Origin of the sequence: Streptomyces sp. NPDC050636 (assembly GCF_040654775.1) — a bacterium.
GTDB lineage: Bacteria > Actinomycetota > Actinomycetes > Streptomycetales > Streptomycetaceae > Streptomyces.
Genome location: NZ_JBFAIP010000003.1, coordinates 1 through 186,741 on the forward strand (window position 1 = coordinate 1; position 186,741 = coordinate 186,741).

The window sequence follows — 186,741 nt, forward strand, 5'->3', positions numbered from 1 at the left end:
CCCACACTCAACGGGAGGGGCCGGACCGCAGGACGGAGTCCGGAGGTCCGGAACCGCACCCGACAGCCCCGCGCAGCGGCAACCGCCCCGCCGCAGGCGCAACGGCGAGCAACCACCACGGCGGGACAGCCAAAGGCGCGGCCCAGGCAAAGCGCAGCGCCCCGCCGCAGGCGCAACGGCGACAAACCACCATGGCGGGACAGCCGGAAACGGTGAGCAACCAAGCCGGCTCAGGCGAACCGCAGCGTCACCACACGGCCCTCGGCGGCCGAGGTCTTGGCGGCCTCCAGCACCCGCAGCGCCGCCGCGGCCTCGGCTGCGGTCACCGGAGGGGCGCCGCCCTCGCGCAGGGCATCGGCAATCGCGGCGTAGTACGCGGGGTAGTCGCCCGGCAGGGTCGGTACGGGCTTGCCGCCACCGGTCTGCGGTGACTCCCCGGAGCCGAGCCGGCCCCAGCAGGACTCCGGCTCCACGCCCCACGCGGCGCCTTGTGCGCCGTCCGCGCCGTCCGCGCCGGGGCGGAGCCCCGCCCGCAGTGCGGCCTCCTGAGGGTCGAGGCCGTACTTGACGTATCCCGCACCACTCCCCAACACCCGGAAGCGCGGCCCGAGTTGAGCGGTGGTGGCGCTCACCCAGAGGTGGGAGCGGACACCGTTCGTGTGCGTGATGGCGATGAAGGTGTCGTCGTCCGCCTCGGCACCGGGACGGCGGACATCCGACTCGGCGTAGACCGATGCCGCCGGGCCGAAGAGGGTCAGCGCCTGGTCGGCGAGATGGCTGCCCAGGTCGTACAGCAGACCGCCGATCTCGGCCGGGTCGCCGGACTCCCGCCAGCCGCCCTTGGGCTGCGGCCGCCACCGCTCGAACCGGGACTCGAAGCGCTGGATGTCGCCGAGCGCGCCGTCCTCGATGAGCTTGCGCACGGTCAGGAAGTCATTGTCCCAGCGGCGGTTCTGGAAGACCGAGAGCAGCAGGCCCCGGTCGTCGGCGAGTGCGGCGAGCCGCTCGGCTTCCGCGGCGGTCGCGGCGAGCGGCTTGTCGACGACCACCGGCAGCCCGGCCCGCAGCGCGGCGTCGGCGAGCGGCACATGCGTCTTGTTGGGGGACGCGAGCACGATCAGATCGAGGTCGGCGGCGCGGGACAGCACGTCCTCGGGGGTGCCGACCGTACGGACCTGAGGGTGCTCGGCGCGCGCCTGGGCCTGCCGCTCCGGATTGGCGGTGGAGACGGTGTCCAGTACGAGGCCGTCGGTGGCGGCGATCAGCGGGGCGTGGAAGACCGAGCCGGCCAGCCCGTAGCCGATGAGTCCGACGCGGAGCGGCGGGCGGGGGGCGGAGGCGTCGCGGGGGTCACTCATGGCGTCCACTTAAGCAACGCTGTTGCCAAAGCGCAAGCGGTAGCGACAATAGGGGAGTGACCAGCAACGATCCCGCCCACGACGCCGACGGCCGGCGCACTGCCATCCCCGGCGCCAATCTCCCAGCCCTGCGCGGCCACAACGCCGCCCTGGTGCTCGGGCTGCTGCGCGCGGCAGGGGAGCAGGGGGCGAGCCGGTTGGAACTCGCCGCGCACACGGGGCTCACCCCGCAGGCCGTCAGCAAGATCACCGCACGGCTGAGGGCCGAGGGGCTCGCGGCGGAGGCGGGCCGCCGCGCCTCGACGGGCGGCAAGCCCCGCACCGTACTGCGGCTGGTCCCCGGGGCCCGGCACGCCATCGGCCTTCACCTGGACCGCGATGAGCTCACCGCCGTGCTGGCCGACCTCGCGGGCGACCCGGTCGCGGTCCGCCGCGCCCCGCTCGCCTTCGAGACGGACGCCGCACAGGTGCTGGCCACCGCCGAGCGGGAGGTCGCGGCGCTGCGCGCGGAGGCGGGCGGGCCGTTGGTCCTGGGGGCCGGGGTGGCCTGTCCCGGGCCGCTGGACCACACCACCGGGGTGCTGCACCGGGTGACCGGCGCGCCTCACTGGGACGGCTTCCCGCTACGGGACGCGCTCGCCGACCGCCTCGGCCTGCCCGTGGTCCTCGACAAGGACACCAACGCGGCGGCGCTCGGCCTGGCCCAGGGGCCGCGGGAGGGGGCCGGCTCGTTCGCGTATCTGCATCTGGGGACGGGGCTCGGCGCCGGGCTCGTACTCGACGGCGGCCTCCACCGCGGGCCGCGGACCGGCGCCGGTGAATTCGGGCACCAGGTCGTGCAGTTGGACGGGCCGCGCTGCGGCTGCGGACAGCGCGGCTGCGTGGAGGCGCTGTGCCTGGCGGCGGTGGCACGCGGCGACCTGCCGGGCGCGGCCCGGGTGCTGGGCGTGGGCGCGGCCAACCTCGTGGAACTGCTCGACATCGACCGCGTGTTGCTCGGCGGCCGCACCGTCCTGGAGAACCCCGACGGTTTCCTGACCGGCGTCGCGGAGACACTCGCCGCACAGGCCCGCACACGGGGCAGGGCCGGTGCTGCGGTACCGGTGGCGCTGGCCAGGGGCGGCTCGCGGACGGTGGCGGACGGGGCGGCCCAGTTGGTGCTGGCACCGCTTTTCGGGCCGGGAAATCCGGGGCTGGCCCGGCTCCGGCCGGCTGTCGGATCCACTAACCCGAATTGACGAAAAGTCATCTGATAAGGCGGGATTCGGCCGCTGGTCGGGTGCACACGACGCGGGGCTCCCGGCGGTGCGCGGTGGGCGTGGCAGGGTCCTGCACGTGCCCTGCCCGCGAACCTGAGCAGCGGAGGACCGTCATGAACCCGTCCGGGACCGCGTACGGCGCATGTCTGCGTACGGTGCGTACTGCCCGAGCTGTCCGTGCCGCGCTCGCTGTCGGGCTGCTGTCCGGCCTGGCCGGCGGGGGTTTCGCGGTCGGTACGGCGTACGCCTCGGAGGTCCGTGCTCCCGTCCCCTCCGCCGCCTGTGGCCGGCCCGACAGCCGGGATTTCCCCATCTCCTCGCGGGTGTACGGCGGTCCGGCGACGTACTCCACCGGCGGCGACTGGCAGACCTGGCAGCTGGAGCTGCGCAACACCACCGCCGCTGCCTGCGAGGACGTCCATCCGGTCATCGTCCTCACGGACGCGCACCGCGCTCTGCGGCCCGAGCGGATCCGGCTGGAGTTCCGCGACCCGGCCGGCGGCTGGCGGCCGGTCCCCTTCGAGTCCACCGACCACGACGAACAGATCGGGGTGTTCGGAGTAGGGGAGGAGAAGGGGGCGGGGGATGGGGGGCGTGGCGAAGGTGCGGGCGGCGGGCTGACGGTGCCCGGGAAGGGGACCATGACCGTGCAGATGCGGATGCGGTTCGAGCGGGGCACCCCGGCGGACCGGATCACCGCCAATGTCACCACCGTCCAGCGCCGGGGGACCGACGGCGAATGGATCGGCCAGTCCGGCGACTACCGCTTCGACGTCCGTCCGGGCGCCCCCGCCCCCGCGGCCCCCATGACGCCCGCCATGCCCGGTCTGCCGTCCTTCCTCGGCACACCCCCCGGCGGGCCGCACCCGCACCACCGCGACCCCACCGCCCCGTCGGAACTCGCGGCCACCGGGCACGGTTCGCTGTTCGGGATCGGTGCGATGGTCGCGGGGCTGCTGGCGGGCGGCGTCGTGCTGGTCGCCGCGGCCCGCCGGCTGCGCCGTCTCCGGCGCTGAGGGCCCGGCCGGGACGCGACCGCCATGGCCGCCGTGCCCGCGGACCCGCCGTGATGCGAGGATCACGCCGTGGAGTACCAGTACGGCCAGGAACCTGGCGCCCCCATCCGGTCCGGCATCCCCGAGCACGGACGCATTCCCAAGTACTACGCGGCCAAGGTCGAAATCGCCGCGCTGCTGGCGGAGTTGGGCGAGGGGGAGGTGCTGCCCGCCGAGCGCGAGCTGGCGGTGCGGTTCGAGGTCTCGCGCGAGACGCTCCGCCAGGCGCTGCGCGAGCTGATCCTGGAGGGGCGGCTGCGGCGGCTGGGGCGCGGCACGGTCGTCGCGGGGCCCAAGCTGGAGCAGCCGCTGTCCCTCGCCAGCTACACCGAGGGCGTACGGGGCCAGGGGCGCAGACCCGGCCGCCATCTCGTCGGCCTCGACCGCTTCGCCTGCCCGCCCGCGCTCGCCGGCGATCTGGGGCTCCAGGCGGGCGATCCCGTATGGCACATGGAACGGGTGCTGCTCGCCGACGACGAGCGGGTCGGGCTGGAGAGCACCTATGTCGCGGTCGGCCGGGTCCCGGACCTGGACACCGACTTCGCCCCGGACTCGTCCTTCTACGCCTACCTCCGCCAGCGGCTCGGCATCGGCTTCGGCGACGCGGACGAGCGGCTGGAGACGGTGCTGGCCACCCCGCGCGAGGCCCTGCTGATCGGCACGCCGGGTGCACTGCCGATGCTGCTGATCCACCGGCTGTCGCGGGACACGGAGGGCCGACCGCTGGAGCGGGTGCGGTCGCTGTACCGGGGGGACCGGTTCTCGTTCACGACCCGTCTGGGGGCGTCGTCGGGCTGAGCCCTCCGAGGGGCGGCAGGTCGAGCGGGGGACCGTACATCACAGAAAGATAACGGGTCTAGGCCAAGTTTGAGGGCCCGTTCACCATCACGTCGCCGAGCGGACCGCCACCGGCCACCCACCACCGCGAGCGTCAGCGGCATGCGAGTCATAGTCGTCGGAGCCGGCGTCCTGGGAACCATGCACGCCTGGCACGCCATCGAACGGGGCCACGAGGTCCTTCACATCGAGCGGGAAGCCGAGGCCCGCGGCGCCTCGGTCCGCAACTTCGGGCAGATTTGGGTCAGCGGCCGGGCCGGCGGCGAGGAGCTGGCCACCGCACTCCGCGCCCGCGAACTGTGGGAGGGCATCGGCGCCCGCGTCCCCGCGGTCGGTTTCCGGGCCATCGGCTCGCTGACCATCGTCAAGAACGCCGCCGAGCTGGCCGTCGCCGAGGCCGCCACCCGCCGCCCCGACGCCTCCGCCCGCGGCTACCGGCTGCTGGACGCCGACGAGGCCCGCGCGCTCAACCCCGCCCTGCGCGGTGCCTTCACCGCCGCCCTGTGGTGCGAACGGGACGCCGCCGTCGAGCCGCGCATCGCCCAACGTGCCCTGAAAGCAAAGCTGTTGGAGTCCGGGCGGTACACCTACCTCGGCGGTCGCGAGGTACGCGAGGTGGTGGGCGAGCGGGCCGTACGGGACGACCACGGCGACACCCACCACGGCGACGCCGTCATCCTGTGCACCGGAGCCTGGCTCGGCGGCCTGGTCCGCGAGCTGGTGCCGGACCTCCCGGTGCGCCGCGTACGGCTCCAGATGATGCAGACCGACCCGCTCGGCGAGCCGCTGACCACCTCCGTCGCCGACGCCGACAGCTTCCGCTACTACCCGGCGTACGCGAGCGAGGAGTTGGACGCCCTGGCCTCCTCGCAGCAGCAGACGCCGACTGCCGCCGCGCACAAGATGCAGCTGCTGATGGTCCAGCGCGCTGACGGCGGGCTGACCATCGGCGATACGCACGAATACGAGACGCCTTTCGGCTTCGACGTGGTCGAGGACCCGTACGAGCACCTCACCGGAGTCGTCGAGTCGGTCCTCGGCCGCCCGCTGCCGACCGTCCGCCGCCGCTGGGCAGGCGTGTACGCACAGTGCACCGATACCTCCCGCGTCGTGCACCGTCAGCAGGTCCGCGACGGCGTCTGGCTGGTCACCGGGCCCGGCGGGCGCGGCATGACCTGTTCCCCGGCGATAGCCGAGACCACCGCGAACGAACTGGGATGGTGAGAGAGTTGACCGACGACAGGAGCACGCTCGTCGTGCTGGACATGGCCGGTACGACCGTCGCCGACGGCGGCCTCGTCGAGCAGGCCTTCAGCGCGGCGGCACAGCGGCTGGGCGTGCAGCCGGGAAGCGCGGACCACGCCGAGAAGCTCGCCTATGTACGCGCCACCATGGGCGAGTCCAAGATCTCGGTCTTCCGGCACCTGTTCGGGGACGAGGCTGCTGCCCAGCGCGCCAACTCCGCCTTCGAGGAGGCGTACGGGGAGCTGGTGGACGGCGGACGGATCGCGCCCGTCCCCGGCGCCCGCGAGGCGATCGAGACGCTGCGGGCGGCGGGGCTGACGGTCGTACTGACCACCGGCTTCGCCCGGGTCACCCAGGACGCGATCCTGGACGCGCTCGGCTGGCGGGAACTGGTCGAGCTGACGCTCTGCCCGGCGGACGCGGGCGGGCGCGGTCGGCCGTACCCGGACATGGTGCTGGCCGCACTGCTGCGCACCCGCGGCGCCGATTCCGTCCGGGAGATTGCGGTCGCCGGCGACACCTCGTACGACATGCTCTCCGGGCGGCGCGCGGGCGCCGGCATCGTCGCCGGGGTGCTCACCGGGGCGCACGACGCGGCGCGGCTGACCGAGGCGGGCGCCACGCACATCCTCGGCTCGGTCGCCGAACTCCCCTCCCTCCTCGGGGTGGTCTGAGATGGCGACGGCCGCCGCGAAGGGCGGCGCTGGCATCCGGTTCGACGGGGTCTCCGTGGCGTACGGCGGGCCCGGGGGGAGCATCGCCCTGGACTCCTTCGACCTGACCGTCGAACCGGGCGAGGTGATGGCCCTGCTCGGCCCGTCCGGCTCCGGGAAGACCACCGCGCTGCGGACGGTCGCCGGATTCGTCCAGCCGGTCTCCGGGCGGATCCTGATCGGCGGCCGCGATGTCACCGGGCTGCCGCCCTACCGGCGCGGCATCGGCATGGTCGTCCAGCAGTACGCGCTGTTCCCGCATATGAAGGTCGCCGAGAACGTCGCCTTCGGCCTCAAGGCGCAGAAGACGCCGCGCGCCGAGATCGCCGGACGGGTCGCCGAGGCGCTGGAGATGACCGGCATGGCCGGGTACGCCGACCGGCACCCCCGGGAGTTGTCCGGCGGGCAGCAGCAGCGGGTCGCCATCGCGCGGGCGCTGGCCATCCGTCCCGGCGTGCTGCTGCTGGACGAGCCGCTGTCCGCGCTCGACTCGCAGCTGCGCTCCGGAATGCTCGCCGAACTCGCCCGGCTGCACCGCGAGTTGCCGGACGTCTCCATCCTCTACGTCACCCATGACCAGGTCGAGGCGCTGACGCTGGCCGACCGGATCGCCGTCATGGACAAGGCCAGGCTGCGCGACTGCGGCACCCCGCAAGAGCTCTACCGGCGGCCGCGCACCGAGTTCACCGCCTCGTTCGTCGGCACCGCGAATCTGCTGCCGGTGACGGTGCGCGGCAGCGGTGTCCGCTTCGCCGGCCGCCCGCTGAACGTGCCGGTCGGCGATGTGGCCGACGGCGCCACCACCACCCTGTGCGTCCGCCCGCACCTCGTCGGCCTCGGCGAGAGCCGGGGGCCGGACGGCAACACCCTGCGCGGAAAGATCACCGAGGTTCAGTGGCGCGGCTCAACTCACCGGATATACGCGGAAGTTGACGGCCATCGCGTCATTGCGGAGGTACGGGAACTGCGCGAGACACCGGCACTGGGCGACGAGGTCGCACTGCACTTCGCCCCCGAGGACGCCGTTCTCATCCCGGCGGGGCTGACCGAGAGCGGGTCCCGGGATGACTAGGCCCAAGGCGGACAGGGGCCGGTCCAGGGCTCTTTGGGCGCTGCCGCCCGTCGCCGCGCTCGGCCTGGTCTTTCTCTACCCGCTCGCCCTGGTGGTGTGGCAGTCCTTCGCGCCCGAGGACGGCGGCACCCCTGAGGACGGCGGCGGACCCTCCGTCGCCCCGTACGCCGCGGTCTTCGCCGAGGCATCCTTCCGGGACGCCCTCGCCAACACCGTCCTCATCGCAGCCGGCGCGACCCTCGGCGCACTGCTCCTCGGCCTGGTCCTGGCCCTGATCATCGCCTTCGTCCCGTTCCCCGGAGGCAAGGCGCTCAGCCGCTTTGTCGACATCTTCCTCGCCTTCCCCTCCTTCCTGATCACCCTCGCCCTGCTCTTCCTCTACGGCACCGTCGGCATGGCCAACGGCCTGTGGACGGACGCGACGGGCGCCGCGAGCGGGCCGCTGGACTTCCTGCACACTCCCTGGGGCGTACTGCTGGCCGAGGTCACCTACTTCACCCCGTTCGTGATGCGGCCGCTGCTGGCCGCCTTCTCGCAGGTGGAGACCGGGCAGTTGGAGGCTGCCGCGTCGCTGGGCGCGCGGCCCTGGCGGATCGTACGGACGGTGATCCTGCCCGAGGCGCTGCCCTCGCTCGCCGCGGGCGGCGCGCTGGTGCTCGTCCTCTGCCTCAACGAGTTCGGGATCGTGCTCTTCACCGGCGCCAAGGACGTCGTCACCCTGCCGATGCTCGTCTACACCAAGGCCATTCTCGACGGCGACTACACCGGAGCCTGCGTCGTCGCCGTGGTCAATATCGCGCTGTCCGTCGCGCTGTACGCCCTGTACCGGACCGTGGTGTCGCGTACGGGCGGAGGAGGTGCCCGCCATGCTCGTGCATAGCAAGCTCGCCCGCCGGGCCGTCCACCTCCTCTTCTTCGCCCTCTTCCTCCCCCTCTTCGCCCTGCCGCTGCTGGTGATCGTCGCCGCGTCCCTCGCGAGCGGCTGGAGCGGCGCGCTGCCCTCCGGGCCGACCCTGGCGCACTACCGGGACATCGCGCAGGGCGACGCACTCACCGCGCTGATCACCAGCGTGCTCACCGCACTGGCGGCGAGCGTGACCGCACTCACCACCGGCACCTGGGCGGCCCTGGCCGCACAGCGCCTGGGGCCCCGCACCCGCCGCCTGATCGACACCCTGTTCCTGCTGCCCGTCGCCGTCCCCTCCGTCGTCGTCGGCCTCTCCCTCCTGGTGGCCTTCTCCCAGCCCCCGTTCCTCCTCAACGGCACCCCGCACATCGTGGTCATCGCCCATACGGTGCTGGTCACCGCCTTCGCCTACCAGTCCGTGACGGCCGCGCTGGCCCGCCTCGACCCGGCGTACGAACAGAGCGCGGCCGGCCTGGGCGCCCGCCCCGCCTACGTCCTGTGGCGGGTCAAACTGCCCATGCTGCTGCCGTCCTTGACCGCCGCCGCGGGGCTCTGCTTCGCCCTCTCCATGGGCGAGCTGAGCGCCACGATGATGATCTATCCCCCCGACTGGGTGCCGCTGCCGGTGCGGATCTTCGCCGCCACCGACCGAGGCTCCCTCTTCGCCGGCGCCGCACTCGCGGTGGCGCTGATGGCCGGCACGCTGATCGTCCTGCTCGGCGTCTCCCGGATCCGCACCAGGGCCTCGTACCGCTGAGGCCCCGACTCCGCTCCCCTCCCAAGGAGATACGACCCGCCATGCGCACCCACTCCCTGCCCCACGCCCTGCCCCACCCCCGTCACCGGTCCTTCCGGCCGCTCGCCGCCTGTGCCGCCGTCCTCGCCCTCGGCGCCTCCCTCACCGCCTGCGGCGGCGCCTCGTCCGCCGACCCCGACGCCAAGGAGATCACCGTCTACAGCGCCGACGGCCTCAAGAGCGAGAACGGCGACGGCTTCTACAACACGGTCTTCAAGGACTTCGAGAAGAAGACCGGCATCAAGGTCAACTACGTGGAGAGCGGCTCCGGCGCGGCCGTCCAGCGGCTGGCCCGCGAGAGGTCCAACACCAAGGCGGACGTCGTGGTGACCCTTCCCCCGTTCATCCAACAGGCCGACGGCAAGGGCCTGCTGGACACCTACCGTCCCAAGGGCTCGGACCGGGTCGCGTCCGCCGACAAGGACCCCGACGGCAAGTGGACCTCGATCGTCAACAACTACTTCTGCTTCATCCACAACACGAAGGAGCTCAAGCGGCCGCCCAAGACCTGGGAAGACCTCACCTCCGCCCAGCTCAAGGGCAAGCTCCAGTACTCCACCCCCGGCGTCGCGGGTGACGGCACCGCCGTACTCATCAAGGCCATGCACGACTTCGGCGGCCAGGGCCCGGCCATGGACTTCCTCAAGAAGCTCCAGGCCAACAACGTCGGCCCGTCCTCCTCCACCGGCCAGCTCGCGCCCAAGACGGACAAGGGCGAACTCCTGGTCGCCAACGGCGACGTCCAGATGAACTACGCCAACATGAAGTCCATGCCGAACCAGGGCATCTTCTTCCCGGCGGCGAAGCCCGGCGGCAAGCCCTCCACCTTCGCCCTGCCGTACGCCGCCGGCCTGGTCAGGAACGCCCCGCACGCCGCCAACGCCAAGAAGTTCCTGGACCATCTCCTCTCCGAGCCGGTCCAGCGCCAGGTCTCCTCGGTCGGCGGCGGCTTCACGGCCCGTAAGGACATCAAGGCGACCGACGAGAACGCCGCCGCCCTCGCCAAGATCATGGACGGCGTGGAGATCTTCGAGCCGGACTGGAACGACATCGACAAGAACCTGGACACCTACGTCGACGCGTGGCAGACGGCTACGGGGAGCTGAGGTTTCGCTTTTGCGGTCGGCCGTTCACGACGGGCCGATCCGGTCCGGCGCGGAGCGCTGCGTGAAGGTGACGACGGACTGATCCAGGTCGGCGCCCCCTGACTTAGGGTGGGGGCGTCGGCCGTGCGTACGAGACGTGGGTCATTTTGAGTGACCCGTGTGCGTGCGGAGGCGGCCGCCATCCTGGTCAACACGCACGGCAGGAGTCCGGCAGTGGCAGAGCGCAAGCCGATCGAGTCATGGCTCACCGATATGGACGGCGTGCTGATGCACGAGGGCATCCCGGTTCCCGGGGCGGACGCTTTCATCAAGCGGCTGCGCGAGTCGGGCAAGCCGTTCCTGGTACTGACCAACAACTCCATCTACACCCCGCGTGACCTGCACGCCCGGCTGAACCGCATCGGGCTGGACGTGCCGTGGGAGTCGATCTGGACGTCCGCGCTGGCCACCGCCCAGTTCCTGGACGACCAGCGGCCCGGCGGTACCGCGTACTGCATCGGGGAGGCGGGGCTGACCACCGCCCTGCACGACATCGGCTATGTGCTGACCGATCACGCGCCGGATTACGTCGTGCTCGGCGAAACGCGCACGTATTCGTTCGAGGCGCTGACGAAGGCGATCCGTCTGATCAATGACGGTGCCCGGTTCATCGCCACCAATCCCGACGAGACCGGCCCGTCGGCGGAGGGCGCGCTGCCCGCCACCGGGTCGGTGGCCGCGCTGATCACCAAGGCGACGGGCGTCGAGCCGTACTTCGTCGGCAAGCCCAACCCGCTGATGATGCGGGCCGGGCTGAACGCCATCGGCGCCCACTCCGAGACCTCCGCCATGATCGGCGACCGGATGGACACCGATGTGCTGGCCGGTCTGGAGGCGGGTATGGAGACCTTCCTCGTGCTGACCGGCCTGACCCGGCCCGAAGAGGTCGAACGGCATCCGTTCCGGCCCTCCCGCGTGGTCGACTCCATCGCGGATCTGGTCGACCTGGTCTGACGTCCGCGACAGGCCTGACGTCCCGCCAGGCCGCGGCGCTCGCCTGAACGGCGCAGCGCCGGGCCGCAGCGGATGCGGGCGGCCTCGTGCGGGCGGACCTTCGAGGTATTCGGAGGTTCGCCATGGGCTCACCGCAACTCACTCTCTGGGCCGCCGCCGCGTCCGACAGCGAGCTGAGCAGCACCTCGGCGGTCGGCCTGGTGCTGGCCGGCGGCGCGGTCCTCGTCATCGCGGGGCAGCTGCTGCGGCTGCGGCTGCGGATCCGGCGCGAGCGGCAGGGCGGTGGCGATGAGCGCTGAGGAGGAGGGGAGGGCGGAGGCGTCCGGGCCGGCGGGCGGTCACCGCCCCGGTCATGGCCACCACCGCCCCCGGCACGGGCAGCTGCTGATCGGTGTGGCCTGGGCGGTGCTGCTGCTGGGGCTGTGGCTGTGGGGGCGCGGAATGACGGACGGGGGCGCGGCGAAGGTTCCCACGACGGGTGATGTTGCGGCGGTCGGACGCCCATGGGGCCAAGTACTCCCGCACGCCCACGCCCACGCCACCGCATCGGGCCAGGCATCCCCGCACGCCCACCACGCCCCACTGGGCCGGGCATCCCCGCGCGCCCACCATGCCGTCGCCGCTTCCAGCTCCGCCAGGCCCAGCCGGATCACCATCGACGTGCTCGGCGTACGTGCCGGCATCGTCGAGCGCGGCCCCGACGAGAGCGGCGAGGCGCTCCCGTCGCCGCCCGGCTCACCGGACCTCGTCGGCTGGTACGCGGACGGCCCGCAACCCGGTGCGGAGGGCGTGGCGGTGCTCGTCGGCCAGGCCGGCGGCGACACCCGGCGGGCCGTCTTCCACGGGCTGGCCGGCGCCAAGCCGGGAGACCGGGTGGACGTACGGCGCGCGGACGGCAGCACCGCCCGGTTCACCGTCGAGGACGTCCGGCTCCATGACCGCGAGCACTTCGACGCGTCGCAGGTCTACGCCGCCCACGCGCCAGGTCGGTCCGAACTCCGGCTGGTCACCAGGGGCGGAAGCTTCGACCCCGCACGGCGCGCGTACACCGCGCACGTGGTGGTCTCGGCGTATCTGACGGGCTTCCAGGGGGCGCACGCGGGCAACGCGGCCGACGGCTGAACGGCCGTGTGCCAGGATGGAGACGGCCGGCGGTGCCCTGCCGGCCGTGATCCGTGCTCCGAGGGGGAGTGGATGTACGGCAGTCTTCGGAGGGCCCGCCGACTGAACCGATCGGCAACGCTCGGCGCGATATCGGCGCTGGGCGCGCTGCTGCTCGCCGGCTGCTCCTCGTCCGGCAGCGACGACGACGACAGCATCCCGGCCAAACCGGGCCAGCGTCCCAAGTCCGTCGCGCCGTTCTGGGTCAACCCGGACGGCAAGGCGGCCCGTCAGGTCGCCACCTACGGCAAGGCCGGCAAGAACGCCGACGCCCGGCTCGTCCACAAGATCGCCGCGCAGCCGGTCGCCGAGTGGATCGGGGTCGACGACCCGGAGGGGGAGGCGCGCGGCTTCACCGAGGCGGCCGCCAAGGCCGACCGCGCGGCCCTGCTCGTCCTCTACAACATCCCGCACCGCGACTGCGGCAGCTACTCCAAGGGCGGCGCCTCCGACGGCAACGCCTACCGGACCTGGCTGGACGGCGTCCTCAAGGGCATCGGGAACCGCGAGACCATCGTGGTCCTGGAACCCGACGCGCTACCGCACATCGAGGACAAGTGCACCCCGCAGGAGTTCCACGAGGAGCGTTACGCCCTGCTGACGGAAGCGGTCGGCAAGCTCAAGGGGCTGCCGCACACCAAGGTCTATCTGGACGCCGGCAATCCGCACTGGATCAATGACCCGGGCCGGATGGTCGAACCGCTCAAGCGGGCCGGTATCGACCGGGCCGACGGTTTCGCGCTGAACATCTCCAACTACCAGACCACACAGGAGAACACGAAGTACGGCAAGCGGCTGTCCGCGATGGTCGGCGGCAAGCACTTCGTCATCGACACCAGCCGCAACGGCAACGGCCCGGCCCCCGGCGGCGACGATGCGGAGAAGTGGTGCAACCCGCGCGGCCGGGCGCTGGGGACGCCTCCCACGGTCAGGACCGGCGATCCGCAGGTGGACGCCTATCTGTGGATCAAGCGCCCCGGAGAGTCGGACGGCAGCTGCAAGGGCGGCCCCAAGGCCGGTGCCTGGTGGCCGGACTACGCCCTGGAGCTGGCTCGTAACGCCAAGAAGTAGCCCGCGGGCAAGGAGCGAGGGGGCGCCCGGGCCACCGGGCGTCCCCTCATCCGTGCGTCGGGTCCCTCAGCGGGCGCCTTCCCCCTGCGGCACCTTCACCCACACCGCCTTCGACGGCGTCCCCTCGCCGTCCACCGCGTTCAGCATGTACCAGCCGGGCGGCACCAGCGACGGGTCGTCCGGCAGGGTGACCGTCACCCCGTCCTTCGTCGTCGTGAAGTTCAGCGCGATCGACCGCTGTTCGATGTTGGTGACATGGGTGAACGAGCCGGGCCGCAGCAGCCGCATCTTCTTGATCGCCGAGGCATGCGTGGAGCGGTACGTCGCCTTGCCGCCGAGGGCGACCGTCTTGGGGCCCGGGTCCGTCAGCTCGGGACGAGAGCTTCGGAAGAGGTACGGCGGCGTGTAGATGTCCATCTGCTGCTGGAAGACACCGGGCTTGGTGTTGTCCTTGTCGGCGTAGAGGGAGTCGGAGCCGAAGGTCATCACCCGGCCGTCCGGGAGCAGCAGCGCCCCGGAGTGGTAGTTACGGCCGACCAGCGGATCGGCCACCGCCCGTGAGGTGTTGGCCTTCGGGTCGTACAGCTCCGCCTTGAGGACGTTGGAGTCGCTGCGCCCCCGGTAGTCGCCCGAGCCGTTGGTGGTCAGCACCGTGTCGTCCGGCATGATCACGCTGCTCGGGTAGCGGGCCTTCGCGTACAGCGGCGGCCCGTCCTTGAAGCGCGGGGAGGGGGCGTGCAGATCCACGATCCGGGTCTTGTCCGTGGCCCTCGGGTCCTCGCCGACCCCGCCGCCGCCGAGCACCATGTAACGCTGTTCCTGAGCGGGTGGCAGCAGCACCGACATCGACGTCTCCAGGATGTTCGGATCGCTCATCCCGGGCACGGTCTGGAACTTGTTGGACTTCAGGTCCCAGATGCCCGGCTTGCGGCCGATGTTGTCGGGGCCGTAGCCCGCGTTGGAGCCGGTGTAGAAGACCCGGCCCTGGTCGGTCAGGAAGAGCGCCGGGTAGGTCGGGAAGAAGCGCTGCTTGGGGAGGTAGGTCCACTTCTTCGTCTTCGGGTCGTAGATCTCCTGCTTGCCGGGGACGACCTGTCCGATCTCGTCCAGTCCGGAGACCGAGAGGACCTTGCCGTCCTGGAGGGTGGTCAGGGTCGGGTACCAGCGGGCCTCGTTCATCGGGTCGACGCGGAGATAGCGCTCGGCCACCGGGTCGAACTCGAACGAGTCCTTGATCCCCTGGAAGTCCTTCTTGTCGAAGGACAGCTTCTGCGCGATGCCGTAGAGGTTACGGGCGTCCGCGCCGCTCAGGCCCTGGATGCGGTAGTTGTCCTGGGAGCCGGTGGAGTGCTGGCGGCCTTCCTTGAGCGCCTCGACATAGACCCGGGCCTCGCTGTGCGTCACCGTGACCCTGCCGGTCACCGGGTCCTTGGTCTTCTTCGCACGCGGCACCACGACCGGGTCCTTGGACGTGAACGTCTTGCCGTTCCCCTTGCCGGTGAAGAGCGTGCCGGCCGGGAACGTCCGGGGGCCGTCCGGATTCTCGTTGTAGATGATCATGAGGCCGCCGGCCTTCTTCACATCGCCGTCCAGCTTCTCGTACCGCTGGGTGCCGCCGGCCACCAGGAGCTTGCCGTCCGGCAGCTGGGTGTGCCCGGAGCAGAAGAGGTCCTTGGGGGTGTCGATGTTCTTGAAGGTGTTCTTCTCCGGGTCCCACAGGACCGTACGGAACGACTTGGCCTTGAAATTGGCGGCGTTGTTGCCCGAACCGGCGACCAGCAGCACCTTCCCGGTGTGCAGCAGCGCCGCGTGGATGGTGTTGATGCGGTACTTGTCCGGGACGTCGACGACATCCCAGTGGCCGTTCGCCGCCTTGTATTCGGGCTTGTTGATCTCGTACTGGTGGTACTGCTCCGAGGCGAAGTCGTAGAGCGCCGGGCCGTTCATCCCGGCCAGAGCGAGCACCACCGCCGTCGCTATCGCCACTCTGCGAGCGCGACGGCTCGGACGGTACTTCATGTGTGACGTCCCCCAAGGGCGATCTGTACGGTCTGTTCGGTGGTGGCCGGGTCAGCGGCCGTGGCGGCCTGGGCTTCCGGAGCGGGCCGTTCTTCGGGTGTCGTGGCCGCCGGTGCCGCGGGCGCCGTCCGCTGCCGCTTCTCCCGGCGTACGGACAGCTGCCAGGCCGCGATCGGCGCGGCGGTGACCAGCAGCGCGAGCGAGGCCCAGGTGATCATCGCCGGATGGCTGTGGCCGAGCGCGAACGACGCCCCCAGCGAGCCGCCGAAGACCAGAATGAAGAAGAGATGGATCCGGAACGTCCCGAAGAGCGTGTCCGGGCTGGACGAATCGCCCTTCGGCGTCACCACGAACTTGCTCTTGCGGCGCAATACGGCATCGAACAGCGAGCGGGCGTAAATCGGCGCGGAAAGCGCGGACATCACCATGCCGGCGATTCCGCCGGACCCCTCCGGCTCATGCGGCGAGACATTGTGCCGACGGTTCCAGATATACAGCCCGATCTGCAGTGCCGACGCATTGCCGTACAGCATCATCCACACCGACGGATCGATCTGCACACCCGATGCGCCCAGGCCCAGGAACAGCGCACAGCTGAGCGCCGCCAGAATCCAGTTCAGCGCCGACATCGGATAGAAGATCACCATCATGGTGTAGTTGAAGAGCCGGCCGGGCGGCAGCGTGAAAGGCGCCTTCCAGAACTGCTTGAGGATCGTCTCGTACGTCCCGCGCGACCAGCGCAGCTGCTGGGTGAAGAAGTCCGTCCAGGCCGTGGGCCCCTCGCCGACCGCGAGCACATCCGGCGTGTATACCGAGCGCCACTTCTTCCCGGTCGCCGGATTGCGATGCCGGTGCATTTCGAAACCGGTCGCCATGTCCTCGGTGATCGAGTCGTACAGCCCGCCGATCTGCTTCAGCGCGCTGATGCGTACGGCATTGGACGTGCCGACGAACATCGGCGCCCCGTAGCGGTTGCCGGCCCGCTGGATCAGCGCGTGGAAGAGGAACTGCTGGGACTCGGCGGCCTTGGTGACGAAGGTGTCGTAGTTCCCGTACACCTGCGGACCGATGACGAAACCGACATTCGGGTCGCGGAAGAAGCCCAGCATCCGCTCCAGGTAATTGGGCAGCGGAACATGGTCGGTGTCGACGGACGCGAAGTAGTCGTAGGAGTCGCCGTGCGCCTGGAGCCAGGCGTTGTAATTGCCGTGCTTGGTCTTGGCGCGGTGCGGGCCCTTGGGCTGATTCCACTCCGGCACGCCCTTGCGGGTGAAGTGGTGCACGCCGAGCCGCCGGCAGACCTCCTTGACGTCCGGGTCGTCGCCCTCGTCCAGCAGCCAGACGTGCAGCAGGCCGCGGTGCCGCACCTTGACCGCCGCCTCCAGCGTCTTCGTCACCATGGCGAGCGGCTCTTTGCCGGGCACGAAGGAGGTGAGGAAGGCGACGCGGGTGCCGTTCTCCGGGACGACCGGAACGGGGTCGCGGGCGACGAGGGTGGCATGTGCGTTGGACAGCACGTTCATGCAGCGGAAGAACTCGATCAGCCCGATCGAGACGAGCATGACGGCATCCAGCACCGGCAGGAACTCATAGGCGGGGTAATCGCGTTGAGTCCAGTGGGCGGGCTGCATCAGCCAGGCGAGCAGGCCCAGCGAGACCAGCGGCGCGGCGCCGAGCAGCAGGGCGGCCCGGATGCGGTGCGGCTCGTCGGCCAGCAGGGAGCGGTAGCGGACCTTGTAGGGCTTGTTCGGGTCGGGCTGGGTGAGCGGCCCGGCGAGCCGGCTGTAGTGCTCGTAGTCGTAGCGCGGCAGCGGCTTTCGCTGGATGCGCCGCTGCCAGTGCTGGCGTGGCACGCGCAGGCGTGTCGTCGCGGACGGATCGTACGAATGCTGCTGGCGGGCGCCGTCAGGCGGCGACGTCATGAGTCCATCCCCCCGCACGCAACACTGGCTGCGTGCCCTCGCTGATGGCCCGGGTGCTCGGTCCCCCTCGACCGACTCGGGCTCACTGATGTCGGCCGCCCACGCCGTTAGACGCTGACGGCCATCTTCCGGTTTCATGATGAACGCTCCGCCGGGTTTCCGGAACGGCGGGCTCCGCGCTCAGTTCGCGGCTGCCGGTACATCCCCCAGCTCCGGCATCCCCAACTCCTTGGTGACCACGGCCCGTTCGGCGTTCCGTCCGGCATCCGTCCGACGTCCGGCTCGACATCCGACTCATCGTCCGGTTTGCCGGGGTCCCAGGTCAGGGTCTCGGACCACCTTCATGATCGCAAGACCGAAACAAGATGTTTACGGACAAGAGCGTGCATTGCGGGACGGTTTATGGCGCAGGGTGCATCACTTCGTTCCGGAACTGTGCAGCCTCTGACGAATGTTGTCGAAGTGCTTCCGAACGGCCTGCTCCGCACGCACCGCGTCGCCGGCGCGCACCGCCACCACGATCTCCTGGTGCTGACGCCAGGTGGCCCGCGGATCCGCCGTCGCGTCCGCCAGATCCGTACGCACCCGGTGAAACGCCTCCCAGAACGCATCCAGCACCTCGCTCAACAACGGATTCGCCAGCCCCCGGTAGAGCGCGGCGTGAAACGCCCGGTCGGTCTCCGCCGCCACTGCGCCCGCCGCGGCCTCCCGCTCCATCTGTGCCACCAGCCCGTCCAGCTCGGCGAGATCATCCGCCGCCACCCGCCCGGCCAGCCGCGCGATCAGCCCCGCCTCCACCGCCTCCCGCAGCTCCAGCAGCTGCCGCAGGCTGTCCTCGCCACGCACATGCCCGGCCACCGTCCGGAACGCCAGGCCCTCGCTCATCGGCGCCATCGACATCGGCCCGACATACGTCCCGAACCCGTGCCGGATCTCCACGATGCCCATCGCCTGCAGGCCCTTGAGCGCCTCCCGTACGGAATTCCGGCTCACCCCGAGCAGCTCCATCAGCTCCGGCTCGGTCGGCAGCGCGGCACCGGACGGCAGCCGCCGGTCGATGATCAGCCTCTTGATCCGGTCCCCTATGTCGCGCGCCATGCGGTGACTCTGCACCGGCGACTCTGATTTGACCAGCGATATGCCAGCATTTCGTCGCGCCGTACAAAAACGCAGAGAGAAAAGGAGTCCATCGCGGTCCCGCACGGACCCGCACACTCTCGCCCGGTGCCTCACCGGCAAAGGGATTGTTCCGCATTGGTAAAGTCCGCCGTCAACTGGCATCGCCAAAAGGCAAGTCGACGGAATCAGGAGCATTGTGGCGGGGGATACGTACGGCGACACATGCAGCGACAGCCGCATCGAGAGCCGCAACGATATGTGCGGGGAAATACGTAGCGATGCGCGCAGTGATGGGGCGCGGGGGAAATGTCCGCGTACGCCGGTGGCGCTGTTGGCACTGAAGCCGCAGGCATTGCCGGCACTCTCGGCCACCAACGCAGCGGGAGCCCTCCGATGACCGCCGCGTCGGTGTGGCTCGGCCGCAGCGTCACCGTGGTGGCGACGCCCGCCCTCCTCGTACTGACCGCCGGCTGGCTGTTCCTGGACATCGGCCCGGTCCGTACGGGCGTGGTGTGGGGCGCACTTGCGGCGCTGATCCTGTGCCTACTGGTGCTCACCGGATACGTGCTCAAGGCGGGCCGGGTCTCGCGCGGGCGCGCATACGAGCTGGCGCTGGACGCGGTCCGTGATCCCGCCGCCGTACCGGGCGCGGCCATCCCCGCGAAGCTCCACGGCTCGGGCTGGACCTGGGCCCGGATCATGGCCGCCGCGGTGGCCTTCCCCACCGCCCTGGTGCTGGGCTTCAGCCTGGCCGCGGGCGATCCGGACCGCAGCCCCACGGCCGACCGGATCGTCGACGCGGGATACGTGATCAAGGAACTGCCGGTCGTCGCCGTCGCCAACGTGGAGCGCGCGGGCAGCAGCCCCCGGGCCTCCGCCGAAGCCGACTACACGGTCCGACTGCCATCGGGCGACGGCACCCGGACCGTGCGTGCGACCTTCCGTGCGGAGACTTCGAAGGGCGTCGGAGAAGCGGGCGACACCTTCCCCGTCGCCTATGCGCCCTCGCGGCCCGAGCTGGGCGCGGTCGGCGCGCGACCATGGTCGGACGTCGAGGCGATGCTCGCGGGTCGCACCCTGGAGACCGGTGACTTCTTCCTCGCCGTCTGGGGGTGGGCGGCGTTCGCCGCGTTGGCGCTGGTCGCAGGGGTGGCCGCCGCGGCCCCGCCGCGCCGTGCCCGACGCGTCGGCAAGGGGTGGATCACGCTGCGCGCCACGGCGACCGGCATGGCCCAGCACGTCGAGCCGCCCTCGGACCGCGACACCGGGAAGCGGCAGGACAGCCAGGGGAGCCAGGGGAGCAGGCAAAGTGCCGGGAACCGGGCGGGCAAGCAGAGCACCCCGCGCTACGAGTGCCTGACGCTGCGCACCGAGCTCGGCGACGTCCCGCTCAACCTCGCGGCGTCGCACCAACGGGCGGCCCCGCTGCTCGTCGGCAGCGAGGGCTGGCTCGTCTGGAACCCCACCGCATCCCACTGGATCCCCACCGGGTCCCCGAGGAAGGCCGCCGCGGACTTCATTGCGGACGACGGCTGGCAGCTGCCCGGCCGCGTCCCCGCCGCCGAGGCCGCGCGGGTCGCCGCGCAGCCGCGCGGACCGGTCCCGGTCGACGCGGGCCGGCAGATCCGGCTGCTGGAGTTCGGCAGCCTCTGGCCACGAACGGTGCCGGTCAGCGTGCTGCTCGGCATGATCCTCTCGGTGGCCGCCGCGGGCGCGCTGCTGCTGCCCGCCGACGGCGGCTGGCGCGTCTGGACGGCCCTGGCCGGTGCCGTCGCCCCGCTCGTCGTATGGCTGCTGGTGCCCGCCGGCCCTGCCCGGGACAACGACTGAGGCCCCGGGACAAACCACTGAGGCCCCTCGCATGGCGAGGGGCCTCAGTGTTACGTGCGCCGCCAGGGACTCGAACCCCGGACCCGCTGATTAAGAGTCAGCTGCTCTAACCAACTGAGCTAGCGGCGCGCGCTGACCTGAAGAACTTTACACGAACTTCGGAGGTGCTCTGTACCCACGACCGGTTCCCCCACACAGCTGACCAATGTGATCCGTGCCACTCCCCCGCATTGTCGATGCCGCCGTAATTACCCCACGGGAATCCGTTCCGGCGCGGGCCGAAAGTCCCTTCATCTCGGGACCTTCGACTGACCGGCCGCCTGAATTGGTCTGTGAAGATCGAGTTCGTGGCTGAAGATCAGGGTTCGTGGCCATAGGGCACATGCGCGTGGCCGCAGAGCAATGCCATGGCCTCGGTCCAACAGTTGCACCGTCACCAAGCGGTATCTCCTGCCCGTTGAAAGGCTGAGGCGCGCGCCGAGGCAAGAGAACCCGCTGACCCCGGAGGGACCGGAATGCCAGTGCCGGGCGCGCCGCCCCTCCGCATACGCCCGGACGGCCTCCGCTCCGGCAGCGGCCCATGCCGGTCCGGCCCGCCCGCGCGCCCCGGCGGTCCATGGCGTCCGTCACTCCTCCGCCACCTCCGGCAACCCCACCCCGCCCGACAGCGTCTGCTAGGACGCGCGCCCCGGACTCGGTCCACCGGGACCCGTCCCTCCATCGGAAAGGTTGATCGTCGTGGTGTCGACAGCCAAGCGCACCCTTGAGGTGCGGCTTCTCCTCGGGCCGGATGCAGTGGTTCCGGTGGCCGGCGGGTTCAGCTACCGCAGCGACCGCCCGTACGAGGTCGAGGTCGCCCTCGTCCACCGCGGTCGCACCGTCTCCACCTGGCTGTTCGCCCGCGATCTGCTGCTGGACGGGCTGTCCGGCGAAGCGGGGTACGGGGACGTATGGGTGCGGCCCTTCCGTGAGCCGGACGGGCAGCGGCGCGTGTGCATCGACCTGTCCACCGATGACACGGGCTGTGCGCTGTCGGTGTGCGCGACGGAGCTGGCCTCATGGCTGGAGCAGACCGCGGCGATCGTGCCGCCCGGCCAAGAGGACCGCTACCTCGACATGGACGCCCACCTGGCCCGGCTGCTCGCGGGGAAGTGCTGATGACGATGTTTACCACCACGGTTACCACCACGACCGATGCCGACCTCGCCCGCACCGAGGCGGGTCGGGCCTCCCTCCAGGCGGGGCACGTCCCTGGGGCCGACGCGGCCGCCGGGGACGGGTCGGCCGACGCGGCCGGATCCGCCTCCCCGGTCGGGGCTGCGTCGCCTGCCGGTGCCGGCCCGGCCTGCTCGGCGGCGCACGATCCCCGGGCACACGGCTTCCTCCCCGAGCGGCCCCCGGTCCGTTCCATGATCGGAACCTGGACCCGGCTGGACGCCCTGGCCCGCGCAGTAGCGGTCGCCCCGTGCCGCGAGCAGGCCATCGCCATTGTCGAACGTGCCCAACGCGCCGACGAGTTGAGCGCCCTGCGGCAACGGGTCTCGCGCCTGTCACCGCGTAACGCGGAGGCCGCCGCGATGCGGGTGGCGGTGATCGCGGTGTCCTGCGGCTGGAGCGGACTCGACCCGCTCGCACCGGCTGCACGCGAGGTCGCCGATGGGGCGTTCCTCGACCTGTGGGCGGCCATCGCACACCGCATCGACCACGACCAGTTCATCGCGCTGCCCACCCTCGCGCTGCACAACTGGGCGCCGGAGCGCAAACCGCGCCGCCACATCCCCATCGACCAACTCGCCCGTACGGAACAGCTCGTACCCATCGTCCGCTGGGCGCCGGAGGGCCAACCGCTCAGCCGCCTGGACCGGTTGATGCTGGCTGCGACCCGGCTCGAAGCGCACGGAATCTGGCTCTTCCGCCTCGCGGAAACCCTCGCGGGCCGAGCGCCCGACGACTCCTCCACGCCGACAGCTCTGCGCCGCCTGGTCCGTGTCCAGCACGCCTTGCGTGCCCAACTCCACTCCGAGGCCGCCGGACTGGCGGCCGCACCGGCGACCGAACAGCAGCGCGCCGTGCTGGCCGCACTCGCCGAACAGGGCGCCCTGGAACCCCCCGTACTCCAGGCCGCGGACGCGGTGCTGGGTATCGGCGGACGACGCATGGGCGAGGGCAGGCGGCAACTCGTCCGCCGCCACCTCCCGGCACAGCACCGCGCCTGGCTCAGCGCGATGGACCGCCACTGCGCCCCGGTCCGCACCCTCGCCCACCGTGGCGGCCCCGACGCCGCCGTCTACCGCGAGGCCCAGGAATCTCTCATAGCCCTCCGCCGCACCTACACGGCCCTGGTCCAAACCGCCGCCCACCCGACAACCTCCCTCACGGCAGCGGCCTGACCACTCAGCTGACCCTCCGCGCACCCTCATCCGGCCGTACGGCGGTCGCCTCTGCCCTCGCTGTGGTTGCGGAAACCGGAGATCCGGTCGTTATTGGTCTGGACATGTTCAACTCCTGTTATTAGTCTGCCGTTTGGTCTAGACCGCACTTCATTCGGCTCATGGAACTCCCCCCCCACGTTCTTCAGGAGCGAAGCATGCGCAAAAGGATCAGTGCTGCCGTGATCGGCCTCGGCATCGTCGGTGTCTCCTTTCTCGCGACGGGCAGTGCCTCCAGTCACGGCTACAGCGACGCACCTCCCAGCCGCCAGGCGCTCTGTGCCAACGGCACCGTCAAGGACTGCGGCGCCATTCAGTACGAACCGCAGAGCGTCGAGGCACCCAAGGGCTTCCCGGAGGCCGGTCCCGCCGACGGCAAGATCTGCTCCGGAGGCCACGACAACTTCGCCGAACTGGACGATCCCCGCGGCGGCAAGTGGCCCGGCACCAAGCTCTCCCCGGGGCAGGGCTACACCTTCACCTGGCGGCTGACCGCACGTCACTCGACCGCGGACTTCTCCTACTTCATCACCAAGGACGGCTACGACCCCAGCAAGCCGCTCACCCGCGCCGATCTCGAACCCGAGCCGTTCATGACGGTGCCCATGGGTGGCGCGCAGCCCGGCGAAACGGTGCAGCATCAGGGCACCGTCCCGACCCAGAAGTCCGGGCGCCACCTCATCCTGGGCGTCTGGAACATCGCCGACACGGGCAATGCGTTCTATGCCTGCTCGGACGTCGACCTCTCCTGAGCGCCTGAGCTGCGCCTGACGTGCCCGATCGGGTGCGCCGGCGGCTTCGGTTGTTCCGTCGGGCCTCCCCGACTTCCCCCGGGGTCGCAGCTCCTTCGAGGGGTACTGGCGGACCCCCGAGGCCACCGCCGCCCGCACCCGCGGCCGGTCATCCGGGCAGGCGGGCGCGGGCTGGTCCTGGACCGGGGATCTTCCTGGCCGCTGCCCGGAACCGGTGTGGTGGACGCCACTGGACGCCGGGCCGGCCGGGACGGCGTACCGCCCGTTCATCGACGGGGGCCGCGCCGCGCTCCTGGCCCTCTACGGCGAGCACGATCGCACCACCACCTGGACCGATGAGGGTGGGAGAGCGAGGGCAGCGCCGTATGGCAGCCCCAACAACGAAGTGGGCGTTCCCGGAGAACCGAGAACGCCCACTTCATACGTGCGCCGCCAGGGACTCGAACCCCGGACCCGCTGATTAAGAGTCAGCTGCTCTAACCAACTGAGCTAGCGGCGCGCGCTGACGAAAGAAATACTACCTGGTCCGGACGGGTGCTTGAGACCACGCTCATCGGGGGCGAAGGCGCGGCCCGCCGGAAGCCCGGATGCAAGCCCGGACCGGAGCCCGCCGGAGCCGGGCCGGCCACTCCCCGGCGCCCCAGTCACCCCGAAGTCCCCACCCGACCCCTTTAGCGTCAGATCGCCAGCGACAGCAGCACCGGCGCGGCCCCGCGATTCAGCGCGTCGGCGGCCTGGCGCAGGCGGTGGGCGTGCTCCAGCGGCATCGACAGCGCGAGGCAGCCGACCGTCGATCCGGCCGTGATCGGTACGGCGGCGCAGACCGTGCCGACGGCGTACTCCTGGAGATCCAGTACGGGTACCGTCGGCGGCTGGCTGTCGAGCTTGTGGAACAGCACCTTCTCGTTGGTGATCGTCCGGGACGTGAGCCGGGCGGTCTTGTGGCGTGAGAGGTGGTCCATCCGGCCGTCGTGGTCCAGCTGTGCGAGGAGGCACTTGCCGACTGCGCTGGCATGCGCCGTGCGGCGGAATTCGGCCCACTCGTTGACCTTGGGGGCCTGCGGTCCGTCGGCGTAGTGGAGGATCTTCACCTCGCCGTCGATGTACCGGCTGATGTAGACCGCCGCGCCGACCGAATCCCGCAGCTCGTCGAGGGTGAGCTGGAGCTTGTCCCGCAGTGCGCCGTCGCGGTCGCTGCCGGAACCCAGCAGCAGCAGGGATTCGCCGACGATGTACGCACCGTCCGCGAGTTGCTCCACATAGCCCTCGCGTCGCAGCATCGACAGCATGTGGGCGAGGTGGCCCGTGGGCAGTCCGGTTTCCCGGGCGATCTGCGCATCGGTCACGCCGTCGGCGCGCCTGGAGATCGTTTCGAGTACGCGAAGCGCGTACTGCACCGAATGGAACGGCGCGGTCGGCTCGGGCTTCAGCGCCACGGTGTCCCCCTAGCAGGTTGTTACCGCTTGCGTCGTGACCGTTGTTGGTCGCGGTCGATCGACGCAGCGGGCGACCGCTCCCGGACAACGGGGCTCGTATCACGATAGCGGTGAACGGCCTTCGATGGAGGGGGTCTTGACTGAAAAGGGTTGCGTGCCGGTTTTCTGTACTGGGGCTTGTGACGTTGGCATATGCCTTGGTCACTGGGCTGGGGAGGGCCCGGGGAGGTGCGGAACCGGCCATGCTCGTGACCGGCTCCGCGAGTCCGCTGCCAGGACGTCAGTTCACGTCTCCGGGACGGCAGATGCCGTTCCCCAGGACGTCCGGAGCATCTTTTCGTCGCTGGTCCACTTGACCTTGTTGCCCTTCCACATGCTGACGTACCAAAGGAAGATGCGCTTCTCAGCCATCTGGCGGTGGAAGTCGCAGATCCGCCCAAGGGACAAAGGGGAAAGGGTGGTGTGCCCCGGAAGGCCGGGGAACACCACCCTGTGGCGGATCAGGACGGGCCGGTCAGAGCACCGCGCTCAGGAATTCCCGGGTCCGCTCGTGTTCCGGCTCGGTGAAGATCTTTTCCGGGGAACCGGACTCGATGACCCGGCCCGAGTCGAACATCAGCACATCGTCGGAGATGTCCCGGGCGAAGTTCATCTCGTGCGTCACGCAGAGCATGGTGATGTCGGTCGTGTGGGCGATGTCGCGCAGCACGTCCAGCACGCCGGCCACCAACTCCGGGTCGAGCGCCGAGGTCACCTCGTCCAACAGCAGCACCTGCGGCCGCATCGCCAGCGCCCGCGCGATGGCGACCCGCTGCTGTTGGCCGCCGGAGAGCTGGGTGGGGTACTTGTCGAGGTGCTCGGTCAGGCCGACCAGGTCGAGCAGCCCGCGGGCGCGCTCCTCGGCCTCGTCCTTGGTCATGCCCAGGACGTGCACCGGCGCCTCGGTGATGTTCCGCAGCACCTTCATGTTGGGGAACAGGTTGAACTGCTGGAAGACCATGCCGATGTTCTTGCGCACCTCGCGGGTGTGCTTCTCGCCGGCCGGGACGAGCTTGCCGCCCTTCTCCTCATGGGTGAGGTACTCACCGCCGACCTTGATGGTCCCCTCGTCCGGCTTCAGCAGCGTCATCAGCAGCCGCAGAATCGTCGTCTTGCCGGAGCCGGACGGGCCGATCAGGGTGACGTGCTTGCCGGAGGAGACCGTGAAGTCCAGCGAGTCCAGGACCGTGTTGGTCCCGAAGCGCTTGGTGACGTGGTCGAAGCGGATCAGCTCGCTGCCGTCGACCGCGGGGTTTGCCGTTTCCTTGGAAAGGTTGCTGTCAGCGGACAAGGCGACGCTCCAGGACTCGCAGGAGGAGGGAGGTGGGGTACGAGATCACGATGAAGAGGAGACCGACGATCGTGATCGGTTCCATGTAGTCGAAGGTGGTCGCGCCGATGCTGTTCGCCTCGAAGAGCATGTCCGTCACCGTGATGGCCGACAGCATCGGGGTGTCCTTGAACATCGCGATCACATAGTTGCCGAGAGCGGGGACCACCCTGCGGAAGGCCTGCGGCAGGATCACCGCGGTCCAGGTGCGGCGGCGCGGCAGGCTCAGCGCGGTGGCCGCCTCCCACTGCCCGGCGGGCACCGCGTCGATGCCGGCGCGGTACACCTCGGCGGTGTACGTCGAGTAGTGCAGCCCCAGTCCGATGACCCCCGTGGTCAGCGGCCCGAAGGACACTCCCCAGCTCGGCAGCACGAAGAACAGGAAGAACAGCTGCACCAGCAGCGGGGTGTTGCGGATGAACTCGACGACGGCGCTCACCGGCCAGGTCACCCAGCGGTTCCCCGAACGCAGCGCGAGCGCCCAGAAAAGTCCGAGGGCGAAAGCCACCAGTGAGCCGTAGATCGTCGCTTGAACGGTGATCCACAGCCCATGGAGGAGCTGCGGCATGATCTCGCCGACGTAATCCCAAGACCAGGTGTTCATCGGTTACCCCCGGTTGCCGCGATCTGCGTCTCCAGCTCCTTGACGGGAAGCTTGCGGGAGAACCAGCCCGCCCTCTCCGGCTTCTGGCCGATCGATGCCTTGGCGCGCCGCTCCAGCAGGCGCATCACCCGCGTGACGCAGAAGGCGATCACGAAGTACATCACCAGGATGATCCCGTAGACCTGCGCGCTCTCACCGGTGGAGAGCCGGGCGAGCTTGGCCTGGAAGGTGAGCTCGCCGATGGACAGCAGCGACGCCAACGCGGTGCCCTTGAGCAGCTCGATCAGCAGGTTGTTGAACGGCGGCATCATCTCGGGGACGGCCTGCGGCAGTATCACCTTCCGCATCCGCTGCCACGGCGAGAAGCTCAGCGCGATGGCCGCCTCCCGCTGCGCGGGCGCCACCGACTGGATGGCTCCGCGTACGACTTCGGAGCCGTACGCGCCGTAGGACAGCCCCAGCGCGAGGGTGCCCGCCCACATGCCGGCCAGCTGCCAGCCGAGCAGCGGCAGCGCGAAGAACAGCCAGAACATCAGGACCAGGGCGGAGGTGCCGCGGAAGAATTCCACATAGACACCGGACAGGAAGCGGACGGCCTTGTGGCGGGAGGTGCGCGCCATGCCGATGCCGAAGGCGACCGTGGCCGCGAGCAGAGCGCTGTAGACCATCAACTGGATGGTGATCCAGACGCCTTCGAAGAAGAGTTGCCAGAGAGGACCGGTCATTTCTTGCAGAGCTCCTCTGCTGTCAGGTCCGTCATGAACTCCTTGGTGAATCCGAACGGTTTGGCGATACGCAGCAGTTCGCCGCTCTTCTTCATCTTGTGCAGCTCGGCGTTGAAGGCGTCCCGGATCTGGGTCTCGCCCAGCCGGAATCCATAACCGCCGCCGTCCCGCTGCGGCTTGCCGTCGACCGTCGGCGTGAACGGGGCGGTCATGCCCACCTTGGGGTGGTCACCGGTCTTGAGCGCCTCGATCATCGTCAGGGCGGTCCCCGCGAAACAGTCGATGCGCTTGGCCTCCAGGGCCTCCATGCCGGCGATCTGGTCGGGGTAGAGGGAGATCTGGCTCTTCTCGACGCCGTTGCCGGTGGCGTAGTCGATCTCCGCGTACCCGACGCCGGTGCCCATCCGGAGGCCCTGTTCGGCGATGTCCTTGTACGTCTTGATCTTCTTCGGGTTGCCCTTCGGGACGAGGAAGCCGTCCTTCGACTCGTAGTCCGGGTCCGAGAAGAGGACCGCCGCACAGCGGGCCTTGTTGATGAACATGCCCGCGACGATCACGTCGAACTGCATCGAGTGCAGCCCGGGGACCAGCCCGCCGAACTCGACCGGCACCGGTTCGAAGTTCTTCACCCCCAGCCGCTGGAAGATCGTCTTGGCGACGGCGGGCGCCTCGCCGGTGAGCTCTCCGCGGCTGTCGATCGAGGCGTACGGGGGCTCACTGGCGATGCCCATCCGCACGGTGCCCTTGTCCCGCAGATCGTCGAGCAGATGCCCCCCGTCCTTCGCTCCCGAGACGTCCACTTGTGCGCATCCGGCGGTCGCGCCGATGGCGCCGACCGCGCCGAACGCCGCCGCGCCGGCCAGTAGCGAGCGGCGGCGAATCCCTTTTCCAATGATTCCTGAGGTGTTCCCCTGTGGTGGAGCCATGGGCGCGCGGCTACCCGACCCGGCTGAACATATGCCGATAGTTTCCAGCCCTTGATGTAAGCGGAAGGAGCATGTGTCGTAAGTCGGTATTGCGCCTGTATGGTTCCCGTGCATGGCCCGTAATGAGGCATGCCGATGGCCGGTTGAGGGCATCGCACAAAGTGTCTTTCAGGCTGTTCCGGGCCGAAAGCGCTGAAGGGCGCACCACTTCCCCTTTGTTCTGTGAAGGACCGGTAGGAGGCCACATGGCTGACCGCTTCATCGAAGTCTCCCTGGACAAGCGCGGCGTGACCTGCACCGCCAAACTGCTCGACGACCGCGCACCGATCACCTGCAATGCCGTATGGGACGCGCTCCCGCTCGGTGGCGATGTCTACCACGCCAAATACGCCCGCAATGAGATCTACGCGCTCATTCCACCGTTCGCCCCGGAGGAGCCGCCGCTGGAGAACCCGACGATCACGCCGATCCCCGGCGACCTGTGCTACTTCACCTTCAGCGACACCCAGTTGGGCACCAAGTCCTACGGCTACGAGACCCAGGCCAAACACCAGGGCCGTGCCACCGTCGTCGACCTCGCCCTCTTCTACGAGCGCAACAACCTGCTGATCAACGGTGACGCGGGCTGGGTGCCGGGGATCGTCTGGGGCACCGTCGTCGACGGCCTGGACCGGATGGCCGACGCCTGCCAGGACCTGTGGCGGGCCGGCGCCGTGGGGGAGACCCTCAACTTCCGCCGGGCGTAGCCGAGTCAGTCCTGGGCAGCGGGTGGCGCGGGAATCTCCGCCGCCCCCGCCTCGTAGAGCGCGTGCGCGGCGCGCAGCACCAGCGCGTCCGCGTGCCGCGCCCCGATCAGCTGCACCCCGATCGGCAGTCCGTCGCCGTCCACCCCGCAGGGCAGGGTCGCGGCGGGCTGCTGGGTGAGGTTGAAGGGGTAGGTGAACGGCGTCCAGCCCGTCCAGCGGGTGTGCCCCGATCCGGCCGGGACCTCGGCGCCCGCCTCGAACGCGGTGATCGGCTCGGTCGGTGTCACCAGCAGGTCGTAGGCGCTGTGGAAGCGGCCCATCAACCGGCCGAGCGCCATCCGCGTATCCATCGCCGCCAGATAGTCCAGCGCGCTGTAGCGCGCGCCCTGCTCGCAGATCTCCCGCAGCCCCGGGTCGAGCAGTTCCCGCTCCGCGTCACCCAGATGCTGGACGACCCGGGCCGCGCCGCTGAACCACAGCGTGTGGAACGCCTCCACCGGGTCCTCGATGCCCGGGTCGATCTCCTCGATGTACGCGCCGAGCCCGGCGAGCGTGTCGACGGCCGAGCGGACCGCCGCGGCGACCTCGGGCGCCACCGGCACGTCCCAGCCGAGCGACGGGCTGTACGCCACCCGCAGCCCGGAGACCGGACCGGCCAGCGCCTCCCGGAAGGAGCCGGCGGCCGGACCGAGCTGCGACCAGTCCCGCCAGTCCGGGGCGGTGATCACATCCATCATCAGCGCCGCGTCCGCCGCGTCCCGGGTCATCGGCCCGACGTTCGCCAGCGTCCCGAACGGGCTCGCCGGATAGAGCGGTACCCGCCCGTAGGTCGCCTTGAGCGCGAAGATCCCGCAGAAGGACGCCGGGATACGGACCGAGCCGCCGCCGTCCGTGCCCAGGCTCAGCGGACCGGCGCCGAGCGCCACCGCCGCCGCGCTGCCGCCGCTGGAGCCGCCCGCGGTGCGCCCCGCGTCGTACGGATTGCCCGTGACCCCGTGCCGCGGACTGTCCGTGACCCCCTTCCAGCCGAACTCCGGGGTGGTCGTCTTGCCCACGAACACGGCTCCGGACTCCCGCAGCCGGGCGACCGACGGCGCGTCCTCGTCCCACGCCCGGCCCTCCGCCCGGACCGTCCGCGAACCGCGCAGCGTCGGCGCGCCGCGGGTCAGCAGCAAGTCCTTGACGGTGACCGGCACCCCGTCCACCGGCCCGGCCGGCTCCCCGGCCCGCCAGCGCTCCGCCGACTCCTTGGCGGCGGACAGCGCCTCGTCCGCGTCGATCCGGGTGAAGGAGTTCGTCCGGGCCTGGGCGGCCTCGGCGCGCTCCAGCACCGCCCGGGTCGCCTCAACGGGGGAGAACTCGCCGGCGGCGTACCCGGCCGTGAGCCGCGTGGCGGTGAGATCGGCGAGATGGGTCGGTTCGGTCGTCATACGTCCTCCGGGCGTTGGCCGCCCCGGGCGGGGCAGCGGGCGGGAGTGCAGGGCGGGGCGGTGGGAGAAGGAGGCGCGGGGCGGTGGGAGAAGGAGGCGCAGGGAGGTGGGAGAAGGAGGCGCAGGGCGGCGGGGGAGGAGGCGCGGGGACAGCCGGGGGGCGGGAGGCGGGAGGAGGAGGCGGGGTGTGGGGAGCGGGGCCGTCGGCGTACGGGCGCGCGTCGGCGACGGCGCTGCGCGGCCGGCGGATCGCCGCCGTCACCGCACCGGTACGTACCCGAGGTGTTTGTCGACGAGGTTGCTCAGCGGCTCGCCGGCCGACCACTGGTCGAAGTTGTCCTGGAACTGTTCGGCGAGCGCGTCCCGCCAGCCCAGCGTGTCGCCGCTCATGTGGGGGGAGATGATCAGATGCGGGACGTCCCACAGGGGGCTGTCCGAGGTCAGCGGCTCCTGCTCGAAGACGTCCAGCGCGGCCGCGGCGATCCGCCAGCCGCCCAGCGCCGCCACGAGATCCTTCTCCACGACCAGCGGCCCGCGCCCGATGTTGATGAACCGCGCCTGCGGCTTCATCCGGGCGAACGCGTCCTTGCCGAAGAGCCCGCGGGTGGCCTCGGTCAGCGGCGCCGCGCAGACCACCCAATCGGCTGCCGGCAGCAGACCGTTCAGCGCGTCACCCGCATGCACGAGGCCGAATTCCGGATCCGGTGATCGCTCGCGGCGGCCTACCAGGTCGACCGTGATCCCGAGTGCCTGCAGGGTGATGCCGATGGCCCGCCCGATCGGCCCGGAGCCCACCACGACGGCGCGGCTGCCGGCGACCCGCAGCGTCTCACGGTGCTGCCAGCGCCGCTGCCGCTGGAGCTCCCAACTTCCGTAGAAGTCCTTGGCCATGGCGATCACCAGCCCGGCGACGTACTCGGCGATCGGCTGCTCGAAGACGCCCCGCGCATTGGTCACCAGGGTGTCGTCGGCGATCAGCGCCGGGCACAGCAGCCGGTCCACGCCGGCGCTGGCGGTGTGCACCCATTGGGGCCGGGGTCCCTCCGACGGCCAGGCGTCCCGGATCGCGTCGGAGGTGAAGTCCCAGGCCAACAGCACGTCGGCGGAGGGGAGTAGGCCGGCCAGGGAGGCGTCATCGGCGTAGATCACCTGGGCCCGGCCGGTGAGCCGGTCCAGCTTCGGTGGCGGGTCGGAACCCAATACGAGGACAGTGCTGACAGTGCTGACCGTGCTTTCGGTGCTTTCGGACATAGGCCAGAAACCGTTCTGAAACGTGTGCCCCTTATCACTGAATAGGGGCGCCGACGGGATGCCTGAGATGCGAGGATTGACCACGCTAAGAAGTCGTATCTACCGTGTCAACAACGGCTCTGTCCCGACGTCCCGGCAAGTACCGGCTGCACCACATCCACGGCCACTGGCCTGGCCACTCCAGCCCTTCGTTTCTTCTAGGGGCCTTCATGGACGTCTCCTTTCTGGGGGGCCCACAGCCTCAGCTCGGCGTGGGCGTTGTCGCACCCTTCGACTTCGCACTCGACCGGGAACTGTGGCGCTGGGTTCCCGACGACGTGTCCCTCCACCTCACCCGAACTCCCTTCGTGCCCGTCGAGGTCAGCCTCGACCTGGCCCGCCTGGTCAGCGAGCACGAAACCCTGGACGCTGCCGTCCAGGCGCTGTGCGCGGTATCACCGCAGGTCATCACCTATGCCTGCACCTCCGGCAGCTTCGTCGGCGGGGTGGCGGGCGAGCGCGCCATGTGTGCGGCCATGACCCAGGCCGGGGAAGTGACCTCGCTCACAACATCGGGCGCACTCATCGAAGCGCTGCGCGAGATCGGCGCGCGGCGTATCGCGGTGGTGACGCCCTATACGAAATCGGTCACCGACTCCCTGGAGGACTATCTCGGTGAGGCGGGCATCACGGTCACCGGCCGCGCCTACCTCGGACTGACCCGGCACATCTGGAAGGTCCCCTATCGCGATGTCGTCGACATGGCCCGCACGGCCGTGGTCGGTGCCGCCGACGCGCTCTTCATCAGTTGTACGAATCTGCCGACCTATGACGTCATCCCGCAGCTGGAGGCCGAGCTGCGGATGCCGGTACTGTCCGCCAACCAGGTCACGATGTGGGCCGCGCTGCGCGCCATCGGTGCGGCCGCGGTAGGCCCGTACCAGGCGCTGCTCGACCCGGTGGCGCGGCGCGGACCCGCCGCGATGTCCGGGTCGGATCCCGGCGTACCGGAGGCGCGGCCGCGGGCCACCCCCGAGGCCGCCTTCGCCGGTCCCCCCGCACCACCCGAAGGGGAGGCGGTCGACGGCGTCGATCCGCCGCCCTACCCGCCCGAGGATCCGGGGCCGCTGCCCCCGGTCTGAGGCCGGTCCGGAACTGACGCACCTCCAAAACCGAGGGATATCCCTACGCTGCCGGCGTTCCCGTCGCCGGCAGCGATCACCCGCCCAGGGGTACCCGCACCCGCTGAAATCCCCGCACCCGCATCCGTACATCCAAGGGAGACCTGCATGGCATCGGTCGGCTTCCTCTACCCCGGCCACTCCGCCGAGGACGACTACCCCCGCCTCGAACTGCTCCTTGGCGGCTCGGTCCGCCTGCCGCTCGTGCACACCGATATCGGCGAGGACGCCCACCGGGTCGACGCGCTGCTGGAGATGGGCTCGGCCGCGCGGCTCGCCGCCGGCGTCGCCGAGCTCAAGGTGCGCGGCGCCGAGGCCGTGGTGTGGGCCTGTACGAGCGCCAGCTTCGTGTTCGGCTGGGAGGGCGCCCACGAACAGGTCAGGGAGCTGTCCGCCACCGCCGGGCTGCCCGCCTCCAGTACGTCCTTCGCCTTCGCGCACGCCGTCCGGGCGCTCGGCGCCCAGCGGGTCGCGATCGCCGCCACGTATCCGGCCGATGTCGCCGAGCACTTCCAGGCGTTCCTGAAGTCCGCCGGTACGGAGGTCGTCTCGACCCGCGGCAGCGGCATCATCACCGCCGCCGAGGTCGGCACCTGGGGCCGCGAGGAGGTGCTGGCGCTCGCCCGGGCCGGCGATCATCCGGACGCCGAGGCGGTGCTGCTGCCCGATACCGCCCTGCACACCGCCGAGCACCTGGCCGCCCTCGAAGCGGAGCTCGGCAAGCCGGTGCTCACCGCCAATCAGGTCACGGCGTGGGAAGGGCTGCGGCTCCTCGACCGCGAGATCGCCTGCCCGGAGCTCGGCACCCTCTTCACCCGTACGGCGCGGGGCTGATGGCGTCCGGCCGGGAAGAGACGCCCGCCAGGGAAGAGGCGCCCGCCCGGGAACTGGACGTCCCCGGGATTCGGACGTCTCCCGGGAACGAGGCCTCCACCCGGGAATAAGCGGAGAACTGCTCCGGTTGTCCTCCTCGCAGACCAGCGACGCGAGGAGGACCCGCACCGTGAGCGGCGAAGACGAGTACAGGGGCACCGGCGACGGCATCCGGGGCACGGCCAAGGGCACCGCACCGGTCCCCCTTTCCGTACTCGACCTGGTGACGGTCGGCGCCGGCAACACCGCGTCCGGCGCGATACGGACGGCCGTCGACATCGCCCGTACCGCCGAGGGCCGCGGTTTTCACCGCTACTGGGTCGCCGAGCACCACTCCATGCCCGGCGTCGCCTCCTCGTCGCCCGCGGTGCTGCTCGCCCACATCGCCGCGCATACGACATCCATCCGGCTCGGCTCCGGCGGCGTGATGCTGCCCAACCATGCGCCGCTGGTCATCGCCGAACAGTTCGGCACGCTGGAGGCGATGGCCCCCGGCCGCGTCGACCTGGGCCTCGGCCGGGCCCCTGGCACCGACGGCGCCACCGCCGCCGCGCTGCGCCGGACCGTCCCCCATAGCCTTAAGGGCATGGGAGGTGCTCCCACGCTGCATGAGGGCGCGGACGAATTCCCGCAGCAGCTGGCCGAGTTGACCCGCTTCCTCGACGACTCGTTCCCCGACGGCCACCCCTACGCCAAGATCCACGCGGTCCCCGGCCCGGTGCAGGCCACCTCGCCCGGCGGGGTGCAGTCGCCGCACCGGCCGCCCCTGTGGCTGCTGGGCTCCTCCGGCTTCAGCGCACGGCTCGCCGGATCGCTCGGTCTGCCGTTCGCCTTCGCGCACCACTTCTCCGCGGCCAACACCGTTCCCGCGCTCGACCTCTACCGCGCGTCGTTCCGCCCCTCGGAGGTGCTGTCCGAGCCGTATGCCCTGATCGGTGTCTCGGCGCTGGCCACCGAGGACGAGCAGGAGGCCCGCCGCCAGGTCCGTACCGGCGCGCTGTCCATGATCCGGCTGCGCACCGGCCGCCCCGGTCTGATCCCCAGCCCGGAGGAGGCGGCGGCGTACGCCTTCAGCGAGCGGGAGCGCGACTTCGTCGACAGCTGGCTCGGCAACGTCATCCACGGCACCCCGGACGCCGTCCGCCAGGGCCTGGACGATCTCGCCAAGCGCACCGGCGCCGACGAGCTGATGATCACCGCCAACGCCCATGGCAGCGCGGCCCGGCTGCGCTCGTACGAGCTGATCGCGGACGCGTACGGGCTGCCCAGGGGCTGACCGCGCAGTGGGTGGGGCGGCCGTCGTGCGGGCCGCGGCCGGTGCGGGGAGGCGCGGGTCGCGACCCGTTCGCCGGTCGCCCCACCCGCGCTTTCATGCGCCGGCCGTGCTTCAGCTTCCCGTGTGCCGCCCCGCGTCGAGGAGTGCCTCGACGCGGTCGGGGGCGACCGGCCGGGAGTAGAGCCAGCCCTGGCCGGTGTCGCAGCCGATCCGGCGGAGCCGTTCGGCCTGCTCCGCGCTCTCCACGCACTCCGCGGTGACCGTGAGCCCGAGCCGGTGCGCGAGCGCGACCAGCGCTTCCACGATCATCTCGTCCGCCGGGTTCGGATGCTCCTGCGAGCGGAAGCCGTGGACGAAGGACCCGTCCAGCTTCAGCACGGACACCGGGAGACGGCTGAGGTAGGCGAGGTTGGAGTAGCCGGTGCCGAAGTCGTCGATGGCGATCCGTACGCCCATGTCGCTGAGCGCCTGGAGGGCCTGCAGCGGCCGGCCGGCCGAGCCCATGACGGCGGACTCGGTCAGCTCCAGCTGGAGCAGCTGCGGCGGCAGCCCCGTCTCGGCGAGGATGCCGGCGACGTCCGCGACCAGGTCGGAGTCCCACACCTGACGTACGGCCACATTGACGCTGACGAACAGTGGCTGGTCGGCGGGGTGCGCCAGCTGCCAGGCGCGTGCCTGGTGGCAGGCCCGCTCCAGGACCCAGCGGCCCAGTTCGACGATCGCGCCGTTCTCTTCCGCCAGTGCGATGAACCGATTCGGCGACAGGGTGCCGAACTGCGGATGCCGCCAGCGCACCAGCGCCTCCACACCCTGTGCCCGGCCGTCGTCCAGCCCGACCAGCGGCTGGTACTCCAGGGTGAACTCGCCGCGGTCCACGGCCGGCCGCAGTGTGCTGGACAGTGCCTGCCGGGTCATCCGGTGGGCGTTGCGCTCCGGGTCGAAGAGCGTCCAGCGGGCCTTGCCGTCCTCCTTGGCCCAGAACAGTGTGGTGTCCGCGGCCTGCATCAGACCGGTCGCGGTGGTGCCGGTGGCGGTCCGTTCGACGACGCCGATGCTGGCCGACACCGACAGCCGCTGACCGGCCAGGTCGAACGGCCGCTGGAGCGCGTCCAGGACGCGCTGGGCGAGCTCGGCCAGCTGGTCGGTGCCGGTGGAGTCCTCCACCAGGAGCGCGAACTCGTCACCGCCAAGACGGGCCACCAGATGCCGGCCCCGGCCACCGCGGTCCGCGGCGCTCTCCGCGCAGCGCATCAGCCGCTGCGCCACCGCGCTCAGCAGCCGGTCGCCGACGCGGTGCCCGAGGGTGTCGTTGACGGCCTTGAAGCCGTCCAGGTCGAGGTAGCACAGGCCGATCCGGCCGGTGCCGGACGCTTCGACGGCGGAGGTCTCCAGGGTGGTGGAGAGGCGCTCGAAGAAGAGGGCGCGATTGGGCAGCCGGGTCACCGGATCGTGCATCTGGAGATGCCGCAGCCGGGCCAGCAGGTCGTGGCGGTCGCTGATGTCCGCCACCGTCAGCAGGACCCGCTCCTCGCCCGTCAGCGGTTCGACGGTCACTTCCACCCAGACGGATTGCCCCTCGGGGTGTTTGAGGCGGCGGGTACAGCGGAATCGGTCGCTACGGCCGCACAGTACTTCCCGGTAGGCGGTCCACACCCGTGGGTCCGCGCCGAGGTCGGTGAGGTCCGCGGCGGTGGCGGCGACCAGCTCGTCCGGGTCGGTGCCGACGAGTTCGCCGAAGGCGGGGTTGGCGGCGAGGACCAGTCCGTCGCGGTTGAGGACGGCCATCGGGACGCGGCCGACGTAGAAGGCGGCTCGGTAGTCGCCCAGCGAGGCGGCGGTGTCGTCGCAGGGGGCCGGGGCGTGGCGCCCGCAGCAGGCGTCTTTGATCGTACTGTCACTGGTCGTACTGTCACGCTCCGTCACTGAGGAAAGCGTCGCTCCGGGCGTGCGGCCCGTGCCTTCGGGTTGTCCGCTCACTGCTCGCTCCCGCATGGCGCTTGTCTCGTGTGGAGGGGGGACCTCGCGCTGGAAAGTGTGGCGATCATAGAGGCTGGCGCAACGGCCGAGCCAGCGACGCAGCCGTGATCGTCGGCACGCATGACGGAACTTCAGCCATTTCTGTCCGGCTCTGTTCGCGAGGATTGCCCCGTTGGTCGTTTGTGACTTTCCGTTACGAACTAATGGCGACACGCCGGTCACTCGTCTGGGTCTTTGAAACAGGACGAATAGCATTCAATCGCCACAGGGTGGATGAGGTGTTCCGAATCCGCCCCTGGAGGTCGATGTGCCGCGCGCCCAGACACCCGACGGAGTGGACCGCCGCCGTATGCGGCGCCTCGGAGCCGTCGGCACCTCGCTGAGCGCGCTGATCGCCACGTCCATCGTCGCCGGACCCGCCACCGCCTCCGAAGCCTCCCTCTCCTGTGCGCTGGGGCGCACCGGAGCCCACCACTCCGAGGGCGTCGACACCTGGAACACCGGCTATCCGCGCCCCGACCACGCCCTCGATGCGGTGATGGTCTTCCTGTCCTTCCCGGACTCCAAACCCGTCACCGACCCCGGCACCCTGTCCACGGACTACTTCCCCTCCACCTCCCGCTTCTTCGACCGCGCCTCATACGGCAGGTTCCAACTGCGCCCGCACATCCACAAGAGGTGGGTCCGGATGCCGCGCTCCTCGGGCAAGTACGGAATACAGCGCGACTGGGACTCCGGCCGCCGCGCCTCGTATCTCCGCGACGCGGTCGCCGCCGCCGACGCGTCGGTGGACTTCAGCCGCTACGACATGATCTATTTCGTCGCCGACCCGGACGCCCCCGGCGTCGACTCGGACGCCACCAAGGTCGTCAACCTCGACCAGCCGATGCGCGCGGACAACGCCGAGCTGCGCCGGTTCGTCACCGTCTTCGAGCAGAGCCCCCCGGACCGCAATGTCCTCGCCCATGAGACCGGGCACGTTTTCGACCTGCCGGACCTTTACCACCGACCGGGCGACGGCAAGGGTGACTGGGACACCTATGTGGGGGACTGGGACCTCATGGGCAGCCAGTTCGGGCTGGCGCCGGACCCCTTCGCGTGGCACAAGTGGAAGCTCGGCTGGATCGGCGACAACCAGGTCGACTGCGCCGAGGCGACCGGCTCGTCCCTGCACACCCTGCGCACCCTGTCCGCCCCCAGGGAGCCGGGCGACGAGCGCCGGCCGCGGCTCGTGGTGGTCCGTACGGGACCGGACAGCGCACTCGCCATCGAGGCCCGCGCCGCCGGCGGCAACGACCGGTCGTTGTGCACGGAGGGCGTCCTGGTCTACCGGGTGCGCAGCGAGACATCCTCGGGCTCCGGGCCGGTGCGGGTGCTGGACGGGCACCCGAGCAGCGCGGCGTGCTGGGGCAGCTCCGTCTACCCGCCGCTCGCGGACGCGCCGCTGGGCGTGGGGGAGAGCCTGGAAGACGCCGAGAACGGCGTACGTGTCCAGGTCGCGGGGCGGACGGCCGACGGCGACTGGGCGGTCAAGGTGGGGCGCGGCTGAACGGCGCGGAGCGGACACGACGAAGGCCCTCACCTAGGTGAGGGCCTTCGTCTGTCGGTGCGCCGCCAGGGACTCGAACCCCGGACCCGCTGATTAAGAGTCAGCTGCTCTAACCAACTGAGCTAGCGGCGCCTGCTGACGGGGAAAACATTAGCATCCTGCTCGGGGAGGGCAAAAATCGATTGTCTCAGCGGGCGGCCAGGGCCGGAACGGGCTGTTCCGGGGCAGTCTCGCCGTCGTTCCCGGCCGCCGCTCCGGCCGAGGAGCGGGCGGCGCGGACGACGGCCCACAGGAGGACGTCGGGGCCGGGCAGCCAGGGGTTGCGGACGTCCGGCGCGACCAGCCACCGGGAGGCGGGCGAGCCGGCTGCGCCGTCTGTGTGCTCTGTGTTCTTCGGGTGCTCTGCGTGCTCCGTGGCGGCGTCGGCGGCCTGGGCACGGGAGGGGTGCAGCGGGGGCACGGTCACCGCGTCACCGCTGCCGTGGCAGAGAAGCGGCGGGACGGCAGTGGTCCACTCTCCCCCTGACGACTTCGTCGGGGGCGCCCCCATCCAGTCGAGCAGCGTGGGCAGCCGCTGGGCGGTCCCCCGGGCCGCGAACAGCAGGATCCGGCCGCGGTGCGCCGCCACCGGCCCCGAGCCCGGCCCGGTGGACCATAACTGGTCCACCATCCGGCGGCCGAAGAGCGCCGGGGCGTTGATCACGTCGAAGGCGCTGCCGCACGGCAGCACGCTCGGCGCGCCCGGCCGGTCCGCCCACAGGGTGTGCATGGCGCGCGGATGCGGGCTGGCGGAGGCGAGCCAGTCGGCTCCGGCGAGGGTGACGTAGGACGTGGTCGGGAAGGCAAGGGTGCGGGGAGTGTCGGGCAGCCAGTCGCTCATGCCGAAGCCTCGCTTCGCTCGGCCTCGCATGCGCGAGGCGCGCACCCCTCAATGATTCGTTCGCTGCGCTCGCTCATGCCGACAGGTCTACCGACACCCGGTTTTCCGGTTCTGCTGAATGACGGAAACCGGGACGGGGCCGGGCGGTAAGGAGTATCTTTCGCTCCTCGCATATGCCAGCGGCTCATGATCATGGACCATGAGCCGTTCTGGGGTGCGAGGGGCGGATGGGGCGTGTGGTGCGAGCCGGTCCGTCGGCCGGTCAGTCCCCGTCGCTGATGCGGGTACCGCCGTCCCGCATCAGACCGTGGCCGAACTCGATCATCTTCTTGGCGTAGTCCTCGGTCCACTCCGCCCGCTCGGCGAGCACCGCCAGCGGCAGCCGGTCGAAGCGCCGGGGGTCGGTGAGCTGGGCCGCCGCCACCGCCTGGAACTCCGTCGCGCGCTCGGCCGCCGCGCGGAAGGCCAGCGCCAGCTCCGTGGCGCGGTTGAGCAGCTCGCGTGGGTCGTCCAGCGACTCCAGGTCGAAGAAGTGCTCGGGGTCGGTAACGGCCTCCGGCGGCTCGAAGAGCAGCGGCGCGGGCCTTCTGGGCCGGTGTGCGGGCGGCGCACCACGGGGATCGGGAGCCGGACGCGGCTCGGACATGTACATACCTCCTGGTTCGTGTGCCGCATTCCATTGTCCCGCCTTGCGCAAGTACGCCCTCAGGTCCGGGGTCGGGACCGGCCCGGGGCGCCGTGATCCACAGCCTGCGCCGCTACGGGCGCCAGGGCACCCGGTGCTCCGAGAGGTGCGCCAGGACGGCGTGATTGGCCTCCCAGCCGTCCGGGAACTTGACCGTGACGCCCAGCTGCACCGGCTCCGTCGAGGGGTGTTCGTCCAGCAGATCCGCGACGCCCGCCCGGCACACCACGATGCAGGCGTGCCGGTGCCGGGAGGCGAGCACGCACAGCCGGCCGGTCTCCAGATGGAAGGCGGTGGCGTCGGGGCGGCCGGAGAGCGGGTGCAGGACGACCGTGACATCGAACTCGCGGCCCTGCAGACGGTTGGCGGTGTCCACCGCGACGCCCGTCACCCCCAGCGCGGCGAGCGCGGCGCGGACCGCCGCCGCCTGGTCGCGATGGGCCGTGCCGACCGCGATCCTGGCGGCCGTCAGCGGAGCCGGATCGGGGGAGTTCTCGCTGGTCGCGGCGCCGCCGCGGTCCAGCAGCCGGCGCACCACCACGGCCACCGCGCGCACCGCCTCCGGGTCCGTACGCGGCGTATGGCGGGCGGGGAGTTCGAGCAGGCCCCAGCCGGACTCGGCGGCCTCGTCCAGGACGCGGTCCACGCCCGAGCCGTCCCCCGCCACGCCGAACGCCAGCCGGCGGTCGCCGTGGTCCGTGCCGCTGCGGAACGGTGTGTACGGGTAGAACGCGCCGGATACGAGGGGCGCGGCGGAGGCGGGCAGGCGCCAGGAGACCGGCAGACGGTGCTGCGGCAGGTCGGGGTTGTGCGCCAGCAGGGTGGACACCGCGCTGGACGACGGGTCGTACGCCAGCCCGGCCCACTGGTCGGCGCCGACCACGCTGAACGGGTCCAGCTGCCCCGGATCGCCGACGAACAGCGCCCGCTCGAAGAGCCCGGCGACGGCCAGCAGCGCATCGGAGCGCATCTGGTACGCCTCGTCCACGATGGCGTGCTGCCACGGCTCGTCGACCTTGGTGTACGCCCACTTCGCGGCCGTCGAGACGACGATGTCCAGCCCGGCCAGATCGGCCGCCTTCGCCGACGTACGGACCGCGGGCAGCTCCGCCAGCGCCGGGTCGAACGCGCCGGGCTCGCTGCTGTGCAGTCGGCCGACCGGCAGCTCCGGGTCCTTCTCGGCGATCCGCAGGACGAGGTCGTCGACCTGGGCGTTGGTCTGCGCGACGACCATCAACGGGCGCCCCGCGGCGGCCAGTTCACGGGCCGCGCGGACCACGAGGGTGGACTTCCCCGCACCGGGAGGGGAGTCCACGACCACGCCGCGCCGGTTGCCGTGCAGGGTGTCGTGCAGGATCGCGTCCGTCGCGGCGGTGGCGGCCGCTGACGGGTCGAAGGGGCGCTGCCCCAAACCCTTGAGGTGCAGGGAGGCGCCCCCATCGAGCCGGGTCACAAGAAGTCCTCCGTGGTCACGGGGTCGGGGGAGTCTCCGGGCGCGCCCGCGCCGGAGGTGCCCGGCGGCGGGCCGCCGTGCGTCCAGGGGGTGTCCTCGGGATCCGGCAGCTCGGGGCCGCCGCGCGGGGAGTGCTCGAAGAGCGTCCAGCACACCGTGTCGTCCGGCTCCGGCACCGAACCGGGCTCCGGCGTCCTGCCGCGCCCCATCCCGCCGGTCAGCCGCACCACCAGCGCCCCCGGCTCCTCCAGGACGTACGACACGAACTCGGCGGTCTGCGTCTTGCCGTCCGCCAGGGGGCGGTACAGCTTGGCGCGCTCGGACAGCTGCGGGCGGTCCGCCGTCCGCAGTGTGACCAGCGGGCGCGGCATCGGCCGCTTGCCCTCGGAGAACGCCATCTCGACGGCGGTGACGGTGCCCTGCAGCGCCTCGCCCGCCAGCCTGCGCCCGGCCATCACCAGTGGGTCGTCCAGGGCTTCGTGGGCGTCCAGTTGGGCCTGCGCGGTCTCCCGCGAGGCCAGCTTCTGCGCGGCGGTGACGGCGTCGTCCCGCTTGGGCTGCGGCGGCTCGCCGGAGCGCACCCGGTCGCGGTGCGCCGTGTACGACCAGCGGTCGCGCTTCCAGCGGTCGGCGACCCGCGCGCCCGCCGGGAGGGTGCGCAGCAGATCGATGCCGTGCCAGACGGCGTCCCAGGTCGGCTGCAACTGCCCCTCGATGAGGCCGCGGACCTCCTCCTCGGCGCCCGGCAGCCCGGCGTCGAAACGGGCGATGGCGGGGGCCAGCAGCCGGTTGTCGAACGCCGGGTCGGTGGCCGGGCCGGCCGGGGGGCACAGCAGCTGGCCGTCCGCGCCGCGCGCCGACTCGGCGCGCTCGGCCGCCGCCCGGCCCGAGACGTGTTGGGGGGCCGGCGCGTAGCGCTGTGTTCCGGGGGCGGCGGCCGGGTCGATCCAGGCGAGCAGCGCGCCCAGATGCTGGTCCTCCAGCAGGCTCTGGCCGGTCGCCCAGTGGCGGGTGAGCAGTCCCGTCATGGACAGCAGCAGAGATGCGCCGGGCACCCGGGCCCGCTCGCCGAAGTGAGTGAACCAGCGGCCCAGGAGCGGGACATGCGGCGGCGCGGGATACGGCGCCTCCGGCTCCTGCTCGGCCGTCCGCCGGAACCGCATCGACCGGCCCAGCAGCCGGACGAAGTCGATGCCCGCGGCGCTCGGCACGATCAACTGCGGGGCGTCCGCACACAGTTCGACCTGGACCGGGACCTTCTTGCCGGTCTCCGGGTCGGTCTCCTTGCGCTCCTCCCACTCGATGGCATCCGCGAAGCCGTCCACATAGGGCAGCAGGGACTCGGCCAGCTCGGCGAGGAACGCGAACCGCAGATCGCGGTTGCGGGGCTGCGGTACGGCCAGCAGCTGCGGCTTCTCGCGGTCCGTGCCGACCAGCGCGCCCAGCGGGGCGCCCGCCTCGCCGGCGGTCGTCAACGGGACGAAGACCAGCGGCTGTTCGGACAGATGGCGGTGCCGGACCGTGCACAGCGGCCGGGCGTGGCCGGCCGCCACCGCCTCCATCCGGGCCAGCGTCTCGATCAGCGGCATTCCGGCTCCTCGGGACGGCCGGCCACCGCGGCGGCCAGCGCCTCGGCGCGCAGGGCGGCGGCCCTGCGGAGGGCGTCGACGGCCGGGTCGTCGGGGGCGGCGTCGGTGGGGTCTTCGGGGATGGCGTCGGCGTCGGCGGGGTTGGCGAGGGTGGCGCCGTCACAGGGCGCCTTCGGGCCCTCCCCCGGGGCCGGCACCGGCGCGCCGGTGGCCGCCGCGAGGACGTCCTCGATGGTGCGCAGACCGCCCAACTCGCCCCGCACACCGCGCCCCAGCGTCTCCACCGCGCCGTCCTCACGGGACCGCTTGCGGCAGTGGAACGCCAGCTCGCAGGCGGCCAGGCACTCCGGGGCATAGGACGCGCCGACCGCCTCGACGGCCGCGGCCAGCTCCTCGGGCGGGCGGGTCGCCGCGCCGTCGTCCGTCAGCTGCAGATCGAAGGTGGTCTCCGGGGGGAGAGCGGCGGCGATGTCCTCGACGCGGGTGAGACGGGCCAGCTGCCGCCGGGTCGTCGCGAGCTGCTTGCGGATGTCGATGGCCGCGGCGGTCGGCAGGTTGGAGAAGTCCTTCGGGCAGACCAGCAGCACCCGGTCCCTGACCTGGACCTCGCGGCCGGTCCGCGCGCCGACATGCCCGGCGACCGTCTCCAGGGCCAGCACGTACACCGCCGCCTGCCGGGCCGCGGCGCCGACCTTCGCGGCGTCCGCCGCGCCGTCGATCATCGGGAAGGACTTGATCTCGACGACCGTCCAGCTGCCGTCCGGATGCACCACCACCGCATCCGGCTCCACATAGGCCGGCGACCCGGCCACCTCGACGGCCAGCATCGGATGATCCAGCAGGGCCCAGCCGCCGGCCGCCGTCACCTCGCGCAGCGCCAGCGCCGTACGGGCCGCGCGGCCCTCGGGACCCGCCGCGGACAGATCGGGCGTGGCGACCGCCATGCTCTCGGGCGCCGCGGTACCCGGCCGCAGCCGTTCATGGAGCAGCCGCAGCAGGTCCGCGCCGCCGTCGGCCTTCACCCGGGCCTCGAAGGAGTTGCCGCGGATGAGCGCGAACTGGGACTGGCCGTACGTCGCGGGCGAGCCGAGCGCCTGGGCCAGCGCGCCCTTGTCGATGCCCGCGCCGTCCAGCAGTGCTCGGCGCCGGCACCCAGGGTTGGCGGCCAGCGCGGCGAGCGCACGGGCATCGAGCGAGCGCGGCCGCACGCCGGGGCCGCGCAGCTCGGTGAGCCTCCCCCGGCCAACGCCGGGAGGTGCCCCCCGCCGCAGGCCCGGACCGGGCACCGGCTGCTCCGCCGGCGGTGCGGCCGCCGCGGGTCGACTGTCGCGGAAAACGTTCACCTGCGGAAGTCTCGCATCCGGCACTGACACGCGGGGCGGTCACCCGCGAAAGGGCCCGTTCGGGACCTGTCGGGGGCTGGTTCAGGACGGGTCCCGCGCCCCCGCGGACAAGGCCCGGAGCCCCCCGCCCCCGGGAAACCGACCGATGGTTCATCATGGGAGGTCCCGCGGTCCGCGCAGGCGTCACGTCGCGCGGCCACCGCCCGCACCGAGCAAACGAGAAGCCGAGGAATCGGCGAGAGGTACGACCCATGGCAGCGCGCATTCTCCTGGCCAGGCACGGGCAGACGGAGTGGTCCCTTTCCGGCAAGCACACCGGCCGGACGGACATCCCGCTGCTGGACGAGGGCCGGCGCGGCGCCAAGCTGCTGGGCGAGCGGCTGCACCGCACCCCCTGGAACGCTCTGCCCGGCGTCGAGATCCGCACCAGCCCCCTGGTCCGCGCGAAGGAGACCTGCGAGCTGGCCGGCTTCGGTGACCGGGCGCAGGAGTGGGACGCGCTGATGGAGGTCGACTACGGCGCGTACGAGGGCATGACGCCGGCCGAGATCAAGGCGATACGGCCGGACTGGCTGCTGTGGCGCGACGGGGTGCCGGAAGGGGAGACGCTCGCCGAGGTCTCCGCTCGGGCCGACGAGGTCGTGGCCTGGGCGCGCTCGGCCGACCGCGATGTGCTGGTCTTCGCGCACGGCCACATCCTGCGCACCCTGGGCGCCCGCTGGCTGGGCCTGGACATCTCCTTCGGGGCCCGCATCCGCCTGGATCCGACGTCCCTGTCGGTGCTCGGCTGGGCTTACGGGGAACCGGCGATCGAGCGCTGGAACGACACCGGCCACCTCGGCTGACCTGTGCCCGCGGGCGGTCCGCGGCAGGCCGGGACCACCTCGGACCGGGCCCGCGGCAGACCCGTACCGGCCCGTCTCACACCGGCTGACGCCCCATCGGACCGGCCCCGCCCCGGGCACCGGCCGCCGCTCCCGCCGACGCCGCGTGCCGGTCCAGGAACTCGGCGACCATGCCGTGGGCGCGGTGCGGTCGTAGCGCACGGGCGGTGCCGTCGAGCATGGTGCGGATGCGTGCCGAGTGGACCTGCTCCAGCAGCGCCAGGGTCCGGGAGCCGGCCGCGGCGGCCTCCTCGTGGGCGCCGCTCTCGGTGAGATTGGCCGCGAGCTCCGCGGTGAACAGGGCGATATTGCGGGTGAAGTGAGGATCCTGCAGAGCCACCGCCCGGCGTGCGTGTGCCACCGCGCGTGTCCATTCGCCCAGGGCCGACCAGCACTGCGCCTCCAGGCCCTCCAGTTCGGCCTCGCCGTAGAAGCTCATCCACTCCGGGTCGTTGTCGCAGGGCCCGCCCGCGAACAGCCGCTGGGCGCGGGCCAGCGCCTGCTCGCAGCCCGTACGGTCCGCCAGGCCCGCCCAGCCGCCGGCCTCGCGCAGCGCCAGCAGTGACAGCAGCCGCGGCGAGGCCAGGTGTTTGGCGGCCTGCTGCGCGGCCTGGGCGGCGCGTACCGCCTCGCGCGGCCGCCCGGCGTCGCGGGCCAGGAAGGCGGTATTGCAGAAGGCGTGCGCCTCCAGGGCGGGATCGCCGCAGACGCGGGCGGTGGCCAGCGCCTCGGCGTAGTGCGAGCGGGCGTCGCCGTGGCGGCCCGAGTCGTGCGCCAACCAGCCGACGGTGATGGCGAGTTCGCCCGCCCCGGTGTGCAGCCGGTCGGAGACCGTGCGGTGCTGGATGTTGGCGTCGAGCATGTCGTAGGCGGCCCGCAGCGGCTGGGTGGCGCGGCGGTAGATGCCCTCGGCGCCGTGCCGGTCGTCCAGCAGCCGGATCCGGCGGACGGCCTCCTCGACGGCGGTGGCCTCGGCCGCGCCGGCCCTGCTGTCGGCGGGCGTGCGGGGGGCCGGAATGCTGGAGTTGGCAGCGGCGGCAGCGGCTTCCAGCGGATGCAGGGCGGCGATGCCCAGGGCGGCTGCCGGGCCGCCGGTGATGAACGCGCGACGCAGCACGTCGCTCTCCTCGCAGGTCTGGATACGGGTATCGCGGTGGTCGGGGTCGGTTGCCAGGGGCGCGGCGCTGACCGCCGCCGTACGCGCCCCCCGTCCGCGTACCGTCTCGCGCGGTGCGAATCCCATGTCCGGCAGCGTCAGTCCCGGGAACATGTGCCGGAACACTCGCTCGTAGGCGTAGTTCGGGCACCGGATTTCCCCGGACTCGACGCGCCCCACATAGCGGGCATCGCACGAGACCTGCTCGCCGATCTCACGGGCGGACCGTCGGACCGCCGCCGCGAACTCGCCCGGGGACAGCCGGCCGCGCAGCTGTCGGAAAGCGGTGTTCGGGCGGGCGGGTACCGTGTGGGACGACGCTGATTTTGCTGGTGGCGACGCCATGGCGGACCCTCTCCGTGCCCTCTCCGTGCCATCTTTGTGGCGATGCCGCATCCTGGCGGTGCGGCGGGACGACCGTACCGGCTGGGACGGCCGCATCACTCAGAGTTTGGCTACAAACCGGATATCTCACCCACGATCTGCCATGAAGTGCCATCCTTTGCAGCGTTACGCCGCCGTAGCTGTTGACGGGCCGAGCCGTTACACACGGTGTAAAGGGTTGCGGCGCGTGCAGGAGGAGGGGTTTTCCGTGCGGGAGACCGGCGTGAGCAGGGGCGTCACAGGATCCGACCACAGCGTGCTGCCGGAGCCCGCGCAGCCGTGCGACCTCGTCACGGTGCCCGCCCGGCAGGGACTTGAGGCGGTCGACATCCTCCGATTGCGGGACGGCGTCGGGCCCGTCCTGCACGACGGCGCGTGCCACACCCTCGGCTTCCTGGTGCCCCCGGGCACGGCCGCCGGGTGGGACGTCCCGGGCAGCGCGTGCACCCAGACCTACGGGCGCGGGATCGCGCTGGGCGCGGCGTACGACGGCGACGGCGCCGACGGCACCGAGGACACGTCCGTGGAGCCGCCCGTGACGGGTACCGGGTGGCTGGTGCCCCCGGAGGGCGCGTACGCCGCCGCCACCGACCCGGCCGTACTGCGCGCGGCGCTCGGCGAGGCGGCCCGCACGATCGAGGCCGTCGACCGCTGCCAGTGAGCGCCCGCCCCAAGGGAGTTGCGGTCCGCCCGGTCGGGGTGAGGGTTCGTCCGGCGTGGGATGAAGGCCTTGTGGGGTGAAGGCCTTGTGGGGTGAAGGCATTGTGGGGTGAAGAGCCGTCCGGCTGATGCCGACGGCCCTTTTGGCGTATGTGTCCGACGACACCCCTTAGCAGGCGGGTTGCCCGGCCGGCTCGCTCGTCGTGGTCAGGGTGGCGGCCACGGCAGGCCGGGGGATGACGATGCCGCCGCGCCGGTCGTCCAGCCGGCGGCGTACCCCGCGCAGCAGCCGGTGCGCCGTGAACGTCGCGCCGTAGACGAAGCGCATCGACGGCCCGAACGACGGTGCGGTCAGCAGTCCCGCGAAGAACAGGCCCGGCCAGGACGACTCGAAGCCCGGGCTCAGTTCGGGTGCCCGGCTGCTGCCGACCGTCCGCAGTGTGCCGCGCACCTGGGGGTCGAGCAGCCGCAGCCGTCCGAGATCGGGGGTGAAGCCGGTGGCCGCCACCACGTGTTGGGTGTTGAGGGCCGTGGTGCGGCCATCCTTATGGGTGAGTTCGAGCCTGACCCCGTCGCCATGGGGGAACGCGGTTCTGATGCGGTGTTCGAAGAGGACCGGTACGGCGGGCTCGAAGCGTGGGCGCAGCCACCAGGCGCCGGCCGGGCCCAGTGTCGTCTCGGCGATACGCACCCGGGTCCTGGCGGGCAGCCCGTGTACCGCCCAGGGGGTCTCCGACCACACCCAGCTCGGCCAGCCGGTGCCCAGGCCGCAGTGCGGATCGCGCAGTGCGCGCAGCCGGCCGCGCTCCAGGGGCTGCGGTGGGGAGTTCCAGCGCAGCCGGCCGGCGCGGGCCACGATGCGGGCCCGCGCGCCCTGTTCGGCCAGCAGCGTCGCGGTCTCCAGGGCGGCCTGCCCGGAGCCGATCACCGTGACGTCCTGGCCGGCGAAACGGGTCAGATCGCTGTGGTCGCTGCTGTGCGAGGTGAGCGGGGCGGGCAGCCGGAGCAGCGGTTCGGGGCGATTGGCGAACGGGAGCACGCCGATGGCGAGCGCGACGGTCCGGGCCGCGATGCTCTCGCCGGTGTCCGTCTCGACCCGGAACCCGCCGCCGTCCGGGCGTACGGCGGTGACGGTGACCTCCTCGACCTGGGGCACCGTCCGTTCGCCGAACCATCTGCCGTACGCGGTGAAGACGCCGATGGGCAGCGGGACGCCATGGCGGGCGGTCAGGCCGTGGGCGGTGCAGTAGTCCGTGAGGGTGTGATCTCCGGCGGGGTCGGACAGGTTGGAGGACCAGGGCTCGGACTTGAGGAACATGCCGGTTGGCATGTGGTCGCGCCAGGAGGCCATCGGGCGGCCCAGGACCCGCAGGCTCAGCCCGGCCGCGGCCGCGTGTGCGGCGATCGAGAGTCCGTAGGGGCCGGCGCCCACCACCACGAGGTCGTACATGGGAGTTTCCTGCTCTTTCTCATCGGGCTCATCGTGCGGTGCGGTCCACGGGGGAACGCTGCGGTCAGGGCTGTCGGGGGGTGCCCAGGGGGTGCGCGGGCACCGGGCGGGTCAGGTGCGGGACCGCGTTGGCGCGCATCCGGCGCGCGCCCTTGCGGACGCCGCTGCGCAGCCACGAGCCGGTCATGGCGAGGAACGGCAGCGGGTCGTCGGCGGCGAACCAGGCCCGCTCCACGTCGCGGTGCCCACCCCGCACCCCGGTCGAACGGGAGGCAGGCGGCCCGGTGAAGGCCGTGGCCACCGCCGACAGCAGGGCGTAGTTCTCGGCGCGGAAGAGCCGTCCGGGCGCGCCGCGCGGGGCGGGCACCGTACGGCCGGTCAGGTCCAGGTGCAGCGCGCGGACCACATCGAGCCCCGACTGGTCGGTGAACAGCCGGAACTGCGCGCCGGGCCGGGGGTTGAAGTCGAGCAGGTGGTAACGGCCGTGCGCGTCCCGGCGGAAGTCGAGGTCGAGGATGCCGCGGTAGCCCAGATGCCGCGCCAGCCGCAGCGCGGACCGTTCCACCTCGGGGTTGGGCAGCCAGCGGCCGACGGCCGTCAGCCCGGTGCGCGGCGGCCAGGCGCGCTCCTTGCGGCCGGAGCCGCCGATCAGGCAGCTGCCGCCGCGGGTGAAGCAGCCGTGGAAGAACCAGTCGGTGTCCGGGGCGCCGGGCAGCTGGCGTTGCAGCAGGAGGGCGCTGCCCGCGCGTTCGGTCAGCTCGTAGAGGCGGCGGGCGTCGTCACGGGTGCGTACCAAGGTGGTGCTGCGCAGCCCGGTGTCCGCCAACCCCGTCAGCAGCCAGGGGCGGCTCCACTTGGCGACGACCGGCAGCCCCAGACCGGCCGCCGCGTCGGCGGCCTGCTGCGCGCTGCCGGGGATGGCGGTCGCCGGGTGCGGCAGCTCCAGTTCCCGGCACAGTTGGGCGAGTTCGGCCTTGTCGGCGACCCGTTCGGGGAGGCCGGCGGGCTGGGCGGGGAGCAGAAAGCGGCCCAGCAGCGGACCGGCGAGACGGGCCGCGGCGATCGCGCCGCGGTCGTCCATGGGAATGAGCACGGCGGGCCTGCCGATACGTTCGGAGATCTCGCGGAGCAGGGCCAGCAACGGCGCGTCCGTCAGCGGCCCGGCCGGGAGTTCATGCGCCCGGTGCAGATATCGCGACCGGCCCACCGGGCCGCGCGCCGATTCGACCACGGCATGCACCTCGATTCCGGCCCGGCCCAAAGATCTGACCGCTCCCAGCGTGCCGTGATGAAAGGGATTGGGATCGAGCCGGAGCAGAAGTACGGGCACATCGGTGTCGAACGATGGCATGTGCGGAGTCCTTCACTTCGATGGACCGTGTGGGGGAGGAAATTCGCTAATGGGCTATCAGAAGGCGTTCGGGCAGCCCATATGGGGGATCTCCTGAATACCGTCATGGGAATTACCGTCATGGGATCAGCACAGCCCATGACGGGCGTCCCCCAAGGAGTCACTATGTCCCAGCGAAGCCGGAGGCTGGCGGGCACTTTCGGGGCGGTCACCCTCTGCCTGCTCGTCTCCTGCGGTCTTGTCGCCCTGCCCGGCCGTGACGGCGACACCCGTGACGGAATGAGCGGGGACGGACGCAATTCCGGTGCGGTCCCCATGTTTCCGGTGCCCCTGGGCGCTTTTCTCGGATCCGACGGAGAGGGCGTGCGGCGCCTGTCCGATCTGCAGCGTTGGCTCGGCGGTACGGATATCCGGGTCGGCCACACCTATCTGCCGGGCGACCGCTGGTCGAACATCGAGGGACGGCCGGAATTCCTCCAGCCGTGGGCCGACTGGCGGCGCGGCGACGACGACCGGATGTTCGTGCTGAATGTGCCGATGATGGAGCGCAACGAGGAGCACGTCCCGGACTCCGAGGTGCGCCGGCTGCTGCAACAGGGCGCGGCCGGCCGCTTCGACACGCATTTCCGTACGCTGGCCCGGCACCTGGTGGAAGACGACATCCCGGACACCGTGATCACCCTCGGCTGGGAAATGAACGGGACCACCTACACCCATCGCTGCGGGCCCGACCCGAAAGCCTGGAAGTCGTACTGGCGCCGCATCGTCACCGCGATGCGCTCGGTGCCGGGGCAGGAATTCCTCTTCGATTTCGCGCCGACCCGCGGTGAGGACGCCATCGGCTGGACGAAGTGCTACCCGGGCGATGATGTCGTGGACATCATCGGCATGGACTCGTACGACCGGCCGTCCGGCAAGACCTTCGACGAAATGATCCACGAGCCGTACGGGCTCCAGCAGCAGGTCGATTTCGCGGCCGAGCATGGAAAGGAGATCTCGTACCCGGAATGGGGGTTGTTCGACAACGGTGACAACGCGGAATTCGTCCGGCGCATGCTGGAGTGGATCGCCGTACACGAACCGCTCTACCAGACGATCACCGATTACTGTCCGCACGGCGTATGGCAGTGCCAGGAGAATCCGCGGTCCTCCCGGGCGTTCCGCGCCGCGCTCTACGACCTGACGGGGGCCGCGCTGCCCTCGCGGCCCGCGCCGGCCCGGCGGGACAACTGCCGTCCGCCCGGCCCACGGCAACGCATCGAGCGCCGCGCCGGCCGCGTACCGGAGCTTCATCGTCTGCTCGCACCTCTCGCCTGCCAGGTGTTCAGCCTCGCCCGTACGCCGCGCAGCGACGTCAGCCGCTCCCTGGCCAGGCCGGCCGCGAGCGCGCGGCCGTGTGCCTGCGCCGCGTACAGCCGCAGGGCGGGCGCCGCCGCGCGCCGGGAGAGCAGCAGCCGCTGATTGGCCACCGGGACCGGGCGCCAGTGGAGCTTGTACGGCTCGGTGCCGCGCAGCAGGCTGAGCGCGCCGCGGCGGCTGGCGACGACATGACGGGTGTCGTGACGCAACAGCATGGTGGTGATGTCCACCTTCCTGGCGCGCAGTTCGGGGTCGGAGCCGTAGAGATAGCCGCCGGCCAGGTCCGCCGACATCAGCGTGAGGTCGATGGCCATCACCCGGCCGGCCACCCGGTACTCGGTCAGCACCGCGTCACCGTCGGCGACCATCTCCCGGGTGGCGCGCACCAGATGGTCGGCGAACCGGGGCCGCAGATGCTCCGGTGTCACCCCGCGGCCGGCCCACTGGAGCCAGTGCAGCCGCAGCATGTTCGCCACCGCGGCGGGCACCTCGTGGGCCGGCACCGAGCGTTCCTCGATGCCCAGCGCGTCGATTTTGCGCAGCTTGGCGCGGACCCGGCGGGCGCGGGCGCCGGGCAGCCGGGCCAGCAGTTGCTCCATCGGCACGCCGGGCAGCTCCAGGCAGACCGAGTCGGCCAGAGTGCGGGACGGGCCCGGCCAGGCCGCCGGCAGCCGTTCGGCCGCGGCGCCGGGCCGGACCTCGCGCAGGTCCACGACGGCGCCGCGGGCCGCCCGGTGCAGTCCCTCGGCGAGCGCGCCGGCCGCGGGCCCGGCGCAGGAGTCGTCAAGCAGCACATCGGAGAAGTCCGAGATGCTGCCGCCGAGCGGTACCAGGACCGGTAGCGGACGGTACGTCAGCATCATCGGCGCCGCCCCGACGAGCCGGTCCGCGCGGCGCACCAGGACGACCCGCAGCCGTCCCGGCGTGCCGTACGACAGCCACCACGAGTGCAGCCAGGCATGGCTCTGGAAGGGGGTGGCCGCCCGGCAACGGCGGTGCAGCGCCTGCCAGTCGGCGGCCAGCGCGGCGAACTCCTCCGGGTCGCGGCAGAGCGTCGCCGACAGGGGGGCGGGCGGCTCCTGGCGGTCCGGCGGGCGTACGGGGCCCGGCACCGGCGATACCCGGGCCGGCGCCCCCGCCGTCCCCGGCATGTCCGTCGACGTCCGCCGCGCTGTCATCGCACGGTCCCCGTGGCTGCTTCCGGGGCCGCTTCGGTCGTCGCTGCCGCGGCCTCCCGCGGCGGTCCGGCGGAGCCCTGCGCCGGGGCCGGGACCTCCGCCGTACGCGCCGCCCGCCCGTCTCCCACCGCCGCCCCGGCCAGAGTCCCCCCTGGACTCCGTCCAGGGGGACCCCCGCCGCGATGCCCCTTGGCATTGCGGCGCTCCGCCGGCCGTACGAGCAGCAGCAGGCCGCCCAGCAGGCCGCCCGCGCAGGCCCCCACTCCGGTGGCCACCGGCACCGACGGCGAGACCGGTTCGGACGGGACCGAGGCGAGGGAGAGGACCATCAGTTCGGCGCCGGTGCGGTCGGCCGTCGCGTTGCCGGTCCTGGCCAGCGAGCGGGCCACCGCGTTGGCGACCGTGGCCGAGGTGCGCGGGGTCCCGGCGGTGCCGGTGATCTCGATCATCGGGGCGTCCGGCGAGGTCATCACCCGCACCCCGCCGCGCAGCGCGCCGAGCGGCACACGGGAGACGCGATGGGCGTCGGCGATCACCGCCCCGCCGGTCGCGACCCGGCCGTACGCCTGCGCGAAGCCGAGCGCGCCGGCCGGGTCGGTGCCCTTGCCGGGCACCACCACGACGTAACTGGTCGCGGCGTACCGCGGCGGCTCCAGCAGCCCGTAGGACGCGCCGCCCGCCGCTCCGAGCGCCGCACACAACGGCAGCGGCCACCAGCGGGGCAGCCGGCCCAGCCACGCCCGCAGCCGGCCGGCCGGCGCGGCGGCCGCGGGGTCTTCCCTCACGGTCCCGTCCATCGCGGTGCTCACCTCTTCGACAGCGAATGGTCGTCGGAGGAAGGCGACCGGGACGGGTCCGGCAGGGACACGTTCGAGGGGGACGCGTCCGGCGCGCGCGACGGGGACACCCGCCTGCGCGGTGTGGCGGCTAGGGCATGCTCGTAGACGGCCATCAGGGCCTCGGCGCTGTGCCCGATGTCGTAGTGCTCCACCACCGGCGGGACCGGCAGCCGGCCCGGTCCCGTGCGCCGCAACTCGCGGATGGTCTGGGACAGTTCGTAGGGATCCCCGCTGCAGCGCCGGGCGCCGGGGGCCTGGAGGGCGGGGAGCTCGTCGACGGCCGGGCAGCCGCCGTGCAGGACGTGCAGCCCGGAAGCGAGCGCCTCCAGCACGGCCAGGCCGAACGCCTCCTCCGAGGACGGCGAGACGAAGACGTCCATCGCCGCCAGCAGACCGGGGATGCCGGGTTCCTCGTCCGGTACATCGCCGGTCGCGGGGCTGACCACGCCGCCGCGTGTGCCCAGCAGATGGATCCGGTCGCTCGCACCGAACTGCCGGGCCATCCGTTGCAGCGTCTCGCGCTCCGGCCCTTCGCCCGCCAACAGCAGGTGGACGCTGGAGAGATGGGTCACCGCCCGCACCAGGACGTCGAACTGCTTGCCGGGCACCAGCCGGCCGACGCCGCCGACCACGAAGGCGTCGGACGGCAGGCCCAGCCGGTCGCGGACGGCGGCGCGGGCGGCCGGGTCGTAGGCGAAGTGGTGCGCCTCGATGCCGTTGGGCACCACATGGATCCGCTCCTCGGGCACGCCCCAGCGGGCCAGCCGGTCGGCGACGGTGTCCGAGACGGCGACCGTCGCCGAACCCAGCCGTTCGGTGGCCCGGTACAGCGCGCGGATGCCACGGGTCAGCCGCCGGCCCTCGATCACCGCTTCGCCGAGGGAGTGCTCGGTGGCGACCACCGCCCGTACGCCGCCCATCCGGGCGGCGATCCGGCCGTAAACGCAGGCGCGGTAGAGGTGGGTGTGCACCAGGTCGTAGTGGCCGTTGCGGATGAGCCGGGCGAGCCGGGGGATCGCGGTGAGGTCCCGGTTGCCGGACATGCCGAGATGGGTGACGGGCGTGCCGTCGGCCCGGATGCCGTCGGCGACCGGACCCGGGTTGGTCAGGGCGACGACCTCGCAGTTCGCCGGCAGCCGGCGCAGCATCAGCCGTAGCTGCTGCTCGGCGCCGCCGACTTCGAGGCCGGTGATGATGTGCAGAACCTTCATCGGATGCCTCCAGTGGTAGCGGCCTGGGTGGCCTGGACGGTGGACTCTTCGGGCAGCGGGCGGCGGCGCAGTGGATGCAGCACCCGTTTGAGATGCAGCCGCCAGGAGGTGTCGGCGGCGCCGATGTGGACCCGTGGCAGTGCGTGCAGTCCGGTCAGCGGGCCGGGGTCGATGGCGCACGCATAGCCGTAGCCGGCGCCGCGCACCGCCTCGACGGACCGGGTGTCGAGGGCGCCGTACGGATAGCAGAAGCCGTCCGGGGCCTGCCCGGTCAGCTCGGTGAGCAGCATGCGGCTGATGGCGGTCTCCCGCACCAGGGTCACGCCGTCGGAGGTGGTGAGGTCCTGGTGCAGCAGTCCGTGGGAGCCGATCTCCATGCCGGCGTCGGCGACGGCGCGGATGCCGTCCTCGGTCAGCAGCGGTTTACGGGGCCCCAGTGGGTCCCAGGCGTTCACGCCGCCGGCCCTGCCGGGCATCACGAACACCGTCGCGGTGCAGTCGTGCCGGCGCAGCAGCGGCAGCGCGTCGGAGCTGAAGTCGGCGTAGCCGTCGTCGAAGGTCAGCCCGACCAGCCCGGCGCCCCGGCCGGCGGCGCGGGCGCGCAGCAGGGCGGCGACGGAGACGCCGCGCAGTCCGCGGTCGCGCAGCCAGCGGAGCTGACGGTCGAGCCGGTCGGGGGAGACGGTGACGTGGTACGGGTCCTCGGTGACCTCGGCGACCGAGTGGTACATCAGCACCCAGGGTGGGGCGCTGCGGGGGCGGCGGGCGGCGGGAACGGGCGCGGGGTCACCGGGCTCGGGGGCGAGGGGCAGGGGTTCAACGGGCATGGGCGAGCTTTCCTTTGACGGCGGTGAGCAACTGCCGGACCTCGGGGGTCCGAAGGGCGAGGGCGGTGCCGGCGAAGACGGCGGGCACCAGCAGCGCGCCGGCCGCCGCGCCGAGCAGCGCAGACGCCGAGGGTGCGGCGAGTGCGGAGAGCGCCGCGAGGGGGCCGCCCGTGGCCGCGGCCGCGGCGGCCGCCAGCGTCAGCCGGCCGAGTCCGGCGCCGACCCGGCGTACCCCGATGGCGACGACCCGGGTGCCGAGGCCGCGCAGCAACAGCAGCGCGGTGGCGGTGATACCGGCCGCGTTGGCGGCCGCGATGCCGTGGACGCCCCACCACCGGACCGCGAACAGCCCGGCGACGACGGTGATCAGCAGCCCGGCCGCCATCGCGGCGGCCGGGTACCAGGTGGGCCGGGCGGCGGCGAAGAACGGCCGGATGAGGGCGCCGACCAGGCTGTGGCCGAGCAGCCCGAGCGCGTAGACCCGCATCACCGACGCGGTGGCGGCGGTGTCCTCGGCGGTGAACGCGCCGCGCTGGAAGAGGACTTCGATGATCTGCGGCGCGCAGGCGATCACATACGCGGCGCCCAGCAGCACCACCAGCCCGGCCAGCGTCAGATCGCGCTCCACCCGGCGCCTGGCCCGGTCCGCCTCGCCGTCGGCGACCGCCCGCGCCACGACGGGAAAGGTGACGGTGCAGATCATCAGCGACAGCACCATCGGCATCTGCGCGACCTTCTGCGCATAGTTCAGATGCGAGATGGCGCCGGCCGGCAGCGATGCGGCGAGGAACCGTTCGACCAGGACCTGTGCCTGCCGGCTGACCGCGAAGCAGACGACGGGCGCCAGCAGGGCGAACCCCAGCGTCACCCGCGTCCCGGCCGCCCGCCGGGGCCGCTGCCGTCGGCTGGTCGGCAACCTCCGCAGGACGGACGGCAGTTGGACGAGCGTCATCGCGGCACCCCCGAGCGCGACGCCCGCCGCGGCGGCCCGCACCCCCCAGACCGGGTGCAGCGCCAGCATCGTGCCGATGATGCAGAGGTTGTACGCGACGTAGATCGCGGCGGGCGGGACGAAGCTGCGGTGGGCGCGCAGCGCGGCGCTGAAGTAGCCGGCGACGCCGAAGGTGAGGACGGTCAGCGAGGTCAGCCGGGTGCAGTCGACGGCCGCGCCCGGGTCGGCCAGGCCGGGGGCCAGTACCCGGACGAGCAGTGGAGCGCCGACGGCGAGGAGCGCGGAGCCGCAGGCGAGGGCGCCGAAGAGCCGGGGGAAGGTGGCGGCCAGCAGGGCCCGTACCGGGTCCGGCAGTTCGCCGGTGTCCGGCGCCGCCTGGGCTGCCCGTGCGGACAGTGCGAGGCTGAACGCCGGGATCAGCAGCAGCGCCATGGCGTCCTCGATGAGCAGCGTGGCCGCCATCTCCGGCACCGTCCAGGCCACCAGGAACGCATCGGTCTCGCGGCCCGCGCCGAAGAGATGCGCGAGGGCCTGGTCCCGCAGCAGCCCGAACAGCGCCCCGGCGGCGGTCAGCGCCGCGGTGATCGCGGCGGCGCGGGCCAGGAAGCGGCCGAGGGGGCTGGGGCCGCCGGGATCCGTACCGCCGCCGGGGCCCGGGGGGCCGGCCGGCGGCGGTACGGAGACGGCCGCCGGGACGGGCAACGTCCCGGCGGGCGCCCGGTGCGGGGAGGCCGTCTCACTCATCGCGGATCCGTCCCGCTGCCCGTCCACCCACCGGCGCGGCCAGCGCCCACCAGCCCACCAGCCCGAACAGCACCGCACTCAGCACCGTCGACGGGCCGCCGATGTCGGAGGAGAGGAAGTCGACGCTCTGCCAGACCAGCAGGCCGGTCGCGGCCAGCCCGCAGTCGGCGTGCCGGCCGCTGCGCCGGGCGGCGGTCAGGCGCCGCAGGGCCCACACCAGCAGCGCCGCCCAACTGCCGACCAGAGCCGTGATCCCGATCAGTCCCTGCTCGCTCAGCACCAGCAGATACATGTTGTGCGGCGACAGCAACGGCTCCCGTTGGAAAGCCAGTCCGGCGCCCGCGATCTCGCTGCCCGAGGACAGGCCGAGCGAGGCATGGCTGTCGCGGTGGGCGGGGAAACCCTTGAGGCCGACGCCGGTCACCGGGGCGTCGCGCCACATACCGGCCGCCGCGGCCCACAGCGAGTACCGGTCGGTGACCGAACGGTCCGGGGCTTCGGAGACCGTGGTGATGCTGGTGACCCGCCGGCTCAGCATCTCGGAGCCCGCCCCGGCCCCGCCGACCAGCACCACCGCCAGCGCGACCAGCACCGCCAGCGTCCGTACCGCCAGGCGCAGTCCGGCCAGCAGCAGCACGACGACGACGGCCGTCGCCGTGGCGATCCAGGCGCCCCGGCTGAACGACACCGCGAGCGGTGGCACCAGCGCGGCGGCGCTGCCCAGGGCGGCCGGCCGCAGCCAGCGGGGCGCGTCGGTGTCCGGCGCGAGGCCCAGGGCCAGCGCGGCCATCAGCCCGTAGGCGACGACCGTGGACATCCCCATGATGTCCAGCGGGCCGAACGTGCCGACCGCCCGGACGTTCTCTCCCATATACGAGGCGCCGGTGCCGGTCAGATACTGGTGCACGCCGATCGCGCCCTGCACCAGGGCGAGCAGCACCACCGACCCGGCCACCACCCGGAAGTCCCGGGCGGTGCGCAGCGTCAGCACCAGCGCGGCCGGGACCAGCACGAAGATCTGCAGATGGCGGACGAAGCCGGGCAGGCTGGCGGCCGGGTCGGCGGAGGCGATGGTGGCCACCGCGAGCCCCACCGCGGGCGCGCCGAGGACGAGGACGGCCCGGCGGTCCAGCGGCCGGGCGCGCCGCCGCAGCAGCCGGACTGCGCAGCAGACCACCAGGACGGCGGAGGCCGCATCGGCCGGGGTGATCTTGCCGGCGGCCGCGACATCGCCCCGGTCGGCGGGTACGCACAGCAGCAGGACGGTCGCCACCGCCGGGACCAGCGGTGCGTACCGCGCCGCCGACGCCCCGGCCCGGCCGGCCACGTCCCATCGGCCGGACAGTACGGATGCCGGCGCGCCCGCGCTCATCTGCCCTCCATCCGGAACAGCGAGCCCACGGTGCGCAGCATGATCTGCGCGTCCTGCCACAGCGACCAGCTGTCGATGTAGCGGTTGTCGAAGCGCGCCCGGTCCTCGATGGAGGTGTCGCCGCGCAGGCCGTGCACCTGCGCCAGCCCCGTGATGCCCGCCGGCATCCGGTGGCGGGCGCCGTAGTCCGGGTAGCTCTGGGTGAACTGCTGGACGAAATAGGGGCGTTCAGGGCGCGGGCCGACCAGGCTCATATCGCCGCGCAGGACGTTCCACAGCTGCGGCAGCTCGTCCAGCGAGGTGCGTCGCAGGAGCCGGCCGACCCGGCTCATCCGCCGGTCGTCGGCCACGCTCCAGCGCGTCGCCGACTCGTGCTCGTCGCGGGGGAGGAGGGTGCGGAACTTGAGCAGCATGAAGGCGCGCCCGTGCCGGCCGATGCGCTCCTGCCGGAAGATCACGCCGGGCCCGTCGGAGAGCCGCACGGCCAGCGCGCAGCCCACCAGCACGGGAGCGGCCGCCAGCAGCAGGACCGCGGCCAGCACGACGTCCGACGTCCGCTTGCCCCGGCCGCCGTGCCGCGGCGCGGCGGTGTCCAGCCGACGGCAGGCGAAGCCCCACAGGTGTTCACCGCCCGGCCCCGGTGATCGGCCGTCGTACCCGGCCGCGGCGCCCGCCAGCCAGATCGCGGAGCCTTGGTCGACGAACCGCCGCAGCAGCGCGGCGGTCTGCGGATCGGCCTCCGGCGGCCGGGTGAACACCGCGTCCCGCACGGTGTTCTGGACGACGGCCCGCATGATGTCCTGGGGGGAGGTGAGCCGCGGCAGCGGCAGTTCGCCCCCCGGCTCCGGCGGCCGGCCGCCGGGCGCCCCGGGGACGACGGCGCCGAGGGCGACCAGGCCCACCGGGCGCAGGCCGTACTCCGGGTGCGCGTGCAGCGCGGCGGCGAGCTGACGGGCCGCCAGGTCCACGCCGACGATCAGCGTGGAGCGCGGCCTGCGGCGGGCCGCGGCGCGCCGGGCCCGGTAGACCGCGGCCCGGCCGCCGCACGCCAGCACGGCATGCACCGCCGGTGCGCACAGCAGCGCGGCCGGGTCCAGCGACCGCCCGGGGTGGACGGCCGCCAGCGCCGCGGCCGTCGCGCACCAGCAGACGACGGCCCGGCCCAGCAGCGCGGGGAGGTCACCCAGCGCGGTCGGGGCGAGGCCTGGACGGTAGAGCCCGGCATGGCTGTTGAGCACCAGCAGGCACAGCACGACCGGGCCGAGCAGCGCCGGCACCGGTGCGGGGTCGTGCACCAGGAACGCCGCGCCGGTGGTGGCCAGGCAGTCGGCGGCCAGCAGCGGGGCGGTGGTCCGGTTCCGTACGGCGCGGCCGGGGCCGGGTGGCAGCGGCGTGTCACGTCCGGGCCGGCGCGGCGGATGGACCCTGACGGCTGTCGGCCGGGTGGCCGCGGGCCGGGGCAGGAACGGGGCGGAATGGGGTGCGTCCGCGCTCTCCGTCGTCATCGCCTGATCTGCTCCCTGCTCGTGGGGCACGGCAGACCGAGCAGTTCGCGGTACAGATCCAGAACCGCTGCCGTCGTTCGCCGCACGTCGTATGTCGTCCGCACGTGCTCCAGGGCCCGGCGGCCCAGCGTCACGCGCAGCTGAGGAGCGGTCAGCAGACCGCGCAGGGCCCGGGCCAGGGCGGCCGGGTCGTCCGGTGGCACCAGACAGCGGGACGCCGATCCGGGCGGCAGGCTCTCCCGGGCCCCGCACACATCGGTGACCACCACCGGGCGGGCACAGGCCATCGCCTCCAGAGGGGCCAGCGCCATGCCCTCCCAGCGCGACGGCAGGACCACCAGATCCGCCGCGCGGTACCAGGGAACGACGTTGTCGGCCGGGCCCGCGAACAGCACGCCGGGCGGCGCGGCCTCCTGGAGGAGCCGGCGGTCCGGCCCGTCGCCGACCAGGACGAGGCGGGCGTCCGGGACCGCCGCGCTGACCTCGGGCCAGGCCCGCAACAGCGTCAACTGGCCCTTCTGCGGACACAGCCGCCCCACGCACACCACCAGGGGCGCGTCGGGGGGCAGTTGCCTGAGCACTCCGAGGGAGGCACGCAGCCGTCGCCGCGCCACCTCGTCCGTATCGGCGGGCGAGAAACCGAAACGTTCCAGGTCCACGCCGTTGCGGATCACCGCCCACCGGGCCGTCACCCCCACCGCCGCGCCCCGCAGCCGCTCCGCCTCGCTCACACACAGCACCCGGTCCGACCAGCGCGTGGCGAACCGCTCCCAGGCGAGCGCCAGCCGCCCGGTCGGGCCGCCGACCGCCTCGAAGGACCAGGCGTGCGGCTGATGGACGGTCGGGACCCGGCCGCGTACCGCCAGTCGGGCGGCGAGCCCGGCCTTCGCGCTGTGCGCATGGACGAGGTCGGGCCCCGTACGGCGGATCAGCCGGGCCAGCCGCCGGGTCTCGCCGGCCAGCGACCGCCCGGGGGACCGCTCCGCGAACCAGAGGGCCACTTCGGCGCCCGCCACGGCGACGTCCCGATGAAGCCTGCCACCGGGCGGCGCGGCCACCACGACCCGCAGCCCGGCCGCCACTTGGGCCCGCACCAGGTCGGCGACGACCCGGGCGACCCCGCCGTCTACGGGCTGGCATACGTGAAGAACGCTGGGAACGCTCGGAACGCTGAGAGCGGTAGGCCGCTCTTCGGACGGCAAGTCTTGCGGCAGCACGCGCACTGCTCCCTGATCGCCGGGCTGACAGAAATCTCCGCGGGAATTTCCGGTGCCCGCCGCTCAGCGCCCGCTATCGGCCTGGACGAAGAGCGCGCCGAGCAGGTATTCCTCATTGCCGGCGCCGAACCGGAAAGTGAGACGGTCGCCGCCGGAGCGAAGAACAGGGGTGATGTCGAATACGTCGGAATCAAATCCGAGGGTGTTCCGATAGGCCGGCTGCCGGACCGTCTCCTGGCCGAAATCCGTGATGGTCGAATTCATCACATCATTCGCTGGATTGGCGGCGTCCGTAAGGAGTCCCGGCGTGTTCCGGTCGACCGCGACGGAGAGCGAGTCATTTACGGTGCCGCGGTCTCCGTTGTATGCCGCCACGCCCACGAGTCCGCTTGAACCCGCCGGGATCCGCATTCTGTGCAGATTCACCGCAGGCGCCCGGCCGCTCGCGTCCAGCGGCTGGAACCCGTCCCACAACGCGAGCTTCCGCAGCGGCTGCCCGGCGTTCTCGTAGGCGACGACCAGTGTCCAGCCGCCCCAGGTGCCGGCCGTGGAATGCCCCTTCGCCACATTGACCTGGGCCACCGTGTACGCCCCGGAACCGCTGCCGCGCACCAGCTTGGTGACATCCGCGGACGCCTGGAAGCCGTCGGTCGTGGAGGTCGTGCGATGGCCCGTGACGGTGTCGGCGAGCACCTGCTTGTACTGGCCGCCGGGCTCGGCGAGCAGCACCCGGCCGTTGTCCTTGGCCGGCTTCTGCTCGCCGGCCCGCAGGTTCCCGCCCCAGTACAGCCGGGCGTAGCTGACCCGGGAGCCGACCGGCATCCGCAGGTCCGCGCTGCTGGAGTTGTAGGTGTTGGGGTCGGAGTCGATGTCGATGTACGCCATTTGGTAGTGGCCGTTGGCACCGGTGTAGCCCTGCTGGGCCGACGCGCACGGCGTGCTCGCACCGGCCACCGCGGGATCGCAGGTGACCGAGGAGTTGGCCGCGCGCGCGAAACCGCCGTGCTGCGTCACGTGATAGCGCTCCTGAAAAGGAATTCGCGAGGCTTCCTTGGGCGCCGGTGTGGCCACTGCCGAAGACAGGGCGGCCGACAATGCCAAGGACGCAAGTACGCATACGGCGCCGCGCCCGGTGCGGTCCATCGACTTCCGCATGGCTCCCTCTCCGACTTCAATCAGTCAAACAGGAGAGCACTCTGACAGAAATCATGTTGGAAATCGCGGCAGGCACGCCGCTGTGCCCGTCGGGGATTCCGATCAGCGGAATACCGGACTTCGCGGATGGTGACATGATGTCTTCCGGTTGGACCAACTTTTTAGCGGAAGGATGAACGCCCGCATCCCTGACAGTTTTGGTTCGTTGATCGCGATGCCCCATTCGAAAACTGAAAGGAGAACGGTGATGAAGCGGTTCGTCACAACTGCCACGTTGGCCGCGGCCAGCTGTGCCATGGTGCTCGGTGGCGCGGGCGTCGCCACCGCCGGCGGCTCTGATGGCCATCGCGGCCAAAGCCAGCAAGGCTCCGGCCACCACCGCTGCGGCCACGGAGGCCACGGCGGCCACGGTGGGTACGGCCACGGTGGCTTCGGCCGTGGCGGGCATGGCGGCCACGGCGGTTTCGGTCGTCACGGCTGCGGCCACGGCGGCGGTGCCGTTGCGAAGGGCTTCGCCGTGGGCTCGCCTGGTTTCTTGAGCGGCAACAACATCCAGGTGCCGATCAACATCCCGATCAACGTGTGCGGCAACAGCATCGACGTGTTCATCGGGATTCTGAACCCGGCCTTCGGGAACGTCTGCATCAACAGGTGACCTGACCGCCGGTCCGGAAGGGCATCGGGCCGGCCCGGGTCGTGGTGTGCAGCGGCGGGCCGCCCGTGACCTCGGTCATGGGTGGCCCGCCATTCTGCCGCGGCCGGCGCCACCGCCCTGACCAGCGGAGACGGTACGACGGACGCGCGTCATACTGACCGCATGGCGAAGAGCAGACGCGGGCGCGGCGGCCCGGAGTCCGTCGCGGAGACGGTGCACGGCGGGGTCGCGGAGCTGCGGCCCGACCGGGACCGGCCGCGCGGCTGGACGCTGCTGATCGACGGCGCCCCGCAGTCGCATGTGGACCTCGACGACCCGACGTATCTGGACTTCGCCTATCAGCGGCGGCTCGGACATCTCGCGGATCTGGCCGCACCGCCCGGCAAGCCGCTGCGGGTCCTGCACCTCGGCGGCGGCGCGCTGACCATGGCGCGCTATGTCGCCGCGACGCGGCCGCGCTCCACCCAGCAGGTCGTGGAGATCGACGCACCGCTCGTCCAACTGGTGCGCCGCGAACTGCCGTTGGAGAGCGGCTGGCGGATCAAGGTGCGCGGCGGGGACGCCCGCGAGGGACTCGCCAAGACCCCGGACGGCTGGGCGGACCTGATCATCGCGGATGTCTTCGGCGGCGCCCGTACACCCGCGCATCTGACCAGCACCGAGTTCGTCGCGGACGTCCGGCGGGCGCTGCGGCCCGGCGGCTTCTACGCGGCGAACCTCGCGGACGGGCCGCCGCTGCGCTTTCTGCGCGGCCAGATCGCCACCGTCCGCACGGTCTTCCCCGAGCTGTGCCTGACCGCCGACCCCGCGGTGCTCCGGGGCAAGCGGTTCGGCAACGCAGTCCTGCTGGCGGCCGACCGGGAGCTGCCGGTCGCCGAGCTGACCCGGCGGGCGGCGACCGATCCGCAGACCGGGCGGGTCGAACACGGCCGGGCCCTGCTGGACTTCACCGGCGGCGCGGCGCCGGTCACCGACGCCACCGCGGTCGCGTCACCGGCCCCGCCGCCGGAGGTCTTCGAGTGACGCCTGCGTTGACGCCCGCGTTGACATCCGTGTTGACATCCGCGTTGATACTCACGCTGACGCTCGCGTTGACACGTACGTTGGTACCTAGGTCGGCACCTAGGTCGGCACCAACGTTGACACCTAGGTTGGCACACCTACGTTGACACCTACATTGGTGCTCACGTTGATGCCGACCTCGATGTGAGCCACAGGAATACCGTCCAGCGCCCCCGCGTTGTGGCCCCGCAGGGGGCCCACACACCCCCTAGGGGATGTGTTCGCCCACCCCCTACGTCGCATGGTTGTTGATGTCGACCATCGGCGGGTGGTCGTTCCACGTGCAGATCACGGACGTATGGCCGCTCTTGCTCGTGAAGTCGACCCGGAGCCACTTGTCCTGCGGCCAGACCTGCATCTCCCAGCCCGCGTTGGGGGTCGCGCTCACCAGCTCGGCGGAGTCGCTGCGCAGGTCGAGGACGACCCGGCCGCCCACCGTGGAGTAGCTCTTGACCTGGCCACCGGAAGCCGAGCCGGTCGGCGGGGTGGACGAGGGGCCGCCCGTGAGCCCGCCATCGGAGCCGGCGGGAGTGGACCGCTTGGACGTCTCGCTGCCGGGGGAGGGGCTGTGGCCGGCCGTCCCGGAGGGCTTGGGGCGGTGGGTGGAGGAGGCGCGCGGTGAGACACCGGCGGCTGCCTGGGCCTCCGAGGAGGGCATTTGGTCGGAAAGGGGCAGCGCCCGCGGCGCGTCGTACGCAGTGCCGGACAGCACGGTGTGCACGCCGAACCACGACAGCGTGACCGCGGCGCCGGTCGCCAGCGTCCAGGCCGCCGCATGAACCAGTCCTCGTTGCATTCGGCTCATACTGCACCACCCGCCCGCCCGGTTGCAGCCCGTCCCCGGCAGCGGACAGACGCCGCTTTCCTGTCAACACCCGGTAAGGAAACCCGCCCGAATGGCGTACGGTGCCGCTCATGGCTCGTGTGCTCGTCGTCGAGGACGATCAGTTCGTACGCTCGGCCCTCATCCGGCATCTGACCGAGGCCGCCCATGCGGTACGCAGCGTCGGTACCGCTCTGGAGGCGCTGCGCGAGGTGGCGCAGGTCGGCTTCGACGTGGTCATCCTCGACCTCGGCCTGCCCGATCTGGACGGCTCCGAGGCGCTGAAGATGCTGCGCGGCATCACCGACGTCCCCGTGATCATCGCCACGGCCCGGGACGACGAGGCCGAAATCGTACGGCTGCTGAACGACGGCGCTGACGACTACCTCACCAAGCCGTTCTCCGTCGAACACCTCTCGGCCCGGATGTCGGCCGTACTGCGCCGCTCCCGCGCCACCGCGGCCGGCGCAGAACCACCCTCACGGCTGATCCAGGTCGGCGGGCTGTCCATCGACCCGCTGCGCCGGCAGGCCGAGCTGGACGGCGTCACCCTCGATCTGACCCGCAGGGAATTCGACCTGCTGGCCTTCCTCGCCGGGCGCCCCGGCGTCGTCGTCCCGCGCAAGGAACTGCTCGCCGAGGTCTGGCAGCAGTCCTACGGGGACGATCAGACCATCGACGTCCATCTCTCCTGGCTGCGCCGCAAACTAGGCGAAACGGCGGCCAAACCGCGGTATCTGCACACCCTGCGCGGCGTCGGCGTGAAGCTGGAGCCACCACAGTGAGCTGGGGGCACCTCCCAGCGGTAGCTGGGGGAGCACGCGAGGCCGCCGGGCCGCAGACGAAGGCGAAAGCCGCACCTCTGCGCCTCGCGGGCGGAGAAGCGAAAGACGAGATGCCGTGAGATGGGCCCTGGTCAAGGTGGCGCTGGCGGTCACCGCGATGGTCGTGGTCGCGTTCGCCGTCCCCCTCGGGCTCGTCGTCAAGGAGATGGCCCGCGACCGCGCGTTCTCCAACGCCGAGCGGCAGGCCGCCACCATCGGCCCGGTCCTCGCCATCACCACCGACCGCACCCAGCTGGAGCGCGCCGTGGCCAGCGCCGAGACCGGCCGCGGAGGCCGCATCGGCGTACATGTCCCGGCGGGCGCCAAGGGCGGCAGGCCCTCCGAGATCGGCACCCGGCGGGCCGACCCCGAGGACGTCGAGGCCGCCGTCAAGCTCGGCCGGGCCTCCATCTCGCCGGTCCCCGGCGGCTCCTCGCTGCTCCAGCCCACCGCCGTCGCCTCCGGTATCGCGGTCGTCGAGGTCTATGTCCCCGACGACGCGCTCACCAACGGCGTCACCACCTCCTGGGTGGTGCTGGCCGGCGTCGGCCTCGCGCTCATCGTCGGTTCGGTCGCGGTCGCCGACCGGCTCGGCACCCGTATGGTGCGCCCGGCCGAGCGGCTCGCGGGTGCCGCACACGACCTGGGCAAGGGCAAGCTGGGCGTACGGGTCCAGGAGGACGGCCCCAAGGAGCTGCGGTCCGCGGCCGTCGCCTTCAACTCCATGGCCGACCAGGTCGTCCAACTGCTCGCCAACGAACGCGAACTGGCCGCCGATCTCTCGCACCGGCTGCGCACCCCGCTGACCGTGCTGCGGCTGAACGCCGCCTCGCTCGGCGACGGGCCCGCCGCCGACCAGACCCGGGCCGCCGTCGAACAGCTGGAGCGCGAGGTCGACCTGATCATCCGCACCGCCCGCGAGCAGAAGTCGCACACCCAGCAGGCCGTCGCCGCGGCCGGCTGCGACGCCGCCGAGGTGATCCGCGAACGGATGGGCTTCTGGTCGGCGCTCGCCGAGGACGAGGGGCGCACCGTCCGCGTCGCTGGCGCGGACCGTCCCGTACGCATTCCCGTCGCCCGCCCCGAACTCGCCGCCGCCCTCGACGCGATGCTCGGCAATGTCTTCCGGCACACCCCCGAGGGCACCGCCTTCGCGGTGGACGTCCACAACGCCGAAGAGGCGGTGATCGTGCTGGTCTCGGACGCCGGGCCGGGCATCGCGGACCCGGATGCGGCGCTGCGCCGCGGCTGGTCGGGCGGCGGGCGGGGGCACGTCCCAGAGGTGGCTGGGGGAGGCTCCACCGGCCTCGGCCTGGACATCGTGCGGCGGCTGGCCGAATCGACCGGCGGCGATGTGCGTATCGGCCGCTCCGTACTCGGCGGCACCGAGGTACGGGTCTGGCTGGCGCTGGACAACGGGCGCGCACACCTCGGCATCCGCCGCGGCCACCGGTTGCGCCGCACGCTCGGCACCCGGCGGCGGCGGGCCGCGCGCGCCTAGGGCCTGTCCGATGGGCGAGGGTCGGACAGGCCCCAGCGGTACGCCCGGGACCGGGTGCTCTTAACCGCTCCCTTCCCCTTCCTTAAGGCGGCCATAATTCCGCCAACTGCCGTACCGAACTGGCCTTTTGTCCGGTTCGGGGTCGCTAGCGTGCGGGACAACCCCCGGGCACGGATACGCCCAGCCCCCCACGTGACGACAGGCAGGCACAGATGAGTTCCTCGGCACACCGTCGGCGCATGAGCCGTACCACCAAGCTGATCGGGACGGCGGTGGCCGTCACGGTCGCGGCCGGCGGCGCGTTCGCCATCGCCGGCTCGGCCTTGGCCACCAAGGCGCCGCAGAACGAGACCGCCCCCGCGAAGGCGGGCGCCGGCTTCGCCCCGTACGTCGACACCTCCCTCACGCCCGCCTACGACATCGTCGACACCGCCCAGAAGACCGGTGTGAAGAACTTCAATCTCGCGTTCGTCACCTCCGGCGGCGGCTGCACGCCCAAGTGGGGCGGCGCCGTGGAGCTGGGCGACGACCCGGTGGCCAAGCAGATACCCGACCTGCGGGCGGCCGGCGGCGACGTCCGGGTCTCCTTCGGCGGCGCCAACGGCTCCGAACTCGGCCTGGCCTGTAGCTCCGCCGACGAGCTGGCCGCCGCGTACGGCAAGGCCATCGACCAGTTCAAGCTGACCAAGGTCGACTTCGACATCGAGGGCGGCGCGCTCCCCGACACCGCGGCCAACACCCGCCGCGCCCAGGCCATCGCGCAACTCCAGAAGAAGCACCCCGACCTGGATGTGTCCTTCACGCTGCCGGTCATGCCCGAGGGGCTCACCCAGGACGGCGTGAACCTGGTCGCCGACGCCAAGAAGAACGGTGTGAAGATCTCCGCCGTCAACATCATGGCGATGGACTACGGACCCTCCTACGACGGCGACATGGGCGCCTACGCCACCCAGGCCGCCACCGCCACCCAGGGCCAGATCAAGAAGGCCCTCGGGCTCGGCGACGCGGACGCCTGGAAGACCGTCGCCGTGACCCCCATGATCGGCGTCAACGACGTCCAGAACGAGGTCTTCAAGGTCGAGGACGCCACCGAGCTGGCGAAGTTCGCCCAGGACAAGCACCTGGCCTGGCTGTCGATGTGGTCCTCGACCCGTGACAAGGCCTGCGAGGGCGGCGGGTCCCACTCCGCGCAGCCGACCTGCAGCTCCATCGAGCAGCAGCCGCTGGACTTCACCAAGGCGTTCGCGGCGCACACCGGCTGACCGACGCGGCGGCTCCGGTCCCGTCCCCCCACCCGGACCGCCCCCTAAGCGGGGCGCAGCGGCTTCCACCCCCACCCGCTGCGCCCCGCCTTATGTGTCCGGACCGCCCCCGGCAGCCGCCCCGCCCCGTACGGCCGTGCGGAACGCGATCGGGGTGGTCCCCGCCCGCCGCTGGAAGAACTTGCTGAAGTTGGTGGCGTCGGCGAAGCCCAGCCGGTCCGCGATCCGGGCCGCCGACTGGTCGCCGTGCGCCAGCAGCCGCTTGGCCTCCAGCACCACCCGGCGGTCGATGAACTCCTTCGCGCCGATCCCGGCGGCGGCCTCGGTGGCCCGGGAGAGGGTGCGCGGCGCATAGCCCAGCGACCGGGCGTAGTCTGCGACCTGGCGGCTGCGGGTGAACTCCCGCTCCACCGCGTCCCGGAACCGCAGATACGTCTCGCCGGCCTCGCACGTGCCGTCGCCCTCGTGCCCGCCGTCCGACGCCCCGGCCGGGTGCGCGGCCCGCAGCACCAGCACCGCCAGCAGATGCCGCAGCACCTCGACATGCACCTCCAGCGGCAGCCCGCCCAGCGCGCCGAACTCGCGGTGCAGCTGCCGCAGTGCGTCGTCCACCCCCTGAGCCGCCGCCCCTTCGGGATGCCGTACGGCCGGCCCGTACCAGTCCTCGATCCGGGCGGCGGCCGCGGTGGCCGGGTCCAGGAAGCCGGCTTCGAAGAGCACCAGCAGCCCGTCCGCCCGGGTCAGATCGCCGAAGTGCTGGACCTGACCGGGCCGCGACCACAGCAGGTCGCCCGGGGTGAGGAGGTGCTCCCGGAAGTCGACGCTGTGCATCAGCCGGCCGCTTTCCAGCCTCAGCAGATGGTGGAAGCCGGGCCGGTGTGGTGTGGACAGCTGGCAGGCATCGGCCCGGGCACGCAGTTCATCCAGCGTCATCACCTCCACACCGGCGGGCCGCCCGGCGGGCGCGGAGAACGCCACCTCCGGGATCTCCGGAACCGGCTCCCCACCCCCTTGTCGCATTTTGACCATCACCCGTCTCCTCGCTACCCCGAAATGTCCCGCTGGTGCCCATAGCATAGAAGACGTCAGCGCGGCTGATGACGGAAAACGGAAGTCCTTACCGGACGCACAGATACAGCTGGGAGACCACCATGTCCACGATCGCTCTCTTCGGGGCCAACGGCACCATCGGCAGCCGCATCCTCAACGAGGCCCTGCAGCGCGGTCACCAGGTCACCGCGGTCGTCCGCGACCCCGCGAAGATCGCCACGACCCACCCGAACCTGACCGTGACCACCGGCGACATCCTCGACCCGGCCTCGGTCACGGCGGTGGCCAAGGGCCAGGACGTTCTGGTGAGCGCGGTCGGTGGCGGCGACGGGCCGGGCCATGTCGCCACCATCGAGCCCGCCGCCAAGTCCCTCGTCACCGGACTCCGCACCCTCGGCGAAGCGGCCCCGCGCCTGATCACCGTCGGCGGCGCAGGCTCACTGCGCACCCCCGAGGGCAAGCAGGTCTGGGACGCGGACGGCCTCCCCGAGTTCCTGCTGCAGATCATGCACGCGCACGGCGACGCCCTCGACTACTACCGCACCGTCTCCGACGTCCGCTGGACCAACGTCAGCCCGGCCGCCACCATCGAGCCCGGCGAGCGCACCGGCACGTACCGCACCGGCACCGACGACCTGGTCACCGCCGCCGACGGCAGCAGCCGTATCTCCGCCGAGGACTACGCGGTGGCCCTCGTCGACGAGATCGAGCAGCCCCGCCACATCGGCGAGCGCTTCACCATCGGCTACTGACGGCGGATGAACAGGCACCCGCCGGACAGTGCCAGCGCGCCGGCCAGCAGCACGGCGCCGGTGATCGTGGCCGGCCCGGGTGGTTCCTCGCGCAGGGCGAAGCTTTGGTACGCGACGGCCATCCCCGGTTGGTGCAGCTCCCACTGCTTCGGCTGATACGGGGCGGGTACGTCGCGCCACAGCATCGTCACCCCGACCGCGGCCAGCACCAGCGCCGTGAGAACAACAGCCGCCCTGGCGCGCCAAGGCCGACGTAATCGGATCACCATGCGCCGACCCTATGTCAGCAAAAAGATCGGCCCCGAACCGCTTTCGCGATTCGGGGCCGATCCCTTGGGGTGAGTAACGGGACTTGAACCCGCGACATCCTGGACCACAACCAGGTGCTCTACCAGCTGAGCTATACCCACCATGACCGGTGCTGTGTGGTTCTTTTTCCCCACCGGCTGAGAAAAAGTGTACAGGGTCTGGAGGGGTGCTCGCTCCCGGGTTTCGTGGCCCCGGGAGCGAGCTGCGTCACTGCGGTGCGGACTGTGCCTCGGCAGGCAGAACGTGCTTCGCCGCGATGGCCTTCGCGGTGTCCGAGTCGGGCCCGGGCTGCGGCACGAAGACCGCCTCCCGGTAGTAGCGCAATTCCGCGATGGATTCGCGGATGTCGGCCAGCGCCCGGTGGTTGCCGTTCTTGTCCGGACTGTTGAAGTAGGCCCGCGGGAACCAGCGCCGGGCGAGTTCCTTCACGGACGACACATCGACGATCCGGTAGTGGAGATAGTTCTCCAGCGTCGGCATGTCGCGCAGCAGGAAGCCGCGGTCCGTGCCGACGGAGTTTCCGCACAGCGGCGCCTTGCCCGGCTCCGGCACATGCTGCTTGATGTACGCAAGCACCTGTGCCTCGGCCGCCTCCAGCGTCGTACCGTTGTCCAGCTCGTCGAGCAGGCCGGAGGCGGTGTGCATCTGGCGCACCACCTCCGGCATCGTGGTCAGTGCCTCGGCCGGGGGGCGGATCACCACATCCACCCCGTCGCCCAGCACGTTCAGCTCGGAGTCGGTGACCAGTGCGGCCACCTCGATGAGTGCGTCATTCGCCAGCGAGAGTCCGGTCATCTCGCAGTCGATCCACACCATGCGATCGTTCATACGTCTCACCCTACGGGGCGCTCACGCTGACCGGGGAGCACGGGCCGCCCCGCACCACGGCCGACCGGAGCTTCCGGCAGCCGCGAGGCGAACGCGTCCGAGTGCGGTTTGCCGGTTTCGCCCGGATCGGCGGCCGCCAGTGCGGTCGCCTGCCCATGGCCGGCCGCCACAGCCGCGGAGAACCGGTCCGGCCCGCCGGGGACCGGTGCCGGCCGCTCACCGCGTTCCGGCCGCTCGGCCCGCTCCGGACGCAGCGCGAGCTCGGGCGCACCGTTCTGCGGCCGGCGCGCGCGGTACGCCGCGCGGTACGCCGCGGGCGAGGCGCCCAGTTGCCGCCGGAAGTGGCCGCGCAGCGCGACCGGCGAGCGGAATCCGCAGCGCCCCGCGACCTCGTCCACCGAATAGTCGGAGGTCTCCAGCAGTCGCTGGGCCTGCAGCACCCGCTGGGTGATCAGCCACTGCAGGGGAGCGCTCCCGGTAAGGGAACGGAATCGCCGGTCGAAGGTGCGGCGGCTCATATAGGCGCGCGCGGCCAGCGTCTCCACGTCGAACTGCTCGTGGAGGTGCTCCAGCGCCCAGGCGACGACCTCGGCAAGCGGGTCGGCGCCGATCTCCTCTGGTAAAGAGCGGTCCAGGTAGCGCTGGTGCCCCATGTCGGAGGCGGTACGGCGCGGCGGTACGACGAGCCGGCGAGCCAGCGCGTTCGCGGCGTCCGCGCCGTGGTCGGTCCGCACGATGTGCAGACACAGGTCGATGCCGGCCGCCGTCCCCGCGGAGGTGAGCACATCGCCGTCGTCGACGAAGAGCTCGCGGGGGTCGACATGGACGGACGGATAACGCTTGGCGAGCGTCGGCGCGTACATCCAATGTGTCGTGGCCGGCCGGCCGTCGAGCAGTCCGGCCGCGGCGAGGACGAAGGCCCCCGTGCACAGCCCGACGATTCTGGCCCCTTCTTCATGCGCGCGGCGCAGCGCGTCGAGCGCGGCGGGCGGCGGGGCCTGGGTGATGGAACGCCAGGCCGGTACGACGACCGTCCCGGCGCGGGCGATCGCCTCCAGCCCGTAGGGGGCCGAAAGTTCGAGCCCCCCGGTCGTGCGCAAAGGCGCATCTTCGCCCGCGCACACAAGTAGCCGGTACCTCGGAACGCCTGCGTCTTGGCGGTCGATGCCGAAGACCGAGAGCGGAATGGAGCTCTCGAAAATGGGGCCGCCGCTGAAGAGGAGCACCGCGACTATTTCGCGGCGTCGTCGGGCGGCGAGCTTGCGTGCGGCATCTGGTACGGCAGCGGAGTCCTGGCTCATGGCACTTAAGCCCCCCTCGGTCGTCTCGCCCTCTCGGTACTGCACAGTTCCCCCGCCATAAATACCAAGATCGAATCTACTGTGTCCCGTGAGGATTGAGTGCCAAGTTCACCACTCACTGGTATGTCGATATGGCAACTTGGCGCGAAGCATTCGATCACGAAGCGTTCCACTCGTCGGGCCTACATGGGAAGTACGCGTCTCGGCTCTGCCCGTTCGCAGTAGGGCACAACCATGCCCAGCGGTCCTTTCCGCCCTGCTCACGCCAGGGTTGGGGGGTGGTTCGGGCAAGGTCGGTAACCTGGCCGGAAGTTGGCTGAAAACGGTCGCGCGCAGACTTGCGGGCGCCTTATTCGCCCGGCGTGCGCCCTTCGAAGTAGCGGCCGCCCCCATGCGCTCCTGTCCGGATACGTCCTCTTCTGTTCCGGTGTCTTCCGGGGTTCTCGGCCAGCACCCGGGCGGCGGTCCGTTCGGATTTCCGCAGCAGTGCGCGGCATACACAGGTCACCGCCGTGAGACCGGCGGTGGTGCCGGCCGCGCCGACCAGGGAGGCGCCGCTCACTAGGAGCACGACGGGCACCAGGGCGCAGCTGAATGCGCCCCAGCGCACGACATCGCTCACTGGGTCGGGTGATCTATCGGACGGTACGGGCACCGCGCGCTCCCTTCGGACAGGCAGCTACTACAACGCTGCCGGCGATCATGGGTCACCGCGATGGGTACGTACGGGGGCAGGGCGGGGCATTGCCATCCGCGCCACGCTCCGGCATGCTCCGGGGAACGTTCGAGGCCCCGAACCGCCTCGCGCGGCGCCCTGCGTCCGCGGCGGGCTCTGGGCAGCGGAGGAGTGGCGCCGTACTCTTGGGGTATCGGCTTGGGAAGATGATTCCCAGTCGTATCGTTCCCCTTTGAACTATGGCTCCCGTTCCTCGATCGAGCCAGCTCAGTCAACTGCCGGATCAAGTCAATCGCCGTTCCCCGCCCGCCCCTCCGCAAGAGGATCTCCTCGCCGAGACAGCCCATGGCCGGTCATAAGAACCCCGAACCCGCGGACCGCAAGCAGGTCGCCGATCCGACGGCGGACCTGGAAGCGGCGGAAGAGACACGCCACTCCTGCGACCCAGCCTTCCAGCACGGCGTCGTGGTCGGCTTCGACGGCTCCATGTCGAGCGAGCGAGCGTTGGCGTATGCAATCGGTATGGCCCGGCGCTTCGGCTCCGGGCTGATCATCGTCCATGTGGCCAACCGGCTGCCGACGACCGTCTGGGCGGGCTGTGAACCCCCGGTCTTCGTGGACGTGCCCGATCACCGCACGGAAGTGCTCGGCCTGGAGCTCGCCTGCGCCGACCATCTCAGCGAGGTCCCGTGGATCCTCGTCGAGCGTGGCGGGGACATCTGCCATGAGCTGGAGGAGGTCGGCCGGGAGTACGAGGCCGACGCGATCGTGGTCGGCTCCACGCATGGCATCGTCGGCCGGATCTTCGGCTCGGTCGCGGGACGGCTGGCGCGCCGCGCACAGCGCCCCGTGATCGTCATCCCCTGACGGATCGCTGCGAATTCCGGACGCGGGATCGTTTCCCCGCGCTCCGTCGCTCCGTCGCCGTGAGCGGTTCTCCTCGCCCTGTGCACGTCCTGCGCACAGTTGAGGGGGCGTCATGAGGATTGTGAGCAGCCGCATTTCCCTCGTACGCAGAGGTGGATTGTGCGCTTGTGACGGGTAGAAAACGGTCACGTGAGCGCGCCGCGAACGGGCCCACCGGCCGCGCGCACGGCAACTGCGTGCTGCCGGCCGGGAGGTGACGGTTCCCGGGACGGCGGCATCCTGCCGACGTATGGGCGACGTCGGCACAGGGGAGGCGTCGGCTTCGCGCGTATGGTGGCACGCTCGAAGCCGACGGCTCCCCTTGCGCCTAAACCGGCGCCGCTTTCGCGGAGGGGGTTGCTCGCCGCGGGGGTTGCTCAATTGTCGCTTCGGTTGGAGTCGGTGTTGATTTACTCCACCGTCACGGACTTTGCGAGGTTCCGGGGCTTGTCGATGTCCCGGCCCAGGGCCAACGCCGTGTGGTAGGCGAGCAGTTGGAGCGGGATGCCCATCAGGATCGGGTCCAGCTCCGGCTCGTTCTTCGGGACGATGATGGTGTGGTCGGCCTTCTCCTGCTCCTGGTGCGCGACGGCGAGGATCCGGCCGCTGCGGGCCTTGATCTCTTCCAGCGCGGCCCGGTTCTTCTCCAGCAGGTCGTCGTCCGGGACGATCGCGACGGTCGGCATCGCGGGCTCGATGAGCGCCAGCGGGCCGTGCTTGAGCTCCGACGCCGGGTAGGCCTCGGCGTGGATGTAGGAGACCTCCTTGAGCTTCAGCGAGGCCTCACGTGCCACCGGGTAACCGCGCACCCGGCCGATGAACATCATCGACTTGGCGTCCGCGTACTTGGCCGCCAGCTTCTTGACGTCCTCCTCGCCCTTGAGGATCTCGTCGATCTGCCCGGGCAGCTTGCGCAGGCCCTCGATGATCCGCTTGCCGTCCGCGACGGACAGGTCGCGGATGCGGCCCAGGTGCAGGGCGAGCAGCGCGAAGGAGACCACCATGTTGGTGAAGCACTTGGTCGAGACGACGCAGACCTCGGGGCCCGCGTGCACATAGATGCCGCCGTCGGTCTCGCGGGCGATCGCCGAGCCGACGACGTTCACCAGGCCGAGGACGCGCGCGCCCTTGCGCTTGAGCTCCTGGACGGCCGCCAGCACGTCGTAGGTCTCACCGGACTGGGAGACCGCCACGTACAGCGTGTCGGGGTCCACGACCGGGTTGCGGTACCGGAACTCGGAGGCCGGCTCGGCGTCCGAGGGGATGCGGGCCAGCTCCTCGATCATCTGCGCGCCGATCTGGCCCGCGTGGTACGAGGTGCCGCAGCCCAGGATCTTCACGCGGCGCACCCCGCGCGCCTCGCGGGCGTCGAGGTTCAGGCCGCCCAGGTGCACGGTGGAGAAACGGTCGTCGATCCGGCCGCGCAGCGCGCGGTCCACCGCGTCGGCCTGCTCGGAGATCTCCTTGTGCATGTACGTGTCGTGGCCGCCCAGGTCGTACGACTCGGCCGCGTACTCGACGGTCTCCGGCGTCGCCGTCGTACGGGAGCCCTCGGTGGTGTACGTGCGGTAGTCGTCGGCCTTGAGGGTGGCCATCTCGCCGTCGTCCAGGGTGACGACCTGGCGGGTGTGCGAGACCAGCGCCGCGACGTCGGAGGAGACGAACATCTCGTGCTCGCCGATGCCCAGCACGACCGGGGAACCGTTGCGGGCGACGACGATGCGGTCGGTGAAGTCGGCGTGCAGTACGGCGATGCCGTAGGTGCCCTCGATGTGCCGCAGCGCCTCGCGGACCTTCTCCTCCAGCTTCTCGGCCTGGGAGCGGCCGATCAGGTGGGCCAGCACCTCGGTGTCGGTCTCGGAGGCGAACTCCACGCCGTCGGCGGTGAGGCGGGCGCGCAGCTCGGAGGCGTTGTCGATGATGCCGTTGTGGACGACCGCGACCTTGCCCTCGGTGTCGAGGTGCGGGTGGGCGTTCTCGTCGGTCGGCGCGCCGTGGGTGGCCCAGCGTGTGTGGGCGATGCCGGTGCTGCCGGCGAACCGTTTCGGCAGCCGGGACTCCAGCTCGCGGACCCGGCCCTTGGCCTTGGCGGTCTTCAGGCCCCCGGCCTTGCCGGTGCCGTTGGAGTGGATGGCGATGCCCGCCGAGTCGTAGCCGCGGTACTCAAGGCGCTGGAGGCCCTCAAGGAGCAGCGGGGCGACATCGCGTTTGCCGATATATCCGACGATCCCGCACATACAGTGACCCTCCGAGATGAATCTTGGTGACGGATGTTGCGATGGTGATTCGTGACTGTTCTTGTTGTTCTGCTTGTGACTGTGACTGTGTGATGCCCGGTTTGTCAGCCGTAGACGAGGCGGCGCAGCTGGCGTGTCGAGAGACCCGGCGGAGCCACGGCGCGGTGCGGCATCTCGTGGCGGATCCGTTCGAAGATCTCATCGTTGCGCAGCCCCTGGGACTGCAGCTCGCGATGGCGCCGGCGGACGAATTCCTCCGTGGTCTCGTCGAAGTACGCGAGTACGTCGAGTACCACCCGGGTGGCCTCACCGCGCTGCAGCGGTGTGCTGCGCACCAGGTGGTCCACCAGGTCTTCGTAGGGCGCCTGACTTGCGTCAGCGCCACGGGTACGGCGTTCGAGCACCCGTTGATACTGCTGGGCCGCGCCGAGATTCGCAAGAAACCTGCCCGATATCGGGCAGGTCCATAAGATGGCGGCCGGAAAGTGGTCTAAACCTTGACCGGATCCGGGGCGCAAGGTACGCATGGTCACCGTTCGGTCGCTCCATGCCATGCAAGACATGCCGTGCACGATGCTCTCGCCGAAGGGACCGTCGATGAGACGACGCAGACTCCTCTTTTCGCTCCTGCTGATCGCGGCGGCGGGGATGGGAACCGCCGCCGCACCGCCTCAGCCCGCAGCCGCCCGTGCTGCCACCCCCCTGGACCAGGTGGTCCCCGCGCCCGCGTCCGTACGCCCCGGCGGGGACCCGTACACGATCGGCGACCGGACCCGGATCCGCGTCCCCGGCGGCTCCGACAAGGCCAAGCGGGTCGCCGGCTACCTGGCGGGCGTGCTGCGCCCCGCCACCGGCTACGACCTGCCGGTGACCACCAGGAGCGGCAAGGACGGGATCGTGCTCCGGCTCGGCGGCCACGGGACCAAGGGGCTGGGCGCGGAGGGCTACCGGCTCAGCTCCAGCGGCCGCGGAGTGACCATCAGCGCGGGCCGGCCCGCCGGGCTCTTCCGCGGCGTCCAGACGCTGCGGCAGCTGCTGCCCGCGGCCGTGGAGAAGCGCACCGAGCAGCCCGGACCGTGGCGGGTCGCGGGCGGTGAGATCGCCGACACCCCGCGCTACGGCTACCGGGGCGCGATGCTCGACGTCTCCCGGCATTTCTTCACCGTCGCGCAGGTCAAGCGCTATATCGACCAGCTCGCGCTCTACAAGGTCAACAAACTGCATCTGCATCTCTCCGACGACCAGGGCTGGCGGATCGCCATCAACTCCTGGCCGCGGCTGGCCACGTACGGCGGCAGTACCCAGGTGGGCGGCGGGCCCGGCGGCTACTACACCAAGGACGACTACCGCGAGATCCTGCGCTATGCCGCCAGCCGGTATCTGACGGTCGTCCCGGAGATCGACATGCCGGGCCACACCAACGCCGCGCTGGCCTCGTACGCGGAGCTGAACTGCAACGGCGTCGCACCGCCGCTCTACACCGGCACCAATGTCGGCTTCAGCTCGCTGTGCGTGCCGAAGAAGGTGACGTACGACTTCATCGACGACGTGATCCGTGAGATCGCGGCGCTCACCCCCGGCCCGTACCTTCACATCGGCGGCGACGAGGCGCACTCGACCAGCCATGAGGACTACGTGACCTTCATGGACAAGGTGCAGCCGGTGGTCGCCAAATACGGGAAGAAGGTGATCGGCTGGCACCAGCTGACCGGCGCGCGCCCGGCGAAGGGGGCCGTCGCCCAGTACTGGGGCTACGACAAGACGAGCCCGGAGGAGCGCGCCCAGGTGGCCGACGCCGCCAAGAAGGGCACCGGGCTCATCCTCTCGCCCGCCGACCGCGGATACCTCGACATGAAGTACGACAAGGACACACCGCTGGGCCTGAACTGGGCCGGGTACGTCGGCGTCGAGCGCTCCTACGACTGGGACCCGGGCACGTATCTGGCCGGCGCGCCCGCGGAGTCGATCGTCGGCGTCGAAGCGCCCCTGTGGACCGAGACCCTCAAGACCTCGGCGCACATCGAGTACATGGCCTTCCCGCGGCTGCCCGGCATCGCGGAGCTCGGCTGGTCCCCGGCAACCACCCACGACTGGGACGCGTACAAGGAGCGGCTGGCCGCGCAGGGACCCCGCTGGGACGCCATGGGGCTCGGCTACTACCGTTCTCCGGAGGTGCCCTGGCCGGCGCGGTGAGTTCGTCCCGATTGGCGGGCGGGCCACGGCATTTGGCCCGTTCGTCGATCGAGGAGCTGGAGACGTCAGATGGACCCGATGGCGGCAGAGAGCGGCGGGCTGCGCGCGGCTGTGGAGCGCTTTCTCGAACCCGGTGAGCGGGTGGTGGACATGCTGCCGGCGGACAAGGGCAGCTGCCGGATGCAGGCCACCCCTGCGCCGCCCAAGGACCTGGAACTGTCCGTGTTCGGCGGCGTGTTGTGGCACGAACGGTCCCTGGCGTCGAGGACCGTCTCGGTCATCCTGGACGTGATCTGCTCGACCCAGCCGACGCGCGGGCATTTCGGCGACCCGGCGGCCCGTCAGAAGTGCCTGCAGAAGAAGCACGCCTTCTGGGGCGCGTGGGACAGCCTGGCGGGCGGCCTGCTGCGCGGTCTGCAGCCGGTCGGTGCGGCCCACAAGATCTTGCTGCTGACCGACCGCCGTATCCAGCTGGTCTATGTCCAGGGGGACGGGAAGGACGGCTCGTTCGCGGTCGAGCCGGGCTGGCGGGCCGATCCGCGCACGATCGTCTGGGTCCGGGACTGCAAGGACTACATGCCGGGCCACTACCAGCTGGGCTTCTCCGACGGCTCATGGATGCCGGTGTTCTTCCCCAAGCAGGTCCGCGGCCGCTTCGCCGCCCTCTACCCGCACGCCCAGCACTGGAAGCAGCCCCTCCCCGATGTGCTGGCCGGCCCCGCCGCGCAGGGCCGGCCGTAGGGCTGTGTGAGCTCCCTAGACCCCCAGCTCCCTGGCGATCAGCATCCGCTGGACCTCGCTCGTGCCCTCGCCGATTTCCAGGATCTTGGAGTCGCGCCACATGCGGGCGACCGGGTACTCGTTCATGAAGCCGTAGCCGCCGTGGATCTGGGTTGCCTCGCGGGCGTTGTCCACGGCGATCTCCGAGGAGTAGAGCTTGGCGAGGGCCGCCTCCTTCTTGAAGGGCTCGTCGTGCACCAGCCGGGAGGCGGCGTCACGCCAGGCCAGCCGGGAGGTGTGGGCGCGCATCTCCATGTCGGCGAGCTTGAACTGGATCGCCTGGTTGGCGCCGATCGGGCGACCGAAGGCGTGCCGCGTCCTGGCGTACGCCACCGACTCGTCGACGCAGCCCTGGGCGAGGCCGGTGGCCAGCGCCGCGATGGCGATCCGTCCCTCGTCGAGGATGCGCAGGAACTGGGCGTAGCCGCGGCCCTCCTCGCCCAGCAGGTTGGCGGCCGGCACCCGGACGTCGGAGAAGGACAGCTCCCGGGTGTCGGAGGCGTTCCAGCCGACCTTGGAGTACGGGGCGGCGACCGTGAAGCCGGGGGTGCCGGAGGGCACGATGATCGAGGAGATCCGGGGCGCGCCGTCGTCCTTGTGACCGGTGACGGCGGTGACGGTGACCAGACCGGTGATGTCCGTACCGGAGTTGGTGATGAAGCACTTGCTGCCGTTGATGACCCATGCTCCCCCACTCTCGGCTTCGCTCGACCGGGAGGTGCCCCCATCGTCGCGTACGGCGGTGGTGCGGGTGGCGCCCGCGTCCGAGCCGCCGTCCGGCTCGGTGAGGCCGAACGCGCCGAGCATCTCACCGCTGCACAGCCGGGGCAGCCACTCGCGCTTCTGCTCCTCCGTGCCGAAGCGGAAGATCGGCATGGCGCCGAGCGAGACGCCGGCCTCCAGGGTGATGGCCACCGAGGAGTCGACCCGGGCCAGCTCCTCCAGGGCGATGCCGAGCGCGAGGTAGTCGCCGCCCATCCCGCCGTACTCCTCGGGGAACGGCAGACCGAACAGGCCCATCCGGCCCATCTCCTGCACGATTTCGTACGGGAACGCATGCTGCTCGTAGTACTCGCCGATCTTCGGGGCGACGACGTCGTGTGCGAACGCCTCGACCGTACGCCGGAGTTCTTCCAGCTCGGAGGGGAGACGGTGGTCCAGGGACATGGGGGTCACTCCTTGTGGGAGAGGGCGCGGACGGTACGGGAAGGGCTCGGCCGGCCCAGTCGGTCCGCCATCCACACGCTTGTGGCGGTGAGGCGGTCCAGGTCGACCCCGGTCTCGATGCCGAGGCCGTGCAGCATCCATACGAGGTCTTCGGTGGCGAGGTTGCCGGTGGCGCTCTTGGCGTACGGGCAGCCGCCGAGGCCGCCCGCCGAGGCGTCGACGGTGGTGACGCCGTGCTGGAGCGCGGCGAAGGTGTTGGCGAGGGCCTGCCCGTAGGTGTCGTGGAAGTGCACGCCGATACGGGAGGTGGGCACGCCGGCCTCGTTGAGGGCGGCGAGCAGGCGCTGGACGTGGCCCGGGGTGGCGACGCCGATGGTGTCGCCCAGGCTCAGTTCGTCGCAGCCCAGGTCGATGAGGGCGCGGCAGACCCGGACGACCTGGGCGAGGGGGACCGGGCCCTCCCAGGGGTCGCCGAAGCACATCGAGAGATAGCCGCGGACGTGCGCATGGGCGCCTTGGTCGGATTTCGCCCGCGCCACGACCGGCTCGAACATCGCCAGGGACTCGTCGACCGTGCGGTTGAGATTGGCCTTGGCGAACGACTCCGTGGCGCTGCCGAACACGGCGATGCGGCGGGCGCCCAGCGCAAGGGCGCGGTCCAGGCCGCGTTCGTTCGGCACGAGGACCGGCAGGGCGACGTCGTGCAGATCCCCGACGAGGGGGAACAGCTGCTCCGCGTCGGCGAGTTGGGGCACCCACTTGGGGTGCACAAAGCTCGTCGCCTCGATGGTGGTGAGGCCCGCGCCGGCGAGACGGCGGATGAACTCCGCCTTGATCTCGGTCGGCACGACCGTCTTCTCGTTCTGCAGCCCGTCGCGCGCGCCGACCTCGTGGATCCGCACCCGCGCGGGGAGATCCTGGGCCGGTACGGCCATGGGCAGTCCGACGGCGGTCATTCCCCGTCCTCCTCTGCCTCTTCCGCTACGGGGGCGATCACGGCAAGAACCTGGTCCATGGCGACCGTGGTGCCCGGAGTGACGTCCAGTTCGGTGACGGTGCCGGCGTGCGGGGCGGAGATGACGTGCTCCATCTTCATCGCCTCGACCACCAGCAGGCTCTGGCCCACCGTCACCTCGTCGCCCACCCCGACCTTCACCACCGTGACCGTGCCGGGCATCGGGGCGGTCAGTGAGTCGGCGCCGGCGCGCGTGGCGCCGGAGAGCGCCGCGGCCACCGGGTCGTGGTCCCGCACCTGCCAGGCGTCGCCGTCCCGGCCGAGCCACTCGCCGGCGCGCCGGAAGGTGTGGCGCACGCCGTCGAGGGTGACGGACACGTAGCCGGGGGTGACGGTGGCGGTGTCCCGGGCCACATACGCCACCGGGTCGAGGCCGGGGACGTGCAGCCAGTGGGTGACGGGCGTGGGCTCGCCGCCCAGCCGCCAGCCGCTCGGCACCGAGAACGGGTCCGTCCAGCCGCCGGCGGCTGGACACCGAAGCTCCAGCTCGGCCCGGCGCACCGCGGCCGCCGCCTCGTACACCTCCGCCGGCACGGTCCCGTCGACCAGCCCGTCGACCTCCCGCTCGACCAGGCCGGTGTCCAGGTCGCCGGCCACGACCGCCGGATGGGCCAGCAGCCGGCGCAGAAACCCGGCGTTCGTGTGCACGCCCAGCGTGACGGTCTCCGCGAGCGCGGCCCGCAGCCTGCGCAGTGCGGTGGGCCGGTCCGGGCCGTACGCGATGACCTTGGACAGCATCGGGTCGTAGAGGCTCCCGACCTCCGTGCCCTCGCTCAGCCCCGAGTCGGTGCGTACCCCGTCGCCCTGCGGCTCGTGCAGTGCGAGCACCGTGCCGCCGGAGGGCAGGAAGCCACGTGAGGGGTCTTCCGCGCAGATCCGGGCCTCGACGGCGTGCCCGGTCAGGGTGATGTCCTGCTGCGCGTACGGGAGCCGCTCGCCCGCCGCGATCCGGATCTGCCACTCGACCAGGTCGAGACCGGTGACGAACTCCGTCACCGGGTGCTCGACCTGGAGGCGGGTGTTCATCTCCATGAAGAAGTAGGACGAGGGGTCCTTGCCGGGGACGATGAACTCGACGGTGCCGGCGCCCCGGTAGCCGCAGGAGCGGGCCGCCTGCACGGCCGCCTCGCCCATCGCCGCGCGGGTGGCCTCGTCCAGCAGGACCGACGGGGCCTCCTCGATGATCTTCTGATGACGTCGCTGGAGGGAGCATTCGCGCTCGCCGAGGTGGACGACATTGCCATGGCCGTCGGCCAGGATCTGGATCTCGATGTGCCGGGGGCGGTCGATCCAGCGTTCGACCAGCAGTGTGTCGTCGCCGAACGAGCCGCGGGCCTCACGGCGGGCGGCGGCGATCTCATCCGTGAGCCGCGCCTCGTCCCGCACCAGCCGCATGCCCTTGCCGCCGCCGCCCGCGGACGGTTTGAGCAGCACCGGCATGCCGATCTCCCGTGCGGCGGCGGCCAGTTGGCTGTCTTCGAGGCCGCTGCCGGACGAGCCGGGCACCACCGGGACACCGGCCGTGTGCACCGTCTCCTTGGCGCGGATCTTGTCGCCCATCAGGTCGATGGCCTCGGCGGACGGGCCGATGAAGGCGAGCCCCGCGGCCGCGCAGGCACGGGCGAAGCCGGCGTTCTCGGCGAGGAAGCCATAGCCGGGGTGGATCGCCTGCGCGCCGCTGCGGGCGGCGGCGTCCAGCAGCCGGTCGACCGCCAGATAGCTCTCGGCGGCCGGGGCGGGCCCGATCCGCACGGCCGTATCGGCCTCGCGGACATGGCGGGCGTCCGCGTCCGCGTCGCTGAAGACGGCCACCGAGCGGATGCCGAGGGCACGCAGCGTACGGATGACGCGGACGGCGATCTCGCCGCGGTTGGCGATCAGGACGGTGTCGAACATGGTGGTGGGCATTCCTGCGGGCATCCCTCTCGTGTCCAGCATCCCTCTCGGCTCTGACATCCCGCTCACATCCTGAAGACGCCGTAGCCGGGTTCGCCCAAGGGGGCGTTGGCGCAGGCGGTGAGCGCCAGTCCCAGCACCTGCCGGGTTTCCAGGGGGTCGATCACGCCGTCGTCCCACAGCCGGGCGGTCGCGTAATAGGCGTTGCCCTGGGTGTCGTACTGCTCGCGGATCGGCGCCTTGAAGGCGTCCTCGTCCTCGGCGCTCCACTCCTGGCCGTGCGCCTCCAGCTGGTCGCGCTTGACGGTCGCGAGGACGGACGCGGCCTGTTCGCCGCCCATCACCGAGATCTTGGCGTTCGGCCACATCCACAGGAAGCGGGGGGAGTAGGCCCGGCCGCACATCGAGTAGTTGCCCGCGCCGTAGGAGCCGCCGATGACGACGGTCAGCTTGGGGACGCGGGTGCAGGCCACCGCGGTCACCATCTTGGCGCCGTGCTTGGCGATGCCGCCCGCTTCGTAGTCGCGGCCGACCATGAAGCCGGAGATGTTCTGGAGGAAGAGCAGCGGGATGCCGCGCTGGTCGCACAGCTCGATGAAGTGGGCGCCCTTCTGGGCGGATTCGGAGAACAGGATGCCGTTGTTGGCGACGATGCCGACCGGGTGGCCGTGCAGATGCGCGAAGCCGGTCACCAGGGTCGTGCCGTACTCGGCCTTGAACTCCGCGAAGCGGGAGCCGTCGACGAGCCGGGCGATCACCTCGCGGACGTCGTAGGGCGTACGGGAGTCCGCGGGCACCGCGCCGTAGAGGCCGGCCGGATCGACCTTGGGCTCCTCGACAGGCCGTACGGACCAGGGGAGCGGGTCGCGGTCGCCGAGGGTGGCGACGATGGTGCGCACGATCCGCAGTGCGTGTGCGTCGTCCTCGGCGAGGTGGTCGGTGACCCCGGAGGTCTTGGCGTGCACCTCGCCGCCGCCCAGCTCCTCGGCGGTGACGACCTCGCCGGTGGCGGCCTTCACCAGGGGCGGCCCGCCCAGGAAGATCGTGCCCTGTTCGCGCACGATGACGGCCTCGTCGCTCATCGCCGGGACGTAGGCGCCGCCCGCCGTGCAGGACCCGAGCACCGCCGCGATCTGCGGGATGCCGGCGCCGGACATCCGCGCCTGGTTGTAGAAGATCCGCCCGAAGTGCTCGCGGTCGGGGAAGACCTCGTCCTGCATCGGCAGGAAGGCACCGCCGGAGTCCACGAGGTACAGGCAGGGGAGACGGTTCTCCAGGGCGATCTCCTGCGCCCGCAGATGCTTCTTGACCGTCATCGGGTAGTACGTGCCGCCCTTGACCGTGGCGTCGTTGGCGACGATCACCGTCTCGCGGCCGGAGACCCGGCCGATGCCGGCGATCACTCCGGCGGCGGGGGCGGACCCGCCGTACATCCCCTCCGCGGCGAGCGGCGCCAGCTCCAGGAACGGCGATCCGGGGTCCAGGAGGGCGTCCACCCGGTCCCGGGGCAGCAGCTTGCCGCGCGCGGTGTGCCGGGCTCTGGACTTCTCACCGCCGCCCAGCCGCGCCGCCGCGAGCTTCTCGCGCAGCTCCGCGGCCAGCTCGCGGTGCGCGGCCTCGTTGGCACGCCAGGAGTCGGACGCCGGGTCGGCGGTACTCCCCAGCACCGGTGCCTGCTCCATCAGTAAGAGCCCCCTTGCTCGGTCCTCGGTCCCGGCGTCGCGGTCGGCGTCCGCCAGGCCCTCCGGGTTAATGGGCGTTAACCTCATTTCCTTCAGGTTAACGAGCACTAACCCGCCTGTCTACAATTGGCGGCATGAGTAATGCGCACGCCCCTGCCCCGACCAGCCGCCGCGAGCAGATCCTCAAGGAGGCCGCCCGGCTCTTCGCGGAGCGCGGCTTCCACGGTGTCGGTGTGGACGAGATAGGGGCGGCCGTGGGCATCTCGGGTCCCGGCCTCTACCGCCACTTCGCCGGCAAGGACGCGATGCTCGCCGAGCTGCTGGTGGGGATCAGCGAGCGGCTGCTGGCGGGCGGCCGGATGCGGGTCGCCGAGGGCGGCGAGAGCCCCGAGGCGGTGCTGGACGCGCTGATCGACGGCCATATCGACTTCGCGCTGGACGACCGTCCGCTGATCACCCTGCACGACCGGGAGCTGGACCGGCTGCGGGAGGCCGATCGCAAGCGGGTGCGGCAGCTGCAGCGGCAGTACGTCGAGCTGTGGGTCGAGGTCGTACGCCGGGTCCACCCCGAGCCCTCCGAGTCGCAGGCCCGTGCCGCGGTGCACGCCGTATTCGGCCTGCTCAACTCCACCCCGCACCTGGGCCGCCCGGGCGCACTCCCGGGCCGTACGGAGATGGCGGAACTGCTGCACCGGCTGGCGCTGGGAGCCTTCGGCGCGGTGGCGGCGGAGCCGGAGACGGTGGCGGCGGCAGGTGCGTAGGGGGCGGCCGCTCGCGTGGCGCAGCTCGCATCCAGGCCGTTCGGTTACCTCTGGACAGCTTCCTTGACTGGCGGGTAGCTTTCGCTGAGCAAGCGCTTAGACGGTGCTTGGCCGGCGACCTGGAGGAGGGCCACGAAGATGCGCCGTACGGTGTTCAACGAGGATCATGAGGCGTTCCGCGAGACCATACGCGCCTTCATCGAGGCCGAGGTCGTCCCCGTCCACGACGAGTGGTTCGCCGCGGGCCAGGCCCCGCGCGACTTCTACTACAAGCTCGGTGAGCTGGGCATCTTCGGCATCCGGGTACCCGAGGAGTACGGCGGCGCCGGCATCGACTCGCACACGTACGAGGCCGTGATGTACGAGGAGACCGCCCGCGCGGGCGTCTCCTTCGGCGGCTCCGGCGTGCATGTGCTCCTCGGACTGCCGTACATCCAGATGCTCGCCACCGACGAGCAGAAGAAGCGCTTCCTGCCGAAGTTCGTCACCGGTGAGGAGATGTGGGCGCTCGCGATGACCGAGCCGGGCACCGGCTCCGACGTCGCGGGCATGAAGACCACCGCCAAGCTCTCCGAGGACGGCACGCACTACGTCCTCAACGGCGCCAAGACCTTCATCACCGGCGGCGTCCACGCCGACCGCGTCATCGTCTGCGCCCGCACCGCCCCGCCGAAGGAGGACGACCGCCGCTTCGGCATCTCGCTCTTCGCCGTCGACACCAAGGCCGAGGGCTACTCGGTCGGCCGCAAGCTGGACAAGCTCGGCCTGAAGGTCTCCGACACCGCCGAGCTGGCGTTCGTCGATGTGCAGGTGCCGGTCGACGACCTGCTCGGCGAAGAGAACAAGGGCTTCGGCTACCTGGGCAAGAACCTGGCCTCCGAGCGCTGGGGCATCGCCTTCGGTGCGTATGCGCAGGCCAAGGCCGCCGTCGGGTTCGCCAAGCAGTACGTGCAGGACCGCACGGTCTTCGGCAAGCCGGTCGCCGCCTTCCAGAACACCAAGTTCGAGCTGGCCGCCTGCCAGGCCGAGGTGGACGCCGCCGAGGCCGTCGCCGACCGCGCGCTGCAGGCCCTGGACGCGGGTGAGCTGACGGCCGCCGAGGCCGCCTCGGCGAAGCTCTTCTGCACCGAGGTCGCCCACCGCGTCATCGACCGCTGCCTCCAACTGCACGGCGGCTACGGCTACATGAACGAGTACCCGATCGCCCGCCTGTACGCCGACAACCGCGTCAACCGCATCTACGGCGGCACCAGCGAGGTCATGAAGTCGATCATCGCCAAGTCCATGGGCCTGTAAGGCCGTACGCACATGTCCGACGCGCTGTGCTCCCTCCTCGATCTGCTCGCCCTGGAGCGGATCGAGGAGGACATCTTCCGCGGCCAGAGCCGCGATTCGATCGTCCCCAGGGTCTTCGGCGGCCAGGTCGCGGCGCAGGCCCTGGTCGCGGCCGGGCAGACGGTCCCCGAAGACCGGCCGCCGCACTCCCTGCACGCCTACTTCCTGCGCCCAGGAGACCCCGGCGCGCCGATCGTCTACACCGTCGACCGCATCCGCGACGGCCGGTCCTTCACCACCCGCCGCGTCGTCGCCGTGCAGCACGGCCAGCCGATCTTCCACCTCTCCGCGTCCTTCCAGGTGCACGAGGAAGGGCTGGAGCACCAGGAGCCGATGCCCTATGCGCCGGATCCGCTGACCCTGCCCACCGCGGCCGAGATGCTGCCCCGGTACGCGGACCGGTTCCGCGAACCGGGTGTCGTGGAACGGCTGTTGGAGGCCCGGGCGGCCGTCGACCTGCGCTATGCGGACGCGCCGCCGTTCGGGAGCGTGGGGGAGCCGCGCGAACCCCGCTCCCAGGTCTGGTTCCGTACCCAGGGCAAACTCGACGGCGTCAGCGACATCGCCCGGCCGCTGCTGGACATCTGCCTGGTCACCTATGTCTCCGACATGACCCTGCTGGACTCGATCCTGCTCGCGCACGGCCGGGGCGGCTGGGCGGTCGGCGATGTGGTCGGCGCGAGCCTGGACCACGCGATGTGGTTCCACCGGCCGCTGCGCGCCGACGAATGGCTGCTCTACGACCAGGAGTCCCCCACCGCCCAGGGCGGCCGGGGGCTGGGCAAGGGCCGGATCTTCACGGCGGACGGGCAGTTGGCGGTGTCGGTGATCCAGGAGGGCGTGATCCGGGTGCCGCGGGAGTAGCGGAACCGGCTGCTCAGCGCAGACCGGCGGCGTCCAGCAGGTATGCGGTCAGCGGGTCGTAGTAACGCGGGCTCAGGACGTGGTCGTCCAGCGGGATCGTCACCTGGAGCGTGCCCTCGGCCTCGCCCAGGAAGAGCGCCGGGTCATTGGAGTCCGCGAAGCCCACCACCTCGATACCGCGCTGGCCCGCGCAGCCCGCCCAGCCGTGGTCGGCCATCACCAGATCCGGCAGCGGGGCGCCTTCCCGCTCCAGCTGGTCCAGGATCGCCGCCATCGGCGCGGGGGAGTGGGTGTGCCACAGCGTCGCGCCGCGCTCCAGCATCGCCACGTCGGCGAACTGGACGACCAGGCCCTCCTCCACCGCCAGGACGCCCGGTACGGCCATGATCTCGCAGCCCTTCGCCCGCAGCGCCTCGGCCGTGGCGCGGTGCACGTCCAGCAGACCGCCCGGGTGACCGGTCGCGAACAGCACCCGCTGCCGGTCGGCCGCCGCCTTGCGCAGCACCGCGGCGGTACGGTCCAGGGCGTCCACCGTCAGCTCGGGGTCGATGGTGTCCTGCCCCTGCCGGTGGTGCGGATCGTCGCTCACACCGCAGCGCTCCGCCATCACCGCGAGCACGTCCTGCTCGTCCGTCCACCGGTTGCCGAGCTCCAGGCCGAGCCAGTAGTGGCGGTCGCCGTTGGCGAGTTTGCGGTAGTGGTCAAGGTTGTTCTCGCGGGGGGTGGCCACGTCACCGGCGATCCGGGTCCGCACGAGATGGTCGACGAGTTCGGCGCGTGTTGGAGCTGCGGCTGCAGCGGCTATCGGCATAGCGCCCATTGTGCCCGTACAGATCTGCCGGGGCGGCGGAGTTCCGGAGCGCGGACACGGGAGCGTGGACACCGGGCGTGCGCCGGGCCCGGCCGTGCGCCCGGCGGCTACGATCGCCGGGGGATTCCCGGGTGTTCCCGTAGGTGTGCCGGGACAGGGCCAGGTTTTCCCCAGGTGACCCGTACGGCGTAAGGGGGGCCGACCGGTGGGCAGCAAGGCGGAGAAGCCGCCGTGGCAGGTACGGGTACGAGCGGCCGACGGCGGCGCGGTCGCCGGCGGCGGCACCCTCTGCGCCAACGGCACCGTCCTCACCTGTGCTCATGTCGTCAAGCAATGCCGAGGACCGGACGGGCAGGGCGGCGTCCGGGTCGACTTCCCGTTCCTGGAGCGCGGCAGCGGCATCCCGGCGCAGATAGTGCTCGCCTGTGAGCCCGACGCGATCGGCGGCCCGGACGATGTCGCCGTGCTGCGGCCGGACCGCATCCCGTACGGGGCCGAGCCCGCCCCCCTGGAGGAGAACGCCGAGCTGGCCGGGCACACGGTCGGCGCTTACGGCTTTCCCGACGGCCATCCGGACGGGGTCTGGGCCGGCGGCCGGCTCGCGGGCCGCACCGCCGGCGGTCTGCTGCAGTTCGCCGCCGTCAGCCAACCGGGCCATCCGCCCGCCCGAGGGTTCAGCGGCTCGCCCGTATGGGACGAGGAGCTCCGGGCCGTCATCGGCATGGTGACCGCCGTTGACCGGCTCGCCGCGCTGCGCACCGCGTACGCCCTCCCCGTCGACGGCCTCCGTACGCACTGGCCGGAGCTGGCCGAGCCCAGTCCCGTCCGGCTGTGGATCCACGATCCGCACGGCGGGCCGCCGAGGATGGCGCCGCTGCGCACCACGGGCCCCGGACGCCATGAGTTCTGGATCGGCCGCGGCGACGGCGGCCCGCGTGAGCCGTACGTCCTGCTCGCGTCCCGGCCGCCGCATGTCGTCAGCCGCTGGCACTGCCTGCTGGCCTGCGAATTCGGCCAGTGGTACGTGGAGAGCCCGATGGAGCAGGTGCGCACCTACGTGCGGCACCCCGGTGCCGGCGGCCCGGAGCTCGTCCCGGAGGTGGACCGGCTGCGGCTGTACCACGGGGACACGGTGGTGATCCGTGCCGTCCTCTCCGCGGCCGACGGTCAACAGGCTTCCGGATGCTGGGAGTTGGAGTTCGTAGACGACCGTCACACCGTTCGGTAGCGTCAGTTGCCCGTGCCCCAGTAGCCGCCAACGCCTCTTCCGTCTCGCGGTTTTGTGAAGTGAGCTCGTTCGAGTGACGGGGGAACTACTCCCCATGATCGATTCGTCATCGACAGTAGCGAAATCCGCATGACGAAATCGGCAGTGTCATCGACGGTGACGCTGGGAAAGGCCGCCGCGGCGTGGTCGCGGTACAGGGGAGGCGTGGAGCGATGAAGAAGCTGCGGACGACATTCACCTGGTGCGGGCTGTTAGGGGTGGGCTCCGCCCTGCTGCTGAGCCTCACGGGGGCCACCGCGACAGTGCCGCCACTCCACAGCCTCGTCGAACACGGCGGAGCCTCCCAGCTCCTTGCCACATCCGTGCTCGCCCTCAACATCTGGGTGCTGTTGATGCTGCTCGCCCTGAGCAACCGCAACAGCCGGGAGGCCGCGTCGCTGGCCGCCGCGAAGCCGAGGGGCCCGGGGCACGCACGGACCGAGGTGCACGAGGCCCTGAACCAGGTCCGGTTGATCGCCGGCACGACCGACCCGGCGCAGGTCGAGTCGCTCGTCGGCGGTCATTCCGCGGTCCGCGGGGCGCGCGCCGAGACGCCGTACGCCGTCATCCGCGCCCTGGTGTGGGCGCTGCCCGCGCTCGGCTTCATCGGCACCGCCGCGGAGATGTCGCGGTCGGTCCGCGGGCTGAGCGGCGCCATGCGCGGCACCACCGACTACGCCGAGCTGAGCGGTGTGCTGGTGTCCGATGTGATCAGGCCGCTCGCCTCCGCCTTCGGCATCACGCTGTTCGCGCTCGGCAGCAGCGTCGTCTGCCATCTGCTGGTCTCCTTCGTGCACACCCGTGAGGAGCGGCTGCTGCTGGAGCTGGACGAACTGGTCCTCGACCGGTTGTCCGGAAGCGCCGGGGGCGCGACGCTCTCCGGCCGCGATCGGGCCGCCGAGGCCGAAGCGGCGGCCGCCATGTCCGAGGCCATGCGGGCGGCCGCCGAAGGGGCCCAGGGGTTGAACACAGAGCTGGGCCGGCTCAAGGCCGAAGCCTCCCAAGTGCGGTTCGATGCGCGGGACGTCAAGCCCGACCGCTCCGAGGAGGTCATCCAGCAACTCGGCGCCATCGGCGCCCAACTGGCGGCCATCGGCGAGGGAATGGACCGCGAAATGGTCCTGACGCCGGTGCGCACCCAGGGCAGGGTGCCCGGCCAGAACGGATTTCCCGGCGGCCGCGGGCTGCCCGGCGGTCCCGGCGACCCGGGTGACGGAGTCCTCTGATGCGTGGCTTCGGGGGAGCCAGGGGGTTCGGCGCGCGGCGCGGCAGCGAGGACGGCGCGCCGGTGGAGCTGCGCTTTATCGACCTGCTGCTCATCATCATCGCCACCTTGATGTTCCTGGCCGTACTGCTCAGCCTGGTGAGTGCCAACAACCCGGCCGGCAAGGAGGAGGCCAGCAAACCGCCCAAGGTCGAGGTCGCCACCGCCAAGGCGCCGGACGCGCTGGCGGGCTCGCCGTACGAACTCACTCTCGCGGCCGTCGGCGGCGTCGCCCCGTACCACTGGGACCGGACGTCCGGCGAACTCCCCAAGGGGCTCAGGCTCACCCCGGGGGGCGTGCTCACCGGCCGCGCCGAGGAGCCCGCCGGTCCGCCCGGCGCGGTTCACGCCACCGTCCGGGTGGAGGACTCCCAGGGGCAACGCGCCGAGCGCACCCTGTCGTTGAAGGTGCGCCGGGCGGCCGAGGAGGGAGCCGAGCGCCCGCAGCTGCGGGTGGTCTCCAAGACGGTCGCGGTGCCCGAAGGCAAGAAGGGCGAGGCGTATCCGGCACACCGCTTCGCGGCAGAGGCGGGCAGCACCCCCTACACCTGGCAGCCGGCCGGCGCCCTTCCCGGCGGTATGAAGCTCTCCCGCAGTGGCGAACTCTCCGGCAAGCCCGCCAAGGAAGGCATCTTCACCTTCGGCATAACCGTCAAGGACCGCACCGGCCTCCAGGCCGAACAGCAGGTCCGGCTCGTGGTCGGCGAGGTGCGCCCGGAGCGGGAGAGCGACGTCTCGGATGCGCCCTGGTGGTTGCTCGTCCTGGGCGGGATCGGCGCGCTCGTGGTCCTGCAGATCCTGAAGCTGATCTTCTTCGGCCGGCCGCAGCTGGTGGCGAGGGAGGTGCCGGGGATGTTCCGGAGGTGATTCGCCGATCCGGGGTGATGCCGGCGTGTGGCCGGTCCGCCGACCGATGGACGTACCGGGGGCGCGGAGCCGAGGTGCCGACTCGCCGGCGGCTGGTGAACATTGGCCGCCTGCACGGGAGTTGGGGAGAAAATCCGGCGAGGTTACGGGCCGGGACGGGAGCGGAAGATGGGATTCGAGTCGGATCCGCGGGCCGGGCTGCGGACCGGAGCCCGGCTGAGCACCGGCCATGAGGTGCGTGAGGTGCGCCGGGGCGGGTTCTCCGAGGTCGGCGTGGTCGAGGGCCGGCATGGCGAGCGGCTCGCGGTGAAGCGGATCCGCGGCGAGGTGCGGGCCCGCCTCGGCAGCGCGGCCGACCAGGCGTTCCTGCATGAGTGCGAGGTCGCGGTGGCCCGGCTCGGCCAGGCGCCGTGCACCGCCCGCCCGGTGCTGGCCATGCCCGCGCTGGAGCAGGTCGAGGACGGGCCGCGGGCGGGCGATGCGGCGGACGGGGACGGCGCGGACGCGGCGGGCCGGGTGGCGGAGGTCATACGGGTGGCCCTCGGCCCGGCGCTCTTCATGGAGTACGTGGACGGGCCCGCGCTCGCCGAACTCCTGGCCGCCGGGCGGCTGTCGCTCAGCCAGTCGGCGCGGATGTGCGGCGGAGTGGCCAGCGCGCTCGCACACGCCCATGCCGCAGCTGTCTGCCACCGCGACCTCAAACCCACCAACATCCTGCTGACCAGGGCGAACGAGGTGCGCCTCATCGACTGGGGGCTCAGCGGCGCCGGCGAGCTCTCGGACGGCACCACCCGGATCGAATACCTCTCCCCGCAGCGCGTAGAGCGGATGGATCTGGCGACTCCCCCGGACGACGTCTACGCCCTCGGCATGATCTTCCACCAGTGCCTCACCGGGCGCCTCACGGGCCACTGGCCGCTCAGCGAACCGGGCGCGCTGCGCCGGGAGTTGGCCGAGCGCTGTCCGGACGTACCGGAAGAGCTCGCCCACATCGTCGTGGCGATGCTCTCGCCACGCCCCGAGGACCGCCCCACCGCCCAGGCCATCGCCGACACCCTGCTGCACGCGGGCATGGCCGGCACCCTCGCGCAACGGGACCTGTACCGCCCGTTCTGCGACGGGTGCGGTTTCATCGGCGTGGTCGCGGGCGCGGGGCCGGGGCCGGGTATGAGTACGGGCCGGGGGACGGCCTGTCCCGTATGCGACGAACGCCTCGTCCGGCGGGTGGACCGCGCGCCCGGCCCGGACATGGTGCGGATCCCGGCGGGCCCGTTCATCCACGGCCTCAGCGACTCACAGGCCCGGCACGCCCTGATCACCGCGCGGATGGCGCCGGACGACGACCAGGTCCGCCAGCTCACCGCCGACGGAGGCCCCCGCAAGGTGTTCTGCCGGGCCTTCGACATCGACCGCACCCCGGTCACCAACGCCCAGTACGCCGCCTTCGTCGAGGCCGTGAACTACCCGGAACCGCAGGACTTCAAGGAGATGCTGGCCGAGGCCCCCGACCATCCGGTGACATCCGTGAGCTGGCGCGACGCGCTCTGCTACGCCTTGTGGTGCGGCAAGCGGCTGCCCGACCCGCTCGAATGGGAGAAGGCGGCCCGCGGCGCGGAGGACGACCGGATGTACCCCTGGGGCAGCACCTTCGAGCGCGCCCGCTGCTACGGCCCGCGCGGCGGCTCACGGCTGGGCGGCGCGGCCACGTCCCCGGTTGGCGCCATCCCCGCCGGGGAGTCCCCCTGGGGCGTGCTCGACATGACCGGCAACGTCAACGAATGGGTTGCGGCGGGCAGCGTGCGCGGCTTCCGAGGGGTACGCGGCGGCGCGGCGGGCGAGTTGCTGGAGGTGTACGGCCTGGTCTCGTACCAGTCGCAGGCCAGGGCCGACCACGCCGACCCGGCCATCGGTTTCCGCTGTGCCTCCGACGTCGGCCACGAGACCGTTCCGTATGAGCCGGGGGAGTCGGCGGAGCCGTATCCGCCGCCGGAGCCGCGCGCGCCTTCGGAGCCGCACGGGCCCGCCCTCCGTCACATCCGAGACATCCATGAGTACCCCGAAAGGTTCCGATCCCCATGACCGAAGAACTTCTCCGCTTCCCCCTGGACGGTGGCGGCGAGGTGACGGTGGAGGCCCGCCCCGACGAGTCGGGCATGGTGGGCGCCTCCCGTGGGGACGGTGCCATCGCGGCCGGCACCACGACCTTCAACCGTGCCCTGGACGGCGTACGTGACGCGGCCGATGTGGCGCTGCGCAGCTTCAGCTCGCTGGCGCAGCGCCCGGACGAGGTGCAGATCCAGTTCGGGGTCCGGCTGACCGCCGAGGCGGGTGCGGTGATCACCAAAACCGGTGTGGAGGGCCACCTTCAGGTCACCGTCACCTGGTGCGGCGATCACTCCGGCCGACGCCGCGAAACCCCCGAGGCGCCTGAGGCGGGCCCCAGCGTGCCCGAACCCGGCCGACCGGGGTGATCGGCCGGCCCGACTGACCGGCCCGGCCGAGTGACCTGCCTGACCAGCCCAGCGGTCCGCCGTGGCCACCCTGGCCCAACCCCTGGTCACCCCTGGACAAACTGTCGAACGCCCCCCGGCCTCCCTCACACAAATGTCCATGTGCGGATTCCGTAGCCTTCCCTACCCTCCACCTCATGACCACCGCATCCCCTGAGCCCGTGGGCCCCGTCGACTCCTCCCGCATTCCGCGCTACGCCGGTCCGGCGACCTTCGCGCGCCTGCCCCGCCTCGACGAGGTGTCCCGGGCGGATGTGGCCGTCGTCGGCGTCCCCTTCGACACCGGCGTCTCCTACCGCCCCGGCGCCCGCTTCGGCGGCAACGCCATCCGCGAGGCCTCCCGCCTGCTCCGCCCGTACAACCCGGCCCAGGACGCGTCCCCGTTCGCGCTGGCCCAGGTCGCGGACGCCGGCGACATCGCCGCCAACCCGTTCAACATCAACGAGGCTGTGGAGTCCGTCGAGGCCGCGGCGGACGACCTCCTCGGCACCGGCGCCCGCCTCATGACGCTCGGCGGCGACCACACCATCGCCCTGCCCCTCCTCCGCTCCATGGCGAAGAAGCACGGCCCGGTCGCCCTGCTCCACTTCGACGCCCACCTGGACACCTGGGACACCTACTTCGGTGCCGAATACACCCACGGCACCCCCTTCCGCCGCGCCGTCGAGGAAGGCATCCTCGACACCTCCGCCCTCTCCCACGTCGGCACCCGCGGCCCGCTCTACGGCAAGAAGGACCTCGACGAGGACGAGAAGATGGGCTTCGGCATCGTCACCTCCGCGGACGTCATGCGCCGCGGCGTCGACGAGGTCGCCGACCAGCTCCGCCAGCGCATCGGCGACCGCCCCCTCTACATCTCCATCGACATCGACGTCCTGGACCCGGCCCACGCCCCCGGCACCGGAACCCCGGAGGCCGGCGGTCTCACCTCCCGCGAACTCCTGGAAATCCTGCGCGGCCTGGCGTCCTGCAATCTGGTCTCCGCCGACCTGGTCGAGGTCGCGCCGGCCTACGACCACGCGGAGATCACCTCGGTCGCCGCCTCCCACGCGGCCTACGAGCTCACCACGATCATGTCCCGGCAGATCGCGGCGTCGCGGAGCTGACCAGGCGACGTCCGGACGACGATTGGACGACGACCGGCCCGCCGCGAAAGTCGTGGCGGGCCGGTCGGCTTATCGCTAGGAACGCAGCTGGTACATCCACGCGGGCGATTCCGCGCCGCGGGCGTCGATCGACTCAAGGCCCGTTTCGAGGTGGACGCGCAGATAGATGCCTTCCATGCGGTTACGCGTCGCGGCGAGCATATGCACACCGGTGGTGAAGAAGTGGACCATCGTCAGGAATTTCTCCAGGTGCGCGGCCACTGCGAAGTCTTCGCTCCACGCAGGGGGTTCGTCATCGGACGGCGTCCGCAATACCTCGCCGCTGCCGCCATCGATGACGACGGTCCCGCCCCACCATTTTCCGATACGGAAGAAGGGGCCCGCTCTGCCGGAGTCCGGGGCGTCGGCCGGCCAGACGACTTCCCTGATGCCTGTTTCGGCAATCGGATCCAGCCCCAGCCCCATGACATTGACAGGCGGCAGGCCGATGTCGGTCAGAATCCGTCGTGCGGCCTCGTCGGCAATTCCCGGCGGCACGGACTCGACCGGGAGGCGCTGCGTGAAATCGGATCCGAACAGGTCGTCCAGCGCCTGGCGGCTCAACGGCTCGGCCTCGGCCAGCACGGGGTCGTTCACCGGCCGGTAGGGCCACACCAGTGCCTCATTCCGGAGGGGAGAGAGCGCCACCGGCGTGGCGGGTTCGGTGGATTCCACCGCGATGGCCCCACCGGAGCCCGCCAGGATCAACAGGTCGCCCATCGTCAGGGAGCAGGACAGGAATTCTTCGTCGAGCCCGCGCAGCCCGGACGGAATGGCCGACTTGCGCAGCTGCTGTGCGGTGATGGGAGTGGTACGGGAACCCGGCCAGGACAGCGACTCGGCGACGTCTTGGGGGAGTTCTTCGGTGAACGCGGGGAATTCCTGCTCGCCGGTCTCCGGGTCCCAGATCCAGATGGCTCGGGTCAGTTCACCGAAGCCCACGACGAGATCCTTCTTCTCCCTGCGTACAGCGGTGAGGCTGACGATTGACCCCGGCTCGGTGAAGCGTGCCTGCCAACCGCCCGGCGGCCGCCAGTTCGTCCAGCGCACCTTCCAGGGAAGCCGTACACCGGAACTCTCGATCTCCCGCGCCCTGTTGTGGTCGCCTCGCGCCGAGGCCAAAAGGTGAAGCCACGCCGCCCACTCACCCTGACTCGGGGGCGTGATGCCGTTCAGGTGTGCGTAAAAGGCATCGGAGGCCCCGGAGTTTCCCCGCGCGGGACCGGGCATACAGCTCAACGCGTCAAGAAACGCGTCCTGGGTGGTATTCGCAGCCAGCCGGCCATCGCTGATCAGCAGATCCGATTCCCCGGCGTTGAGTGCATGCATCGGCAACGCCTTGGCGGCATAGGCTCCGATATCCCCCGACGCCTGCCATCCGTCGGGGTGGGAGAGCTCCGCCGTACTGGTGCGCAGCCATGCACAGACATCACGATTGACCGTGCGGAACAATTCGACGGGGGTGTTGGCGCGGAGCCGGTCCGCCTCGCACTCCTGACGGAACTGCACATGACCGGAGTCGATACACAGCAGCGTGGAATGCTCCAGTGCGATCTGTGTGAGCCGGTCGGCCCTGGCGTCCTCGGCTCCATACGCCTGGGCCAACGCCTCCCAGACGCGGATCGGCACGCGACGTTCTTCCGCGAGAGCCAGTGCGCGGATCTCCGACGGCACGGAGCTGGATTCGATGCCGGATTCGATGCCGGATTCGCGCGGGCCGGTCACTGTGACATCGGCGTCCAGGTGGAATCGGCGTCGGTTCTCCCGGTGGTCGTAACTCGCGTCGCTCACTTCGATGATGACGCCCAGCCCGCCATTCTGAGCGAGCTGGTCAAGATTGAAGTCGGCGAAGCGGCGGGGGTGTGACGAGAGCCGGGTGCGACCTGCGCGCTGGGTGTTCGACACCAGGATGAGCCGCCGCTCGTCGGCGCGATCCTCCGACGGCGACCATTCTCCTTCGGCCGCCCCGACCAGATCCACCTCTCCGATATCGCAGATGGTGTCCAGGAGTTCCTCGGCGGTCAGCCCCGTGGCGTCCAGCAACTCGGCCTCGGGAATCTCACGGGACAGCCGCAGCAGCGTATCCGTACGTCCCGACCGGGGTGGCCCGGCGATCTCGACCACTTCGGGGACCCAGGCCTCGTCCTGCCACCAGGATGTGAGCTGCGAGATGACCGCATCGGGGGTCGTACCTTGGGCGGGCTCGTGCTGCATCAACTCTCCATGCGTCGTACGGATATCGGCGAGATCCCCCGGCCCAGGCTACTCCGGCTACTCTCACAGTAGTTGGGGAATGACCTTCACCCAGGTGTCGCCAATTCCCTTCATGTAGCCCGTGAATTCGCCCTTGATGGATTTTTCCTTCCCGGTTTCGATCTTGCCGGTGCGTGCGTCCCGGCGGTCTCGTTCCGCCTTCAGAGCGGCCTCACGTTGTTCCTCGCTCAGGTTCTTGTCATTCTTGATCCGCTGAATCTCCGGCTCATGCTCCTTCCTGATGGCGTCGCGTTGCGCCACGCCATCAGGGTCGGAGCGATACGTCGTGCTGTAGTGCACCGGGACCCCTTGCATCTCCGGATGGATCCGCAGCCGGTTCGAGCAGTTCGCGTGCCCTTCGCCCTTTCCGCAGGGCTCCCGCTCGGTATACAGCCCCTTCACCTTGACGTGCTGGCTCGGGTCTTCCGAGCCGTTCCGGCGGTCGACCTCCTCCAGCAGCACCTTTTCGGAGTGCCCCGGCTCATATCCGTGCTTACCGGCGGGGACAGAGGAGTCGACCAGGTACTCGACGGAGCCGTCGGGGCGCTGTACTTCCAGGACGGCGAAGTTCTTCCCGGTGAAGTCCGGACGGTGATCGCCCGCAGCGTCCAGGAGCGCCTTGAGGCCCGGGCGCTTGTAATGGGTCTCCTGTCCCTTTTCCGCGTTGCGCTGGTTCACGTCGTCAAAATTGATGTCCTTCCCCGCTGCCTTGATGTCGGGCATCATGCCGGGGCGGTGGGCGGCCGGCCAATTCGACCGCTCTCGAATAGCAGGGCCAGGGCGATCTGTTTCACCCGTGGGTTTTCCGTCCGCGTCCGTCCGGTGGATCTCGGCCGCATGCTGCTCGTGGAACGAGATGCTCATACGGGCCAACGCGGCGACCACGGCGCCCCGTTGACCCTGGTCCAGGTCGCTGAAGTTGGGATCGCGCAGAATCTTGTTCAGTTCGTCCTGCGTGAAGGTGGTGCGTCCCTCAGGTCCGTGCTCCCGTGCCGTACGGTCCAGCACCTGGGCGAGCGGGCTGCGGCCGTGCTCGTCCGTGCCGGGGTGATCGGGATCGGCCCAGGTCGAGAGGTTGTTGTGGGTCGTCTCGGTGTCCGTACGGAAGACGGGGTTCCGGCCGTCCGAGCGCAGATCCCGCTGGGCCGCGTCCGGATCGAGGCCCTGCGGACTCTGCAGCTTCGGCCCTTCCGAACCGTCCTCGTTCGTGTTCTCGCGTACGTGCCGTTCCCGCTCGGTTTCGCCCTCGGGACCGTTGTCGTCCTGGTCGAGCTTCGGCTTCTTGCCGTCCCCGTCGTCGATGTCCATGTCATCTAGGGAGTGCTTTTTCGGGTCGGACCCCGCCGGCTCCGCGGCGGGCCGGCGCTCACCCTCGTTCGCCGGCCGCTCGGACGACGGTGTGTCGTCGCTGATGGGGCGGCGGTTGGCGTCCAGCGGGATCGCGTGCACACCGTTGCTGCCGTCATGGAGCGGCTTGTCGCTGCGCCGGCCCGTCTGGGCGTCGACGTAGGTGATCTTGCCGTTGTGGTTGACGACGTTCCAGGCGTGGGCGCGGCCGTTGCGGTCCTGGGTGACGATGACGGCCTGGGAGCCGTGGCCGGAGTCGCGGAGGGTGTTCTCCAGGCGGTTGAAGGCGTCCCGGCCGTTGCCGTAGTCGTTGAAGCGGGCGCCGAGGGTGTTCTCGATACGGTCGCGGCCGTTGTTCTCGCCGCGGTCGGAGGGGCTGCCGTCCGGGTTGGTGTCGGGGGTGCGGTTGGCGGCTGCCGTGGGGTTGCCGGCGTAGGTGTCGGCGGCGGCCAGGGCGGCGTCGACGCAGTTGTTGTTGCGGCCGGGGGCGTCGGGGCCGGGGTCGTTGACGCGCTCGGCCCAGTGCTCCGGGTCCGGGGCGTGCTCCGGGTCGCCGTTCTCGTCCTTGGGGATCGAGTCCTCGACGCGTTGCTGGTGCTCGTCGGTGGGGCCTTCGAGACCGCCGGGATTGTCGCGGTTACGGGTTTCGGAGGCGGGCTGGGGGGCGGAGGAGTTGTTGGGGTCGGGGGCGTCGTTGATGTTGGAGGTGTCGTTGGTGTTGGAGGTGTCGTTGGTGTTGGAGGTGTCGCTCGGGTCGGTGTTCCGGTCCGCGTCTCGGTCAGCGTTGCGGTCAGCGTTGCGGTCGGTGTCCTGGTCAGTGTCTTGGTCGGTGTTGTCGGGGCGGTTCGAGTGGTCGGACTGGTCGGACTGGTCGGACTGGTCGGAGCGGTCGTGGCCGGACTGGTCGGGGGTGGTGTCCTGACGGGGCCGGTCGTCGGTGCGTGACGGGTCTGCGGGGGCGTCCTGCCGCGGGTCGTCGGTGCGTGGTTCGGAACGCGGATCGGTACGCGGATCGGTACGCGGACCGGCGGGGGTCTCGGTGCGCGGCTCGGTGCGCGTCGGGTCCGACTCCGGGCGCGTGGGAGCGCTTTGGTTCTCGTTCGTGGGTTGTTGCTGGGACGGCCGGTTGGGGTCGTCCGGGCGCTGTGTGTCGGGACGTGTTGTGTCCGGGCGTGTGGCGTCCGGACGTGGCTGTGTCTGGGTGGGGCGTTGCTGCCGCGGGTCGGGGCGTCCGTTCTGGGTGTCCCGGGGGTCGGCCGGGCGGGGGCGCGACTGGTCCGGGCGCGGGCCGTCGAGGCGGGGGTTGTAGGCCGGGCGGTCCGGGCGGCGCTGTTGGGTGACGTCCTGGATCGGCTGGGAGCCGTCGGGGCGGCGGGTGGACGGGGCGGCGGGGGTGCCGGTCGACGGGTTGCCGCCGCGTGGCGGGGCGGCGTTCGGCGCCGAGGGGCCGCCCTGCGGAGGCATGGTGGTGGGTGCGCCCATCACCCCACCCGGGGCCTGCTGACCGCTCTGCGGGGATTGCTGCGGGGTGGACGGGGCGGACGGAGCGGACGTGCTGGGATCCGCCGTGTGCTGGGTGGGCGGGGGCGCGGTCATGGTGTCCGCGGACTGGGTGGTGACCGTGGTGTCCTGGTCGCCGCCGACGGTGGGCATCGGGTCACCGGGCGACGGATCGCGCTGCGGGATCGACGGACCGGCGGACGGTGTGTGGTGTACGGGGGCGCCCTGGGAGGACGTGCTCACATGCGGTGTCGAAACGCGGCCGCTGCCGCCGCTATTGGAGTTGTCCCCGTTGTTGCCGTTGCCGTTGCCGTTGCCACTGCCGTTGTTGTCGGTGTTGCTGCTGCCGCTTCCGTAGTTGTCGCCGCTGGAGGGCGGGTTGCCGGCGACCGGGTCGGGGGAAGCCGACGGCTGCGGCGACTGGGCCCCGTCCGGGCGCGAAGGACCTTCCGGGGAAGGCGAGTTGGACTGACTCGGAGCGGACTGGTCCGGCGTCGGGGAGGAGGAGCGGTCAGGGGCTGGGCCGGAGTCGGGTGTCGGGGACGCGTCCGGGTGCGTGGAGGGGCCGGGTGCCGGCTGGGTGCTGATGGAGTCCGGGGCGGGACGAGCCGAGTCCGGGGTGTTGTTCGGGGTGTTGTCCGGGGTCGGCTGGGTGCTCGCCGAATCGGGCCCCGGGCGGGAGGCGTCCGGTGTGGCGCCCGTGTCGGGGCTGGCCCCGGTGCCAGGAGTGCTGCCGGAGTCAGGAGTGCGTCCGGAGTCGGGGGTAACACCTGAGTCGGGGGTACGTCCGGAGTCAGGAGTACGCCCTGAGTCGGGGGTGCCGCCGGAGTCAGGGGTGGTGGATGTCCCGTACGGGTTGTGGTCGTTGCCCCCTGTGTAGCCCTCGTCGAAGGCGGTGCGCTGGTCCGGGGGCGGCAGCGGCGAAGCCTGCGGAACGCTGCGGTTGCCGTCCGGGCCCTGGGCGGATCCGTCGGGTCCGGCGGACGAGCCACCCGGCCCGTTGGACGTCGAACCGCCGTCGGGGGTGGCGGAGGGAGTGGCTCCGCCCCCGGCGTCAGTGCCCGAATCACCGTTCGGACGGGGTGAGTTGGAGCCCGCGCCACTGCCCGCGCCACTACCCCCGCCGCTGCTCCCGGCGCCGGAGCCCGTACCGCTCCCGCTGCCCCCACCGCCGTCACTGGTGCTGCCGGAACCGCCGGAGCCGCTGCCGGAGCCGCTGCTCCCAGCGGAGCCACTTCCCGACCCACTTCCCGACCCGCTGCTGGAGCCACCCCCGGAATCACCCCCGGAACCGGTCCCCGAGCCACTCCCGGCCCCCGAGCCGCTTCCCGTGCTGTCGCTGCTCCCGCCCCCGCCGTCTCCGCCGTCTCCGCCGCGTCCGGCGGCGTGATCCAGGCCGCCCCGGGCGTGGGCGCCCGCCCTGCCGCCGGCGCCGTCACGGAGCGACTCGGCGAAGGTCTGGCCGGAGTTCTTGGCCGCCTCCACACCCGCTTCCGCGCCGGTCTTGACGCTGCGGCCGACGTCGAAGCCCTGCTGGGCCCCGAAGTTCATGTTCATGCCCTGCGCGATGGCGTCGGAGATCATCGCCTCCAGCGCGGAGACGGCCGGCTCCTTGAGCGTCTCCATGATCGCCTCGACCAGCGCCTCGCGCGCCTCCTTCAGGATGCGGCGCACGAACAGGCGGGTGGCCTGTGTGGCGGCCGCCGCGCCGATTTCGGAGAGTCCCAGCGTGAACGGAGCCGCCGCCTGCGCTGCGATGATCTCTGCCGCAAGGATCGCCAACTGGGCGATCACCGCGACTTTCATCCCGATGATGATCCCGGCGCCCAGGTCCATCGCGACGGCGATCATCTCGGCGGCGGTACGGGCATCGTCGAAGTAGCCCGAGCCGTTGCCCGAGAACTTCTCCCAGGTCTTGTTGAATCCGTCGATGCTGTCGCCGGAGTTCGCCGACAGGACATTGCCCGCCGCGGTCACACCCTCCGATTGCAACTGCTCGACGGCCGCGGCGAATTCCCGCCACTGGTTGGCGGACTCCATCATCTTGTCCTCGTCGCCCGTCGGCCAGTCGTAGCCGAGCATCTCAAGGACCCATTCGAGCCAGTCCGGAAGCATGAGCGACATGGCGGCAATCCCCCGTAGGACAGCGAAGCGACGATGAAGCGGGGGAGGGGACGGGTGGCCCCCTCGCCCCTGGCGTGCTTGCGGGCGTGTGGGTGAACGCGAACGCGGCAGGTGCGTGAACGCGAACGGCAGGTGCGTGAACGCGAACAGATGGAGCCGGGCGCCTCAGCCGCGTACTCGGGGCCACAGGCGATTGCGCTGTTCCTCGGGCCTGTCGGGTGCTCAGGCAGTGGGTGCGTCAGGCAGTGGGTGGTTCAACCGGTGGGTGCTTCAGACGGTGGTACGTCAGGCGGTGTGGGGCGACTTGAGGCTGCTGATCATCTTGCTGTCCGCCTCGGCGTTGGCGACATGCTGCTTCATCAGCGAGTCGTTGAAGTCCTCGTCGGCCTGGTGGTTGTCGGCCATGCTCTTCAGGGCGCCGCCGATCTCCTGGAGCTTGGCGGCCAGATGCCCCATCGATTCGTACATGCCGTCACGCAGGCCCTCGTAGACCACACCGAACTTCTCGCCGATGTCGTCATCGCCCCACGGCGGAGTGTCCTGGCCCTCCAGGCCGGTGAGCCCGTTCTTCAGCTTGTCCACCGCGGATTGATAGCGCTGGCCGACGCCGGTGAAGTCCTTGCCTCCGGCTTTCAGCGACGGGATGTCCGCTTGCAGTCCGTTCCCGGCCATAACCTCCCCCGTTCGAGAGTTCGTCACGTACCGACTGGCTTTTACGAAGTTTAGACGCGGGCGCCCGTGTTGCCTCAAGGACGCGACTGTCACAGAGGTGTCACCGATGCAGGCCGGCGGGCCATCAAATCATCGCAATATGGGTGTAGTTGAGGCGGAGGATGGCGATGGGGCCGGCGATGGGGCGCCGGTGATGAGCCCCGAGACGCGCCCCGAACGTCATGCCTGTGGCGCGCCGCGGTCGAGCGTGCGGAGGGCGAACCACAGCTCCATGCGGACGTCGGGGTCGTCCAGATCGGTGTCGAGGAGGCCGGCGATACGGGTGATGCGCTGGCGAACGGTGTTGCGGTGGATGCCGAGGGTGGTCGCGGTGCGGTCCCAATTTCCGTGCAGTGAGAGCCAGTTGTGGAGCGTGGAGAGGAGGGGCGGGGAGTCGGCCAGCGGGGCGAGCAGGGCCTGGGCGTGCTGGTCGGCATCGGTGGGGGAGATGAGGGAAGTGATGCCGCGGGGGCCAGGGGCGCGATGGCGTACGAGAGGGGTACGGCGGGCGAGCGCGCGGCGGAGGGCGGAGGCGGCGTGCCGGTCGGCGGCCGGCAGCTCCGCGACCGGAACGGGTTCGCTGACGCCGAGCGTCCAGCCGGGGTGCGCGGTGACCTCGCGATCGCCGGGGATCAGCGCGCACAGGGCGGGAGTTGGGGTGTCCGGGGCGGTCGCCCGCGCCGCGGTGACGTCCGGGCCGGGGATGAGGCGGGCGTCCGGGCCGGGCGTCCGATCCGGCCCGGACGTCGGCTCGGCGTCCTCGTGCCGGGCGATGAGAGTGGCCCCCAGGGCGGCGGCCAGGGTGGTGGGGGATTCGGTGGTGTCACGGCGGGGCTCGGCATGGACGACCGTCCAGCGAGGGTGGCCGAGCAGCGGTGCGACATCGGTGGGCCGCGCGCCGAGAAGCAGCCGGACCAGGGCGGCGGAGTGGCCGGCTTCGGCCGGACCGCTGCCGGTGGCCGGGCCGCTGATCAGCGAGAGGAGCACGGCGGCGACGCCCGCGATGGTGTGTGCGGGCGGGTCGTGGGGGTCCGCGGCGACCACCAGGGCGAGCGCTTGGTCGGGGGCGCGCCCGGTGAGTGCGTACGCGGTCAGGTGCGTACCGGGGAGGGTGTCGGCGGCCGAGGACGGGCCGCCGGTGCCGACAACTTGGGCGAGGTGGGCGGCCGCGGTCCGGCAGGCGGCGGTGGGACGGGGGCCGGCCGAGCCGTGTTCCGTGCCGTCCGGGGTGAGCAGGGCGGTCCAGCCGTGTACGTGGCGGGCCAGCGCGCGCAGCACGGCGGGCGCGGGGTCGGGGCGGGCGGCGGCCGCCGCCAGCGCCCGCTGGGCCTCGCTGAGCCGGGTCAGCTCGCGGTGCCTGGCCTCCGTCACGGCCTGCCACACGGCGCTTTCCACCGCGGTGAACGGGGTGCCCGCAGGGACCTCGACGAGCGGCAGCCCATGCCGGTCGCAAGCCTCCACCAGGGCGCGGGGGACGGCGTCATGCACCGGCGCGATCCCGAAGCCGAGGGCGGCGGCACCGGCCGCGACGGTGCGGGCCGCGTAACCGTCGAGATAGGCGTCGAGGGCGGAGCCGGCGTCGTCGTCGGCGGGCCCGGTGCGGCCGGCCCGGGTGCCGGTCACCTCCGCCAGATGCACCCCGGCCGTCAGCAGCATTTCGCCGCCGAGAAGGTACGGCACCGGGTCGGCCATCTCCGAGGTGTGCACCCAGTGGATGGCGATGCCCTCGCGTGGGCCGGCGATCTGGCGCAGGCCCAGGTCCGTACGGGCGAGGAGATCGGCCAGCGGGACGGGCGGCGTGGACGGTGCCATGGAGTGTGGCGTGGCGTGTGGCGTGGCGTTCGGCATGGAGTGCGGCATGGAGTGCGGCATGTGCGAACCATCCACTTCGAGGGCGGGCGAGTGGAGGAAACGTACACTTCAGCGTCGACTTCCCGCCTCCTAGGGTCAACCCCCAAGACGCGGCGCTTGGAGGAGACCCCCGCTCGCCAAGCGCCGTCTCTCCCCCCCACGTCACACCCCTCGCTCCCGCCCCTTCTCCTCCCCCATCTCCTGTCTCCCCTCCCCCTCTCCCCTCGGCGTAGCCGGAAGGGATGGCCCATGGCTGTCGACTATGCGGTGATCGTGCTCTACCTGGCCGGAATGCTTGCCATGGGCTGGTGGGGAATGCGGCGCGCCAAGTCCAAGAGCGACTTTCTGGTCGCCGGGCGCCGCCTCGGCCCCGCGATGTACTCGGGAACGATGGCCGCGATCGTGCTCGGTGGCGCGTCCACCATCGGCGGAGTCGGTCTCGGCTACCAGTACGGGCTGTCCGGCGCGTGGATGGTCTTCACCATCGGCCTCGGGCTGCTGGCGCTGAGCGTCTTCTTCGCGGGCCGGATCGCCCGGCTGAAGGTCTACACCGTCTCCGAGATGCTCGATCTGCGCTACGGCGGCTCCGCCGGCCTCATATCCGGCGTCGTCATGTGGGCGTACACGCTGATGCTCGCCGTGACCTCGACGATCGCCTACGCGACCATCTTCGATGTGCTCTTCGGCATGGACCGTACGCTCTCGATCATCCTCGGCGGTGCGATCGTCGTGGCGTACTCGGCGCTCGGCGGCATGTGGTCGATCACCCTCACCGACATGGTCCAGTTCGTCGTCAAGACGATCGGGGTGCTGCTGCTTCTGCTGCCCATCGCGGTGATCAAGGCGGGCGGCTTCGCCGAGATGAGGGCACAGCTGCCGGACGACTACTTCGCGCCGCTGGGCATCGGAGGCCAGACCGTCTTCACCTACGTACTGATCTATTCCTTCGGAATGCTGATCGGGCAGGACATCTGGCAGCGAGTGTTCACCGCGCGCAGCGACAAGGTGGCGCGCCTCGGCGGCACCGCGGCCGGTACGTACTGTCTGGCCTACGCACTGGCAGGCGCCGTCATCGGTACCGCGGCCAAGGTGCTCTACCCGCACCTGGGCAGCCCGGACGACGCCTTCGCGACGATCGTCAAGGACGCGCTGCCGATGGGGGTGCGCGGGCTGGTGCTGGCGGCGGCGCTGTCCGCGGTGATGTCCACGTCCTCGGGTGCGCTGATCGCGTGTGCGACGGTCGCCAACAACGACATCTGGGGGCGATGGCGCCCCTCGGGCCGACGGGGCGGCGATGACGGCGGTCATGACGGTGCCCATGGCGGCGGTCGCGACGGTGCGCAAGACGGTGCCCATGACGGCGGTCGGGACGAGGTGACCGGAAACCGGGCGTTCATCCTGCTGATGGGTGTCGCGGTCATCGCCATCGCGATCACCCTCAACGATGTCGTCGCGGCGCTCACCGTCGCCTACAACCTGCTGGTCGGCGGGCTGCTGGTGCCGATCCTGGGCGGCCTGATGTGGAAGCGCGGCACGGGGGCGGGCGCGCTCGCCGCGGTCGCGGTGGGCGGAGTGACCGTCATCGGCCTGATGTTCTCGCTCGGTGTCCTCGCCAACGAGCCGATCTATTACGGGCTGATCGCCTCGCTCGTGGCGTACGTCGTGGTCAGCCTCGCCACCAGGCCCACGGACGCGTCGGTGCTGGCCGCCTGGCGCGCACGGCTGGCCGGCGAGCCGGACCGGGGCGAGCCCGGGGTGGCGGTGGCCCAGTCCACCGCGCAGCGCGTCTGACGGCCGATACGGGCGCCGCGTCCGAACGGCCCGATCCGGCACGCCGCCCCTCCGCCCTCCCCTCGCCCACCTCCCTCAGGAAGGCAACATCGCACCCATGAGCACCACCTCCACCCCCGCCCCCACCGCGACGCAGCACCCGCGCAACGGCGGTGACCTCGTCGTCGAGTCGCTGGCCGCACTGGGCGCGAGCACCGTCTTCGGGCTGCCGGGGCAGCACGCGCTCGGGGTCTTCGACGCGCTGCGCCGCTCCGCGCTGCGCTACATAGGGCTGCGGGTGGAGAACAACGCGGGCTTCGCCGCGGACGCCTACGCCAGGACCACGCACGGAGTGGCGCCGCTGCTGGTCTCCACCGGGCCCGGTGCGCTGATGACGCTGGCCGCGCTCCAGGAGGCGGCCGCCGGCTCGGCCGCCGTACTGGCCATCGGCAGTCAGGTGCCGCTGGCCGGTATCGGCGGCGGACGCCACGGCTATCTGCATGAACTCACCGACCAGAGCTCCTCGTTCCGGGGCGTGGTCAAGTCCGTCCACACGGCGCGCACGGCCTCCCAGATCCCGTCCGCGGTGGCCGCGGCCTGGGAGTCGGCGCTGAGCGTGCCGCACGGGCCGGTGTGGCTGGAGATTCCGCAGGATGTGCTGCTGGCGCCGGTCGATGTGCCGTATGTGACGGAACTCCGCGTCGCGTCACGGGAGTTGGAGCCCCGCCCAGAGCTGATCGCGGAGGCGGCGCGCCGGTTGACCCGGGCCCGGCGGCCGGTGATCCTGGCGGGCGGCGGTGTCGTACGGGCCGGGGCCGAGGTGGAGCTGCTGGCGCTCGCGGAGCGGCTGCGGGCGCCGGTGGCCACGACGTTCGGCGGCAAGGGCGCCTTCCCCTGGGAGCACCCGCTCTCCCTCCAGTCCTGGCTGGAGGACCGCCACACCACAACCTTCCTGGAGGAGGCGGACACCTTGCTGGTCGTCGGCTCCGGGCTCGGCGAACTCTCCTCGAACTACCACACGTTCCGGCCGCGCGGCCGCGTCGTACAGATCGAGGCGGACCTCGGCAAGCTGGAGTCCAACCACGCCGCACTGGGCATCCACGCGGACGCCCGCCTCGCGCTGGGTGCGCTGGTGGCAGAGGTGGGGAAGCCGGGGGAGCTGGGGGAGATGGGGGAGGGCAGGGATTCCGAGCCCGGCAAGGCGTCCGAGTCGCTCCCCGTTCCCGAGTCCGTCCCCGTTTCCGTCCCGGTCCCCGTTCCCCAGTCCGTCCCCGCTCCCGAAGCCGCCGTTGCCGACGTCCTGGCGCGCGTCCGGGAGCGTCTGGACGGACAGGGGCTCGACCTGGAGCGGCAGATCCTGGCAGCGGTACGCGACGCGCTCCCCGACGACGCGGTCAGCTGCTGGGACATGACGATCCTCGCCTACTGGGCCTGGTCCGCCTTCGACGCGCGGCATACCAACGCGCTGCACTCCGCGCAGGGCGCCGGCGGCCTGGGCTACGGCTTTCCGGCGGCGCTCGGCGCGGCCGCCGCCGACCCCACCCGGCCGGTGCTCGCCGTCTCCGGTGACGGTGGCGCGATGTACTCGATCGCCGAACTGGCCACCGCCCGGCAGTACGGCCTGCCGGTCACCTGGCTCATCGTGGACGACGGCGGCTACGGCATCCTGCGCGAATACATGACCGACGCGTTCGGCGAGGCCACCGCCACCGAGCTCACCCGGCCGGATTTCGTGGCGCTGGCCGAGTCGTTCGGAGTGCCGGCGGTCCGTACGGCCCCGGAGCGGCTTCGGACGGACCTGGTGGCGGCGCTCGCCGCGCCCGGGCCGTCCGTCGTCGTACTCCCGGCCCGACTGCGGATGTTCGCGCCGACACATCTGACGCCCTGACCCGAACACCTCACGCTCCGGGGCCGGGCGGAGAACCGGATGCGCCGTTCTCGAAGTCCGGCATCGCCGGCCCACGTTCGTCGCGCTCGGCTCGAAGTGACCATTACGGGCGCGCGGCCGCTGTGCGTTCCCGCTATGCGCCGCCGCTCACTCGCCCCTGAAGCAGCCGCGAAAGCGACGCATGGACGTCCTCGACCGAGCGGTGCGGCTGGAAGGACTGCCAGTCCAGGGCAGCCACCAGGACCATGCCGAACAGGGCCGAGGCGGTGAGCGGAATATCGAGTTCCGCGGTGAGCTCGCCGGTGGCCACGGCATCCCGCAGGACCGATTCGACGACGGCGAGGGCCCGGCCGCGTACCGACTTCACGGTGGCGCGCCAGGTGCGGTTGGTGCGCCAGAGTTCGGCGGCGTAGAGCTGGGTGAGGGCCGGGGAGCGGGCGCAGAAATCCAGGCCGGCCCGGATCATCGCGTCCAGGGCGTCGACCCGGCTGCCGCCCTGTGCCGCGGTCGTCTGCTCGGCCTGCCGCAGCGAGTCGGCGAGCAGGTCGATGCCGTCCCGCAGAAGCTCCTCGTACAGCACGTTCTTGCTGGTGAAGTTGTAGTAGACGGTGCCCTTCGCGACGCCGGCGCGATCGGCGATCTCTTCCACGGTGGTGGCGGAGAAGCCCTGTTCGGCGATGAGGGAGACCGCGGCCTCGAAGAGCTTGCGCCGGGTGGCCTCGCGCCGGGGGCCGGTGGTGGTGCTGCGGCGGGGCTCGGCCACGGTGCAGAGACGGGCCCCAGGGGCGGTGCCGTTGCCGGCACCGCCCCCATGGCCGGAGCGGATGCTCACAGGCTGAGCTCCGGATGCAGATCCTTCATCCGTACGACCTGCCGGCCGCGCGCCGCGAGAGCGGTGAGCGCCAGCGCGCCGAGGGTGAAGGCCGCCAGGACGGCCGAACCCTGCCAGACGATGGCCGTGTCGCCGCCCGTGATGAGCCGGCGCAGACCGTCGACGACGTAACTCATCGGCAGGAACGGGTGGATGGCGGCGAAGAAGCCGGGGCTGGTCTGCACCGGGTAGGTGCCGCCCGCAGAGGTCAGCTGAAGCATCAGGATGACCAGGGTGAGCACCCTGCCGGCCGGTCCGAAGTATGCGCTCAGCAGCTGGATGACAGCCGTGAAGCAGGCGGTGGCCAGCAGCAGGAAGCCGATCGTGCCGGCCGAGCGGGCCATCTCCAGGCCGAGGCCCCAGTGGAGGACGGCCATCAGGGCGAGCACCTGCGCCACCCCGATCGCGAAGGCCGGCAGCCAGGAGCCGAGTGCTATTCGCCAGCCGGGCGCGCCGGCGGCCAGTGCGCGCTTGCCCAGCGGGGCGAAGAGCATGAACGCGACCATCGCGCCGACCCAGAGGGAGAGCGGTATGAAGTACGGCGCGAGCCCCGTGCCGTAGTTGGGCGCCTTGTGCATCGACTTGGCGGCCAGCTCGACCGGGTCGGCCATCACCTCGGTGCGGGTGTCGCGATCCTTCTTGTTGTAGTCGGGGATCTTGGCCACGCCGCTGTGCAGCTTGTCGGCCAGCTGGTTGCTGCCGTCCTTGAGCTTGAAGAGGCCGCCGGTGAGTTTGTCGGCGCCGTCCTTGGCGTCGTCGACGCCGTTGTGGACCTGGCCGGCTCCGTCGGCCACCTTGCCGGCGCCATTGGCGAGTGCGCCGATCCCGTCGGCGAACTGGTTCGCGCCCTGGGCGACCTTGTGAGCACCGGCGTTGAGCTGGTTGATCTGACGGATCGCGGTGTCCGCGTCGCTCGCGATGGTCGGGAACTTCTCGGCGGCCAGCACAGCACCCTCATGCAGGTCGCGCAGCTTGCCGCGCAGATGCTGGAAGTCCATCTCGGCGACGACGCCGTTGACCTTCTCCGCCGCATCGGCGGCCACGGCGGTGCCTTCCGCTATCCCCTTCAGCTTGGGGCAGTCGGGGTCGGTGGAGACGAGACCGTCGCAGCGCTCCTGGTACAGCGCCTTGGCGTCGTCGGCGTTCTGGCGGGCCTGCGTGGCTGCCTTGGCGGAGTTGCCCGGCAGCTTGCCGAGGTCGTCGTCGAGCGCCTCGGTGAGGTCGGCGACGACCTTCGCCTTCTCGCCGATCTCCTTCCCGTGCTTCCTCAGGAAGGGGAGGTCCTGCTTGGCGATGCCGTGGACCTTCTCGGCGAGCTGCTGTGTGCCGTCGGCGACCTTGCCCGCGCCCTGGCTGAGCTGCCTGGCCTTCATGACGGCTTCCGTCGCGCCCCTGCTGACGTCGCCCGCGCCCTTGCTGACGTCGCCGGAGCCCTTGCCGAGCTTGCCGAGGCCGTCGGCGAGGTCACCGGAGCCCTGCTTGGCCTTCCCCAGGTTCTTGTCGATCTCCCCGGCCCCGTCGGCCGCGTCGGCCGTCTTGTCGTGCAGATCGGAGAACGACACAAAGATCTTGTCGAGCATGGCCCGCGACGACGTTGCCGAGGTCTTCGCCCTGATCTCGGAGAAGACGGTCTTCGATATCGAGCCGACGATGTAGTTGTTGGCGTCGTTCGTACGGACCTGGAGCGCGCCGGTCTGCGGGTCGTCGCCGGAGCTGGAGGCGATCCGCTTGCTGAAGTCCTTCGGCACGGTCAGGGAGAGGTAGTACGTGCCGTTCTCCACGCCCTTGGCGGCGTCGGCGGCGCTCACCTCCTCCCAGTGGAAGGTCTTGCTGTCCTTGACGTTCTCGGCCAGTTCGTCGCCCGCGGCGATCTTCTTGCCGTCGGCGGAGGCGCCCTGGTCGTCGTTGACGAGGGCCACCGGGATCTTGTCCAGGCGGCTGTAGGGGTCCCAGAAGGAGCAGAGGTACAGGGCTCCGTAGAGCAGGGGGATCAGCATCAGGGCGACCAGGCCCAGTCGGGGGAGCTTTCCCCTGCCGAAACGCCTGAGCTCAAGCGCGGCCAGTCTCGGCGAACGCATGCGCTGCTTCCTCCTCGTTGGTGTCGGCCGGGCCCTTCGGGCCGGGGGCGGTGGTGTCCTGGGCGCTGGAGTCGGGGGTGTCCTGGGCGCCGGGAGTGGCGGTGCGGACGATCAGGGCGTCCGACGGCGCATCGCTGCCCGCGGCAACGACGGTGGTGCCCGCCAGCGCGAGGTCCCGCAGCAGCTGCCAGGCAAGGGCGCGTTCGGTCGCGGACAGCTTGAGGTCCACGTCGTCGACGGCCAGCAGCCGCGGGCTGTGCATCACCGCGAGCGCGATGGACAGCCGCAGCGCTTCGAGGCGCTCCAGATCACGGACCGAAGTCCGCAGGCCCTTGGGCAGCGTGGCGGGGTCCAACTGGGCGGCCGCAAGCGCGGCGTCGATCCGGGCGCGGGCGGCGTCCTTGTAGCGGCGGCTCCACGGCAGGGAGCCGCTCAGCGAGCGATTGAGGCGCTGGCCCAACAGGGCCTGTTCCTGGAGGTGTTCACCGGCCGTGAGGGCCGGTTCGAGGTCGGCGACGCCCGGTACGTGAGCGATCGCGGTACGGCTGCGCACCGTCCCCATCCGCTTGGGCAGCGGGAACCCGGCGACCGTCGCCTCGCCTTCGGTGATCCGCATCCGGCCCGTGAGCGAGAGCAGAAGGCAGGTGCGGCCGGAGCCCGAGGGGCCCTGTAGGGCGATCAGTGAGCCCGGTTCCGCGGAGATGTCGACACCTCTGAAAGCCCATCCCCGTGGGCCCTCGACTCCGATTGCCCTGGCGTTGACCGCCGCCCCCTGGCGGGTGGTGTCCACAACACCCCTCCTTTGTTCTGACTAGTCAGTCTAAAAGTGTGCCGTATGTGTGGCCCTATTGGCCAATCGGGGTGATGTGGCGAGCGGGGCGAGGGCCGGCCCGCCGTGACTCTGCGGCGAGTTCCCCTGGCAAGTCCGTGCGGCGGGCGGGAGAGTCGTCTTAAGGTGCCGTCACGGAGGACTCGATGGATCACCCAGTGAATCGCCTCACGGATCGCCCGACGGGGCCGGCGGCACGTCGCTCGCGCAGGCTGGTCGCCCCGCTGGCCGTGGCAGCCCTCGTCGCGACGCTCGCGCCCGCTTCGGAGTCGGGGGGTGTGTCGCGGTCGGTGACGTATGGGGCCGTGGCGCCGCAGACCTCGCCGGGGACGTGCGCGAAGGGACCCGGCGCCGGTATCGGCGGCCATGGCAGCCGGGACGACGGCTGGTCGGCGACCGCCACCCGTATCGACCCCGAGGACAGCCACCATGCCTTCGTCGGCAACGGCTATCTCGGCCAGCGGGTGCCGCCCAACGGCGCCGGATACGCGGCTCCCGGCGGCGAGACCGGCTGGCCGCTCAAGACCTCGGAATACGACGGGTCGTTCGTCTCCGGGCTGTATGCCAAAGGGCCGAAGAACGTCGAGGGGCGGCAGGCCATCGCGGCGATCCCCACCTGGACCGCGCTCGATGTCACCACCGGCGGCGCGCGCTCCGAGACCTTCTCCTCCGCCACCGCGCCCGGCCGGATCTCCCACTACCGCCAGACGCTCCACCTGCGCTGCGGATTCGTCCGTACGTCGCTGACCTGGACGGCTGCCGACGGCCGCGCCACCGATCTGGTCTATGACGTCCTCGCCGACCGCAACGACGCGCACACCGGCGCCGTTCGGCTGCGGATGACGCCCCACTGGAGCGGCTCCGCGACCGTCACCGACATCCTCGACGGGCGCGGCGCCCGCCGGATGTCGCAGGCTCCCGGCACTACCACCGGCTCCGCCGCCGGCGCCATGGGCACCGGCCGCACGATGGATGTCGCGTTCCGGACGGATGGTACGCAGACCGACGGCGCCGTCGCCTCCACCCTGCGCCCCGGTCGGCAGATCCTTGCCGGGCACACCCAACAGGGCCCTCGCACCGGAGAGTTGAGCAATCGGCAGAAGGTGACCTTCCCGGTCCGCAGCGGTCGCTCGTACGAGCTGACCAAGTACGTCGGCGTCGACACCGCGCTCACCTCCCGCACCCCGGGCGCCACCGCGATCGCCGCCTCCCGCCGGGCCGCGAGCCGCGGCTGGGACGCACTGTTCGCACGGCACACGGCGGCCTGGCAGCGGCTGTGGCGCAGCGACATCGTGGTGAAGGGGCAGCGCGAGCTGCAGTCCTGGGTGCGCGCGGCGCAGTACGGGCTGCTGTCCAGCACCCGGGCCGGCAGCGCCAACAGCATCGCCCCCACCGGCCTGACCAGCGACAACTATGCCGGCGAGATCTTCTGGGACGCCGAGACCTGGATGTACCCGGGGTTGATCGCGAGCCACCCCGAACTCGCCAGGTCGGTGACCGACTACCGCTACAGGACCCGGGCCGGCGCCCGCGCCAACGCCAAGAAGCTCGGCTACGACGGGCTGTTCTACTCCTGGACCAGCGGCAGCAACGGCGACCTGTGGAAGGAGTGCCACAGCTGGGACCCGCCGCACTGCCGGACCCAGAACCACCTCATGGGCGATATCTCCCTCGCCACCTGGCAGTACTACCTTGCCACCAAGGACACCCGCTGGCTGAAGTCCCGCGGCTGGCCGGTCCTCAAGGGCATCGCCGAATTCTGGGCCTCGCGGGCCACCCGTAACGCCGACGGCAGCTACTCCGTCAAGAACGTCGCCGGGCCGGACGAGTACAGCAACGGCGTCGACGACGCGGTGTTCACCAACGCCGGTGCCGCCACCGCGCTGCGGCACGCCACCCGCGTCGCCGCCCTCCTCGGCGAGTCGGCCCCGGCCTCCTGGAAGACCATCGCCGACAAGCTGCGCATCCCCTACGACGCGAAGCGCAGCGTCTTCGAGCAGTACGCCGGCTACCGGGGCACCACCATCAAGCAGGCGGACACCGTGCTGCTGATGTACCCACTGGAATGGCCGATGTCGCAGCGGCAGGCGGCCGACACGCTGGACTACTACGCGGCGCGCACCGACCCGGACGGCCCCGCCATGACGGACTCGGTGCACGCCATCGACGCCGCGGGCATCGGCGAACCCGGCTGCTCGACGTACACCTACCTGCTCCGCTCCATCAAGCCGTTCGTCCGCGGGCCGTTCGCGCAGTTCTCCGAGGCGCGCGGGGTGAAGGCGGGCGCCGGCGACCCGCTCGCCGGCAAGCCCGCGCAGGACTTCCTCACCGGCAAGGGCGGCTTCCTGCAGACCTTCACCCATGGGCTGACGGGCCTGCGGCTCCGCGAGGACCGGTTGCGGCTCGACCCGATGCTGCCGCCACAGCTCTCCGACGGCGTCACGCTGCGCGGACTGCACTGGCAGGGACGGACGTACGACATCGAGCTCGGCGCGCACCAGACCACCGTGCGGCTGACCGCCGGCGCCCCGATGCGGATCGACTCGCCGGAGGGCGAGAAGGTCGTGAGCCGAGGCGTGCCCGCCGTCCTCAAGACCCGCCGCCCGGACCTCGCCCGGACCGCCAACGCCGCCCGTTGCATGCCGGCCACGGCCACCTCCGAGGAACCCGGCATGTACGCGGCCGCCGCGGTCGACGGCAACACCACCACCGCCTGGGTGCCGGACGCCGCCACCGGCACGCTCACCGTGGACCTCGGCCGGACCACTCAGGTCGGGCAGATCACCCCGCACTGGAACGCGACACGTCCGGAGTCCTACGTCGTGCAGGTCTCGCAGGACGGGAAGCACTGGTACGGCACGGGCTACGACGGCCGGACGCCGGCGCGGTACGTACAGGTCACGGTGCACGGGCCCGCCGAGTCGAAGACGCGCCCCGGTATCGCGGAGTTGACGGTGTCCGGTCCGAGCATGAAGTGACCATTCCAGACCTGGCGGCGCAGTGGCGCCGGATTCCAGCTGGGGCGGCAGTACCGCTCCCGTCGCGCGCCTCCCGTCAGCTCCCCGCAGGCAGCCGGGCGTACGAGCGGAAGGTGGAGAAGGCCGTCGCCGATATTTTGCTCTGGCCGGACGGCGCGGGGAGGCGCAGCCGCTTGCCGACGAGCTTCGGTGCGGGGGCTTCCTCCACCCGCGTCGGGGCGGCGCGCAGGTCGCCGAAGGCCTGCGCGGACGCCACGGCGGTCGTGGTCGTCCCTGTGATCAGGGCGGCGGCCGCGCCGCCTGCGAGTGCCACCGCGACCCGGCGGCGAATCCGTTGCTTCATGTCACTCAGCGTGACCTCCACGCGGCTCCGAACCATCAGGGATGCCCCGCACACGACCCTTGGTCTTCCCCGATGCCGCACCAGGGGCAGTCCCTGATTCCGGCCCCGGCCGCGGACCGGATTGTTGCAGCGGGATGAAATCCGTCCGCGTCGGCGTTGGTGCCTTGCGTCAAGGTCGAGGTGTGGGAGGCAGCGCGTGGCGGGGACGGATGCGGGACAACAGGGCTGGGCGCGGCGGCTGAGCCGCGACTGCTGGCAGTACAAAAAGGATGTGCTGCTGGCGCTGGGCGCCTCGCTCGCCGGGATGGCCATCATGGCGCTGGTCCCGCTCGTACCGAAGCTGATCATCGACGATGTCATCGTCACGCACGAACGGTCCCTGGCCCCCTGGGCCATCCTGCTGGTCGTCGCCGCGATCGCCGTCTACGTCCTCACCTACATCCGCCGTTTCTACGGCGGCCGCCTCGCCCTGGACGCCCAGCACGATCTGCGGACCAGGATGTTCGGCTCGATCGCCCGGCTCGACGGCCGGCGGCAGGACGAGCTGAGCACCGGCCAGGTCGTCGGCCGTGCCACCAGCGACCTCCAGCTCATCCAGAGCCTGCTGTTCATGATCCCGATGATGATCGGGAACGTTCTGCTCTTTGTGATCTCCCTGGTCGTGATGGCGATCCTCTCGCCGCTGCTCACTGTCGTCGCGCTGGCCGTCGCCCCGGCCCTGTGGTTCATCGCCAAGCACAGCCGCGCCCGCCTCTTCCCGGCCACCTGGTACGCACAGGGCCAGGCCGCCGCGGTGGCCGGCGTCGTGGACGGCGCGGTGTCCGGCGTCCGGGTCGTCAAGGGCTTCGGGCAGGAGGAGCAGGAGACCGGCAAGCTGCGCGAGGTCAGCCGCCGGCTGTTCGCCGGGCGGCTGCGCACGGTCCGCCTCAACGCCCGCTACACCCCGGCCCTGCAGGCCGTACCGGCGTTCGGCCAGGTCGCGATGCTGGCCGTCGGCGGCTGGATGGCCACCCAGGGGCAGGTCACCCTCGGCACCTTCGTCGCCTTCTCCACATATCTCGCGCAGCTCGTCGGCCCGGTCCGGATGCTGGCGATGATGCTGACCGTCGGCCAGCAGGCGCGCGCCGGTGTGGAGCGGGTCTACGAGCTGATCGACACCGAGCCGATGATCGAGGAGCGCCCGGACGCGCACGAGTTGCCCGCCGACGCCCCGGCCACCGTCGAATTCGACGCGGTGACCTTCGCGTACGCACCACTGCACACCAAAGATGAAGGGGCCGCCGAGGACGCCGGGGACGACGAAGCGGTCCTGGGCGGCTGGGGCGCTGCCCCCTCCGAGTGTCCCGGTTCCGGCTCCGGAGCCCGTCCCGTACTCGACGGCTTCTCGCTCCGTATGGAGCCGGGCGAGACCGTCGCCGTCGTCGGCACCTCCGGCAGCGGCAAGTCCACCGTCTCCCTCCTGCTGCCCCGCTTCTACGACGTCTCCGCCGGCCGCGTCCTGGTCGGCGGCCACGACGTACGCGACCTGACCCTGGAATCCCTGCGTGCCGCCATCGGGCTGGTCCCCGAGAGCAGCTTCCTGTTCTCCGACTCCGTACGCGACAACATCGCCTACGGCCACCCGGACGCCACCGACGAGCAGGTGCGCGCCGCGGCCCGCGCTGCCCAGGCCGACGGCTTCATATCCGAGCTGCCCGAGGGCTATGACACCAAGGTCGGCGAGCAGGGGCTCACCCTCTCCGGCGGCCAGCGCCAGCGCGTCGCCCTGGCCCGCGCCATCCTCACCGACCCCCGTCTGCTGGTCCTGGACGATGCGACCTCGGCGGTCGACGCCCGGGTGGAGCACGAGATCCACGAGGCGCTGCGCGGCGTCATGGCGGGCCGCACCACCCTGCTCATCGCGCATCGCGCCTCCACCCTGGCGCTCGCCGACCGGGTCGCCGTCCTCGACGGCGGGCGGCTGGTCGACATCGGCACCCAGGAGGAGCTGGAGGGCCGCTGTGCGCTCTATCGCAGACTGCTGACGGACCCGGAGGAGATGGGCGACGTCAAGCACGACCCGGCGGGCGCACTGGCCGGCGCCTTCAGCGGTGAGTACGCCGCGACCGGCCTGCTGGAACGTGAACCGGATGCCGCCGAGCCGGCCGGGCCCGATGGCGAGACCGCCCGGACCGAACCGGCCGGCACCATCACCCCCGAGCTGTGGGTCCGCCGCGAGCAGGACGCCGAGGCGGGCGCGGCCGGTCCGGTCCCCGCGGCCGCCGCTGCGGCCGGTCCCGGAATGGCCGCCGCGATGGCCGGCCTGCCGCCGACGCCCGAGCTGCTCGCCCAGGTGGCCGCGCTGCCGCCGGCCACCGACACACCGGACATCGACGAGGACCGGGCCGTGCGCCCCGAGCGCTCCTACGGCCTGCGCAGACTGCTGCACGGCTTCGGCGGGCCGCTGGCCTTCGCCCTCGCGCTGGTCGCGGTCGACGCCATCGCCGCCCTGCTGGTACCGATCCTGATCCGGCAGGGCATCGACGAGGGCGTCCGCCGCGGTGTGCTGGCCGGCGTCTGGACGGCCGCCGCGCTCGCCCTGGTCGTCGTCCTCGCCCAGTGGGCCGCGCAGGTCGGCGCCAACCGTATGACCGGACGGACCGGCGAACGGGTCCTCTACTCCCTCCGCCTCAAGATCTTCGCCCAGCTGCAGCGCCTCGGCCTCGACTACTACGAGCGCGAGCTGACCGGCAAGATCATGACCCGGATGACGACGGACGTGGACGCGCTGTCCACCTTCCTCCAGACCGGCCTGGTCACCGCCGTCGTCTCGGTGCTGACGTTCTTCGGCATACTCGTCGCGCTGCTCGCCATCGACATCCAGCTGGCCCTCGTCGTCTTCGCCACCCTCCCGCCGCTGATCATCGGCACGTACTTCTTCCGAAAGCAGAGCGTGAAGGCGTACGAGCTGGCCCGCGAGCGGATCAGCGTCGTCAACGGCGACCTCCAGGAGAGCGTGTCCGGCCTGCGGATCATCCAGGCGTTCCGGCGCGAGGGGCGCGGCATGGAGCGGTTCGCGGCCCGCAGCGACGCCTACCGCCGGGCCCGGGTCCGCGGCCAGTTCCTGATATCCGTCTACTTCCCGTTCGTCCAGCTGCTGTCGTCCGTCGCGGCGGCGCTGGTCCTGATAGTCGGCGCCGGCCGGGTCGGTTCGAACACCCTCACCGCCGGCGCGCTGGTCGCCTACCTGCTCTACATCGACCTGTTCTTCGCGCCCGTTCAGCAGCTCTCCCAGGTCTTCGACGGCTACCAGCAGGCCTCCGTCTCGCTGGGCCGCATCCAGGAGCTGCTGCGCGAGCCGACCACCACCCCGCCCGCCGAGCAGCCGCGCGAAGTGCCCGCACTGCGCGGCGACATCACCTTCGACAAGGTGCACTTCCACTACGGCAGGCACGACGACCAGGCCGAACAGGCCCTGGCCGGCATAGACCTCACCATCCCCGCAGGCCAGACCGTGGCCTTCGTCGGGGAGACCGGCGCCGGCAAGTCCACCCTCGTCAAGCTGGTCGCCCGGTACTACGACCCGTCCTCGGGTGCCGTCCGTGTCGACGGCACCGACCTGCGCGAACTGGACGTGACCGACTACCGCCGCCGCCTCGGCGTGGTCCCCCAGGAGTCCTACCTCTTCGCCGGCACGGTCCGCGACGCCATCGCCTACGGCCGCCCGGACGCCACCGACGCCGAGGTGGAGGCCGCCGCCCGGTCCGTCGGCGCGCACGCCATGATCGCCACCCTGGACGGCGGCTACCTCCACGAGGTCGCCGAACGCGGCCGCAACCTCTCCGCGGGCCAGCGCCAGCTGCTCGCCCTGGCCCGCGCCGAACTCGTCGACCCGGACGTGCTGCTGCTGGACGAGGCCACCGCCGCCCTGGACCTCGCCACCGAGGCCGTCGTCAACCAGGCCACCGACCGCCTCGTCGGCCGCCGTACGACCCTCGTCGTCGCCCACCGCCTGACCACCGCGGCCCGCGCGGACCGCGTTGTGGTCATGGACCACGGCAGGGTCGTCGAGGACGGCACACACGCCCAGCTCCTCGCCCGCGACGGCCGTTACGCGGAGCTGTGGCGCACCTTCACCGGCGAGGCGGAGTCGCTGGTGGCCTGAGGCCCGACACTGGGAGACCGGCGTGGTACCCCCCCTGAAGGGGGGTACCCCCGTCCGCCTCAGGGGGCTGGTGGTACCCCGGAGTCGCCGATAAGTTCAGCCCGACCTTTGCTATCCCAAGGGGAGGGTGCATGCGCAAAGCCATCAGATGGCTGCTGTCGCTCACCGTGCTCATAGGCACGGTAGGAGCCGGCAGCGCCGCGGCAGGGGCGGCCACCGCCGCCGAGCCGAAGACCAAGGACATCAAAGACCGGATCCTCGCCATTCCGGGGATGAGTCTCATTGAAGAGAAGCCGGTCGACGGCTACCGCTATTTCGTCCTGAACTACACCCAGCCGATTGACCACCGGCACCCCGAGAAAGGGAAATTCCAGCAGCGGCTGACCGTGCTGCACAAGTCGGTGGTCCGTCCGACGGTGTTCTTCACCTCCGGCTACAACGTCAACACCACCGCGACCCGCAGCGAACCGACGAAAATTATCGACGGTAATCAAGTCTCCCTCGAATACCGCTACTTCACCCCGTCGCGGCCCACGCCCGCCGACTGGAAAAAGCTGGACATCGAGCAGGCGGCGAAGGACCAGCACCGTATTTTCAAGGCACTGCACGGCATCTACAGCAAGAACTGGATCGCCACCGGCGGCAGCAAGGGCGGGATGACCGCGACGTACTACCGCCGCTTCTTCCCGCACGACATGAACGGCACCGTCGCCTACGTCGCACCCAACGACGTGAAGAACGACGAGGACTCGGCGTACGACCGGTTCTTCCGGACCGTCGGGACCGCCCAGTGCCGCACCGACCTCGCCGCCATCGAGCGGGAGGCGCTGCTGCGCCGCGAGGAGATGGTCGACCGCTTCCAGAAGTGGGCGGACAAGGAAAAGAAGACCTTCAAGACCGTCGGCAACGCCGACCGGGCCTATGAAGTCATGGTCACGGACCTGGTGTTCGGGTTCTGGCAGTACCAGCCGGCCGAGACCGCCTGCGCGAAGGTGCCCAAGTCGACCGTTTCCACGGACGACCTGTGGAAGTGGATGGACGAGGTCGGCGGCTTCGCCAGCTACACCGACCAGGGAATGGAGCCGTACACGCCGTACTACTACCAGGCGGGCACCCAGCTCGGTGAGCCCGGCTACAAGTACCCGAACGTGGCGGATCTGCTGAAGTACCCGGGGATCAACAACTCCCGGTCGTTCGTGCCGAAGGACATACCGATGACCTTCGACAAGAGCGCGATGCCCGACGTCGACGGCTGGGTGCGTCACCATGCGAACCGGATGATGTTCGTCAACGGCCAGTACGACCCGTGGAGTTCGGAGCACTTCAAGCTCGGCTCGGGCGCCCGGGATTCGTATGTGTTCACGGTGCCCGGCGGCAACCACGGCGCGAACATCGCCAAGCTGAAGGACGTCGACCGCACCAAGGCCACCGCCGAACTCCTCGACTGGGCCGGCGTCAAGGCCCCCGGGGACAGCGAGGTCGCCCCGCACCTCCCGTACGACAAGAAGCTGGACAAGCAGGAGACCCGGCGGATGCCGATGCTCCGGCCTTGAGGAGAACTCTTCAAGGAGAACTCTTCAAGGAGAGCTCCTTGAGGAGAGCTCCTTGAGGAATACGCCGTAACGAAGACAGCGAGCAGAGACAAGGGCGCGCTCCCTCCGGGTGGGGGAGCGCGCCCTGTTGGTCGGCGGGTGTCCGGCGTCAGTACGTCAGGCCGTGGCCGATCGGGTAGAGGGTGGTGGCCGGGGCGTCGGCACGCATCACCGGGACCGGCAGCTTGCCCTGGGGGTTCCGCTGCCCGGCGATCACCCGCGCCGCGGCCCGCAGTTCCACATCCGTCCAGGAGTAGCTCGCCAGACCCGCCTTGACGCCGTCCAACTGCGCGATGTCGTACGGGTTGCGGACCGCCAGCTGCACCACCGGCTTCCCGGTGGCGACCAGCGCGCCGACCAGCTTCCGCTGGGGCGAATCCGCGGTCACGTTGTACGTGGCGACCACCGCGGCGTCCCGCTGCCCCAGCGCCGCCACGGCCTGGTCGATCTGCGCCTGCGTCGGCATCAGGCCGGTGGACAGCGCAGCAGCCGTGAAGCCGAGGTCGGTGAGGGTGTTCGCCAGGACCGTGGTGGGCGGCCCGCCGGTGCCGGACGGCGCGGCCGCATCGACGCCGACCACCAGCACCTGGCGCTCCCGGCGGCGGGACAGCGGCAGCACTCCGCCGTCGTTGCGCAACAGGGTGGTGGTGTGGTCCGCGATCCGGTCCGCGGTGGCGAGATGCCGGCGGGTGCCGACGACCCGGTCCACCGCCTGGTGCGTCGTGTACGGATTCGTGAACAGGCCGCGCCGCTCCTTCAGCAGCAGGATGCGCAGCAGCTTCCTGTCGAGATCGGGCCAGGTCAGCTCGCCGTCCTTGAGCGCTTTGAGGACGGCGCCGTGCGCCAGGGCGAGATCCGGCGGGTTGAGCAGCTGGTCGACGCCCGCCTTCAGGGCGAGGACCGGCACCCGGGCGTCGCCGTACTTCACCCGTACGCCCTCCATGCCGAGCGAATCCGTCACCACCACACCGTCGTATCCGAGGCGTTTGCGCAGGATGCCGGTGAGGATCGGCCGGGAGAGGGTGGCCGGGTCCTCGCTCGTGTCGAAGGCGGGGACGACGATATGCGCCGTCATGATCGAGTCGATGCCGGCGGCGATCGCGGCCTTGAAGGGCGGCGCGTCCAGCCGCTCCCACTCCTGGGCGGTGTGGTGTATGTACGGCAGCCCGACATGGCTGTCGGTGTCGGTGTCGCCGTGTCCGGGGAAGTGCTTGGCGCAGGCCGCGACCCCGGCGCGCTGATAGCCCTTCACCTCGGCGGCGACCATACGGGCCACGGCCTGCGGGTCGGCGCCGAAGGAACGTACGCCGATGACCGGGTTGGCCGGGTTGACGTTGACGTCCGCGTCCGGTGCGTAGTCCTGCCGGATGCCCATCGCGTACAGCTCCTCGCCGGCGATCCGGGCCGCCGTACGGGCGTCGACCCGGGAGCCGGACGCGCCGAGCGCCATCGCCCCGGGGAAGAGCGTGGCGGGCGCGCCGATACGGGCCACGATGCCGTGTTCCTGGTCCGTGGAGAGGAGCAGGGGGACGGGGACGCGCTGAGCGGCCGCGGCCTGCTGGATGCCGTTGGAGAGATCGGCGATCTGGTGCGGATCACGGGTGTTGTGCGTCCAGCCGAAGTAGATGATGCCGCCGACGTGGTACTTGGCGATCAGCTCGGCGGCATTGGCGACCCCGATCTCCTTCTGGTTCGCCGCGACATCGGCCGGGTCCGGGTCGGTCGCGGAATGCCCGTAGACCCGCATCACGAAGAGCTGGCCGACCTTTTCCTCCGGAGACATACGGGAGATGAGGCCGCGCAGCCGGGCCAGGGTGGCGGGGGTGGGAGAGGGCAGCTGGCGTCCGATGGCGGGCCCGTCGGCCTGCGCGGGTGCGGCGCCCGCGGCACAGGCGGCGGCCACGGCGGCCGCGGTGGTCAGGACGGTACGTCTGGAGTGCATGTGCGCTCCTTCCGGAGGGCTTCCTCGGCGAATTGAAGGAAACTTCCAAGGAGACACGGATAGCCGGAAAACTATTGCCGGTCAATGACTGGGCCGGAGGTGGCGCCCAGGTATTGCGGGGCGGGCGGCGATGTGTGATGGGGCGTCAGCAAGATCAGCGAGATCAGCGGGGACGGGGCAGGGCGTCAGGGGCAGGTCGTCGGGGGCTGGTCAGGTGTCATGGGGCAGGGCTTACCGGGCGGGCGGCGCCGGTGGCCGCACAGGGACCGGCGCGTCGAGGAGGCCTTGGAGGTGCTCGCGGCCCGCGGTCAGGAGAGCGGGCAGCTCGGCCGCTTGGGGGTACCAGCGCTTTTCGTACTCCCAGCAGAGCCAGCCGCCTGGCCCCTGGTCGACTGCGCCGTCCGGGCCACCGGGGCCGCCGTGGCCGCCGGGCCCGCGGCCGAGCGTGGCCACGGCGTCCGCGAGCGGCAGGGTGCCGGCGCCGAGCGGCAGGGGAGTGGTGTCCTCGGCCGAGACGACGTCCTTGACCTGGACATAGCCCAGATACGGGGCGAGCGCGGCGTATGTGTCGGCGGGCTCCTCGCCGCCGAGCCAGCTGTGCAGTACGTCCCAGAGCGCGCCGATGTTGCGGTGGCCCACGAGGCCCAGGATGCGGGCGGCGGCCGCGCCCGTACGGTGCGAGTCATGGGTCTCCAGCAGGACCCGGACGCCCCGGTCGGCGGCGAGCGGGGCCACCGCGCCGAGCCGGCGGGCGGCATCCGCCTCGGCCTCGGCCGCCGGGCGGTCACCGCCACCGGGGAAGACCCGCACGAACGGCGCCCCCAGATCGGCGGCGAGCCACACCAGCTCGCTCAGCTCCTGCGCCAGCTCCTCTTCGCCGGCCGCATCCTGGGCGGCCGCGACCTGGGTGTATCCGGCGACGGCCAGGATCTCTACACCGGCGTCCGCGAACTGCCCGCGTACGGCGGTCCGTTCGCGCATCCCGATCAGCGGGTGCACGGGCTCCTCCGGATGGGCGCGCAGCTCGACCCCCTGATATCCGGCGCGGGTGGCCAGCCGGAGAACGTCCGCCACGGGCATGCCGGGCACCCCGAGGGTGGAGAACGCGAACCGCATCGCGCCGTTGGTGTCACCCATGCTGCTCCCCATGTCACTTCCCATGCCGTCGCTCATGCCGTCCGAGCCGGTCCCGGTCGTCACAGGGCCAGACGCCAGTCCTGGCCGACCAGGTCCTGCCCGAAGCTATGGTGCGCCGACTCGCCGACCAGCTCGAATCCGGCGCGCTCATAGATCCTCCGGGCGGCGGCGAGCACGGAGTTCGTCCACAGCACCAGCTCGGCGTATCCGGCCCCGCGGGCGAACTCGACACAGGTCCCGACGAGCCGGCGGCCCACGCCGTGCCCCCGGGCGCCGGGCTCCACGAGCAGCAGCCGCAGCCGTGCGGTCCCGGGGCGGGCATCCCGTACGCACATCACCGCGCCCACCCGCTCGCCGCCGAGCTCCGCTATCCAGGTGCGGTCCCGTGCCGGGTCGAAGGCTTCGGCGTACTCGGCGACGATCCGGGCCACCAGTGCCTCGTAGCTGAGATCGAAGCCGTACTCGGCGGCGTAGAGCGCGGCGTTCCGCTCCACCATCCAGCCGAGGTCCCCGGGTCTGCTGGTACGCAGGCTGACCTCGGGTGCCGCCGTGGATTCAGGGACAGGAGGCTCGGGGGCCGGCGCGTCCGCGTCGAGCAGGGTGCGGATCGTCCGCATGGACGCCACCAGACGGGCCCGGTCGGCCGCCGGAAGCGGCTCCAGCAGCGAGCCCGCGGCGTCCTGCGAGCGCTCCTCCAACAGGCTTGCCGCTTCCCGGCCGCCCTTGGTCAGGGTGATGCGCTGCCGACGGGAATCCCGCTCCGATCTGCCGCGCGTGATCAGCTCGCGGTCCTCGAACTTGCCGAGCAGCCGGCTCAGATAGCCGGCGTCGAGCGACAGCGAAGCGCGCAGGTCGGCGGCGTCCACCCGCTCTTGATGGGCGACCTCGTAGAGCACCCGGGCTTCGGTGAGGGTGAAGGGGGTGTAGAGATGCCGTCCGTAGTCGAGCGCGCCGATGAGGTTCGTGTAGAAGCGGTTGAATCTGCGCAGCTCGCGAACGTCGGACGGGGGCTCGGCCGCCGTCCGGGCGGGCGTCTCAGCTGCCGCCCCGGCCGTTGTCCCGGCTGTTGTGTCGGATGTCGTCTCGGTTGTCATCGTCGACCCCCATCATCCTTGACTGAGTCAAGAGTACGGGATCGAGGTGGATCCGCGCACCAGCAATTCCGAGTGAAATGTCGCCAGCCCGCCCGGCGGCCGTTCCTCGCGGCCCATCGCCAGCCGCCCGGCGCGCGCCCCGGCCTCCTGGAGCGGCAGCCGCACGGTCGTCAGCGCGGGCGCCGCGTCCGCGCTGAACGGCAGATCGTCGAAACCGGCGACGGACACGTCCTCGGGGATGCGCAGCCCCCGGTCGCGCAGTGCCGCACACGCCCCCAGCGCGGCGGTGTCGTTGGCCGCCACGATCGCGGTCAAGTCCGTGTCCCGACGCAGGAGTTCAACGGTCGCGTCGTAACCGGAGGCGCGGTCGTAGGCGCCGTGCACGGTGCGCCGCGGGGCGTCTTCGATGCCGTGCGCGGCGAGTGCGGCACGATGGCCCGCCAGGCGTTCGCCCGTAGTGGTGCGTCCGGGCGGTCCCGCGACGCAGCCGATACGGCGGTGGCCGAGCCCGATGAGGTAGGCGGTCAGCCGCTCCGCGCCACCCTGGTTGTCGAACGCGAGGGTGGTGAGGCGAGTGGGGTCGTCCGGCTCCGGTGCGGGGGAGTCCTGCGCCGGCCGGCCGCAGAGCACCACCCTGGTGCCCGCACCGGCCAGCCGCGCCAGTTTGGCGGCCAGTGCCCGCGCGTGCTCCGCGCCCTCCGAAGCGCTGCCGGTCAGTACGACCGCGGCCGCCCGCTGCCGCTGGAGGAGGGTGAGATAGGTCAGTTCGCGCTCGGGGGCGCCGCCCGTATTGCAGACCACGGCCAACTTCTCGCCGCCGGGACCGGCCGTGCCGCTCAGCTCCGACTGCACGGCGCCGGCGATGATCCCGAAGAACGGGTCGGCGATGTCGTTGACCAGGATGCCCACGAGGTCGGAACTGGCGGCGGCCAGCGCGCTCGCCTGGCCGTTGACGACATACTCCAGCTCCTCCACGGCCCGCAGCACCCGGCCGCGGGTGCTCTCGGCGACCGGGTAGTTGCCGCTCAGTACGCGGGAGACGGTCGCCGTCGACACCCGGGCCCGCGCCGCCACATCCGCCAGCGTCACCGCCGCCATCGCGTGCTCCCCGTAACCCTCATGCGCCACGCGCTCCCCATGTCCCGCCTCTTGTCCGTGTCTTGCCGCGCAGGCTAGCGTCCCTCGCGGTAGAAAGCGCTTACTGCACGACGATTCCACATCCCGCTGTGAGCGAGAGGGGCCCGGCCGTGACGCGCACGACCGTACGCATCGCCATGAACGGTGTGACCGGACGCATGGGGTACCGCCAGCATCTGGTCCGCTCCATCCTCGCCCTGCGTGAACAGGGCGGCCTCGACCTGGGCGACGGGACGTTGATCTGGCCGGAACCGGTGCTCGTCGGCCGCTCGGAGCGCAAACTGCGGGCGCTGGCCGAACGGCACGGCCTGGAGCGCTGGAGCACCGACCTGGACGCCGTACTGGCCGACGACGGCATCGACATCTACTTCGACGCCCAGGTCACCGCCGCCCGAGAGGAGGCCGTGCAGAAAGCGATTGCGGCCGGCAAGCATCTGTACGTGGAGAAGCCCACGGCCAGCGACCTGGAAGGCGCGCTGAAGCTGGCCCGGCTGGCCCAGGACGCGGGCGTCAAGCACGGCGTCGTCCAGGACAAGCTCTTCCTGCCGGGGCTGCGCAAGCTCCGCCGCCTCGTCGAGGGCGGCTTCTTCGGCCGCATCCTGTCCGTACGGGGCGAGTTCGGCTACTGGGTCTTCGAAGGCGACTGGCAGCGTGCGCAGCGCCCCTCCTGGAACTACCGCGCCGAGGACGGCGGTGGCATCGCGGCCGACATGTTCCCGCACTGGGAGTATCTGCTGCACGAGCTGTTCGGGCCGGTCAGAACCGTCCAGGCGCACATCACCACGCACATCCCGCGCCGCTGGGACGAGTCGGGCACGCCGTACGACGCCACCGCAGACGACGCCGCGTACGGCATCTTCGAGCTGGCGGGCGGCATCGTCGCGCAGATCAACTCCTCCTGGGCGGTACGGGTGCACCGTGACGAGCTGGTGGAGTTCCAGGTGGACGGCACCGAGGGCTCGGCCGTCGCCGGGCTGCGCGGCTGCCGGGTCCAGCACCGCGCCGGCACCCCCAAACCGGTCTGGAACCCGGACATCCCGGCGACCGAGCCCTTCCGCGACCAGTGGCAGGAAGTCCCCGACAACGCCGAGTTCGACAACGGGTTCAAGGCGCAGTGGGAGCTGTTCCTGCGCCATGTCGTCCGCGATGAGCCCTGGAGCTGGGACCTGGCGGCCGGCGCCCGCGGCGTCCAGCTCGCCGAACTGGGCCTGCGGTCATCCCAAGAGGGACGCCGCCTGGACGTACCGGAGCTGAACCGGTGACCGCCCCGGTGAACGCGACCTCGCCCGCGCGCCGCCCGCTGCGCTCCCGTACCGTCTTCGCCGCCGCCCATGTCGTCGCCGACCCGCTCTCCGACACCACCCCGGACGGCCCGGCCGCTCTCGACTGGGATGCCACCCTCGCCTTCCGTCACCACCTGTGGTCGCACGGCCTGGGGGTGGCCGAGGCGATGGACACCGCGCAGCGCGGAATGGGCCTGGACTGGCCGGCGGCCGCCGAACTGATCCGCCGCTCCGCCGCCGAGGCACGCGCCGTCGACGGCCTGCTTGCCTGCGGCGTCGGTACCGATCAACTCCCTTCTACAGGAGCATCGTTGGGGGATGTGCGGTGCGCCTACGAGGAGCAGCTCGGGTTCGTCGAGGACGTCGGCGGCCGGCCGATCCTGATGGCGTCGCGGCAGCTCGCCGCGGCCGCCACCGGCCCGGACGACTATCTGGAGCTCTACGCCCACCTGCTGCGCCAGACCGCCCGACCGGTCGTCCTGCACTGGCTCGGCCCGATGTTCGACCCGGCGCTGGCGGGCTACTGGGGCAGCGCGGACCTCGACGCCGCCACGGACACGTTTCTGCGGATCATCGCCGAGAATCCCGGCAAGGTGGACGGCGTCAAGGTCTCCCTCCTGGACGCCGGCCGGGAGGTGGCGCTGCGCCGCCGGCTGCCGGACACCGTGCGCTGCTACACGGGCGACGACTTCCACTACCCCGAGCTGATCGCGGGTGACGACCAAGGCTTCAGCCACGCTCTGCTGGGCGTCTTCGACCCGCTGGCACCACTGGCCGCGGAGGCCGTACGCCTCCTCGACACCGGGGATGCCGCGGGCTTCAGGGCCATCGTCGATCCGACCGTCGCGCTCTCCCGGCACCTCTTCCGAACGCCCACCCGCTACTACAAGACCGGCGTTGTGCTGCTGGCCTGGCTCGCCGGGCACCAGTCGCACTTCAGCATGGTCGGCGGCCTGCAGTCGGCCCGCTCGCTGCCGCATCTGCGGCGCGCTCACGAACTGGCCGACGGGCTCGGCCTGTTCCCGGACCCTGAGCTCGCCGCCGCCCGGATGCGCAAGCTCCTCGCGGTCTACGGGGTGGAGGGCACATGAGCAACGGCTGCCCCACTGTTCTCACCCGTCTGAGCCTCAATCAGGAAACCATCAGACAGTGGTCGCTCCCGGAGCTGGTGGACGGTTGCGCGCGGGCGGGCGTGCGGGGCGTGGGCCTGTGGCGCGCGCCGGTGCAGCACTACGGGGTGGCCGCGGCCGCCCGGCTCGTACGGGATGCGGGGCTGAGCGTCACCAGCCTCTGCCGCGGCGGGTTCTTCACCGCCGCGGACCCGGCCGACCGGGCGGCCGCCCTGGACGACAACCGGGCCGCCATCGACGAGGCCGCCGTCCTCGGGACGGACACCCTCGTCCTGGTCTCCGGCGGGCTGCCGACCGGCAGCCGTGATCTGCGCGGCGCCCGGGAGCGGATCGCGGACGCGCTGGGCGTGTTGGGGCCGTACGCCGCGGAGCGGGGCGTACGGCTGGCGATCGAACCGCTGCACCCGATGTACGCGGCGGACCGGTGCGTGGTCTCCACGCTCGCCCAGGCGCTCGACCTCGCCGAGCGGTTCCCCGCCGAGCAGGTGGGGGTGGTCGTGGACACCTACCACCTGTGGTGGGACGACACGATCGGCGCGCAGATCGCCCGCGCGGGGGGCGCCGCTCAAGGCCCCGAAAGGGGCGCCGGATCGCGGATCGCCGCCTTCCAGCTCGCCGACTGGATCACCCCGCTGCCCGAGGGCGTCCTCCTGGGGCGCGGGCAGCTGGGCGACGGGGCGGTCGATCTGCGGTGGTTCCGGGAACGGGTCGACGCGACCGGCTACCGGGGGCCGGTCGAGGTGGAGATCTTCAACCCGGCGTTGTGGGCGCGGGACGGGGCGGAGGTACTGGCCGAGGTCGTGGACCGGTTCACGGCGCACGTGGGGTGAAGCGGCCGCGCCCGCGGACGTCCGTGCGCCCGGCCCCGTACCACCGATGCTCCGTACAGCCGGTGACCGGGAAATAACTCAGCGGATGGGTGCAACCGTTGCCGGTCCACGGCAGTCATAGCAGGCGTCGGCCTCGTAGGGGGACGGTCCGGGGGGATCCGGGGGCCGGCGTGGAGGGGGATTCGAGGGGCCCGGCCATCGGGCGGGCCCCTCGATGACGCTCCGGGCGCCAGCCCCGAGCGCAGGTCTTCGGCGCATTGTCAGACCCCGACGGTACCGTCGGGGTCATGGTCAACGCAGCCGTGGTGGAAGGGGTCCTGGAGCGGATCACCTACGCCAATGAGGAGAGCGGTTACACGGTCGCCCGCGTCGACACCGGCCGGGGCTCGGGCGATCTCCTCACCGTCGTCGGCGCGTTGCTCGGCGCGCAGCCGGGAGAGTCGCTGCGCTTGGAGGGCCGCTGGGGTTCCCACCCGCAGTACGGCAGACAGTTCACCGTCGAGAACTACACGACCGTCCTGCCCGCCACGATCCAGGGCATCCGCCGCTATCTCGGCTCCGGCCTGATCAAGGGCATCGGCCCACGCATCGCCGACCGCATCACCGAGCACTTCGGCACCGACACCCTCGACGTCATCGAGAACGAACCGAAGCGCCTCATCGAGGTCCCCGGCCTCGGCCCGAAGCGGACGAAGATGATCGGCGCGGCATGGGAGGAGCAGAAGGCCATCAAGGAGGTCATGGTCTTCCTCCAGGGCGTCGGCGTCTCGACCTCCATCGCCGTACGGATCTACAAGAAGTACGGCGACGCCTCCATCTCCGTAGTCCGCAACCAGCCCTACCGCCTCGCCTCGGACGTGTGGGGCATCGGCTTCCTGACCGCCGACCGCATCGCCCAGTCCGTCGGCATCCCGCATGACAGCCCGGACCGCGTCAAGGCGGGCCTGCAGTACGCCCTGTCGCAGTCCACCGACCAGGGCCACTGCTACCTCCCCGAGGAGCAACTGATCGCGGACGCGGTGAAGTTGCTCCAGGTGGACACCGGCCTGGTCATCGACTGTCTCGCGGAGCTGGCCGCGGACCCCGAGGGGGTGGTCCGCGAGCAGCTGCCGGCCGGCGCGGACGGCGTGCCGGTCACCGCGGTCTATCTGGTGCCGTTCCACCGCGCCGAGATCTCCCTGGCCGGCCGGCTGACCCGCCTGCTGCGTACGGACGAGGACCGGATGCCGGCGTTCCGGGACGTGGCCTGGGACAAGGCCCTGGCATGGCTCGCGCGGCGTACGGGCGCCGAGCTGGCACCGGAGCAGCAGGCGGCGGTGCGGCTGGCGCTGACCCGGAAGGTGGCGGTGCTCACCGGAGGGCCCGGCTGCGGCAAGTCCTTCACGGTCCGTTCCGTAGTTGAGCTGGCCCGCGCCAAGAAGGCCAAGGTGGTGCTCGCGGCGCCCACCGGCCGGGCGGCCAAGCGGCTTTCGGAGCTCACCGGAGCGGATGCCTCCACCGTCCACCGCCTCCTGGAGCTCAAGCCCGGTGGCGACGCCGCGTACGACGCCGACCGGCCGCTGGACGCCGATCTGGTGGTGGTCGACGAGGCGTCGATGCTGGATCTGCTGCTCGCCAACAAGCTGGTCAAGGCCGTGCCGCCCGGTGCGCATCTGCTGCTCGTCGGGGATGTCGACCAGCTGCCTTCGGTCGGCGCGGGCGAGGTGCTGCGCGATCTGCTGGCGGAGTCCGGGCCGGTGCCGGCCGTCCGGCTGACCCGGATCTTCCGGCAGGCCCAGGAGTCCGGAGTGGTCACCAACGCCCACCGCATCAATTCCGGCGTGCCGCCCCTGACGACCGGTCTGCGGGACTTCTTCCTGTTCGCCGAGGAGGACAGCGAGGAGGCCGGGCGGCTGACGGTCGATGTGGCGGCCCGCCGGATCCCGGCGAAGTTCGGCCTCGACCCGCGCCGGGACGTCCAGGTGCTCGCCCCGATGCACCGCGGCCCGGCCGGCGCAGGCGCCCTGAACGGCCTGCTCCAGCAGGCCGTCACCCCGGCCCGCCCCGACCTGCCGGAGCGCCGCTTCGGCGGCCGGGTCTTCCGTGTGGGTGACAAAGTCACCCAGATCAGAAACAACTACGACAAGGGCCGCAACGGCGTCTTCAATGGCACGGTCGGCGTCGTGACCGCGCTGGACGCCGACGAACAGCGGCTGACGGTGCTCACCGATGAGGACGAGGAGGTCCCCTACGACTTCGACGAACTGGACGAACTCGCCCACGCCTACGCCGTGACGATCCATCGCTCGCAGGGTAGTGAGTATCCAGCGGTGGTGATTCCGGTCACCACCGGTGCCTGGATGATGCTGCAGCGCAATCTGTTGTATACCGCCGTTACCCGGGCAAAACGTTTGGTGGTGCTGGTCGGCTCCCGGAAGGCCCTGGGACAGGCCGTGCGCACCGTATCCGCCGGTCGGCGGTGCACAGCGCTGGATCACCGACTCGGCGGCGCGTTGTGATGTGCCGCCTCTTTCCCAATCGGGGCGAAGGGGAGCAGGATGGGCACTCAGGCGGCACTGAGTGCCGCGATAGGGCCCTATGGCCGACCCCGAGTGCACATCCAAGGTCCAAATGGGGGAAGGTGTAGGCAGTCAGGGCACCTCGAAGAAGAGGCACAACGTCGGTGAGGGATGACGTGAGCGACAACTCTGTAGTACTGCGTTACGGGGACGGCGAATACAGCTACCCGATCGTCGGCAGCACCGTCGGCGACAAGGGCTTCGATATCTCGAAGCTGCGCGCCCAGACCGGTCTGGTGACCCTGGATTCCGGTTACGGCAACACCGCGGCATATAAATCCGCGATCACCTATCTCGATGGTGAACAGGGGATTCTTCGTTACCGCGGCTACCCGATCGAGCAGCTCGCAGAGCGCAGCACGTTCGTCGAGACCGCGTACCTCCTGATCAACGGTGAGCTCCCCACCGTCGACGAACTGGCGAATTTCAAGCAGGACATCACCTACCACACCCTGCTCCACGAGGACGTCAAGCGCTTCTACGACGGCTTCCCCCGGGACGCCCACCCGATGGCGATGCTGTCGTCGGTCGTCAGCGCGCTGTCGACGTTCTACCAGGACAGCCACAACCCGTTCGACGAGCAGCAGCGCCATATCTCCATGGTCCGGCTGCTGGCCAAGCTCCCGACGATCGCGGCATACGCGTACAAGAAGTCGGTCGGCCACCCGGTCGTCTACCCGCGCAACGACCTCGGGTACGTCGAGAACTTCCTGCGGATGACGTTCTCCGTGCCCGCCGCCGAGTACGAGCTGGACCCGGTCGTGGTCAGCGCCCTGGACAAGCTGCTGATCCTGCACGCGGACCACGAGCAGAACTGCTCGACCTCCACCGTGCGCCTGGTCGGTTCCTCGCAGGCGAACCTCTTCGCCTCGATCTCGGCCGGCATCAACGCCCTGTGGGGCCCCCTGCACGGTGGCGCCAACCAGTCCGTGCTGGAGATGCTGGAAGGCATCCAGCGCGACGGCGGCGACGTCGACTCCTTCATCCGCAAGGTGAAGAACAAGGAAGACGGCGTGAAGCTCATGGGCTTCGGGCACCGCGTCTACAAGAACTTCGACCCCCGGGCGAAGATCATCAAGGCGGCGGCGCACGACGTCCTCTCGGCGCTCGGCAAGTCCGACGAGCTGCTGGACATCGCCCTCAAGCTGGAGGAGCACGCGCTGTCCGACGACTACTTCGTCTCGCGCAAGCTCTACCCGAACGTCGACTTTTACACCGGCCTGATCTACCGGGCCATGGGCTTCCCGACCGAGATGTTCACTGTGCTCTTCGCGCTCGGCCGGCTCCCCGGCTGGATCGCCCAGTGGCACGAGATGATCACGGAGCCCGGCTCCCGCATCGGCCGCCCGCGGCAGATCTACACCGGCGTCGTCGAGCGCGACTTCGTCCCGGTGGAACAGCGCTGACGCGACTTCGTTCCGACGGAACAGCGTTGACGGCAGACCGCCGGACGCCCTGACGGAAGAGGCCGGCGCCCCGACGAGACAGGGCGCGCCGGCGAGAGACGGTGAGTCCGTCAACGAAGCGGACAAGAGAAAGCGCCCCGCCTCCGGATCCCCCCACGGGTCCAGAGTGCGGGGCGCTTCCCATGTCCCGGGTCGGATTCCCCCCACGGGATCCGTCCGGGCGTTCTTGGGTCGCACCGCGATCTGCCGGGACGCGCACATTCGGGAGGGCCGCTCAAAGCTCCCCGGGCGCGTCGCCCCGGCCACGCGTAGCCGGCCTGATCCCCCAAGATCAGCACGGCTGGTGCAGTGCAAGCCCCGCCGGGGTGCTTGCACTGCCCGGTTAGACTCACGACCCCCCTCAATGGTTACGTTCCGATGAGTGTGATCTAAGTCTCTTGCCATATGAGGGCGAATGCGGTCAAGGGCCGCGATCTGGAGATCGAGGCCCTGGCGTATGGGTGTTGTGTCAGTTGTGGCGGCAATGTGAATTTTCGGAGCCGCAGGCTGTTTGTGACCAGATGGCCGCTCGCGAGGCGCAGGCCCTCCCGCCGGTGGCGAGCTCGACCTGCGCCTGTGTGCGGGGCGGAACCGGGTGGCCGGGGTCAGGCCTGGCCCACCAGCTCGTAGCCCGCCTCGTCGATGGCGGCGCGCACGGCCTCGTCGTCGAGCGGGGCCCCGGACGTGACGGTCACCAGGCCGGTGGCCGCGACCGCCTGTACCGAGCTGACGCCGGCGATCTCCGAGATCTCGGACGACACGGCCTTCTCGCAGTGCCCGCAGGTCATGCCGGTGACCTGGTACGTGGCGGTCACCTCGCCGACCTGGACGTCGGTGCCGCCGCCGGAGTGGCAGGAGCCTTCGGGGGTGCAGCAGGAGCCGTTCTCGGTCATGGGGATCTCTCCTTGTGGTGCCGGTGTGCCCGTGTGCCGACGTACCGATGAGGCGGTGCGCCGGAGTGGCGACGCGTGTCGTGGTGTTCCGTGTGCTGTGCGGAAAGTGTGCCGTGTTGCTGTGGTGCGAAGTGGCGTGCCCGGTTCCGGTGGTGGCCGGCGCCTCCCTGCGTCCCTGACTCTATACCCCTAGGGGGTATCAATCCAATACAGGCACGCCGTGCCGCGCCCGGGAGTCCGGGATTGCACGCGTTGCCGTGCGCCCCTCCGCGCGTCAGCCTGGGGAGTACGGGCTCGGGGCGGATCCGAGGAGGCGGCCAGATGGACGCACTCGCCTTCTACGGCCTGCTGGCGCTCACCACCCTGCCGCCGCTGGTGCCCAATTCCGGCCTGCTCGTCACCGCGGGCGTGCTCGCCTCCCAGGGGGACGCCTTCCTCCCCCTGATCCTGCTGGTCGTCTCCGGCAGCGCGTTTCTGGGCGATCTCCTGATGTACCTCGTGGCGCGCCGGTTCGGCGGACCCGTACGGTCCTGGATGCAGCGCAGGCCCCGCCGCCGGGCACTTCTGGAGTGGACCTCACAGCGCATCCAGCGCTACGGCGTGCCGTTCGTGATCGCCGTACGGTTCCTGCCCAGCGGACGGATCGCCGGCGCGCTTGCGTCCGGAGTCCTGGGCTACCCGCTGCGCAACTACGCGATCGGCGCCGGCGTCGCCGAGGTCCTGTGGGCGACGTACTCGGTCGGCCTCGGCTATATCGGCAGCGCCGCCGCGGGCGACCCGCTCTACGCCGCCGGCATCGGCATCGGCGTCTCCTGCGTGGTCGCCGCGGTGGGCAGTGCGATCCAGTGGGTGGCGCGCCGCCGCTCGGTGCGCGTACCGCCCGGCGAAAGCGGCGAGAGCGAGAGCGGCGGGACCAGTAACGGAGAAGGGGAGGGGGCGCGGAAGGGAGCGGGGCGGAGGGCGCTCACCAGGCCTCTTCGGCAGCCGCGGCGTGATTGTCAGTGGCTGCCCCTACCGTGTTCATATGAGGCATCGGACAGCCGCGCCGCGGGTGCGGATCGAGCCGTGGACGGCGGCCGATCTCGCATTGCTGCGCAGGACCAACGTACCGGAGATGACCGAGCATGTCGGCGGCCCGGAGACCGAGGAACAGGTGCTCGCGCGGCACCGGAGATATCTCGAACTCAACGGCCCGGGGCGGATGTTCCGCATAGTGCTGCTGCCGGAGGACGGGCCGGAAGGGGACGTGGCCGGGTCGATCGGGTTCTGGGAGCGGACCTGGCAGGGGGAGAAGGTGTACGAGACGGGGTGGGGTGTGCTGCCCGAGTTCCAGGGCCGGGGCGTAGCGATGGCGGCGGTGCGGGAGGTCATAGCGGCGGCCAGGGCCGAGGGGCGGCACGGCTCCCTGTATGCGTTTCCCTCGGTGGCGCATACCGCGTCGAACGCGGTCTGTCGTAGGGCGGGGTTCGGTCTCGTGGGGGAGTGCCAATTCGAGTACCCCAAGGGGAACTTGATGCGGTCCAACGAATGGCGGGTGGATCTGGCCGCCGCGTCCCGGTCGTCCGCTGGTCTCAGCGCAGGAGGTTGAGACTGGAGAGCGCGGTGAAGAGGAGCACCAGGCGCTCGAAGAGGGACTGGTTGATGCGGTGCACGCAGGCGCGGCCGATGACCGCGCCGACGAGTACGGCGAGTGCGAGCACCGCGTCCAGGGCGAGTGCGCCGGCTGTGATCAGCCCCAGCGCGATGCTGAACGGCAGCTTGACGACATTGAGGATGAGGAAGAACCACGCCCCGGTGCCCAGGAAGCCGAGCATGGTGAAGCCCGAGGAGAGGAGGTAGAGCGACATCGCCGGGCCACCGGCATTGGCGACCATGGTGGCGAAACCTGCGACGAGACCGAAGAGCAGAGCTCGGACGTGGCGTTGACGGCCGGTCACCTCGTCCGTTCCGGAGTCCGCGTCCGACGGCCGGCGGTTACGCGCCCGTTGCCACAGATGATGCAGCACGATCGCCAGCAGCAGCGCCCCGATCGTGCGCCGGATGACGGTGTCGCCGGTCTCGGCGACGAAGGCGACGCCGAGCAGGATGCCGGCCGCGACCGACGGCAACAGCCGCAGGAGCGCGGGCCAGTCGGCGTGCCGACGGTACGCGCCGACAGCCAGTACGTCCCCGACGAGGAGCAGCGGCAGCAGGGCACCGGTGGATTCCTTGGCGGGCAGTACGGCGGCGAACAGGGCAACGCTCAGCGCGCCGACACCGCTGATGGCGGTCTTGGAGACCCCCACCAGCAGCGCGGCGAGCACCAGCGTGCCCAGCGGTATGAGGCCGAGGCCGGTCACGCGCCCGTGGCCGCACCGCCGTCACCGGAGCTGGGGCCGTTGCCGGACCCGGGGCCGCTCGTGGCGCGGCCGCCGGTGGCCCGGACGTCGGCGACGGCGACCGGCAGTCCGGTCCGCCGCGAGCGTTCGCAGGCCTCGGCGATGTACAGCGCCTCCAGCGCCTCGGCGGGCGAACAGGGGCTCGGCGCACGGCCCGCGGCGACCTCGGCGAAGACGCCCAGCTCGGTGACGTACGCGTCATGGAAGCGCTCCATGAACGTGGCATACGGGGCGGCCGACCGGTGCCACGACAGCTCGGGCTCCGCCGACGGCAGCGGCGCGCGGTCGTCGAGGCCGACGATGCGGGCGCCCTCGGAGCCGCAGACCTCCAGCCGGACGTCGTGGCCCGCGCCGTTGTAGCGGGTCGCGGTGACGGTGGCCAGCGAGTCGTCGTCGAAGCGCAGCAGCGCCGCGCAGGTGTCGACGTCGCCCCCTTCGGTGAAGAACGACGCACCGCGGTTGGCGCCCTGTGCGTAGACCGAGACCACCTCGCGGCCCGTGAGCCAGCGCAGGATGTCGAAGTCATGGATGCTGCAGTCCCGGAACAGCCCGCCGGAGGTCGGGATATACCCGGCCGGTGGCGGCGTCTGGTCGCTGGTGCAGGCGCGCAGGGTGTGCAGCCAGCCCAGTTCGCCGGAGTGCAGCGCCTCGCGGGCGGCGCGGTACCCGGCGTCGAAGCGCCGCTGGAAGCCGATCTGTACGGGTACGGTTCCGGCCTGCGCGCGCTCCACGACACCGATGGTGCCCGCGACGTCCAGTGCGACCGGCTTCTCGCAGAACACCGGGACCCCGGCGTCCAGGGCCTGGTGGATCAGAGTCGCGTGGGCGCTGGTGGCCGCGGTGATCACCACGCCGTCCAGGCCGTCCGCGTACATCTCCTCGATGCCGGCGGCGGCCCGTACGCCGAGGGTGCCCGCGAGCGACGCGGCGCGCGCGGCGTCCATATCCGCGACGACGATGTCCGAGACGCCGGGGACGTTCTGGAGGGTCTCGGCGTGGAACGCGCCGATGCGCCCGGTGCCGATCAGACCGATCTTCATGCCTCGGATCCTTTCCAGGGGTAAGGGGAGAAGGGGGACGGCAGAGGGGGACAGGAGAGGAGGGGCGGGAGAGAAGGCGTGGAGGGGCGGTATTGCGCCGACGAAATTGGAACGGTCCAACGGTGCCGTCCCGGGCACCCTGCATGTCTGAATGTCCGTATGTCAACCCTTCTGCAGGGCGGTTGCCCCGAGTGCTGCCCCGGCGCAGCCCCTGCATTGACGCCGACCTGCTCCGATGGAAGGATTTCCGTTCATGGAACGGTCCAATGGACGGCAGCCCGGTGAGCGGCCCGATGGGCGGTCGGGCGCGCAACGGCCGGGTGTCGGGCGGCCCCCGACGATCCGTGGCGTCGCCGAGCGCGCGGGCGTCTCCAAATCGCTGGTGTCGCTGGTGCTGCAAGGCTCGCCGCGGGTCAGCGACGCCAAGCGGCAGGCCGTGCTGGAGGCGATCGAAGAGCTCGGCTACCGGCCGAACGCCGCGGCCCGCAGCCTCGTCGCGCGCCGTACGCACACCGTCGGTGTGCTCCTCAACGACATGCGCAACCCCTGGTTCGTCGAGGTCCTCGACGGCCTGAATTCACTGCTGCACGCGCACGGTCTGCGGATGCTGATGGCCGACGGGCGGCTCGACCGGCGGGCCGGGCAGGACTTCGCCCGCACGTTCCAGGAACTGCGGGTCGACGGCATCGTCGTCGTCGGCACCCTGCCGGACACCGCGGGCCTTGCCGAGGTCGCCGAGCGGCTGCCGACCGTCATCGCCGGCAACCACGAACCCCGGCTGCCGCGGGCCGACATCGTCGCCAACGACGACGAGCGCGGCGCCCGGCTCGCCACCGAGCACCTCATCGGCCTCGGCCACCGCCGGATCGCCCATATCGCCGGACAGGGCCTGGTGGGCGAGCTGCGCCGGCGCGGCTTCGAGGCGGCCATGCGCGCCCATGGGCTGGCGGCGAGCGCCGTCGTGGAGCCCGGCGACGCCACCGAGGAGGGCGGCTACCGCGCCGCCGTCCGGCTGCTCAACCCGGCCCGCGGCGCCGAACGCCCCACCGCGGTCTTCGCGTTCAACGACATCTCCTGCATCGGCGCGCTGTCCGCCGCCGAGGAGCTGGGCCTGGCCGTCCCCGCCGATCTCTCCCTCGTCGGCTACGACAACACCTACCTCTCCCGCATCCGGCACCTCTGGCTGAACTCGGTGAACAACGCCAGCCATGAGGTAGGCCGCCGCGCGGCGCGCTGCCTGCTGGACCGGATGGAGCGCCCGGAGGCGCCAAGCGGCCACCAACTCGTCGCCCCGGAACTGGAGGTCAGGGGTTCGACGGCCCCGCCCCGGCCTGCCCAGGAGGAGCCGCCCCGGCCCGCTTAGGAGGAGCCGTCCCGCAGGTCGCGGTCGATCGCACGCAGCAGAGTCAGCAGCATCCCGTTCAACGGCGTGTCGATACCGTGCCGTTCGCCGGCCCTGACCACCGCGCCGGTGATGTGCTCATGCTCCAACGGGCGGCCCGCGAGGCGGTCGTAGAGCATCGAGGAGCCGCCGTCGGGTGGGGCCGCGGCATAGATCTCCAGCGTCCCTTCGACATCCCGCTCGCCGATGTCCGCGCCCTCGGCGCGCGCGACGACGGCGGCCTCACGGAGCAGATCGCGGGCCAGCGAGGCCACCTCGGGGTCGGCGAAAACCCCGATCCGCTGCTGGAGGAGGGCGGATGGGGGCACCTCCCATGCCGTTCAGGCAATGGGGGAGGGTTGGCCGCGAGATTGGTGAAGAGTTTGCGCCAGGAGACGGTGGCGAAGTCGGCGACGGGCCGCACCCGCAGTTCGCTGTCGGCCAGCAGGGACGCGAACCGCTCGGCCAACGGGCCCTCGGGGACATGCAGTTCGCTGGCGACATGATGCAGGATCCGGCCGGGCGCGGTGCGCTCGGCGGAGATATAGACGACGGTGGGCAGGATCGCGGTGCCCTCGGGGACGTAGGGGGCGACCCGCTCCTCCAGGCCGACGCCGTTCTGCAGCACCGCGACGGCGGTGCCGGGCCGGGGAGCACAGCGTCGATTTAGCTCGATCGTGTGATGGCCTGCTCGTGGGCTTGTGTTGCCCTGAGCGGGCCGGGTTAGCGTGTCTGTGCGATGTGGGACGCCGGGAACGGCGCCAGCGTGCGGGGCCCCCGCTCCACCAGAGAGATGGTCCGGGGCCTCCCCGTCGCCACTGGCCGTGCCCAATTGGCCAGGTCGCGTAGGGAACTGGCCTCCCGGGACCGGACCACGCACAGGATGCGTGTCGCCGCCCCGGGGCTGAGTACGCCGGGGACCAGTGCGCCCAAGACCGTTCGGGGCGTGCGGTTGATCGGGCTCACTGCTGTTCAGCCCGGAGGAACGGTAGGCCCCACACCGGACGGGCGTGGGGCCTACGATCAAGGGATTCGGGGGGACCGGACCCGGGGGCCGGATCCGAGCAGGATCGGATCTGGCGGGGAGTGGCTCAGCCCACAGGTTCAGCCATCGGCTTGGTCCACCGCCTCACGCCGGCCGCGATGGCCCGGCCTGCGCGCCACCCACGCTCTGACGGTGTCGGCGAACCAGTACGGTCTGCCGCTCTCCACCAGATCCGGTTCCGGCAGGTGCCCGTGCTTGCGGTACGAGCGCACGGTGTCCGGCTGTACCCGGATGTGTGCGGCGATCTCCTTGTACGACCAGAGCCTCCGGTCGGTCATCTCTGAGCACCTCCTGAGCGCCGTGCGCAGGGTCGGCCAGGGGAAGCCAGCAGGGGGCCGCGCACGGCGTGCTGACCACCCTGTGCCCGGACAACGGCACGCAGTGACCGGCGGGGAGGGGCTGTTGATCGGTTGTGACGGAAGATCCGGGTAATGGTGACAGCCGTGACGACGGCAGGACGGCTGTGACAGACATGTGGCGGGCCGGTCCCCAGCCAGGGGGCCGACCCGCCACATGGGCGGTGCGGTGGTGCAGTTGAGGTGATGCGGTGATGCGGATCAAGCGATGCAGATCAAGCGATGCAGATCAGGCGTAGTAGAGCGCGTGCCAGGTCTTCTTGCCCACCTTGCCGTCGGCGGTCAGATGATGACGGGACTGGAACTTCTTCACCGCGGCCAGAGTCTTGTCACCGAAGTTGCCGGTGACGCTGCTCCAGCCGAGGTAGTGACGGTTCGCCAGCAGGCACTGCACCTGCGAGACGCGGGCACCGTGCTGCCCGTAGACCGTGAGCTTGTCACCGTCGTAGTACGTGCACGCGGCATGGGTGTCGAGCTGCGGTTCCTGGGCCTGGGTCGCCTGGGCCGCAGGAGCGGCGAGCAGACCGCCGGTCAGCAGTCCCACGGTCGCGGCCAGGACGGCCGCCCGCCTGCTGGCACGAGCACGGCCGGCTCCCGTGCGACTGACCGTCATGTCACGACTGGCTGTGTTGGCATTCACGAATTCCACCGTTTCCCCCGTTGGATGTGATTCCACCCATTCTGACGCGTGCACGACCGGCGGCGGTTGCACCCGACGCCGGTTCAGGCGGACGTCGCCGCCCCGCGCAACTCGTCTGCCTCACGCCGCTCGTCCGCCTTGCGCAGCTCGTCCTCCAGGTCCTCCAAGGCCAGCCCCTTCGTCTCCGGCGCGTACCGCTTGCAGAAGAGCAGCGACAGCACGCACATCGCCCCGAACAGCCAGAAGGCGACACCGGCGCCGACCGCGTCGAGCAGCACCGGGAAGGTCAGCGCGACACCGAAGTTGACCAGCCACATCACGAACACCGCGGCGCCCATGGCCAGTCCGCGGACCTTGAGCGGGAACATCTCGGCGAGCAGCAGCCAGACGCCGGTGTTGAGTGTGGCCTGCATGAAGGCCAGGTAGAGCACCATCAGGCCGAGCACGAGGTAACTGACGGCGGTGGAGTGCGGCAGGCGGAAAGCCGCGCCGAGCAGGGTGAGGGAGACCGTCATGCCGGACAGACCGGTGATCAGCATCGGCCGTCGGCCAACCCGGTCGATCAGCGACATCCCGATCGCGGTGGCGAGGACGGAGATGACGCCGACGGCGATGGTGGCGGTGATCGCGGCGTCGGTGCCCAGGCCCGTGGTGGAGAGGATCTTGGGCGCGAAGTAGATGACCGCGTTGACGCCGGTGATCTGCTGGACGATCGCAAGACCCATGCCGACCAGCAGCAGCCGGCGCACCCAGGGGGTGCGCAGTTCCCGCCAGGCGCCGCGCCGCGCGTCGGCCTCCAGGCCGCGGGCGTGGTCGATACGGGCCAGTTCGGCGGCGACGTCCTCGGCGGGCAGCGTCCGGCGCAGCACCTGGGCCGCCTCGTCCGGTCGCCCCTTGCTGATGTACCAGCGTGGGGTGTCGGGCAGGAAGAACAGGCCGGTGAACAGGGCCACGGCGGGCAGCGCGGCGAGGCCCAGCATCCAGCGCCAGGCCTCCCACTGCGCCAGGACGGCGTTGATGAGGTACGCCAGCAGCTGACCGCTGACGATCATCAGGGAGTTGAAGGAGACCAGCCGGCCGCGGATGTGCGGTGGCGCGATCTCCGACAGATACAGCGGGGTGATGACGGAGGCGCTGCCGACGGCGAGGCCTAGGACGAAGCGTGCCACGGCCATGAACGGGACGGTGGGCGCGAGGGCGACGGCCAGTGCGCCGCCGATGAACACCGCGCCCGCCCACAGCAAGGAGTTGCGCCGCCCCAGCGTGTCGGACATCCGGCCGCCGGCCAGCGAGCCGAAGGCCGCGCCGATCAGCAGCGCGCTGGTGATGATGCCCTCGCCCAGGGAGGTGAGGCCGAAGTGGCTCTCCATGAAGGGGAGGGCGCCGGAGACCACGCCGGTGTCGTAGCCGAAGAGGGCGCCGCCGAGCGCGGCGATGGCGGCGATGCCGATGATGAAGCGCTTGGCGTTGCGTGCGGAGGTGTGGCGGGCCGGGGCGTTCTCGGGCGCGTCGATGGGCGCCGCCCGGCTGGTCGGAGCGGTCATCGGTTCTCCGTGCCCGTCACCGCTCGTACAGCGCGGGCCGCTCGATCAGGTCAACGGTGACGCGCTCGCCGGTGGCCTGGGCGAGGACGCCCGCCTCGCAGACCGCGGCCGCCGCATAGCCGTCCCAGCAGCTGGGGCCCTCGACCTCGCCGCGCCGGGTGGCGTCCACCCAGCGCTGCACCTGCCGGTCGTACGCCTCCTCGAAGCGCTCGATGAAGCCGGGGGTGATGGCGCCGCCCCAGTGGCCGGTCGTATTGACGAACACGCCGCGATCGTCGCCGATCCGGGCGGTGCCGCCCTCGCAGACCGCCTCGCAGCTGACCTGGTAGCCGAAGCCGCAGTTGACGAAGAGTTCGGTGTCGACGACCTGTCCTGCCGCGGTCTCGAAGAGGATCAGCTGCGGGTCGCTGAGCCCGTCGGGAGCGTTGCCGGTGGGGGCCGGGCGCAGCACGCGGACCGCGGCGATCTCCTCGTCCAGGAGCCAGCGGGTCACATCGATCTCGTGCACCACCGAGTCGTGGATCATCATGGCGTTGGTGAAGCCGGGGGGTGTGTCGGCGTTGCGGTGCTTGTTGTGCAGCATCAGCGGGCGACCGTAAGTGCCCTTGTCAAGAAGGGACTTGAGGGTGAGGTAGTCGGCGTCGTAGCGGCGCATGAAGCCGACCTGGACGCGGCGGTGGCCCAGCTTCTGCTCGGCCTCCAGGACGCGCAGCGCGGAGGCCGGGTCCGGTGTCAGCGGCTTCTCGCACAGGACGGGCAGATCGCGGGCGAACGCGTCCAGCAGCGCCGCCTCGTGGGCGGGGCCGGGGGAGGCGATCAGTACGGCGTCCACCCCGGGGTCGTCCATGGCGGCGGCCGGGTCGGTGTACGGGGTGCACCCCTCGATGCCGGCGGCGAGGTAGTTGACCCGGTCCGTGTCGATGTCGACGACCGCCGCGACCCGGGCGCCGCTGATCACGTCGTGGATACGGCGTACGTGGTCGGCGCCCATCCGGCCGGTGCCGATGACGGCCACGCCGAGCGTTCCGTACGAAGTCATGTCGTCCTCAAGTCCTTACGTGCTACAGAGTGTGATACGCCCTCGGAACCAATTACTCTACGTAATCGTTGTCGGGGTGTGAGGAGGTGTCGCGCGGCAAACGCATGAGGCGGAGGTGATCATGGCTCAGGCGCCGCAGGAGCTGAGGAAGCGGCGGGTGCGCTGCGCGATGGGGAAGGGCTGGTCGGGCGGGCAGGGGTACATGTCCTGCTCGACGATGGCGAAGAGGTCGACGTTCAGCGCCTGGGCGGCCTCCAGGACGGGCGGCAGCGCGGGGACGCCGAGCGGCGGTTCGCACATCACGCCCTGCTTGACGGCGGGCCCGAAGGGCGTGCCCTTGGCGACGACCTCGGCGAGGATGTCCGGGTCGACCTGCTTGAGGTGGAGGTAGCCGATCCGCTCGCCGTAGGTGTGGATCAGCTTGACGCTGTCGCCGCCGCAGTAGGCGTAATGGCCGGTGTCCAGGCAGAGGTTGACCAGACTGGAGTCGGTGACGTCGAGGAGGCGCTCGACGTGCTCCTCGGTGTCGATGTGGGTGTCGGCGTGCGGGTGCACCACGATCTCCAGCCCGAACTCGTCCTGCACCCGCTTGCCCAGCCGCTCCATGCCGGTGGTCAGGTGCTTCCACTGCTCGACGGTCAGCTCGCGCGGCTCGATCTCCTCGGCGGTCTTGTCGTCCCGCCAGAAGGAGGGGATGACGACGAGGTGCTTGGCGCCCATCGCCTGGGTGAGGGTGGCGACTTCGGAGACGTGTGCCCAGGTCTTGTCCCACACGGAGGGGCCGTGGTGCATCGAGGTGAAGATCGTGCCGGCCGAGACCTTCAGGTTCCGGGGGGCGAGCTCGTCGCGGAGCACGGCCGGGTCGGTGGGGAGGTAGCCGTACGGGCCGAGCTCGATCCACTCGTATGCGGCCTCGGAGACCTCGTCGAGGAAGCGCTTCCAGGGGACCTGCTGGTTGTCGTCGGGGAACCACACGCCCCAGGAGTCGGGGGCGGAACCGACGCGAATGCGGTCCAGAACGGGCGCAACGGCACGGGGTGCGGACATGCTGCGGCTCTCCTCTCGCCGGTCGGCGGTGACCGGGAGGCGCTGGGTCGGGTTGTGGGGCACAGCCTCTCTGCCGCCCCGGGGAGTGTCAAGACTTCGTCCTGACATAAGGACTTAATGACTTTGCAACGACGGGTGGGCGGGCCACCCCCTTCTGAGTGTTACGTCGAGCGCCCTTCGGGTGCTCATCTCGGTGCCCTTCCGGGTGAGCTTCCGGGCACTCCTCTGTAGTCATCTACGTCAGAATGTAAGGACAAACTGTTGACAGGGTCTGACCCTCCCGGTTAGACCTTTGCTCAGAGCCGAACCCGCCGAACCCGAACCCTCCCCCACTCTCGACTCCTCTCGAGCGGGAGGTACCCCCACCGCCGGCCCAACCGAAGGGGCGCATATGACCGAGCCGTACGACCTGATCACGATGGGTCGCATCGGAGTGGACATTTACCCGCTGGAGACCGGCGTGCCGCTGGCCCAAGTGGAGACGTTCGGGAAGTTCCTCGGCGGCTCCGCCACCAATGTCGCGGTCGCCGCCGCCAGGCTCGGCCGCCGCTCGGCCGTCATCAGCCGCACCGGGCGTGACCCGTTCGGCGACTACATCCACCAGGCGCTGCGCGACTTCGGCGTGGACGACCGCTGGGTGACCCCGGTGGACGCGTATCCGACGCCGGTCACCTTCTGCGAGATCTTCCCGCCGGACGACTTCCCGCTCTACTTCTACCGCCGCCCCAAGGCCCCCGACCTGGTCATCCGCTCCGAGGAGCTGGACCAGGACGCCATCCGGGCGGCCCGAATCTTCTGGATCACCGGCACCGGGCTGTGCGAGGAGCCCAGCCGCAGTGCCACCCTCGCCGCGCTGGAGGCCCGCGCCAAAGCGGGCACCACCATCTTCGACCTCGACTGGCGGCCGATGTTCTGGGGCGGCGAGGGCGGCGCCTCCAAGGACGGCGGCGCGTCCGGCGCCGCCGCGATGGCCACCGCCCGCCCGTACTACGAAGCCGCCCTCCAGCACGCCACGGTCGCGGTCGGCAACGTCGACGAGGCCGAGGTCGCCACCGGACTGCGCGACCCCAAGGCCTGCGCCCAGGCGCTGCTGGAGATGGGCGTCGAACTCGCCGTCATCAAGCAGGGGCCCAAGGGTGTGCTCGCCGTCCACCGGGACGGCCGCACCGCCGAGGTCCCGCCCACCCCGGTCGAGGTCGTCAACGGGCTGGGCGCCGGCGACTCGTTCGGCGGCTCGCTCTGCCACGGCCTGCTCAGCGGCTGGGAACTGGAGCCGATGATGCGCTACGCCAACGCCGCCGGCGCCATCGTCGCCTCCCGGCTCGCCTGCTCCTCCGCGATGCCGACGGCCGACGAGGTCGACGCGTTCCTGGCGGACCGGTGACCCCCCTGGACGCGTTGGCCGCCGCGGCCATGCCCGCATCGTCTGCCACAACTGCCGCATCTGTCGCACCTGCCGCATCTGTGGCCTCAAGAAGGTGAGTTACGCCTTGACCCCTCGGATCAGTGACCTCGCGACGCTGCGGGCCCGGCATCCCGAAGCGATCGCGGAGGCCGCCGCCCGCCGCACCCGTCGCCCGCTCATCGGCGACAGCGGCCGGCTGATGATCGTCGCCGCCGACCACCCGGCCCGCGGCGCGCTCGCCGTCGGCGACCGGCAACTCGCCATGGCCAACCGCCTCGACCTGCTCGAACGCCTGGTACTGGCACTGTCGCGGCCTGGTGTGGACGGCGTCCTCGCCACCGCCGACATTCTGGAGGACCTGCTGCTGCTCGGCGCCCTCGAAGGCAAGGTGGTGATGGGCTCGATGAACCGCGGCGGTCTCGCGGGCGCCGCCTTCGAGATGGACGACCGGTTCACCGGCCACCGCCCCCAGGACATCGCCCGGCTCCGCTTCGACGCAGGCAAGCTCCTGCTCCGTATCGACTACGGCGACCCGGGCTCACTGGCCACTCTGGAGGCCACCGCGCGCGCCATCGACGCGATGGCCGAGCGGGAACTGCCCGTCTTCGTCGAGCCGTTCCTCTCCCACCGGGTCGACGGCAAGGTCCGCAACGATCTGAGCGCGGAGGCCGTCATCCGCTCGGTGGCCATCGCCTCCGGCCTCGGCGGCACCTCCGCGTACACCTGGCTGAAGCTGCCGGTCACCGACGACCCCGACGCGATGGCCCGGGTCTGCGAGGCCTCGACGCTGCCGACGGTGCTGCTCGGCGGCGACATCGGCACCACCGTCCAGGACCAGGAAGTCGCCTACGAGAAGTGGCGCAAGGCGCTGCGGCTGCCGACCGTGCAGGGGCTGGTCGTCGGCCGCTCCCTCCTCTACCCGGCCGACGGCGATGTCGCGGCCGCCGTGGACACCGCCGTCGGGCTTCTCTAACCGACTCCGGCCGGTTCGGCCGGCCGGACTTCGCTGACTGTCAGTGGCGAGTAGGAGACTTGCAGTTATGAACGCTGAGATCTCGGAATTCCACATCAAAGCGGGGCAGGCGGCCGACGGTCCGTACGCCCTCGACATCGACCCGAAGCGGGCCGGCTGGGGGTACTCCTCCCTCCGCGTCCTGGAACTGCCGCCCGGCGGCCATCATTCCTTCGCCACCGGCGACAGCGAATGGATCGTGCTGCCCCTCTCCGGTGGCTGCACGGTCCTGACCGACAGCGGCGAGATCTTCGAACTGACCGGCCGGGAAAGCGTGTTCAGCGGAGTGACGGACTTCGCGTATGTGCCGCGCGACGCGCATGTGCAGATCGCCAGCGGGGCAGGCGGGCGGTTCGCGCTGACCGGCGCCCGCTGCGCGCGGCGGCTCCCGGCCCGTTACGGGCCCGCGTCCGCCGTCCCCGTAGAGCTGCGCGGTACCGGCAACTGCTCCCGCCAGGTCAACAACTTCGCAGCGGCCGCCCCCGCCGGAGGCGGAAGTGGACAGGGTTTCGAGTGCGACAAGCTCATCGCGGTCGAAGTGCTCACCCCGGGCGGCAACTGGTCCTCCTACCCGCCGCACAAGCACGACGAATGCCGCCCCGGTGAGGAATCCGAGCTCGAAGAGATCTACTACTTCGAGATCGCCGCTGCGGCTGACGCGAGCGGGCACGGCAAGCCGGGCCTGGGCTATCAGCGCGTCAGCCCGTCCGGGCGCGGCCGCGGCACGGACGTGCTCGCCGAAGTCCGTGGCGGCGACGCGGTGTTGATCCCCGACGGCTGGCACGGCCCGTCCATCGCCGCCCCCGGACACGACATGTACTACCTCAATGTCATGGCCGGCCCCGCCGCCACCCGTGAGTGGCTGATCTGCGACCACCCCGACCACGGCTGGATCCGCTCCACCTGGCCGAGCCGGCCCGTCGACCCCCGACTCCCTCTCTACGACGCTCCCTCAGGAGACCCCCGATGAACGCCCCGACGACACGCCGCCTCACCGTCGCGCAGGCCCTGGTCGAGTTCCTCGCCCATCAGTACACCGAGCGGGACGGCCGCCGGCACCGCCTGATCAACGCCTGCTGGGGCATCTTCGGCCATGGCAATGTGGCGGGCATCGGCCAGGCGCTGCTGGAATCCGGCTCTGTTTCCGACCGGGGGACGACCCCCGGACCCCCGGGCTTGCCGTACCTCCAGGGCCGCAACGAACAGGCCATGGTGCACGCTGCCGTCGGCTACGCCCGGCAGTCCGACCGGCTCTCCGCGCACGCCGTCACCACCTCCATCGGCCCCGGCGCCACCAACCTCGTCACCGGCGCCGCGCTCGCCACCGTCAACCGCCTCCCGGTCCTGCTGCTGCCCGGCGACGTCTTCGCCACCCGCCCCGCCGACCCGGTGCTCCAGCAGCTCGAAGTCCCGTACGCGGGCGATGTGTCGGTCAATGACGCGCTGCGCCCGGTGTCCCGCTACTTCGACCGGGTCACCCGCCCCGAGGCGCTGATCCCCGCCGCCCTCCAGGCCATGCGCGTCCTCGCCGACCCGGTCGACACCGGCGCGGTCACCCTCGCCATGCCGCAGGACGTCCAGGCCGAGGCGTACGACTGGCCCGAGGAGTTCTTCGCCGACCGGGTGTGGCACGTGGGCCGTCCCGCGCCCGACGCCCTTGCGCTGGCCGCCGCCGTACGCGCCATCCGCGGCGCCCGCCGGCCCCTGCTCATCGCGGGCGGCGGCGTCCACCACAGCGAGGCCGAGGACGCGCTGCGCGCCTTCGTCGACACCACCGGCATCCCCGTGGCCTCCACCCAGGCCGGCAAGGGCTCGCTGCGCCACGACCATCCCGCCGACATCGGCGGCATCGGCCACACCGGTACCGCCACCGCCGACACCCTCGCCCGCGAGGCCGACCTGATCATCGGCGTCGGCACCCGCTACACCGACTTCACCACCGCCTCGGCCACCCTTTTCGCCGCGCCCGGTGTGCGCTTCCTCAACCTCAACATCGCCTCCTTCGACTCCCACAAGCTCGGCGCGAGCGCCCTGGTCGCCGACGCCCGGGCCGGCCTCGAAGCGCTCACCGGCGCCCTGTCCGGTCACCGTGTCGACGAGGCGTACGAAGCGGGCTACGGCGCGGCCAAGGAGGAGTGGGAGAGCCGGGTGGACGCCGCATACGGCGCCGCGGACGCCTCCGTGCGCCCCTCCCAGACCCAGGTTCTCGGCGCCCTGGACGCCCTCGTCGACGACACCGACATCGTCATCAACGCCGCCGGCTCGCTCCCCGGTGACCTGCACAAGCTCTGGCGCGCCCGGTCCCGCAGGCAGTACCACCTCGAATACGGCTACTCCTGCATGGGCTATGAGATCCCGGCCGCGATCGGCGTCCGGCTCGCCGCTCCGGGCCGGCCGGTGTGGGCGCTCGTCGGCGACGGTACATATCTGATGAACCCCACCGAAATCGTCACCGCGGTCCAGGAGGGCGTCAACATCAACCTCGTCCTCATCCAGAACCACGGCTACGCGTCCATCGGCGGGCTCTCCCAGGCGACCGGGGGTGAGCGCTTCGGTACCGACTACCGCTTCCGCGCCAAGGACGGGACGTATACGGGTGCGCCGCTGCCCGTCGACCTCGCCGCCAACGCCGCCTCGCTCGGGATGCACATCCTGCGCGCCGCCACGGTCGGTGAGCTGCGCGCCGCGCTCGCCGAGGCACGTGCCTCGAACCACCCCACATGTGTCTATGTCGAGACCGAAACGACTGACACTGTGCCGGGCGCGCCGGCCGCCCAGGCTTGGTGGGATGTCCCTGTTGCCGAGACCGCGACGCGTCCGGCGGCGGTCGCCGCCCGCGAGGCGTACGACCGTCAGGTCGCAGGACGCCGCCGCCACCTCTGACCTCAGCTCGCAGTCGTCACCCAGAAAGGCCCCCCGAATGAAGACCATCAGCCACTGGATCGGCGGCAAGCCCGTCGAGGGCGTCTCCGGCAACTTCGGCCCGGTCTACAACCCGGCCACCGGTGCCCAGGAGAAGCAGGTCGCCTTCGCCTCCGTCGGCGAGGTGGACGCCGCGGTCGCCGCCGCCAAGGAAGCGTTCCGCAGCTGGGGCACCAGCTCCCTGGCCAAGCGCACCTCGGTGCTGTTCAAGTACCGCGAGCTGATCGACGCACACCGCGACGAGATCGCCGCGCTGATCACCGCGGAGCACGGCAAGGTGCACTCCGACGCGCTCGGTGAGGTCGCCCGCGGTCTGGAGATCGTCGAGCTGGCCTGCGGTATCCCGGAGAAGCTCAAGGGCGAACTGTCCACCCAGGTCTCCACCCGGGTGGATGTCGCCGCGATCCGCCAGTCCCTCGGTGTCGTGGCCGGCATCACGCCGTTCAACTTCCCCGCCATGGTGCCGATGTGGATGTTCCCCATGGCCATCGCCTGCGGCAACACCTTCGTCCTCAAGCCGAGCGAGAAGGTGCCCAGCGCCGCCTTCAAGCTCGCCGAGCTGGCCGCCGAGGCGGGCCTGCCCGACGGTGTCCTCAACATCGTCAACGGCGACAAGGTGGCCGTCGACGCGATCCTGGAGCACCCGGACGTCGCCGCGGTCTCCTTCGTCGGCTCCACCCCCATCGCCCGCTACATCCACACCACCGGCACCGCCAACGGCAAGCGCGTCCAGGCGCTGGGCGGCGCCAAGAACCACATGCTGGTGCTGCCGGACGCGGACCTCGACCTGGCCGCCGACTCGGCGATCAACGCCGCCTACGGCTCGGCCGGCGAGCGCTGCATGGCGATCTCCGTCGTCGTCGCCGTGGGTGACACCGCAGACCCGCTGATCGGCAAGATCAAGGAGCGTGCCGACAAGCTCCGGATCGGTCCCGGCGACGACCCGGCCTCCGAGATGGGCCCGCTGATCACCAAGGTCCACCGCGACAAGGTCGCCTCGTATGTCGAGGGCGCCGCGGCCCAGGGCGCCGACGTCGTCATCGACGGCACCGGCTACACCGTCGACGGCTACGAGAACGGCCACTGGCTCGGCGTCTCGCTGCTGGACAATGTGACGCCCGAGATGGACGCCTACCGCGACGAGATCTTCGGCCCGGTGCTGTCCGTGGTCCGCGTCGAGACCTACGACGACGCCATCGCCCTGATGAACGCCTCGCCCTGGGGCAACGGCACCGCGATCTTCACCCGGGACGGCGGGGCGGCCCGCCGCTTCCAGCTGGAGGTCGAGGCCGGCATGGTCGGCGTGAACGTGCCGATCCCGGTCCCCGTCGGTTACCACTCCTTCGGCGGCTGGAAGGACTCCCTCTTCGGCGACCACCACATCTACGGCAACGACGGCGTGCACTTCTACACCCGCGGCAAGGTCGTCACCACCCGCTGGCCCGACCCGTCCGACGGCGGCATCAACCTGGGCTTCCCCCGCAACCACTGACGGGGCCGCGCCAGGAACCACCGGCCCCGTTCCCCTGCCGTTCCCCTGTCGGCAGGGGGACGGGGTCGCCTGTGGTGCGGATGCGGGGGAGACCGCGGCCGGATGCGTTGCTACCGTGCTCCCTCGCTGGCGTACCGAGATGACCGGGGGACGAAAATGAGACAAAGTATGGCGCTGGCCAAGGGAGCGCGGATCACCGGTGGCGTGTTCTGCGCACTGTTCTTCCTCAACTCCGCCTACTGGCTGGGCGTCGATCTCAGCAACTTCGGGATGGCGGGCGTCTGGGAGTCCTGGGTCGGGGACGTCAAGCCGGGCACCGACGCGGTCACCAACCCCCTCGTACTCGGCATGGCCATCGTGCAGCTGAGCGCCGTGATCGCCGCCTTCGCCGGCCTGCGGACGGCCGGCGGACTGCTCGCCGTCGCCACCACGCTGACCTTCGCGACCGGCGTGCAGGTCATGATCAGCACCGGTAACTCGACCACCACCACGAACTACTTCGTCTCGAAGGCCGACCCGACCTCGGCGACCTTCGAGGCCGTCTTCCTGAACAGCCTGCCGCAGACCTTCCTCGCCTTCTGCGCGGCCATCGTGCTGCTCGCCGGAATGCGCGCGTGGCCGCGGGCAAAGCCCAGCGACCCGCCGATGCGGCCGGGCAAGGGGGCGGGTGTGGTGTCCGGCCTGGTGCTCGGTGTGATGGCGCTGTGCTACCTGGTCTGGCACATCTACGTCCTGGTGGAGAACGGCGTCGACTCGTTCTCCGCGCTCTACCTCGGCAAGCGAACTCTCACCTTCCTGCTGGACCTGTCGCCCGGGTGGTACTCGCTGGTCCTCCTTGCGCTGACCGCGCTGGCCGGCCTGAACTGCCTGCTGCGCGGCTGTGCGGCGCGCGGTCTGGCCATCGGCATCTCGATCGTCCTGCTGACGAACTCCCTGGTGAACGTGGTGGCGATGGCCGGCCACGACGCGTTGTTCAGACTGAACGAGTTCGCGCCGATGCTGGGCATCATCAACCACATCCAGCTCTTCCTGGATCTGCTCGGCTCCCTGGCGATGCTCGCGCTGATGGGCAAGGGCGAGCCGGTCGCCCCCGCCTGGCAACCCCCGGCCCAGCTGCCGACGTTCCACGCCCCGGGCTTCGTCCCCGGCCCCCAGGGCCCGCCCCCGGCGTCCTGGCAGCAGGGCCCGCCGATGCCCCAACAGGGCCCGCCGATGGCCCCGCCCGTCGCGCCGCCGCCTCCGCAGGGGCCCCCGCAGGGCGGTTTCGGCCCGCCGCAGTACTGAGCCGCACGGAGGCTGATCCCGGCACTGTTCCGCGGCTGTTCCTGCCAGGGGCTCGTACCACGGATGCGGTACGGGCCCCGCGCCCGCTACTTCGCTGGGAGGTCACGCGGTTCAGTCCGGGGGACGGGTCGCCCGGCCCGGGGCGTACCTAGGATTCACGGTATGGATCTCCGACTGCGCGGGCGGAAGCTGTACGCGACCGCCGGCGCTCTGGCCGTACTCATAGGAGGCGGCACCTGGGCGGCTGCCTCCTCGGACGCCGCGCCCGCCGTACACCGCGAGGACCGGCGCCTCGCGATGCCGGACAAGCCCGGCGGCAAGAAGGAGGTGCGGATCGACACCTCCTTCTTCACCGGGGAGGGCGGATCCGGTGCGCGACGCCCCGCCGTGCTGCTGGGCCACGGCTTCGGCGGCAGCAAGAACGACGTCCGCGCGGAGGCCGAGCAACTGGCCCGGGACGGCTATGCGGTGCTGACCTGGTCGGCGCGCGGCTTCGGGAAGTCGACCGGGAAGATCGGGCTCAACGACCCGGACGGCGAGGTCGCCGACGTCAGCCGGCTGATCGACTGGCTGGCGAAGCGCCCCGAGGTGCGGCTCGACAAGACCGGCGATCCCCGGGTGGGCGTCGCCGGCGCCTCCTACGGTGGCGCGATCTCGCTGCTGGCGGCCGGCCACGACAAGCGGGTCGACGCCATCGCCCCGCAGATCACCTACTGGAACCTCGCCGATGCGCTGTTCCCCAACGGGGTGTTCAAGAAGCTGTGGGCGGGGATCTTCTTCACCACAGGGTCGGCGGGCGCTCCCACGGGCACGCCGGGTCGCGGCTCGGCTCCCGCGGCCTCCGGCGGCTGCGGGAAGTTCCAGGCGGACCTGTGCGCGATGTACGAGCGGGTCGCCGTCTCCGGTAAGCCGGACGCCGCGGCCCGTGCGCTCCTTGAAGCCCGCAGCCCGTCCGCCGTCGGCGACCGCATCAAGGTGCCGACACTGATCATGCAGGGGCAGACCGACTCGCTGTTCCCGCTCGGCCAGGCCGACGCCATGCAGCAGGCGATCCGTAAGAACGGCGCACCGGTCGACGTCGACTGGATCGCCGGCGGGCACGACGGCGGGGACCGCGAGACCGCGCGGGTCCAGGCGCGTACGAAGGCATGGTTCGACCGGTACCTGAAGGGCGACAAGGGCGCGGACACCGGGCCCGCGTTCCGGGTCAGCCGGAGCGGGGGAGTGGACTCCACCGACGGCACGGTGCGGCTGCGCGGCGCGAGCGGTGACCGCTACGCCGGACTGGACAACGATCCGCAGCGGGTGCGGCTCACCGGCCGCGAGCAGAGCTTCGCCAATCCGGCCGGTGCGGGACCGCCCGCCATCTCCGCGGTGCCCGGTGTCGGCGCCCTCGGCAATCTCTCCGCGCTGGGGGCCGGCGGTCTCTCCCTCGACTTCCCGGGCCAGTACGCCCACTTCGATTCGGCGCCGCTGCGCACCCCGGTCCATCTCACCGGCAGCCCCACCATCACCGTGCGAGTGGGCGCCAGCTCCCCGGACGCGGTGTTCTTCGCCAAGCTCTACGACGTGGGCCCGGACGGCCGCCGCCAGGTACTGCCGTCCCAGCTCGTCACCCCGTACCGCGTCAAGGTCGCCGAGACCGGCAGCGGGAGCGGCAAGGGCGACAGCGCGGAAGGCCGGCGCGTCCGCCTCCAACTGCCCGCAGTCGACCATGACTTCGCGGCCGGCCACCGTATGCGGCTGGTGCTCTCCGCGACCGACCTCGCCTACGCCTCGCCCACCGAACCCGCCACCTACACCGTCTCCCTGGCGGACGGCGACGGAGGCACCTCCCCTGCCCGTAAGGCCACGGGGGAGCTCGCCGTGCCCACCGCACCCAAGGTGCGCAGCGCGGCCGCCCCGCTGCCCGCCTGGACCTGGGGCCTGCCCGCCGGGGCCGTCCTGATCGCCGCCTTGCTGCTGCTCACCGCCCGGCGCCGGACCGCGGCGCCCGCCCCCGACCCGGCGCTCGCCGACGTCCCGCTGAAGATCACCGACTTGAGCAAGCGGTACGCCAAGTCCGCCGACCGGTATGCCGTCCGGGATCTGTCGTTCCGGGTGGAGAAGGGGCAGGTGCTGGGGCTGCTGGGGCCCAACGGCGCGGGCAAGACCACCACCCTGCGAATGCTGATGGGCCTGATCCGGCCCGACGAGGGCGAGATCCAGATCTTCGGGCACGCGATCCGTCCCGGCGCACCGGTGCTCTCCCGGGTCGGTGCGTTCGTCGAGGGCGCCGGCTTCCTGCCGCATCTGTCCGGCCGGGCCAACCTCGACCTGTACTGGCAGGCCACCGGACGGCCCGCGGCCGACGCGCACATCGACGAGGCACTGGAGATCGCCGGCCTCGGCGACGCCCTGCAACGCGCCGTCCGCACCTACTCCCAGGGCATGCGGCAGCGCCTCGCCATCGCCCAGGCCATGCTCGGCCTCCCGGATCTGCTGATCCTCGACGAGCCCACCAACGGGCTCGATCCGCCGCAGATCCGCGAGATGCGCGACGTGATGATCCGTTACGCCGCCGCCGGACGCACCGTCATCGTCTCCAGCCACCTCCTCTCCGAGGTCGAACAGAGCTGTACGCACCTGGTCGTCATGGACCGCGGACGGCTCGTCCAGGCGGGCCGGGTCGCCGAGATCGTCGGCTCCGGCGACACCCTGCTGGTCGGCGTCGCGGGACCGGAGCCGCTGTCCGACACGCTGGTGGAGAAGGTGGACGCGCTGCCCGGCGTCGCCTCCGCCGTCCGCGCCGACGAGGGGCTGCTCGTACGCCTCACCGACCCGGGCGGCACCCCCCAACTGCTCGCCGACCTCATCCGGATGGAGATCCCCGTGGACCGCGTCGGCCCGCACCGCCGCCTGGAGGATGCCTTCCTCACCCTGATCGGAGGTGACGCCCGATGACTCCCACGGAGACAGCCGCCGCGGGGGCGGGGCCGGGGCCGTCGGCACCCGCCGCGCCCGGTTACCGGGCACGCCGCACCCTCCCGCTGCGCGTCGAGGCGCTGCGCCAGCTCAAGCGGCGCCGCACGCTGGTGATCGCCGCGATCCTGGCCCTGCTGCCGTTCGTGCTGGTCACGGCGTTCGCGATCGGCGGCGACCCGAGCAGCCGCGGCAACGGCCGGGTCACCTTGATGGACACCGCCACCGCTTCCGGCAGCAACTTCGCTGCCACTGCGCTGTTTGTGTCCGCGGGCTTCCTGCTGGTCGTCCCGGTGGCGCTGTTCTGCGGCGACACGGTCGCCTCGGAGGCGAGCTGGTCCTCGCTGCGCTATCTGCTCGCCGCGCCGGTGCCACGGGCCCGGCTGCTGCTGAGCAAGCTCACCGTCGGGCTGCTGTTCAGCGCCGCCGCGATGGTGCTGCTGCCGCTGGTCGCACTCGGCGTGGGCACCGCCGCGTACGGCTGGGGGCCGCTGCAACTGCCCACCGGGGGCGCGCTGTCCGCGGGCGATGCGGTGCCGCGGCTGGCGGTGGTCGTCGGCTATATCTTCATCAGCCAGCTGGTCACCGCGGCCCTCGCGTTCTGGCTGTCGACGGTGACCGACGCACCGCTCGGCGCGGTCGGCGGCGCCGTCGGGCTGACCATCGTCGGCAACGTCCTCGACCAGGTCACGGCCCTCGACGACTGGCGCGATTTCCTGCCCGCGCACTGGCAGTACTCCTGGGCGGACGCGCTTCAGCCCCAGATGGAGTGGTCGGGGATGATCCAGGGCTCGGCGGTCTCGGTGGCGTACGCGGTGGTGCTGGTGGCGATGGCCTTCCGGGGGTTCGCGAAGAAGGACGTGGTGTCGTAGCGGGCCCCGGGCAGCGGACGTTCGCCACCATGCGGCTCGATCTGCTGCCGCTGCGCGAGGAGCACGCGCCGGAGATGGCGCGGGTGCTCGCCGATCCGGCGCTGTACATCTTCACCGGCGGCGGCCCGGATTCCGAGGACGGGCTGCGGGCCCGCTACCGGCGGCTGCTGGCCGGCTCCCCCGACCCGGCCGTGACCTGGTGCAACTGGGCGTTGCGGCTGCGCGCGGAGAACCGGCTGACGGGATACGTGCAGGCGACGATCGCCGCCGGGGAGGCGGAGATCGCCTGGGTGGTGGGCACACCGTGGCAGCGTCGTGGGCTCGCGGCGGAGGCCGTCACGGAGCTGGTCGGCCACCTGCTTGCCGATCCGTCACCGGTCGCGGCCGTCCTCGCGCACATCCACCCCGAGCACCGCGCGTCCGCCGCCGTTGCCACCGCCGCGGGTCTGCGCGCCACCGAGGCACGGCAGGACGGCGAGGTGCGCTGGGAGCGCCGGGGCGGCGGACTGTAACAGCGTTACGGACCCATGGGTACGCGCTATCGCCCCGGCACGTGCCGCAACCATTCGGTGCGGCCCGGTGTCTCACAGATGCGTACATAGCCAGAAGTTGAGGACATCCCATGCTCCGTACCGCTTCGCGTAACGCTGCCACCTCCTCCGCCACTGTCGCCGCTGCCTGCGCCACCGCGCTCGGCCTGACCCTGGTCCTCGCCGCCTCCGCTCCGGCCACCGCGGCGGTATCGCCCCACCAGGCCGTGACCAGGGCGGACACCGTCCGCTCCGACCCCAACGGCCGCCACACCGCCACCGAAATCCGCCGCTTCCTGACCACCTTCTACGGCCACCACGGCCCCAGCGTCTGGGCGCGCGAACACCAGGTCTCGGACTACCTCAAGGACCGGGCGGCCCACACCGAGGGCTATGACCTGCTGCTCTGCGCCCAGAACACCCCTCGGGAGATCTCCATCGGCAAGGTGACCACCGCCCAGTCCGCGGGCGTCGGCTGGGCGACGGTCACCACCATCTGGGACGGCAGGGCCCGCAACACCTTCACCGCCTATGTGGACCTGGATTCCAAGCCCATCGAACTTCACGACGTCGACTGCTCCCCGTAAGCCGCGTGCATCCGGGACCGGCCGCTCTCACGCGGCGGTCGGCCCCCGCATGTGCGCGCTGACCCACCGCATCGTCCCCTCGCCCAGCCCGCGCACATAGGTCTCGCCGCTGTGCGTACCGCCCGGAACGATCTGCAGCCGCGTCTTCACCGGCCCATGGCCGTACTGGGCGATGAATTTCCGGACCTTCGGCAGCACCGTGGCCTCCTCGGAACCGTCCTGGAAGGCCACGTAGACCGGCGGTCCGCCGCGCGCGATCATCCGGCGGGCGAGCACCTCGGGATTGTTGGCGCGCTGCTCCCTGGCGTGCCCCTTCCACAGCGGGGAGTCGGGCACTATGTCCGGCCCGTTGGCGATCGCCACCTTGAAGGTGCCCGGGTTCTGCAGCACATTCTTCAGCGCCGCGAACCCGCCCGACGAGGAGCCCATGATCGTCCAGGCGTCGCGGGTCTTGAGGGTGCGGAAGTTCTGCCGTACGAGATCGGGCACGTCCTGGCTGAGCCAGGTGCCGATCTTCGGCTGCCCCGGTATGTCGCTGCCGTCGTAGTACTGCTTGTCATCGGGGTTGAGCACCGGCATGACGACGATGAACGGCAGGCTGGTGCCGTCCTTGGACCACTGGGCGAGGTTCTCCTGCAGTTCGAAGCGGGGGCCGGCCCAGTAGTTGCGGGGGTAGCCGTACGAGCCGGGCAGCGCCACCATCACGGGGAAGCCCTTGTCCGCGTTCCGCTTCGCGTAGTACTCCGGCGGCGCCCACACCCACACCTTCCCGGTGAAACCCGATTTCGGGCCGTGCAAGGTGGTCACGCCGATCGGGGTGTTCTCGCCCGCCCCGCCCACCCGGCGCTCCTCCTCGAAGGTGATCGGATGCGTGGGCAGTTGCACCAGCGACCCCTTGCCCGGCGGTGCGGCATGCAGCGCGGCGCCCGCCTGGGGGCCGCCGAAGTGTATGGGGGAGGCTTTGGGCGTGCCCGTGCCGCAGCCGGCCGTGCAGGCGAGAACGGTCAGGGTGATCAATGCGATCACCGGGGTGAACAGGGCTTTGCGCACGGGGCCTTCTCCTTGCCGGACCGGCCGGGAGCGGTCCCGGCCGGCAGGAAAGAGGGGGCGGCGGCGGGCCCGGGTTTCGTTCCGGGAGTGTCGGCTTCGTCGCACTGACCGCACGGAAGCCGGGCAAACCGTGCTGACCTGCCGCGTTTACGTGTAATGGAAGGCGGGTTTACCGGGATTTTCCCGGCGGAGGCCCGGGACGAGGGCGCCGCGACGACCCGGTACCGGCCATTCCGGAACCCTCGGTACCCGACCGTATTCTCTCGGTATGACCTGGTCGCGCGCGCTGAAGGAGACCGCCCGCTCCGGGCTGAGCATCGAGCGGGCCAAGCTCACCCCGCTCATCGCCATCCGCGGCTCGGTCGGCGTGGCCATCGTCATCGGCCTGTGCCTGTGGCTGGGAGACCCGAGTCTCGCGGTCTCCTCCGCCTTCGGGGCGTTCGCGTCCGGCCTGGTCACCTTCCAGCGCAGCATGCGCCCGCGCCCCGTTCTGGCGCTCGCCGTCGCCGGCGCGCTGGCCGTCGCCACCTTCCTCGGCTACCTGGCCGCCCCGCATCTCCTCGCCTTCGTCCTGCTCCTCGCCGGCTCGGCCCTGCTCGCCGGCATGGCCTGGGCGATCGGCCCGGTCTCCGGACTCGCCGGCACCCAGACCATCGCGATCATGCTGGTCACCGTCACCCTGCCGACATCCGTCCTGGGCGCCCTGGAGCACGCCGCCCTGATCGCCTTCGGCGGCATCGTCCAGGCCGCCCTGATCGTGGTCTTCCCGGTGCGCCCCTGGGGCGTGCAGCGCGATGCGCTCGCCGACGCGCTGGCCGCCGAGGCCGACTACGCCCGACGACTGCGGCACGACCCGGTCGCCCCGTTCGACCCGGCTCCCCTGATGGACGCCCGCCTCGCGTCCACCGTGACCCCGCGCCAGGCCAGACGCCGTCCCGTCCAGCTGCACGGCCCTCGCGGCCTCGCCGAACAGGTCAGGCCCGTCCTGGCCTCGCTCGCCGATCCGGTCGTCGGCGCTCCTCTAGAGGGCCCGGAACGCGACCGGGCCCGCGATCTGCTCGCCGCCGCGGCCACCGTCCTGGACGCCGTCGCGCACGCCGTACGGCACGCCAGCCCGGTCCGACTGCCCCCCGAGGCGATGGCCACCCTCGAAGTCCCCGCATCCGGCCCGATGCTCAAGGGCACCGCCCGCCGCTCCGCCTACCGGCTGATCTCGCTGCTCGCCGACGCCGTCGAACTCACCGACGAGCCGGTGCAGGCCACCCGCCCCACCACCGAGGCCGAACGCGCCCATCTGCTGCGCCCCAGCGTCCCCCGACTCGTACCGGTGGCGCTGCGCGCCCTGCACCGCGAGGCGCGCTGGTCCTCGCACATCTTCCGGCACGCCCTCCGGGTCAGCGCGGTCTGTGCGGCCGGCTATCTGCTGGGCACCGCCCTCCCGTTCGGCCACGGCTACTGGGTGCCGCTCACCTCCGTCATGGTCATGCGCCCCGACTTCGGCCAGACCTACTCGCGCGGCGTCGCCCGCTTCAGCGGCACCCTCGTCGGGGTCGCCGTCGCCGGCGCCCTGATGGCCCTGACCCACCCGAGCATGTATGTCAGCGCCGCGCTCGCCGTCGTCTGCGTGCTGCTCATGTACCTGCTGATGCGCACCGGCGTGTCGGTGACCTCGGCGTGTGTGACCGCCTATGTCGTCTTCCTGCTCGGCATCGCCGGCGAGGGCTGGGCGCAGACCGTCCAGGAACGCATCGTGCTCACCCTCTTGGGCGGGCTCCTCGCGATGCTGTCCTACGCCCTGTTCCCCGCCTGGGAGACCCCCAAGCTGCGCGACCGCCTCGCCGAATGGCTGGTGGCCAACGGGCGCTACGCGCTGGCCGTGTACGGCCGCTACGCCCGGCCCGCCGAGCGCCGCCCCCGGCAGGTCCGCGAGGCGCTGCTGGACGCCCGCGCGGCCCGCGCCGCCTGGGAGGAGAGCGAGGCCCGTGCCGGGAAGGAACCCGTACGGCACCGCGGCCTCTCGCGCGCCTCGGCGACCGCCGCCAGCTCCGCGCTCGCCACGATGGGCCGGGTCACGATGATCCTGGAGGCCCACCTCCCCGACAAGGACGCCGAACCGTCGCCCGGCGCCGCCGCGTTCGCTGCCGAGCTGCGCCCCTCCCTGGAGCGGGCGGCGCACGCCGTACGCGAACGGCGCGCACTGGACTGGAGCGCGCTGCGCGCCGTATGGGAGCAGTGGGACAGCGAAAGCGAAAGCCAGGGCGTCGCGCTGCGCGCCGCGGATCTGCTCCTGGACGCCCTCGACGACCTCGCCGAGGCACTGTCCCGGGGGCCGGGAGGGCGCGACCGGGCGACACGGGGCGCGGGGGACAGCGGAAGCCCGTGAACCGGACTGCCGCCGGGTAGCGAGCTCATGCTGGGTGCGAGGCCGGGTTGGTGCCGAGCCCGGGAGAAAGAGGCCGCGCCTGCAGGAACCATTCCGCGCTCCCAGTAGTCTAGATAATTGCCCGCAATTGATGCCTTTGGTCGCTTGGTCGGCTATTGGTACCGTCTGGGCCATGATGTCCGAGGAACCCCGACTCGGGGCCGAGGCAACCCTGTTGGGGAGCCTGTCATCAGTCGAGAGAGAGCAAGCGAACTCCCCATGGCGTCCAGCACTCCGTCCGGTACGTACGACATTGGCATCGACCTCGGCACCGCCAACACCCTGGTGTACGCGCGCGGCAAAGGAGTGGTGCTGAACGAGCCGTCCGTCGTCGCCGTCAACGCATCCGGCGATGTCATCGCCGTAGGGGCCGAGGCCAAGCGGACCATCGGCCGCACCCCGTCCGGCATCACCGCGATGCGCCCCCTACGGGAGGGCGTCATCGCCGACTTCGACGCCGCCGAGCAGATGCTGCGCGCCCTGATGAAGAAAGCGCTGCCCAGCAGCCGCCGCTTCTCCCGACCACGGGTCGTCATCTGCGTCCCCTCCGGGGTCACCGGCGTCGAACAGCGCGCGGTCATCGACTCCGCCCGCGCCGCCGGGGCCCGCGAGGTGCATCTCATCGAGGAGCCGATGGCAGCGGCGATCGGCGCCGGGCTCCCGGTGGACGAACCGGTCGGCTGCATGGTGGTGGACATCGGCGGCGGCACGACCGAGGTCGCCGTCGTCTCCATGGGCGGCATCGTCACCGCCCAGTCCGTACGTGTCGCGGGCGATGCCCTGGACGCCGCGATCGCCGTCTACGTCAAGAAGAAGCACTCGCTGGCCATCGGGGAGCGCACTGCCGAAGAGATCAAGATCGCCATCGGTTCGGCGGTCTGGACACCGGTCGATGTGACCGGGATCGAGGACGGCGAACCCGGCGGACGCCGCACCTCCTTCACCGTCCGCGGCCGCGACCACGTCAGCGGCCTGCCCCGGCTCCAGGAGATCGACGAGGAGGAAATCCGCAACGCGCTGGCCGAACCGGTCGACGCGATCGTCCGCGCCGTGCGCCGCACCCTCGACGAATGCCCGCCGGAGCTCTCCGGCGACATCATCGAACACGGCATCGCCCTCACCGGCGGCGGCGCCCTGCTGCGCGGCCTGGATCAGCGACTGCAGCAGGACACGGGGGTGCCGGTGATGGTCGCCGATCAGCCCCTGGACTGCGTCGTCAACGGCACCGCCAAGTGCGTCGACGAATTCGCCTCACTGCACGGCCTGCTGGCGGGAGCGAAGGAACAGCCGCGGAGGACGGTGCGGTTGTGAGGGTGGGATGGGGGCGGAGTGGCGGTTGCGCTGGGCCGTGCCGTATGACACTGCCGGGTCGCTGGCTGTAGGGCCGGCGGGGCTTCGGCCGTACAAGCCATGGGGCTTTGGCGCGTACGGGCCGCGGGACTTTGGCGCGTACGGGCCGTGGGGCCTTGATGCGTACGGTGGTGCGCCGGTCCGCCTGGCTGTGGCTGCGGCACGCCCGACGTCAGTGGCCGCTGCCTGCCTGCTCCGAGCCACCTGAACTTCCGCCCTGGCCAGCCTCATCCGCCTGCTCTACCGACCCGTCTGCCCTGTCCGAGATATAGGCCTCCAGGCCGTCCAGGATGCGCTCCAGGCCAAACTCCAGCGCCTGGTTGCGGGCGGAGCCGGCCGCGGCGGACGCGACCGCTGCGGCGACGGCCGGGAAACGGTCGGAACGCCCGACGAGCAGCTCGTTCAGCGCCGCGCTCATCACCTGCTCGGGATCCTTGGCCCGCGCGCTGTCCAGGCCCATCGACGCCGACACCTGCGCGATGGTTCGGATGTGGCCGCTCACGACGACCACCGCGTCCAGCTGTTCCGCACCGGTCAGGCCGGTGTCCGCGAGGGTCGCGACGGCGCGTTCGGTCCAGCCGAGTTCGTTGGGGCCCATGACACGGGGGCCGATGGTCGCGCTCAGGAGCCAAGGGTGGCGGTGGAAGACCACCGTGAGCTGCTCGGCCCACTTGCGCAGCGCTGCCCGCCATCCGCCCGGGGTGTCGCCGCCACCGCCGCCCGGCGGTTCGCCCATCGCCGCGTCGATCATCAGCGCGACCAGCTCTGTCTTGCCCGGGACATAGCGGTACAAGGACATCTTTGTGAAGTCCAGTTCGCCCGCGACCCGTTGCATGGAGACCGCCGAGAGCCCGCCGATATCGGCGATGGCGATGGCCGTACGCGTGATCCGGTCCACGCTCAGCGCCGGCTTGGGCCCCCGGCTGGGGCGCTCCCGCCCGCCCCACAGCAACTCGACGCTGCCCGCCTGATCCCCGAACACACTGCTCTTCTCGTCTCCAGCCACCTTCGCATCCTAAAACTGTGTCCGGGGTATACAAAACAGTATCCGCCGGATACAGTTTCTCTTGTCGACGTGACGGCGTGACGTTGTGTCAGTGCGACGGATCGACATGGGGGATGGGGAGCGCGTGATGACGTACGGAACAACGAGGGGGCGGGCCGCGGGGCGGCAGCGGACCGTGCTGATCTCCGGTGCGAGCGTGGCCGGCCCGGCTCTGGCCTACTGGCTCGGGTGCTACGGCTACCGGCCCACCGTGATCGAGGTGGCCCCCGCCCTGCGCGGCGGTGGTTTCGCGGTCGACTTCCGCGGGTCGGTCCATCTGGCCGTGCTGGAGCGAATGGGAGTACTGGAGGAGATCAGGCGACACGGCGCGGGCGGCAGTCCGGTGAACTTCATCGATGCTCAAGGCCGCCAAGTGGCAGCGTTGCCAACTGAGTTCACAGGAGGCGAGGTCGAGCTACTGCGCTCGGACCTGTCCCGCATCCTGTACGAACACAGCCTGACCGGCCACAGCACCACGTACGAAGCCCTTGGCGAGAACGCCGCGTGCGAGCGCGAGGGCCAGGCCGCCGAATACCTCTTCGGCGACTCCATAGCCTCCCTCACCGACACCGACGACGGCGTCCATGTCACCTTCGAGCGCGGCGCGCCGCGCACCTTCGACCTCGTGGTCGGTGCGGACGGCCTGCACTCCACCGTCCGACGGCTGGCGTTCGGTCCCGAGAAGGAGTTCGTCAGCCACCTCGGCTATTACGTCGCAGGCTGGGACCTGCCCGCCGGCGCTCAGGACCTCGGCGCCCGCCCGGTCGGCTACACCGAGCCCGGCCGCCTGGCAAGCGTCGGCCGTATACCCCGGCGAGCCGGAGAGGCGGGTTACACAGGCGAGATCCTCTGCGTCTTCGCATCCGAGGAGTTGGACTACGACCGCCGCGACCCACGGTCCCTGAAGAAGGCGATAGCGCAGGCATACGAGGGAGCGGGCTGGCGCACGCCAGAGCTGATGGAGACCCTATGGAGTGCCGAGGATCTCTACTTCGACTCCATCAGCCGGGTCGATGTGCCGCGCTGGTCCACAGGCCGGATAGCGCTCCTCGGCGATGCTGCATACGGCGCCACGCTCGGCGGCATGGGCACCGGCTCGGCAATCATCGGTGCATATGTCCTCGCCGGCGAACTGGCCGCCGCGGGCAACGACCACCACCAGGCCTTCGCACGCTACGAACAACTGCTGCGCCCGTATATCACCCAATGCCAGGAAGGCGGCCGCGGCACAGGCGAGTTCCTGGCCCCAGCCACCCAGGAGGCGATCAACGCCCGTAACGCCGCCCTGAACGACCCGGCAGCGGTCGCAACCATGCTGGAACAGGGCCAGGACATCTCCGCGGACATCACGCTGGAGGACTACCCGTCGATGATCGAGGGGCGTCAGGGGACGACCACTTCCGGGGGCGACATAGGCAGCCCTGTCGCGGCTACATGACTCGGTCGGCGTCGTTGCGCCCCACCCGCCCCATCCACCCGCTCCCAACGACACCCCCACCCCCATCGCTCGGCAAACGCCCGCACGAACCCCTCCGGATTCCTGGCTGATTGCCGCTGCGGCCGGGAGGCATCGCATGCCGTGTGCCCGATACCGTTGATGGTGCAGGCGGGGCAGTGACGGGGGCCGGCCGGAGCGCCGGACCAGGGTGCGTAGGGGGAGTTGCGGCATGGTGGATCCCATATCGCTGGGGGCGATCACGGCGATTCTGGGCGCGGTGACGGCGTCCATGGCCAATGAGGCCGGGAAGCGGGCCTGGGAGTCGGTCGGCGGACTGGTCCGGCGGATCGCGGGGCGGGAGGTGCCCGCACCGGCCGGGAGCGCAGAGCGTGAGGCCGTGGCGAGGCTGCTGGTCGACGGTGCGCGGCGCGACCCGGCGCACGCCCGCGCACTGGCGGCCTGGGCGCGCAGCGCACCTCGGCTCGGGAGTACCGGCGTAGGTGCGGTACCGCGCCAGTTGCCCAGCTCCGTAAGGTTCTTCACGGACCGTCAGGATCCGATGAAGCTGCTCAACCGCGAGGCCGGACGCAAGGCCGACGGGCGCCCCCGGCTCGCGCTGGTCCACGGCCCGGAAGGCATCGGCACCAGCGCGCTGGCCGTCCACTGGGGGAGCGTCCATGCCCGCCTCTTCCCCGATGGGCAGTTGTACGTGGACCTGCGCGGCGGCGCGGCGGCCGGCACACTTGACCAGGGCACCATGTTGCGCCGCTTCCTGCAGCAGTTGGGGTTCGCGGACGACGAGGTTCCGCCGGCCGTCGAGGACCGAGTCGATCTGTACCGCACAACCGTCGCGGACCGTCGGCTGCTCGTCGTCCTCGACCACGCCCAGTCCGCCGCCCAGGTCCAGCCCGTGCTGACATCGGCACCCGGGGTGTTCACGATCGTGGTCGCCCGGCGCCCGTTGAGCGGCCTGGACGCCGTACCGGTCGCGGTCGGTCCGCTCACCGAGAAGGACGCCCGCAACCTCCTCGGCCAGCTCACCGGGCAGGAGGCCATCGCCGCTGCTCAGGCCGCTCTGCCGGAGATGCTTGCCCGGTGTGCCGGCTCGCCGTTCGCCCTGCGCGCCGCCGCCGTACGGCTGACGGAGCCGCCCCGCCAGGTCCAGGAGCCCGCCATGCGCGACGACGACCCCGTACACACCGCCGCCGAGGACGGCTACCGGGATCTCCCCCTGGACGCCGCGCGGCTCTACCGTCTGCTGGCGCTCCGCCCGTGGCCCGCCATCGGGCCGGCCGTCGCCGGCGCCACCACAAAGATCAACGAAGCGGAGGCCGAGGCGCTGCTGGCCGAACTGGCTGCCCGCCGACTGCTGGAGACCACCGCCACCGGCCGATACCGCTACCGCCCCTCCGTACGTCGGCATGCCGAGACGGCCGCCGCCCGCGAGGACGGCATCGCCGGCTGCTCCGCCGCCGTGGCCCGTGGGGTGGCCTGGTCCCTGGAGTTCGCGGTACGCGCCGACCGTGCCGTGCTCCCGCAGCGCTGGCACCTCGGTCCGCTGTACGCACGGCTGGAGTCCAGCCCGTACACCGATCAGGGCGAGGCGTTGGCCGCCCTGGTCGGCGAGCTCGGACAGCTACTTGAAGCCGTCCGCGCTGCCGAGGAGTTCGGCGACCACGACTCCGTATGCCAGCTGTGCGAAGCACTGTGGTCGGTGCAGCTCAAGGCCGGACGGCATGACGAACTGCTGCCCGCGCTCCGGGCCGGTACGCGTGCCGCCGACGCGCTGGAAGCCGACGCGCGAGCCGTGGACAGCGCCTCCGAACGGGCTCTGGCCGCCTCCCGGATGGCCGGACGGATGCACACCCAACTGGCCCTGGCCCTCGTCGAAGTGGGCCACTACGAGGAGGCCGAGTCCGAACTCCTCGCCGCCGCCGACGCGGAGCAGCGCGCCGGTCACATTCGTGGCCGGGCCACCGCCGTCGAGTCGCTGGGCCTGCTGCGGCTGCGGCAGTGGCGTTTCCGGGAGGCGTACGACCGCTTCGACGAGGCCGACGGCCTGGTGGCGGCCATCCCCGAGGGCGGCGAGGGCGCCGCCGATGTGCCGCGCGCCCGTGCACTCCTGGAACGGCATCGGGGGCGGGCTCTGCGCGGCCTCGGCCGCTGGGACGAAGCCCAGGAGCGGCTGGAGCGTGCGCTGTGCTTCTTCCGCGACAGCGCAGAGCCGTACAACGCGGCCCGCACGCTCACCGACCTCGCCGAGACCCACCTCGACTCCGGCGCCCCGGCCCCCGCGCGGCCCCTGATCGACGAGGCGACCACCTTGCTCCAGGAGGAGCAGGCGGCCTTTCCCCTCATCCACCTCCGGGCTCTGGGTGAGCGATGCGCGGGCGACATGGAGTGATGGGCGATGGGGTGGTGATGGGGCGGGCAAGCCGGGGGGAAGGGGGCAGGTCAGTCACTGCAGGTACCCAGGGGGCAGTCGACCGGAGTGATCGTCACGCGGTGGGTGACGTGGCCCGTCCGTACGGTCATGCCGTCCGCCACGAGATCCTTCAGTACCGTGCCCCCGGCCAGTGCGGCATGCAGCGCGGACGCGTAGGCGGCCGGATCGGCGCCTGATGGCGATGCGGTGAGCCGTACCACCGCGCCCGTACGGGTACGCACGGTGCAGACGTCGGGCTCCGTGATGTAAGCGGCGAGCGCGCAGTTCGGCCACCGGGCCAGTACCTCCGCACCCCAGCATTCCGGCGGCCCCAGCCGGCGATCGTCCGCCTCCCCGTACCGAAAGATCACATCGGCCAGCGCGGTCACCTCGGGGTCGAGGCCCTCCTCGTGCACGGCCAGATGCCCCTCCACCCGCGCGGCATCCGGTTCGTGGGCCCTGTCATGCGCTGGCTCTTGTGCCGGCTCATGTACCGGCTCATGTACCGGCTCGGCGAAGCGACGGACCGTGACCTCGCCCTTCCCCAGCAGCCGGGTCAGTACCCGCAGCGGTGCGGTGCGCAGCGGCGGATCGTACGGCGGAAGGGGCAACGGGGCGAGCAGCGCGGGATCCGACGGCTCGGGTATCCCGATGAGGCGGTAGAAGGTTTCCCGCAGCAGCGGCGCTGACTTGCCCGGCACGGACGTGGTCAGTTCCGCGGGGCCGGGCAGTGGACGGTGCCGGTCGATCAATGTCTCGATCTGCCGCCGCAGTGGCGCCTGCGGATCGAGCCGGGGCGCCGTGCGGACGAACTCCGCGACCGGGGAGCGCGGGTCCAGCCCGTTGAGTGGCGCCGCGCCCAGGAGGACGGGGGTACCGAGCGCGGCCGCGTAATACGTCACGGATCCGTGGTCCCCGATCACTGCGTCCGCGGCGATCAGCGCCTGGCGCCAGCCCTCCAGCGGGTCGAGCAGGGCCAGGCCGCCGCGACGCGCTCGGTCCAGCCAGGCTCGGATCTGGCCGGGACCGTGGCCGTGCCAGATATTGGGGTGCAGGACCGCCGCGAGCCGGTACTCGTCTGCCGGGAGTTCGCCGGTCAGCCGGGGGAGCAGCGAGGGCAGCAGGTCTTCCGCGCCGCCGTTCCCGAAGAGCGATTCCTGATTCCAGGTGGAGTTGAGGAGGAGCAGCCGCTGTCCGCGTCGCAGGCCGAGCGCGCGACGGAACCGGTCACGATGCTGGCGCGCCGCCAGCATCCGGTCGAAGCACGGATCCCCGGCGAGCACGGCGGTGTGTGCCGCCTGCGGACACGCGGCCCGAAGCCGCTCCAGCTGCTCGGGGTGCGAGAGCACCATCGCATCCGCGATGGGTGTGCCGTCCGCGAGCAGCCACTCCGGCGACATCCCGAAAACAGGCGCGCCGTCGACGCCCGGCTCCCGGCTCCCGGCTCCCGGCTCCCGGCTCCCGGCTCCCGGCTCCCGGCTCCCGGCTCCCGGCTCCCGGCTCCCGGCTCCCGGCTCCCGGCGTGGCCAGCGTTTTATTGTATCCAACGCCATGCGACAGAACGCACAACTTGCCATTAATGCGGTCAAGTTGACCACCAAAGCTGGCCGCTATGGCGAGATCTACCGGCGTACTCAGCGCCTGAGACCACGGCAGCACCGGCACGTCCACCTTGGCCAGCAAGTCCGCCACCCCGGCCTGGAACGGCGACGATCCCGTGCAGGTCGCCAGCATCTGCAACCGCGTGTCGTCACGGAACAGCGGCACAACGTCCAGCAGCCGGGTCGCAGAGGTCACGTTGTGCACCACGAACAGGACCGTTCGAGACCGCCCCCGGGTGGCCCACCGTCGGGCATCGCCTCCCACTGGAACCCGTATCCACCCGCCCTGCTCCGCGCTCACCCAAACCCCTCTTCGGCCCGTCCCGCCATGCCGCGCCACCACGCGCATGGCCAGTCACGATAACCGCGAGGCGGTCCGGACCTGCCCGGCGGCCATTCAGGCCCTGAAGACCGCTCCCTGCTCCCCTCCGAACCCCACCATCCGTCCACAGAGCGCGAGCGAGACGCTTCCGGCTTATGGGGACACTGCCTCAGGCCGTTATGGGCGCATAGATGACCACTCTGACGGCGGGGGTATGGCGCCCGCGTCCAAGGGCCACATGGAGCGCTCGCTCCTTGGTGGGCTTCCAATCGCTGGATTCCGGCATGACGGCTCCTGACGCCGGTACTTGGTTGGAGAAGAGACGCCGGCGCGCAATCCGGAACGCCGGAACCTCCGCACTGGCCGCAGCGGCGGTCTCCCTGTCGGCCGATCTGACGCGGCGCGCCAACCCGGCGGACCCGATCCGGGCTGCCGGAGTGGACAGCATGGGCCAGGAGCGCACGCACATTCCTCACGCCACCCCAAGGGCGAAGACCGAGAAGCCCAAGGCCAGCGCCCCCGCGAGTATTCGGCGGCCCCGGGTCACGCCCGTCCACGGTGTCTCGAATCGCCGGGTCGCCCGTGCGATGAGGATCAGGATGCCGGCGAAGAGCGGCAGCCAGGGCAGCCGGGTCAGCATCCAGCCGGCGAAGTCCGGTGAGGTGGTCAGGCCCGGCACCGTACCGAGGAACGACGCCGGGAGGGCGGCCGCCACCATCGCGGTCTGGTGCCAGCACAGAATCGTCATCGCGAAGAGGTTGACGGCCGATATCGGAACCCACAACGTGGGCCGTTGGAGCAGCGCGGCGATGCGGTCCCGGAGCAGTATCGCGGCCCCGGACTGTGCCGCAGCGAGGGCTATGACCAACAGCGACGGCGGATGGGAATTCGTACGGTCCTGGCCCGGGACGCCGACCATGCTCGCCGGATAGTGGAAGACGAGCAGCAGTACCGCGAACAGGGCCGCACCGCCGACGAGAAGCAGCCAGGCACCCCGACGGCCGAGCCGCTTCTCACCCCAGGAGACGCCGAGTTGATACGCGAACATCCAGCCGGGGAACAGGCTCAACAGCCCCACCCAAGACGGTATCGAGTCCGCGACCGGGCTGTAGCGCAGGAAATCCACCACAGCGACGACCGCCGCCAGCGGCGCCGCCGCCCAGCCACCGAGTCGTCGATCGGCGGCCATGCAGTACGGCGTCAGGACCGTCACCACGGCGTAGACGCACACGAACCACAGGGGCTGGATGACCAGTGTCGCCGCCGTACGCACCGTCGAGACGGGCACCCCCGTCGCGTAAAGCAGCGGGGCCAGCAAGGCCCAGACGGCGGTGACGCCGACGGCGGGCCGCAACAGCCGGGCCAGCCGGCCGCGTACCCATACGCCCGTCGACTCGCCTCGCTCGGCCGCGCGCCGGAACGACAGCACGGAGGCACAGCCACCGACCAGGAAGAAGATCCCCAGCATCTGGAGCACCCAGGTGAGGGGTGCCAGAAGTCCGAAGCTGGATAAGGGACTGGCGTTGTGCAGCGCGGAGTCCGCATCGCGCACAAAGCCACCGACGAGCCAATGGCCGATCGCCACGGCGACCAGCGCCAGTGCCCGCAACCCATCGATGCCGCGGTCACGTTGATCCAGATCGCGACTCCCGATCATGCTGAGCCGCAGTGTGCGCGGGCGAGGCGCCGTGACCGGACTCTTCTTGTCCGGACTCATGCTGTGGCATTTCTCGTCGGATGCGGCATGGCGGTTTCCTCTCCTCGCCTCAAGGCCGGTGGATGGCCGTCAACGCCCCAACTAGGCCTGTTAAGGCCCGTCAACGCCCGTCAACGCCCATCGACTACCGTCGCTGGCCGTTACTTTCCATCACTGACTGTTCATGCGAACTCCTTCATGCTCCGCCGTGGGCCGAAGAAAAACATTGCGGTCCACCCCCCAACCAAGGTGGGGCAGACCGCACTTCGCTCCTGTGGTTTACCTCCGGGTAGCCCCCTGGCCAGCCACACCGCAGACGAGAGGTGTGAGGCCCGTACGCTGCGAGCCGCGGTTCGCGCGAGGCATCAGCCAGTTGGCCTCGCGCGCCCTGCCGGAGCTCCAATTCGGGCCTAGATAAGGCCACATGTCGCATCGCAGTGCCCACGGAGTGCCCCTACGGCATATCTTCTCCGGAGCATTTCCTCGACATTCACGGATTGTGATGCCAGTCAGTGGGCACACGGACCGGAGTGATGCCGTCAGCGGCACCCTCAGCGCATCCGTAACCTAGACTATCGATAGTACTGCTATCACTACGGATGTAGGTTCCTTATGGCTGAAGTGACGCTGTTCCTCCGGGAGTACGCCCGGACACGCCAGGACGTCGGAGCGATCGCTCCAAGCAGCCGTCGGCTCGGCAGGGCCCTCACCCGTTATGTGATCCCCAGCCCCGGAAACTCCCGCGCGGTGCTCGAAGTCGGGCCCGGCACCGGAGCGGTGACCCGGCACATCGCCGGTGCGCTCGGTCGCCTGGACACCCTTGATCTGATCGAGGCCAACCCGCGCTTCGCCGAGATGCTGCAAGGCACCTACGGCAGCGACCCGAGGCTGCGCTTCCGCACCGGCCTTGTGCAGGAACACGATCTCGGCACCTACGACACGATCGTCTGCGGCCTGCCGTTCGCGAACTTCGACGCCCCTACGACAGCCGAAATCTTCGGCCGACTGCTCGGCGCGCTGCGGCCGGGCGGCACGCTGTCCTTCTTCGGCTACGTAGGCGGGGCCACGCTACGCCGCACGTTCGCCGGGGGAGCGGCGCGCGAACACACCCTCGCCGGGCAGGACGTACTGCGCCGCATACTCCACCGCCACGCCTTCCGTACGGAGACGGTTCTGGGCAACCTGCCCCCGGCCCGCGTCCACCATCTGGCACTGGTCAGCGACACCGTTCACAGCGACACCGTTCACAGCGACACCGTTCCCGTGCGTCAGAACACCGCTCCCACCCGTCAAGCCGAGTGAGGCCGCTCCTGCACCCGCCGGGAGACGTCCTCCTGAGCGATACGGCGTAGCGCGCCCATTGCGGCGTCGCCCAGCACGGTCCCGAGCACCGCACCCTCGACCTTGCCGTCGGTGCTCGGGACACGTGCGATGACGGCAAGTTCGGCGGCGGCCAACACCCCGGCTGCCTCCGCATACCGGTCGAGCAGACCGAGCAACTCCCCCTGACCGAGGTCGCGGTAGGCCACCACAACCTGGACCATCGTCTGCCACCCCGGATTCTCCGGTTTGGCTGCCCAGCCGTGCCGCCGCACCAACTCCGCGACCTCCGCCTCGGCATCCGCCCACCTCTCGTCGGTGCCGGGCTCCGCGACCGTACGACTGACCGCGGTCTGGGCCGTACCGAGCATCCGGTGCACGGTACGACCCGGGGAATCGATTTCGGCAAGCACTTCGCCGGCCGCCGCGATCGACAACCCGCCCACGTCGATCAGCGCGCGGATCACCTTGAGCCGCCGGACGTGCGATTCCGCGTACTGAACCTGGTTCGGACTGATGCGCTCACCCGCGGGCAACATGCCTTCCCGGGTGTAGTACTTGATAGTCGGAACCGGCACCCCGGTCCGCCGCGCCAGTTCTCCGATCCGCATCTGTTGAGGATAACGGCCCACCGAATCCATCCCGGTGAGATCCGCTATCTACCGATCCACGTATCTCCAGCTATCTGGCTTGTCTGCTTTCGGCCCGCCATCCAGTCATCTGCCAACCAGCCATCTGCCAACCAGCCATCTGCCATCCAGTCATCCAGCCATCTGCCATCCCGGCATCCGGAATCAGGCATGGTCTGTGATGCCGCACAGAACATTTCGCGACCACCAGGCAAGGGCGGCCCATGGCACAGCGACACGACGCATTGACCATGGATCACAAGAGCCCACGCCACTGGAACCCGCCACCCTCGATGATCCAGTCGTTCATCGGCCAAAACCCCACGATGCTCGCCTGAACAATCCGAGCACCATCCCCGAATTCGCCGTGACGCGCTGGACACGGCCGCATTCCTCGCCCGTACCGAAGTCTTCCCGTCAATCGATGGCGGCGGCCCTCCAATTGGGAGGGTTGCTTCACCCTGCGGCGACTCTTGATCTTCTCTGGCGCGATGGCGATGGCGATGGCGTTGGTGTTGGCGTTGGCGTTGGTGTTGGACGTGGCGGATCCGCTGATCGCCGATCAGATAGGCAAGATCTACGTGATCGAGCCTCGGGGGCATCAGGCGGACGTAGAAGCCTTGGGCGGAGGCACCGGCCCAGCAGCAAGCGGGTCCAATGCATGGCGCCCTGGCCTGGGTTGCTGGGCATTGGGGGCGGGCGTTCGTCCCAGAGCCGAGTACTGGGGAGGGGGCCAGTCACCCCGAGGGGCTGACTCGCCGGCGTGCGAGGCCAGGCGCGGAGCCGCGCAGCCGCCAAGCCCCAAATGATTTACGTCGGTGGGCAAATGGGTGGCCGTGCATCCGCTCCCGTGACCCGGCCGGGGGGAAATCTCGTTGCACTCCGGGAAAGGGCAGCGAATGGGCCCGCGGCGGCCACGCCCTCAATCGCGGCTGAGAGGCTGATATGTGAGTCTTCAGAAGTCCCGTCCGGGACGGGTGGGCTGCGCGACGTGCCTGGAAGAACGCTCATAGGGCGCCGTCCGGCACGAATCAAAGGAGAGGCGATGGGGCTGCCGTCGGTTTCGGCGGCGTTGGAATGCGGCGCAGCGAGTGTCGTCGTGGGGACTACAGGCGAATTTTGCTGTGGTCCGACACGGGGGTGCGCAGTGAGGTCAAATCCCAGGGCGACTACTTTCGGTGTGTATATGATTACGATAAGTAGTCAAGCCGTCTCCACGTACATGTAGTGAAGGGTCAAGGGTTCCATGCGTAAATTTCAACAAGTCGCGATCGTCGTCGCAGCGGTTGCCGGTCTGTCCACGCTCGGCGCCGGCGTGAGCTTCGCCCACGGGCACAACGGTGGCCCGCAGGTCACTGCATGGGCCACGTCACAGTCCGCCGCAGAGGCCACCGCGCAGGGCGCCAACAACAATTGGCACCCGCACGCAGCCGCTCCGGAGGCCTATGTCCCGCAGGCTGCTCCCCAGGTCGCTGCTCCGCAGGCCGCCCCCCAGCCCGCCCCCCAGCCTGTCGCTCCGCAGGCCGCCCCGCAGCCCGCCCCGCAGCCCGCTCCCCAGGCTGTCGCCCCTCAGGCCGCCCCGCAGCCCGCTCCCCAGATGGCTGCTCCGCAGGCCGCCCCGCAGCCCGCACCCCAGCCCGCCGCTCCGCAGCCCGCCCCCGAGCCTGCTCCCCAGGCCGCCCCCCAGGCCGCTCCGCAGGAGGAAGCCCCGCAGGAGTCCTCCGAGGACCGCCACAAGGGCAAGGACAAGGGCAAGGACATCGATGTCAGCCAGCACACTCAGTGCAGGTCGCACGACCTGAACCTCAACGTCCTCGGCGAGGTCGGGCTCCTGAACGGCGTGCTGGGCAACGCACTCAACGGTGAGGGCGACTCGGGCGCGCAGCGCACCCACCAGGGTTCGACCATGGGCTGCAACAACAGCGCTCTCAGCAAGTAACCGAGATGGGTCCCGGTGCCCGAGCTGCAAGCCCGGCGCCGGGGCCCGTTTTTCGACCTTCTTCAGGGCCCGGGCGCCGGCCGGTTCGTCGTGCATGGCGCCCGGGCATCGATCGCAAAGGAACGCAGCACATGTTCAGTCGCAAGAAGATCGCAGTCGTTTCGGGGCTCGTAGGCGGCCTCGTTCTGACCTGCACCGGTGCCACCCAGGTGTATGCCGCGGGATCCTCGGGCGACTGCACTCGCTCCGCCCTGGGCAACACCACCTGCATCGATGAGGGCCAGACCTCCTATACGAGCAAGGACGGCAGGCATGTCGTCAAGCAGCGGCAGCACTGCTCGTCGACCGCCCGGCATCGCGTGGTGTGGCCCGAAAGCGGTCTGCTGAACAGGGGGAACACGGAGACCGGACCTGTTGTGGACTGCTCCAACAGGGTGCCGCTACCCAAGGGCTTCAAGCCGCCCCAGATCAGCTTCTGAGCCTCGAACGGTGGCTGGCCGGACCGGTTGATCCCGAGCCCGGCACTACGACTCGACGGGGAAGCGGACCAACCCGAAGTGGGCCAACCCGCGCACCGGCAAGGCGCACAGTGCCTGGGCGTTCGTGAGGGTCCTGGCCGCCTCGCGCCACATTGTTCGTGTGCACGGTGCTGACGATGGACCAGTGCCTTGTGGCCGCCCGTGTCGAGGCGTTCGCACATTTCGACGGCTATACGGGTAACAACTTTTCTGCGTTCTCGTGCTTTCTGGTCACGATGGTTGCTCCCGTCGAGGAGCTCCGATGACCTGGCACCGGGGTTGGTAAGACGCATCGGTGCCGCGGGCCCCCGCGGCACCGCTGACGCACGCCCTGGCCGACGACTACCTGGAGTTCGTGGCGGCACGCTGCCGACCGAACGCCCTGCTGGCCGCCGCCTACGAACCTGAAGGTCTCCTTCTCGGTGGTGTCCAGGGAGCCCGGTGTCTCAGGGCTTTCGGCTAGGTGATGACCCGCGACGACGCGGTCGTCGAACGCAACCTGGCGCCGACGGGGTCGGCCAACCGCCACTGGATCGGCAATCGTGGGGCACCGCTGTTGCGCACGCCCGCGCACTCTCCACGCGTCCTTGGTCCCACGAGCCGTTGCCCGCCGCCCGTTGGACGAGATTCTCCACGGTGTCCGACAATGGTCAGTGCCGCAGCGTCTGACGTGCCATCTGCTTCGATATGCCTGCCTGCTCCGGTTGTCGGAGGCGGGCATGGCTTTGGAATCCGTACAGGCTCTACGGCCTTCCATGGCGCCCCGGCATCAACTGCCTGGCGATGCCGGCAGCCCCAAGCCGACCAAGCTCCGCCATGGGGCAATTCGCACCGAGCGTCCATCATGGCGCGGCCTGCCTCAACCCAACGCGACTACGCCAGCCGCCCATATGTGCCGTAGCACGGCCCGCTGCTACCCACCCGCGCACCCGCTCGTCGGACCGGCCCTGCCCGGTAAGGGGCGAGCAGGGCCGGGCGGCAATCCCGCCTCCTGAGGGCAGGCAGGATTGTTCCAGCCGGAGTCCAACGGAAGAGGCCCGGCCGCCTCGCACCAGCAGACCATGAAGACCTGGGGCGCGTGCGGTAGGCACACGGGGCCGGTTCCCCTTGCAACGGCTGTCATCCCGAAGGGGTGGGGCCGGTCAAAGGCGCCCTCTCATCCGCTTCGGAATGGCGCCACATCCCCCTGACCGGACACTCCTTCGGCCACGGCCACCTGTACAACCCGGGTGACTACAAGGAGCAGGTGGACGGGGACCTGACCTGCATCACCCCCGCTACGGGCTGCCGGCGTCGTCGAGGCGCACGAGCGGACCTTCAACTGGTACGACACCGGAGGGCTGCTGCCGCCGGGCCTGACAGCCGCTTTGAATTGGACTGGCAGACCGGGGTAATCCTCACCGGTCCCAGTGGCCGTTGTTGGCCGCGCCGGCGTCGGCCGAGATCCGCTCCCTGGCCGGCGGCGACATCGCCATCCACTGTCCGAACCAGCCCCGGGATGTCCCGCCGAGTTGGATGTGCGGTGTGCGGTGTGCGGTGTGCGGTGTGCGGTGTGCGGTGTGCGGTGTGCGGTGTGGGGAGAGCCCCGGGGTCCACACCAAGCGGGACCTGTCGTCCCGGAGACAGCGGATGCTCCCGTGCGGGTCCACCTGACCGGGTCTGATGTCCAGGCGCTGGCCGGGCGTCTCCGCTAAGCCCGGCCGGCGACTCTTCGGCCCGGGTGCGGATCGGGCGGATGCCCGCGCCCCGCCCTGAAAAGGTCAAAAAGGGGTCCCGGTGCCGGCCTCTGGCTCGGGCACCGGGACCTGTTTTGGTTACTTGCTGAGGGCGCTGTTGGTGCAGCCCATGGTCGAGCCCAGGTGGGTGGACTGCGCGCCCGGGCTGCCTTCGCCGCCGAGCAGGTTGCCCCCCAGACCGTTCGCGATCCCCACCTCGCCGAGGATGTCGACGTTCGTGTCGTGCGACGTGCACGAGGCGCTCTGCTTGATGTCGATCTCGAAGCCGCTGTTCTTGCCGTGGCCCCCGTGGCCGTCGGCGTAGGCGGTGCCGGCGCCGAGGAGGGCGACGCTGCCGAGGGCGGCGACCACTACGGCAGCCTTGCGAAGCTTGCGCATTTCTTCTCCCGATTGATCAATTTCGATCTGTGTTGGATCGACTTCGTACAGTTACGGAGGCTAATCCGAAAGCTCCTCGAGATGCCGAGCGACGCGCCGGATTGTATGATCGAAATTTGGTGTCGGCGCGGCAGTTGCCCCGCCTTTTGCGCAGGTCAGAGCGTCGCCAGGCCGGAATCGAGAGCAGGCGCTCCGAGGCGAACAACCCGTTCGGTCGTACCGCGCACGACTCATTTGGTCATGCTGCGCGCAAACGGGCCCTTCGAGGGCTCACCCCAAGGGCCCGCGGCGCGCGCATCGCATGCGGGACCCCAGCGGCCTTGCCCAGCACCAGCGAACGCGTTGGCCTGGGTGCAGCGGAAGCCCCGGATCTAGGGGGAGGGGAGCAGGCCGATCGGGAGGCTGGCGTCGAGCGGCGTCTGTGGACGGCCCCCTGGTACGGATGGGAGAGGTTGTTCTGCTCCCGCGGGAAGGCCTGCGGGGCGGGGGCCGGGCCTCCCGAGAAGCATGGTCGGCGAGCTTTCAGCCCGACGGGGGGGCGGGACGGGCGCCGACACCAGCTACGTGAATGCTTGCGCGCAGGCTGAACCGGGTCGCGACGTTCACCAGCGCGCCCCCGCTACGTTGTCGGGACTGCTCCCCCCCGGCACCTCCCGGATCAGGCTGTTCCCAACTTCCAGGCACGTTGCTTCTCAAACAAGCCCCGAAGGCTTGCAGGCACGCAGGGGAGCTGGATCTGCGGCGACCCCGGCATTGTGCCGACGAAGGCAAGGGGTGCGCACGAGACGAACGATCACGTTCGACTTGCCTCGGTCCGGGACGAGGACGATGTACTGGGGAATTTCCGCAGGTGGGCACCGGAATCGTCCGATGCCATCATTCGACGGCGAATCTGCCCGGACCTACTGGCTGCCGCCTGCCTGCTGCTGGAAGATTGGGCGGCATCGGACGGCTTCCCGCATTCACCACTATGTGGACGTCGAGCGAGCCGCCCAGCTGCACCCCGGCGGTCTCGGCACACCGACGCAGCAGATCTTCAACATGGCCTCCGCGCCTGCTCACTTACCGGCGAAGGCGGCTGCACCAACCTGCTGCGACTGACCAGCAGCGAGGTCCTTTCCCCCTTGCGCGGAATAGCGGCGCTTTGTGGCGCACCACCGCGTACTTCCTGGAGATCCGGTCGACCACTGCTCGACGGCCTGACGGCCGGAGCGGTTGTGGCGGAACTGCAGGGTCACCACCATCAGCAGGAGCGCCGGGGACAGGCCCGGCTGCCGCAGTTCGGAGAACATCCCCGCCGGTGCGCCGGTGGTGAGCTCGGCGTCGGTGAACAACGGCCCCAGAGTATTGCGGACCCGCCTGCGGACCCGCATCTCGTCCGCCCCGCGCGGGTGCTCCCGCTACGCCAGTGGTGTCATGGCCTCGGGAACCGGCGGAATATCGGCCGGACGCAACACGTGAACTCGTAACAGCATTGGCAGGCACCGCACTTCAGCTGCCAGGCCACCACTGTCCCATGCATCCGTCACCCGACTTCTCCACGAGAGTCAGGGGATTTCAAGAAGGTCGGAAATGGGTCCCGGAACCGAGCTTGCGGCTCGGACGCCGGGACCCATTTCGGTTAGTGGCTGAGGGTTAGTGGCTGAGGGCGCTGTTGTTGCAGCCCTGGGTCGAGCCCATGTGGGTGACCTGCGCACCCGGGGAGCCTTCGCCGTTGAGTGCGTTGCCCAGCACGCCGTTGAGGATCCCGACTTCGCCCAGGACGTCGACGTTCAGGTCGTGCGACCGGCACGAGGAGCCCTGATGGATGTTCATGCCGCCGCCGTGGCCATGGCCGTTGGCACTGGCGGGGCCGGCGCCGAGGAAGCCGACGCTGCCGAGGGCGGCGACCACTACGGCAGCCTTGTGAAGCTTGCGCATATCTTCTCCGGTAGATTGAGCGGTTTCGATCTGCCATTGATCGACTTCGTACAGTTACCGGAGACTAATACGAAATATCCCCCAGCCACTCAACGACGCGCCGGATTTTATGACCATCGCATCGGGGTGCCGGATCGGCAGTTATCCCGCACTTTGCGCAGGTCAGGGCCTCGGTAGGCTGGTACGGGCAGAGACGTTCGGTGGCGAACCACCCGCTCGGCCGCACCAACACGCGACCCGTTCATCCATGCCGCAAACGAACGGGCCCTTCGAGGGATCACCCTCGAAGGGCCCGCAGCGAGCATCGCGCGCGGCGACCCCAGCGGCCTTACCTGGAGGCAGCGAAAGCGTTGGCCTGGGTGTTGGCCTGGGTGCAGGTGACGCCGTGGGTCTGGGGTGCGGCGAGCAGGCCGATCGGGAGGTCGGCGTCGAGCAGCGTCTGCGGACTGCACTCCTGGTACGGGCGGAAGAGGTTGTTCTGCTCGTGCGGGGCGCCCTGCGGCGAGAGCGCCGAGGAGAGCTGCGGCGAGAGCTGAGGGTTGAGCTGTGGGTTGACCTGCGGGGAGACCTGCGGGGCGGCCCCCTGCGGGGCGGAACCCGGGGCAGCGGCCTGCGGGGCGCCCTGCTGCCGACCACCATGCGAGCCGGAAGCCTGCGAAGTGGCCTGTGAAGCGGTCCAAGCGGCGGCCTGGGGGGTGTCCTGCTGCGGAACGGGCGGCGGGGCGGCACCGTTGTACCCGGCGGGAGCGTCGGCGAAGCTGGCACCGGCACCGATGGCGGACAGACCGCCGGCCGCTGCGAAGACGAGCGCGATCTGGTGAAGCTTGCGCATGGAACCCTCGGCCCTTCATTACCTGTACATGGAAATCTGACTACTTATTGCTGTCTTGCGCGCGCTAACAGTGGTAATCCTGGGGTTTCACGTCCTGCGCACCCTGCGCACCCCCGTGTTGGACCACGGTGGAAGCTCCCGCAGGCAGGCGACGGCGCTGGTTACGGTGTCCTCCAACGCTCCTCGAAGTCGACGGCGGATCAAATCGCCTCTCCTCTGATTTGCGTCAGACAACATTGCCGACGTGGTCGCCACGGGCCGCCCCCCCGGCGCCGGGGAAGAGCAATTCCCCGGCAGTACTCGACGGGCGCAATTCACTGTTCTCTCCTAGGGGGCAACGAGATTTCCCCAGATCGCGTCACGGAAGCCGATGCGCAGTCACCCGTTTGCCCACTGGCGTGAATCATTTGGGGTGTTGGTGCCTCGTCCTTGTAGTAGGCCCTTGCAGTAGGCCCTTGCAGTAGGTAGTGATCTCGGCGTGGTTGCCACGTGGTTGCTGCGGCTCATGCGGGGGGGGATTGCCGCGACTCACTCTCTGCACCGGTTTCCGGGAGATCCACACCGACGCATGCCGGCCGTAGCGCCCCACGGCCGCCAGGTGTCATGACGACTCGGCGGCACGAGAGTTCACGGCAGGAGGCGGATGTCGGCGGCCTGCCAGCGGGTGTTCAGGAAAGCGGACGCCGTAGCGGTGCTCCCCACTCGGAAATTCTCCGAAGCCATCATCCGCCAGGCCAGGGCTACTTGATAAGCCGCATGAGTGTGGGGCCCGGTGACCACCGGACCCCACACTCATGACACTCATACGCGACAGAGTGACAGTCTGGACAGCTGCCGCTATCTACGTTCAGTTCTGGGCTGCGGCGCGGCGCCCCCGGCGGTAGAGCAGGATGCCACCGAGCATCAGCCCGGCACTGGCCGGAATCGCCAGGCCGAGCTTTTCCGCACCGGTGCGTGCCAGCTCGGGGCGAGCAGGAGACGCAGCGTCGTGCTGAGGGTGGTGCCCGACCTTGGGCGTTTTGACCGGAGGCACCATCGCACGGTGGTGATGCGACGGCTTGTCGGGGCGCTGCTGCGGCTTGTGATGCTTCTGTGAGTGGTGGTGGTGCCGCGCGTGGGGTTCGACGTTGACGCAGTCGTTGCCGGCGGCGGGATTGAGCGCTCCGATCACATCTACCGAGTTGCCGCACGCGTTCACCGGCACATGGACCGGGAACTGTGCCAGGTTCCCGGACAGGACTCCCGGGGACTTCGCGGCCACGCCCTTGGCGAGGGGTCTGCCTTTGCCGTGGCCGTGGTGGTGGCCGCCGACGTTGGCGCACTTGTTCCCGAAGGCGGGGTTGAGCACCCCGACGAGGTTGCCCGTGTTGCCGCACACGTTGACCGGGATGTGAATGGGAACCTGGATCAGGTTGCCGGAGACGACGCCGGGAGAGCCGACGGCGGCGCCCTCGGCACCAGTGTCGGCAACGGTCGTGCCCGCGCTGGCGAGCAGCAGGCCGCCGGTGGCAACCGAAGCGGCGAAGACCTTTTTGATCACGTGACTCCTCCTTGGCAGTGCGGTCACGACCGCGGACCGCACACGACTCAACGAGAACGGAGGGGGAAGGCTACGAATCCGGCATTTCGATCACTCTTTCAGCTTGGTACGTACTGAGGAGTGACTCCAATTCCGATTTTATGGAGAGGTATTCACAGCGGTGATCACTTCAGGGCGAGGTGGAAGATGAGCGCTGCTTTGGCGGTCCGGCCACCAGTGCCCGCCCGTCGCGAAAGCCGGACCGCCGCCCTGCACGTCACTGGCTCGTGACTCCGAAATGGCCCGTCGGAACATCCGGCGCACTGTCATGAAAGATCAAGGCTGAGCTTATTTTTGAGCTGTGCGGCTTCAGGTGTGGGCGGCGATCGCCAGCCACTTGAAGCCAGCAGCGGTCAACGGCATGGGCGGTGGCGCCGGTGGTCGACCACCTCAACCAGACCGGCTTGTTCACCCCTACTGGTTCTGGCGTGCGAAAGGTTGATCCCGCTTCAGTTCCGGCTGCCTGTGCACGATGCGGCGCACTCGAACTTGCTCGACCTCAATCCGGCCGCGTGGGAAAGCCTTTCCGGCCCCGAGAACGTGCGTGATCACGTGGAGGAAAGTCGACTGGCCTTTCTCGGCGCGGCGCGAGGAGTCATGGGATAGCCGACTCCGGGTCGCCCAACGCCGCACGGGACGCCACGAAAAGCGTGTCGCACCCCGCACAGCCGCCGGGCAAACCGTGAGAGCCGACCGAGCGGGGGCATCACCCACCCGCACTACGGGCCCGCCTGTCTACGTGGACGTCGCCGCGGTCGGTGCACCGGCCCCGATCAGATGGTCAGCCGGGGCCGAGCAGCGGCAGCTCACCGAGGTGCAGTGGACCAATGTCGGAGGCGGCCTTCACGGGTACGCCGAGAAGGCCGGAGACGCTCGAGCCGGGACCCTCGGCGTGGGCAGGTACGGATAGGGCCCCGGTGAGAGCGAGGGCTCCCACAAGGGTGGCGAGTGCACGGCGCATAGCGGCTCCTGCTTCATCTCGTGTCGTTAACGGCTGTTTGCACGGGCCACCCTTCCATCCGTGCGGGGCAGGCTCCGACGTCCACGCCAGGCGATCACCTGAACGTACGATTGCGCGACGTGCGCATGAGACGCGGCTCGCCAAGCAATTGCGTTCCTGGCGCATCACCTGCCGTAGTGACAAGTTCCTGATGGGTCTTGCGCGAATTCTCAACAGCTTTGCTCAATCGGCGGGTTGGGCTTGCCAGACATGCAAGCGACTACGCCGCCGGGAGCAGCGAGCGGAGGAACTGAAGAGGAAGATCGGCGAACTGTTGGTCCGCAGGCTGAAGATGATTCTCTCGGACGAGGAGACACCGCCTCTCCACCATCGAAGAGGCCGTCAGCGTCGCGTGACTGGAGAGGCGACCTGAACACATGAGCCTCTATTCACGTCGGCAACTGGCCATGAACGCGGACACCACACCTCGACTGCAGAGGTGCACCAAACCGACTGTCAATGCTGCATGGTTGGCGGTTGGGGTGGTGCGCGCGGGCGGTTGCATCGCGTCCTTGTGCCCGCGTCGCCACCAACAGGCCGAAGCCCGCAGGGCGGCAAACGGGTGACTGCGCATCGGCTCCCGTGACGCGACCTGAGGAAATCTCGTTCCCCCCTGGGAGAGAACAGCGAATGGGCCCGTGGGCCGCCGCCGGGAAATCCCCTCCCTGTATCGGGGCGGCCCGTGGTGGCCATGCCGGCAATGTTGTCTGACGCGAAATCAGAGGAGAGGCGATTGATCCGCCGTCGGCTTCGAGGAGCGTTGGAGGGCACCGTAATCAGTGCCGTCGCGGGCCTGCAGGAGCTTCCACCGTGGTCCGACACGCGGGTGCGCTGGGTGTGAAACCTCAGAATTACCACTGTTAGCGCGCGCAAGACAGCAATAAGTAGTCAGATTTCCATGTACAGGTAATGAAGGGCCGAGGGTTCCATGCGCAAGCTTCACCAGGTCATGCTCGTCGTCGCAGCGGCCGGCGGTCTGTCCGCCATCGGCGCCGGCGTCAGTCATGCCGACGCTCCCGCCGGGTACAACGGTGCCGCCCCGCCCCCTGTTCCGCAGCAGGCTCCTGCTCCGGCTCCTGTTCAGCAGCAGCCCGCTCCGCCGGCTCCTGTGCAGCAGGTTGCCCCGCCGGCTCCTGCTCCGGCTCCTGTGCAGCAGGTCGCTCCGCCGGCTCCTGCTCCGGCTCCTGTGCAGCAGGTTGCCCCGCCGGCTCCTGCTCCGGCTCCTGTGCAGCAGGCTGCTCCGCCGGCTCCTGCTCCGGCTCCTGTGCAGCAGGTTGCCCCGCCGGCTCCTGCTCCGGCTCCTGTGCAGCAGGTTGCCCCGCCGGCTCCTGCTCCGGCTCCTGTGCAGCAGGCTGCTCCGCCGGCTCCTGCTCCG

Annotated in this window: 149 protein-coding genes, 4 tRNA genes and 4 pseudogenes; 74 read left to right on the top strand and 83 right to left on the bottom strand. The window is 71.0% G+C overall.

Translation table 11 applies throughout. The annotated features are described in order from the left end of the window. Positions 1 to 230: 230 nt before the first annotated feature. Positions 231 to 1,358, bottom strand: a complete 1,128-nt coding sequence (locus tag AB0I10_RS04730) for a Gfo/Idh/MocA family oxidoreductase (protein WP_363150856.1) — start codon at positions 1,356 to 1,358, stop codon at positions 231 to 233. A gap of 56 nt (positions 1,359 to 1,414) precedes the next feature. Between AB0I10_RS04730 and AB0I10_RS04735 the strand changes: the two genes are divergently transcribed. The 13 genes from AB0I10_RS04735 to AB0I10_RS04795 all read left to right on the top strand — a co-directional run bounded on the left by AB0I10_RS04735 (position 1,415) and on the right by AB0I10_RS04795 (position 13,573). Next, positions 1,415 to 2,596: an ROK family transcriptional regulator gene (locus tag AB0I10_RS04735; RefSeq protein WP_363150857.1), complete on the top strand. Its 1,182-nt coding sequence runs from the start codon at positions 1,415 to 1,417 to the stop codon at positions 2,594 to 2,596. 134 nt (positions 2,597 to 2,730) lie between these two features. After that, positions 2,731 to 3,633, top strand: coding sequence for a hypothetical protein (locus tag AB0I10_RS04740; RefSeq protein ID WP_363150858.1), 903 nt, complete (start codon positions 2,731 to 2,733; stop codon positions 3,631 to 3,633). Positions 3,634 to 3,702: 69 nt separating this feature from the next. Beyond that, a complete protein-coding gene (locus tag AB0I10_RS04745; RefSeq protein ID WP_363150859.1) occupies positions 3,703 to 4,470 on the top strand; it encodes a GntR family transcriptional regulator in 768 nt (255 codons plus the stop codon). Positions 4,471 to 4,611: 141 nt separating this feature from the next. Next, on the top strand, positions 4,612 to 5,733 hold the full coding sequence (locus AB0I10_RS04750) for a TIGR03364 family FAD-dependent oxidoreductase (RefSeq protein ID WP_363150860.1): 1,122 nt from the start codon (positions 4,612 to 4,614) through the stop codon (positions 5,731 to 5,733). A 5-nt stretch (positions 5,734 to 5,738) separates the two neighbouring features. Beyond that, a complete protein-coding gene (locus tag AB0I10_RS04755; RefSeq protein ID WP_363150861.1) occupies positions 5,739 to 6,428 on the top strand; it encodes a phosphonatase-like hydrolase in 690 nt (229 codons plus the stop codon). A 1-nt stretch (position 6,429) separates the two neighbouring features. Further along, a complete protein-coding gene (locus AB0I10_RS04760; RefSeq protein WP_363150862.1) occupies positions 6,430 to 7,539 on the top strand; it encodes an ABC transporter ATP-binding protein in 1,110 nt (369 codons plus the stop codon). Next, positions 7,532 to 8,419 (top strand): 2-aminoethylphosphonate ABC transporter permease subunit, encoded by an 888-nt coding sequence (locus AB0I10_RS04765; RefSeq protein ID WP_363150863.1) that lies wholly within the window; start codon positions 7,532 to 7,534, stop codon positions 8,417 to 8,419. Before AB0I10_RS04760 ends, AB0I10_RS04765 begins: the two co-directional genes overlap by 8 nt. Beyond that, complete coding sequence (locus AB0I10_RS04770) at positions 8,406 to 9,203, top strand: ABC transporter permease subunit (protein WP_363150864.1); 798 nt, start codon at positions 8,406 to 8,408, stop codon at positions 9,201 to 9,203. The genes AB0I10_RS04765 and AB0I10_RS04770 overlap by 14 nt, the downstream gene beginning before the upstream one ends. 41 nt (positions 9,204 to 9,244) lie before the next feature. Continuing rightward, entirely contained in the window at positions 9,245 to 10,348 is a 1,104-nt protein-coding gene (locus AB0I10_RS04775; protein WP_363150865.1) for a 2-aminoethylphosphonate ABC transporter substrate-binding protein, read from the top strand. 213 nt (positions 10,349 to 10,561) lie between these two features. Continuing rightward, positions 10,562 to 11,341 (top strand): HAD-IIA family hydrolase, encoded by a 780-nt coding sequence (locus tag AB0I10_RS04780; protein ID WP_363150866.1) that lies wholly within the window; start codon positions 10,562 to 10,564, stop codon positions 11,339 to 11,341. Positions 11,342 to 11,463: 122 nt separating this feature from the next. Continuing rightward, the gene (locus tag AB0I10_RS04785; protein ID WP_363150867.1) at positions 11,464 to 11,640 is read left to right on the top strand and encodes a hypothetical protein; all 177 of its coding nucleotides are present in this window, start codon (positions 11,464 to 11,466) and stop codon (positions 11,638 to 11,640) included. Next, the gene (locus AB0I10_RS04790; protein WP_363150868.1) at positions 11,630 to 12,463 is read left to right on the top strand and encodes a sortase; all 834 of its coding nucleotides are present in this window, start codon (positions 11,630 to 11,632) and stop codon (positions 12,461 to 12,463) included. The genes AB0I10_RS04785 and AB0I10_RS04790 overlap by 11 nt, the downstream gene beginning before the upstream one ends. 72 nt (positions 12,464 to 12,535) lie before the next feature. Then, positions 12,536 to 13,573 (top strand): glycoside hydrolase family 6 protein, encoded by a 1,038-nt coding sequence (locus tag AB0I10_RS04795; protein WP_363150869.1) that lies wholly within the window; start codon positions 12,536 to 12,538, stop codon positions 13,571 to 13,573. A gap of 66 nt (positions 13,574 to 13,639) precedes the next feature. Here the strand turns inward: AB0I10_RS04795 and AB0I10_RS04800 are convergent, their stop codons facing one another. From AB0I10_RS04800 to AB0I10_RS04810, 3 genes are all read right to left on the bottom strand, one after another. Beyond that, the gene (locus AB0I10_RS04800) at positions 13,640 to 15,592 is read right to left on the bottom strand and encodes a kelch motif-containing protein (protein WP_363150870.1); all 1,953 of its coding nucleotides are present in this window, start codon (positions 15,590 to 15,592) and stop codon (positions 13,640 to 13,642) included. Further along, on the bottom strand, positions 15,589 to 17,514 hold the full coding sequence (locus AB0I10_RS04805; protein ID WP_363150872.1) for a glycosyltransferase family 2 protein: 1,926 nt from the start codon (positions 17,512 to 17,514) through the stop codon (positions 15,589 to 15,591). Before AB0I10_RS04805 ends, AB0I10_RS04800 begins: the two co-directional genes overlap by 4 nt. 417 nt (positions 17,515 to 17,931) lie before the next feature. Further along, positions 17,932 to 18,612, bottom strand: coding sequence for a FadR/GntR family transcriptional regulator (locus AB0I10_RS04810; protein WP_363150873.1), 681 nt, complete (start codon positions 18,610 to 18,612; stop codon positions 17,932 to 17,934). A gap of 414 nt (positions 18,613 to 19,026) precedes the next feature. Here AB0I10_RS04810 and AB0I10_RS04815 point away from each other — a divergent pair, with 414 nt between their 5' ends. Continuing rightward, positions 19,027 to 20,463 carry a hypothetical protein gene (locus AB0I10_RS04815; RefSeq protein ID WP_363150874.1) on the top strand — a complete coding sequence of 479 codons (1,437 nt, stop codon included), beginning with the start codon at positions 19,027 to 19,029 and terminating at the stop codon, positions 20,461 to 20,463. A gap of 55 nt (positions 20,464 to 20,518) precedes the next feature. Here AB0I10_RS04815 and AB0I10_RS04820 read toward each other — a convergent pair. Beyond that, a tRNA-Lys gene (locus AB0I10_RS04820) sits at positions 20,519 to 20,592 on the bottom strand. Between the two features lie 609 nt (positions 20,593 to 21,201). On the opposite strand from AB0I10_RS04820, the gene AB0I10_RS04825 reads away from it, so the two are divergent. The 3 genes from AB0I10_RS04825 (at position 21,202) to AB0I10_RS04835 (ending at position 23,644) form a co-directional block, all read left to right on the top strand. Next, positions 21,202 to 21,621, top strand: a complete 420-nt coding sequence (locus AB0I10_RS04825) for an SsgA family sporulation/cell division regulator (protein WP_363150875.1) — start codon at positions 21,202 to 21,204, stop codon at positions 21,619 to 21,621. Further along, positions 21,621 to 22,853: a hypothetical protein gene (locus tag AB0I10_RS04830; RefSeq protein ID WP_363150876.1), complete on the top strand. Its 1,233-nt coding sequence runs from the start codon at positions 21,621 to 21,623 to the stop codon at positions 22,851 to 22,853. The genes AB0I10_RS04825 and AB0I10_RS04830 overlap by 1 nt, the downstream gene beginning before the upstream one ends. A 197-nt stretch (positions 22,854 to 23,050) precedes the next feature. After that, positions 23,051 to 23,644 (top strand): lytic polysaccharide monooxygenase auxiliary activity family 9 protein, encoded by a 594-nt coding sequence (locus tag AB0I10_RS04835; protein WP_363150877.1) that lies wholly within the window; start codon positions 23,051 to 23,053, stop codon positions 23,642 to 23,644. Positions 23,645 to 24,069: 425 nt separating this feature from the next. Here the strand turns inward: AB0I10_RS04835 and AB0I10_RS04840 are convergent. The 7 genes from AB0I10_RS04840 to ehuB form a co-directional block, all read right to left on the bottom strand. Further along, a tRNA-Lys gene (locus tag AB0I10_RS04840) sits at positions 24,070 to 24,143 on the bottom strand. Between the two features lie 178 nt (positions 24,144 to 24,321). After that, complete coding sequence (locus tag AB0I10_RS04845; protein ID WP_363150878.1) at positions 24,322 to 25,080, bottom strand: IclR family transcriptional regulator C-terminal domain-containing protein; 759 nt, start codon at positions 25,078 to 25,080, stop codon at positions 24,322 to 24,324. A 285-nt stretch (positions 25,081 to 25,365) separates the two neighbouring features. Next, a complete protein-coding gene (locus tag AB0I10_RS04850) occupies positions 25,366 to 25,491 on the bottom strand; it encodes a hypothetical protein (protein ID WP_363150879.1) in 126 nt (41 codons plus the stop codon). A 103-nt stretch (positions 25,492 to 25,594) separates the two neighbouring features. After that, on the bottom strand, positions 25,595 to 26,410 hold the full coding sequence (gene ehuA / locus AB0I10_RS04855; RefSeq protein ID WP_363150880.1) for an ectoine/hydroxyectoine ABC transporter ATP-binding protein EhuA: 816 nt from the start codon (positions 26,408 to 26,410) through the stop codon (positions 25,595 to 25,597). Further along, the gene (gene ehuD / locus AB0I10_RS04860; RefSeq protein WP_363150881.1) at positions 26,400 to 27,053 is read right to left on the bottom strand and encodes an ectoine/hydroxyectoine ABC transporter permease subunit EhuD; all 654 of its coding nucleotides are present in this window, start codon (positions 27,051 to 27,053) and stop codon (positions 26,400 to 26,402) included. The genes ehuA and ehuD overlap by 11 nt, the downstream gene beginning before the upstream one ends. Continuing rightward, complete coding sequence (gene ehuC, locus AB0I10_RS04865; protein ID WP_363150882.1) at positions 27,050 to 27,778, bottom strand: ectoine/hydroxyectoine ABC transporter permease subunit EhuC; 729 nt, start codon at positions 27,776 to 27,778, stop codon at positions 27,050 to 27,052. The genes ehuD and ehuC overlap by 4 nt, the downstream gene beginning before the upstream one ends. Continuing rightward, positions 27,775 to 28,704: an ectoine/hydroxyectoine ABC transporter substrate-binding protein EhuB gene (gene ehuB / locus AB0I10_RS04870; protein WP_363150883.1), complete on the bottom strand. Its 930-nt coding sequence runs from the start codon at positions 28,702 to 28,704 to the stop codon at positions 27,775 to 27,777. The genes ehuC and ehuB overlap by 4 nt, the downstream gene beginning before the upstream one ends. Positions 28,705 to 28,949: 245 nt before the next feature. On the opposite strand from ehuB, the gene AB0I10_RS04875 reads away from it, so the two are divergent. Beyond that, a complete protein-coding gene (locus AB0I10_RS04875; RefSeq protein WP_363150884.1) occupies positions 28,950 to 29,450 on the top strand; it encodes a DUF3830 family protein in 501 nt (166 codons plus the stop codon). A 5-nt stretch (positions 29,451 to 29,455) separates the two neighbouring features. Here the strand turns inward: AB0I10_RS04875 and AB0I10_RS04880 are convergent, their stop codons facing one another. Both AB0I10_RS04880 and AB0I10_RS04885 read right to left on the bottom strand, forming a co-directional pair. Beyond that, the gene (locus tag AB0I10_RS04880; protein ID WP_363150885.1) at positions 29,456 to 30,880 is read right to left on the bottom strand and encodes an amidase; all 1,425 of its coding nucleotides are present in this window, start codon (positions 30,878 to 30,880) and stop codon (positions 29,456 to 29,458) included. Between the two features lie 258 nt (positions 30,881 to 31,138). Beyond that, entirely contained in the window at positions 31,139 to 32,131 is a 993-nt protein-coding gene (locus tag AB0I10_RS04885) for a D-2-hydroxyacid dehydrogenase (RefSeq protein WP_363150886.1), read from the bottom strand. Positions 32,132 to 32,340: 209 nt separating this feature from the next. Here AB0I10_RS04885 and AB0I10_RS04890 point away from each other — a divergent pair, with 209 nt between their 5' ends. The 3 genes from AB0I10_RS04890 (at position 32,341) to AB0I10_RS04900 (ending at position 35,440) form a co-directional block, all read left to right on the top strand. After that, the gene (locus AB0I10_RS04890) at positions 32,341 to 33,252 is read left to right on the top strand and encodes a decarboxylase (protein WP_363150887.1); all 912 of its coding nucleotides are present in this window, start codon (positions 32,341 to 32,343) and stop codon (positions 33,250 to 33,252) included. Between the two features lie 147 nt (positions 33,253 to 33,399). Next, entirely contained in the window at positions 33,400 to 34,125 is a 726-nt protein-coding gene (locus tag AB0I10_RS04895; protein ID WP_363150888.1) for a decarboxylase, read from the top strand. A gap of 169 nt (positions 34,126 to 34,294) precedes the next feature. Beyond that, the gene (locus AB0I10_RS04900) at positions 34,295 to 35,440 is read left to right on the top strand and encodes an LLM class flavin-dependent oxidoreductase (RefSeq protein WP_363150889.1); all 1,146 of its coding nucleotides are present in this window, start codon (positions 34,295 to 34,297) and stop codon (positions 35,438 to 35,440) included. Between the two features lie 111 nt (positions 35,441 to 35,551). On the opposite strand, the gene AB0I10_RS04905 is transcribed toward AB0I10_RS04900, so the two are convergent. Beyond that, entirely contained in the window at positions 35,552 to 37,432 is a 1,881-nt protein-coding gene (locus tag AB0I10_RS04905) for an EAL domain-containing protein (protein WP_363150890.1), read from the bottom strand. 292 nt (positions 37,433 to 37,724) lie between these two features. Here AB0I10_RS04905 and AB0I10_RS04910 point away from each other — a divergent pair, with 292 nt between their 5' ends. Then, positions 37,725 to 38,966 (top strand): M6 family metalloprotease domain-containing protein, encoded by a 1,242-nt coding sequence (locus AB0I10_RS04910; protein WP_363150891.1) that lies wholly within the window; start codon positions 37,725 to 37,727, stop codon positions 38,964 to 38,966. A 58-nt stretch (positions 38,967 to 39,024) separates the two neighbouring features. Here the strand turns inward: AB0I10_RS04910 and AB0I10_RS04915 are convergent. The 6 genes from AB0I10_RS04915 to AB0I10_RS04940 form a co-directional block, all read right to left on the bottom strand. Further along, a tRNA-Lys gene (locus tag AB0I10_RS04915) sits at positions 39,025 to 39,098 on the bottom strand. A 55-nt stretch (positions 39,099 to 39,153) separates the two neighbouring features. Beyond that, positions 39,154 to 39,846, bottom strand: coding sequence for a hypothetical protein (locus AB0I10_RS04920; RefSeq protein ID WP_363150892.1), 693 nt, complete (start codon positions 39,844 to 39,846; stop codon positions 39,154 to 39,156). A 262-nt stretch (positions 39,847 to 40,108) separates the two neighbouring features. Then, positions 40,109 to 40,492, bottom strand: coding sequence for a hypothetical protein (locus AB0I10_RS04925; protein WP_363150893.1), 384 nt, complete (start codon positions 40,490 to 40,492; stop codon positions 40,109 to 40,111). Positions 40,493 to 40,604: 112 nt separating this feature from the next. Further along, positions 40,605 to 41,984 (bottom strand): AAA domain-containing protein, encoded by a 1,380-nt coding sequence (locus AB0I10_RS04930; protein WP_363150894.1) that lies wholly within the window; start codon positions 41,982 to 41,984, stop codon positions 40,605 to 40,607. Continuing rightward, positions 41,981 to 43,573, bottom strand: coding sequence for a hypothetical protein (locus AB0I10_RS04935; protein WP_363150895.1), 1,593 nt, complete (start codon positions 43,571 to 43,573; stop codon positions 41,981 to 41,983). Before AB0I10_RS04935 ends, AB0I10_RS04930 begins: the two co-directional genes overlap by 4 nt. Next, positions 43,564 to 44,859 carry a hypothetical protein gene (locus AB0I10_RS04940; RefSeq protein ID WP_363151080.1) on the bottom strand — a complete coding sequence of 432 codons (1,296 nt, stop codon included), beginning with the start codon at positions 44,857 to 44,859 and terminating at the stop codon, positions 43,564 to 43,566. Before AB0I10_RS04940 ends, AB0I10_RS04935 begins: the two co-directional genes overlap by 10 nt. Before the next feature lie 308 nt (positions 44,860 to 45,167). Here AB0I10_RS04940 and AB0I10_RS04945 point away from each other — a divergent pair, with 308 nt between their 5' ends. Continuing rightward, the gene (locus AB0I10_RS04945; RefSeq protein WP_363150896.1) at positions 45,168 to 45,761 is read left to right on the top strand and encodes a histidine phosphatase family protein; all 594 of its coding nucleotides are present in this window, start codon (positions 45,168 to 45,170) and stop codon (positions 45,759 to 45,761) included. A 76-nt stretch (positions 45,762 to 45,837) separates the two neighbouring features. Here AB0I10_RS04945 and AB0I10_RS04950 read toward each other — a convergent pair whose 3' ends face one another. Then, positions 45,838 to 47,301, bottom strand: coding sequence for a tetratricopeptide repeat protein (locus AB0I10_RS04950; RefSeq protein WP_363150897.1), 1,464 nt, complete (start codon positions 47,299 to 47,301; stop codon positions 45,838 to 45,840). 262 nt (positions 47,302 to 47,563) lie between these two features. Between AB0I10_RS04950 and AB0I10_RS04955 the strand changes: the two genes are divergently transcribed. Beyond that, positions 47,564 to 48,001 carry a hypothetical protein gene (locus AB0I10_RS04955; protein ID WP_363150898.1) on the top strand — a complete coding sequence of 146 codons (438 nt, stop codon included), beginning with the start codon at positions 47,564 to 47,566 and terminating at the stop codon, positions 47,999 to 48,001. A 168-nt stretch (positions 48,002 to 48,169) separates the two neighbouring features. Here the strand turns inward: AB0I10_RS04955 and AB0I10_RS04960 are convergent, their stop codons facing one another. Beyond that, positions 48,170 to 49,450, bottom strand: coding sequence for an NAD(P)-binding domain-containing protein (locus AB0I10_RS04960; protein WP_363150899.1), 1,281 nt, complete (start codon positions 49,448 to 49,450; stop codon positions 48,170 to 48,172). Positions 49,451 to 49,514: 64 nt separating this feature from the next. Further along, positions 49,515 to 50,801: an ATP-grasp domain-containing protein gene (locus AB0I10_RS04965; protein WP_363150900.1), complete on the bottom strand. Its 1,287-nt coding sequence runs from the start codon at positions 50,799 to 50,801 to the stop codon at positions 49,515 to 49,517. A 279-nt stretch (positions 50,802 to 51,080) separates the two neighbouring features. On the opposite strand from AB0I10_RS04965, the gene AB0I10_RS04970 reads away from it, so the two are divergent. After that, a complete protein-coding gene (locus AB0I10_RS04970; protein WP_363151081.1) occupies positions 51,081 to 52,262 on the top strand; it encodes a glycosyl hydrolase in 1,182 nt (393 codons plus the stop codon). Between the two features lie 41 nt (positions 52,263 to 52,303). Here AB0I10_RS04970 and AB0I10_RS04975 read toward each other — a convergent pair. The 9 genes and pseudogenes from AB0I10_RS04975 to AB0I10_RS05015 form a co-directional block, all read right to left on the bottom strand. Continuing rightward, a pseudogene (locus AB0I10_RS04975) lies at positions 52,304 to 53,338 on the bottom strand (GNAT family N-acetyltransferase); the annotation flags it as partial. Continuing rightward, positions 53,335 to 54,123 carry a hypothetical protein gene (locus AB0I10_RS04980; protein WP_363150902.1) on the bottom strand — a complete coding sequence of 263 codons (789 nt, stop codon included), beginning with the start codon at positions 54,121 to 54,123 and terminating at the stop codon, positions 53,335 to 53,337. The gene AB0I10_RS04980 and the pseudogene AB0I10_RS04975, both read right to left, overlap by 4 nt. 20 nt (positions 54,124 to 54,143) lie before the next feature. Beyond that, on the bottom strand, positions 54,144 to 55,388 hold the full coding sequence (locus AB0I10_RS04985) for a glycosyltransferase (protein ID WP_363150903.1): 1,245 nt from the start codon (positions 55,386 to 55,388) through the stop codon (positions 54,144 to 54,146). After that, positions 55,385 to 56,119, bottom strand: coding sequence for a polysaccharide deacetylase family protein (locus AB0I10_RS04990; protein WP_363151082.1), 735 nt, complete (start codon positions 56,117 to 56,119; stop codon positions 55,385 to 55,387). The genes AB0I10_RS04985 and AB0I10_RS04990 overlap by 4 nt, the downstream gene beginning before the upstream one ends. 85 nt (positions 56,120 to 56,204) lie before the next feature. Beyond that, a complete protein-coding gene (locus AB0I10_RS04995) occupies positions 56,205 to 57,911 on the bottom strand; it encodes a lipid II flippase MurJ (protein ID WP_363150904.1) in 1,707 nt (568 codons plus the stop codon). Next, complete coding sequence (locus AB0I10_RS05000) at positions 57,904 to 59,283, bottom strand: O-antigen ligase family protein (protein ID WP_363150906.1); 1,380 nt, start codon at positions 59,281 to 59,283, stop codon at positions 57,904 to 57,906. Before AB0I10_RS05000 ends, AB0I10_RS04995 begins: the two co-directional genes overlap by 8 nt. Next, positions 59,280 to 60,788 carry an exopolysaccharide biosynthesis polyprenyl glycosylphosphotransferase gene (locus AB0I10_RS05005; RefSeq protein ID WP_363150907.1) on the bottom strand — a complete coding sequence of 503 codons (1,509 nt, stop codon included), beginning with the start codon at positions 60,786 to 60,788 and terminating at the stop codon, positions 59,280 to 59,282. Before AB0I10_RS05005 ends, AB0I10_RS05000 begins: the two co-directional genes overlap by 4 nt. Beyond that, positions 60,785 to 62,002 carry a glycosyltransferase gene (locus AB0I10_RS05010; RefSeq protein ID WP_363151083.1) on the bottom strand — a complete coding sequence of 406 codons (1,218 nt, stop codon included), beginning with the start codon at positions 62,000 to 62,002 and terminating at the stop codon, positions 60,785 to 60,787. The genes AB0I10_RS05005 and AB0I10_RS05010 overlap by 4 nt, the downstream gene beginning before the upstream one ends. A 66-nt stretch (positions 62,003 to 62,068) precedes the next feature. After that, positions 62,069 to 63,019, bottom strand: coding sequence for a hypothetical protein (locus AB0I10_RS05015; RefSeq protein WP_363150909.1), 951 nt, complete (start codon positions 63,017 to 63,019; stop codon positions 62,069 to 62,071). Positions 63,020 to 63,332: 313 nt separating this feature from the next. Here AB0I10_RS05015 and AB0I10_RS05020 point away from each other — a divergent pair, with 313 nt between their 5' ends. Beyond that, entirely contained in the window at positions 63,333 to 63,815 is a 483-nt protein-coding gene (locus tag AB0I10_RS05020; RefSeq protein ID WP_363150910.1) for a chaplin, read from the top strand. Between the two features lie 162 nt (positions 63,816 to 63,977). Beyond that, entirely contained in the window at positions 63,978 to 64,838 is an 861-nt protein-coding gene (locus AB0I10_RS05025) for a fused MFS/spermidine synthase (protein WP_363150911.1), read from the top strand. 271 nt (positions 64,839 to 65,109) lie between these two features. On the opposite strand, the gene AB0I10_RS05030 is transcribed toward AB0I10_RS05025, so the two are convergent. Then, entirely contained in the window at positions 65,110 to 65,673 is a 564-nt protein-coding gene (locus tag AB0I10_RS05030; protein WP_363150912.1) for a hypothetical protein, read from the bottom strand. A gap of 119 nt (positions 65,674 to 65,792) precedes the next feature. Between AB0I10_RS05030 and AB0I10_RS05035 the strand changes: the two genes are divergently transcribed. From AB0I10_RS05035 to AB0I10_RS05045, 3 genes and pseudogenes are all read left to right on the top strand, one after another. Further along, the gene (locus tag AB0I10_RS05035) at positions 65,793 to 66,485 is read left to right on the top strand and encodes a response regulator transcription factor (protein WP_363150913.1); all 693 of its coding nucleotides are present in this window, start codon (positions 65,793 to 65,795) and stop codon (positions 66,483 to 66,485) included. A gap of 115 nt (positions 66,486 to 66,600) precedes the next feature. After that, positions 66,601 to 68,025 carry a HAMP domain-containing sensor histidine kinase gene (locus AB0I10_RS05040; RefSeq protein WP_363150914.1) on the top strand — a complete coding sequence of 475 codons (1,425 nt, stop codon included), beginning with the start codon at positions 66,601 to 66,603 and terminating at the stop codon, positions 68,023 to 68,025. Between the two features lie 365 nt (positions 68,026 to 68,390). After that, positions 68,391 to 69,287: pseudogene (locus tag AB0I10_RS05045) on the top strand (chitinase); the annotation flags it as partial. Positions 69,288 to 69,377: 90 nt separating this feature from the next. Here AB0I10_RS05045 and AB0I10_RS05050 read toward each other — a convergent pair. Then, positions 69,378 to 70,316, bottom strand: a complete 939-nt coding sequence (locus tag AB0I10_RS05050) for an AraC family transcriptional regulator (RefSeq protein WP_363150915.1) — start codon at positions 70,314 to 70,316, stop codon at positions 69,378 to 69,380. 122 nt (positions 70,317 to 70,438) lie between these two features. On the opposite strand from AB0I10_RS05050, the gene AB0I10_RS05055 reads away from it, so the two are divergent. Beyond that, the gene (locus AB0I10_RS05055) at positions 70,439 to 71,089 is read left to right on the top strand and encodes an NAD(P)H-binding protein (protein WP_363150916.1); all 651 of its coding nucleotides are present in this window, start codon (positions 70,439 to 70,441) and stop codon (positions 71,087 to 71,089) included. Here the strand turns inward: AB0I10_RS05055 and AB0I10_RS05060 are convergent. The 5 genes from AB0I10_RS05060 to AB0I10_RS05080 form a co-directional block, all read right to left on the bottom strand. Next, positions 71,083 to 71,358, bottom strand: coding sequence for a hypothetical protein (locus AB0I10_RS05060; RefSeq protein ID WP_363150917.1), 276 nt, complete (start codon positions 71,356 to 71,358; stop codon positions 71,083 to 71,085). The two genes, AB0I10_RS05055 and AB0I10_RS05060, sit on opposite strands and share 7 nt — an antisense overlap. Positions 71,359 to 71,423: 65 nt before the next feature. Then, positions 71,424 to 71,499: transfer RNA gene (locus AB0I10_RS05065), tRNA-His, on the bottom strand. A gap of 106 nt (positions 71,500 to 71,605) precedes the next feature. Beyond that, positions 71,606 to 72,226 carry an oligoribonuclease gene (orn, locus tag AB0I10_RS05070; RefSeq protein ID WP_363150918.1) on the bottom strand — a complete coding sequence of 207 codons (621 nt, stop codon included), beginning with the start codon at positions 72,224 to 72,226 and terminating at the stop codon, positions 71,606 to 71,608. A gap of 5 nt (positions 72,227 to 72,231) precedes the next feature. Beyond that, the gene (locus AB0I10_RS05075; protein WP_363150919.1) at positions 72,232 to 73,527 is read right to left on the bottom strand and encodes a helix-turn-helix domain-containing protein; all 1,296 of its coding nucleotides are present in this window, start codon (positions 73,525 to 73,527) and stop codon (positions 72,232 to 72,234) included. Positions 73,528 to 73,876: 349 nt separating this feature from the next. Further along, entirely contained in the window at positions 73,877 to 74,149 is a 273-nt protein-coding gene (locus AB0I10_RS05080) for a hypothetical protein (RefSeq protein ID WP_363150920.1), read from the bottom strand. A 399-nt stretch (positions 74,150 to 74,548) separates the two neighbouring features. Here AB0I10_RS05080 and AB0I10_RS05085 point away from each other — a divergent pair, with 399 nt between their 5' ends. Beyond that, on the top strand, positions 74,549 to 75,070 hold the full coding sequence (locus AB0I10_RS05085) for a universal stress protein (protein WP_363150921.1): 522 nt from the start codon (positions 74,549 to 74,551) through the stop codon (positions 75,068 to 75,070). Between the two features lie 449 nt (positions 75,071 to 75,519). Here AB0I10_RS05085 and glmS read toward each other — a convergent pair whose 3' ends face one another. Both glmS and AB0I10_RS05095 read right to left on the bottom strand, forming a co-directional pair. Then, entirely contained in the window at positions 75,520 to 77,346 is a 1,827-nt protein-coding gene (glmS, locus tag AB0I10_RS05090) for a glutamine--fructose-6-phosphate transaminase (isomerizing) (RefSeq protein ID WP_363150922.1), read from the bottom strand. A 104-nt stretch (positions 77,347 to 77,450) separates the two neighbouring features. Further along, entirely contained in the window at positions 77,451 to 77,750 is a 300-nt protein-coding gene (locus tag AB0I10_RS05095; protein ID WP_363150923.1) for a hypothetical protein, read from the bottom strand. 193 nt (positions 77,751 to 77,943) lie between these two features. On the opposite strand from AB0I10_RS05095, the gene AB0I10_RS05100 reads away from it, so the two are divergent. Together AB0I10_RS05100 and AB0I10_RS05105 are read left to right on the top strand one after the other, a co-directional pair. Further along, complete coding sequence (locus AB0I10_RS05100) at positions 77,944 to 79,539, top strand: beta-N-acetylhexosaminidase (RefSeq protein WP_363150924.1); 1,596 nt, start codon at positions 77,944 to 77,946, stop codon at positions 79,537 to 79,539. A 78-nt stretch (positions 79,540 to 79,617) separates the two neighbouring features. Continuing rightward, positions 79,618 to 80,280: a hypothetical protein gene (locus AB0I10_RS05105; RefSeq protein ID WP_363150925.1), complete on the top strand. Its 663-nt coding sequence runs from the start codon at positions 79,618 to 79,620 to the stop codon at positions 80,278 to 80,280. A 15-nt stretch (positions 80,281 to 80,295) separates the two neighbouring features. Here the strand turns inward: AB0I10_RS05105 and AB0I10_RS05110 are convergent, their stop codons facing one another. The 4 genes from AB0I10_RS05110 to AB0I10_RS05125 all read right to left on the bottom strand — a co-directional run bounded on the left by AB0I10_RS05110 (position 80,296) and on the right by AB0I10_RS05125 (position 86,079). Beyond that, positions 80,296 to 81,486 carry an acyl-CoA dehydrogenase family protein gene (locus AB0I10_RS05110; protein ID WP_363150926.1) on the bottom strand — a complete coding sequence of 397 codons (1,191 nt, stop codon included), beginning with the start codon at positions 81,484 to 81,486 and terminating at the stop codon, positions 80,296 to 80,298. Between the two features lie 5 nt (positions 81,487 to 81,491). Further along, a complete protein-coding gene (locus AB0I10_RS05115) occupies positions 81,492 to 82,442 on the bottom strand; it encodes a hydroxymethylglutaryl-CoA lyase (protein ID WP_363150927.1) in 951 nt (316 codons plus the stop codon). Continuing rightward, positions 82,439 to 84,397 carry an acetyl-CoA carboxylase biotin carboxylase subunit gene (locus AB0I10_RS05120; RefSeq protein WP_363151084.1) on the bottom strand — a complete coding sequence of 653 codons (1,959 nt, stop codon included), beginning with the start codon at positions 84,395 to 84,397 and terminating at the stop codon, positions 82,439 to 82,441. Before AB0I10_RS05120 ends, AB0I10_RS05115 begins: the two co-directional genes overlap by 4 nt. Before the next feature lie 65 nt (positions 84,398 to 84,462). After that, positions 84,463 to 86,079: a carboxyl transferase domain-containing protein gene (locus tag AB0I10_RS05125; RefSeq protein WP_363151085.1), complete on the bottom strand. Its 1,617-nt coding sequence runs from the start codon at positions 86,077 to 86,079 to the stop codon at positions 84,463 to 84,465. A gap of 134 nt (positions 86,080 to 86,213) precedes the next feature. Between AB0I10_RS05125 and AB0I10_RS05130 the strand changes: the two genes are divergently transcribed. The 3 genes from AB0I10_RS05130 to AB0I10_RS05140 all read left to right on the top strand — a co-directional run bounded on the left by AB0I10_RS05130 (position 86,214) and on the right by AB0I10_RS05140 (position 89,039). Then, entirely contained in the window at positions 86,214 to 86,840 is a 627-nt protein-coding gene (locus tag AB0I10_RS05130) for a TetR/AcrR family transcriptional regulator (RefSeq protein WP_363150928.1), read from the top strand. 138 nt (positions 86,841 to 86,978) lie between these two features. Then, positions 86,979 to 88,136, top strand: coding sequence for an acyl-CoA dehydrogenase family protein (locus AB0I10_RS05135; protein ID WP_363150929.1), 1,158 nt, complete (start codon positions 86,979 to 86,981; stop codon positions 88,134 to 88,136). A gap of 12 nt (positions 88,137 to 88,148) precedes the next feature. Then, positions 88,149 to 89,039 (top strand): acyl-CoA thioesterase II, encoded by an 891-nt coding sequence (locus tag AB0I10_RS05140; protein ID WP_363150930.1) that lies wholly within the window; start codon positions 88,149 to 88,151, stop codon positions 89,037 to 89,039. Between the two features lie 13 nt (positions 89,040 to 89,052). Here the strand turns inward: AB0I10_RS05140 and AB0I10_RS05145 are convergent, their stop codons facing one another. Continuing rightward, positions 89,053 to 89,850 (bottom strand): phosphatase, encoded by a 798-nt coding sequence (locus AB0I10_RS05145; RefSeq protein ID WP_363150931.1) that lies wholly within the window; start codon positions 89,848 to 89,850, stop codon positions 89,053 to 89,055. A 205-nt stretch (positions 89,851 to 90,055) separates the two neighbouring features. On the opposite strand from AB0I10_RS05145, the gene AB0I10_RS05150 reads away from it, so the two are divergent. The 6 genes from AB0I10_RS05150 (at position 90,056) to speB (ending at position 96,864) form a co-directional block, all read left to right on the top strand. Then, positions 90,056 to 91,078: a serine protease gene (locus AB0I10_RS05150; protein ID WP_363150932.1), complete on the top strand. Its 1,023-nt coding sequence runs from the start codon at positions 90,056 to 90,058 to the stop codon at positions 91,076 to 91,078. A 212-nt stretch (positions 91,079 to 91,290) separates the two neighbouring features. Further along, positions 91,291 to 92,343 (top strand): hypothetical protein, encoded by a 1,053-nt coding sequence (locus AB0I10_RS05155; protein ID WP_363150933.1) that lies wholly within the window; start codon positions 91,291 to 91,293, stop codon positions 92,341 to 92,343. Beyond that, positions 92,343 to 93,248 (top strand): Ig domain-containing protein, encoded by a 906-nt coding sequence (locus AB0I10_RS05160; protein ID WP_363150934.1) that lies wholly within the window; start codon positions 92,343 to 92,345, stop codon positions 93,246 to 93,248. Before AB0I10_RS05155 ends, AB0I10_RS05160 begins: the two co-directional genes overlap by 1 nt. Positions 93,249 to 93,416: 168 nt before the next feature. Further along, on the top strand, positions 93,417 to 95,327 hold the full coding sequence (locus AB0I10_RS05165) for an SUMF1/EgtB/PvdO family nonheme iron enzyme (protein WP_363150935.1): 1,911 nt from the start codon (positions 93,417 to 93,419) through the stop codon (positions 95,325 to 95,327). Beyond that, positions 95,324 to 95,719, top strand: a complete 396-nt coding sequence (locus tag AB0I10_RS05170) for a CU044_2847 family protein (protein WP_363150936.1) — start codon at positions 95,324 to 95,326, stop codon at positions 95,717 to 95,719. The genes AB0I10_RS05165 and AB0I10_RS05170 overlap by 4 nt, the downstream gene beginning before the upstream one ends. A 176-nt stretch (positions 95,720 to 95,895) precedes the next feature. After that, positions 95,896 to 96,864, top strand: coding sequence for an agmatinase (speB, locus tag AB0I10_RS05175; RefSeq protein ID WP_363150937.1), 969 nt, complete (start codon positions 95,896 to 95,898; stop codon positions 96,862 to 96,864). A 75-nt stretch (positions 96,865 to 96,939) separates the two neighbouring features. On the opposite strand, the gene AB0I10_RS05180 is transcribed toward speB, so the two are convergent. The 4 genes from AB0I10_RS05180 to AB0I10_RS05195 form a co-directional block, all read right to left on the bottom strand. Next, positions 96,940 to 99,117 carry an SUKH-4 family immunity protein gene (locus AB0I10_RS05180; protein ID WP_363150938.1) on the bottom strand — a complete coding sequence of 726 codons (2,178 nt, stop codon included), beginning with the start codon at positions 99,115 to 99,117 and terminating at the stop codon, positions 96,940 to 96,942. Between the two features lie 63 nt (positions 99,118 to 99,180). Then, positions 99,181 to 104,127 (bottom strand): toxin glutamine deamidase domain-containing protein, encoded by a 4,947-nt coding sequence (locus AB0I10_RS05185; RefSeq protein WP_363150939.1) that lies wholly within the window; start codon positions 104,125 to 104,127, stop codon positions 99,181 to 99,183. Between the two features lie 285 nt (positions 104,128 to 104,412). After that, positions 104,413 to 104,799, bottom strand: coding sequence for a hypothetical protein (locus AB0I10_RS05190; protein WP_363150940.1), 387 nt, complete (start codon positions 104,797 to 104,799; stop codon positions 104,413 to 104,415). Between the two features lie 219 nt (positions 104,800 to 105,018). Beyond that, positions 105,019 to 106,650, bottom strand: coding sequence for a helix-turn-helix domain-containing protein (locus tag AB0I10_RS05195; RefSeq protein ID WP_363151087.1), 1,632 nt, complete (start codon positions 106,648 to 106,650; stop codon positions 105,019 to 105,021). 288 nt (positions 106,651 to 106,938) lie between these two features. Here AB0I10_RS05195 and AB0I10_RS05200 point away from each other — a divergent pair, with 288 nt between their 5' ends. Further along, positions 106,939 to 108,480 carry a sodium:solute symporter gene (locus AB0I10_RS05200; RefSeq protein WP_363150941.1) on the top strand — a complete coding sequence of 514 codons (1,542 nt, stop codon included), beginning with the start codon at positions 106,939 to 106,941 and terminating at the stop codon, positions 108,478 to 108,480. Positions 108,481 to 108,577: 97 nt separating this feature from the next. Next, positions 108,578 to 110,347: a thiamine pyrophosphate-binding protein gene (locus tag AB0I10_RS05205; RefSeq protein ID WP_363150942.1), complete on the top strand. Its 1,770-nt coding sequence runs from the start codon at positions 108,578 to 108,580 to the stop codon at positions 110,345 to 110,347. 133 nt (positions 110,348 to 110,480) lie between these two features. On the opposite strand, the gene AB0I10_RS05210 is transcribed toward AB0I10_RS05205, so the two are convergent. The 3 genes from AB0I10_RS05210 to AB0I10_RS05220 are packed head-to-tail and all read right to left on the bottom strand — an operon-like array spanning position 110,481 to position 114,086. Next, complete coding sequence (locus AB0I10_RS05210; RefSeq protein ID WP_363150943.1) at positions 110,481 to 111,179, bottom strand: TetR/AcrR family transcriptional regulator; 699 nt, start codon at positions 111,177 to 111,179, stop codon at positions 110,481 to 110,483. After that, positions 111,176 to 113,296, bottom strand: a complete 2,121-nt coding sequence (locus AB0I10_RS05215; protein ID WP_363150944.1) for a YhgE/Pip domain-containing protein — start codon at positions 113,294 to 113,296, stop codon at positions 111,176 to 111,178. Before AB0I10_RS05215 ends, AB0I10_RS05210 begins: the two co-directional genes overlap by 4 nt. After that, on the bottom strand, positions 113,268 to 114,086 hold the full coding sequence (locus tag AB0I10_RS05220) for an ATP-binding cassette domain-containing protein (protein WP_363150945.1): 819 nt from the start codon (positions 114,084 to 114,086) through the stop codon (positions 113,268 to 113,270). Before AB0I10_RS05220 ends, AB0I10_RS05215 begins: the two co-directional genes overlap by 29 nt. Positions 114,087 to 114,271: 185 nt before the next feature. Between AB0I10_RS05220 and AB0I10_RS05225 the strand changes: the two genes are divergently transcribed. Beyond that, positions 114,272 to 117,103: a discoidin domain-containing protein gene (locus tag AB0I10_RS05225; protein ID WP_363150946.1), complete on the top strand. Its 2,832-nt coding sequence runs from the start codon at positions 114,272 to 114,274 to the stop codon at positions 117,101 to 117,103. Positions 117,104 to 117,179: 76 nt separating this feature from the next. Here the strand turns inward: AB0I10_RS05225 and AB0I10_RS05230 are convergent, their stop codons facing one another. Beyond that, complete coding sequence (locus AB0I10_RS05230) at positions 117,180 to 117,446, bottom strand: hypothetical protein (RefSeq protein WP_363150947.1); 267 nt, start codon at positions 117,444 to 117,446, stop codon at positions 117,180 to 117,182. Positions 117,447 to 117,642: 196 nt separating this feature from the next. On the opposite strand from AB0I10_RS05230, the gene AB0I10_RS05235 reads away from it, so the two are divergent. Next, on the top strand, positions 117,643 to 121,590 hold the full coding sequence (locus AB0I10_RS05235; protein ID WP_363150948.1) for an ABC transporter ATP-binding protein: 3,948 nt from the start codon (positions 117,643 to 117,645) through the stop codon (positions 121,588 to 121,590). A 131-nt stretch (positions 121,591 to 121,721) separates the two neighbouring features. Then, positions 121,722 to 123,143 (top strand): S28 family serine protease, encoded by a 1,422-nt coding sequence (locus AB0I10_RS05240; protein WP_363150949.1) that lies wholly within the window; start codon positions 121,722 to 121,724, stop codon positions 123,141 to 123,143. Between the two features lie 148 nt (positions 123,144 to 123,291). On the opposite strand, the gene AB0I10_RS05245 is transcribed toward AB0I10_RS05240, so the two are convergent. The 4 genes from AB0I10_RS05245 to AB0I10_RS05260 all read right to left on the bottom strand — a co-directional run bounded on the left by AB0I10_RS05245 (position 123,292) and on the right by AB0I10_RS05260 (position 128,453). Then, on the bottom strand, positions 123,292 to 125,124 hold the full coding sequence (locus tag AB0I10_RS05245; RefSeq protein WP_363150950.1) for a glycoside hydrolase family 3 protein: 1,833 nt from the start codon (positions 125,122 to 125,124) through the stop codon (positions 123,292 to 123,294). A gap of 231 nt (positions 125,125 to 125,355) precedes the next feature. Further along, entirely contained in the window at positions 125,356 to 126,240 is an 885-nt protein-coding gene (locus AB0I10_RS05250) for a sugar phosphate isomerase/epimerase (protein WP_363151088.1), read from the bottom strand. Positions 126,241 to 126,320: 80 nt separating this feature from the next. Further along, complete coding sequence (locus AB0I10_RS05255) at positions 126,321 to 127,355, bottom strand: helix-turn-helix domain-containing GNAT family N-acetyltransferase (protein WP_363150951.1); 1,035 nt, start codon at positions 127,353 to 127,355, stop codon at positions 126,321 to 126,323. A gap of 27 nt (positions 127,356 to 127,382) precedes the next feature. Next, positions 127,383 to 128,453 (bottom strand): LacI family DNA-binding transcriptional regulator, encoded by a 1,071-nt coding sequence (locus AB0I10_RS05260; protein WP_363151089.1) that lies wholly within the window; start codon positions 128,451 to 128,453, stop codon positions 127,383 to 127,385. A 149-nt stretch (positions 128,454 to 128,602) separates the two neighbouring features. Here AB0I10_RS05260 and AB0I10_RS05265 point away from each other — a divergent pair, with 149 nt between their 5' ends. The 5 genes from AB0I10_RS05265 (at position 128,603) to AB0I10_RS05285 (ending at position 135,699) form a co-directional block, all read left to right on the top strand. After that, entirely contained in the window at positions 128,603 to 129,754 is a 1,152-nt protein-coding gene (locus AB0I10_RS05265) for a Gfo/Idh/MocA family oxidoreductase (protein ID WP_363150952.1), read from the top strand. Then, the gene (locus AB0I10_RS05270; protein ID WP_363150953.1) at positions 129,751 to 130,866 is read left to right on the top strand and encodes a dihydrodipicolinate synthase family protein; all 1,116 of its coding nucleotides are present in this window, start codon (positions 129,751 to 129,753) and stop codon (positions 130,864 to 130,866) included. The genes AB0I10_RS05265 and AB0I10_RS05270 overlap by 4 nt, the downstream gene beginning before the upstream one ends. Next, entirely contained in the window at positions 130,863 to 131,735 is an 873-nt protein-coding gene (locus AB0I10_RS05275; RefSeq protein WP_363150954.1) for a sugar phosphate isomerase/epimerase family protein, read from the top strand. The genes AB0I10_RS05270 and AB0I10_RS05275 overlap by 4 nt, the downstream gene beginning before the upstream one ends. Before the next feature lie 287 nt (positions 131,736 to 132,022). After that, positions 132,023 to 134,233: an ATP-dependent RecD-like DNA helicase gene (locus AB0I10_RS05280; protein WP_363150955.1), complete on the top strand. Its 2,211-nt coding sequence runs from the start codon at positions 132,023 to 132,025 to the stop codon at positions 134,231 to 134,233. Between the two features lie 176 nt (positions 134,234 to 134,409). After that, the gene (locus AB0I10_RS05285) at positions 134,410 to 135,699 is read left to right on the top strand and encodes a citrate synthase (protein WP_363150956.1); all 1,290 of its coding nucleotides are present in this window, start codon (positions 134,410 to 134,412) and stop codon (positions 135,697 to 135,699) included. Positions 135,700 to 136,343: 644 nt separating this feature from the next. Here the strand turns inward: AB0I10_RS05285 and AB0I10_RS05290 are convergent. After that, positions 136,344 to 136,631, bottom strand: a complete 288-nt coding sequence (locus AB0I10_RS05290) for a heavy-metal-associated domain-containing protein (protein WP_363150957.1) — start codon at positions 136,629 to 136,631, stop codon at positions 136,344 to 136,346. Between the two features lie 321 nt (positions 136,632 to 136,952). On the opposite strand from AB0I10_RS05290, the pseudogene AB0I10_RS05295 reads away from it, so the two are divergent. Beyond that, positions 136,953 to 137,324, top strand: a pseudogene (locus AB0I10_RS05295) (VTT domain-containing protein); the annotation flags it as partial. 89 nt (positions 137,325 to 137,413) lie between these two features. Here AB0I10_RS05295 and AB0I10_RS05300 read toward each other — a convergent pair. Then, complete coding sequence (locus AB0I10_RS05300; protein WP_363150958.1) at positions 137,414 to 137,599, bottom strand: hypothetical protein; 186 nt, start codon at positions 137,597 to 137,599, stop codon at positions 137,414 to 137,416. Between the two features lie 56 nt (positions 137,600 to 137,655). Between AB0I10_RS05300 and AB0I10_RS05305 the strand changes: the two genes are divergently transcribed. After that, entirely contained in the window at positions 137,656 to 138,219 is a 564-nt protein-coding gene (locus AB0I10_RS05305; RefSeq protein WP_363150959.1) for a GNAT family N-acetyltransferase, read from the top strand. On the opposite strand, the gene AB0I10_RS05310 is transcribed toward AB0I10_RS05305, so the two are convergent. Together AB0I10_RS05310 and AB0I10_RS05315 are read right to left on the bottom strand one after the other, a co-directional pair. After that, a complete protein-coding gene (locus AB0I10_RS05310; RefSeq protein ID WP_363150960.1) occupies positions 138,203 to 138,970 on the bottom strand; it encodes a sulfite exporter TauE/SafE family protein in 768 nt (255 codons plus the stop codon). The two genes, AB0I10_RS05305 and AB0I10_RS05310, sit on opposite strands and share 17 nt — an antisense overlap. Then, positions 138,967 to 140,049, bottom strand: a complete 1,083-nt coding sequence (locus AB0I10_RS05315; RefSeq protein WP_363150961.1) for a Gfo/Idh/MocA family oxidoreductase — start codon at positions 140,047 to 140,049, stop codon at positions 138,967 to 138,969. The genes AB0I10_RS05310 and AB0I10_RS05315 overlap by 4 nt, the downstream gene beginning before the upstream one ends. A 253-nt stretch (positions 140,050 to 140,302) precedes the next feature. On the opposite strand from AB0I10_RS05315, the gene AB0I10_RS05320 reads away from it, so the two are divergent. Continuing rightward, a complete protein-coding gene (locus AB0I10_RS05320) occupies positions 140,303 to 141,412 on the top strand; it encodes a LacI family DNA-binding transcriptional regulator (RefSeq protein ID WP_363150962.1) in 1,110 nt (369 codons plus the stop codon). Here the strand turns inward: AB0I10_RS05320 and AB0I10_RS05325 are convergent. The 7 genes and pseudogenes from AB0I10_RS05325 to AB0I10_RS05355 all read right to left on the bottom strand — a co-directional run bounded on the left by AB0I10_RS05325 (position 141,409) and on the right by AB0I10_RS05355 (position 147,101). Beyond that, entirely contained in the window at positions 141,409 to 141,759 is a 351-nt protein-coding gene (locus AB0I10_RS05325) for a ketopantoate reductase C-terminal domain-containing protein (protein WP_363150963.1), read from the bottom strand. The genes AB0I10_RS05320 and AB0I10_RS05325 overlap by 4 nt on opposite strands. A 158-nt stretch (positions 141,760 to 141,917) precedes the next feature. Beyond that, a pseudogene (locus AB0I10_RS05330) lies at positions 141,918 to 142,310 on the bottom strand (2-dehydropantoate 2-reductase N-terminal domain-containing protein); the annotation flags it as partial. Positions 142,311 to 142,534: 224 nt separating this feature from the next. Then, positions 142,535 to 142,753: a MarR family transcriptional regulator gene (locus AB0I10_RS05335; RefSeq protein ID WP_363150964.1), complete on the bottom strand. Its 219-nt coding sequence runs from the start codon at positions 142,751 to 142,753 to the stop codon at positions 142,535 to 142,537. Positions 142,754 to 143,060: 307 nt separating this feature from the next. After that, the gene (locus AB0I10_RS05340; protein ID WP_363150965.1) at positions 143,061 to 143,444 is read right to left on the bottom strand and encodes a peptidoglycan-binding domain-containing protein; all 384 of its coding nucleotides are present in this window, start codon (positions 143,442 to 143,444) and stop codon (positions 143,061 to 143,063) included. 110 nt (positions 143,445 to 143,554) lie between these two features. Further along, complete coding sequence (locus AB0I10_RS05345) at positions 143,555 to 145,015, bottom strand: sugar porter family MFS transporter (protein ID WP_363150966.1); 1,461 nt, start codon at positions 145,013 to 145,015, stop codon at positions 143,555 to 143,557. Positions 145,016 to 145,031: 16 nt separating this feature from the next. Further along, entirely contained in the window at positions 145,032 to 146,054 is a 1,023-nt protein-coding gene (locus AB0I10_RS05350; protein WP_363150967.1) for a Gfo/Idh/MocA family oxidoreductase, read from the bottom strand. A gap of 126 nt (positions 146,055 to 146,180) precedes the next feature. Further along, positions 146,181 to 147,101 carry a sugar phosphate isomerase/epimerase gene (locus AB0I10_RS05355; RefSeq protein WP_363150968.1) on the bottom strand — a complete coding sequence of 307 codons (921 nt, stop codon included), beginning with the start codon at positions 147,099 to 147,101 and terminating at the stop codon, positions 146,181 to 146,183. A gap of 391 nt (positions 147,102 to 147,492) precedes the next feature. Here AB0I10_RS05355 and iolC point away from each other — a divergent pair, with 391 nt between their 5' ends. The 10 genes from iolC to AB0I10_RS05405 all read left to right on the top strand — a co-directional run bounded on the left by iolC (position 147,493) and on the right by AB0I10_RS05405 (position 160,166). Next, a complete protein-coding gene (gene iolC, locus AB0I10_RS05360) occupies positions 147,493 to 148,485 on the top strand; it encodes a 5-dehydro-2-deoxygluconokinase (RefSeq protein ID WP_363150969.1) in 993 nt (330 codons plus the stop codon). 106 nt (positions 148,486 to 148,591) lie between these two features. Continuing rightward, positions 148,592 to 149,479, top strand: a complete 888-nt coding sequence (locus AB0I10_RS05365; protein ID WP_363150970.1) for a deoxyribose-phosphate aldolase — start codon at positions 148,592 to 148,594, stop codon at positions 149,477 to 149,479. Positions 149,480 to 149,546: 67 nt separating this feature from the next. After that, positions 149,547 to 150,488 (top strand): 5-deoxy-glucuronate isomerase, encoded by a 942-nt coding sequence (gene iolB, locus AB0I10_RS05370; RefSeq protein WP_363150971.1) that lies wholly within the window; start codon positions 149,547 to 149,549, stop codon positions 150,486 to 150,488. Further along, complete coding sequence (gene iolD / locus AB0I10_RS05375) at positions 150,485 to 152,401, top strand: 3D-(3,5/4)-trihydroxycyclohexane-1,2-dione acylhydrolase (decyclizing) (protein WP_363150972.1); 1,917 nt, start codon at positions 150,485 to 150,487, stop codon at positions 152,399 to 152,401. Before iolB ends, iolD begins: the two co-directional genes overlap by 4 nt. 37 nt (positions 152,402 to 152,438) lie before the next feature. Continuing rightward, positions 152,439 to 153,932 (top strand): CoA-acylating methylmalonate-semialdehyde dehydrogenase, encoded by a 1,494-nt coding sequence (locus AB0I10_RS05380; RefSeq protein ID WP_363150973.1) that lies wholly within the window; start codon positions 152,439 to 152,441, stop codon positions 153,930 to 153,932. 156 nt (positions 153,933 to 154,088) lie between these two features. Beyond that, positions 154,089 to 155,216, top strand: coding sequence for a hypothetical protein (locus tag AB0I10_RS05385; protein WP_363150974.1), 1,128 nt, complete (start codon positions 154,089 to 154,091; stop codon positions 155,214 to 155,216). Positions 155,217 to 155,378: 162 nt separating this feature from the next. Next, positions 155,379 to 158,159: an alpha/beta fold hydrolase gene (locus tag AB0I10_RS05390; RefSeq protein ID WP_363150975.1), complete on the top strand. Its 2,781-nt coding sequence runs from the start codon at positions 155,379 to 155,381 to the stop codon at positions 158,157 to 158,159. Then, positions 158,156 to 159,049: an ABC transporter permease gene (locus tag AB0I10_RS05395; protein WP_363150976.1), complete on the top strand. Its 894-nt coding sequence runs from the start codon at positions 158,156 to 158,158 to the stop codon at positions 159,047 to 159,049. The genes AB0I10_RS05390 and AB0I10_RS05395 overlap by 4 nt, the downstream gene beginning before the upstream one ends. 29 nt (positions 159,050 to 159,078) lie before the next feature. Continuing rightward, positions 159,079 to 159,561: a GNAT family N-acetyltransferase gene (locus AB0I10_RS05400; protein ID WP_363150977.1), complete on the top strand. Its 483-nt coding sequence runs from the start codon at positions 159,079 to 159,081 to the stop codon at positions 159,559 to 159,561. Positions 159,562 to 159,671: 110 nt separating this feature from the next. Further along, a complete protein-coding gene (locus tag AB0I10_RS05405; RefSeq protein WP_363150978.1) occupies positions 159,672 to 160,166 on the top strand; it encodes a hypothetical protein in 495 nt (164 codons plus the stop codon). 27 nt (positions 160,167 to 160,193) lie between these two features. Here the strand turns inward: AB0I10_RS05405 and AB0I10_RS05410 are convergent, their stop codons facing one another. Next, entirely contained in the window at positions 160,194 to 161,216 is a 1,023-nt protein-coding gene (locus AB0I10_RS05410; RefSeq protein ID WP_363150979.1) for an alpha/beta hydrolase-fold protein, read from the bottom strand. A 268-nt stretch (positions 161,217 to 161,484) separates the two neighbouring features. On the opposite strand from AB0I10_RS05410, the gene AB0I10_RS05415 reads away from it, so the two are divergent. After that, entirely contained in the window at positions 161,485 to 163,599 is a 2,115-nt protein-coding gene (locus AB0I10_RS05415) for an FUSC family protein (protein ID WP_363150980.1), read from the top strand. 258 nt (positions 163,600 to 163,857) lie between these two features. After that, positions 163,858 to 164,949, top strand: coding sequence for a rod shape-determining protein (locus tag AB0I10_RS05420; RefSeq protein WP_363150981.1), 1,092 nt, complete (start codon positions 163,858 to 163,860; stop codon positions 164,947 to 164,949). Between the two features lie 211 nt (positions 164,950 to 165,160). On the opposite strand, the gene AB0I10_RS05425 is transcribed toward AB0I10_RS05420, so the two are convergent. Then, complete coding sequence (locus AB0I10_RS05425; protein ID WP_363150983.1) at positions 165,161 to 165,994, bottom strand: TetR/AcrR family transcriptional regulator C-terminal domain-containing protein; 834 nt, start codon at positions 165,992 to 165,994, stop codon at positions 165,161 to 165,163. A 127-nt stretch (positions 165,995 to 166,121) separates the two neighbouring features. Here AB0I10_RS05425 and AB0I10_RS05430 point away from each other — a divergent pair, with 127 nt between their 5' ends. Then, entirely contained in the window at positions 166,122 to 167,471 is a 1,350-nt protein-coding gene (locus AB0I10_RS05430) for an FAD-dependent monooxygenase (protein ID WP_363150984.1), read from the top strand. 229 nt (positions 167,472 to 167,700) lie between these two features. Beyond that, positions 167,701 to 169,875, top strand: coding sequence for a tetratricopeptide repeat protein (locus AB0I10_RS05435; RefSeq protein WP_363150985.1), 2,175 nt, complete (start codon positions 167,701 to 167,703; stop codon positions 169,873 to 169,875). 50 nt (positions 169,876 to 169,925) lie between these two features. On the opposite strand, the gene AB0I10_RS05440 is transcribed toward AB0I10_RS05435, so the two are convergent. Both AB0I10_RS05440 and AB0I10_RS05445 read right to left on the bottom strand, forming a co-directional pair. Further along, positions 169,926 to 171,296 (bottom strand): hypothetical protein, encoded by a 1,371-nt coding sequence (locus AB0I10_RS05440; RefSeq protein ID WP_363150986.1) that lies wholly within the window; start codon positions 171,294 to 171,296, stop codon positions 169,926 to 169,928. 995 nt (positions 171,297 to 172,291) lie between these two features. Further along, positions 172,292 to 173,476 carry an acyltransferase gene (locus AB0I10_RS05445; protein ID WP_363151090.1) on the bottom strand — a complete coding sequence of 395 codons (1,185 nt, stop codon included), beginning with the start codon at positions 173,474 to 173,476 and terminating at the stop codon, positions 172,292 to 172,294. Positions 173,477 to 174,127: 651 nt separating this feature from the next. On the opposite strand from AB0I10_RS05445, the gene AB0I10_RS05450 reads away from it, so the two are divergent. Continuing rightward, positions 174,128 to 174,817 (top strand): methyltransferase, encoded by a 690-nt coding sequence (locus AB0I10_RS05450; RefSeq protein WP_363150987.1) that lies wholly within the window; start codon positions 174,128 to 174,130, stop codon positions 174,815 to 174,817. On the opposite strand, the gene AB0I10_RS05455 is transcribed toward AB0I10_RS05450, so the two are convergent. Further along, complete coding sequence (locus tag AB0I10_RS05455) at positions 174,805 to 175,446, bottom strand: MerR family transcriptional regulator (RefSeq protein ID WP_363150988.1); 642 nt, start codon at positions 175,444 to 175,446, stop codon at positions 174,805 to 174,807. The two genes, AB0I10_RS05450 and AB0I10_RS05455, sit on opposite strands and share 13 nt — an antisense overlap. 1,264 nt (positions 175,447 to 176,710) lie before the next feature. On the opposite strand from AB0I10_RS05455, the gene AB0I10_RS05460 reads away from it, so the two are divergent. The 3 genes from AB0I10_RS05460 (at position 176,711) to AB0I10_RS05470 (ending at position 178,384) form a co-directional block, all read left to right on the top strand. After that, positions 176,711 to 177,403 carry a hypothetical protein gene (locus AB0I10_RS05460; RefSeq protein ID WP_363151099.1) on the top strand — a complete coding sequence of 231 codons (693 nt, stop codon included), beginning with the start codon at positions 176,711 to 176,713 and terminating at the stop codon, positions 177,401 to 177,403. A 131-nt stretch (positions 177,404 to 177,534) separates the two neighbouring features. Continuing rightward, a complete protein-coding gene (locus AB0I10_RS05465) occupies positions 177,535 to 177,882 on the top strand; it encodes a hypothetical protein (protein ID WP_363150989.1) in 348 nt (115 codons plus the stop codon). Positions 177,883 to 178,216: 334 nt separating this feature from the next. Beyond that, positions 178,217 to 178,384: a hypothetical protein gene (locus AB0I10_RS05470; RefSeq protein ID WP_363150990.1), complete on the top strand. Its 168-nt coding sequence runs from the start codon at positions 178,217 to 178,219 to the stop codon at positions 178,382 to 178,384. Positions 178,385 to 179,318: 934 nt separating this feature from the next. Here the strand turns inward: AB0I10_RS05470 and AB0I10_RS05475 are convergent. The 8 genes from AB0I10_RS05475 to AB0I10_RS05510 all read right to left on the bottom strand — a co-directional run. Further along, entirely contained in the window at positions 179,319 to 179,522 is a 204-nt protein-coding gene (locus AB0I10_RS05475; RefSeq protein WP_363150991.1) for a hypothetical protein, read from the bottom strand. A gap of 213 nt (positions 179,523 to 179,735) precedes the next feature. Continuing rightward, entirely contained in the window at positions 179,736 to 180,035 is a 300-nt protein-coding gene (locus AB0I10_RS05480; RefSeq protein ID WP_363150992.1) for a hypothetical protein, read from the bottom strand. 1,058 nt (positions 180,036 to 181,093) lie between these two features. Continuing rightward, positions 181,094 to 181,369 (bottom strand): hypothetical protein, encoded by a 276-nt coding sequence (locus AB0I10_RS05485; RefSeq protein ID WP_363150993.1) that lies wholly within the window; start codon positions 181,367 to 181,369, stop codon positions 181,094 to 181,096. Positions 181,370 to 181,670: 301 nt separating this feature from the next. Next, entirely contained in the window at positions 181,671 to 181,955 is a 285-nt protein-coding gene (locus tag AB0I10_RS05490) for a hypothetical protein (RefSeq protein ID WP_363150994.1), read from the bottom strand. 328 nt (positions 181,956 to 182,283) lie between these two features. Further along, complete coding sequence (locus tag AB0I10_RS05495) at positions 182,284 to 182,787, bottom strand: hypothetical protein (RefSeq protein WP_363150995.1); 504 nt, start codon at positions 182,785 to 182,787, stop codon at positions 182,284 to 182,286. A gap of 847 nt (positions 182,788 to 183,634) precedes the next feature. Next, positions 183,635 to 184,327 (bottom strand): chaplin, encoded by a 693-nt coding sequence (locus tag AB0I10_RS05500; protein WP_363150996.1) that lies wholly within the window; start codon positions 184,325 to 184,327, stop codon positions 183,635 to 183,637. Positions 184,328 to 185,147: 820 nt separating this feature from the next. Next, on the bottom strand, positions 185,148 to 185,327 hold the full coding sequence (locus AB0I10_RS05505; protein WP_363150997.1) for a hypothetical protein: 180 nt from the start codon (positions 185,325 to 185,327) through the stop codon (positions 185,148 to 185,150). A 1,037-nt stretch (positions 185,328 to 186,364) separates the two neighbouring features. Further along, positions 186,365 to 186,741, bottom strand: a 377-nt coding sequence (locus AB0I10_RS05510) for a hypothetical protein (protein ID WP_363150998.1), incomplete at its 5' end; no start/stop codon positions are given.

Coding starts and splice junctions, on each gene's coding strand:
- AB0I10_RS04730 (WP_363150856.1), bottom strand. CDS start 1,358: ATGAGTGACCCCCGCGACGCCTCCGCCCCCCGCCCGCCGCTCCGCGTC.
- AB0I10_RS04740 (WP_363150858.1), top strand. CDS start 2,731: ATGAACCCGTCCGGGACCGCGTACGGCGCATGTCTGCGTACGGTGCGT.
- AB0I10_RS04750 (WP_363150860.1), top strand. CDS start 4,612: ATGCGAGTCATAGTCGTCGGAGCCGGCGTCCTGGGAACCATGCACGCC.
- AB0I10_RS04760 (WP_363150862.1), top strand. CDS start 6,430: ATGGCGACGGCCGCCGCGAAGGGCGGCGCTGGCATCCGGTTCGACGGG.
- AB0I10_RS04765 (WP_363150863.1), top strand. CDS start 7,532: ATGACTAGGCCCAAGGCGGACAGGGGCCGGTCCAGGGCTCTTTGGGCG.
- AB0I10_RS04770 (WP_363150864.1), top strand. CDS start 8,406: ATGCTCGTGCATAGCAAGCTCGCCCGCCGGGCCGTCCACCTCCTCTTC.
- AB0I10_RS04775 (WP_363150865.1), top strand. CDS start 9,245: ATGCGCACCCACTCCCTGCCCCACGCCCTGCCCCACCCCCGTCACCGG.
- AB0I10_RS04785 (WP_363150867.1), top strand. CDS start 11,464: ATGGGCTCACCGCAACTCACTCTCTGGGCCGCCGCCGCGTCCGACAGC.
- AB0I10_RS04790 (WP_363150868.1), top strand. CDS start 11,630: ATGAGCGCTGAGGAGGAGGGGAGGGCGGAGGCGTCCGGGCCGGCGGGC.
- AB0I10_RS04795 (WP_363150869.1), top strand. CDS start 12,536: ATGTACGGCAGTCTTCGGAGGGCCCGCCGACTGAACCGATCGGCAACG.
- AB0I10_RS04800 (WP_363150870.1), bottom strand. CDS start 15,592: ATGAAGTACCGTCCGAGCCGTCGCGCTCGCAGAGTGGCGATAGCGACG.
- AB0I10_RS04805 (WP_363150872.1), bottom strand. CDS start 17,514: ATGACGTCGCCGCCTGACGGCGCCCGCCAGCAGCATTCGTACGATCCG.
- AB0I10_RS04810 (WP_363150873.1), bottom strand. CDS start 18,612: ATGGCGCGCGACATAGGGGACCGGATCAAGAGGCTGATCATCGACCGG.
- AB0I10_RS04815 (WP_363150874.1), top strand. CDS start 19,027: ATGACCGCCGCGTCGGTGTGGCTCGGCCGCAGCGTCACCGTGGTGGCG.
- AB0I10_RS04830 (WP_363150876.1), top strand. CDS start 21,621: ATGACGATGTTTACCACCACGGTTACCACCACGACCGATGCCGACCTC.
- AB0I10_RS04835 (WP_363150877.1), top strand. CDS start 23,051: ATGCGCAAAAGGATCAGTGCTGCCGTGATCGGCCTCGGCATCGTCGGT.
- AB0I10_RS04850 (WP_363150879.1), bottom strand. CDS start 25,491: ATGGCTGAGAAGCGCATCTTCCTTTGGTACGTCAGCATGTGGAAGGGC.
- ehuD (WP_363150881.1), bottom strand. CDS start 27,053: ATGAACACCTGGTCTTGGGATTACGTCGGCGAGATCATGCCGCAGCTC.
- ehuC (WP_363150882.1), bottom strand. CDS start 27,778: ATGACCGGTCCTCTCTGGCAACTCTTCTTCGAAGGCGTCTGGATCACC.
- ehuB (WP_363150883.1), bottom strand. CDS start 28,704: ATGGCTCCACCACAGGGGAACACCTCAGGAATCATTGGAAAAGGGATT.
- AB0I10_RS04875 (WP_363150884.1), top strand. CDS start 28,950: ATGGCTGACCGCTTCATCGAAGTCTCCCTGGACAAGCGCGGCGTGACC.
- AB0I10_RS04880 (WP_363150885.1), bottom strand. CDS start 30,880: ATGACGACCGAACCGACCCATCTCGCCGATCTCACCGCCACGCGGCTC.
- AB0I10_RS04885 (WP_363150886.1), bottom strand. CDS start 32,131: ATGTCCGAAAGCACCGAAAGCACGGTCAGCACTGTCAGCACTGTCCTC.
- AB0I10_RS04890 (WP_363150887.1), top strand. CDS start 32,341: ATGGACGTCTCCTTTCTGGGGGGCCCACAGCCTCAGCTCGGCGTGGGC.
- AB0I10_RS04895 (WP_363150888.1), top strand. CDS start 33,400: ATGGCATCGGTCGGCTTCCTCTACCCCGGCCACTCCGCCGAGGACGAC.
- AB0I10_RS04905 (WP_363150890.1), bottom strand. CDS start 37,432: ATGCGGGAGCGAGCAGTGAGCGGACAACCCGAAGGCACGGGCCGCACG.
- AB0I10_RS04920 (WP_363150892.1), bottom strand. CDS start 39,846: ATGAGCGACTGGCTGCCCGACACTCCCCGCACCCTTGCCTTCCCGACC.
- AB0I10_RS04925 (WP_363150893.1), bottom strand. CDS start 40,492: ATGTCCGAGCCGCGTCCGGCTCCCGATCCCCGTGGTGCGCCGCCCGCA.
- AB0I10_RS04935 (WP_363150895.1), bottom strand. CDS start 43,573: ATGCCGCTGATCGAGACGCTGGCCCGGATGGAGGCGGTGGCGGCCGGC.
- AB0I10_RS04945 (WP_363150896.1), top strand. CDS start 45,168: ATGGCAGCGCGCATTCTCCTGGCCAGGCACGGGCAGACGGAGTGGTCC.
- AB0I10_RS04950 (WP_363150897.1), bottom strand. CDS start 47,301: ATGGCGTCGCCACCAGCAAAATCAGCGTCGTCCCACACGGTACCCGCC.
- AB0I10_RS04960 (WP_363150899.1), bottom strand. CDS start 49,450: ATGTACGACCTCGTGGTGGTGGGCGCCGGCCCCTACGGACTCTCGATC.
- AB0I10_RS04965 (WP_363150900.1), bottom strand. CDS start 50,801: ATGCCATCGTTCGACACCGATGTGCCCGTACTTCTGCTCCGGCTCGAT.
- AB0I10_RS04970 (WP_363151081.1), top strand. CDS start 51,081: ATGAGCGGGGACGGACGCAATTCCGGTGCGGTCCCCATGTTTCCGGTG.
- AB0I10_RS04985 (WP_363150903.1), bottom strand. CDS start 55,388: ATGAAGGTTCTGCACATCATCACCGGCCTCGAAGTCGGCGGCGCCGAG.
- AB0I10_RS04990 (WP_363151082.1), bottom strand. CDS start 56,119: ATGTACCACTCGGTCGCCGAGGTCACCGAGGACCCGTACCACGTCACC.
- AB0I10_RS04995 (WP_363150904.1), bottom strand. CDS start 57,911: ATGAGTGAGACGGCCTCCCCGCACCGGGCGCCCGCCGGGACGTTGCCC.
- AB0I10_RS05000 (WP_363150906.1), bottom strand. CDS start 59,283: ATGAGCGCGGGCGCGCCGGCATCCGTACTGTCCGGCCGATGGGACGTG.
- AB0I10_RS05005 (WP_363150907.1), bottom strand. CDS start 60,788: ATGACGACGGAGAGCGCGGACGCACCCCATTCCGCCCCGTTCCTGCCC.
- AB0I10_RS05020 (WP_363150910.1), top strand. CDS start 63,333: ATGAACGCCCGCATCCCTGACAGTTTTGGTTCGTTGATCGCGATGCCC.
- AB0I10_RS05025 (WP_363150911.1), top strand. CDS start 63,978: ATGGCGAAGAGCAGACGCGGGCGCGGCGGCCCGGAGTCCGTCGCGGAG.
- AB0I10_RS05030 (WP_363150912.1), bottom strand. CDS start 65,673: ATGCAACGAGGACTGGTTCATGCGGCGGCCTGGACGCTGGCGACCGGC.
- AB0I10_RS05035 (WP_363150913.1), top strand. CDS start 65,793: ATGGCTCGTGTGCTCGTCGTCGAGGACGATCAGTTCGTACGCTCGGCC.
- AB0I10_RS05050 (WP_363150915.1), bottom strand. CDS start 70,316: ATGGTCAAAATGCGACAAGGGGGTGGGGAGCCGGTTCCGGAGATCCCG.
- AB0I10_RS05055 (WP_363150916.1), top strand. CDS start 70,439: ATGTCCACGATCGCTCTCTTCGGGGCCAACGGCACCATCGGCAGCCGC.
- AB0I10_RS05060 (WP_363150917.1), bottom strand. CDS start 71,358: ATGGTGATCCGATTACGTCGGCCTTGGCGCGCCAGGGCGGCTGTTGTT.
- orn (WP_363150918.1), bottom strand. CDS start 72,226: ATGAACGATCGCATGGTGTGGATCGACTGCGAGATGACCGGACTCTCG.
- AB0I10_RS05075 (WP_363150919.1), bottom strand. CDS start 73,527: ATGAGCCAGGACTCCGCTGCCGTACCAGATGCCGCACGCAAGCTCGCC.
- AB0I10_RS05085 (WP_363150921.1), top strand. CDS start 74,549: ATGGCCGGTCATAAGAACCCCGAACCCGCGGACCGCAAGCAGGTCGCC.
- glmS (WP_363150922.1), bottom strand. CDS start 77,346: ATGTGCGGGATCGTCGGATATATCGGCAAACGCGATGTCGCCCCGCTG.
- AB0I10_RS05100 (WP_363150924.1), top strand. CDS start 77,944: ATGAGACGACGCAGACTCCTCTTTTCGCTCCTGCTGATCGCGGCGGCG.
- AB0I10_RS05105 (WP_363150925.1), top strand. CDS start 79,618: ATGGCGGCAGAGAGCGGCGGGCTGCGCGCGGCTGTGGAGCGCTTTCTC.
- AB0I10_RS05110 (WP_363150926.1), bottom strand. CDS start 81,486: ATGTCCCTGGACCACCGTCTCCCCTCCGAGCTGGAAGAACTCCGGCGT.
- AB0I10_RS05115 (WP_363150927.1), bottom strand. CDS start 82,442: ATGACCGCCGTCGGACTGCCCATGGCCGTACCGGCCCAGGATCTCCCC.
- AB0I10_RS05120 (WP_363151084.1), bottom strand. CDS start 84,397: ATGTTCGACACCGTCCTGATCGCCAACCGCGGCGAGATCGCCGTCCGC.
- AB0I10_RS05125 (WP_363151085.1), bottom strand. CDS start 86,079: ATGGAGCAGGCACCGGTGCTGGGGAGTACCGCCGACCCGGCGTCCGAC.
- AB0I10_RS05130 (WP_363150928.1), top strand. CDS start 86,214: ATGAGTAATGCGCACGCCCCTGCCCCGACCAGCCGCCGCGAGCAGATC.
- AB0I10_RS05135 (WP_363150929.1), top strand. CDS start 86,979: ATGCGCCGTACGGTGTTCAACGAGGATCATGAGGCGTTCCGCGAGACC.
- AB0I10_RS05140 (WP_363150930.1), top strand. CDS start 88,149: ATGTCCGACGCGCTGTGCTCCCTCCTCGATCTGCTCGCCCTGGAGCGG.
- AB0I10_RS05145 (WP_363150931.1), bottom strand. CDS start 89,850: ATGCCGATAGCCGCTGCAGCCGCAGCTCCAACACGCGCCGAACTCGTC.
- AB0I10_RS05155 (WP_363150933.1), top strand. CDS start 91,291: ATGAAGAAGCTGCGGACGACATTCACCTGGTGCGGGCTGTTAGGGGTG.
- AB0I10_RS05160 (WP_363150934.1), top strand. CDS start 92,343: ATGCGTGGCTTCGGGGGAGCCAGGGGGTTCGGCGCGCGGCGCGGCAGC.
- AB0I10_RS05165 (WP_363150935.1), top strand. CDS start 93,417: ATGGGATTCGAGTCGGATCCGCGGGCCGGGCTGCGGACCGGAGCCCGG.
- AB0I10_RS05170 (WP_363150936.1), top strand. CDS start 95,324: ATGACCGAAGAACTTCTCCGCTTCCCCCTGGACGGTGGCGGCGAGGTG.
- speB (WP_363150937.1), top strand. CDS start 95,896: ATGACCACCGCATCCCCTGAGCCCGTGGGCCCCGTCGACTCCTCCCGC.
- AB0I10_RS05180 (WP_363150938.1), bottom strand. CDS start 99,117: ATGCAGCACGAGCCCGCCCAAGGTACGACCCCCGATGCGGTCATCTCG.
- AB0I10_RS05185 (WP_363150939.1), bottom strand. CDS start 104,127: ATGTCGCTCATGCTTCCGGACTGGCTCGAATGGGTCCTTGAGATGCTC.
- AB0I10_RS05190 (WP_363150940.1), bottom strand. CDS start 104,799: ATGGCCGGGAACGGACTGCAAGCGGACATCCCGTCGCTGAAAGCCGGA.
- AB0I10_RS05195 (WP_363151087.1), bottom strand. CDS start 106,650: ATGGCACCGTCCACGCCGCCCGTCCCGCTGGCCGATCTCCTCGCCCGT.
- AB0I10_RS05200 (WP_363150941.1), top strand. CDS start 106,939: ATGGCTGTCGACTATGCGGTGATCGTGCTCTACCTGGCCGGAATGCTT.
- AB0I10_RS05205 (WP_363150942.1), top strand. CDS start 108,578: ATGAGCACCACCTCCACCCCCGCCCCCACCGCGACGCAGCACCCGCGC.
- AB0I10_RS05215 (WP_363150944.1), bottom strand. CDS start 113,296: ATGCGTTCGCCGAGACTGGCCGCGCTTGAGCTCAGGCGTTTCGGCAGG.
- AB0I10_RS05225 (WP_363150946.1), top strand. CDS start 114,272: ATGGATCACCCAGTGAATCGCCTCACGGATCGCCCGACGGGGCCGGCG.
- AB0I10_RS05230 (WP_363150947.1), bottom strand. CDS start 117,446: ATGAAGCAACGGATTCGCCGCCGGGTCGCGGTGGCACTCGCAGGCGGC.
- AB0I10_RS05240 (WP_363150949.1), top strand. CDS start 121,722: ATGCGCAAAGCCATCAGATGGCTGCTGTCGCTCACCGTGCTCATAGGC.
- AB0I10_RS05245 (WP_363150950.1), bottom strand. CDS start 125,124: ATGCACTCCAGACGTACCGTCCTGACCACCGCGGCCGCCGTGGCCGCC.
- AB0I10_RS05250 (WP_363151088.1), bottom strand. CDS start 126,240: ATGCGGTTCGCGTTCTCCACCCTCGGGGTGCCCGGCATGCCCGTGGCG.
- AB0I10_RS05255 (WP_363150951.1), bottom strand. CDS start 127,355: ATGACAACCGAGACGACATCCGACACAACAGCCGGGACAACGGCCGGG.
- AB0I10_RS05260 (WP_363151089.1), bottom strand. CDS start 128,453: ATGGCGGCGGTGACGCTGGCGGATGTGGCGGCGCGGGCCCGGGTGTCG.
- AB0I10_RS05275 (WP_363150954.1), top strand. CDS start 130,863: ATGAGCAACGGCTGCCCCACTGTTCTCACCCGTCTGAGCCTCAATCAG.
- AB0I10_RS05280 (WP_363150955.1), top strand. CDS start 132,023: ATGGTCAACGCAGCCGTGGTGGAAGGGGTCCTGGAGCGGATCACCTAC.
- AB0I10_RS05290 (WP_363150957.1), bottom strand. CDS start 136,631: ATGACCGAGAACGGCTCCTGCTGCACCCCCGAAGGCTCCTGCCACTCC.
- AB0I10_RS05305 (WP_363150959.1), top strand. CDS start 137,656: ATGAGGCATCGGACAGCCGCGCCGCGGGTGCGGATCGAGCCGTGGACG.
- AB0I10_RS05315 (WP_363150961.1), bottom strand. CDS start 140,049: ATGAAGATCGGTCTGATCGGCACCGGGCGCATCGGCGCGTTCCACGCC.
- AB0I10_RS05320 (WP_363150962.1), top strand. CDS start 140,303: ATGGAACGGTCCAATGGACGGCAGCCCGGTGAGCGGCCCGATGGGCGG.
- AB0I10_RS05335 (WP_363150964.1), bottom strand. CDS start 142,753: ATGACCGACCGGAGGCTCTGGTCGTACAAGGAGATCGCCGCACACATC.
- AB0I10_RS05340 (WP_363150965.1), bottom strand. CDS start 143,444: ATGACGGTCAGTCGCACGGGAGCCGGCCGTGCTCGTGCCAGCAGGCGG.
- AB0I10_RS05345 (WP_363150966.1), bottom strand. CDS start 145,015: ATGACCGCTCCGACCAGCCGGGCGGCGCCCATCGACGCGCCCGAGAAC.
- AB0I10_RS05350 (WP_363150967.1), bottom strand. CDS start 146,054: ATGACTTCGTACGGAACGCTCGGCGTGGCCGTCATCGGCACCGGCCGG.
- AB0I10_RS05355 (WP_363150968.1), bottom strand. CDS start 147,101: ATGTCCGCACCCCGTGCCGTTGCGCCCGTTCTGGACCGCATTCGCGTC.
- iolC (WP_363150969.1), top strand. CDS start 147,493: ATGACCGAGCCGTACGACCTGATCACGATGGGTCGCATCGGAGTGGAC.
- iolB (WP_363150971.1), top strand. CDS start 149,547: ATGAACGCTGAGATCTCGGAATTCCACATCAAAGCGGGGCAGGCGGCC.
- iolD (WP_363150972.1), top strand. CDS start 150,485: ATGAACGCCCCGACGACACGCCGCCTCACCGTCGCGCAGGCCCTGGTC.
- AB0I10_RS05380 (WP_363150973.1), top strand. CDS start 152,439: ATGAAGACCATCAGCCACTGGATCGGCGGCAAGCCCGTCGAGGGCGTC.
- AB0I10_RS05385 (WP_363150974.1), top strand. CDS start 154,089: ATGAGACAAAGTATGGCGCTGGCCAAGGGAGCGCGGATCACCGGTGGC.
- AB0I10_RS05390 (WP_363150975.1), top strand. CDS start 155,379: ATGGATCTCCGACTGCGCGGGCGGAAGCTGTACGCGACCGCCGGCGCT.
- AB0I10_RS05395 (WP_363150976.1), top strand. CDS start 158,156: ATGACTCCCACGGAGACAGCCGCCGCGGGGGCGGGGCCGGGGCCGTCG.
- AB0I10_RS05400 (WP_363150977.1), top strand. CDS start 159,079: ATGCGGCTCGATCTGCTGCCGCTGCGCGAGGAGCACGCGCCGGAGATG.
- AB0I10_RS05405 (WP_363150978.1), top strand. CDS start 159,672: ATGCTCCGTACCGCTTCGCGTAACGCTGCCACCTCCTCCGCCACTGTC.
- AB0I10_RS05415 (WP_363150980.1), top strand. CDS start 161,485: ATGACCTGGTCGCGCGCGCTGAAGGAGACCGCCCGCTCCGGGCTGAGC.
- AB0I10_RS05420 (WP_363150981.1), top strand. CDS start 163,858: ATGGCGTCCAGCACTCCGTCCGGTACGTACGACATTGGCATCGACCTC.
- AB0I10_RS05430 (WP_363150984.1), top strand. CDS start 166,122: ATGACGTACGGAACAACGAGGGGGCGGGCCGCGGGGCGGCAGCGGACC.
- AB0I10_RS05435 (WP_363150985.1), top strand. CDS start 167,701: ATGGTGGATCCCATATCGCTGGGGGCGATCACGGCGATTCTGGGCGCG.
- AB0I10_RS05440 (WP_363150986.1), bottom strand. CDS start 171,296: ATGTCGCCGGAGTGGCTGCTCGCGGACGGCACACCCATCGCGGATGCG.
- AB0I10_RS05445 (WP_363151090.1), bottom strand. CDS start 173,476: ATGATCGGGAGTCGCGATCTGGATCAACGTGACCGCGGCATCGATGGG.
- AB0I10_RS05450 (WP_363150987.1), top strand. CDS start 174,128: ATGGCTGAAGTGACGCTGTTCCTCCGGGAGTACGCCCGGACACGCCAG.
- AB0I10_RS05455 (WP_363150988.1), bottom strand. CDS start 175,446: ATGCGGATCGGAGAACTGGCGCGGCGGACCGGGGTGCCGGTTCCGACT.
- AB0I10_RS05460 (WP_363151099.1), top strand. CDS start 176,711: ATGCGTAAATTTCAACAAGTCGCGATCGTCGTCGCAGCGGTTGCCGGT.
- AB0I10_RS05465 (WP_363150989.1), top strand. CDS start 177,535: ATGTTCAGTCGCAAGAAGATCGCAGTCGTTTCGGGGCTCGTAGGCGGC.
- AB0I10_RS05480 (WP_363150992.1), bottom strand. CDS start 180,035: ATGCGCAAGCTTCGCAAGGCTGCCGTAGTGGTCGCCGCCCTCGGCAGC.
- AB0I10_RS05490 (WP_363150994.1), bottom strand. CDS start 181,955: ATGCGCAAGCTTCACAAGGCTGCCGTAGTGGTCGCCGCCCTCGGCAGC.
- AB0I10_RS05495 (WP_363150995.1), bottom strand. CDS start 182,787: ATGCGCAAGCTTCACCAGATCGCGCTCGTCTTCGCAGCGGCCGGCGGT.
- AB0I10_RS05505 (WP_363150997.1), bottom strand. CDS start 185,327: ATGCGCCGTGCACTCGCCACCCTTGTGGGAGCCCTCGCTCTCACCGGG.